Origin of the sequence: Agreia bicolorata (assembly GCF_000938265.1) — a bacterium.
Taxonomy (GTDB): domain Bacteria; phylum Actinomycetota; class Actinomycetes; order Actinomycetales; family Microbacteriaceae; genus Agreia; species Agreia bicolorata.
The window spans coordinates 575,073-758,391 of record NZ_JYFC01000001.1 but is presented as its reverse complement, the minus strand read 5'-3'; the positions used below and the strand labels follow the sequence as shown (position 1 = coordinate 758,391).

170 protein-coding genes, 2 tRNA genes, 1 rRNA gene, 1 pseudogene and 1 riboswitch (1 of these 175 running past the window's edge) are annotated in these 183,319 nt (G+C 65.0%); of the genes and pseudogenes, 111 read left to right on the top strand and 63 right to left on the bottom strand.

The features are described from left to right. From rrf to TZ00_RS03540, 3 genes are all read left to right on the top strand, one after another. A 5S ribosomal RNA gene (rrf, locus tag TZ00_RS18630) occupies window positions 1–86 on the top strand; the annotation flags it as partial. Between the two features lie 82 nt (window positions 87–168). Continuing rightward, window positions 169–1,875 (top strand): AMP-binding protein, encoded by a 1,707-nt coding sequence (locus TZ00_RS03545; RefSeq protein ID WP_044439184.1) that lies wholly within the window; start codon window positions 169–171, stop codon window positions 1,873–1,875. 65 nt (window positions 1,876–1,940) lie between these two features. Continuing rightward, window positions 1,941–2,120 carry a hypothetical protein gene (locus TZ00_RS03540; protein ID WP_044439183.1) on the top strand — a complete coding sequence of 60 codons (180 nt, stop codon included), beginning with the start codon at window positions 1,941–1,943 and terminating at the stop codon, window positions 2,118–2,120. Window positions 2,121–2,138: 18 nt separating this feature from the next. On the opposite strand, the gene TZ00_RS03535 is transcribed toward TZ00_RS03540, so the two are convergent. After that, window positions 2,139–3,635 (bottom strand): SDR family NAD(P)-dependent oxidoreductase, encoded by a 1,497-nt coding sequence (locus TZ00_RS03535; RefSeq protein WP_044439182.1) that lies wholly within the window; start codon window positions 3,633–3,635, stop codon window positions 2,139–2,141. Between the two features lie 47 nt (window positions 3,636–3,682). On the opposite strand from TZ00_RS03535, the gene TZ00_RS03530 reads away from it, so the two are divergent. Next, window positions 3,683–4,150, top strand: coding sequence for an NUDIX hydrolase (locus TZ00_RS03530; RefSeq protein WP_044439181.1), 468 nt, complete (start codon window positions 3,683–3,685; stop codon window positions 4,148–4,150). A gap of 21 nt (window positions 4,151–4,171) precedes the next feature. Here the strand turns inward: TZ00_RS03530 and TZ00_RS03525 are convergent, their stop codons facing one another. Together TZ00_RS03525 and TZ00_RS03520 are read right to left on the bottom strand one after the other, a co-directional pair. Next, window positions 4,172–4,606: a DUF3592 domain-containing protein gene (locus tag TZ00_RS03525; RefSeq protein ID WP_044439180.1), complete on the bottom strand. Its 435-nt coding sequence runs from the start codon at window positions 4,604–4,606 to the stop codon at window positions 4,172–4,174. Between the two features lie 17 nt (window positions 4,607–4,623). Continuing rightward, window positions 4,624–7,038 (bottom strand): ATP-dependent DNA ligase, encoded by a 2,415-nt coding sequence (locus tag TZ00_RS03520; RefSeq protein WP_044439179.1) that lies wholly within the window; start codon window positions 7,036–7,038, stop codon window positions 4,624–4,626. Window positions 7,039–7,109: 71 nt separating this feature from the next. On the opposite strand from TZ00_RS03520, the pseudogene ku reads away from it, so the two are divergent. The 4 genes and pseudogenes from ku to TZ00_RS03500 all read left to right on the top strand — a co-directional run bounded on the left by ku (window position 7,110) and on the right by TZ00_RS03500 (window position 10,829). Beyond that, window positions 7,110–7,988, top strand: a pseudogene (gene ku / locus TZ00_RS03515) (non-homologous end joining protein Ku). A 9-nt stretch (window positions 7,989–7,997) separates the two neighbouring features. Beyond that, on the top strand, window positions 7,998–9,152 hold the full coding sequence (locus tag TZ00_RS03510; RefSeq protein ID WP_044439178.1) for an acyl-CoA dehydrogenase family protein: 1,155 nt from the start codon (window positions 7,998–8,000) through the stop codon (window positions 9,150–9,152). Then, window positions 9,149–9,658 (top strand): gamma carbonic anhydrase family protein, encoded by a 510-nt coding sequence (locus TZ00_RS03505; protein WP_044439177.1) that lies wholly within the window; start codon window positions 9,149–9,151, stop codon window positions 9,656–9,658. Before TZ00_RS03510 ends, TZ00_RS03505 begins: the two co-directional genes overlap by 4 nt. Beyond that, entirely contained in the window at window positions 9,648–10,829 is a 1,182-nt protein-coding gene (locus TZ00_RS03500) for a glycoside hydrolase family 3 N-terminal domain-containing protein (protein WP_238579554.1), read from the top strand. Before TZ00_RS03505 ends, TZ00_RS03500 begins: the two co-directional genes overlap by 11 nt. 2 nt (window positions 10,830–10,831) lie before the next feature. On the opposite strand, the gene TZ00_RS03495 is transcribed toward TZ00_RS03500, so the two are convergent. Next, window positions 10,832–11,986, bottom strand: a complete 1,155-nt coding sequence (locus TZ00_RS03495) for a bifunctional 2-methylcitrate synthase/citrate synthase (RefSeq protein WP_044439410.1) — start codon at window positions 11,984–11,986, stop codon at window positions 10,832–10,834. A 57-nt stretch (window positions 11,987–12,043) separates the two neighbouring features. Continuing rightward, on the bottom strand, window positions 12,044–12,895 hold the full coding sequence (locus TZ00_RS03490) for a DUF4349 domain-containing protein (protein WP_044439173.1): 852 nt from the start codon (window positions 12,893–12,895) through the stop codon (window positions 12,044–12,046). Between the two features lie 115 nt (window positions 12,896–13,010). Here TZ00_RS03490 and TZ00_RS03485 point away from each other — a divergent pair, with 115 nt between their 5' ends. Both TZ00_RS03485 and TZ00_RS18625 read left to right on the top strand, forming a co-directional pair. After that, window positions 13,011–13,994: an aldo/keto reductase gene (locus TZ00_RS03485; protein WP_044439171.1), complete on the top strand. Its 984-nt coding sequence runs from the start codon at window positions 13,011–13,013 to the stop codon at window positions 13,992–13,994. Between the two features lie 98 nt (window positions 13,995–14,092). Further along, window positions 14,093–15,403: a coiled-coil domain-containing protein gene (locus TZ00_RS18625; protein WP_052521237.1), complete on the top strand. Its 1,311-nt coding sequence runs from the start codon at window positions 14,093–14,095 to the stop codon at window positions 15,401–15,403. A gap of 3 nt (window positions 15,404–15,406) precedes the next feature. Here the strand turns inward: TZ00_RS18625 and TZ00_RS03470 are convergent, their stop codons facing one another. Beyond that, window positions 15,407–16,231, bottom strand: coding sequence for an aldo/keto reductase (locus TZ00_RS03470; protein ID WP_044439169.1), 825 nt, complete (start codon window positions 16,229–16,231; stop codon window positions 15,407–15,409). A gap of 75 nt (window positions 16,232–16,306) precedes the next feature. Here TZ00_RS03470 and TZ00_RS03465 point away from each other — a divergent pair, with 75 nt between their 5' ends. The 7 genes from TZ00_RS03465 to TZ00_RS03435 all read left to right on the top strand — a co-directional run bounded on the left by TZ00_RS03465 (window position 16,307) and on the right by TZ00_RS03435 (window position 24,798). Continuing rightward, entirely contained in the window at window positions 16,307–17,371 is a 1,065-nt protein-coding gene (locus tag TZ00_RS03465) for a LacI family DNA-binding transcriptional regulator (RefSeq protein WP_044439167.1), read from the top strand. 122 nt (window positions 17,372–17,493) lie between these two features. After that, complete coding sequence (locus TZ00_RS03460) at window positions 17,494–19,146, top strand: ABC transporter substrate-binding protein (protein WP_084605879.1); 1,653 nt, start codon at window positions 17,494–17,496, stop codon at window positions 19,144–19,146. Further along, the gene (locus tag TZ00_RS03455; RefSeq protein ID WP_084605878.1) at window positions 19,139–20,200 is read left to right on the top strand and encodes an ABC transporter permease; all 1,062 of its coding nucleotides are present in this window, start codon (window positions 19,139–19,141) and stop codon (window positions 20,198–20,200) included. The genes TZ00_RS03460 and TZ00_RS03455 overlap by 8 nt, the downstream gene beginning before the upstream one ends. Next, window positions 20,197–21,135 (top strand): ABC transporter permease, encoded by a 939-nt coding sequence (locus TZ00_RS03450; RefSeq protein WP_084605877.1) that lies wholly within the window; start codon window positions 20,197–20,199, stop codon window positions 21,133–21,135. Before TZ00_RS03455 ends, TZ00_RS03450 begins: the two co-directional genes overlap by 4 nt. Continuing rightward, on the top strand, window positions 21,132–22,802 hold the full coding sequence (locus tag TZ00_RS03445) for an ABC transporter ATP-binding protein (RefSeq protein ID WP_044439165.1): 1,671 nt from the start codon (window positions 21,132–21,134) through the stop codon (window positions 22,800–22,802). Before TZ00_RS03450 ends, TZ00_RS03445 begins: the two co-directional genes overlap by 4 nt. Further along, window positions 22,799–23,626 carry an alpha/beta fold hydrolase gene (locus TZ00_RS03440; RefSeq protein ID WP_052521236.1) on the top strand — a complete coding sequence of 276 codons (828 nt, stop codon included), beginning with the start codon at window positions 22,799–22,801 and terminating at the stop codon, window positions 23,624–23,626. The genes TZ00_RS03445 and TZ00_RS03440 overlap by 4 nt, the downstream gene beginning before the upstream one ends. Beyond that, complete coding sequence (locus TZ00_RS03435; protein ID WP_044439164.1) at window positions 23,626–24,798, top strand: glycoside hydrolase family 1 protein; 1,173 nt, start codon at window positions 23,626–23,628, stop codon at window positions 24,796–24,798. Before TZ00_RS03440 ends, TZ00_RS03435 begins: the two co-directional genes overlap by 1 nt. 9 nt (window positions 24,799–24,807) lie before the next feature. On the opposite strand, the gene TZ00_RS20185 is transcribed toward TZ00_RS03435, so the two are convergent. The 3 genes from TZ00_RS20185 to hrpA are packed head-to-tail and all read right to left on the bottom strand — an operon-like array spanning window position 24,808 to window position 30,500. Next, window positions 24,808–25,461: a pyridoxine/pyridoxamine 5'-phosphate oxidase gene (locus TZ00_RS20185; RefSeq protein ID WP_238579552.1), complete on the bottom strand. Its 654-nt coding sequence runs from the start codon at window positions 25,459–25,461 to the stop codon at window positions 24,808–24,810. A 2-nt stretch (window positions 25,462–25,463) separates the two neighbouring features. Further along, window positions 25,464–26,675 (bottom strand): MFS transporter, encoded by a 1,212-nt coding sequence (locus TZ00_RS20180; protein WP_044439163.1) that lies wholly within the window; start codon window positions 26,673–26,675, stop codon window positions 25,464–25,466. A 12-nt stretch (window positions 26,676–26,687) separates the two neighbouring features. Beyond that, a complete protein-coding gene (gene hrpA / locus TZ00_RS03420; protein WP_044439162.1) occupies window positions 26,688–30,500 on the bottom strand; it encodes an ATP-dependent RNA helicase HrpA in 3,813 nt (1,270 codons plus the stop codon). A gap of 41 nt (window positions 30,501–30,541) precedes the next feature. On the opposite strand from hrpA, the gene TZ00_RS03415 reads away from it, so the two are divergent. Continuing rightward, on the top strand, window positions 30,542–31,075 hold the full coding sequence (locus tag TZ00_RS03415; protein WP_202965814.1) for a GNAT family N-acetyltransferase: 534 nt from the start codon (window positions 30,542–30,544) through the stop codon (window positions 31,073–31,075). Here TZ00_RS03415 and TZ00_RS03410 read toward each other — a convergent pair. The 4 genes from TZ00_RS03410 to TZ00_RS03395 all read right to left on the bottom strand — a co-directional run bounded on the left by TZ00_RS03410 (window position 31,050) and on the right by TZ00_RS03395 (window position 34,600). After that, window positions 31,050–31,463, bottom strand: coding sequence for a polyketide cyclase (locus tag TZ00_RS03410; protein WP_044439161.1), 414 nt, complete (start codon window positions 31,461–31,463; stop codon window positions 31,050–31,052). The genes TZ00_RS03415 and TZ00_RS03410 overlap by 26 nt on opposite strands. Before the next feature lie 151 nt (window positions 31,464–31,614). Then, window positions 31,615–32,925 carry an HNH endonuclease signature motif containing protein gene (locus TZ00_RS03405; protein WP_044439159.1) on the bottom strand — a complete coding sequence of 437 codons (1,311 nt, stop codon included), beginning with the start codon at window positions 32,923–32,925 and terminating at the stop codon, window positions 31,615–31,617. 212 nt (window positions 32,926–33,137) lie between these two features. Further along, window positions 33,138–33,740: a gamma carbonic anhydrase family protein gene (locus tag TZ00_RS03400; protein ID WP_238579551.1), complete on the bottom strand. Its 603-nt coding sequence runs from the start codon at window positions 33,738–33,740 to the stop codon at window positions 33,138–33,140. Beyond that, window positions 33,737–34,600, bottom strand: a complete 864-nt coding sequence (locus TZ00_RS03395) for a patatin-like phospholipase family protein (RefSeq protein ID WP_044439156.1) — start codon at window positions 34,598–34,600, stop codon at window positions 33,737–33,739. The genes TZ00_RS03400 and TZ00_RS03395 overlap by 4 nt, the downstream gene beginning before the upstream one ends. Before the next feature lie 137 nt (window positions 34,601–34,737). Here TZ00_RS03395 and TZ00_RS03390 point away from each other — a divergent pair, with 137 nt between their 5' ends. The 4 genes from TZ00_RS03390 to TZ00_RS03375 are packed head-to-tail and all read left to right on the top strand — an operon-like array spanning window position 34,738 to window position 39,380. Beyond that, window positions 34,738–35,784 (top strand): PLP-dependent cysteine synthase family protein, encoded by a 1,047-nt coding sequence (locus TZ00_RS03390; protein WP_084605876.1) that lies wholly within the window; start codon window positions 34,738–34,740, stop codon window positions 35,782–35,784. 31 nt (window positions 35,785–35,815) lie between these two features. Beyond that, window positions 35,816–37,117 (top strand): NtaA/DmoA family FMN-dependent monooxygenase, encoded by a 1,302-nt coding sequence (locus TZ00_RS03385; protein WP_044439155.1) that lies wholly within the window; start codon window positions 35,816–35,818, stop codon window positions 37,115–37,117. Continuing rightward, the gene (locus tag TZ00_RS03380) at window positions 37,117–38,547 is read left to right on the top strand and encodes an aromatic amino acid lyase (RefSeq protein WP_044439153.1); all 1,431 of its coding nucleotides are present in this window, start codon (window positions 37,117–37,119) and stop codon (window positions 38,545–38,547) included. The genes TZ00_RS03385 and TZ00_RS03380 overlap by 1 nt, the downstream gene beginning before the upstream one ends. Then, window positions 38,544–39,380 (top strand): aldo/keto reductase, encoded by an 837-nt coding sequence (locus TZ00_RS03375; RefSeq protein WP_044439151.1) that lies wholly within the window; start codon window positions 38,544–38,546, stop codon window positions 39,378–39,380. Before TZ00_RS03380 ends, TZ00_RS03375 begins: the two co-directional genes overlap by 4 nt. Window positions 39,381–39,399: 19 nt before the next feature. Here the strand turns inward: TZ00_RS03375 and TZ00_RS18620 are convergent, their stop codons facing one another. Continuing rightward, a complete protein-coding gene (locus TZ00_RS18620; RefSeq protein ID WP_052521235.1) occupies window positions 39,400–40,293 on the bottom strand; it encodes a hypothetical protein in 894 nt (297 codons plus the stop codon). A gap of 52 nt (window positions 40,294–40,345) precedes the next feature. Between TZ00_RS18620 and TZ00_RS03365 the strand changes: the two genes are divergently transcribed. Then, complete coding sequence (locus tag TZ00_RS03365) at window positions 40,346–42,202, top strand: thioredoxin domain-containing protein (protein ID WP_044439150.1); 1,857 nt, start codon at window positions 40,346–40,348, stop codon at window positions 42,200–42,202. Here the strand turns inward: TZ00_RS03365 and galK are convergent. Further along, window positions 42,176–43,342, bottom strand: coding sequence for a galactokinase (gene galK, locus TZ00_RS03360; protein ID WP_044439148.1), 1,167 nt, complete (start codon window positions 43,340–43,342; stop codon window positions 42,176–42,178). The genes TZ00_RS03365 and galK overlap by 27 nt on opposite strands. After that, on the bottom strand, window positions 43,339–44,460 hold the full coding sequence (gene galT / locus TZ00_RS03355) for a galactose-1-phosphate uridylyltransferase (RefSeq protein WP_044439146.1): 1,122 nt from the start codon (window positions 44,458–44,460) through the stop codon (window positions 43,339–43,341). The genes galK and galT overlap by 4 nt, the downstream gene beginning before the upstream one ends. Before the next feature lie 105 nt (window positions 44,461–44,565). On the opposite strand from galT, the gene TZ00_RS03350 reads away from it, so the two are divergent. Next, window positions 44,566–45,405, top strand: a complete 840-nt coding sequence (locus TZ00_RS03350) for a DeoR/GlpR family DNA-binding transcription regulator (RefSeq protein ID WP_044439144.1) — start codon at window positions 44,566–44,568, stop codon at window positions 45,403–45,405. Here the strand turns inward: TZ00_RS03350 and TZ00_RS03345 are convergent. Beyond that, entirely contained in the window at window positions 45,331–45,732 is a 402-nt protein-coding gene (locus TZ00_RS03345; protein ID WP_161793722.1) for a rhodanese-like domain-containing protein, read from the bottom strand. The two genes, TZ00_RS03350 and TZ00_RS03345, sit on opposite strands and share 75 nt — an antisense overlap. 80 nt (window positions 45,733–45,812) lie before the next feature. Between TZ00_RS03345 and TZ00_RS03340 the strand changes: the two genes are divergently transcribed. Next, entirely contained in the window at window positions 45,813–46,382 is a 570-nt protein-coding gene (locus TZ00_RS03340) for an MOSC domain-containing protein (RefSeq protein WP_044439140.1), read from the top strand. A gap of 15 nt (window positions 46,383–46,397) precedes the next feature. Here TZ00_RS03340 and TZ00_RS03335 read toward each other — a convergent pair whose 3' ends face one another. Continuing rightward, window positions 46,398–47,831, bottom strand: a complete 1,434-nt coding sequence (locus TZ00_RS03335) for an L-serine ammonia-lyase (RefSeq protein ID WP_044439139.1) — start codon at window positions 47,829–47,831, stop codon at window positions 46,398–46,400. A 272-nt stretch (window positions 47,832–48,103) separates the two neighbouring features. Between TZ00_RS03335 and TZ00_RS03330 the strand changes: the two genes are divergently transcribed. Next, a complete protein-coding gene (locus TZ00_RS03330; RefSeq protein ID WP_044439137.1) occupies window positions 48,104–49,495 on the top strand; it encodes an MFS transporter in 1,392 nt (463 codons plus the stop codon). A gap of 51 nt (window positions 49,496–49,546) precedes the next feature. On the opposite strand, the gene TZ00_RS03325 is transcribed toward TZ00_RS03330, so the two are convergent. Next, complete coding sequence (locus TZ00_RS03325; protein ID WP_044439136.1) at window positions 49,547–50,083, bottom strand: MOSC domain-containing protein; 537 nt, start codon at window positions 50,081–50,083, stop codon at window positions 49,547–49,549. Window positions 50,084–50,214: 131 nt separating this feature from the next. On the opposite strand from TZ00_RS03325, the gene TZ00_RS03320 reads away from it, so the two are divergent. Beyond that, on the top strand, window positions 50,215–50,613 hold the full coding sequence (locus tag TZ00_RS03320) for a VOC family protein (RefSeq protein ID WP_044439388.1): 399 nt from the start codon (window positions 50,215–50,217) through the stop codon (window positions 50,611–50,613). Here the strand turns inward: TZ00_RS03320 and TZ00_RS03315 are convergent. The 5 genes from TZ00_RS03315 to TZ00_RS03295 all read right to left on the bottom strand — a co-directional run bounded on the left by TZ00_RS03315 (window position 50,589) and on the right by TZ00_RS03295 (window position 54,666). Then, entirely contained in the window at window positions 50,589–51,149 is a 561-nt protein-coding gene (locus tag TZ00_RS03315; protein WP_052521234.1) for a helix-turn-helix domain-containing protein, read from the bottom strand. The genes TZ00_RS03320 and TZ00_RS03315 overlap by 25 nt on opposite strands. Before the next feature lie 168 nt (window positions 51,150–51,317). Beyond that, window positions 51,318–51,665, bottom strand: coding sequence for an SDR family NAD(P)-dependent oxidoreductase (locus TZ00_RS03310; RefSeq protein WP_152631066.1), 348 nt, complete (start codon window positions 51,663–51,665; stop codon window positions 51,318–51,320). Window positions 51,666–52,220: 555 nt separating this feature from the next. After that, a complete protein-coding gene (locus TZ00_RS03305; RefSeq protein ID WP_044439135.1) occupies window positions 52,221–52,466 on the bottom strand; it encodes a hypothetical protein in 246 nt (81 codons plus the stop codon). A gap of 26 nt (window positions 52,467–52,492) precedes the next feature. Next, complete coding sequence (locus tag TZ00_RS18615; RefSeq protein WP_052521233.1) at window positions 52,493–53,359, bottom strand: hypothetical protein; 867 nt, start codon at window positions 53,357–53,359, stop codon at window positions 52,493–52,495. Between the two features lie 308 nt (window positions 53,360–53,667). Continuing rightward, complete coding sequence (locus TZ00_RS03295; protein ID WP_084605875.1) at window positions 53,668–54,666, bottom strand: SDR family oxidoreductase; 999 nt, start codon at window positions 54,664–54,666, stop codon at window positions 53,668–53,670. A gap of 100 nt (window positions 54,667–54,766) precedes the next feature. Here TZ00_RS03295 and TZ00_RS03290 point away from each other — a divergent pair, with 100 nt between their 5' ends. After that, window positions 54,767–55,603 carry a helix-turn-helix transcriptional regulator gene (locus TZ00_RS03290; RefSeq protein WP_044439134.1) on the top strand — a complete coding sequence of 279 codons (837 nt, stop codon included), beginning with the start codon at window positions 54,767–54,769 and terminating at the stop codon, window positions 55,601–55,603. A 54-nt stretch (window positions 55,604–55,657) separates the two neighbouring features. Next, window positions 55,658–55,723: riboswitch (guanidine-III (ykkC-III) riboswitch) on the top strand. Window positions 55,724–55,742: 19 nt separating this feature from the next. Beyond that, window positions 55,743–56,057, top strand: coding sequence for a DMT family transporter (locus TZ00_RS03285; protein WP_044439133.1), 315 nt, complete (start codon window positions 55,743–55,745; stop codon window positions 56,055–56,057). On the opposite strand, the gene TZ00_RS03280 is transcribed toward TZ00_RS03285, so the two are convergent. The 5 genes from TZ00_RS03280 to TZ00_RS03260 are packed head-to-tail and all read right to left on the bottom strand — an operon-like array spanning window position 56,041 to window position 60,394. Next, window positions 56,041–56,772, bottom strand: coding sequence for a class I SAM-dependent methyltransferase (locus tag TZ00_RS03280; protein ID WP_044439132.1), 732 nt, complete (start codon window positions 56,770–56,772; stop codon window positions 56,041–56,043). The genes TZ00_RS03285 and TZ00_RS03280 overlap by 17 nt on opposite strands. 24 nt (window positions 56,773–56,796) lie before the next feature. Continuing rightward, entirely contained in the window at window positions 56,797–57,309 is a 513-nt protein-coding gene (locus TZ00_RS03275) for a hypothetical protein (protein WP_044439131.1), read from the bottom strand. A 24-nt stretch (window positions 57,310–57,333) separates the two neighbouring features. After that, on the bottom strand, window positions 57,334–58,362 hold the full coding sequence (locus tag TZ00_RS03270) for a YeiH family protein (RefSeq protein WP_044439130.1): 1,029 nt from the start codon (window positions 58,360–58,362) through the stop codon (window positions 57,334–57,336). After that, entirely contained in the window at window positions 58,359–59,960 is a 1,602-nt protein-coding gene (locus TZ00_RS03265; protein ID WP_238579550.1) for a dolichyl-phosphate-mannose--protein mannosyltransferase, read from the bottom strand. The genes TZ00_RS03270 and TZ00_RS03265 overlap by 4 nt, the downstream gene beginning before the upstream one ends. Beyond that, complete coding sequence (locus tag TZ00_RS03260) at window positions 59,957–60,394, bottom strand: GtrA family protein (protein WP_044439128.1); 438 nt, start codon at window positions 60,392–60,394, stop codon at window positions 59,957–59,959. The genes TZ00_RS03265 and TZ00_RS03260 overlap by 4 nt, the downstream gene beginning before the upstream one ends. Window positions 60,395–60,434: 40 nt before the next feature. Here TZ00_RS03260 and rsmI point away from each other — a divergent pair, with 40 nt between their 5' ends. From rsmI to TZ00_RS18610, 13 genes are all read left to right on the top strand, one after another. Beyond that, window positions 60,435–61,295: a 16S rRNA (cytidine(1402)-2'-O)-methyltransferase gene (rsmI, locus tag TZ00_RS03255; RefSeq protein ID WP_044439127.1), complete on the top strand. Its 861-nt coding sequence runs from the start codon at window positions 60,435–60,437 to the stop codon at window positions 61,293–61,295. A 48-nt stretch (window positions 61,296–61,343) separates the two neighbouring features. Continuing rightward, window positions 61,344–62,921 (top strand): methionine--tRNA ligase, encoded by a 1,578-nt coding sequence (metG, locus tag TZ00_RS03250; protein ID WP_044439126.1) that lies wholly within the window; start codon window positions 61,344–61,346, stop codon window positions 62,919–62,921. Between the two features lie 2 nt (window positions 62,922–62,923). Beyond that, the gene (locus tag TZ00_RS03245) at window positions 62,924–63,814 is read left to right on the top strand and encodes a TatD family hydrolase (protein ID WP_044439125.1); all 891 of its coding nucleotides are present in this window, start codon (window positions 62,924–62,926) and stop codon (window positions 63,812–63,814) included. After that, window positions 63,811–64,668 (top strand): 16S rRNA (adenine(1518)-N(6)/adenine(1519)-N(6))-dimethyltransferase RsmA, encoded by an 858-nt coding sequence (gene rsmA / locus TZ00_RS03240; protein WP_044439124.1) that lies wholly within the window; start codon window positions 63,811–63,813, stop codon window positions 64,666–64,668. The genes TZ00_RS03245 and rsmA overlap by 4 nt, the downstream gene beginning before the upstream one ends. A 100-nt stretch (window positions 64,669–64,768) precedes the next feature. Next, window positions 64,769–65,812, top strand: coding sequence for a BMP family ABC transporter substrate-binding protein (locus TZ00_RS03235; protein WP_044439123.1), 1,044 nt, complete (start codon window positions 64,769–64,771; stop codon window positions 65,810–65,812). Continuing rightward, window positions 65,809–67,356: an ABC transporter ATP-binding protein gene (locus tag TZ00_RS03230; RefSeq protein ID WP_044439122.1), complete on the top strand. Its 1,548-nt coding sequence runs from the start codon at window positions 65,809–65,811 to the stop codon at window positions 67,354–67,356. Before TZ00_RS03235 ends, TZ00_RS03230 begins: the two co-directional genes overlap by 4 nt. Continuing rightward, window positions 67,353–68,393 carry an ABC transporter permease gene (locus tag TZ00_RS03225; RefSeq protein WP_044439121.1) on the top strand — a complete coding sequence of 347 codons (1,041 nt, stop codon included), beginning with the start codon at window positions 67,353–67,355 and terminating at the stop codon, window positions 68,391–68,393. The genes TZ00_RS03230 and TZ00_RS03225 overlap by 4 nt, the downstream gene beginning before the upstream one ends. Next, a complete protein-coding gene (locus TZ00_RS03220; protein ID WP_052521232.1) occupies window positions 68,393–69,313 on the top strand; it encodes an ABC transporter permease in 921 nt (306 codons plus the stop codon). Before TZ00_RS03225 ends, TZ00_RS03220 begins: the two co-directional genes overlap by 1 nt. Next, entirely contained in the window at window positions 69,310–70,299 is a 990-nt protein-coding gene (locus TZ00_RS03215; protein WP_052521231.1) for a nucleoside hydrolase, read from the top strand. Before TZ00_RS03220 ends, TZ00_RS03215 begins: the two co-directional genes overlap by 4 nt. Before the next feature lie 43 nt (window positions 70,300–70,342). Continuing rightward, on the top strand, window positions 70,343–71,278 hold the full coding sequence (locus TZ00_RS03210) for a 4-(cytidine 5'-diphospho)-2-C-methyl-D-erythritol kinase (RefSeq protein WP_044439120.1): 936 nt from the start codon (window positions 70,343–70,345) through the stop codon (window positions 71,276–71,278). A gap of 34 nt (window positions 71,279–71,312) precedes the next feature. Then, window positions 71,313–72,266, top strand: a complete 954-nt coding sequence (locus tag TZ00_RS03205; protein ID WP_044439379.1) for an ABC transporter ATP-binding protein — start codon at window positions 71,313–71,315, stop codon at window positions 72,264–72,266. Next, complete coding sequence (locus TZ00_RS03200) at window positions 72,263–73,330, top strand: ABC transporter permease (RefSeq protein ID WP_044439119.1); 1,068 nt, start codon at window positions 72,263–72,265, stop codon at window positions 73,328–73,330. Before TZ00_RS03205 ends, TZ00_RS03200 begins: the two co-directional genes overlap by 4 nt. A 31-nt stretch (window positions 73,331–73,361) precedes the next feature. Beyond that, window positions 73,362–73,982: an alpha/beta fold hydrolase gene (locus TZ00_RS18610; protein WP_052521230.1), complete on the top strand. Its 621-nt coding sequence runs from the start codon at window positions 73,362–73,364 to the stop codon at window positions 73,980–73,982. Here the strand turns inward: TZ00_RS18610 and TZ00_RS03190 are convergent. Next, a complete protein-coding gene (locus TZ00_RS03190; RefSeq protein ID WP_044439118.1) occupies window positions 73,979–74,518 on the bottom strand; it encodes an adenine phosphoribosyltransferase in 540 nt (179 codons plus the stop codon). The two genes, TZ00_RS18610 and TZ00_RS03190, sit on opposite strands and share 4 nt — an antisense overlap. A 70-nt stretch (window positions 74,519–74,588) precedes the next feature. Here TZ00_RS03190 and TZ00_RS03185 point away from each other — a divergent pair, with 70 nt between their 5' ends. The 4 genes from TZ00_RS03185 to argG are packed head-to-tail and all read left to right on the top strand — an operon-like array spanning window position 74,589 to window position 79,238. Continuing rightward, window positions 74,589–75,941: a M20/M25/M40 family metallo-hydrolase gene (locus tag TZ00_RS03185; protein WP_044439117.1), complete on the top strand. Its 1,353-nt coding sequence runs from the start codon at window positions 74,589–74,591 to the stop codon at window positions 75,939–75,941. A gap of 39 nt (window positions 75,942–75,980) precedes the next feature. Next, entirely contained in the window at window positions 75,981–77,690 is a 1,710-nt protein-coding gene (locus tag TZ00_RS03180; RefSeq protein ID WP_476500319.1) for an ATP-binding cassette domain-containing protein, read from the top strand. After that, window positions 77,608–77,778, top strand: coding sequence for a hypothetical protein (locus TZ00_RS20665; protein WP_476500318.1), 171 nt, complete (start codon window positions 77,608–77,610; stop codon window positions 77,776–77,778). The genes TZ00_RS03180 and TZ00_RS20665 overlap by 83 nt, the downstream gene beginning before the upstream one ends. Window positions 77,779–77,798: 20 nt before the next feature. Then, the gene (argG, locus tag TZ00_RS03175) at window positions 77,799–79,238 is read left to right on the top strand and encodes an argininosuccinate synthase (protein ID WP_044439116.1); all 1,440 of its coding nucleotides are present in this window, start codon (window positions 77,799–77,801) and stop codon (window positions 79,236–79,238) included. Between the two features lie 675 nt (window positions 79,239–79,913). Here the strand turns inward: argG and TZ00_RS03170 are convergent. Continuing rightward, complete coding sequence (locus TZ00_RS03170; RefSeq protein ID WP_052521229.1) at window positions 79,914–81,074, bottom strand: hypothetical protein; 1,161 nt, start codon at window positions 81,072–81,074, stop codon at window positions 79,914–79,916. 30 nt (window positions 81,075–81,104) lie between these two features. Continuing rightward, window positions 81,105–81,605, bottom strand: coding sequence for a MarR family winged helix-turn-helix transcriptional regulator (locus tag TZ00_RS03165; protein WP_044439115.1), 501 nt, complete (start codon window positions 81,603–81,605; stop codon window positions 81,105–81,107). Window positions 81,606–81,687: 82 nt separating this feature from the next. Here TZ00_RS03165 and TZ00_RS03160 point away from each other — a divergent pair. From TZ00_RS03160 to TZ00_RS03135, 6 genes are all read left to right on the top strand, one after another. After that, window positions 81,688–81,759, top strand: a tRNA-Gln gene (locus TZ00_RS03160). Between the two features lie 67 nt (window positions 81,760–81,826). Next, window positions 81,827–82,663, top strand: a complete 837-nt coding sequence (locus TZ00_RS03155; RefSeq protein WP_152631065.1) for a DUF1266 domain-containing protein — start codon at window positions 81,827–81,829, stop codon at window positions 82,661–82,663. Between the two features lie 282 nt (window positions 82,664–82,945). Continuing rightward, complete coding sequence (locus tag TZ00_RS03150) at window positions 82,946–83,455, top strand: hypothetical protein (protein WP_044439113.1); 510 nt, start codon at window positions 82,946–82,948, stop codon at window positions 83,453–83,455. Window positions 83,456–83,498: 43 nt separating this feature from the next. After that, window positions 83,499–83,717, top strand: coding sequence for a hypothetical protein (locus TZ00_RS03145; RefSeq protein ID WP_044439112.1), 219 nt, complete (start codon window positions 83,499–83,501; stop codon window positions 83,715–83,717). Then, the gene (locus tag TZ00_RS03140) at window positions 83,714–84,742 is read left to right on the top strand and encodes a hypothetical protein (RefSeq protein WP_044439111.1); all 1,029 of its coding nucleotides are present in this window, start codon (window positions 83,714–83,716) and stop codon (window positions 84,740–84,742) included. Before TZ00_RS03145 ends, TZ00_RS03140 begins: the two co-directional genes overlap by 4 nt. 206 nt (window positions 84,743–84,948) lie before the next feature. After that, window positions 84,949–85,887 (top strand): 5'-3' exonuclease, encoded by a 939-nt coding sequence (locus TZ00_RS03135; protein ID WP_044439110.1) that lies wholly within the window; start codon window positions 84,949–84,951, stop codon window positions 85,885–85,887. Here TZ00_RS03135 and TZ00_RS03130 read toward each other — a convergent pair whose 3' ends face one another. Then, window positions 85,888–87,015, bottom strand: a complete 1,128-nt coding sequence (locus TZ00_RS03130) for a zinc-binding alcohol dehydrogenase family protein (RefSeq protein ID WP_044439109.1) — start codon at window positions 87,013–87,015, stop codon at window positions 85,888–85,890. A gap of 92 nt (window positions 87,016–87,107) precedes the next feature. On the opposite strand from TZ00_RS03130, the gene TZ00_RS03125 reads away from it, so the two are divergent. Beyond that, on the top strand, window positions 87,108–87,674 hold the full coding sequence (locus tag TZ00_RS03125) for a TetR/AcrR family transcriptional regulator (RefSeq protein ID WP_044439108.1): 567 nt from the start codon (window positions 87,108–87,110) through the stop codon (window positions 87,672–87,674). A gap of 15 nt (window positions 87,675–87,689) precedes the next feature. Here the strand turns inward: TZ00_RS03125 and TZ00_RS03120 are convergent, their stop codons facing one another. Continuing rightward, complete coding sequence (locus TZ00_RS03120) at window positions 87,690–88,472, bottom strand: IclR family transcriptional regulator (protein WP_044439107.1); 783 nt, start codon at window positions 88,470–88,472, stop codon at window positions 87,690–87,692. Window positions 88,473–88,550: 78 nt separating this feature from the next. On the opposite strand from TZ00_RS03120, the gene hutH reads away from it, so the two are divergent. Further along, entirely contained in the window at window positions 88,551–90,122 is a 1,572-nt protein-coding gene (gene hutH, locus TZ00_RS03115; RefSeq protein WP_044439106.1) for a histidine ammonia-lyase, read from the top strand. A gap of 9 nt (window positions 90,123–90,131) precedes the next feature. Here hutH and cls read toward each other — a convergent pair whose 3' ends face one another. The 4 genes from cls to TZ00_RS03095 all read right to left on the bottom strand — a co-directional run bounded on the left by cls (window position 90,132) and on the right by TZ00_RS03095 (window position 95,725). After that, complete coding sequence (gene cls / locus TZ00_RS03110; protein WP_044439105.1) at window positions 90,132–91,604, bottom strand: cardiolipin synthase; 1,473 nt, start codon at window positions 91,602–91,604, stop codon at window positions 90,132–90,134. Next, the gene (locus TZ00_RS03105; RefSeq protein WP_044439104.1) at window positions 91,604–92,347 is read right to left on the bottom strand and encodes a FadR/GntR family transcriptional regulator; all 744 of its coding nucleotides are present in this window, start codon (window positions 92,345–92,347) and stop codon (window positions 91,604–91,606) included. Before TZ00_RS03105 ends, cls begins: the two co-directional genes overlap by 1 nt. Window positions 92,348–92,464: 117 nt before the next feature. Further along, complete coding sequence (locus TZ00_RS03100) at window positions 92,465–94,999, bottom strand: MMPL family transporter (protein WP_044439103.1); 2,535 nt, start codon at window positions 94,997–94,999, stop codon at window positions 92,465–92,467. A gap of 93 nt (window positions 95,000–95,092) precedes the next feature. After that, window positions 95,093–95,725, bottom strand: coding sequence for a TetR/AcrR family transcriptional regulator (locus TZ00_RS03095; protein WP_139368811.1), 633 nt, complete (start codon window positions 95,723–95,725; stop codon window positions 95,093–95,095). Between the two features lie 227 nt (window positions 95,726–95,952). Here TZ00_RS03095 and TZ00_RS03090 point away from each other — a divergent pair, with 227 nt between their 5' ends. From TZ00_RS03090 to TZ00_RS03050, 9 genes are all read left to right on the top strand, one after another. After that, a complete protein-coding gene (locus tag TZ00_RS03090) occupies window positions 95,953–97,353 on the top strand; it encodes an MFS transporter (protein ID WP_044439101.1) in 1,401 nt (466 codons plus the stop codon). 34 nt (window positions 97,354–97,387) lie between these two features. Beyond that, on the top strand, window positions 97,388–99,127 hold the full coding sequence (locus TZ00_RS03085) for a dihydroxyacetone kinase family protein (RefSeq protein ID WP_044439099.1): 1,740 nt from the start codon (window positions 97,388–97,390) through the stop codon (window positions 99,125–99,127). Then, window positions 99,124–99,594, top strand: coding sequence for a ribose-5-phosphate isomerase (locus TZ00_RS03080; RefSeq protein ID WP_044439097.1), 471 nt, complete (start codon window positions 99,124–99,126; stop codon window positions 99,592–99,594). The genes TZ00_RS03085 and TZ00_RS03080 overlap by 4 nt, the downstream gene beginning before the upstream one ends. Next, window positions 99,594–100,340 (top strand): triose-phosphate isomerase family protein, encoded by a 747-nt coding sequence (locus TZ00_RS03075; RefSeq protein WP_044439095.1) that lies wholly within the window; start codon window positions 99,594–99,596, stop codon window positions 100,338–100,340. The genes TZ00_RS03080 and TZ00_RS03075 overlap by 1 nt, the downstream gene beginning before the upstream one ends. Then, on the top strand, window positions 100,337–101,137 hold the full coding sequence (locus TZ00_RS03070) for a sugar phosphate isomerase/epimerase family protein (protein ID WP_044439094.1): 801 nt from the start codon (window positions 100,337–100,339) through the stop codon (window positions 101,135–101,137). Before TZ00_RS03075 ends, TZ00_RS03070 begins: the two co-directional genes overlap by 4 nt. Further along, on the top strand, window positions 101,127–101,984 hold the full coding sequence (locus tag TZ00_RS03065) for a phosphogluconate dehydrogenase C-terminal domain-containing protein (protein WP_044439092.1): 858 nt from the start codon (window positions 101,127–101,129) through the stop codon (window positions 101,982–101,984). Before TZ00_RS03070 ends, TZ00_RS03065 begins: the two co-directional genes overlap by 11 nt. A gap of 109 nt (window positions 101,985–102,093) precedes the next feature. Then, a complete protein-coding gene (locus TZ00_RS03060; protein WP_044439091.1) occupies window positions 102,094–102,885 on the top strand; it encodes a siderophore-interacting protein in 792 nt (263 codons plus the stop codon). Between the two features lie 41 nt (window positions 102,886–102,926). Continuing rightward, window positions 102,927–103,448 carry a hypothetical protein gene (locus TZ00_RS03055; protein WP_139368812.1) on the top strand — a complete coding sequence of 174 codons (522 nt, stop codon included), beginning with the start codon at window positions 102,927–102,929 and terminating at the stop codon, window positions 103,446–103,448. A 261-nt stretch (window positions 103,449–103,709) separates the two neighbouring features. Then, window positions 103,710–105,011, top strand: coding sequence for an HNH endonuclease signature motif containing protein (locus tag TZ00_RS03050; RefSeq protein WP_052521228.1), 1,302 nt, complete (start codon window positions 103,710–103,712; stop codon window positions 105,009–105,011). 239 nt (window positions 105,012–105,250) lie between these two features. On the opposite strand, the gene TZ00_RS03045 is transcribed toward TZ00_RS03050, so the two are convergent. Continuing rightward, window positions 105,251–106,060: a LysM peptidoglycan-binding domain-containing protein gene (locus tag TZ00_RS03045; RefSeq protein WP_044439088.1), complete on the bottom strand. Its 810-nt coding sequence runs from the start codon at window positions 106,058–106,060 to the stop codon at window positions 105,251–105,253. A gap of 144 nt (window positions 106,061–106,204) precedes the next feature. On the opposite strand from TZ00_RS03045, the gene glmU reads away from it, so the two are divergent. Genes glmU through TZ00_RS03030 form a run of 3 tightly spaced genes read left to right on the top strand, consistent with a single transcriptional unit; the run spans window position 106,205 to window position 108,923 of the window. Next, window positions 106,205–107,662 carry a bifunctional UDP-N-acetylglucosamine diphosphorylase/glucosamine-1-phosphate N-acetyltransferase GlmU gene (gene glmU / locus TZ00_RS03040; protein WP_044439087.1) on the top strand — a complete coding sequence of 486 codons (1,458 nt, stop codon included), beginning with the start codon at window positions 106,205–106,207 and terminating at the stop codon, window positions 107,660–107,662. A gap of 1 nt (window position 107,663) precedes the next feature. Beyond that, on the top strand, window positions 107,664–108,641 hold the full coding sequence (locus TZ00_RS03035) for a ribose-phosphate diphosphokinase (RefSeq protein WP_044439086.1): 978 nt from the start codon (window positions 107,664–107,666) through the stop codon (window positions 108,639–108,641). A gap of 27 nt (window positions 108,642–108,668) precedes the next feature. Continuing rightward, window positions 108,669–108,923 (top strand): mycoredoxin, encoded by a 255-nt coding sequence (locus tag TZ00_RS03030; protein ID WP_044439084.1) that lies wholly within the window; start codon window positions 108,669–108,671, stop codon window positions 108,921–108,923. Here TZ00_RS03030 and TZ00_RS03025 read toward each other — a convergent pair. Beyond that, entirely contained in the window at window positions 108,920–109,288 is a 369-nt protein-coding gene (locus tag TZ00_RS03025) for a hypothetical protein (protein ID WP_044439082.1), read from the bottom strand. The two genes, TZ00_RS03030 and TZ00_RS03025, sit on opposite strands and share 4 nt — an antisense overlap. A 120-nt stretch (window positions 109,289–109,408) precedes the next feature. Here TZ00_RS03025 and TZ00_RS03020 point away from each other — a divergent pair, with 120 nt between their 5' ends. From TZ00_RS03020 to TZ00_RS03005, 4 genes are read left to right on the top strand one after another with little or no spacing between them, the layout of a single operon-like run. Further along, on the top strand, window positions 109,409–111,058 hold the full coding sequence (locus TZ00_RS03020) for an amidohydrolase (protein ID WP_202965812.1): 1,650 nt from the start codon (window positions 109,409–109,411) through the stop codon (window positions 111,056–111,058). 50 nt (window positions 111,059–111,108) lie between these two features. Beyond that, the gene (locus tag TZ00_RS03015; protein WP_044439078.1) at window positions 111,109–111,999 is read left to right on the top strand and encodes an ABC transporter substrate-binding protein; all 891 of its coding nucleotides are present in this window, start codon (window positions 111,109–111,111) and stop codon (window positions 111,997–111,999) included. 5 nt (window positions 112,000–112,004) lie between these two features. After that, window positions 112,005–112,970 carry an amino acid ABC transporter permease gene (locus TZ00_RS03010; protein WP_084605874.1) on the top strand — a complete coding sequence of 322 codons (966 nt, stop codon included), beginning with the start codon at window positions 112,005–112,007 and terminating at the stop codon, window positions 112,968–112,970. Between the two features lie 23 nt (window positions 112,971–112,993). Then, the gene (locus TZ00_RS03005) at window positions 112,994–113,746 is read left to right on the top strand and encodes an amino acid ABC transporter ATP-binding protein (protein WP_152631075.1); all 753 of its coding nucleotides are present in this window, start codon (window positions 112,994–112,996) and stop codon (window positions 113,744–113,746) included. A gap of 56 nt (window positions 113,747–113,802) precedes the next feature. On the opposite strand, the gene gndA is transcribed toward TZ00_RS03005, so the two are convergent. Further along, the gene (gene gndA / locus TZ00_RS03000; protein ID WP_084605873.1) at window positions 113,803–115,269 is read right to left on the bottom strand and encodes an NADP-dependent phosphogluconate dehydrogenase; all 1,467 of its coding nucleotides are present in this window, start codon (window positions 115,267–115,269) and stop codon (window positions 113,803–113,805) included. A 136-nt stretch (window positions 115,270–115,405) separates the two neighbouring features. Further along, on the bottom strand, window positions 115,406–116,317 hold the full coding sequence (locus TZ00_RS02995) for a LysR family transcriptional regulator (protein ID WP_044439076.1): 912 nt from the start codon (window positions 116,315–116,317) through the stop codon (window positions 115,406–115,408). 71 nt (window positions 116,318–116,388) lie between these two features. On the opposite strand from TZ00_RS02995, the gene TZ00_RS02990 reads away from it, so the two are divergent. The 4 genes from TZ00_RS02990 to pth all read left to right on the top strand — a co-directional run bounded on the left by TZ00_RS02990 (window position 116,389) and on the right by pth (window position 119,629). Continuing rightward, a complete protein-coding gene (locus TZ00_RS02990; protein WP_044439074.1) occupies window positions 116,389–117,279 on the top strand; it encodes an EamA family transporter in 891 nt (296 codons plus the stop codon). 12 nt (window positions 117,280–117,291) lie between these two features. Further along, a complete protein-coding gene (locus TZ00_RS02985; RefSeq protein ID WP_152631063.1) occupies window positions 117,292–118,221 on the top strand; it encodes a hypothetical protein in 930 nt (309 codons plus the stop codon). Window positions 118,222–118,416: 195 nt separating this feature from the next. After that, window positions 118,417–119,040: a 50S ribosomal protein L25/general stress protein Ctc gene (locus TZ00_RS02980; RefSeq protein ID WP_044439071.1), complete on the top strand. Its 624-nt coding sequence runs from the start codon at window positions 118,417–118,419 to the stop codon at window positions 119,038–119,040. Between the two features lie 4 nt (window positions 119,041–119,044). Next, window positions 119,045–119,629, top strand: coding sequence for an aminoacyl-tRNA hydrolase (gene pth, locus TZ00_RS02975; RefSeq protein ID WP_078715508.1), 585 nt, complete (start codon window positions 119,045–119,047; stop codon window positions 119,627–119,629). A gap of 18 nt (window positions 119,630–119,647) precedes the next feature. On the opposite strand, the gene TZ00_RS02970 is transcribed toward pth, so the two are convergent. Then, window positions 119,648–120,016 carry a hypothetical protein gene (locus TZ00_RS02970; protein WP_044439069.1) on the bottom strand — a complete coding sequence of 123 codons (369 nt, stop codon included), beginning with the start codon at window positions 120,014–120,016 and terminating at the stop codon, window positions 119,648–119,650. 292 nt (window positions 120,017–120,308) lie between these two features. Here TZ00_RS02970 and mfd point away from each other — a divergent pair, with 292 nt between their 5' ends. The 15 genes from mfd (at window position 120,309) to TZ00_RS02900 (ending at window position 136,835) form a co-directional block, all read left to right on the top strand. Further along, complete coding sequence (gene mfd / locus TZ00_RS02965; protein WP_044439068.1) at window positions 120,309–123,911, top strand: transcription-repair coupling factor; 3,603 nt, start codon at window positions 120,309–120,311, stop codon at window positions 123,909–123,911. Window positions 123,912–123,992: 81 nt separating this feature from the next. Next, the gene (locus TZ00_RS20285; RefSeq protein ID WP_052521226.1) at window positions 123,993–125,162 is read left to right on the top strand and encodes a sensor histidine kinase; all 1,170 of its coding nucleotides are present in this window, start codon (window positions 123,993–123,995) and stop codon (window positions 125,160–125,162) included. Then, window positions 125,159–125,818 (top strand): response regulator, encoded by a 660-nt coding sequence (locus tag TZ00_RS02955; protein ID WP_044439067.1) that lies wholly within the window; start codon window positions 125,159–125,161, stop codon window positions 125,816–125,818. Before TZ00_RS20285 ends, TZ00_RS02955 begins: the two co-directional genes overlap by 4 nt. 97 nt (window positions 125,819–125,915) lie before the next feature. Beyond that, window positions 125,916–126,785: a CPBP family intramembrane glutamic endopeptidase gene (locus tag TZ00_RS02950; RefSeq protein ID WP_139368830.1), complete on the top strand. Its 870-nt coding sequence runs from the start codon at window positions 125,916–125,918 to the stop codon at window positions 126,783–126,785. A gap of 66 nt (window positions 126,786–126,851) precedes the next feature. After that, window positions 126,852–127,550: a nucleoside triphosphate pyrophosphohydrolase gene (locus tag TZ00_RS02945; RefSeq protein WP_044439369.1), complete on the top strand. Its 699-nt coding sequence runs from the start codon at window positions 126,852–126,854 to the stop codon at window positions 127,548–127,550. Window positions 127,551–127,559: 9 nt separating this feature from the next. Beyond that, a complete protein-coding gene (gene hisS, locus TZ00_RS02940; protein WP_044439065.1) occupies window positions 127,560–128,843 on the top strand; it encodes a histidine--tRNA ligase in 1,284 nt (427 codons plus the stop codon). A gap of 28 nt (window positions 128,844–128,871) precedes the next feature. Further along, the gene (locus TZ00_RS02935) at window positions 128,872–129,315 is read left to right on the top strand and encodes a MarR family winged helix-turn-helix transcriptional regulator (protein WP_044439063.1); all 444 of its coding nucleotides are present in this window, start codon (window positions 128,872–128,874) and stop codon (window positions 129,313–129,315) included. 144 nt (window positions 129,316–129,459) lie between these two features. Next, complete coding sequence (locus tag TZ00_RS02930; RefSeq protein ID WP_052521224.1) at window positions 129,460–131,121, top strand: MDR family MFS transporter; 1,662 nt, start codon at window positions 129,460–129,462, stop codon at window positions 131,119–131,121. A 10-nt stretch (window positions 131,122–131,131) separates the two neighbouring features. After that, window positions 131,132–131,587, top strand: coding sequence for a MarR family winged helix-turn-helix transcriptional regulator (locus TZ00_RS02925; RefSeq protein ID WP_044439061.1), 456 nt, complete (start codon window positions 131,132–131,134; stop codon window positions 131,585–131,587). Between the two features lie 98 nt (window positions 131,588–131,685). After that, window positions 131,686–132,966: a phosphopyruvate hydratase gene (gene eno, locus TZ00_RS02920; protein ID WP_044439059.1), complete on the top strand. Its 1,281-nt coding sequence runs from the start codon at window positions 131,686–131,688 to the stop codon at window positions 132,964–132,966. A gap of 25 nt (window positions 132,967–132,991) precedes the next feature. Beyond that, the gene (locus TZ00_RS02915; protein ID WP_044439057.1) at window positions 132,992–133,543 is read left to right on the top strand and encodes an FtsB family cell division protein; all 552 of its coding nucleotides are present in this window, start codon (window positions 132,992–132,994) and stop codon (window positions 133,541–133,543) included. Beyond that, window positions 133,540–134,058: a DUF501 domain-containing protein gene (locus TZ00_RS02910; RefSeq protein WP_044439055.1), complete on the top strand. Its 519-nt coding sequence runs from the start codon at window positions 133,540–133,542 to the stop codon at window positions 134,056–134,058. The genes TZ00_RS02915 and TZ00_RS02910 overlap by 4 nt, the downstream gene beginning before the upstream one ends. Then, on the top strand, window positions 134,055–135,098 hold the full coding sequence (locus tag TZ00_RS02905; protein ID WP_338010783.1) for a S8 family serine peptidase: 1,044 nt from the start codon (window positions 134,055–134,057) through the stop codon (window positions 135,096–135,098). Before TZ00_RS02910 ends, TZ00_RS02905 begins: the two co-directional genes overlap by 4 nt. Beyond that, window positions 135,049–135,321, top strand: coding sequence for a hypothetical protein (locus TZ00_RS20525; RefSeq protein WP_338010782.1), 273 nt, complete (start codon window positions 135,049–135,051; stop codon window positions 135,319–135,321). Before TZ00_RS02905 ends, TZ00_RS20525 begins: the two co-directional genes overlap by 50 nt. Window positions 135,322–135,359: 38 nt before the next feature. Next, window positions 135,360–136,835, top strand: a complete 1,476-nt coding sequence (locus TZ00_RS02900) for an NAD(P)/FAD-dependent oxidoreductase (RefSeq protein WP_044439053.1) — start codon at window positions 135,360–135,362, stop codon at window positions 136,833–136,835. 50 nt (window positions 136,836–136,885) lie between these two features. On the opposite strand, the gene TZ00_RS02895 is transcribed toward TZ00_RS02900, so the two are convergent. After that, complete coding sequence (locus TZ00_RS02895) at window positions 136,886–137,878, bottom strand: alpha/beta fold hydrolase (RefSeq protein ID WP_044439051.1); 993 nt, start codon at window positions 137,876–137,878, stop codon at window positions 136,886–136,888. Window positions 137,879–137,938: 60 nt separating this feature from the next. On the opposite strand from TZ00_RS02895, the gene TZ00_RS02890 reads away from it, so the two are divergent. Continuing rightward, on the top strand, window positions 137,939–139,774 hold the full coding sequence (locus TZ00_RS02890) for an alpha-amylase family protein (protein ID WP_084605872.1): 1,836 nt from the start codon (window positions 137,939–137,941) through the stop codon (window positions 139,772–139,774). 41 nt (window positions 139,775–139,815) lie between these two features. On the opposite strand, the gene TZ00_RS02885 is transcribed toward TZ00_RS02890, so the two are convergent. The 6 genes from TZ00_RS02885 to TZ00_RS02860 form a co-directional block, all read right to left on the bottom strand. Then, complete coding sequence (locus TZ00_RS02885; protein ID WP_052521223.1) at window positions 139,816–140,100, bottom strand: hypothetical protein; 285 nt, start codon at window positions 140,098–140,100, stop codon at window positions 139,816–139,818. A gap of 65 nt (window positions 140,101–140,165) precedes the next feature. Continuing rightward, window positions 140,166–141,230 carry a glycoside hydrolase family 130 protein gene (locus TZ00_RS02880; RefSeq protein ID WP_044439048.1) on the bottom strand — a complete coding sequence of 355 codons (1,065 nt, stop codon included), beginning with the start codon at window positions 141,228–141,230 and terminating at the stop codon, window positions 140,166–140,168. Between the two features lie 2 nt (window positions 141,231–141,232). Further along, window positions 141,233–142,066, bottom strand: coding sequence for a carbohydrate ABC transporter permease (locus TZ00_RS02875; protein ID WP_044439046.1), 834 nt, complete (start codon window positions 142,064–142,066; stop codon window positions 141,233–141,235). Then, window positions 142,066–142,986: a carbohydrate ABC transporter permease gene (locus tag TZ00_RS02870; protein ID WP_044439044.1), complete on the bottom strand. Its 921-nt coding sequence runs from the start codon at window positions 142,984–142,986 to the stop codon at window positions 142,066–142,068. Before TZ00_RS02870 ends, TZ00_RS02875 begins: the two co-directional genes overlap by 1 nt. Before the next feature lie 11 nt (window positions 142,987–142,997). Continuing rightward, entirely contained in the window at window positions 142,998–144,278 is a 1,281-nt protein-coding gene (locus TZ00_RS02865) for an extracellular solute-binding protein (RefSeq protein WP_044439043.1), read from the bottom strand. Further along, window positions 144,275–145,327: a LacI family DNA-binding transcriptional regulator gene (locus TZ00_RS02860; RefSeq protein WP_044439042.1), complete on the bottom strand. Its 1,053-nt coding sequence runs from the start codon at window positions 145,325–145,327 to the stop codon at window positions 144,275–144,277. The genes TZ00_RS02865 and TZ00_RS02860 overlap by 4 nt, the downstream gene beginning before the upstream one ends. A gap of 120 nt (window positions 145,328–145,447) precedes the next feature. Here TZ00_RS02860 and TZ00_RS02855 point away from each other — a divergent pair. After that, window positions 145,448–145,521, top strand: a tRNA-Leu gene (locus TZ00_RS02855). Between the two features lie 442 nt (window positions 145,522–145,963). Here TZ00_RS02855 and TZ00_RS02850 read toward each other — a convergent pair. Then, window positions 145,964–146,737, bottom strand: a complete 774-nt coding sequence (locus TZ00_RS02850) for a PHP domain-containing protein (RefSeq protein WP_084605871.1) — start codon at window positions 146,735–146,737, stop codon at window positions 145,964–145,966. A gap of 952 nt (window positions 146,738–147,689) precedes the next feature. Between TZ00_RS02850 and TZ00_RS19580 the strand changes: the two genes are divergently transcribed. Further along, window positions 147,690–148,466, top strand: coding sequence for a hypothetical protein (locus tag TZ00_RS19580; protein ID WP_161793721.1), 777 nt, complete (start codon window positions 147,690–147,692; stop codon window positions 148,464–148,466). Window positions 148,467–148,475: 9 nt separating this feature from the next. On the opposite strand, the gene TZ00_RS02835 is transcribed toward TZ00_RS19580, so the two are convergent. Next, a complete protein-coding gene (locus tag TZ00_RS02835; protein WP_152631061.1) occupies window positions 148,476–148,988 on the bottom strand; it encodes a hypothetical protein in 513 nt (170 codons plus the stop codon). A gap of 234 nt (window positions 148,989–149,222) precedes the next feature. Between TZ00_RS02835 and TZ00_RS19575 the strand changes: the two genes are divergently transcribed. After that, window positions 149,223–149,447, top strand: a complete 225-nt coding sequence (locus tag TZ00_RS19575; protein ID WP_152631060.1) for an antitoxin VbhA family protein — start codon at window positions 149,223–149,225, stop codon at window positions 149,445–149,447. 500 nt (window positions 149,448–149,947) lie between these two features. Here the strand turns inward: TZ00_RS19575 and TZ00_RS02830 are convergent, their stop codons facing one another. Beyond that, window positions 149,948–153,007: an AAA family ATPase gene (locus tag TZ00_RS02830; RefSeq protein WP_052521222.1), complete on the bottom strand. Its 3,060-nt coding sequence runs from the start codon at window positions 153,005–153,007 to the stop codon at window positions 149,948–149,950. Between the two features lie 434 nt (window positions 153,008–153,441). Between TZ00_RS02830 and TZ00_RS02825 the strand changes: the two genes are divergently transcribed. The 6 genes from TZ00_RS02825 to TZ00_RS02800 all read left to right on the top strand — a co-directional run bounded on the left by TZ00_RS02825 (window position 153,442) and on the right by TZ00_RS02800 (window position 160,278). Continuing rightward, entirely contained in the window at window positions 153,442–154,380 is a 939-nt protein-coding gene (locus tag TZ00_RS02825; RefSeq protein ID WP_044439032.1) for a hypothetical protein, read from the top strand. Further along, on the top strand, window positions 154,377–154,748 hold the full coding sequence (locus tag TZ00_RS20475; RefSeq protein WP_052521221.1) for a recombinase family protein: 372 nt from the start codon (window positions 154,377–154,379) through the stop codon (window positions 154,746–154,748). Before TZ00_RS02825 ends, TZ00_RS20475 begins: the two co-directional genes overlap by 4 nt. Beyond that, a complete protein-coding gene (locus TZ00_RS02815) occupies window positions 154,741–157,896 on the top strand; it encodes a tetratricopeptide repeat protein (RefSeq protein WP_044439030.1) in 3,156 nt (1,051 codons plus the stop codon). Before TZ00_RS20475 ends, TZ00_RS02815 begins: the two co-directional genes overlap by 8 nt. A 76-nt stretch (window positions 157,897–157,972) precedes the next feature. Next, window positions 157,973–158,290, top strand: coding sequence for a hypothetical protein (locus TZ00_RS02810; RefSeq protein ID WP_238579549.1), 318 nt, complete (start codon window positions 157,973–157,975; stop codon window positions 158,288–158,290). Between the two features lie 841 nt (window positions 158,291–159,131). Beyond that, window positions 159,132–159,902: a M48 family metalloprotease gene (locus TZ00_RS19885; protein ID WP_161793720.1), complete on the top strand. Its 771-nt coding sequence runs from the start codon at window positions 159,132–159,134 to the stop codon at window positions 159,900–159,902. A 4-nt stretch (window positions 159,903–159,906) separates the two neighbouring features. Further along, a complete protein-coding gene (locus tag TZ00_RS02800) occupies window positions 159,907–160,278 on the top strand; it encodes a hypothetical protein (RefSeq protein ID WP_044439025.1) in 372 nt (123 codons plus the stop codon). 179 nt (window positions 160,279–160,457) lie between these two features. Here TZ00_RS02800 and TZ00_RS02795 read toward each other — a convergent pair whose 3' ends face one another. The 4 genes from TZ00_RS02795 to TZ00_RS02775 all read right to left on the bottom strand — a co-directional run bounded on the left by TZ00_RS02795 (window position 160,458) and on the right by TZ00_RS02775 (window position 167,926). Continuing rightward, window positions 160,458–161,609, bottom strand: coding sequence for a hypothetical protein (locus TZ00_RS02795; RefSeq protein WP_152631058.1), 1,152 nt, complete (start codon window positions 161,607–161,609; stop codon window positions 160,458–160,460). A 247-nt stretch (window positions 161,610–161,856) separates the two neighbouring features. Then, entirely contained in the window at window positions 161,857–165,414 is a 3,558-nt protein-coding gene (locus TZ00_RS02790; RefSeq protein ID WP_152631057.1) for an NACHT domain-containing protein, read from the bottom strand. A gap of 287 nt (window positions 165,415–165,701) precedes the next feature. Then, the gene (locus TZ00_RS02785; RefSeq protein WP_161793719.1) at window positions 165,702–166,865 is read right to left on the bottom strand and encodes a HEPN-associated N-terminal domain-containing protein; all 1,164 of its coding nucleotides are present in this window, start codon (window positions 166,863–166,865) and stop codon (window positions 165,702–165,704) included. Between the two features lie 605 nt (window positions 166,866–167,470). Then, window positions 167,471–167,926, bottom strand: coding sequence for a pyridoxamine 5'-phosphate oxidase family protein (locus TZ00_RS02775; protein ID WP_052521220.1), 456 nt, complete (start codon window positions 167,924–167,926; stop codon window positions 167,471–167,473). Window positions 167,927–168,218: 292 nt separating this feature from the next. Here TZ00_RS02775 and TZ00_RS02770 point away from each other — a divergent pair, with 292 nt between their 5' ends. The 9 genes from TZ00_RS02770 (at window position 168,219) to TZ00_RS02730 (ending at window position 175,178) form a co-directional block, all read left to right on the top strand. Continuing rightward, complete coding sequence (locus TZ00_RS02770; protein WP_044439020.1) at window positions 168,219–169,010, top strand: hypothetical protein; 792 nt, start codon at window positions 168,219–168,221, stop codon at window positions 169,008–169,010. Between the two features lie 160 nt (window positions 169,011–169,170). After that, window positions 169,171–170,181 carry an alcohol dehydrogenase AdhP gene (gene adhP, locus TZ00_RS02765; RefSeq protein ID WP_044439019.1) on the top strand — a complete coding sequence of 337 codons (1,011 nt, stop codon included), beginning with the start codon at window positions 169,171–169,173 and terminating at the stop codon, window positions 170,179–170,181. Between the two features lie 144 nt (window positions 170,182–170,325). Then, window positions 170,326–170,838, top strand: a complete 513-nt coding sequence (locus tag TZ00_RS02760) for a pyridoxamine 5'-phosphate oxidase family protein (RefSeq protein ID WP_044439357.1) — start codon at window positions 170,326–170,328, stop codon at window positions 170,836–170,838. Further along, window positions 170,835–171,332: a universal stress protein gene (locus TZ00_RS02755; RefSeq protein WP_084605866.1), complete on the top strand. Its 498-nt coding sequence runs from the start codon at window positions 170,835–170,837 to the stop codon at window positions 171,330–171,332. The genes TZ00_RS02760 and TZ00_RS02755 overlap by 4 nt, the downstream gene beginning before the upstream one ends. Window positions 171,333–171,378: 46 nt before the next feature. Further along, window positions 171,379–173,091 (top strand): sensor histidine kinase, encoded by a 1,713-nt coding sequence (locus TZ00_RS02750; protein ID WP_052521218.1) that lies wholly within the window; start codon window positions 171,379–171,381, stop codon window positions 173,089–173,091. Next, window positions 173,088–173,729, top strand: coding sequence for a response regulator (locus tag TZ00_RS02745; RefSeq protein ID WP_044439018.1), 642 nt, complete (start codon window positions 173,088–173,090; stop codon window positions 173,727–173,729). Before TZ00_RS02750 ends, TZ00_RS02745 begins: the two co-directional genes overlap by 4 nt. Before the next feature lie 88 nt (window positions 173,730–173,817). After that, entirely contained in the window at window positions 173,818–174,237 is a 420-nt protein-coding gene (locus tag TZ00_RS02740; protein WP_044439017.1) for a pyridoxamine 5'-phosphate oxidase family protein, read from the top strand. 21 nt (window positions 174,238–174,258) lie between these two features. Then, window positions 174,259–174,705 (top strand): pyridoxamine 5'-phosphate oxidase family protein, encoded by a 447-nt coding sequence (locus TZ00_RS02735; RefSeq protein WP_044439352.1) that lies wholly within the window; start codon window positions 174,259–174,261, stop codon window positions 174,703–174,705. After that, a complete protein-coding gene (locus TZ00_RS02730) occupies window positions 174,702–175,178 on the top strand; it encodes a universal stress protein (protein WP_044439016.1) in 477 nt (158 codons plus the stop codon). Before TZ00_RS02735 ends, TZ00_RS02730 begins: the two co-directional genes overlap by 4 nt. Before the next feature lie 16 nt (window positions 175,179–175,194). Here the strand turns inward: TZ00_RS02730 and TZ00_RS02725 are convergent, their stop codons facing one another. Next, complete coding sequence (locus TZ00_RS02725) at window positions 175,195–177,069, bottom strand: heavy metal translocating P-type ATPase (RefSeq protein ID WP_044439015.1); 1,875 nt, start codon at window positions 177,067–177,069, stop codon at window positions 175,195–175,197. A 113-nt stretch (window positions 177,070–177,182) separates the two neighbouring features. Between TZ00_RS02725 and TZ00_RS02720 the strand changes: the two genes are divergently transcribed. Beyond that, complete coding sequence (locus TZ00_RS02720; RefSeq protein WP_044439014.1) at window positions 177,183–177,866, top strand: BON domain-containing protein; 684 nt, start codon at window positions 177,183–177,185, stop codon at window positions 177,864–177,866. Here TZ00_RS02720 and TZ00_RS02715 read toward each other — a convergent pair. Both TZ00_RS02715 and TZ00_RS20565 read right to left on the bottom strand, forming a co-directional pair. Beyond that, window positions 177,827–178,744 (bottom strand): universal stress protein, encoded by a 918-nt coding sequence (locus tag TZ00_RS02715; RefSeq protein ID WP_044439013.1) that lies wholly within the window; start codon window positions 178,742–178,744, stop codon window positions 177,827–177,829. The two genes, TZ00_RS02720 and TZ00_RS02715, sit on opposite strands and share 40 nt — an antisense overlap. Before the next feature lie 21 nt (window positions 178,745–178,765). Continuing rightward, window positions 178,766–179,368, bottom strand: coding sequence for a universal stress protein (locus TZ00_RS20565; protein ID WP_420796224.1), 603 nt, complete (start codon window positions 179,366–179,368; stop codon window positions 178,766–178,768). Between the two features lie 452 nt (window positions 179,369–179,820). Here TZ00_RS20565 and TZ00_RS02705 point away from each other — a divergent pair, with 452 nt between their 5' ends. Beyond that, entirely contained in the window at window positions 179,821–180,495 is a 675-nt protein-coding gene (locus tag TZ00_RS02705) for a BON domain-containing protein (protein WP_044439011.1), read from the top strand. Between the two features lie 192 nt (window positions 180,496–180,687). Beyond that, window positions 180,688–181,506, top strand: a complete 819-nt coding sequence (locus TZ00_RS02700) for a polysaccharide deacetylase family protein (RefSeq protein WP_044439010.1) — start codon at window positions 180,688–180,690, stop codon at window positions 181,504–181,506. Here the strand turns inward: TZ00_RS02700 and TZ00_RS02695 are convergent. The 3 genes in view from TZ00_RS02695 to TZ00_RS02685 are tightly spaced (at most 12 nt apart) and all read right to left on the bottom strand, a layout consistent with a single transcriptional unit that may run on beyond the window. Further along, window positions 181,500–182,543: a carbohydrate kinase family protein gene (locus tag TZ00_RS02695; RefSeq protein ID WP_084605863.1), complete on the bottom strand. Its 1,044-nt coding sequence runs from the start codon at window positions 182,541–182,543 to the stop codon at window positions 181,500–181,502. The two genes, TZ00_RS02700 and TZ00_RS02695, sit on opposite strands and share 7 nt — an antisense overlap. Window positions 182,544–182,555: 12 nt before the next feature. Next, entirely contained in the window at window positions 182,556–182,870 is a 315-nt protein-coding gene (locus TZ00_RS02690; protein WP_044439008.1) for a putative quinol monooxygenase, read from the bottom strand. Next, a protein-coding gene (locus tag TZ00_RS02685) for an ATP-binding cassette domain-containing protein (RefSeq protein WP_044439007.1) crosses the window boundary here: on the bottom strand, window positions 182,867–183,319 show its 3' portion. It continues 342 nt past the right edge of the window; the window shows 453 of its 795 coding nt (coding positions 343–795); its start codon lies beyond the right edge, outside the window — the gene reads right to left on this strand; it ends in the stop codon at window positions 182,867–182,869. The genes TZ00_RS02690 and TZ00_RS02685 overlap by 4 nt, the downstream gene beginning before the upstream one ends.

Here is a 183,319-nt window from a genome sequence, read left to right as displayed (position 1 = left end):
GTCACATTCCGAACCCGGAAGCTAAGACTCTCTGCGCCGATGGTACTGCAAGGGGGACCTTGTGGGAGAGTAGGACACCGCCGGACTCCTATTACACGAATGGCCACCCCCACCAGGGTGGCCATTCGGCGTTTAACCACCTCTTCAGCGGACAGGTAAAGTCGTAGAGTGCTCAGAGCAGAGAATCCTCCCCAGTCCGCCAGACCATGGCTCGCAAGCTATCCTCCGGGCCAGGACTCCGACATCCCTGAGATCACGTTCCGGTCGATCCCTGAGCTTGTGACGGCCACCTGCGCTAAGTTCGGAGACCAGCCGGCGTTCTCCAACATGGGGCACGCGCTGTCGTTCCGTGAGATAGACGTGCTGTCCGATCGTATGGCGGCGTTCTACCAGAAAGAACTGGGCCTCGTTCCGGGCGACCGCATCGTCATCCAGCTGCCCAATCTTCTGCAGTTCCCCGTCGCCATGTTCGGTGCGCTGAAGGCCGGGCTGGTCGTGGTCAACGCAAATCCGCTCTACACGGCCCACGAGCTCAAGTCGATCCTCGTCGACTCAGGCGCGGTGGCCATCGTTGTGCTCGAGAACTTCGCGGTCACCCTCGATCAGGAGATCGGTGGCACAGACATCCGCCACGTCATCCTGACGTCTGTCGGCGACCTGCTGCCACTGCCCCAGCGTGCGTTCACGAACTTCGCGGTGAGGTACGTCAAGAAGATGGTTCCCGCGCACTCTCTGTCGGGCACTATCTCGTTGCGCGATGCGCTCAGCAGGGGAGCGCAGCTCGTCTTCGACGCCCCGAGCATCGCGCCCGAAGACCTGGCCTTTCTGCAGTACACGGGAGGAACGACGGGCGGCACCAAGGCCGCCATGCTGACCCACCACAACATGCTGGCGAACCAGTTCCAGATCATGGGTCCGATCCGAGTCGCACTGCAGGAGGGCAAGGAGACCGTCATCGCCGCCCTGCCGCTGTACCACGTGTTCTGTCTCACGGTGAACTGTCTGGGCTTCTTTCACTTCGGTGCGCATAACGTGCTCATCACGAACCCTCGTGAGACAGACGCGCTCATCAAGACCGTGGCGAAGTATCGGCCGAGCGTTCTCATCCTCGTCAGCACTCTCGCGGCGGCGCTGCTCGACCGCCCCAGCTTCGATACTCTCGACTTCGCTCCGCTCAAGCTGAGCGTCGCGGGAGGAATGGCGCTGCGCACGCAGGTCGCCGAGGAGTGGGAACACCGCACCGGCTCCCAGATGGTGGAGGGCTATGGCCTGACAGAGGCGTCTCCCGTCGTGTCGGTGAACCCCACCGTGGGAACGGCGCGCCTCGGAACCATCGGCCTCCCGCTGCCCTCGACCTACGTGGAGATCCGCGATGACAACGATGTGGCAGTCGCGCAGGGGGAGAGAGGCGAACTCGTCATATTCGGCCCCCAGGTCATGAAGGGGTACTGGAACAAGCCGGAGGAGTCTGCGAAGGCCATCGGGCCCGACGGCTGGCTGCATACCGGTGACGTGGCCATCATGGACGCAGACGGCTATGTGACGATCGTCGATCGTATGAAAGACATGATCGTTGTCGGCGGGTTCAACGTGTATCCCGCAGAGGTCGAGGAGGCGGTGCTCAGTGATCCTCGAGTCAAGGAAGCCGGCGTGATCGGCGTCGACGACGAACATTCGGGCGAGACCGTGAAGCTGTTCGTAGTGCGCCAGGATCCGTCGTTGACCGAGGCAGACATCCGGGGCTATCTGAAGGATCGCCTGGCCGGCTACAAACGCCCCAAATACATCGTCTTCCGCGACGAGTTGCCCAAGACGAACGTGGGCAAGATTCTGAGGCGCGAGCTGCGGGAGCCGGGCGACGCGGCCTCGCGATAGTCTGGGAGCACAGTCTTTTTCACGCGGCGCTTCGGCGTCGCCACGACCGAACGGTAGTTGTTTTCATGAGAGTCATCGTCTTCGTCCTGTGCCTGGCCGCCTTCGTCGCCGGGATGGTCGTGATGGCATACGCATTCCCCGGAGACGGTGGATTCCTCGCCGAGGTGTTCGTGGGCGGCGTGCTGTTGTCGTCCGCCGCGGTCTTCGTGCCGATGAGTGTTCTGCGCTGGCTCGACCGGGCATAGCCTCGCCGAGGCCTGCAGCTACCAGGCGGCGGGCTTGTAGTCCTTGAGAAAGACCCCGTGCAGGTCTTCGCCGGCCTCGCCACGAACGATCGGGTCGTAGACGCGCGCTGCCCCGTCGACGAGGTCGAGCGGCGCGTGGAAGCCCTCTTCCGCCAGGCGCACCTTGGTGGGGTGCGGACGCTCGTCGGTGATCCAGCCCGTGTCGACGCTGGTCATGAGAATTCCGTCTGTCTCGAGCATCTCGCCGGCGCTCGTGCGCGTGAGCATGTTCATCGCGGCCTTGGCCATATTCGTGTGCGGGTGCCCAGGGCCTTTGTAGCGGCGCCCGAACTGGCCCTCCATGGCCGAGACGTTCACGATGTACGTGCGTCGAGCATCCGATGCCGCCAGCACGGGGCGCAGACGGCTCACAAGGATGAACGGCGCGGTCGTATTGGCGAGTTGCACCTCGAGCATCTCGAGGGGATCGACGTGCTCGACGTTCTGGGTCCAGCTGTTGACGTCGTGCAGATCGGGAACCAGCCCGCCGGCGTCGATCGCGGTTCCTGCTGCGAGGCGGTCGAGCGAGCTGGAGCCCGGCGCCATGGCGAGGCTGGTGAGCTCGGATGCCGTGAGTTTGTCGGCGACGAGCGCGGTCGATCCAAGGATGGGATGCGCCGCCACCGAAGCCGCCAGCGCCTGGGGGTGCGGGTCGTTGGTGTGGCCGAAGGTCACCAGTTCGGGCAGCGGCCTGTCGGTCGGCAGCGGCTCGAGCTCTGCGTCGGTGAGCGGGGCGTACGACCCGGGGGAGCGCTTGACGGTCTGAGCGGCGTTGTTGATGAGAACGTCGAGAGGCCCCTCGGCGGCCACGGCGTCGGCGAGAGCGATCACCTGCGCCGGGTCGCGCAGGTCGATGCCCACGACCTTCAGCCGGTGCACCCACTCCGATGCGTCGGGAAGGCTGGAGAAGCGGCGAACGGCATCGCGCGGGAAGCGCGTGGTGATCGTGGTGTGAGCCCCGTCGCGCAGCAGGCGCAGGGCGATGTACATTCCGATCTTCGCCCGGCCCCCGGTGAGGAGCGCGCGCTTTCCGGTGAGGTCGGTGCGGGCATCCCGTTTCTGGTGGCTCATGGCCGCACAGTCGGGGCAGAGCTGGTGATAGAACGCGTCGACCAGCGTGTAGTGCTGCTTGCAGATGTAGCAGGCACGCGACTTGAGCAAGGTGCCCGCGGTGGGCGCCTCGGTGGTCGTGGCGAGGGGGATTCCCCGAGTCTCGTCGTCGATGCGATCGGACGCGCCGGTGGCGGTGGCTGCGACGACGGCCCTGTCGGCCGCGGCGATGCGGGCGCGCTTCTCTTGGCGGCCATGATTCTTGACAGCCTTGAACATCTTGGCGGTCGCGCGACGCACGGCCACGAAATCCGGATGCTCCTGCTCGAGTGTGTGCAGCTGTGCCAGTACCCGAAGGGTCACCTCGAGCTCGTCGGCGGTGAAGACGGCGGGCGGTGCTTCGGGATCGTGGGGCAGGTCTGTCATAACCGAACGATTCTACCCGCGCCCGCCGGGCACCATAGTCTCGTCTTATGGCGACTCCTGATTTTGTACTGGCCCTGCGCGAGAAGATCGGTCACGCTCCGCTGTGGCTCTCGGGGATCACCGCGGTGGTCACCCACGGCGACAACGTGCTGATGGTGCGACGCTCCGATAACGGTGCCTGGACCCCGGTCACCGGCATCATCGACCCCGGAGAGCAGCCCGCCACGGCCGCCGCCCGGGAGGTTCTCGAGGAGGCCGGCGTGGTCGCCGTCGCCGAGAGGCTCTCGTGGGTGCACACGCTGCCGATGCTGACCTACGACAACGGTGATCAGTCCGAGTACCTCGATCTCACGTTCCGCATGCGCTACGTCTCCGGCGATCCGTACCCTGCCGACGGTGAGAACACCGAGGCCCGCTGGTTCGCGATCAATGAGCTGCCGGAGATGTCTCTCGACATGCGCACACGCATCCGATACGCCCTCGACGACATTGCTGCCGCGCGCTTCGAGGTCTGACAACCGAATGGCGTTGGCGCGCTACTCGATGACGGCGATCACTATCGAGAGCGCGACACTGACAACGCCGACGCCGGAGAAGATGTAGCCGAGAAGCCTCAGCAGATGCCCCTCGCGGTGAGCGGGGTCGGTGCGAGCCTGCTCGGGACGTCGAGGATTCACGAAGACCGTGACATCGTCGCCCTCGACGAGATGCGCGGTCTCCTCCGTGTCTGCGGGCAGCTCATAGAGGTGACCGTCATCGCCCAGCCATCGGAAGACGTGCGTGTCGTCGGAGCCGCCGCGCGGCGCATCCGGAACAGGGTGACGCGCCACGATGACCGCCATAGTCTCGGTCCATCCGCTGAACGCCAGCCGGCGCACGTAGCCGGCGAGAAGCAGCGGCACGCCGAGGCAGAGCCCGATCCACGAGAGGACCTCCAAGACCAGCGATGCTGCGTCGAGGGGCGTGGTCATGGATCGATTTTAGGGGTTTACGCGGGCCGACGCTCTTCGGCCACAACGTCAGCTGGCTTCTTGTCGGTGCGCCACCCGCGCCAGACGGGCTGGCGCAGCCGGTTCGTCGACGTCCACTCGGCGAACTCGACCTCCCCGACCTCGGACGGCGTGATCCAGTGCGCATCGCGAGCATCTGCGGCAGGCACATCCGTGGCCGGGCATGTCTTGCGCCGCATGCGGGAGAACTGCGTCGCCAGTTCCGAGAGATCTCGGTCGCTGAAACCCGTTCCGACTCGGCCCACGTAGCGAAGTTCGCCATCGTGAGGAACCGCGAGCAGAAGCGATCCGATCGAGTTCGCCCGTCGCCCCGCACCGGGGCGCCAGCCCACGACCACGACCTCCTGTGTCTTGTGCAGCTTGAGCTTGATCCACGCCGGCGACCTTTTCGCGGGTCGGTACGTCGAATCGCGTTTCTTGGCCACGACTCCCTCGAGGTGGAGCTCTGCGCTCGCGGCGAGAGCTTCGTCGAGATCGCCCTCATAAGCGGGAGGAACCTGCACGAGGGATGTCGCGTCGGCCCTCACGATCTTCTGCAGCGCGGCGCGCCTGTCGTCGTAGCCGCGCGAGGTCAGCGAGTCGGTGCCCTGCTCGAGTGCGTCGAAGACAAAGTAGTGCGCCCTGGTCGAGGCGATCGCCCGCTCGACATCGGCCTTCTTCGTGAGCTTCATGCGGCCCTGCAGACGCCCGAAGTCAGGACGCCCTCGTGCGTCGAGCGCTACGATCTCGCCGTCGAGCACGCAGTCTGTCGACGTATCGACGGACTGCGCCACCGCGTCGGCGACCTCTGGGAAGCTGCGGGTGAGGTCGTTTCCGTTGCGACTCGTGAGTCGAACGGCGCCTCCCTGCACGCGCGCGATCGCACGGATGCCGTCCCACTTCATCTCGAATGCCCACTCGTCGAGCGAGTCGTCTGCGAGAACAGACGCCGGTGTTCCCAGGGTCGCGAGCATCGGAGAGATGGAGCGGTCGTGGGAGACGGTCGTCGTCGCCGCCGGCTGCGCTGGATCCATCAGGTGGATCAGCCAGTTGTTCTCGGCCCGACCGCCGCCGGTGTGGATGAGCGCGAATCTGCGCGGCTCCCCGAGTCCCGACGGCTTCGTGCCGATCAGGGTGGCGATCACCTCTTTTCCGTCGCGCCACTTCTCGAGCTCGTACGTGCCGGCATCCCAGATCGTCACCTCGCCGCCGCCGTATTCGCCGGCCGGGATAGTGCCCTCGAACGAACCGTAGGCGAGCGGATGGTCCTCGGTCTGCACGGCGAGGTGATTCTGTGTCTTCGAGGTCGGCACACCTTTCGGAAGGGCCCAGCTCACGAGCACGCCGTCGTGCTCGAGACGGAAATCGTAGTGCAGGCGTCGGGCATGGTGCTCCTGAATCACGAACGTCTGCCCCTCCGTCGGTTGAGCGGCCTCGCTCGGTACGGGCTCGGGGGTCTTGGATGCGTCGCGCTTGCGTCTGTAGGTCGCGAGGCGGTCGGTCGTCGGCTCCAGCGCGTCGAGGTGCCCTTTCACGAGGTCGGCCAGCGGGTCGCCCCGGCGTTTCACCCGTCGGAGCACCTCGTGGAAATCGAGCTGAGCGAGAGTAGGGCTGGCCAGTTCGCGCCAGGTGCGCGGCGCCGCGACCATCGGATGCGACCGGCCCCGCAGAGAATACGGCGTGATCGTCGTCTTCGATGAGCTGTTCTGGCTCCAGTCGACGAGCACTTTTCCGGCGCGTAATTCCTTCTTCATGTCGCTGACGATGAGGTCGGGGTGGGCGGCCTCGAGCGCGCGGGCGAGTTCGTGCGCTACCGCCGACACCTCGTCGGAGGTCTGCTTGCCGTCGAGGGCTGCGTAGAGATGGATGCCCTTCGATCCGCTGGTGACCGGCATGGGATCGAGCCCCATGTCGCGCAGGATTTCGCGGGCTTCTCTGGCGACCTCCGCGCACTCCTGCAGTCCCGCACCCTCTCCGGGGTCGAGGTCGAGCACCAGGCGGTCGGGATTCTTGGGCTCGCCCGTGCGAGCGAACCTCCACTGAGGCACGTGGATCTCGAGAGCCGCGATCTGGCCGAGCCAGGTGAGGGTGGCGAGGTTGTTGACGAGCGGGTAGTCGTTCGAATGATTCTTGTGCTCGATCGTGCCGCGGGTGACCCAGTCGGGAGTGCCGTCGTCGAGATTCTTCTGGAAGAACATCTCACCCGGATGCTCCGCGGTGCCGACGCCGTTGACCCACCTCTTGCGCGTGGCGGGCCTTTCTCTGGCGTGCGGGATCAGAACGTGAGCGATGGAGGCGTAGTAGTCGAGCACCTCGCCCTTGGTGGTTCCGGTCTCGGGATACAGCACCTTGTCGAGATTCGTCAGCGTGAGCTTGTGCCCGCCCACCGACACCACCTGTTTCGTCGCGCTCATGCAGACATTCTGTGCATGTGACCGGGGTCAAGGGCTAGTGCTTGCGGCGCAAGAGGAGTTCACTCGTGTCTATGAGAGCGATCTGGAAGGGAGCCGTGACGTTCGGGCTCGTGAACGTGCCGGTCAAGGTGTACGCCGCGACCGAAGACCACGATATCGCCCTGCACCAGGTGCACGACGAGGACGGCGGGCGCATTCGCTACCAGAGACGCTGCGAGATCTGCGGCAAGGTCGTGGACTACGCGCACATCGACAAGGCATTCGACGACGGATAGCGCACGGTGGTGCTGACCGACGACGACCTCTCGAGCCTGCCCGAGGAGAAGAGCCGCGAGATCGATGTGGTCGAGTTCGTGCCGAGCGAGCAGATCGATCCGATCATGCTCGACCGCAGCTACTTTCTCGAACCCGACTCCTCGTCGGCCAAATCGTATGTGCTGCTGCGGCGCACGCTCGAGCAGACCGACCGCACGGCGATCGTGCACTTCGCGCTGCGGCAGAAGACCCGACTCGGGGCACTGCGGGTGCACGGCGACGTTCTGATGCTGCAGTCGCTGCTCTGGTCGGACGAGGTGCGGGAGGCGACGTTCCCCGCGCTCGACGAACGGGTGCGCATCACGGCGAAAGAACTCGAGATGTCGAGCGCACTCGTCGACAGCTTCGCCAGCGACTTCTCGCCCGAGGACTTCACCGACGACTACCAGGAGCAGCTGCGAACGCTCATCGAGGCCAAGCTCGAGCAGGGGGAGGCCCTCGACACCGATGCGACGTTCGGTGAGCAGCCCGAGAAGGAGTCCGGCGGCGAGGTCATCGACCTTATGGAGGCGTTGAGGCGCAGCGTCGAGCGCAACGCCGCGAAGAAGACGCCCGCCAAGAAGAAGCCCGCGCCGAAGAAGAAGCCCGCTTCTGCCGCGAAAAAGGCGCCCGCCGACAGGAACCGCCGGGCGTAATGTGGGGGCGTGCCCTCCCAGCTGATCCCCGACGACGTGATCGAACGCATCCGTTCGCGTGCTGCCGGATACGACCGTGACAACACCTTTCCTCACGAAGATCTCGCCGATCTGACCGAACTCGGATACCTCCGTCTCTTTGCGCCGTCGTCGGCCGGTGGACTCGGGATGGGCCTGGCCGAGGTCGCGCGAGCGCAACGGCGTCTTGCCGCGGCTGCGCCGGCGACCGCTCTGGCGATCAACATGCACCTCGTCTGGACAGGCGTCGCGAAGACGCTGCTCGATCGGGGAGACGCATCCCTCGCCTTCGTACTCGACGAGGCGGTCGCCGGCGAGATCTTCGCCTTCGGAAACAGCGAGGCGGGCAACGACCTGGTGCTGCTCGACTCCCGCACTCGCGCCGATGCGCACCCCGACGGCTCATACTCTTTCACCGGCCGCAAGATCTTCACATCGCTGTCACCGGTCTGGACGAGACTCGGGGTATTCGGCCGTGACGACACGAGCCCGGATGCGCCAAAGCTCGTGCACGCGTTCATCGATCGTGCGGCCGACGGGTATCGAATCGAAGACGACTGGGACACCCTCGGCATGCGGGCGACGCAGAGCCACACCACGATCCTCGAGGGAGTCACCGCGCCGGCCGAGCGGGTCTTCCGGCGCATCGCGCCCGGGCCGAGCGCCGACCTGCTCGTCTTCGCCATCTTCGCGAATTTCGAGGTTCTGCTGGCTGCCGTCTACGCCGGAATCGCCGATCGAGCGCTCGAGCTGGCCGTAGAGTCGGCCCACCGCAGAACGAGCCTGAAGTCGGGCGGCCGGCCCTACGCATCCGACCCCGACATTCGCCACAGGGTGGCCGAGGCCGGCATCGCGTGCGACGCGCTCGAGCCGCAGATCGACCGGATGGCGCTCGATGTCGACGAGCTCGTCGACCACGGCGCCCGCTGGTTCCCGAAGCTCGTCGGCCTGAAGGTGCGCGCGACAGAGACAGCGCGAGTCGTGGTGGATCAGGCGATCAGAGTCACCGGGGGCTCGGCAATGTCGAACTCGAGCGAGCTCGGCCGTCTCTACCGTGATGTACTGGCGGGTATGTTCCACCCTTCAGACGACGAATCCGCGCACGCCACTGTGGCGAACTCCCTTCTCGGTCCGGTACCCGAATGAGCCTCATCGCTTTCGACGGGCATACGCCGCGGGTGGCCGACACCGTCTGGCTCGCGCCCGGCAGCACACTCATCGGCCGGGTCACGATCGGAGCTCAGAGCAGCGTGTTCTTCGGCGCCGTTCTGAGAGGCGACTCGTCGAAGATCACGGTGGGGGAGCGCAGTAATCTGCAGGACAACGTCGTGGTGCACGCAGACCCGGGGTTTCCGACCCGTGTCGGCAATGGAGTGAGCGTGGGCCATGGCGCCGTGCTGCACGGCTGCACCATCGGAGACGACAGCCTCGTGGGCATGAACGCCACAGTCTTGAACGGAGCGGTGATCGGAGCGAACTGCCTCATCGCGGCCGGGGCCGTCGTGCTCGAGGGCACGGTGATCGCCGACGGCTCGCTCGTAGCCGGAGTGCCGGCAAAGGTTCGGAGAGAGCTCACCGACGACGAGCGTGACGGCATCCGAAGGAACGGCAGCAACTACGTGGCGCTGTCGCGGACCTACGGTGCGTCATAGAGGCGCCGGGCTTTCTGCGCTCGTCTGCCTCGGCCTGTTCCTGACGTCGTGCTCTGTGTCTGCCGGAGGGCAGGCAGATCAGACCCCGACACCGACGGCGACCGCGGAGCCGACACCGGCCCCGCCTCCCTCCGTAGAGGAGCTGACGGCGCAGTACGCGTCGGTGCGCCTCGACACCATGACCCTTCAGCAGAAGGTCGCCTCGATGTTCATCGTTCGGGCACCCGGCCTCGACGACCCAGCGTGGCAGGCGACCGTGTCGTCGCGAGGCCTGGGCGGGCTGATCCTCATGGGCGACAACATTCCGGCGACGCCCGAGGAATTGGCGGCGCTGACGGCCGGTGTCACCTCTGGTGACGGTCTGGCTCCGCTGATCTCGGTTGACGAGGAGGGCGGCGAGGTGACCCGCCTTCCGTACGACGGCTTCGCCGGCGCCGATACTCTCGTCGCCGAGCCGGAGTCGGCGACACTCGATGCCTTCGCGGGCAGGTCGACGCTGCTGGATCAGGTCGGGATCTCGGTCAACTTCGGCATTGTGGCCGATGTGACGGCCGACCCTGCGTCTTTCATCTTCAACCGTGTGCTCGGACCGGATGCTGCGGCAGCATCGCCGAAGGTGGCAGCTGCGGTTGCCGGCGAGAGGGGGCGAGTCTTCAGCACCCTCAAGCATTTTCCTGGGCATGGTGAGGCAGAAGGCGATTCGCACACCAGCGTGCCGCAGATCGACGTCGACCTGGGTGGATGGCGTACCCGGGATGCCCCGCCCTTCAAGGCAGGCATCGATGGCGGTGCAGAACTCGTGATGTTCGGCCACCTGGCATACACACCCGTCGATCCTCAGCCGGCGAGCCTGTCGTCGACCTGGCACTCGATCCTACGAAATGAACTGGGTTTCGCCGGCGTGACCGTGACCGACGACATGGGCATGCTCGAGGCCACGGGTCTTCCTGAATACGCGAACCCCGACGAGAATGCCATTCGAGCGGTCGCGGCCGGCAACGACCTTCTCCTCTACGTGACCCCGGGCAACATCGACGCGATGATTTCTGCCGTCGTCGGTGCTGTCGAGGCGGGCCGGATCGACACCGCCGTCATCGACGACGCGGTGACCCGCGACCTGGAGCTGCGACGCACCCTCTGGCTGCGGCAGCATCCGGAGGTCGCCTTCTGAACTCAGCCCTCGAGGTGCCGCTCGTCGTGACCGGAATAGGCGCTCAGCGGCCTGATCAGTGAGTTCGACGCGCGCTGCTCCATGATGTGCGCAGTCCACCCCACGATCCGGCTCGCGACGAACAGCGGGGTGAACGTCTCGGTGTCGAAGCCCATGAGGTGATACGCCGGGCCCGACGGATAGTCGAGGTTGGGCAGGATGTTCTTGCGCGCGGTCATGGCGGTCTCGAGCGCGTCGTAGAGGGCTCCGAGATCGGGGCGGTCGTAGTGCTCGAGGAGCGCATCAAGGCTCATCTTCATCGTGGGCACACGCGAGTCGCCGTGCTTGTAGACGCGGTGGCCGAAGCCCATGATCTTGCGTTTCTCAGCGAGGGCTGTGTCGAGCCACGCGGCCGCCTTGTCGGCCCTGCCCACCTCATCGAACGTGTGCATCACGGCTTCGTTGGCGCCCCCGTGCAGAGGGCCCTTGAGCGCCCCGATGCCACCCACGACGGCCGAGTAGAGATCAGCGAGCGTCGAGGTGATGACCCGGGTTGTGAAGGTCGATGCGTTGAACGAGTGCTCGGCGTAGAGAATCATCGACACGTCGAACGCGTCGACCACGACCAGCTCGGGCACGTCGCCGAAGGTCATGTGAAGGAAATTGGCCGAGTAGCCCAGATCGTCGCGCGGCTCGACGACGTCGTCTCCGTGACGGCGTCTTTGGTCGTAGGCCACGATGGCGGGGATTCTCGCGTAGAGTCCGATCGCCTTCTCGAGGTCGGCCTCGGGCGAGTCATCGGATGCCCGTGGGTCGCTCGCGCCGATGACGCTCACGGCCGTGCGCAGCACATCCATCGGATGCGCCGTGAGCGGCAACTCGTCGATGATGCGACGAACGGCGACGGGCAGAGCGCGCTGCGCGCGTTCCACGCGCTCGAACTCGGCGAGCTGCTCTTCGGTGGGAAGCTCGCCATGCCAGAGGAGGTAGGCGACCTGCTCGAACGAGCAGAGGGCGGCCAGCTCTTGCACGGGGTAGCCGCGGTACAGCAGAGAGTTGGTCTCGGGATTGACCTTGGAGATGGCGGTCGTGTCGACCACGACGCCGGCCAGACCTTTGTGGATGCGAGGTTCTTCGACTATCGCGGACGAATCTGACACGGGTGGGCTCCTTCGCATGAGGCGGCGCCCTCCCATACGGGGCGCGGTCGCCATGCTATCGAACCATGTGATGAATCAGGGGGTTGGCGGGGTCGGCTGAGCCGGCGGGGTGGATGCGGAGCGTCGAGAGGCGACGCGAATGATCACGATCGTGACAGCCGCGAGGACCGCCAGCACGAGCAGCCACGGCAAGGCCACCCCGAGCGCCACCAGAGAGCCGTTGAGGGCAGCGACGAGGGAGTGCCAGCCAACAACGAGTCCACCCCAGAAGTCCTTCGGCCCGCCGGCGGGCACCGCACCCGCTGAGTAGAGCTGCAGGTCGATCGTGGAGTAGGCCACCTGGTCGCCCAGCAGGTCACGCTGCGCCTTCAGAGAATCGAGGTCGGCCTGGCGCGTGGAGATCGCCGACTCCAGCGCAATCAGGTCGTCGATGTCGGTGGCGGCGGCCATCAGATCGAGCAGGCGGTCGACAGATCCCTGCATGGCCGTGATGCGGGCATCCAGATCAGTGGTCTGGGCCGTGACATCTGTGGACGAGATGGAGATGGAATCGACGGTGCCGAGTTTCTTCAACTCGTCGAGCGCCGCCGTGACCTCGTCTTCAGGAACTCGGATCGTGAGTTGCGCGCTCGCGGACTGGGAATCCGTGCCTGCCTGCTCGGACCGGTTGTCGATGCGACCGCCGTGCTTCTCGACGACGGCCACCGCCGACGCACTCGCCTTGCCGGGGTCTTTCACGCTGATCGAGACCCAGCCCGTCGTGACGACCTGCGCATCCGCCGACACAGCGCCGTCTTGGGCCGCGCCCGGCGCCGACTTCTCCTGCTGGGGCGAGGCTGGAGAGGATGCTCCTGACGAACTCGAGCACCCAGCGAGCAGCAGGACGGCGGCGACAGTGGCGACGGCTGTGAGCGCAAATCTCTTCATGAGGCTCACGCTAGGGACGGTTGACTGAGAGCAGCGTGAGCGAGACACGATGGTTACCCTCTCGTTATCGCCCCGTTACGGTTTGCGCCTCCCGTCGAGCGCCTAGGCTCGAGGCATGGACTATCGCACCCTCGGACGCACTGGACGAACAGTATCGAGCATCGGACTCGGCACGTGGCAGCTCGGGGCGGATTGGGGTGACGTGAGCGCCGCCGAGGCCCACGCGGTTCTCGATGCGGCTGTGGAGTCGGGCGTGACCTTCTTCGATACCGCCGATGTCTACGGCGACGGTCGCAGCGAACAGCTGATCGGCGAGTACCTCGAGGCCCATCCCGATAGCGAGGTCACCGTCGCCACGAAGATGGGTCGACGCGAGGCGCAGGATCCGGCGAACTTCACCCTCGAGAAGTTCCGCGAGTGGACCGATCGGTCGAGGCGCAACCTGAACGTGCAGACGCTCGACCTCGTGCAGTTGCACTGCCCACCCACCTCGGTGTTCAGTTCCGACGCCGTATACGACGCGCTCGACACGCTGATCGACGACGGAGCCATCGCCAATTATGGGGTCAGCGTCGAGACCTGCGACGAGGCGCTCGCCGCCATTGCGCGCCCCGGCACCGCGACGGTTCAGATCATTCTCAACGCGTTCCGGCTGAAGCCGCACGATGCGGTTCTGCCTGCGGCTATCGAAGCCGGCGTGGGAATTATCGCGCGCGTTCCCCTGGCATCCGGCCTGCTCAGCGGCCGATACACGGCCGACACGGTGTTCGCGGCCGACGACCACCGCAACTACAACCGCGACGGCAGCGCGTTCGACGTGGGCGAGACCTTCTCGGGCGTTGATTTCGAGGCCGGCGTCGCCGCCGCCCGAGAGTTCGCGGCCCTCGTTCCCGACGGAACGACCCCCGCGGCAGCGGCTCTGGCGTGGGTCGCGTCTCGACCCGGGGTCAGCTCGGTCATTCCCGGCGCGCGCAACGTGACTCAGGCCCGAGCGAATGCCGCGGCCGGGTCTGTGGGCTACCTCGGCGAGGCCTTCGAAGACGGTGTCAACGATATCTACGACCGCTACTTCCGTGAGGCTGTTCACGGTCGCTGGTGACAAGTTGCCGTGTGTGATGCGCCGGTGGCGTGTTGCTGCGCGAATGCTCACGAACTCGGGTCTACTTTCGTAGGCGGCCCAAGAGAACGAGGACATCGGTGAGCAGAGCACGTCGTACGAACCATACGATCACGGCACTGGTCGTCGCCGCGATCGTCGGCGCGACCACACTGTCTGGCGGTGCGGCCGCACAGGCCGCCGACTACCCGTCGTGGGACGACGTGCAGGCCGCGAAGGCAAGCGAGTCGGCGAAGCAGAGCGAGGTCGACCAGATCACCCAATTGCTCGCGCAGTTGAAAGACGAGGCCGCGGCGGCTCAGCAGCAGGCCAACGAGAAGTGGACGCTCAACGAGAAGGCGCAGAAAGCGCTCGAAGACGGGCAGAAGACGGCGGATGCACTCGCTGAACGCGCCGCTACTCTGCAGGCTTCAGCGGATGCGTCGAAGAAACAGGCCGCGCAGCTTGCGGCGCAGTTCGCCCGCCTCGGCAATGGCGAGAACGTCACGTCGATGCTGCTGACCAGCTCCTCCGGCGAGAGCGACGACCTGCTGGGCCGGTTGGGGTCGCTGAGCAAGCTCAGCGAGACCGTCTCGGGCGTGTATGCCACCGCGAAGACGCAGAGCAACGACGCGGCGGCGATGAGCGATCAGGCCAAGGTCGCGAAGGATGCGCTGTCGGCGCTGGCGGATACGGCGGCATCGTCGCTCGCGGACGCCCTCGCCGCGCAACAGGCGGCGGTCAGCGCCGTGAACACTCAATCGGCCCACGAGTCCGAGCTGCAGGCGCAACTCGCATCGCTCACCCAGAACGCCGCCACCACCGAGGCGGACTACCAAGCCGGGGTCGCGGCAGCTGCGGCTGCCGCGGCTGCGGCCGCTGCGGCCGCTGCCGCCGCGGGCTCCGCCCCTGGTGCGCCGATTTCCGACGATGCACGCACACTCGCACTGGAACTGGTCGGCGACATCCAGGCCGGTCGACTGACGGGTGCCCAGCCTGATCACCTTCAGGAGATCGAATGGATCGCTGCCGGGCAGTCCGTGGAGAACTGCGGCATCGACACTCAGATCCTCGCCGCGATCGTGGTGGCCGTGCGCACCTTCGGCTCGGCCGGGGTGAGCGACATCAATCGCAAGTGCACCGGCCAGATCGAGGGCGCTGGCATCTACTCTGCCCACTACGTCGGTGGCGGTGGCCACGCCGTGGACTTCAACGCGCTCGACGGACAGGGTCTCTCCGGCGCGGACGACAATTCGCTGCGCCTGATCGCTGTGCTCGACCAGGTGATGCCCTCGGGTTCCGGCCTCGGCCAGCGCCAGTGCCGCATCAATGCCGGCGACGAACCCGATTTCGCGAACTTCCACGACTTCGCCGACACCTGCACCCACCTGCACGTCGACGACCTGACCTGAGCGTCAGCCGAGGTCGTCGGGGTCTTTTCCGGTGCGCTGCCCGCTGTCGAGCGCGGCGATGCGAGCCCGGTCGTCATCGTCGAGCTCGAAGTCGAAGACATCGATGTTCTCGCGGATTCGTGCCGGCGTGATCGATTTGGGGATGACGATATTGCCGAGGTCGAGCTGCCAGCGCAGCACGACCTGGGCCGCAGAGCGGCCGTGCTTCGACGCCAGTGCGGCCAGCGTGGGGTCGTCGAGGATACGGCCGCGGGCCAGCGGCGACCATGCCTCGGTCGCGATCGAATGGGCGGCGTCGTACTCTCGCACTCCCGCCTGCTGAAGCCACGGATGCAACTCGACCTGGTTGATCACGGGCGTCTCCCCGCCCTCCTGGGCCAGCCTGTCGAGGTGATGCGGGTGAAAATTCGAAACTCCGATCGAGCGCACGACGCCGTCGGCCTTCAGTCTCTCGAGCGCTCGCCACGTCTCGACGTAGCGGTTCTGGCGCGGTGCGGGCCAGTGGATGAGGTAGAGGTCTAGGTAGTCGAAGCCGAGCTTCGCGAGGCTGGTGTCGAACGCCCGACGGGTCTCGTCGTAGCCGTGGTCGCTCTGCCACACCTTCGAGGTGACGAATACCTCATGCCGCGGAACCTCGCTTGCTCGGATCGCCTGCCCGACACCCTTCTCGTTCTCGTAGAACGCGGCCGTGTCGATGTGGCGGTACCCGGCCTCGAGTGCGTGCGTAATGGCATCCGTCGCCTCGTCGTCTGACACCTTGTAGACGCCCAGCCCGAGCTGGGGGATGGCGCGTCCGTCGGACAGGGTCACAAGGGGAGAAGTAGGCACCTGACCATTATCGACGACTGTCGGTTGCGCGCCCGTCGTGCAGACTAGAGGGCGACGAGGGAGGACGAAGCGAGAATGGCCAAGGCACCTACTGTCTACGACGTGGCCGAGCGCGCGGGCGTATCGATCGCCAGTGTGTCGCGCGTTCTTCGTAGCCCAGACTCGGTCAAAGAGCAGACCCGGGAGCGGGTGCTCGAGGCTGTTCGGCACCTGGGCTACGTTCCGAGCGCGAACGCTCGGGGGCTCGCGGCGCGACGAACGAACGTGATCGGACTCTTCTTTCCCGGCCACGACGACGTGGCGGGATCAGAGGGCCAGCTCGTGGCGGCATCCGGCGGGGTGACGACCGTGCGCGACGACCCGACGACAGAGCCCGAGACCAACAACTTCTACTTCGACGAGGTGCTGCGCGGCGCCGAGATCGAGGCCTGGAGACGGGGATTCGCGCTGATGGTGGCTGCGGGCCGCGGTGCTTCGCGCGAGGCGATCGTGAACGACATTGCGGGGCGGGTCGACGGGCTGGCCGTGCTGGCACGCACCGTGCCCGACGAACTGCTCACGCATGTGGCCCGGCGCATTCCTGTGGTCGTTCTCGCGGCGACGCGCGGAACGGACGCGTTCGATCACGTGAGCGTCAACAACGCTCCCGGTATGCGCGCGATGACCGAGCATGTTCTGAAAGCGGGCGCCAGGAGCCTGCTGTACATCGCCGGGCCGGAGGACTCACCCGACGATGCCGAGCGTCTGCAGGGCTTCAGGGCTGCGCTCGACGGCAACGCGGAGGTGGCGGTCGAGCTGGTTCGCGGCGACTTCAGCCGGGGGAGGGGGCGCGAGATCGCGCTGGGCATCGACCCGCTTCCGGATGCGATCGTCTGCTCGAACGACCAGACGGCGCTCGGGGTTCTGGATGCGATGGGTCGCCGATCGATCAGCGTTCCGGATGACGTGATGGTTACCGGATTCGACGGCATCGCGGCGGGTCGGCACTCCTCGCCACGCCTCACGACCGTGCACCAGCCGATGGTCGAACTCGGACGCGCGGCCATCCAGGCGCTCACCGCCCGGCTCGACGATCCCTCGATGGACGCGCGCTCCCTCGTGCTTCCGGTGCAGGTCGTTCTGCGGGAGAGCTGCCCCTAAGGCTCGCGAGACGATGGGCCTCCGGGCTTGCATTCACAAACTGTAAGCGCATACAGTGAGATGAACGTGCACATCACGAACATTCATGTCAGTTCATCGTCGACCTGAGAAAAGCGGTTTCAATGAAGCACCCAACAAGGCGCCGACTGGGCGCCCTCGTCGCAGCCATCATGCTGACGTCGGGGCTCGCGGCCTGCAGCATCCAGATCGAGAGCGCACCCGACCCCTCGATTCCGAAAGACACGATGCTGGTCGCGGCCGACAACGGCTCGCCGCTGTTCGAGCGCAACTTCAACCCGTATATGACCAATAAGCGCACTGCCGCCTTCTACATGTACGAGCCCCTCGTTGTTCTCGACAACGTGACGGGTGAGGAGCACCCCTGGCTTGCCACGGGCTACGCGCTTCCCGACCCCTCGACCGTGGTCTTCACTATTCGTGACGGTGTGAAATGGTCTGACGGCAAGCCGTTCACACCGAAAGACGTGGCCTTCAGCTTCGATCTGCTCAAGAAGTACCCGACCTTCGACCTGCAGGGCATCTGGAGCTACATCGACACGGTCGAGACGAGCGACACGACGGTGACCGTGCACCTCAAGGCACCCGATGTTCCGGCGGCTCAGCTCATCGCGACAACGCTCATCGTTCCGGAGCACATCTGGAAGGACGTGCCCGACCCGTCGACGTTTCGAAACCCCGACCCGGTCGGCACCGGCCCCTACACCCTGGGCAACTTCGCCGCTCAGCAGTACACGATCGACAAGAATCCCACCTACTGGCAGGCCGACAAGGTTGCCGCCGAGCACATCATTCTGCCCGCCACCAACACGCAGCTCGACGTGGCCACCAAGGGCTACGACTGGGCCTATTCGTTCATCTCCGACGTCGACGGCGCGTGGGTCGGGGCCGGCAACAAGAACACCTACTGGTTCCCGCCGGGAGGAACAGTCTCGCTGTTCCCGAACCTGACGAAGGCGCCGTTCAACGACCTCAACGTTCGGCAGGGACTGTCGCTCGCGCTCGACCGCAAGGCCGTGGGCGACTCGGCTGCCGAGGGCTACATGGATGTGGCGGGTCAGACCAACATCCTGCTTCCGTACCAGCAGAACCTGCTCGACCCGTCGATTCCCGACTCGGGGCTCGTGACCCAGAACCAGCAGAAGGCGCTCGAGTACTTCGCCCAGGCCGGCTACACGCAGCAGGGCGGCAAGCTCGTCGACGCCGCCGGCACTCAGCTGAGCTTCACGATCACCACCGCGAACGGCTACAACGACTGGCTCAAGGGCGTGCAGGAGGTGCAGAAGCAGTGGGGCGCCATCGGCATCGATGTGAAGGTCGCCAGCCCCCAGCCCGCGGCATACCAGCTGGCGCTGCGCAACGGCGAGTACGACCTCGCCATGGGCGGAACCGGCGGAACCGGCTCGATCTTCCGCGACTTCAACTCGCTGCTCTCGAGCGACTACCTGAAGCCGGTCGGCGAGGAGGCCGTGTTCAACTTCGAGCGCTATAGCAATCCCGAGGCCGATGATCTGCTGGCCCAGTACAAGCTCGCCGTCGACCCGGAGAAACAGAAGCAGCTGGGCTATCAGCTGCAGAACGTCGTCTACAACGATCTGCCCGTGCTCAGCCTGTACTACGGCGGATCGTGGGGCCTGATGAGCGATGCGAAGTTCACCGGCTGGCCCAGCGCGGCCGACCCGTATGCCTCGCCCAAGACCTACGAATCCACGCCCCTGCTCGTTCTCACCCATCTGAAGAAGGTCAACGATGACTAGCGTCACGATCGCGCCCGGCAGCGCAGACGTCTCTGCCGCGCCCCGAATAACAGGCTCAGGCAGAGGTCGGGCTTGGGCCTACGTCGCCCGCAAGGCCGGCCTGCTGCTGCTCACGTTGTGGGCGGCCATCACGCTCAACTTCATCCTTCCCCGGCTGATGCCCGGCTCGCCGGCCGATGCGGCCCTGGCGAAGCTGGCACAGAACGGGCCGGTGAGCGACGCGACCAAAGCTGCAATCGAGGCCCAACTGGGTGTGCCGACCGGCAACATCCTCGAGCAGTATGTGGCGTATCTGCATCAGGTCGTGACGCTCGATTTCGGCGTTTCGTACACGTTCTACCCGCAGAGCGTCTCCGAACTGGTCAGCACGGCACTGCCCTACACGCTCGTGCTGGTCGGCGTCGTGACCATCATCGCCTTCGTGCTCGGCACGCTGCTCGGGGTGCTCGCCGCATGGAAGCGCGGCACCTGGCTCGACACGCTGCCCACTCTCGCCGGATCGTTCGCCAGTGCCTTCCCGTACTTCTGGACCGCGCTACTGCTGCTGTTCTTCGCGGGATACGTCGGCAGGCTGTTCCCGACCTCGGGCGCCTACGGTCCCACGGCCACGCCCGCGTTCACGATCGGCTTCCTCGGCGATGCGATCTACCACGCGGCACTTCCGGCTCTGACGATTCTGATCACGTCGTTGGGCGGCTGGATACTCGGTATGCGCAACACGATGATCTCGACGATCGGCGACGACTACGTGACCTTCGCCGAGGCGAACGGTCTGAAGCCGCGCACCGTCGCCCTGCGCTACGCGGCGCGCAACGCGATCCTTCCCAACCTCACCTCGTTCGGGCTCGCCCTCGGCGGTGTGGTCGGCGGATCGATCCTGGTCGAGCGGGTGTTCGGATACCCCGGCATCGGCTACCTGCTGTTCAACGCGGTCACCAACCAGGACTACCCGTTGATGCAGGCCCTGTTCCTGATGATCACCGTGAGCGTGCTCATCGCCAACTTCCTCGTCGACATCTTGTACGGCGTGCTTGACCCGAGGACCCGCCGATGAGCACTCAGAGCATTCCCCCCTCGACCCGCGCTGTGCGCGCCATCGAGGAAGCGTCGATCGCACCCGCTCCCAGCCCCCTCAAAGTGGTGCTGCGCGTGGCGTCGACCGTCTGGTCTAACGGCAAGGCCCGTATCGGCATCGTGATTCTCGGGTTGTTCATTCTGGTCGCGATCTTCGCGCCGCTGCTTGCCCCGTACGGCGCCCGCCAGAACGGCTTCGATCGGTCGGCGGATGCGTCGGCCGCCCACTGGCTCGGCACAACGGCCGCCGGTGAGGACGTTCTATCGCAGCTCATCTGGGGATCGCAGATCAGCATCTTCGTCGGGCTCGTCGCGGGCCTGCTCTCGACCGTGATCGCGGTTCTCGTGGGCCTCAGCTGGGGTTATGTGCGCGGATTCGGCGCCGACGTGATCAACTTCATCGTCAACCTGTTCCTCGTCATCCCGGGACTGCCGCTCATGATCGTGATCGCTGCCTATCTCTCGGGTGGCGGCATCGGCATGATCATCGTGGTCGTGGTGATCACCGGATGGGCGTGGGGCGCGCGCGTTCTGCGCAGTCAGACGCAGTCGCTGCGCTCTCGTGACTTCGTCACCGCCGCCGTGTTCAGCGGCGAGCGTCCGTTCCGCATCGTGTTCCGCGAGATCCTGCCGAACATGACCTCGCTCATCGTCGGCAACTTCTTCGGTGCGGCCACCGCCGCGATTCTCGCGGAAGCAGGGCTCGAATACCTCGGCCTCGGCGACACCACGGTGGTCAGCTGGGGAACGATGCTCTTCTGGGCGCAGAACTCCAACGCTCTGCTCACCGGCCAATGGGCGCTGCTCTTCGCGCCCGGCCTCTGCATCGCCCTGCTCGCCACGAGCCTCACCCTCATCAACTTCGGCGTCGACGGAATCTCCAATCCGCGTCTCCGGGAAGGAAAGCAGCGATGACCGCCCTGCTCGAGATCACAGACCTCTCTGTCGACTACGGGGAAGGTGCCGGCAGCACTCACGCCGTCAACCACGTGTCGTTCACGCTGGAGCACGGCGAGTTCGTCGGACTCGTCGGCGAATCAGGTTCGGGAAAGTCCACCCTGGGCTTCGCCGTGACGGGACTCTCCAAGCCGCCGGCCCGCGTTGTGGGCGGCAGCATTCTGCTCGACGGCGTCGACATCGCGAGCCTGTCGCAGGCCGATCTGCGCGAGCAGCGGCACGGCGGCATTGCCATGGTGCTGCAGTCGGGCATGAACGCGCTGAACCCCGTGCGCAGCATCCGCAACCACTTCGTCGACATCTTCCGCGCGCACGGCCACGTCGCGCGCGGCGACTGGGCATCGCGTGCCGCCGAACTCGTGGGCAAGGTGGAACTGCCCGCCTCAGTTCTCGACCGCTACCCGGGAGAGCTCTCCGGAGGTATGCGCCAGCGTGTGTCGATCGCCCTCGCCCTGTCGCTCGAACCGAAGCTCATGGTCTTCGACGAGCCGACCACGGCGCTCGATGTTCTCGTGCAGCACGCGGTGATGGACACCATCATCGAGCTGCAGAAGAAGGAGAACTTCACCGCCCTGCTGATCAGCCACGACCTGGGCATCGTTCTCGAGTCGGCGCAGCGGGTGCTCGTGATGCACGAGGGCGAGATCGTCGAGGATGCGCCGTCGCGGCAGATCCTCGAGAAGCCCAGCGACGACTACACGAAGATGCTGCTCTCGCACTACGCGGACCCGCGCGCGGAGGTCGTGGAGCTGCCCGGCTTCGAAGATCGGCACCGCACGCCGGCCGCCGCCCATCCACCAACCGTCTCGTCGCGCACCCGACGACAAGACCAGAAGGCCATCGTCGTCGACCATGTCTCGAAGGTCTATCCGGCGCCGCGCCGGGGCGAGCCGCAGGTCACCGCTGTCGACGACGTCTCGTTCACGCTCGAGCCGGGCCAGTCGCTCGCGCTCGTCGGCGCATCCGGAAGCGGAAAATCGACGCTGGCGAAACTGATCACCGCCGTCGAGAAGCCGTCGTCGGGCAGCGTGCGCTTCGGCGACCTCGATGTGGGCTCGCTTCGCCGGGGCCAGTTCCGCCGTCTGCACCGCGATGTGCAGATGGTGTTCCAGGACCCGTACGCGGCGCTGAACCCGCTGCACACCGTCGAGTACACGCTGACGCGACCCGTGGTGAACTTCACCGGGCTGAAGGGCCTGGATGCGCGTCGCCGGGTTCTCGAGCTACTCGACACCGTTGGTCTGTCGCCGGTCGAGGAGTTCGCAGCGAAGCTTCCGCATCAGCTGTCGGGCGGCCAACGCCAGCGCGTGGTGATCGCCCGAGCCCTCGCTAGCAACCCGCAGGTGATCATCGCCGACGAGCCCGTGTCGATGCTCGACGTGTCGCTGCGCGCCGGCGTGCTCGCTCTGCTTGAAGATCTGCGCGAGCAGTGGGGCGTCTCGCTGCTCTACATCACGCACGATCTGCTGTCTGCCCGCGTTGTGACCGACAACATCATGGTGCTGAACGGCGGCCGGGTCGTCGAGCACGGCAACACCGCTGAGGTTCTACGCAATCCGAGCGACGAGTACACGATCCGTCTGCTTGACGCGATTCCTAACCCCGGCCGACGGGACGTCGCGTGACGTTCGGCGGGCTGGCGCTGCCCGACTCGCTCGAGCTCTTCACCCTCGACGGCCTGACGGCCTTCCGCGCACTGGCCCGGGGCGAGGAGCGCGGCGTCGCCCTCTTCGTGCCCGGCTTCACGGGCTCCAAGGAGGACCACCGTTTTCTCGTCGCGCTCGCCGCGGAACGGGGATGGGGGTCGTTCTCCTACAGCCAGCGCGGGCAGGCCGACTCGATCGCGCCCCGTGGGATCGACGAGTACTCGTTGCAGAAGCTCGCCGAAGACACGGTCGCCGTCGCGGAACGGATCGCCCGCGGGCGCCGGGTGCACCTGGTGGGCCACAGCCTCGGAGGGCTCGTCGCTCGGGCGGCGGCCATCCTGCGGCCCGACGTCTTCGCCGACCTGACGATGCTCTGCTCGGGCCCCGGCGGTCAAGGACCCGAGCATCACACCGACGACGCCGCGTTCGTGGCCCGCCACGGAACGCTCGCCTGGTGGGAGCACAACAACCCCCTCGGCGCGCGGAACGAAGACGAGGTCTTCGTTCGCGAGCGTGCAGCCGCATCGAGCGACGACAACTTTCTCGCCATGGCTGCCATCCTGCGGGACGCCCCCGATTCGAGCGACGAACTGCGCGAGACCGGGCTGCCCGTGCTCGTGGCACACGGCGACGCCGACGACGCCTGGCCCATCGCATCCCAGCACGCCATGGCCCTGCGGCTCGGAGCCCGCTACGAGATCATCCCGAACGCCGGGCACCTGCCGAATATCGACAACCCGAACTACACGACCGAGCTGCTCGACGGCTTCTGGTCGAGTGGAGAACACAAAGGAGAATCCTGATGCTCACCTTCCCCGACGGCTTTCTGTGGGGTGCGGCCACCGCCGCCCACCAGATCGAGGGAAACAACGTCAACAGCAACTGGTGGGTTCACGAGAACGAGCCGGGCACCACGATCGTGGAGCCCTCCGGTGACGCAGCTGACAGCTACCACCGCTACCGCGACGACATCCGTCTGCTCGCCGAGCTGGGGCTGAACTCCTACCGATTCAGCATCGAGTGGTCGCGTATCGAACCTGAGCGCGGGCTCTACTCGCGCGCATCCGTCGACCACTACCGGCGCATGGTCGACACCTGCCACGAGTTCGGCATCGAGCCGATCGTGACGCTGATGCACTTCACCGTGCCGCGCTGGTTCGAGAACGACGGATTCTGGCGCGCGTCCGATGCGGCCGATCTGTTCGCCCGCTACACCGAACTCGCCCTGCCCGTCGTGGCAGAGGGCGTGAACTACGTGTGCACCATCAACGAGCCGAACATCGCCGCGATGCTGGCGGGAGGAGAGGACGCGTCGAACCTCGTCGCCTACGGACTTCCGAAGCCCGACCTCGGCGTGGCCGACGCGCTGCTCGAGTCGCACAAGCGGTCACGCGAGGTGCTGTCGCAGGTCTCCGGCCTCAAGACGGGCTGGACCATCGCCACCCAGGCGTTCGAGGCCGCCGACGAGCCCGGCTCAGAAGAGAAGAAGCGCGAGATCGCCTACCCCGCCGAGGACTGGTACCTCGAGAACGCCGCCGGCGACGACTTCATCGGCGTGCAGGCGTACACCCGCAACATCGTGGGGCCGGAAGGCATCCGGCCGCCCGCAGCCGACGTGGAGAAGACGCTCACGCAGTGGGAGTACTTCCCTCCGGCCGCCGGAATCGGCGTTCGCGCCGCGTGGGAGTTGAGCGACCACACTCCCGTTATGGTGACCGAGAACGGCATCGCCACGCAGGACGACGCGCGCCGCATCGACTACACCCGAGGCGCCCTCGAGGGACTGCACGCGTGCATCGAAGACGGCATCGCGCTGCTCGGCTACCAGCACTGGTCCGCCCTCGACAACTACGAGTGGGCCTCGGGATATGCACCGACGTTCGGGCTCATCGGCTGGGACAAGCAGACCTTCGAGCGCACGCCCAAGCCCAGCGCGAGCTGGTACGGCGAGGTCGCCAAGGCGAACGGGCTCTAGAGCTGTGAGTCAGGGCCAGAGCAGCGTCGTCGACCAGCTCTGGCCCTGACTGCTGTACCGCAGCCTCTGGTGCCGACGCTCGGCATCCGATTGCCAGAATTCGACCGACTCGGGGCGCACGCACCAGAGGGTCCAGGCGGGCGACACCAGTTCTGGATGCGCGTCGAGCTCGCGTGCGGCCGTGTCGATGGCGGCCTCGCTCTCGTCGCGGCTGCCGAGCGGCGCGCTCTGCGGGCTGCCGAGCGCGACGGCGCGGGCACCGAGGCCGCGACGGGAGAAGTCCCGGGCGTTCTCGTCGTCTGAGCCGCGCGTGACCGTGCCGCGCACGCGCACCGAGCGGCCGACCGTGGGCCAGTAGAAGGTGAGAGCCGCCACAGGGTTGGCGGTCAGCTCGACGCCCTTCGCGCTGGCGGAGCTGCTCGCGAACCACCAGCCCTCGTCGGTGAGGTCTTTCAGGATCAGCACCCGGGCATCCGGAACGCCGTCGGCGTCGACGGTGGAGAGCGCCATGGCGTGCGGTTCAACCTGGCCGGCGTCGACCGCCTGGGTGAACCACTCCACGAAGAGGTCGAACGGATTGTCGGGTGCCGCAGACGGATCAAAGGGCGGGGGAGTGCCCGTGAGGCTCTTGAGCGAGCGAAGGCTGTCTCTCAGAGGGCGCACGATCAGAGTCCGCTCACCGTCTGAATGGGTTCGGTGTCGGGAATCGGGCTGGCGTCTTTGCCGCGGAGGTCGGGATGCCAGCGCTTGCCGATGAGGGGAACGAGGAATCCGAGCAGCCCGAGTGCGGCGGCGACGTAGAAGGCACCCGAAGCGCCCTGGCTGTCGATGAGGAATCCGGCGAACGCGCTTCCGACGGCGGCTCCGATGAGCTGGCCGGTGCCGACCCAGCCGTAGGCCTCCGCTGTGTCGCTGAAGCGCACGCTGGCCGAGACGATCGAGAACATCACGGCGAGGGCCGGCGCGATGCCGATTCCCGCGACGAACAGAGTGACCGAGAGCCACCAGATGTTCAGCGATGCCGCGGCGAGAGCCGTTCCGACGAAGACGATCAGCATGCGACGCGCGAGCGCCCATGGTCCGATGGGCACGTGGCCCAGCGACAGGCCGCCGACGAGTGAACCTACGGCGAAGATGGCCAGCACGATTCCGGCTTCGAGGCCGTCGTGCCCGAAGGTGGCGACGACGCCCGCTTCGATGGCCGCGCAGGCCGCCACCAGCAGGAAGCCGACGATGGTGGCGAGAAGCACTGGGGGCTTGGCGAGCACGGCGCCGAGCTTTCGCCTGGAGCGGGGAATGCGCACACGGCCGAGCTCGGGGCTGGCGATGAACCACGTTCCGCCGCCGACGAGAAAGACGACGGCGAGCAGAATGCCCCACACCGTTCCGACCTGAGTCGAGACGAAGGTGGTGATGACCGGGCCGACGACCCAGATGATTTCTTGCGCCGAGGCATCGAGCGAGAAGAGCGGGGTGAGCTGCTTCGAGTTGACCATCTTGGGGTAGATGGTGCGCACGGCCGGCTGGATGGGCGGCATCGTGAGGCCGGCAACGAGGGCGACGCCCATGGCGGCAGGAATCTCGAGGGGGAGCAGCGCGATGGCGGAGATCGCGATGGCGCAGATGACCATCGTGATCGTGATGACCTGGCGCATGCCCCACACGCCCATCAGACGCGAGGTGAGAGGGCCGGCGATGGCCTGGCCGATGCTGAGTGCCGCCAGAACCAGGCCCGCCGCGCCGTAGGAGTCGTGCACACGTTCGATGTGCAGGAGGAAGGCGAGCGAGAGCATGCCGAAGGGGAACCGGGCGGTGAGTTGCGCGGCGATAATGCGCGCGACCCCGCGGGTTTTCAAGAGATTCGAGTAGCTGCTCACAACTTCTCTACTCTACCGTCCAGCCGGTACAAGTGCCTTCTGAATTCGTTGCATAGAGACAGGCTCCGCCGTTCCGAGCGATTGCGCAAACAGGCTCACCCGGAACTCCTCGAGGAGCCAGCGCGCGCGCACGATGTTCGGCGGCGAATGCGGGGCGAGAGGGATGCGGCCACCCGCGTCGGTGTAGCGCTTCGTCGCCGCCTGCACCTCGATCATCCAGGCGCGATCGCGGGCCGCGTTCTCCGCGAGCTTGTCGAGCCTCTGCGTAAGAGCCTTGAGATATCGAGGCAGCTGGCGAAGCTGCGTGGTGCCCGTGGCCGAGACGAAGCCGGGGTAGATGAGCCCCTTCAGCTGCTCGCGAGCATCGCCGAGGGCGGCGAGCAGCGCCATGCTCGTCACGCCCTTCAGCGCCTTCTCCGCATCGCGCGCCGCCGAGAGGATCGTCGTGACGACTCCGACGGTCGCGTACAGCTCATCCATGACTGTCGCCGAGAGGCGGTCTCGGGCAGAGAGGAACCCGGCCTCGTTCCAGAGCATGCCATCCGGTACCACCTCGAACAGCACGCGCTGCGCGACCGCGCGCAGACAGTCATCGAAGAGTGCCTGCACGTTCTGATACGGGCTGGTCGCCAGCATCAGCTTCTCGTTCTGCGTGAGGTGATCGCGCACGTAGGACAAGGGTGAGGGCACCGCGAGAAGCAGCAAACGCACGATGCCGTCGGGGGTCTGCAGCGCCTGCTCGTCGGGCGAGGTCATGAGCCGAAGCGCCACGGAGGAGCCTTCGTCGACGAGTGCGGGGTAGGCGCGGATCACTCCACCGTGCTGCTTCGTATCGACGAGCTTCGGGAGTTCGCCGAAGCTCCACGAGGTTAGACCCGTGCGTTCGAGATCGCTCGATACGCGGGTGGTTGCCTTCGCCACGGAGTCGCGCGCGGCGCCGCGGTGCTTCTGCTGCAGAGCGGGCAGATCCTTGCCGACCGAGAGCGTCTTGCCCCGCTCGTCGACCACGCGGAACGACATGCGCAGGTGCGACGGCAGGCGCTCGCGGTCGAAGTCGGATGCGCTGACCGGCACGTGTGCGAGGCGCGACATGGTTGTGGCGAGGGCGGCGAGATAGCCCTCGTCGCCCCCTCCCTCGGGCGTCTCGGCCACGAGGCGCACCGCCCAATCAGTCGAGGGCACGAAGTTGCGGCGGATGTTCTTGGGCAGCGACTTGATGAGTGCCGTCACCAGCTCAACCCGCAGGCCGGGCACCTGGTACTCGAACGATTCGGGCTTGAGTCTCGGCAGCAGCGCGAGAGGCACGGTCGCCGTGACGCCGTCGTCTTCGGTTCCCGGTTCGAAGCGGTAGCTCAGGCCCAGGCGCTGGTCCTCCTGCTGCCACGTCGTCGGGTACTCGTTCTCGTCGATCTCGGGCGCACCCTCGGGCACCAGGGCGTCGATGGTCATGGTGAGCAGGTCGGGGGTGTCGTGCTTCGCCGTCTTCCACCAGCCCTCGAAGGTGCGCTGCGAGAACACGTCGCGCGGGATGCGCTCGTTGTAGAAGTCGAACACGGCCTCGTCGTCGGTCAGTAGGTCGCGGCGGCGGCTGCGCTCCTCGATCTGCTCGAGCTCTTTGCGGAACGCCCGGTTGGCCCGGTCGAACGCCTGCTGCGACTCCCAGTCGCCCTCGACGAGCGCGTGGCGGATGAACAGTTCGCGCGCATACGACGGGTCGACTCGAGAGAACTGGATGCGCCGCTTCTCGACGATGGGAACGCCGAACAGCGTGACCCGTTCGTAGGCGACGACGGAGCCCTGCTTCTTCTCCCAGCGGGGTTCGGAGTAGCTGCGCTTGACGAGGTCGCCCGCCAGCTTCTCGGCCCAGGCCGGATCAATGGCCGCGTTCATGCGCGCGAACAGGCGGCTCGTCTCGACGAGCTCGGCGCTCATCACGGCGGCGGGCTGCTTCTTGTTCAGTACCGACCCCGGGAAGATGCTGAAGCGCGACTGGCGCGCGCCGACATAGTCTTTCTTGACCGCGTCCTTCAGGCCGATGTGCGACAGCAGTCCCGACAGGATCGACCGGTGGATTCCGTCGGGGTTCACCGCGGGCTCGCCGATCGTGAGACCCAGCGGCCTCGACAGCTGCTTCAGCTGGCGGTACACGTCCTGCCACTCGCGGATGCGCAGGTAGTTGAGGAACTCGTTCTTGCAGAGCCTGCGGAACGCGCTCGACGACAGCTCGGACTGCTTCTCTTCGAGGTAGTTCCAGAGGTTGAGCAGGGTGAGGAAGTCGCTCGTGGGGTCGGTGAATCGACCGTGCAGCTCGTCGGCACGCTGACGCCGTTCGAGCGGGCGCTCGCGGGGATCCTGGATCGTGAGCCCTGCCACGATGAGCATCACCTCGCGGCTCGTGCCGGTCTCTTTCGACTCGATCACCATGCGGGCGAAGCGCGGCTCTATGGGCAGGCGGGCGAGGTCGCGACCGATTCTGGTGAGCCGCGGCTGGGCATCCGGCGTCTTGGTTCTTGTGTTCGCGTCTGCTGACGACGCCGTGCGCAGCGCGCCCAGCTCGCCGAGCAGGTCGAGGCCGTCTTTGATGCCGCGCGACTCCGGCGGCTGCAGGAACGGGAACGAGGCGATGTCGCCGAGCCCGAGCGAGATCATCTGCAGGATGACGGCGGCCAGGTTTGTGCGCAGGATCTCGGGCTCGGTGAACTCGGGCCGCTTCTCGAAGTCTTGTTGCGAATACAGCCGGATGGCGATTCCATCGCTGGTTCGGCCTGAACGGCCCGAACGCTGGTTCGCGGACGCCTGTGAGATCGCCTCGATCGGCAGTCGCTGCACCTTGGATCGCACGCTGTAGCGGCTGATGCGTGCCGTTCCCGCGTCGATCACGTACTTGATGCCGGGCACGGTGAGGCTCGTCTCGGCGACGTTCGTGGCCAGCACGATGCGTCGGCGCACGCCCGGTGTGCTGCTGCGCTGGAAGACGCGGTGCTGATCGGCGCTCGAGAGTCGACCGTAGAGGGGCAGGATCTCGGTGACGCCGCCCGCCGAGCTGCGATTCGCGAACTTGCCCTTGAGGGACTCTTCGGCGTCGCGGATCTCGTTCTCGCCCGAGAGGAAGACGAGGATGTCGCCGTCGCCCTCGCGTCCCAGCTCGTCTACGGCGTCTCCGATGGCCTCGAAGACGTCGCGATCGGGGGTTGCCGGCGGCTCGTCTTCGTCACCCTCCGGGGGCGTGTCCGTCGCCAACGGCCGGTACCGGATCTCCACCGGGAACGTGCGCCCTGAGACCTCGACGATCGGGGCGTCGTCGAAGTGCTTGGAGAAGCTCTGCGGGTCGATCGTGGCCGAGGTGATGATGAGCTTGAGGTCGGGTCGCTTCGGCAGCAGCTGCTTGAGGTAGCCCAGCAGGAAGTCGATGTTGAGGCTGCGCTCGTGGGCCTCGTCGATGATGATCGTGTCGTACTTCGAGAGCATGCGGTCGTGGTGCATCTCGTTGAGCAGAATTCCGTCGGTCATCAGCTTGATGCGGGTGTCTTTCGACGCCTTGTCGGTGAAGCGCACCTGGTAGCCGACGAGTCCGCCGACCTCTTGGCCCAGTTCCTCGGCGATGCGTTCGGCGATCGTGCGGGCCGCGAGTCGACGCGGCTGGGTGTGGCCGATCGTTTGGCGCCCGAGTTCGAGGCAGATCTTCGGCAGCTGGGTGGTCTTTCCCGACCCCGTCGCGCCCGCGACGATGACTACCTGGTTCTCTGCGATCGCGCGCGCGATGTCGTCGCGACGCTGGCTGACCGGGAGTTCAGGGGGGAAAACGATACGGGGGAGGGAATCCATGGGCATTCCATTCTAGATTCTCCGGGGTCGGTCGTGCCCTCATGGCCGGTGCCGCGGCCGGTATCGTGGCCGGAATGGATGCTGTGACTCTCGATCTGCCCGATGGTTCCGTGTTTCTCCGGCGGGCGACGATCGACGACCTCTCGGTGATCATCGATCTGCTGGCCGACGACCCGATCAGTGCAGCGCGCGGCGACTCGGCCGATGCCAGCGACCGCGAAGCCTACGAGGTGGCCTTCGCCGCGATCGATCGGGACCCGGCGCAGCGATTGCTGGTCGTCGTCGACTCTGTAGGTGCGGTCGTTGCGACCATGCAGCTCACGGTGATTCCCGGTCTCGCCAGGCGCGGAGCGTCTCGCCTGCAGATCGAGGCCGTGCGGGTCTCGTCGAGTCAGCGCAACCGCGGCGTCGGTGCGGCGATGATGCGCTGGGCGATCGAGGACGCTCGCGTCTCCGGCGTGCCGCTCGTGCAGTTGACGTCAGATGCTGCCCGGGTGGATGCGCACCGCTTCTACGAGCGGCTCGGCTTCGAGGCGTCTCACGTCGGGTTCAAGTACCGGGTCGAGACCTCGTAACCTCTTCGACGAGCTCGCGCAGACGGTCGAGGTCTTCTCCCACCGTCGTCGCATCGCTGTCGAACTCGTCGTCGGTGAGGTCGAGCTGACGCACCGTGAAGATGATCTCCGCCCCGTCCGGGTGGGCGATCACCCTCAACGGGTTGGTGACGGTCGCCCCTGATGGCAGGGTCACGTCGTGATCGAGGATGCCGAACTCGTTGGGCGCGACGAAGCGCACCGAGACCCGGCCCATGGGCGAGTCGACCCAGAGGGTGTCACCCTCGCGGGTCACCTCGGAGTGCGCCAGCCCGGACGCCCACGTCAGCAGGTTGTCGACATTCACGGCGACCTCGTAGACAGTCTGCGGGCTCGCCGAAATGACGCGGCTGACGTGACGGCTTTCCATGCGTCCAGCATGACCGACCAGCGCGTACTTCTGCCACGGTCGGGGTGATCTCGATACGCGGGCTCGTTCCTCGCGCCGCTGCTCGATCGGCGCAGATTCCTGCGCTGGTCGAGGAGGCCGCCCGAGGCCGTATCGAGGCCCGGGGTGGTGGTTAGAAGGGGCAGTTGTCGAGGTTGTCCTCTTCCGTGGTCGTCGCGGCTGATGCGGCTGCGGCTGCGGCTTTGATGAGTTGCCGTGGTGCGGGTTTCATCCGGCCTTCGGGCCGGATGACGTACACGTGTCCGGCGGGTGATGTCGCGGTGAGGGTGTCGTCTCCGTTCTGAACGAACTGCCACCTGGTGTGGTGCTTCACCCGATGATGACCCGCGCTCAGCGGTGCGAGGTTCTCAGGGATAGTTCCCCCGCCGTAGGCGTGGTCTTCGGTGTGGTCCATGTCGGCCTGCTCTGCCGGGACCGTGCAGCCCGGGAACACGCATTCCGGGTGGACGAGTCTGGCGTGGTCGATCATCTGCGCGGTCGGACGGTAGTCCCTAGGGTCGGTGGCCAGGATGCGTCCCGTGATGGGGTCGGTGAGGATGCGCCGCCACGACGTCGCGTCGGCGGTGAGTTGGGCTGCGGTGGCGGGGTCGATGGGACCGTAGCCGCGGAGGATCGCCGCCTCCTCACCCACACCCAACACCGTCATCGCCGGGACCATGATGTGCACCCGACCGCGAATACCGTGGGTCGCTCCCGGGATGGATGGTTCCCCGTTGAGGAGCAGGTCGGTGAGGACGTCTACTTTCAGGTGCCCCATGCTGCGCGGGTCCCCACTGGTCTTCAACCCCGCCGCCAATCTGACTGCGCGGTCTGCGATGGCGTGGATCTCCGGTGCCGGGGCGAACAGGGTGAGGCAGGCCATGCCATCCGCTGCCGGATCGATATAGATCCGCCGCGTCCCCGCCGCTTTCTCCGCCCGTTCGACGGCGGTGGTGGGTTGGGCGAGTTCGACTTCGTGGCGGGCTTTCTTCTCGAGCTGCTTCGGGTTCACCTCAGTTGCCAACACCGCCAACCGGGTGTCGTAAAGAGAAAGCGCTTCGCCCTGCAGGCCGTCGGCGTGCTTCGCGATGACCTCGGCGTGCTCCCACGACACTGCACCGGCAGCGACCGCCGCGAGGGTTGCGGGGAGGCGGTCGACGAGGGCGGTGCTGGTGTCGACGAGAACGGCAGTTCGGTGTTCGGTGCGGCGAGTCAGGAGCGCGAGTTCGGTGAGGAGCTCGATCCTCTCGACCCGGGCCGTGGACCACCGCGGACCTGCGGTGGACGTGTCGACCGGGGCCTGGCGGTGCAGGTGCCGCTGGGCCTCGGTGACGCGTTTGGCCCTGACCGCAGAGAGGCGGGCTATCTGCGTGTCGAGGGCGGCGACCTCCTCGAGCGCGACCGTGTACGGGTCGGGCTCGAGGAGCGGGATGGTGTTTGACATACGAGAAGTCAAACAGCAGCCACCGACATTGACTTCGGGTGAGCATTCGGTGCTTGATCAGGGGATATTGCTGTGGATAACTTTAGTGATCGATGCCCTGTGGAGGAGTAGTCATGCACGGCCCGGGAGCCCTTCGACAAGCTCAGGGAGCGGTGGCCTCGGTACGGACGCAGGCGGCGTACTCGACCAGCGCAGGTGGCGTCACAGGCAGGTTAGTCGGCGATCGCAGTGTCGCCGTGGTGCTCCCCGTAGAAGTCCGACTGCGATCGCATGATGTCGGCCATCGTGGCATCCGGGCCGGCTCCGTACACGGTGCCCACAAAATCGAGCGTGCGCTGCACGGCCCAGATCTCGTCGTGCCTGTCGGGGGAGAAGAGCTGAGCCGGGTCGCCGACGGCCACCCAGGAGATGGGAACGACGGCGCCCGCAGCGAGCCGCGTGTTCACCTGTACGACGGCGTTGATGCGCACCTCGGCCCCGTCGCCGATGGTCGCGCCGGGAAAGACCGACGAGCCCGTGGCGAGGAACGCGCCGTCACCCACGACGCAGCCGTTGACGTGGGCGTGCGGCCCGATCATGACGCCGTCGCCGATGATGGCCGGATAGCCCGCCCGTCCACGGATCACCGCGTTCTCCAGCACAACGACGTTGGCGCCGATCACGATCGGACCGTCCTCGGCAGTCAGTACGGCGCCGTGCATGATCCGCGAGCCGGCTCCGATCGTCACGTCGCCGGAAACGATTGCGGATGCCGCGACCAGCGCATCCGGATCGACCCGCGGACGCGCGCCTCGGCTCTCGAACAGCACGGTCACTCCGCCTGGTCGAGCACGGCCGCGATGCGGGCGGCGGATGCGCGACCGACCGCGCGGCCCGCCTCGGCCGATGCGCGGCGGGTCGTGGGGTCGAGTGGATTCGGGCCGAAGGCCGCGATGGACGCGGCGTCGGCATAGACGATGGTGGTCGGAACGCCGCCGAGAGCGTCGAGCTCCGCGGTCGGGACGGTGCCGACACCGGGATCGCCCACGCCGGGAAGAGGCGTCACGATGACAACCCAATCGGAGCCGGCGGCGAGGTCGGCGTTGCTGCCTGACCGGGCCCCGCCATCCATGTAACGGGAACCGCCGATGGTGACCGGCGGCCAGACGCCCGGAACGGCGCAACTCGCGGCGATGGCGTCGACGAGGTCGACGCCGCTCGACCGGTCGAAGACGACGAACTCGCCGCGTTCGACCTCGACGGCCGTGATCTTCAGGTCTCGCTCTGGCCATTCGCTGTCGACGAGACGTGATCGGATGACCTCGAGGCGAACCGATTCGTCGACCGACGGCGTCTCGAGCGCGAGCCGGCCGATGCGCTGGAGGGCATCGGTGGGCGAGGTCGCTCCCTCGACGGCGGAAAGGAAGCGTGCCTGCAGCTCCTGCACGTCGACGTCTGCCCCGAGCTCGGCTGTCTCCTCCTCGAGCTGTGCGGCGAACGACGCGGCGAGGCCGGTTGTGCCGGCGAGCTGCGCGGCGACAGCGGATCCGGCAGACGTTCCGATGAACCGGGTCTGCGGGGCGAGCAGGCGATCGACGAGAGCCGGGTCTGCATCGAGAAGCCCCTGTACGACGCCCAGCTCCCATGCGATCCCGGCGACGCCGCCGCCCGCGAAGACGAGTGATCCTTGGCTCATGCGAATACCTCCACTTGACTGACTCCGAATGCCGCGAGCAATGCTAACGCCGCGGCCGTGCGGGAGCCTCCGTGACCGCTGTGTAACAGGGCGACACACGACGCTATGAAGCGTCGTCCTCACCGTATTCTCGCTTCATGACGAACCTCGACACGCATCCCCAGGCCGCTCCGGCGTCAGGACAGGAGCCGTGTGCGGAACTCGTCGAAGACGTCACCCCCTCGGTACTCTCGCTCATCGGCAACACGCCTCTGATCGAACTCAACGTTCTGGCTCAGGGGCTGCCGGCCCGCGTGCTCGTGAAACTCGAGAGCCGCAACGCGGGAGGATCCGTGAAGGATCGCATCGCCCTGCACATGGTGCGCGCTGCCGAGGCGAGCGGTGCGCTCAAGCCCGGCGCCACCATCGTGGAGTCCAGCTCCGGCAACACCGGCATCGGTTTGGCGCTCGTGGGCAGACTCACCGGTCACCCCGTGGTGATCATCCACAGCGCGTACATCTCCGACGAGAAGCGCGCCGTGCTGAAGGCCTACGGCGCGCGGCTGGTCGAGGCCGACTGGGAGGCGCCGCCCGAGAGCCCGAACAACGCGCGGGCCATCGCTGATCGCATCGCGGCAGATCTGCCCAACGCATGGCGCCCCTCGCAGTACGAGAACGAGAGCAACCCCGGAGCGCACTACCAGACCACGGGTCCGGAGATCTGGCGACAGACGGCCCACAAGGTCACGCACCTCGTCGCATCCGTCGGCACGGGCGGAACGATCAGTGGAACCGGCCGTTACCTCAAAGATGTCTCGGCCGATCACATCCGGGTCATCGGGGCCGACCCGACCGGGTCGACCTACAGCGGAAACGCGGCAGGGCAGATCAATGTCGAGGGCGCCGGCAACCGGTGGACCCAGCCGAATTGGCCGCGGACATACCATCACGAGGTCGTCGACGAGTATGTGGTGGTCTCGGATCAGGAGATCTACGACACCGTGCACACGCTCGCGGCCTCGGAGGCTCTGCTGCTCGGACCCTCGTCAGCGCTCGCCGTGGCCGTCGCTCTGCGCGTGGCGGCGAAGGCTTCGCAGGGCTCGGTGGTCGTCGCGATCGCTCCCGACACCGGCGCGAACTATCTGACCAAGGCGTTCGACGATGCGTGGCTCACCGACCTCGGCGTCGGCACGTATTCGATCTGACCCACGCCCACTTCTCCAAAGGTTCTTCGTTATGGCTCTGCTTCACTTCGGATGGTTTCTCGGCGCGGGTTTCGGGGTTCAGGGATGGGGCGATCCCACCTACGGCATCGGTTACGACTGGAAGAAGCCGCAGGTCTACCAAGACGCCGCGCGCCTGTTCGAGCACAGCGGCCTCGACCTGCTGATCATCGAAGATGGCGTCACCGTTCCCGACACCTACGGCGGCACGAGCGAGGTCAACCTCGCCAACGCACGGTTCGCTCCGAAGCACGACCCGCTGCCACTCGTTCCCTATCTGTTGTCGGCGACCGAGAACCTCGGCATCGTGCCGACGCTGAGCGCCTCGTTCTACGAACCGTTCACGGCGGCTCGTCTTCTGGCGACGCTGCAGCACTTCGCCGACGGCCGCCTCGGCTGGAACGTCGTGACCAGCGGAAGCGATCTCGCCGCCCAGAACTACGGTCTCGACAAGCAGATCGAGCACGACCTGCGCTACGACCGTGCCGACGAGTGGGTGAGCGTCATTCGCAAGCTCTGGCGCAGCTGGCAGCCCGACGCGATCGTCGAGGATGCCGAGCGCGGCGTCTTCGCCGACTTCACCAAGGTGGCCCCCATCAACCACGACGGCCGATTCTTCAAGGTGCGTGGCCCGATCAACACGGCGCCGCTTCCCGAGGAACCGGTCATGGTGCAGGCAGGCGCATCTGGCCGTGGGCGAGACTTCGCGGGGCAGAACTCCGACGTGATCATCGCCCTGTCGTCGACGCCTGAGCGCAACCGCGAGTTTCGCGACAGCATCCGCCAGGTCGCCCTGGCGGCCGGCCGCAACCCCGACCACGTGAAGGTGCTCTTCGCGGTCACGCCGATCGTCACCGCGAACGCGGAGGAGACCGCCAGCGTGAAGGCCCGGCGCTCAGACCTCAACCAGGCCGCGATCGACGAGGCGCTCCAGTCGATCTCGTACCTCTCGGGAGTCGACTTCAAAGCTTTCGACCTCGACGCGCCCCTGCCCGAACTCACCACGAACAGCAACCAGGGAACCCTCGACAACTTCGTCAAGTCGGCGCCGCCCGGCTCCACGCTCCGCGAGATCCTGCAGGTGCGCGCGAACCGCGACGGGCTCGCGGTGATCGGCACGGCCGACGAGATCGTCGATCACCTCGAGGCCCTCGGCGAGGCCAGCGGCGGAGACGGATTCCTCTTCGCCGGCCAGGTGCATCCCGCGAACGTGCACCGCACCCTTGACCCTCTCGTTCCTGTGCTGCGAAAGCGGGGACTCATCCGTCGCGAGTTCGGTGACGGTGGCCTGCGCGGCAACCTCCTGGACTTCTGATGAGCGTGCTCCGGCTCGAGGGGCAGCCGATCACGATCGACGATGTCGTCGCCGTGGCAGACGGGGCGTCGGTCGAGTTGGCCCCGGATGTCGTCGGCACGATCGCTCGCGCCCGTCGCGTTGTTGAGTCGGCGCAGCAATCAGGATCGGCCGTCTACGGCCTGAACACCCACCTGGGTGCCGGCCGCGACACACGCGTCGCAGCCGACGAGATCGCCGCCTTTCAGAACCGCATCATCGATAACCACCGGGGCAGCATCGGCGACCCGCTCGCCGAACGCGAGGTGCGCGCGCTGGTCTTCGCCCGCGTGGTCGGCTTCTCGCTGGGTGGCTCGGGCGTGCGACCCGAGCTCGCGGATGCGTATGCGCGGCTCCTCGACGGCGGCCCGCTTCCCGAGGTCTATGCGACGGGCTCGGTGGGCGCGTCCGACCTCGCTCTGCTCGCCGAGATCGCCGCGCACGTGCGAGGGAGTCTGCCGTTCGCGGCGGGCGAGGCGCTCGCAGCCATCAGCGCGAACTCCTATTCGATCGGCGTGGGTGCTCTCGTGATCTCCGATCTGCGAGCGCTCGCCCACGAAGCCGACGCGGTCGCGGCCCTGTCGCTCGAGGCTCTGGGCGCCGCCGGCTCTGGCGGCTCGCTGGCGCCGTTCGACCCGCGCGTGCACGCGAGACGCTCGGTCGGCAGGCAGCAGACGGCCTGGGCCATCCTGTCGCGCGTGGCCGGCGGCCTGCTCGACGAGGCCGGGTGCGCGACGTCGGTGCAGGATCCCTTGTCGTTCCGCACGGTGCCGCAGGTGCATGGCGCCCTTCGAGACGCCTCCGCGCTCGCCGCATCGGTCGTCGAGTCCGAACTCAACGCTCCGGGCGACAACCCGCTCGTTGTGCTCGACGAGGCCGGCAGCGGGGGAGCGCTGGTGTCGAACGGCAATTTCGAGCCTCTCGGACTTGTCCTGGCTCTCGAGAGCCTGCGCGTCGCCCTCGCCCACGCGGCGGGCATCTCCGAACGCCGCATCGCCGTGCTCTCGGGTCTCGCGACTCCGCTCCGGCGTGCGGGCAGCAACGCCGTGCCGGGTCTCACCTGGTATGCGGCGGCTGACCTGCTCGCCGAGGTGAGGCACCTCGCCAACCCGGTGTCGACATCCGGAACCACGCTTTCTGAGGTCGAGGACCATGCCTCATTCGCGCCCTTGGCCGTGCGCCTCATGCAGAGGCAGATCGTTCTCTGCCGACAGATCTTCGCCATTGAGGCGCTTCACGCGGCGGAACTCGTGCGGAGTCTCGAAACGCCTCCCCGGCTCGGCCGAGGCACACGCGATCTGGCGGCGGAGCTGGTGGAACTCATCGGTGAGTTCGACACCGGCCGGAACCTCGTGGCCCACGCCGTCAAGGCCGTCTCATCGGCCGGCCAACGTGACAGCATTGACCAATGACTACTTCTGAATCTTCAGTACCCACGATCACCCTGAACGACGGCAACACCATTCCGCAGCTCGGCTTCGGCGTCTTCAAGGTCGACCCCGACAAGACGTCGCGCGTCGTCAGCGAGGCGTTCGAGGTGGGCTACCGGCACATCGACACCGCCAAGATCTATGGCAACGAAGAGGGCGTCGGTCACGCCATCAAGACCAGCGGCATCAACCGCGATGAGCTGTTCATCACCACGAAGCTGTGGAACGCAGATCAGGGTTATGAATCTGGTCTTGAAGCCTTCGAGAAGAGCCTCGGTCGCCTGCAGCTCGACTATGTCGACCTGTACCTCATCCACTGGCCGGCCCCCGCGAACGACAACTACGTCGAGGCGTGGAAGGCTCTCGAGAAGATCCGCGAGTCGGGCCGTGCCAAGTCGATCGGCGTGTCGAACTTCACGGTCGAGCACCTGACCCGTCTGCTGAGCGAGACCGACGTGGTTCCCGCCGTCAATCAGATCGAGCTGCACCCCGAATTCCAGCAGCGCGATATCACCGCATTCGGTCGCGAGTACGGAATCGCGACAGAGGCGTGGAGCCCGCTCGCCCACGGCGCCCTGCTGAAAGACCCGAACGTGCAGGCGATTGCGGATGCACACGGCAAGTCGCTCGCCCAGGTGATCCTGCGCTGGCACATCCAGCTCGGCAACATCATCTTTCCCAAGTCGAACAACCGCGAGCGCATAGTCGAGAACTTCGAGATCTTCGACTTCGAGCTGAGCGATGCCGAGCAGCAATCGATCACCGCCCTCGAGAAGGACGGCCGCGTCGGCGGGCACCCCGACGAGGTCAACTGACCCGCCACGCCAGCACCGATCAGGGCGAGATCGCGCCCCAGATCAGAACGAATCCGGTGATGACGACGCCGAAGATCAGCACGAATGCCCCGCCGACGATGAACAGGAGTCGGCGGGGCGTCATGCTTGAGTCTGCGGCGATGAACGTCTGGCGGAGCCGCCTGCCGTCTTCGCCGACAGCATTGGCTGCGCGACCCGCGACGCGGTCATCGGAGTAGTTCTCCGTCTGAGACAGAGCTTTCGCCCCGAGGACTGCTCGAATAGATGCGAGCCGCTGCCACAGGGCCGGATCGGCCACGTCGAACGCGTCGTTCGAATAGAGATAGAAGAGGTCGTCGACGATCTCGGCGTCGAGGTCGCCCGCGTCGTCGATAAGCAGAGCCATGAGATCGGGTGTCATCACGTAGAGAGCGTCGCGCTCGTAGCCTGTCGGGCAGTACAGGCGGAAGTGGTTGTCGAAGTCGCCCTCGAGTGACAGCCGCTGGTCTTGGGCGATGGGCATCGGGATGCTCGAGCCGAACGTGCGGTCGTTCTGGGTCGCGTCGAGCACGATATGAGGCAGCGCTCGGTCGAGCCGGATGACGAGGTAGCCGTGCGTGGCGCGTCGGGTCGACGTGAACGAGCTCGTGATCTGCACGCCTCCCGACGTCGTGCGCGACTGCGATCCACCGACGGTGCCGGTCACGGTGCCGACGTCGAAGAGTCGTCCTCCCACCTCGCCGCTGAAGCGATCGCTCACAGAGGCGTTCTCGAGATATTCGAAGAGCGCGCCGCCGTACGCGGGTGCGGGCGCCGACGTCTCGTAGTGCAGAGCATTGGTCTCAGCGAATGCCTGAAGGGCTGTTTCGGGAGGGGAGGACGTCAGAGGAGTCGTGTCGAACTGCGGAACGGCCTGAGAGTACACGATCGTCATCCCTTCGATGGCGGGGTGTTCGGCTGCCCGCGGCGAGCCTACGCTGAATGATATGGCGAACAGGCTTTACGACGCGATCAGCCCCTATCTTCGGTCGCACGCCGACAACCCGGTCGACTGGTTTCCCTGGGGCACAGAGGCCTTCGACGAGGCTGCGCGCCGCGACGTTCCCGTTCTCGTCTCGATCGGGTACTCCACCTGTCACTGGTGTCATGTGATGGCGCGCGAGTCGTTCTCCGACCCGGAGCTCGCGGCGCAGCTCAACTCTCGGTTCGTGGCGATCAAGGTCGACCGCGAGGAGCATCCCGAGGTCGACTCCGTGTATCTCGCCGCCGCCGGAGCCTTCACGCAAGGCCTCGGCTGGCCGCTGAACGTCTTCGTCACTCCGCAAGGCAAAGCGTTCTTCGCCGGAACCTACTCGCCTCCCACTCCGGTCCAGGGCCACCCGTCGTTCGCCCAAGTGCTCGACGCGGTCGACGACGCCTGGCAGGCGAGACGCGATCAGGTCGACCTGACGGCCGAGGCGATATCGGATGCGCTGGCGCAGGCCGCCGCAGCGACACCCCGGGGCGCGCTGCCCGCCGACGCAGATGCTCGTTTAGCGCAGGCGGTGCGCGAGCTCGAGGCCTACGAAGACACCACGTACGGCGGATTCGGCGGCGCCCCGAAATTCCCCGTGGCTCCCGTTCTGTCGATGCTGCTTCGACGAGGCAGTCCGCTCGCCACGCGCACCCTCCTCGCCATGAGCCGCTCGCCCCTGCGTGACGCGATCGAGGGCGGATTCTTTCGCTACAGCGTGAATCGAGACTGGAGCGATCCGCACTACGAGCGCATGCTCTATGACAACGCGCTTCTGCTCGACGAGTACGCGAGAGTCGGGGCGAGCCCGGATGCCGCGACCGCGGAGTCGCGCGAGACAGCCGAGGGAATCGCGTCGTTCCTCACCTCCGTGCTGCAGCAGCCCGAGGGTGGCTTCGGCTCGGCCCAGGATTCCGAGAGCACGGTCGCGGGGTCGCGAAGCGAGGGCGGCTACTACGCGCTGGATGCCGCGGGTCGGGCCCTCGAGACGCCTCCCGCCGTCGACGCCAAGATTCTCACCGGCTGGAACGGGCTCGCGATCGCGGCACTCGCGCGGGCGGGTTTCGCGCTGGACAGGCCAGACTGGATCGCGTCTGCGACGCGAGCTGCCGACTACCTGCTGGAGTCGCATGTCTCGGCCGATGGATCGCTCGTGCGCGCATCCATCGGTTCACGACGGTCGGATGCGGCCGCGACGCTCGAGGATTACGGCGCGTTCGCCGGCGGACTGTTGGCTCTGGCGACGGTCTCCGGTCAGGTGCGCTATGCGAACAGCGCCCGCCGGCTCATCGACTCGGTGCTTGACGCCGGGTTCACGGCGCCGGGCGGGCGGGATTCGGTGCTGTCGGCCCAGAACATCGCTGCGGCGGTCGACACCGCGGAGGGGGCGTACCCCTCCGGCATCAGCGCTGTCTGCTCCGCCGCGCTCACTCTGTTCGACCTCACGGGCGAGGCTCGCTACCGCGACGTCGTGTCGCAGACGATCGGGGGAGTCGCTCCCGAGGCTTTTCCTCGGCCCATCGGCTACGGAGCGACGCTCGAACTCGTTCAGCGGCTGCTCGAGCCGACCGAGCAGCTGGTCGTCGTGACTCCAGGAACCGAGGCCGACGCATCCGACCGGCTCGTCGACGAGGCGCGCGCGAACACAGAATCGTTGACCGTCGTCGTGACCGAGACGCAAGCTCGCGAATGGGCCGAGGCCGGCTTCGGGCTTCTCGCGGGGCGCGCCGCATCGAACGGGCGAAGCACCGCCTACCTCTGCACTGACTTCGTGTGCCGGCTGCCGCTCACGGAGCCCGTCGACTTAGAGCTCGCGCTTCGCCCCGTCTGACGGCGTGACCGTGAAGATCTCGGGTGCGGTGTAGCCGGCCTGCGCGAATGCTTCGCCGACGCGGGCGGTGACCTCGTCGATGAGAGCTAGGGGAGTGAGCGCGATCGCTGCTCCGCCGAAGCCGCCGCCGGTCATGCGGGCGCCGATGGCGCCTGCCTCACGCGCCGCCACGACCGCGAGGTCGAGTTCGGCAACCGAGATTTCGAAGTCGTCTCTCATCGAGACGTGCGACGCGTCCAGAATCTCGCCGATGGCGAGGGGGCCGCTTTCGCGGAGTGTGCGCACGGTGGCGAGCACACGAGCGTTCTCGGTGACGACGTGTCGGACGCGGCGGAACGTCTCGTCGTCCATGATCTCGCGTGCGCGGTCGAGGTCGGCTACGCCCACGTCGCGCAGGCTCTCGACGCCGAGCGCGGCGGCGCCGGCCTCGCAGGATGCGCGGCGAGCGGCATAACCGCCGGTCGCGTGCGAGTGACTCACCTTGGTATCGATGATCACGATCGCGAGCCCAGCCGCGGCGAAGCCGAGGTCGACGATCTCGGAACGCAGCGAGCGGCAGTCGAGGAACACGGCGGAGTCGCGCCGGCCGAGCAGCGAGGCCGACTGATCCATGATTCCGGTGGGGGCGCCCACGGCCTCGTTCTCTGCCAGCTGGCCGACGCGCGCCAGGGTCGGCCTGTCGATTGCCAGCTGCCAGCGCTCGTCGAGAGCGATGGCGACGGCGCACTCGATGGCGGCTGACGACGAGAGCCCGGCGCCAACCGGAACGTCGGAGGCGATGTGCGCGTCGAACCCGTGCTGCTCGGCGAGCTCGACGCCGTTCTGACCGAGGGCCCAGGCGATACCGAGCGGGTAGGCTGACCATCCTTCGAGTTGCTCAGGGCCGACGGTGGAGAGCTCGATCTCGACTTCGTCGTCGCTGAAGGTGCTCGTAACGCGCGCCGTGTTGTCGTCGCGCAGGCCGACGGCAGCCCAGGTGCGCCTGTCGATGGCGAACGGCAGCACGAAGCCCTCGTTGTAGTCGGTGTGCTCGCCGATCAGGTTGACGCGGCCGGGTGCAGACCAGACTCCGTCGGCGGCACGGCCGAACTGTGAGCGGAAGTCGGCGGCCGCCTGCGCGGCGATGTCGTCGTGGGTCATACGGGGTTCTCCTGGTCTGCGCGGGCGATCGCCTCGCGAACGAGTGCTGCGGATGTCTCCGGCGGCACGTCTCCGATGAAGGCGCCCATGGCGGCTTCCGAGCCTGCGAGGTACTTGAGGCGATTCGCAGCTCGCCGGGGCGACGTAACCTGCAGCATCAGGCGCACGTCATCGCGTCCTTTGTTCACCGGCGCCTGGTGCCAGGCGGCGATGTAGGGCGTGGGGGTGTCGTACAGTGCGTCGATGCCGCGCAGCAGCCGCAGGTAGAGCACGGCCAGTTCGTCGCGCTCGTCAGGGGTTGTCGCCGCGAGGTCCGGGATGTGGCGGTGCGGCAGCATGTGCACCTCGATGGGCCAGCGTGCCGCGAACGGCACAAACGCCGTGAAATGTTCGCCGCGCAGAAGCACCCGCTCGGAGGCCTGTTCGCGCTCGAGGATCTGGGCGAACATGTCGGGGCCGAACCGTTCGATCGAGTCGAGCAGCTTCGTGGTGCGTGGCGTCACATAGGGGTACGCGTAGATCTGGCCATGCGGGTGGTTGAGCGTGACGCCGATCTCGGCGCCGCGGTTCTCGAACGGAAAGACCTGCTCGATCGAGGGCATGGCGCTCAGGGCGGCCGTGCGCTGAGCCCACGCTTCGACGATCGTGCGGGCGCGTGAGGACGTCTGCGAGGCGAACGATCCGGTGTGGGCGGGGCTGAAGCAGACGACCTCGCATCGGCCAACCGAGGTGCGGGTGCGCTCGAGCCCGAGTTCGGCGAGGTCGTCGAGGCCTCGGGGCGCGTTGTCGTCGACGAGCAGCGGCCCGAACGAGGGTGAGCGGTTCTCGAAGACGGCCACGTCGTAATTGTCGGGAATCTCAGAGGGGTTCGTAGCAGTCGCGGGAGCCAGCGGGTCGGCGTCGTCAGACGGCAGGAACACGCGGTTCTGTCGTGCGGCCGCGATCGAGACCCACTCGCCGGTCAGCACGTCTTGCCTCATGCTCGCCGTCGCAGCGCGCGGATCGAGCACTCGAGAGTCGGCTCGTCGCTCGGGCGAGAGAGTGGTGTCGGCGTCATCGAAGTAGATGAGCTGACGTCCGTCTGAGAGCACAGTCTCACGAACGGCGATGGTGGACATAGCGAGCCCTTTCTCGGGAGCGTGGACAACGCTCGGCGGCACAACAGGCGACAGTATTGCACGGCAAGAATTGACAAGCAATCGCAAATAAACGAAAGTCTTCTTGTGTCCGATGTCGACTTCGCAAATGCCCCCGCCCCGGTGAGACGCGCCCGCATACTCGAACTGTTGGCGGCGGGCGGGTTTGTGAAGGTCGCCGAGTTGAGCGTGCTCTTCGGCGTTTCCGAGGTGACGATCAGATCCGACCTCGACTCTCTCGAAGCCGCGGGCCGACTCGATCGTGTGCACGGGGGAGCGGTGACATCGGCAACCTCGAGGCGCACCGAGCCGGCCTTCGAAGAGGCGCTCGGTTCTCTCTGGGACGAGAAGCTGCGCATCGCTGCCCACGCCGCGACGCTGGTCTCGTCGGGTGACTCCGTGATCATCGACGTGGGTACCACGGCGGCGGCGTTGGCAAGGGCTCTCGTCGATCGCGCCGATCTGCACGACGTGATCATCATCACGAACGGCCTCAAGATCGCGCTCGAGCTCGAGAGCGCGCTGCCCCGGTTCAGCGTCATCGTCACCGGCGGCACTCTGCGGGCTCTGCAGCATTCTCTGGTCAACCCCATGGCCGACGGCCTCTTCGACAGCCTGCACGCCGACATCGCCTTCATCGGCTGCAACGGAGTCGATGTGGAGCATGGCATCACGAACATCAACCTGCCCGAGGCCGAGATCAAGAGACGGATGCTCGGGGCCGCGACCCGACGGATCGTTCTAGCCGACGGGTCGAAGATCGGGCAGGTTCACCTCGGCCGAGTCGCGCCCGTGGACGGTATCGACAGCGTGATCACGGGAGATTCTGCTCGTGCCGCGCCGTTGGCGGAGCTACGCGAGGCGGGGCTCGACGTAACCCGGATCGACGTAGCTGGCATGGAGCGGGTAGCTGGCGTAGAGCGGTGACTGGCCGTTGCGATGAGCGAGGTCGTCGAGGTCGATCGGTCGCTGCTCGCTGAGCCACTTCTGTCGGCCACCGCGGAGGACAGCCACGCGTTCGAAACCGGCCTCACGCAGAGTGCGTGCCGACTCGGCGGCGCACAGGCCATCGCTCTCGTCGTAGACGACGACCGTGCTGGCCGCGGCGTCGATGCGCAGCGAGAGGAGCCGCACCCGGTTCGCAGCCCGCACGACCGCCAGGTTGTCTGCACCGAGGTGGTCGGCGAGCCACTGCGTCGATACGGTCGACGAGGGGAGGTAGGGCCCGGGCGCGAGCGGCGTAACGGTATTCACACGCATACGCTAACCCGAGCCACCGACAGCGCAGCCTCCCTCGTAAGCGGGGGTAATAAAGCCCGGCTAGCCTGTGGAGTGTGGAGGACGCATTCGGACCGAATCTCGAGTTCGAGTACAGGGTGCGCATCGAGCATCTGCTGTCCTCCAGCCTCCATCGCTACGAGGGTCGCCCGTCAGACGGGCCGAGGCCGGCGGTCGGCGCAGAGGACTTCGAGCGCATCACCGTTCGTGCACATCTGGGCATCGTCGGCGACAGACACTTCGGCAAGGCGGCACACCGCACGGCCTCGGTCACAATCATGGCCGTCGAGTCGGTCGAGCACGTCGAACGGGCGCTGGGCCTTGCCAAGGCGCTGGACCCGCTCGACACGCGTCGCAACATCCTGATTCGCGGTGTGGATGTCGACCGTCTTCGCGGCGCTGATTTCACGCTCGATTCGGGCTCGGGCCCGGTGCTGTTCCACGCGCATCGGCCGGCGAATCCGTGCGCGTGGATGGACGTGATGCTCGCACCTGGAGCACACAAGGCGCTGCGCGGCCGGGGCGGGTTGCGCTGTGAGCCGCTGACCAGCGGCGAGCTCACGAGAGGCCCGGCGCTGCTGCGGTCGTCGCTGCGCCTGGACGACGGCGACGCTCGATTGTTCTAGAGCGTCAGTCGATCGTCAGCACTCGATGACGTTCACGGCGAGGCCGCCCTCGCTCGTCTCCTTGTACTTCGTCGACATGTCGACACCGGTCTGCCGCATCGTCTCGATCACCATGTCGAGCGAGACCAGGTGCGTTCCGTCGCCGTTCATGGCGAGTCGCGCTGCGCTCACGGCGGTCGACGAGGCGATCGCGTTGCGCTCGATGCACGGAACCTGCACGAGGCCGCCGACCGGATCGCACGTGAGGCCGAGGTGGTGCTCCATGGCGATCTCCGCCGCGTTCTCGACCTGGCGCGGTGTTCCTCCGAGCACGGCGCAGAGCGCACCGCACGCCATGGCGCAGGCCGAGCCGACCTCGCCCTGGCACCCTGCCTCGGCGCCCGAGATCGACGCGTTCGACTTGAACAGCGACCCGATCGCCGTGGCCGTCAGCAGGTAGCGGTGGATTCCTTCTCGATCTGCCCCGCGCACGAAGTCGAGGTAGTAGCGGCCGACGGCGGGAACAATGCCCGCCGCGCCATTGGTCGGTGCCGTGACGACGCGGCCGCCCGCCGCATTCTCCTCGTTGACCGCCAGAGCGTAGGCGTGCAGCCACTCTGTCGATGTGTCGTGATCGCCCGTCGCCGTCTGGCGTTCGAGCTCGAGCCGCTCGCGGAGGCGGGTCGCTCGTCTTGGCACGTTGAGTCCGCCCGGCAGCGTGCCCGTGGCGGTGAGGCCCGCGTCGATACATGCCTCCATCGCATTCCAGATGCGGTCGAGCTGTGCGCGCACGGCGTCCTCGCCGTGCAGTTCGGTCTCGATGCGCCAGGCGACCTCGGCGATGCTGAGACCTGTCGATTCGCAGATCTTCAGCAATGCGTCCGCGCTCGTGAACGACAGCGGATGCTCGACCAGCGGAATACTCGACGAGTCGTCTCCGTCGCGCTTGATGAACCCGCCGCCGACCGAGTAATACGTCTCGCTGAGCGCCGGGAGCGCATCCGAATCGCCCCACGCGACGAGGCTCAGGGCATTCGGGTGGCCAGGCAGCCGTGTGTGCGCCTCGAACGAGACGTCTGACTGCTCGATGGCGATCGGATGCGTGCCGCCCAGATTTATGGATCGTCGGTCGCCGCCGGACGCGAGTTCGAGGAATCCCGCGTCGCGCAAGGCGGTCGAGCTGCCACGAACGAGTCCGGACCACGCGCCGTGCACAAGCGCCGGATCGCAGGTCTCGGGGTCGAGTCCCTGAAGCCCGGCGACGATCGCATCGGGAGTTCCGTGTCCGAGGCCCGTTGCGCCGAGCGAGCCATAGAGCGAGCAGGTGACGCTGCGAACGTCTTCGAGCGATCCGGATGCGCGGAGACGGTCGACGAAATCGAGCGCGGCGCGCATCGGGCCGACGGTGTGCGAACTCGAAGGGCCGATGCCCACCGAGAACAGGTCGAAGAGGGAGACGTATGCGGTCACACCCAGACCCTAATCGCCGAGCGGCCGTCGCATACTCGCCGCGCAACATCCTGGCTCGGTTCGCCGGATAACCGAGCGCTTCGAGGCGTGGATGGCACGAATCGCCGCGCGGATTGTAGACCTCGCGGGGTCGATCCGCACCGGCTGTGGAGCCTTTTTCCGGTGTGACTAACCTGTTGACGTTCTACAACCGACGAGAAGGAGTTCCGGTGTCGACGTCTACACCAGCCCGCGACAAGGATGGCGGAATCCGGAGCCTCGTGCCCGCCCGCATGGACCGTCTACCGTGGACCAGATTCCATTGGTCGATCGTCGTCGGACTCGGCTTCTCGTGGGTGCTCGACGGGCTCGAGATCCAGATCGTCGCCTCCGCCGGATTCCAGAAAGCGCTCGACATGACCGCCGCCGAGGTGGGTCTGCTCGGAACCGTCTACCTGTTCGGGCAGATCGCGGGAGCCCTTATCTTCGGGCGTCTCTCCGACAAGCTCGGACGCAAGAAGCTCTTCATTCTGACGCTGGTCATCTATCTCCTCGCGAGCGGCATCGCCGGTCTGGCCCCGAACATGTGGTTCCTGCTCGTGTTCCGGTTCTTCGCGGGTATGGGCATCGGTGGTGAGTACGCAGCCATCAACTCGGCCATCGATGAACTCATCCCGTCGAAGTACCGTGGCCGCGTCGACATCGCGATCAACGGCACCTACTGGGGCGGCGCAGCCCTCGGGTCGGCCGCGAACCTGTTCCTGCTGAACCCCGACATCTTCGACGAGAACGTCGGCTGGCGCATCGGCTTCTTCATCGGACCGGTGCTCGGACTCGCCATCATCTACCTGCGTCGGCACATTCCCGAGAGCCCGCGCTGGCTGATGACCCACGGTCGCGAGGAGGAGGCCGAGTCGACGGTCGACGACATCGAGAAGCGCGTTCACGACCAGGGCGGAGACATCGAGCCGGTCGACGAGAGCAAGGCGATCACGGTCACACAGACCGAGCACGTGCCGTTCCGCACGATCGTGCACGTTCTCTTCAAGCTCTACCCGAAGCGCACCCTCGTGGGCGCCACGATGATGGTCACCCAGTCGTTCCTCTACAACGCGATCTTCTTCACCTACGCACTGGTGCTGCAGAACTTCTATGGCACGTCACCGTCGTCGACCCAGTACTTCTTCTTTCCGTTTGCGATCGGCAATCTGCTCGGGCCACTCCTGCTCGGGCACCTCTTCGACGTGTGGGGCAGACGCAAGATGATCTTCCTCACGTACGGTGTCTCGGCGGCCGTACTGGCGGCATCCGCCGTGCTGTTCAGCATGGACGTGCTGAACGCCACGACCCAGACCGTCTTCTGGTGTGTGTCGTTCTTCTTCGCGTCCGCCGGGGCCTCCAGCGCCTACCTCACCGTCAGCGAGACGTTCCCGCTCGAGATCCGCAGCCAGGCCATCTCGTACTTCTTCGCGCTCGGCCAGATCGCCGGCTCGGTCGCCCCGCTGCTCTACGGCATTCTGATCGGCGACGGAACCGACCGCGGCCCCCTGACCTTCGGATACTTCCTGGGAGCCGCGATCATGTTCGTGGGAGGTCTGATCGCCCTGATCTTCGGGGTGGATGCCGAGCGCAAGTCGCTCGAGACCATCACGAATCCGCTGTCGGCCGTCGAGCAGGACGGCTGAGTCCCTTCAGGTGATGAGAACCCTGCCCGCGCTCCAGGCCAGAGGCGCCGCTCAAACCGGGGAGAGTGGTTCGGTGATTGCCTGCGGAAGTTCGACCGCGATGGCGTCGCCCGGCTTGACCACTCCGCCGGCGAGTACAACGGCCATCACGCCTGCCTTGCGGATCGTATGACCCTCGTGGTCTGTTCCCACCACCTGTTTGAGTAAGCCAGGCTCGAACCGGTCGATCTGCAGACACGGATTCCGTAGCCCCGTCACTTCCACCGTTGCGTCAGCTCCGAGCCGAAGCACTGTGCCACGGGGGAGCCCGAGCAGGTCGATTCCCTCGGTCGTGACGTTCTCACCGAGCTGGCCAGGAGTGACGTCGGCGTCGATCTCGTCGAACAGCTCTCGATGTATGAGGTGAACCTGGCGGAGGTTAGGCTGAGTGGGGTCGCGGCGCACTCGCGAGAGGTGCTGCACCGTCGCGCCGAAGTGTGCGTCCCCCTCGACGCCCAGCCCGGCGATGAGGGTGATCGCCTCGCGAGGAGGTTTGGTGAAGCGGTGCTCATCATCACTACTGACGGAGACCACACGAGCGGTTGTCATCACACCATTGTCTACCTGCTCAGGGGGCAACCCAAGGCTCCCCGGCGGGCGCCCGTAAGGCGAGCCCACAACGCGCGTTGCTGGCCGTTCTGTTCACGACCGAGTTCGCGGATCAGTCGTACGGTGAGGCCATGACACTGAAACTGGGCTTCATCGGCATCGTGACCAACGACATGGCGGCTTCTCTCGCCTTCTACCGTGCTCTGGGCGTGCACATTGAAGCGGGTCAGGACGACGCACCCCACGTAGACGCGAAGCTCGACAACGGCATAGCCCTCGCTTGGGACACGGTCGAGACCATCCGTGGATTCGACCCGACTTTCATCTCCGCAACCGGCGGACACCGCATTGCGCTCGCCTTCGACAAGGGAACGCCGGCAGAGGTCGACGCCGCCTTTGCCTCGCTCATCGATGCCGGGCACACCGCACACGTGGAGCCATGGGATGCGCACTGGGGGCAGCGGTACGCGACGCTGCTCGACCCAGACGGAAACTCGGTCGACCTTTATGCTGAGCTCGCTGCGAACTGAGCGGGGCTCTCGCCGACCAGCCTCCGGAACTCCCGTGAAAGATGGGGCTGGTCCGCGAAGCCCGCTTCCGCCGCCGCCGATGCGATCGGCGATCCCGAACGCAGCAGTCTCTGCGCTCGGCGAGCTCGTTCTAGACGCACAAGGGTGGCGTACCCGTAACCGAACGTTGCCAGCATGCGCCTTCGGAAGGAACGGGCGGAACCGCTCATCTCCCCTGAGACGACTTCTGCCGGTAGCGCATCGGAGGCCGCCTCGCGCACTGACTCCGACCACCGGCTCGACTCTGCGACCTCAGCCGCGATCGAGGCGAGAGCCCCGTGGGCCCCCGCCCCGACCTCGAGCGGAATCATCGCCTCACGTAGCCGCATCGCCAGGCCACGGCCGACGAGGTCGTCGAGAGGGATGAGCCAATCCGCGAATTCATGGAGGTCGATGCCGAGGAGATGGCCAGCTCGCCCGGGAAGGAGCCTGAGGCCGAACGATCCGCTCGCTCCATCGCGACCCGTTGTGATCCATCGCGTCGAGGGCCCAGCCACGTCTACCTAGCCGTCACGAAGTATCAGGTCGACGCACCCGTCGGCGGGTACGACCGCCCCACCTGCGCTGTCGTGTGACCGCCACAGCACCGCGCCCTGCGGCAGTTGGGTCTCGGAGTACACCGGCCAATCATTTCACTCGCGCCGTGCCCGTGAGACGGTTGTCGGTCAAACGCGACCGCTGAGCAGGGAAAGAACGTTGTCGAAACGGCCTTCGGCCTCGGCGAATCTCAGGAACCGCACGCGGTCTACGAGAATTTCCGTCGCATCCGGATTCGATTCGAGGATCGACATGGTCTCGTCGAGGAACTCGTCGACCGGCATCGCATTCGGGTGGCCCTCCTGGCCCATGAGGCTCGTGGCGACCGCCGGCGGCGCGAGCTCGAGAACCTCGATCGCGGTGTCGGCCAGCTGCACGCGCAGGCTCTGCGAGAACGAATGGATGGCGGCTTTGGTCGCGCTGTAGGTGGGCGTGGCCGGCAGCGGCACGAAGGCGAGTCCGGAGGAGACCGTCATGATCGCGGTCGACGGCGGGACGCCAGGTGCGTTACGAGGGCCACGACGAGGCGGATCGAACGCGCAGGTCGGACCTTCCATTTTCGTTCTTGACGATCACCCGCCGCCAAGTCGCTGACAGGCTGGGTTACCTCCGTCAACTGCTATCGGTTCAACACTCTGACCCCCGAGAACACTCACCAGCCTGCAGACACGGACATGGCCAGTTTCGCCGAGCAACTCCGCGAGAACTACTACCCGGTCATGCAGCACGATGCCGTCGTCGAGGTAGCCGAACTCGCTGTGGGCAACCCTCCATTTCTGGACTGAAAGTGTGATCGCTGAAAGATCGGCGGAATGGCCTGAGAGAGGACAATCTGCATCCGGTAGGTTCGCTGCCCTCTACTGCTGTGATCGCTCGGTGGCGCGGTGCGCGTCGGACCTGTCACGGATCCCCTGGGCTTCAAGGCGTCGCACCTACAGGGAGAGGCGTCCGCGGTTCGGTGCACGATCGTTAAGCGAGAGACCCCCGCCTTCCAAAATGGGGGTCAGGGGTCTCGTCGTCCGTTCCTCAGGTCAGCGCCTGGGGTCGCCTGCGCGCATTCGCTTCCGTGCGCGGAGACCGATTGCGACAGTGAAAATCACGACAACGATGGGAATACCTTGGCCCACGAAAGGAGCCAGATCGCTGCGTAAGTCGGTGAACCAGAAGAGCAGCAGGAGAACCGCCGATCCGCCATAGAGGATGATCGCCAGCACACCGATGACGGGATTTCGCAGCTCATGGCGCATGGCTGAACTCAGATCTCGCGTATTCGACATGTGGTTCTCCTCGCTCGTCACTCTGTCTAGCAGTCCTGGATGACCGGATGCAAGGACCCTCCGATTCTCAGGAAGCGCGCACCCACGCACTGACCGGAGTTATCTGCCTGCACTGATGCCACGAAGAAAACCGCGGCGTAAGCGGTGCAGGCAGCACCGACGTAAACATTGGCGACCGCTGCCGAGCCGCAGAGAAGAGCTCCCGCGGCAGCCAACGACGCGGAAGCTGTCTTCGTCTCGGTCTTATCGAACATGACAGTGCACCAGGCGATGTCGCACGCCAGGCTCGGGTCCGCAACGACGGGGTACGCGGCGCCCGCGTGTTCGACGTGCTGCACGAGGGTACTGCCGTCGAGCGAGAAGCTCGTACTAATACTGGCCCCCGAGGCATCCACCGCCCAAGCCGGATTGATGACATTGACCGTCGTGCCGGCAGCGTCCTTGATGGCGACCGACCCTTCCGTGAGCTCAAGGGTGGCAGGCGCACCATCGACGGCAACATTGAACCTGTACTCGGTCGGAGCGGAGGCGTCGTTGATGACGGCGTAGCCAGCGTTGAGGGCGTGGCCCGGTCCGGTGAATGCATAGTCGTAGGAGCCGTCTGTTCCGTAGATCAGCGAACCAGATGCGCCGGTCTGGGCGGACGTAGTGTCAGCTCCCGGCGTGATGCTGACGGTACGGTTCTCGTGCTGCACGGTGAGCCCCGTGCTTAGCGACAGAGACGCGCTCGACTGCTGAGCACTGTCCACATCGAGAGCGCGAGCATCGTCACCGACCTCGGCACCGACAGGTGAGAGAAGACCGAGCGCCCCTAGAGCCGATTCGGCAGTCTGTGTCCTGTCCAGCGGCTCTGCGCCGGCAACCGAAGGGGCCGCGACCATCGAACCCAGCACCAACGTGGCGCCTATCAACATTGATGCGGTAGCTCTACTGTTTTTTATCAAGATACTGCCTTTCAATACGAGCACCCCTCGTTTGGGGTACAACTTCATGCTCGCATTCGTATGGCACCCAAACAAGAGCACGAATGAGACTTGAGGTCTCACGGATAACATTCCTTACCTCTGTCACAACCATCTGCCGAAAACTCAGGAACGTGTTATTTAGCTATGAGACACCCGTAAGACCTGGATGAAGCTAGTCGGCTATGTTGCGTGTCGACGAATCGTCCACACTTTTCCCGACCCGTCCTTCACTCCCACTATCGAGTTGTCTCTGTGCTCAAGACGGGGAGCGCTCTCCTTGTTATGAGGCTTGATCGGCGCGGTCGTTCGTGATCGGCGATTCGCTCTGCCCGTTGTTGCTCGCGGTGGCAGCTGTGCTGTTCAGCCTGGATGTGCTGACCGCGACGACCCAGATCTTCTTCTGGTTCACGTCGTTCTTCTTCGCCTCCGCCGGAGCATCTAGTGCCCGTTTCGCTGTCAGCGAGACGTTCCCGGACCCATTCTCCGCGGTCAAACACGACCGCTGAGCAGGGCGAGAACGTTGTCGAAACGGCCTCGGCCTCGGCGAATCTCAGGAACCGCACGCGGTCTACGAGAATCTCCGTCGCATCCGGATTCGCCTCGAGGATGGACATGGTCTCGTCGAGGAACTCGTCGACCGGCATCGCGTGGGGATCGTTCTCTTGGCCGAGCAGGGTCGTGGCGACCGCGGGCGGGGCGAGTTCCAGTACCTGGATGCTCGTGTCGGCCAGCTGCACGCGCAGGCTCTGCGAGAACGAATGGATGGCGGCCTTGGTCGCGCTGTAGGTGGGCGTGGCCGGCAGCGGCACGAAGGCGAGGCCGGAGGAGACCGTCATGATCGTGGCCGACGGGCGGCTCGACAGGTGCGGCACGAGTGCCGCGATGAGCCGGATCGGACCGAGCAGGTTCGTGGCGATGGTGCGCTCGGCGGTCTCGAGGAAGTCGGCCGTGTGCAGGTCTTCGAACTCCATGATTCCGGCCATCAGAATCACGGTGTCGAGTTCGGGGTGCTCGGCGACGACCTGCTGCGTGGCCTTCTCGATGGAGGAGGGGTCGGCGGTGTCGATCTGCACGGCGTCGATTCCGGGGTGCTCGGTGGCGATGCGGTCGAGCAGCTCGGTGCGGCGCCCGCCGACGATCACATGGTTGCCGGCTGCCTGAAAGCGCAGGGCCAGGCCGAGTCCGAGTCCCGACGTTGCGCCGGGGATGAAAATGGTGTTTCCGGTGATGTTCATGGCTCGACTCAACACCGATCGCGCACGGCGCAGAAGGGAGCGCTTGTCCACGGATTCGCAGTCCCTTGTTGCGTCGGCCGCGCACCGCCACGATGGACACATGGACAGACCCGCTCTCGCAGACTTTCTCCGGCGTCGCCGCGAGGCGCTGAAACCGCGTGACGTCGGACTGCTCGACGGATCGCGACGCCGCACTCCCGGTCTGAAGCGTGAGGAGGTCGCCCTCCTGGTGGGCATGTCGACCGACTACTACTCGCGACTCGAGCAGCAGCGCGGCCCGCAGCCCTCGGAGCAGATGGTGGCCGCGATCGCCCGCGGACTGCGCCTGACTCCCGACGAGCGCGACCACCTGTTCCGGCTGACCGGACACAACGCGCCGCGGCGGGCACTCGCGACGCACCATGTCGCGCCCGCCCTGATGCGTGTTCTCGACCGGCTCGACGACACTCCCGCGCTCGTGCTCTCAGACCTGGGCGAGACGCTCGCGCAGAACGCGATGGCGACCGCGCTGCTCGGCGACGAGACGCGGTTCACCGGCCTTGCCGCGAGCGCCGTCTACCGCTGGTTCACCGACCCCGGGGCGCGCAGCCGGTATCCGCAGCGCGACCACGACCATCAGAGCCGCATCCAGGTCGCCGCCCTGCGCGCATCTGTGTCGGCGTCGGGCGGCTCCGAGCGCGGCCGGGCGATCGTCTCCGAGCTGCTGTCGACGAGCGAGAAGTTCGCGACGATCTGGGAACTGCACGAGGTGCGTAACCGCTTCGACGACCACAAGACTCTCGTGCACCCGGAAATCGGCGAGATCGAGGTCGACTGCCAGGCGCTCTTCACCGAGAACCTGTCTCAGGCGCTGCTCGTGCTCACGGCGTCGCCCGGAACCGAGGCGGCCGAGAAGCTCGCCCTGTTGCAGGTGGTGGGTCACCAGACGTTCGCGTGAGCGGCGGCATCGGCGCTGCACACAGAATTCGCAGGATGCCGTGAAAGTCTCTTGTGATGGCCCGGAACGATGGCCACCGGACGAGGGCGCAGTACCCGGAACGCGACAAGACTGACCACCACTAAGGAGTGGAACAGTCATGTCTTGGATCATCCTTGTCATCTCCGGAATTCTCGAGGCCGTGTGGGCGACCGCCCTCGGAAAGTCGGAGGGCTTCACGAAGCTCTGGCCGACGCTCACTTTCGTCGTCGCCCTCATTCTCAGCATGCTCGGCCTCGCATATGCGATGCGCGACATCCCTGTCGGCACGTCCTATGCCGTGTGGGTCGGCATCGGCGCAGCCCTCACGGTGGGCTACGCGATGTTCTTCGGGGGAGAGGGAGTGTCGCTCGTGAAGCTGCTTCTCGTGATCGGCATCGTGGCCTGCGTCGTGGGGCTCAAGGTGTTGCACTGACCGGGAGCGCCGATGGGATCGGTACCTCCACGACAAAGAACAGAAAACCGGGCGTCGTGGCCTGCCGCTCGAAGTCATCCGGGAACAACTCACGCGAGGCCGGGTCGGGCTGAGGCTCGCTGATGACGGAGAGCCGGAACCCGGCATCCGTGAACGCTTCGGTCATCGCTCCCAAGGACTTTCGCCAGAACTTCATGGGTGCGGAGTGCTCACCGATCGTCCAGGTGAACGTGTAGGTGTCAGGGGTGAAGTAGTCGGGCCACGGCTGCCGGAACGTGTACGCGACGAACGGATGATCTACCGATGCGATCAGACGTCCGCCCGGCCGGAGAATCCTTCGGAACTCGGTGAGGGTAGGACCCCAGTCCTCCAAGTAATGCAAGACGAGCGACGCGGTCACCTCGTCGAATGACGCGTCGGCGAACGGCAGTGGGTCGCTGATGTCGCCCACGCGCAGGTCCGCATCCTCTCCGAGTCTGCGCCGGGCCAGCGCTATCATCTCGGCGCTGAGATCCAGTCCTGTCACCGTGGCTCCCCGATCGCGGAGCGCAGCAGTCAGGGGGCCCGCCCCACATCCTGCGTCGAGGATGTTGTGGCCGCTCACGTCGCCAGCCAGTGCGAGCACCGCGGGCCGCTCGTAGTGAGCATTGGCGAAGTTGCTCTCGTTCGCGGCTGCGTACGCCTCGGCGAAACTGTCGTAGTCGTTGGTAAGCATGCGCCCTACGTTATCGATCTGCGGTCAGTTGGATCCGATGAGTTCGACCAGTTGTTCCGCACTGACAGTCGAAGAAGGAGCGATCTGCACCTCGTCGCCTTCCAGAGCCTCGGGAACTGTGAGGGCAGCGAAGACCTGGTTATCTGCCCGAAGAACGAGTCGAGCATCGGACCCGGCGCTTGCAACCGCGGCCGATGCGGACTGAAGTACCGCTGCCCCGTCTGCGTCGAATCGAACGTCGACAAGATCGCTCTGGTTATTGCTGGCGACAGCTGCGGAGTCGACGCCGGCTCGTGTGAAGTCCGAGGGGATGACCAAAACATACTCTCCGTTGACGAGCGTGCACTGGGACTCCGAGTTCTCCGTACAGGTCTGGGAGACGGCGACATCCAGACTCCCACCACGAGCGGCGGCAGTCGGCTCCCCGGCATCGTCGCCGGTCGAACACGCGCTGAGCGCCACGATCAGGAGCCCCGTGGCGGCTCCGGCAAGGGCACGACTGAGGCGGGTTCTTTCTTGTCCGTTGCGTTGTGTCATCACTTCAGGCTACCCATGACGATGTCAGGAGCGAGTTGTCACCCACACGGCGACCACCGAGAGCGCCGCGATGAACACCCACGAGCCGAGGCCCACGATCAGGGCCTTCCAGCCCGTGCGCGCCAGCTCTGTGAACCGGATGCCCGTGCCGAGCGCGAACAGGGCGGTGGCGAGAAGGGCCGTTTGCAGAACGTCGGCCACCTCGAGCACCCCGCCCGGAAGCGGGACGACTGTGCGCACGAGCACGGCGGCCAGGAAGCCGAGCACGAACAGGGGAACGATGGGCGGGCGCTTCGTCGTGCCTGCGTCAACGGCCGAGGAGGAGGAAAGCGGGGTACGGCGTCGCTCGACCGCTCCCACGATCGCCACCATCGGGGCGAGCGTCAGAACGCGGGTGAGCTTGACGACCACGGCAGCGGCCAGGGCGACGGGCCCGGCGATCTGGGCTGTCGCGACGACCTGACCCACGTCGTGCACGCTGAGGCCGACCCAGGTGCCGAACTCCGCGGCGTCGAAGCCGAGCGGGATGCGGGCGAGGGGGAGCAGCGCGATTGCCAGGGTGCCGCACAGCGTCACGAGTGCGATCGGGGTCGCGCTCTCCGAATCCTTCGCGCGGGTGACCGCGCTCATGGCGCCCACGGCGGATGCGCCGCAGATCGAGAAACCCGCGGCAATGAGCAGCGGCTGGTAGCCGGGTAGGCCGAGCATCCGGCCGAGGAGCAGGGTGACGCCGAACGTGAGGATAACCACGAGAACGATCGCGATGATCGTCACGACGCCGAGGCCGGCGATGTCAACGAGGCTCAATTTGAGACCAAGAAGAACGATGCCGATGCGCAGCAGGCGTCGGGCCGAGAGTGAGAGTCCTGCCTTCAGCGGGCCGTCGAGCAGGGGGCGCAGCGCCGGAATCTGAGCGACGATCATGCCGAGGGCCACCGCAACAGTGAGAAGCGGGAGGACGGGAAACGCGAGGTGCAACAGGAACGCAATGCCCGCGGCGCAGGCGGCGACCAGCATGCCCGGAAGCCAGTCAGGAAGCGTTGACCGAGTCATCGCCAACTGGGCAGCCAGTAGTGCAGCGAGAGGAACCATCCGGGAACGGACTGCGCGGTCCAGACCGGATAGAAGAAGGCGCTGACCGCGGCGCAGATGACGAGGAACGCGATGACCGCGCGCACGCCGCCCACACGCATCCATCGGGGATCGGTGCGTTTGCCCAACGCCAGCCCGATCACGAAGACGAGCCCGAGGATCAGATAGGGCTCGAACGCGATCGTGTAGAACTGGTAGATCGTGCGGTTGATGTACAGCAGCCACGGCAGGTAGCCCGCGACCATCCCCATGAGGATGAAGCCGACGACCCATTCGCGCTTGCGGATCAGGCGGTAGACCAGATAGAGCAGTGCCGCCGTGCCTGCCCACCAGATGATGGGGTTGGCGATCGAGGTGATGTTCTCGTAGCAGGTGTCAGCGCCGCAGCCGCCCTGACCGTTGTCGATCGTGCGGATGTACATCTGCGTGGGCCGGATCAGGAACAGCCACGTGAGCGGATTCGCCTGATAGGGATGCGGCGTGTGCTCGTTGACGTGGTAGTTGTAGACGGCCGCCTCGAGGTGCCAGAAGTTCTGGGCCCAGTTGGGCACCCAGGCGAGCAACCCGGTCCAGTGTTCGCCCGAGGTCTGCACCCACTGCCGGTACATTCCGCCCGAGGTGAGGAACCATCCCGACCAGGTCGAGAGGTAGACGACGATCGCGATCGGAACGGTGAGCAGGAAGGTGACCGGCCCCTGTTTGAGAATTGCGCCCGCGGCCCACAACGGCAGGCCCGCACGGCGACGAGCGAGGGCGTCGACGACCACCAGATAGACGGCGAACGCGGCAAGAAAATACAGTCCAGACCACTTGACGCTCGACGCCAGACCGAACAGGATGCCTGCGGCCAGCACCCACGGACGCCACCAGAGCGCCGGTCCCCACCGAGCAACCCGACCGTGTTTCTCGGCCGTCATGAGCTTCTCGTCGAGTCGCCTCGCGTGCCATTCGCGATCCATGAGCACCGCACCCACGCCGGCAAGGGCGATGAGGGCGAAGATGCCATCGAGCAGTGCGACACGGCTCATGACGATGGCGTGGCCGTCGATCGCGATGAGGAACCCCGCGACCGTGGCGAGGAACGTGGAGCGGAAGAGCTTCTTGGCCACAAGAGTGGTGAGCAGAACCAGGAGAATTCCGCAGATTGCCACCGAGATGCGCCAGCCAACGCTCGAGTCGGCACCGAAGACAGCCAGGCCGAGTGCGATCACCCACTTGCCGAGAGGCGGGTGAACGGCGAACGATCCCTGTTGCAGAAATCCGTCTGTGTCGCCCGCGTTGAATGCCTCGTCTGCGTCGGCCGGCCAGGTCGACTCGTAGCCGTTGCGCAGAGTCGTGTAAGCGTCTTTGACATAGAACGTCTCGTCGAAGACCAGCGAGTGCGGGTGCCCGAGGTTGACCAGGCGCAGGATGGCGCCGAGGAGGGTGACGGCTATCGGGCCGCCCCACGCCCAGAGGCGCTGCCGACCGGGTGTGGAGAGCATGCGTCCCCACCAGTCGTCGAGTCGCGAACCGGTCGGCTCGGGCGCGAGAACAGGAGGGCTCTGCAGGTCGGTCACGTGCCCCATCGTAAAGGCTTCTTCGTACGCGGCTCGTCGTCAGCGAACACCCAGAAGCGCATCGACACGAAGATGAAGCTGGCCACGAGCACGATCGCCACGAACTGCACGATGAGCGGATCGAAGCCCAGATGCTCGACGAAGACGGCGAGGATGGCCACGTTGATGCCATAGCCGACCGCATTGACGACGAGGAACCTCACCAGGGAGCGTCGTGCGCTGCCCGCATGGGCGAACGTGAACGAGCGGTTACCCACGTAGCTCACGATCATGCCCAGCGCGTAGGTGATGCTGGCCGCCGCGATGGCGGGAACGCCCGCAATCGTCATGATCGCGAAGAGTGCATACGCCAGAAGGTTGTTCGCCACACCCAGGGCGCCGAACCGCACGACTTTGCTGCGCCAGAGGGTGCCGAGGAGTCGGCCGAATCCCATGCCCACTCCTTGCTTCGCGACTGCTCGATACTCTTAGGCAATGATCATCCTCGCGGGCACGCCCATCGGCAATCTGAAGGATGCGTCGGTGCGGCTCGTCGAGACGCTCGAGGCCTGCGAACTCATCGCCGCCGAAGACACGCGCGTCGCGATCAAGCTGCTGCGTGCGCTGAATCTCGAGAACCGGCCGCGGCTGGTGGCGCTGCACGACCACAACGAACGCGAGAAGGCGGCGGAGCTCGTGGAGTTCGCGCGCACTGCCGATCTCGTCGTGATGAGCGACGCCGGCATGCCGACCGTGTCGGACCCCGGGTTCCATCTCGTGGCCGCCGCCGTGGCCGCGGGCGTCGAGGTCACCGCGATCCCCGGGCCGTCGGCGGTGCTCATGGCGCTCGCGGTCTCGGGCCTGCCCACAGACCGCTTCACCTTCGAAGGATTTCTGCCGCGCAAGCAGGGGGAGAGGCTGCAGGTTCTGGGGGCGCTGGCGAGGGAGCCACGCACGATGGTGTTCTTCGAGTCGCCCAATCGCATCGCCGCATCTCTCGCCGACATCGCGAGCGCGCTGGGCGCCGACCGCCGCGTGGCCGTGGCGCGGGAGCTCACGAAACTGTACGAGCAGGTGAAGCGTGGCACGGCATCCGAATTGGTGGAATGGGCCGAGGCCGGCGTCAAGGGCGAGATCGTGATCGTGGTGGCGGGTGCGCAGCCGTTGGAGGTCGACCTGGCCACAGGGGTCGCGCAGGTGCTCGAGCTCGTGGCCGACGGCACGAGGTTGAAGGATGCGTCGGCCGCCATCGCCGAGGCGACCGGGCTGTCGCGGCGCGACCTGTACGAGGCGGCGCTGGAGCAGCGCACGGGGCGCACACCGGCTAACGAGCAGGCGCAGCTGCCGCTGCTGTAGCGCGTAACAGGGGAAGCGCGGGCGAGCCGCGCCTTTATGATGGGGAGCATGTCCGACGGCTCCTCGTTTTATATCACCACGCCTATTTTCTATGTGAATGACGTGCCCCACATCGGGCACGCCTATACAGAGGTGGCCGCCGATGTTCTCGCGCGCTGGCACCGCCAGGCGGGTGACGACACCTGGTTCCTCACCGGAACCGACGAGCACGGTCAGAAGATTCTGCGCACCGCCATCGCCAACGGCGTCACGCCGAAGGAGTGGGCTGACCGCCTCGTCGAGTCGGCGTGGCAGCCCCTTCTCAAGACCATCGACATCTCGAATGACGACTTCATCCGCACCACCGATGAGCGTCACGAGGTCAACGTGCAGCTCTTCCTGCAGCGCCTCTTCGACGCCGGGTACATCTACACCGGCGAGTACGAGGGCTACTACTGCGTGGGCTGCGAGGAGTACAAGGCCGACAGCGACCTCGTCGACGGCACCGGTGCCTACGAGGGCCAGAAGGTCTGTGCGATCCACTCGAAGCCCGTGGAACTGCTGAAGGAGCGCAACTACTTCTTCCGCATGAGTGACTTCAGCCAGCGGCTGCTCGACCTCTACGAAGAGAACCCGAACTTCATTCAGCCCGAGAGCGTGCGCAACGAGATCGTGTCGTTCGTGCGGCGTGGACTCACCGACCTGTCGATCTCGCGCCAGACGTTCGACTGGGGAATCAAGGTTCCGTGGGACGAGTCGCACGTGGTCTACGTGTGGTTCGACGCCCTGCTCAACTACATCACCGCCGCGGGCTACGGCCACGACGACGAGGCGTTCGCCCGTCGCTGGCCCGCCACGCACATCGTCGGAAAAGACATCGCCCGCTTCCACGCCGTCATCTGGCCCGCCATGCTCATGGCCGCCGGACTCGAGGTTCCGAAGCAGGTCTTCGGCCACGGCTGGCTGCTCGTCGGCGGCGAGAAGATGTCGAAGTCGAAGCTCACGGGCATCGCTCCGAACCAGATCACCGACACCTTCGGCTCGGACGCGTTCCGCTACTACTTCCTGCGCGCGATCAACTTCGGCCAGGACGGCTCGTTCAGCTGGGAGGATCTGTCGGCCCGCTACCAGGCCGAGCTCGCCAACGGCTTCGGCAACCTCGCCTCGCGCGTGATCGCCATGGTCATCCGCTATTTCGACGGCGTCATTCCCGACGCCGGGGTTCTGGATGCGCCGGACACCGCGATTTGCGACACCGAGGTGCGGGTGACGGCCGCCGCCGACGAGGCCATCTCCCGACTCGCCATCCACGAGGCCATCGCCTCGATCTGGCAGCTCGTCGACGAGCTGAACGGATACATCACCCTGCAGGAGCCGTGGGCTCTGTCGAAAGACCCGGCGAATCGCGAACGGCTCGGCACCGTGCTGAACACGGCGGTGCGCGGAATCGGCACGCTCGCTGTGCTGCTCTCGCCCGTGATCCCCGAGGCCTCGGCGAAGCTCTGGACCGCCTTGAACGGTGCAGGCGCGGTCTCCGACCAGCCCATCCGCTCGGCGTTCGATTGGGCCGGGGGCACGACGGTCACAGCCCTCCAACCCCTGTTCCCGCGCATCGAGTCGAGTGAGACCGACGGGTCGGCCGCGTAGTCGTGCCTACTGACCACAGCTATCCGCCGCTGCCCGAGCCCCTCGTGGTGGGCGTGTACGACAATCACACGCATCTCGATCCGCCCCCTTCGACGGGCTCGGGGAGCGGGGAGAACGAGGAGCGCGAGGTGCTCGGATATCTCGAGCAGCTCGATCGTGCGTCGAGCGTCGGCGTGCGTGGGGTCGTGCAGGTCGGCGGCGACATCGAGTCGAGCATCTGGTCGGCCGAGCAGGCGGCGCGCGAGCCGCGCATGCTGGCGGCCGTCGCCATCCACCCGAACGAGGCACCGCGCTACGACGCGGCCGGCGAACTCGACGACGCTCTGGCCGTGATCGCCGAGCTGGCCACCCGCCCCCGGGTTCGGGCCATCGGAGAGACCGGGCTCGACTTCTTTCGCACACCGGAGGAGGGCCGCGCCGCTCAGTTCAGGTCGTTCGAGGCGCACATCGACATTGCGAAGAAGAACGGGCTGGCCCTTCAGATTCACGATCGCGACGCGCACGACGACGTCATCGAGACGCTGCTGCGGGTGGGAGCGCCCGAGCGCACCGTGTTCCACTGCTACTCGGGTGACGGGGCGATGGCGCGCATCTGCGCCGACAACGGCTGGTACATGTCGTTCGCCGGAACGGTGACGTTCAAGAACGCCGAGAACCTGCGCGACGCGCTCGAGGTAGCTCCGCGCCAGCTGCTGCTCGTCGAGACGGATGCGCCGTTCTTGACCCCGACACCGTTGCGCGGGCGGCCGAACGCTCCCTATCTGCTGCCGTACACGCTGCGCTTTATGGCGTCGCATCTCGGCACCGACGTGTCGATGCTCGCGGCGCAGATCACTTCCAACACCGAGCTCGTCTACGGCACCTGGGATTCCGAGCCGGTGATCGCCGAATGACTGAGCCTGCCGAAGCGAAGCTCCTCGGCCCCGCCGAGATCCGCGACCTCGCCGAATTGCTCGACCTGACTCCCACGAAGAAGCTCGGTCAGAACTTCGTGATCGACGGCAACACCGTGCGGAGGATCGTGCGCGTCGCCGGAGTGCAGGCGGGGGAGACCGTCGTCGAAGTCGGGCCGGGCCTCGGATCGCTGACCCTCGGCATCCTCGAGATCGGCGCATCGGTGGTGGCCGTCGAGATCGACAAGAGGCTGGCTGCGCAGCTGCCGGACACCGTTCGGGCGCTACAGCCGAACGCCAACCTGACGGTCGTACGCGACGATGCCATGAGCATCCAGAGCCTGCCGGATGCGCCGGTTCGCCTGGTCGCGAACCTTCCGTACAACGTCTCGGTTCCCGTACTGCTGCACTTTCTCGAGCACTTCCCGTCGATTCAGTCGGGGGTGGTGATGGTGCAGGCCGAGGTCGGGCACCGGCTCGCCGCTGTTCCGGGATCGAAGATCTATGGCAGCCCGAGCGTGAAGGCGGCATGGTACGGCGACTGGAAGACGAGCGGAAACGTGAGCAGGCAGGTGTTCTGGCCCGTTCCCAACGTCGACTCGGTGCTTGTGTCGTTCCATCGCCACGAGGCTCTGCCCGACACCGAAGAGGTGCGCGTGCGCACCTTCGAGGTTGTCGACGCCGCCTTCCAGCAGCGCCGCAAGATGCTGCGGCAGTCGCTGATCCCGGTGTTCGGCGACACGCAGCAGGCTCAGGGCGTGCTCGAGCGGGCCGGCGTCGAGCCCACCATGCGCGGAGAAGCTCTGACGATGGAGGATTTCCACCGCATCGGGCGTGCCGCCATGAAGAACTAAGCAATCGTCATTACCGCCTGTGACGCTGGGTGAAATCGCTAGCCGAATCGCTTGCTAGCGTTGGACAGCACCCCTCCCGACAGCAACCCTGGAGACATCCATGTCCACACTCACCCGGCGCATCGGCGCCGTCGCCCTCACGGCCGCGCTCGTCGCGGGCGTCTCCGCGTGTTCCTCGTCGTCAGGCTCGTCGTCTGACGAATCGTCGGGCGACAAGTCGATCATTCTGATCACCCCGACGGCCGTCGGGTCGAACAACTTTCTGAAGCTCGCCGTCGAGGGCGCGAAGGCCGCCGGCAAGGCGAACGGCGCCAAGGTCGACATCTACGAGAGCAAGGACCCGGCGTCGATCCAGCAGAACATCGACGAGGCCGTGCGTGCCGCGCCCGACGTGATCATCGGCGTCTCGTTCAGCGTTCTCGACCAGGTCACGGCCGCGGCCGCCGACAACCCCGACCAGCAGTTCCTGCTGATCGACACCTCGGCGGAGAAGCCCACCGACAACCTGACGGCGGCCGTGTTCAAGGAGTACGAGTCGAACTACCTTGTCGGCGTCGAGGCGGGCCTGCTCACCAAGACGAACAGCATCGGCGCGATCGGCGCGCTCGACACCCCGTTCATCCACCGCTGGATCGACCCGTTCTTCGCGGGAGCCAAGAGCGTGAACCCCGAGGTCAAGACGACCCAGCAGTACGTCGGCGGCGACAACCCGTTCGGTGACCAGGCCCGCGCCAAGGCGCAGGCCCAGATCATCGCCGACTCGGGTGCCGACTACGTGAACGCGGCGGCCTCTGCCGGAAACCTCGGTGTGTTCGAAGCCGCGGCTGCGGGCAGCTTCAAGGCCTTCGGCGTCGACTCCAACCAGTGCCTCGAGTCGCCCGGAAACGTGGTCGACAACTCGATCAAGCGCGTCGACGTCGCGGTCGAGAACGCGGTGAAGGACATCTTCGCGGGCAACGGTGGCGGCTTCAAGTCGTACGGCCTCGCCGAGGGTGGCGTGGGCGTCACCGGGCTCGAAGACGACGTCGCGTCGTCGAAGTGCCTGATCGCCGACCACCCCGACGTCATTGAGAAGGTCAAGGCGGTTCGCGACCAGATCGTCTCGGGTGAGATCACCGTCGAGGATCCCCTCACCGCCGGATGAGCACTGCCGCAGTAGAGCTGAGAGCGATCAGCAGGAGGTTCGATGCCGTCGTGGCGAACGACGGCATCGACCTCGTGCTGGCCCGGGGCACCGTTCACGCCGTGATGGGCGAGAACGGAGCGGGCAAGTCGACCCTGATGTCGATCCTGTTCGGCTTGGTGCGCCCCGATTCGGGCGAGATCATCGTCGACGGAGAGGCGCGCTCCTTTCAGAGCCCGCTCGACGCCATCGCTGCCGGTCTCGGCATGGTGCATCAGCACTTCAGGCTCTTCGACTCGATGACCGTGGCCGAGAACGTGGTCTTCGGTGCCGAGCCCACCCGGGGCGGACGCATCGATCGTGCCGCAGCCGATGCGCGCGTGCGCAGCCTTGCCGAGCGCTACGGGCTCGACACCGATCCGCAAGCCCGGGTCGGAGACCTGTCTGCCGGAGCGCGGCAACGCGTCGAGATTCTCAAGGCTCTGCACCGCGATGCCCGCATCCTCATTCTCGACGAGCCGACAGCCGTGCTCACCCCCTCCGAGGTCACCTCGCTCTTCACGGTGATCCGGCGGGCGGCCGAAGGCGGTACCACAGTGGTGCTCGTCACCCACAAGATCCAGGAAGTGCTCGACGTGTCGACAGAGGTCACCGTGCTGCGCGACGGCCGGGTCTCCGGTCGATTCGTCACCGCCGACACGACCTCGGCCGAACTCGTGCGCGCCATGACCGGCCGCGAGGTCGAGGTCGTCGCCAATCCCGGAACGGGCACGCTCGGCGAGACCGTACTCGAGGTCGAGGGCGTCTCGGTCGTGGATGCGCGGGTCGAGCGGGTCTCCAACGTCTCGCTCGCGGTTCGGCGCGGCGAGATCGTTGGCATCGCCGGCGTCTCGGGCAACGGCCAGCACGATCTCGTGGCCGCCATTCTGGGCACGACGCCCGTCTCGGCCGGGCGCATCCTGCTCGGCGGCGACGACGTCACGGGCGCGCCCGTCGCGGCGCGACGATCGGCGGGGCTCGCCGTGATTCCCGAAGACAGGCGCGGCGAGGGCAGCGCGGTGACCATGTCGATCACCGAGAACCTCTCGCTGGGCCACCACAGGCAGCCGCCGATCGGCCGGCCGAAAGGCTTCGGCAGGGGCTGGATGTCTCTGCCCGCCGCCCGCACACGCGCGAGCGAGCAGATCTCGTCGTACGACATCCGCACCTCGGGTGAGAAGCAGCCCGTCGGTTCGCTCTCCGGCGGCAACGCGCAGAAGGTCGTGATCGCCAGAGAGCTCGCGTTCGACGCTCCGCTGCTGATCGCCGAGCAGCCCACCCAGGGCGTCGACGTGGGTGCCATCGAGGCCATCCATGGACGCCTGCTCGACTACCGGGCCTCGGGTCGCGGAATTCTGCTCGTGTCGCATGAGATCTCGGAGCTGCTGGCTCTTGCCGACCGGGTGCTCGTGATGTTCGCCGGCGAGATCGTGGCCGAGTTCGACCGGTCGCAGGCGAGCGCCGAGCGCATCGGTGCGGCCATGGCTGGAGCCGCCGCTGCGGCCGGGGAAGAGTGGACAGCATGATCGCGAGACTCACCCGCCACCCCGCCGTGGTGCCCATCGGGGCCGTCGTGCTGGCGATCCTCATCGGGGCCGTTGTCATTCTGCTGGCCGGGCTCAACCCGATCGACGCCTACGCGGCCGTGCTGCAGGGCTCGCTCGATGTGCGCAACCTCGACTACACGTTCTCGGTCTGGGGATTTATCTGCGGCATGGGACTCGTTGCCGCCATCCCGCTGCGCATGGGCGAGTTCAACCTCGGCGGAAACGGGCAGTTGGTTCTCGGAGGCGTCACTGCCTACGTCGTGGCCAGCCAGCTCGGCCTGCCCGGAATCATCGCCGTGCCGTTCGCTCTGATCGCGGCGATGCTCGTGAGCGGAGGCTTCGCGGCCGTATCGGCGCCGCTCGCCACACGCTTCGGCATTCCGATCATCATCTCGACCCTGCTGCTCTCGCCTGTAGCGGTGGCCGTGGCCTCGTACCTGGTGCGCTTTCCCCTCGCCGAGAAGGGATCGGGCAACGCCCAGACGCCCGTTCTGCCCGAAGACGCGCACATCTGGAGCCTCGGAGACCTGCGCTACACCACGGTGGGTCTGCCGCTCATGGTCGCCGTCATGGTGATCTTCTACGTCGTCGACTCGCGCTCGGCCGTGGGCTTCGAGCTGCGCGTCACGGGAGCCAACCGCCGCTTCGGCGAGTACGCGGGCCTCAAGCCCGGCCGACTCGCGATCGGAGCGATGGGATCGGCGGGCGCCGTGGCCGGGCTGGTCGGCGCGATCATTGTGCTCTCGTCGCCGTACCGCTTCATCGACGGGGCGCTCATCTCGCCCGGTTACACCTTCGCCGGTCTCGCTGCGGCGCTGCTCGCCGGGGGTCGACCTGCGCTGGTGCCCGTCACCGCCATCCTGTTCACCATCCTTCAGGTCGGGGGAGCGAGCATGGAGCGCACGGCCGAGGTTCCCCGCCAGCTCTCCGACGTGCTGCAGGGCGTGGTCATCGTGATCCTCGCGCTTCGCGTGGTTCTCGATCGTCGGCGCGCCGGCGCCGGAAAGGACAGCTGATGAGCATCTTCGAGTGGAGCTTCGTCGCGGCCGTGCTCACCAGCGCGACGCCCATCCTCTTCGCCGCCCTGGCCGGCGCCCTGTGTGCGCAGGCCGGCGTGTTCAACATCGCGCTCGAGGGGCAGATGCTGTGGGGCGCGTTCGCCGCCGTCGCCGGCAGCTACTACACCGGCAACGCCTGGGCCGGTGTGCTCGTCGCCGTGCTCTCGACCGCCATCTACTCCGTGATCCTCGCGGTGGGAGCCGCGCGCTGGAAGGCCGATCCGATCATCATCGCGATCGGCACGAACCTGCTCTCGCTCGGACTCACCGGCTTTCTGCTGCGCGTTCTCTTCGACACCTCGGGATCGTTCGCGCCGCAGGGCCTCAACGGCATCGGCACCATGCCGTTCCTGAATGGCATCCCCGTGATCGGCGACGTGTTCGCCGGGCAGTCTGTGCTCGTGCCCTTGGCGTTCGTGCTCATCGTGGCGGCGGGTCTGTGGCTGCGGCTCACGCCCGGCGGGCTGCGCCTGCGCGGTGTGGGCGAGCATCCGGATGCCGCGGCCACGCTGGGCATCGGCGTCGCCCGGTATCAGGCGTGGGTCACCATCCTCGGCGGCGGACTCTGCGGCCTGGCCGGAGCCCAGCTATCTCTCGGCAACGTGACCCTGTTCACCGAGAACATGACCGCTGGCCGAGGCTGGATCGCGGTCGCCGCGGTCATCCTCGTCGCGAACAAGGCATTCTGGCTGCCGGTCGCCTGCCTCGGCTTCGGCGCCGCCGAGGCACTCGGCTTCCGGCTGCAGGGCATCGGCGCCCCGCAGCAGCTCACCGATGCGGCGCCCTACGCCATCACCCTCGTTGTTCTCGTGATCATGCGTGTCGTGGTGACGCGCCGACGCACGCACGCCCTCACCCCCAAGGAGACCCTCGTATGACCGCAGCAGAGCCGAGCGACGTGCGCCACATCATCGTCGACACCGATACCGGAATCGACGACGCTCTCGCGCTGCTCTACCTGGCGGGCCGTGATGATGCCGAGATCTCGGCCATCACGAGCGTCTACGGCAACACCCCGGTCGAAGACGCGGTTGCGAACATCGCCCGGGTGTTGAAGATCGCCGGCCTCGAAGACACCCTGGTTGCGCGCGGAGCGGCAGGACCCATCAACGGCGAGCCACGCATCGCCGGCCACGTGCACGGGGGAGATGGCCTCGGAGACCTCTACAGCGAGAAGCTGGCGCCGAAGAACCTGTCGCCCCTGTCGTCAGCTGAGCTGCTGGTGGAGCTCGCGCGTTCCCGCCCCGGCTACTACGACCTGCTGCCGATCGGCCCGCTCACCAACGTGGGACTCGCGCTCGAGATCGAGCCCGAGCTGCTGACCCTGTTCCGGTCGACCGTCATCATGGGCGGCTCCGGGCCGTTCCCGCCGCTCGGCACCGTGCAGATGGTGGACGCGAACATCCACAACGACGCCGAGGCCGCAGCCCGCGTGTTCGCCGCACCGCGCACGAACCTCGTGATGGTGGGTGTGAACGTGACCGCCGGCACGATCGTCGACGAGGCGGCCGTGCAGGCGCTGCACCGGGCGGGCACCGAGTGGGGAACCTTCTCGGCCGACATCCTCGAGGCCTACATGGACTTCTACCAGTTCTCGTGGGGACGCCGAGTCTCTCCTGCCCACGACGGGCTGGCGGCTGCGCTGCTCGTGCAGCCCGAGTGGATCACGTCGTCGCTGAGCGGCCCTGTCAACATCACGACCGATGGCTTCGCGACGCGCGCCCACCTGCTGCGCACACACGAGGGCCTGCCCGTGAGCTGGCCTGTGACACCGGCGCCCGACACGCAGGTCGTGCTCGATGTCGACCGGCAGGCGTTCCTCGCCGACTTCGTCTCGGTGCTGGCAGGACTCGGCCGCGCGTAGCCTGCGGTCGGATCGCCCCTCCGGTTGCGTATAGGTTGATTGCATGGTCACTCAGAGGGCGCTGTCGACAGTGCACGTTCGGGCGCCGGGCAAGATCAACGTCTTTCTCAAGGTCGGGGCGGTGATGGATGACGGGTACCACGATGTGGCCACGGCCTATCAGGCCGTCTCGCTCTACGAGAATGTGCGCGCGACGATCTCGGACGACTTCTCTGTGTCGTTCGGGGGCAGCATCGACTGCTCGGCACTCGAAGTCGACGGTACGAACCTCGCCATTCGTGCGGCGCGCATGCTGGCACGCAAAGCGGGCTACCGGGGCGGCGTGCACCTCGACATCGAGAAGAATGTGCCTATCGCCGGTGGTATGGGCGGCGGCTCTGCCGACGCGGCCGCCACTCTCGTGGCCTGCGACACTCTGTGGGGCACCGATCTGGGTCGCGACGAGCTCCTCGGCCTCGCGTCTCGTCTCGGAGCCGATGTTCCATTCGCGCTCACAGGTGGAACAGCCGTCGGCACCGGCCGTGGAGACCAGCTGAGCCCCGCCCTCGCCAAGGGGTCGTTCAACTGGGTGCTTGCGCTGGCCGACTTCGGATCGAGCACCCCCGAGGTCTACCGCGAGCTCGACCGGCACCGCGACCGTCATGCTCAAGACATCTTTCCCGCACAGACTCAGCCGACGGTCGACGCGACCGTGCTGCAGGCGCTGCGCTCGGGCGATTCTCACGTGCTCGCCGACGCGCTGTACAACGATCTGCAGGCCCCGGCGCTGCATTTGAACCCGGCGCTCACGGGCATCCTCGAACTCGGCGAGGCGAACGGCGCGCTCGCGGGGATCGTGTCGGGATCCGGCCCGACGGTGGCGTTTCTTGCCGAGAACCTCGACACGGCGCTCGAACTGCAGATCGCGCTGAGCGCTGCCCGGCACCGAGTCGTGCGCGTCACAGGGCCTGTGCACGGCGCGCGCGTCGTATCGGACTAGACAACATAACGACCGCACTTCGAAAGGCGTCATGATGCTCACGACAACCGGCGGAATCGCGGTCGAGGGGGTGCGGCGCTCGTTCGGCAGCGTGCGCGCCGTCACCAACATCAGTTTCGAGGCGAGACCGGGCACGGTCACCGCTCTGGTCGGTCCCAATGGCTCCGGCAAGACCACCCTGCTGCTGATGCTCGCGACCCTGCTCGCGCCCGACGAGGGCTCGATTCGTATCAATGGGCACGATCCCGTCGTCGATCCGCTGGCGGTCAGGGCGATCATGGGGTGGATGCCGGACGCGCTCGGTTCCTGGGCGTCTCTTACGGTGCGCACCACGCTCCAGCTCACCGCGCGCATGTATGGCCGCGACGTGGCGCAGGCGGCGGCCAGGGCCGACGAGCTCATCGACCTGGTCGAACTGTGGGAGCTTGCCGACAGACCGACGAGGGTGCTCTCGCGCGGGCAGAAGCAGAAGCTCAGTCTTGCGAGAGCGCTGGTGCACGACCCTTCAGTGCTGTTACTCGATGAGCCGGCATCCGGCCTCGATCCGGCTGCGCGCATCGAGCTGCGCATCCTGGTGCGTCGGCTCGCGGCCGAGGGCAGAACGATCCTCGTTTCCAGTCACGTGCTCGCAGAGCTCGACGAACTCGCCGACACCGCGATCTACGTCGAGCGGGGTGCGTCTATCAGTGCCGAGCGCGTCGCCAGAGCCACGTCGAGCGCGCGGCCGTGGCGCATCCGGGCGCTGGAGCCGACATCGATCGTGCCCGCGCTCATCGCCGCTGGCATACCGGCCGACGCGATCGGCGCCGATGGCTCAGGGATACTCGTCTCGGTCGACACGGAACAGCGTGCCGCGGGCCTTCTTGGCGTTCTCGTGTCGGCGGGCGTCGAGGTCACCTCGTTCAGCCCGGCGACCGGTGACCTCGAGCACACTTTCCTCGATCTGCAGTCGAGACACGACGGCCGAGTCGATGGGAGCGGTCGATGAGCTTTTTCAGCGGACTGAAAGTCATCGTCGGCCTCGAGCTGCGGCAGCGGGTGCGGGGCGTCGCCTGGTATGTGCTTCTCGGTATCTTCGTGCTGCTCGTCGCCATCGTCACCCTGCTCGTGGGAGTCGTGGCACGCTCGAGCTATATGGGTAACTCTGAGACCGGAGGCTGGCTCTACTCGCTCATCATCTACTTCGTGCTCCTCCTGGGCACGCTGATCGCCCCGGCGCTGAGCGGCAACGCGGTGAACGGGGAGCGAGACTCGGGCACCTTGGCGACGATGCAGGTGACGCTCGTCTCGAGCGCGCAGATCGTTCTCGGCAAGTTCGTGGCGTCGTGGATCGCCACGCTGGCCTTCCTGGTCGCTTCGATCCCGTTCCTGCTCATCTCATCGGCCTTCGGTGGGCTCGCGCCGATCACGGTGTTGCTGTCGGTGCTGGCGTTGGCGCTCGAGCTTGGCGTGATTGCCGCAATTGGGGTGGGGCTGTCGGCGATCCTCGCCCGGCCTCTGTTTTCGATCGTCGTGAGCTATCTAGCGGTCGCTGCTTTAAGCCTCGGGACACTGATCGCCTTCGGGCTCGGCGGTATCGCCGTGCAATCGGAGGTGCGCGCCACGACGATAAGCCCGGTGTATTCCAGCTCGGACGGCTCGTACAACGAGAGCAATACTTTCACCTGTGGTTCGCCGACCACATCGACGTACTCGACGCCGCGATTCGACCTCTTCTGGCCGATCCTGTCGGCGAATCCCTACGTCGTTCTCGCCGACATCACGCCTGGACAGTTCGACTCGCATGGTAATCCGCAGGACCTTTTCACAGCCATTGGTTCTGGGGTGCGCGCCGCTCAGATCACCCCGGATCTCTCTCCCGATTATGACTATTGCTCCGAGAACGGGTACTCGATGAGCAAGACTTCTGAAGAGATTTACGCCAGTACGGTGCCATCGTGGTTCGTCGGACTCGCCCTGCATCTCCTGCTGGCGGCGGGGGCACTCACGTGGGGGATCGCGCGCACGAAGACGCCAGCACGCAAGCTCGCCTCAGGCAGCAGGGTGGCGTGATCGAGCTCTTACATATCGCTACGCTCGTCGTATGAGCACACCCACCGTCCTCTTCGCCCCAGGGGCTGGGGGAGATCCCGCTCGCTATTCAGTTCTCATAGATGCGATCCGCGACGCAGGTTTCCCTGTCATCGCCCCGCAGAGCGAGCACTTCGACCCGAGGACAGTCACCACGTCGCAGTTACAAGCGCGGGTAGACGACCTGCACCGTGCCCTGACAGAGCACGGCGACGTCGATTCCGTGGTGAGCGTCGTCGGACATTCGGTCGGCGCGTGGGCAGCCCTCTGTCTGGCCGGCGCCCAACCGTGGGGCAAAGACGGCCAACCCATCGAGGTAAGCGCGAACCCGCGCGTGACCAGACTCGTGCTTCTCGCTCCCACAGTCGGATGGTTCGCCGCCCCCGGAGCGCTCGATCGCGTCGTGGTGCCGATGTCTATTCACGTGGGCGCCGCAGATACTGTCACGCCGCCAGGCACCGCTTCGCTCCTTCGCTCAGCACCTGCCGACGTCGCCATCAACGAGTACGCGAACGTGGGCCACTACGACTTCATGAGCACCTTGCCGCCACACGTTATGCCGACGAACGGTCTCGATCACGCCGTCTTTCTGCGTGAACTCGCTCAGACGATCGTCGCCCAGCTCGGGAACTAGGACGCGGGGTAGCTGCTCAGTTCGAGGACGTCGTGGCCGGCAAGAGCGGCCCGGCCTCCGAGATCATCGAGGGCGATGACGATGCCGATGCCCGCCACGGCCCAGCCGGCACGCTCGGCGAGTGTCACGACGGCCGCGAGCGTGCCCCCGGTTGCGAGCAGGTCGTCGAGGATCACGACGCGGGAGCCTCGGGGCAGAACGTTCGGTTGCACCTGCAGTGTGGCCGTGCCGTACTCGAGGGCATAGTCCTCGCTCAGCAGCTCACCGGGCAGCTTGCCCGCCTTGCGCACCGAGACCATGCCCACCCCGCGTGCGTAGGCCATGGCCGCAGCGATGCCGAACCCGCGTGCTTCGATGCCGAGCACGGCATCCACCTGGCCCCAGTCGTGCGAGGCGAACGCGTCGACGACAGAGGCGAACGCCTCGCCGTTCGCGTAGACCGACGTGACGTCGCGGAAGAGGATCCCCTCGCTCGGGAAGTCCTGCACGGTGAGCAAGTGGGCGTCGATGAGTTCGGCGGTTGTTTCAGCGGGCATGCCTTCACGCTACCGGGGCTCGGGCCCGCCTCATGACGATGGCGCCCGCGTGGAGCGATAAGTTGGAGCGATGATCGACTCCCCATCCCTCGGCGACGAGGCTCTCGCGCTGCTGCGCGAGCTCATCCGCAGCGCGTGCGTGAACGACGGAACCTACGCGTCGGGCCAGGAGATCAGGAACACAGACGTCTTGCGGCGTTTCTTCGACGGCGTCGATGTCGACCCCGTCGTCGTGGAATCGGCGCCCGGTCGAGCAACCCTGGTTGTGCGCATCCCCGGCACGGATCCTCACGCACCATCGCTCGCTCTCGTGGGGCACATCGACGTCGTGCCCGTGATGCACGGTGGTTGGAGTCATGACCCGTTCGCCGCAGATATTGTTGGCGACGAGCTCTACGGTCGCGGAACGCTCGACATGCTCTACTTGACGGCCGCCTACGCCGTCGCGACGCGGGCCGTCGCATCCGAAGGTCGCGCCTTGCGGGGCGACCTCGTGTTCGTCGCGGTCGCCGACGAGGAGGGTGGCAGCCGCCTCGGCATCGAGTGGCTTATGCGGCACCACCCCGAACTCATCGACGCCGACTACGTGCTCACCGAGTCCGGAGGGGTGCCTGTCGGTGGCTCGGCCGGCACGCCGCACTCGGTGACGGTGACGGTGGGGGAGAAGGGATTGGCCCGGCGCCGGCTGCTGATCCGCGGAATCCCCGGTCACGGCTCGGCGCCGTGGGGCTCGTCGAACGCCGGTGTGATCGCGGCCGAAGCCGTGACCCGGCTCACGCGTTTCGCGCCGCGCGCTGTCATCGGCGACTACTGGCCGCGCTACGTCGACGCGCTCGACCTCGACCCGGAGGTGTCGCGCCGGCTCACCTCCGTCGCCGAGATCCTCGGTGCTCTGCCGGAGCTCGGCGAACTGGCCGGCTACGCGCACGCTACGACGCACACGACCATCTCGCCCAACGTGATCAGGGCGGGCGACGCCATCAACGTCATCCCGGGTGAGGCCAGTATCGACCTCGACATCAGGCAACTGCCCGGAGTGTCTCCAGAGGAGGTCGACGCGTATGTCATGTCGGCGCTCGGTGACCTGATGCGGCACATCGAGATCGTGGATGTCGTCGGTGCGTCGTTCAGTCCGGCCAACGTCTCGCCCATGGATACGCCGCTCTTCGAGGTGCTCGCGGAGGTCATCGACGAGGCGTACCCCGGAGCAGTGCCGCTGCCGATCATCGCTGCCGGAGGATCGGACGCCCGCTTCTACCGTGCGAAGGGGCGGCGGGCCTACGGCTTCTCGGTTCTGTCGAGGCGGTGGGATTATGGCCGCTTCCGTCATCTCATCCATGGCAACGACGAGCACATCGACCTCGAATCGATCGCCCTCACCGCTCGCGCGATCGACTCCGTCGTGAGGCGTTTTCTGGGCTGACCGGCGGGGCGACCCTCTGATCGCGGGTAACCTCGACAGGTGGCCCATCTACTGGGAGCGGAATCGCTCCATCTCGAATATCCGACGCGCGTCATCTTCGACTCCGTGACCATCGGTCTTAACGAAGGCGACCGCGTGGGAATCGTGGGTCGCAACGGAGACGGCAAGTCGACTCTGCTCAGACTGCTCGCGGGTCGAATCGAGCCCGACGGCGGGCGCGTGACGCGCCGCAACGGCATAACCCTCGCGATGCTCGACCAGTCCGACGATCTCGATGGCGACCTCACCGTGAAGGAGACGATCGTCGGAGATATCGACGAGCACGTCTGGGCCGGCGATCCGATCATCCGCGACGTGATCTCGGGACTGGCCTCGGACATCCCCTGGGACGTGCTCGTCTCGAGCCTGTCGGGCGGCCAGCGCCGACGCATCGCGCTGGCGAAGCTGCTCATCGGCGACCACGACGTGATCTTCCTCGACGAGCCCACCAACCACCTCGATGTCGAGGGCATAGCGTGGCTCGCGCAGCACCTGCGCAAGCGCTGGGCCACGAACTCCGGTGGACTCATGGTCGTGACCCACGACCGGTGGTTCCTCGACGAGATCTGCACCGCCACGTGGGAGGTGCACGACCGGCTGATCGAGCCGTTCGAGGGCGGCTACGCGGCATACATCCTGCAGCGCGTCGAACGTGACCGCATGGCGGCAACGAGTGAGGCCAAGCGCCAGAACCTCATGAAGAAGGAGCTGGCATGGCTGCGCCGCGGTGCCCCGGCGCGCACGGCCAAGCCGAAGTTCCGGATCGATGCGGCCAACGCCCTCATCGAAGACGAGCCGCCTGTGCGCGACAAGGTCTCGCTCGCTGCGATGGCCATGCAGCGCCTCGGCAAAGACGTGGTTGACCTCGAGAACATCTCGGTCGAATACGACAATGGCAAGAAGGTTCTGAAAGACGTGACGTGGCGCATCGCGCCCGGCGAGCGCACCGGAATTCTGGGCGTGAACGGCGCCGGCAAGAGCACCCTGCTCAGCCTGGTCTCGGGAACGCTGCTGCCGACATCCGGCAAGGTCAAGCGGGGCAAGACCATTCGCGTCGCCACACTCACCCAGCAGCTGTTCGAGCTCGAGGACATCTGGAACGACAGGGTCAGCGAGGTGATCGGACGGCAGAAGAGCTCGTACGTCTCCGGCGGAAAAGAGATGACGCCGGGTCAGCTGCTCGAGCGCGTCGGTTTCACCAGCGCCCAGCTCTCGACGCCCGTCAAAGATCTCTCGGGCGGCCAGAAGCGCCGGCTGCAGCTGCTGCTCATCATTCTCGACGAGCCGAACGTGCTGATCCTCGACGAGCCCACCAACGACCTCGACACGGACATGCTCGCGGCCATCGAGGACCTTCTCGACTCCTACGCGGGTACGCTGCTCGTCGTGAGCCACGACCGGTACCTGCTCGAGCGCGTCACCGACAACCAGTACGCCGTGATGAACGGTAGCTTCACCCACCTTCCGCGCGGAGTGGAGCAGTACCTCGAACTGCGCCTCGCGCAGCAGAAGGAGCAGGCGCGGATCGCCGCGGGAGGCCCAGCCGAGGCGCCGGCAAAAAAGACTGGGGCTTCAGGGCGCCGAGCTGCGCAATGCGCAGAAGGAGCTGGCAGCCGCCGGCCGCAAGATGGAGAAGCTGAGCACGCAGATCGCCGAGATGGATGTGGCATTCGCCAAGCACGACCAGAGCGACTACGCGGGCCTGGGTGAGATGCAGCAGAAAGTTCAGGCGCTGCGCGACCAGATGGACACGGTCGAACTGCGCTGGCTCGAGCTGACGGAACTTCTCGAGGGCTGATCACTCATAAGATATTCACCGTGTCTAAAGTCTTGAGCAGTCTTCCGGTCGGCGAGCGAGTCGGCATTGCATTCTCCGGTGGTCTCGATACCTCCGTCGCCGTCGCCTGGATGCGCGAGAAGGGTGCGGTTCCCTGCACCTACACCGCCGACATCGGTCAGTATGACGAGCCCGAGATCGACAAGGTGCCTGCCAGGGCGCTCGAATACGGTGCCGAGGTCGCCCGCATCGTCGACGCGAAGGCCGCCCTGGTCGAGGAGGGCCTCGTCGCCCTCGCGTGCGGTGCGTTCCACATCCGCTCCGGCGGCAAGACCTACTTCAACACCACGCCGCTCGGCCGCGTCGCCACGGGCACGCTGCTCGTTCGCGCGATGAAGGAAGACGGCGTCGATATCTGGGGCGACGGCTCCACCTACAAGGGCAACGACATCGAGCGGTTCTACCGCTACGGACTGCTTGCCAACCCGCGACTGCGCATTTACAAGCCCTGGCTCGACTCGCAGTTTGTCGGCGAGCTCGGCGGGCGAAAAGAGATGAGCGAGTGGCTTGTCGCCCGCGGCTTCCCGTACCGCGATTCGGCCGAGAAGGCCTACAGCACCGACGCCAACATCTGGGGTGCAACCCACGAGGCGAAGAAGCTCGAAGAACTGAGCGCCGGTATCGAGATCGTCGAGCCCATCATGGGCGTCGCGTTCTGGCGCGACGACGTCGAGATCGCCTCCGAGGTCGTGACCGTGCGCTTCGAAGCAGGTCGCCCTGTCGCCATCAACGGCGTCGAATTCTCCGACCCCGTCGCGCTCGTTCTCGAGGCGAACGCCATCGGTGGCCGCCACGGTCTCGGCATGAGCGACCAGATCGAGAACCGCATCATCGAGGCGAAGAGCCGCGGCATCTACGAGGCACCGGGCATGGCCCTGCTGCACATCGCTTACGAGCGGCTGCTCAACGCAGTGCACAACGAAGACACCATCGCGAATTATCACTCCGAGGGTCGCCGTCTCGGCCGCCTTATGTACGAGGGCCGCTGGCTCGACCCGCAGTCGCTTATGCTGCGCGAATCCATCGTGCGCTGGGTCGGCTCGGCCGTCACCGGCGAGGTCACGGTTCGCCTGCGCCGCGGTGACGACTACACGATCCTCGACACCACGGGCCCCAGCCTCAGCTACCACCCCGACAAGCTGTCGATGGAGCGGGTCGGCGATGCCGCCTTCGGCCCCGACGACCGCATCGGGCAGCTCACGATGCGCAACCTCGACATCGCGGATTCCCGAGCACGCCTCGAGCAGTACGCCGCCGCCGGTCTTGTCGGCGGGTCAACGGCCGAACTCGTCGGGCAGCTCGAACAGGGCGAGTCGACTGAGATCTTCGACGCGGCCGAGGAGTCAGTCGGCGACGAGGCTCTTGAGCGCGCAACCGACCTCGCCTCCGAGGGTGCGGCGTTCGACTCGGGCACCGACTAGCGCTTATCCGGTCAGGTCCTCTCGAGGAGTCGTGGGTTCAGCGAGGAGCGTCGATGACAAGGCACCGTGTACGGCGCACGTGGATTCCCGCCGCGGTCGTCGCGCTTGTACTGAGCCTCGTCGGCTGCGCACCCGAACCGCCGGTGCCCACGGGTGACGAACTCTTCGAGCAGGCGAGACAGCATTACATCGAGTACCGCACTGTGACCAATGACATTCAGGCTCTGATCTACGAGGGGCCCTGGGAAGCCGACATCGGGTCGTACGGTATGCAGCCGTCCGGGGCGGGATGCGATGACGACGCCTACGGTTTCGACTTCACGCGCACAACGCGCCTGCCTGAGGAGGATCGCGAAGACCTGGGTTCTCGCGTGCTCGACTACCTCGATGAAGCCGGATACGAGGTCGAAGGGCAGGAGCTGGGTTCAGGCGCGTCGCAGTCACTGGATCTGATCGTGCGGAAGCAGACACCTTTCTCGGAACTCATGGTCACGCTCATCGGCAATGGATCCGTGCTGGTGACGGCCAAAACAGCGTGCTGGCCAGGAGACGAGGACGAGCTCGGCGAACTCCTCTTCGGTGATGTCAACCTGTCCCAGGGCTACCTGCCAGATCAGGAGTCGCCGACGGATTCGCTGATTTTTTGGCGTGACACCGGGCAAGCCTGCGTTCACGTCAGGGAGTTAGCGCGAACACCGTCGCGCAGCCGAGCGGTTCGACGCTCGACGACGTGCCGTCGAGGGGCAGCGCTGCCGCGCACACGCGCACGAGGCCCTGCATGCCCACCGCGGTTCCTCCGCTGAACCCATGATCGAGGCCTGACAGGGAGTTGACCGTCAGAGCGCCGCGCGTTGTGGCGCCGGCCTGCAGCGTCGTCGTCGAGATGCGGCCGGCCGCATCCGTGACAGTGATGCGCACCGAGTTCGCGGCCCGCAGCGAGCTGGGATCGACTGACCATCCCTTGGCGACAACGCGGCCGCGCACGATCGAGACGTCTTCGAGCGCACCCTGTGTGATCGAGCCGCGCGTGGGATCGCCGAACCACTCGGAGTAGAACTTCCAGAAGTTGAGGTTGCCGAAGGCGCCGCAGGGCGCGTCGGCATCGCCGGCGATGGCGGCTGGGTTGGGCTGGTACGGCGTGTAGTAGTAGAGGGCAGCCGTGGCGATGTTCTTGAGCGTCACGTCGGCGCTTCCGCAGGATGCATCGGGGTTGTATGCGATCGGGCTCGGCTGGCCGATCGGTCGGCTCGTGAAGAACTCGCTCGTGCCCGGAGGGTTCGCGTAGCGCTTCAGCTGCCACGCCGCCCAGTAGACCTGGTTGTAGAAGCCCGAGTACTCCACGTCGCACGCGGCCGTGTCGGGGCATGCGTAGCCCGTGGCGAACGAGAAGTCGCCCGACGTCGGGGCCGGGTTGCGCACCAGAGATTGCTCTTTCTGCAGCAGAACGAGCAAGGCCTTCTGACTAATTCCGCAGGCGAGGCCGACCTTGGCGATGATCTCGGCGCCGGTCTCGGATTCGCGGCCCTTGTAGGCCCCGCATACGTCGTCGCCCGCGCGCGTGACGGTCTGCTGGGTGTAGTCGGCGAGGCATACGATGCCCGGTGCGCACGCGGGAACCTGCTCGTCGAGGAACGCCTGCACCTCGTCGGCGTCGAGTGCGCCACCGTCGTAGAAGAGTTCGTCGGAGATGATGAATCCGGCGTCGAAGGCCGGGGCGGGCGATGCCGTGGCTGGCCTCGGGGCGATGGATGCGGCATCCGCCCGCGCGCTGGCCGGGTTGGTCGGCCCGACGACCGTCGTCACAAGGGAGAGGCCGAGGAGGGCAGTCGTAAGCATGGCAAAACGACGAGAAATAAGCAGAACCACCTAGTCGAAGTCGACGCTGAGTTTGCGGAGCAGTGCGGCGATGCGCTCCTGGTCGGATGTGCTGAGTCTGGCGAGCAGCTCGCCCTCGGCGGTGACGAGGGCGGTGATCGCTCCGTCGACGCGGTCGCGGCCCTCGTCGGTCATCGAGACGAGGATGCCCCGGCCGTCGTGCGGATCGGTGCGGCGCTCGACCAGGCCGCGCCGCGACATCCGATCGATGCGGTTGGTCATGGTGCCCGATGAGACGAGGGTCTGTTCGAGCAAGGCTTTCGGGCTGAGTTGGTGCGGTTCGCCGGCTCGGCGGAGCGCGGAGAGCACGTCGAACTCCCATGACTCGAGCTCGCTGGTGGCGAAGGCCGTGCGCCTCGTGCGTTCGAGGTGCCTCGATAGTCGCCAGACCCGCGAGAGCACCTTGAGAGGAGCGAAGTCGAGATCGGGTCGTTCGCGCTCCCACGCGTCGACGATTCCGTCGACGGAATCTCGGGGAGTCGCATCTGGCACGCCTCCATTATGTGGGGCGGGGGCCGCCGGCAGGCTTCGTGTCTGGCAGAATTGGTGAATGCGTGCTCTTTGGAGCACGCGGTCCGCCTTGGTGTAATGGCAGCACGACAGCCTTTGGAGCTGTTAGGTCTAGGTTCGAGTCCTGGAGGCGGAGCCTGCGCTGTCTCGATATTGCCGGTGATCAATAGATCGTGGAGTGGGGACCGAATTTGGACGAGTTCGTGCAGTGGTTGACCGAGAACTGGGGCTGGGTGGCAGCCATCGCTGCCGGCATCCTGGTCGTGGCAGTGAGCTTGAATCTCCTTCCCGATGCTCGCATCCCCACAAGCCCTGACTTTGCGACAAGCGGAGATGAGGCGCGTGATCTCGCAGTGGGTGCGATTCAGATCGTCACCTCTGAGGGCAAGTGGAACGATCCGGAGGCGCACACCATCCGAGACTCGAAGGCCCTGCGCTCGACGATGGTGTCGATGTGGGGTCTGACCGATCGGCAGAGCTGGCTCGAGACGATCGAGGAATTGCCGCAACGCCGCACCGACTCGCTTCGCGACTCGCTGTTCGAGCTCAGGGCGGAGCTGGCTCGCACCAGCGGGCGGCGCCCCTCTCAGCGCGAATGGCTCGCTGCCGCGAAGGAACGCGGAGCGTCGGGCCGCGACGTCAAGGGCGTCATCAACGCCGTCGTGGAGATCGAGAAGAGCCTGAAGAAGAGTGCCCTGCGCACGGTGGTGCTTCCCGCAAGTGAGACCATCGAATCCGTTCGTGGCTATGCGCAGGGCCAGCAGATCGCGGTGGCGACCTGGGGAGTCGCTCTCGGCTTCGCGAGCCGCGACGACATCCGCCCGATGCTCCGCGAGATCAGCGAACAGGCTCGGCGTGACTTCGGCTCCTGGCAGGAGTTCGGGCGCAGTTATCTGCTCGGGCGTGTGCTGAGGCTGGTCGAGCAGGGCATGCCTGTCGAGAAGGCGATCGAGAAGAACGAAGACGGAATCCGCGCGTACGGACAGCTCTTCGACGCAAGGCGCGGCAACAGCGGCCCGTGGAGCACCCTGCCCTGGTGACATTCGCTGAGACAGCGGGCGAGGTCGCGCCGGTACCGGTACTGATCCGTGACCTCGCCCATGCGACTTTGCCCGGCGGCGAACTTCTGCGTGATTTACAACATCGAATCGAGGATTTCTCGGTAGGTGCGCTGCCTTCGTCGAATCTTGGATAATTTCTACCGGATCACGTCACGAATGGGGCTGGGCACGTCTTACTCCATCGGATGCCGGCTGCCCCATCAGCCGGCATCCCGCCGCCTCCGCGGTGATCCGACTCCCGCTTTTGCTGAAAGGAACCTTGTGACCGACTACTCCGCCATCGCGGCGCGCCTCACCTCGCCCGACCAGATGCTCGCCCTGTGCGACGAACCGAAGGTCTTCGGGGCCAAGAAGCAGGCGCAGGCTGCATATGATCTCTGGAGCCGGGCGGACGAGCGGTTCGTCGGCGCCTACACGGGACTTCGCGCTCCCGGTGGGTCAGGTACCGGTTTTGTCATCCGGCTGTTCTGGGACCCCTCCCGAACCACGCCGGACCTCGACGCCATTCGCATGGCCATCGCATCCGAGTTGCCTGTCGACATGACGCGCGCAGACGAGAAGGCGACCTACAAGGGCCGAGACAAGAAGCAGGGAGTCTTCTTCACCTGGCAGGGCATGTCGTCGCGTCCCCTGTGCGCTTGGTTCCTCGAGCGGTTCGGCGTCTACGCCTGCGCCACCCAGCTGTTCGACGAATCCGATCTGACGCGGGACATTGCCGTGGTGGCTGTGTCGGGCGGGGTTGATCACCTCTGGACTCTGACCGCACCCTGACGGTCTGCGTGCGGGGCATCACTCGAACGAGCGAAGGAACACGATGATGGGCAGGGGCGAGCGATCCGACAACACCTGGGGCCGCGCCGCGAATACCCTCAACGTCGAAGACATCGAGACCGTCGGCGATATCTCCAACGTGGCCGACACTCTCGCATCCGTGCCGATTCCTGCAGACGACGGGGTCGCATCCATATCGGTCTTCTACGTCGTCGGCGATCGGGTCGGATCGACGCGCGCGATCGTGCCCTCGTTCCGATGACAGGCCGCGCTCGCAGGCTACGGGATCGGCCTTCGTGGTCTCGGTTCATTCGCACGCAGGGGTTCTCCGGCAGCGGCCTCGCGGCGATCGTGGGCGGTGTCGTCTTCGCCGTCCTCGTCATCGCCGCGGTCGGGGTCGGCCTGCCTCTCGTGCTGGCCGAGTACACCGCGCTGATCGTGTTCGTCGGTGTTCCGATTCTCGTCGTGATTTTCGCCGTTTCGACCTTTTTGGCGGTGAGATCCACGAGTCGCGGCGCGCGTGTGCAGGCGTGGGCCGAGAAGTCGGGCATGAGGTACGTGCATCAGCGGCGCAGCCGCAACTCCGCGCCGTGGATGGGGACCCCGTTTGCCCGAACGGGCGGGTACGCCGTGCGCCACCACGCGATCGGCTCCGACGTCGAGACCGCGCGATTTCGTTCGCTGCCCGACGACTCCGGATATCACTCGGCCGGCCTCGTCAACTCATTCACCTTCGTCAGGTTCACCTTGCCGACGTCGGTGCCGCATCTCGTGGTCACGAGCAACCGATCGTCCACTCTCAACGCGGCCGGGCTCGCCATCTCAGGCGGACGCGTGCTCCGCGGCAGTATCGAGTTCGACTCGTCGTTCACGCTTCACTGTCCCGCCGACTACGAGCGCGACGCGCTGTACATCTTCACACCGGATCTCCTCGCGTTGATGATCGATGTCGCACCCGGCTGCGATCTCGAGCTCGTCGACGGCACGGCTTATCTTTATATGTCCCGCGAGCCGAAGCTCTGGGATGAACGCGTCGGCGCCGATCTGCTGGCCGTCGTCGAGCTTCTCCGCCGCAAACTCGATCGGCAGACGCGGCACTACGTCGACGAGCGATCGAGCGCCGGCACGTCACGGGCTGGTTCGCCCACCGTAGCCAGGAGCGGCTTGCGATTGGCGAACAGAAGGAGCGCGCGCGGCGTCCTTCTTGCAACGGCGTTGTGGATTCCTGGAATCGCCGTGGCCGTGGCGATCATCGCCCAAGCCCTCGGATGGGTCTCCGTTCTCTGAGACCGGGCACACGCCGTATCGAGTGTTCCTCCGACTCTTGGCTATGACAGTCGTCGTTGTGACGGTTGTCATCACCACCGAGGAGTCTTGCCATGCCCATGATCGATATCTACGCCACTGTTGAAACTTTCGCCGACCCGCACAAGCTCGCGAAGGCCGCGGCCGCGACGCTCGTTATTCGGCCGCTGACTGTGTGATGATCGAGCATGGCCGACCGACTGATGCTGCTCGACACCGCCTCGCTGTACTTCCGCGCGTTCTACGGCGTGCCCGACACGATCAAGAGAAGCGACGGCACCCCGGTCAATGCGATCCGCGGGCTGCTCGACATGATCGCCCGGCTCACGACGGAGTTCGAGGCCACGCACCTCATCGCCTGCTGGGACGACAACTGGCGCCCGACGTGGCGGGTCGACCTTCTTCCGAGCTACAAGGCCCAGCGGGTCGCCGAGACTGCCCCGAACGGGTCTGACGTCGAAGAGGTGCCCGACGGGTTGACGGCGCAGATTCCCCTCATTCGTCAGGTGCTCGAGCTCGCCCGGATTGCGATCGTCGGCGCTGAGGATCACGAGGCCGACGATGTGATCGGCGCATATGCCAGTCGCGCTCTCTCGGCTGTCGATGTGGTGACCGGCGATCGCGATCTGTTCCAGCTCGTCGACGACGCCCACGAGGTGCGGGTCATCTACACGGCGCGCGGCATGAAGAACCTGGAGCTCGTCACCGACGAGGTGATTGTGAGCAAATACCGAGTGCTGCCCTCCCAATACGTCGACTACGCGACCCTCCGGGGTGACGCCTCCGACGGGTTGCCCGGGGTGGCCGGCATCGGCGAGAAGACAGCAGCGACGCTGCTGGGCGAATATGGCTCGCTCGAGTCTGTGCGCGAGGCGGCGACGGATGCCGACAGCGCGTTGAGCGCGTCGGTGCGGTCGAAAGTCACTGCGGCGAGCGACTACCTCGACGTGGCACCGACGGTCGTGAGAGTCGTTCGTGACCTCGATCTGCCAACGCCCGCGCAGGTCGGGGCGAGCCTCGCTCCGGTATCCGGCGAGAAGCGCGACGAACTCGAGAGGCTGTCGAAGGACTGGAACCTGGGCAGCTCTGTGACGCGACTTCTCGCCGCGCTCGACAGCTACGCCTGATTACAGAGTGACCACGAACTTCGTAGCCGAGGCGCCACGACGGAGCGCGTCGAGAGCCGGCTGGATGCTCTCGAGTCCCGTTCCCACGACCTCCGCCCTCGGCGCCGTCACGTAGCGGCCCGCGGCGAGCGCTTCAGGGAGGAACCGTCCCCACAGCATGGGGCCCACCTCGTTGGTCATCAACGAGCTGCCCCAGACGAAGCGGGTGCGGATTCCCCGAACGCGGCTGCGGATCATCAGCGGCACGGTGCGCGAGAGCATCCGCAGCCCGAATCGCGCGAGCGCCAGCGGCGCACGACGACGGGGAAGGCTGCTCATCGACACCGAGGGGCTGGCGAGGCTGACTCGGCGGGCGCCGGTCTCGACGGCGATCGACAGGGCCGGCTCGGCAGACCCCGTTCCGATCGCGAGGACACCGGCCACAGGGCGACCATCGACGAGGGTGACGACCTCTCGCACGGCCGACCCGCTGCGGTAGTCGACGACGTGCCGGGCCCCGAGCGCCCGCATCCGGTCGTGGTTGTGCGGCGACGCCGTCGTGATCACGGAGTAGCCGGCCGCGACGGCGAGCTGGATGGCATTGCTTCCGACGCTCGTCGCACCACCCCAGACGACCACCCATTCGGCCGCGTTCGCGTCTGCGTCGGTCTGGGCCGTGCGATTCGGATGCCGCAGGCCGAGCTGGTCGTTCTGGAACAGGGCGGACGCGGCCGTCGAGATGGCGAGGGGGAGTACGACGGCGTTCTCGAACGACAAGTCATCGGGGATACGCGCGGTCAATTGCGCCTGCACGACGGTGAACAGCTGGAAGGCGCCCTCCGCGGCGTGGTTGCGGTTCTTCTCCATGCCCACGGCATAGGCGATGACGCGGTCGCCCACCGCGAAGCCGGACACGCCCGCACCGACCTCCACGACCTCGCCCGCGACATCCTCGCCGAGTACCGCGGGGCTGGGCAGCCATCCGTACATCACGTTTCCGGTGGACTGCTTGATCTCATCGAGGGGATTCACGGCGAGGGCGCGTGCGCGGATCACCAGCTCGCCGGTCGCGGCAGAGGTGTAGGGCGCCTCAGCGACGGTCAAGTCGGCGTAGGGGGCGGTGAGATACGCGGCGGAATTTGTGGGCATGGGCGGAATCCTCTGCATGATGCGTCAGTAATGACATGATGTGTCATCAGAATACACATGATGGCATGCCCTGCCATCACTACACTGGGGTGATGGCACGATGGCAACCGGATGCGCGTGGGCGGCTCGAGCGCGCAGCGTTCGAGCTCTTCGTCGAGCAGGGATTCGCGGCCACGACCGTCCCCCAGATCGCGGAACGCGCGGGACTGTCGACGCGCACCTTCTTCCGGCACTTCGCTGACAAGCGCGACGCCCTCTTCGCCGAGGAGCACGCCGTTCCGGAACAGGCCGCGCGCATCATCGCCGAGGCTCCAGCATCGCTCGGCCCCATGCAGATCGTCGCCGACGGATTCGACGCAGTCGCGGCGGCACAATTCTCGCGGGAGAAGAGCTACTACATCGCCCGCCATCAGATCATCCAGTCCGACGACGGACTGCGCGAACGGCAGCTGCGCATGCCTGCCGCCCTGGTCGACTCCTTGCGACGCGGCTTCGAAGAGCGCGGCACCGATCCGGTCGACGCGATGCTCGCGGCGCACCTCACAGCCACCGTCTTCAGCGTGTCGATCGGCCGCTGGCTGAGCTCGCCGAACAGCGAGCCTCTGGCCGCGCTGCTTCGCGACACCTTCGACAGGATGCGGCGCACCGCCTCGTCGTAGACCCGGCGACGGCCGTCACCCCGACGGAGGCGCTCCTCCGATGCGCCGTGACAGTTCGCGTGCGTGCCTCGTGGTCTCCTCCGCGAGTCGGGCGCGGCTCTGCTCGTCGTGCGCGCCGCGCTCGAACGTCACCGCGATCGCCGACGCGGGCCATCCCGCGTGGTCGATGACCGCGACCGCGATCGAGGCGAGCCCGGGGGTGATCGTCTGGTCTTCGACCGCGAAGCCGCGGGTGCGGGTTTCGGTGAGGATGCGACGGAGGCGGCCATATGTCCGCGGTCCGGTCTCCTCGCCACGCTGAGTGAATGCCGACGCATCGGGAAACAGGGCGCGCACCTGGGCGGCGGGCATCGCGGCGAGCATGGCGATACCGCTGGCCGTGAGATGCGACGGCAGCCGCACGCCCACGTCGCTGACGAGCGCCGGACGGCGAGGAGCCCGTTCTTCGATGAGGTAGAGAACGTCGCGACCGTGTGGCACAGCGAGATGAGCGCTCTCGGCGATCCGGTCGACGAGAAGCGCCAGCACCGGGTGGCCCAGTCGGGCCAACGGTTCCTGTCTGGCGAAGCCCGAACCCAGCTCGAATGCCGCGATTCCGAGGCCGTAACGCCGGGTCTCGGCGACGTGCAGAACGAATCCGGCATCCACGAGCACGCCCAGCAGCTTGTAGACCGATGAGCGGGGGAGCGACAGGCTCGAGGCCAGAGTGGCGGCAGGAACGGGTCGGCTCTGCGCGGACAGGTAGCTGAGAATGCGTAATGTCGCGCTAGCGGCGGGAACTCCGGACTCGATCGTCATACCCAACTGTCTCGTATACGAGACAGTTTCGCTCGATTCGGCCCTCGAACATCCGGTCGTCTGCGGTCGACTTGCCTCATGACCACGCAGCCTCTGACCGAACAGCCGATCTCGACCGTTGTGTGCGTGGGTACGGGGCCCCTCGCCATCGGCGACGTCGTTGCCGTCGCGCGACACGACGCCCGCGTGGAGATCGACGACCAGGCTCGTGAGGCGGTCGAAACGAGTCGCGCCATCATCGACGCGCTGGCCGCGGACACCGCGCCGCACTACGGCATCTCGACCGGCTTCGGTGCGCTCGCCTCGACTTTCATCGCCGGCGAGCAGCGCGCACAGCTGCAGCGCAGCCTCGTAAGATCCCACGCGGCGGGCTCGGGCCCCGAGGTCGAGCGCGAGGTGATTCGCAGCCTGATGCTGCTGCGCATTTCGACCCTGCTCACGGGGCGCACCGGAATTCGTCTCGCGACCGTCGAGAGCTACGTCGCACTGCTGAACGCAGGCATCACCCCGATCGTGCGCGAGTACGGCTCGCTCGGCTGCTCGGGCGACCTGGCGCCTCTCGCGCACTGCGCCCTCGCGTTGATGGGGGAGGGCGAGGTGCGCGACGCGAACGGCGTGGCGATGGCCGCCGCCGACGCCCTTAAAGCTGAGAGGATCGAGCCCGTTGTGCTCGCCGAGAAGGAGGGCCTCGCTTTGATCAACGGCACTGACGGAATGCTCGGCCAGCTGAGCCTCGCCATCCACGACCTGCGGATGCTGCTGACGAGCGCCGATATCGCGGTAGCGATGAGTGTCGAAGCTCTGCTCGGCACCGACGCCGTGTTCGCTGCCGATCTGCAGGCCCTGCGTCCCCAGCACGGCCAGGCTCTGTCGGCGTCGAATCTACGCGCGATGCTCGCGGGGTCGCCGATCGTCGAGAGTCATCGGCCGTCCACCCACACGGTCGTGCAGGATGCCTATTCGTTGCGCTGTTCGCCGCAGGTGCACGGCGCCGCTCGAGACACGGTCGACCACGCCGAGCTCGTGGCAGGCCGAGAACTCGCCTCGGCCGTCGACAACCCTGTTGTCACCGTGGACGGGCGGGTCGAGTCGAACGGCAACTTCCACGGGGCGCCCGTGGCCTACGTGCTCGATTTTCTGGCCATCGTCGTCGCAGACGTGGCAAGCATGTCGGAGCGCCGCACCGACCGTATGCTCGACCCGGCCAGAAGCCACGGACTCCCCGCGTTCCTCGCCCACGACGCGGGAGTCGACAGCGGACTTATGATCGCGCAGTACACGGCAGCGGGCATCGTCTCCGAACTCAAGCGCCTCGCCGTGCCGTCGTCGGTCGATTCGATTCCCTCGTCGGCGATGCAGGAGGATCACGTGTCGATGGGCTGGGCGGGGGCACGCAAGCTTCGAACCGCGATCGACGGGCTGAGCCGCGTGGTCGCCATCGAGGTCATGACGGCGTCGCGAGCACTCGACCTACGCGCGCCACTCAAGCCCAGTGCAGGCTCTGCCGCCGTGGTCGACCTCGTGCGCGGCGAGGTCGAGGGGCCCGGGCCCGACCGCTTTCTGTCACCCGAGATCGAGGCCGTCGCATCCCTCGTTCGACGCGGAGCGGTACGCGACGCGGCCGAGTCGCGGCTCGGCCCGCTGAACTGATTCGGCGCCCTACTGCACGGCCGCTGTGAGGCGGGCGACCGTATCGAGAGCCTGGGCCACGGCTGGGCGCGCGATCCACTGCTCAAGCGTGATCTCGCGCGACTTCTCGCGGTAGCCGTCTTCAATGTCGCGCAGCTGTTCGACGAACGCGGCGCTGCGCACCATCAGCGAGACTTCGAAGTTCAGACTGAACGAGCGCATATCCATGTTGCTCGAGCCCACCACGGCCACGTCGTCGTCAACAGTGAAGTGCTTCGAGTGCAGCACGGTCGGCTCCTGGTAGAGGAAGATGCGCACGCCGGAGCGCAGCAGCGTCTCGTAGTACGAGCGCTGGGCGTGGTAGACCACGTACTGGTCTGCCACGGCGCAGGCGAAGAGTTGCACGTCGACGCCGCGTTCGGCGGCGGTGGTGATGGCGTAGAGCATCGAATCGTCGGGCACGAAGTAGGGGCTCGCGATGATCAGGCGCTCCTGCGCGCCATAGACGAGGGCATTGAAGAGGCGCAGGTTGTTCTCGCCGTCGAATCCCGGTCCGCTCGGAACGACCTGGCATTCGATGCTGTCGGGCGACGTCACCGGCGTGGCTCGTGAGTCGTCGGCCTCGACGATGTCGCCCGTCTCGCTGTACCAGTCGGTCACGAACAGCGCATCCAGACCGAGGGCGGCCGGGCCCTCGAGCCGCACCATCAGGTCTTTCCACTTGAGACCGCGGCGGATGTTGCCGCGCTTGTTGTAGCTGGCGTCGATCATGTTCTGCGAGCCCGTGAACGCGATGTGGCCGTCGACGACCACGATCTTGCGGTGATTGCGCAGGTCTGGCCGACGCCAGTTTCCCTGCCAGGGCCGGAACGGCAGCATCTCCTCGAACGAGATACCGTTCTCGCGAAGCCAGGCGCGTGTGGAGCGTCCCCGCGGGTTGCGCATGGTCGCCCAGTGGTCGTAGAGCACGCGCACGGTGACGCCGCGCTCGTGAGCAGACTTCAGGGCGTCGAAAAACCCACCGGTCGTGTCATCGCGTCCCAGAATGTAGAACTCGACGTGCACGTACTGGGTTGCGGATGCGACGGCGTCGGTCATCGCTTGGATCGACGCCTCGTAGTCGGGCAGCAAGGTGGCCGTGTTGCCCGCGATGAGGGGCATCGCCCCCAGGGTGCGGTTGAGATGCACGACGGAACCGAACCACGGGGGATCGGCGATTGTCGTCGTGGCGCCGCCGAGGGGCTCCGCCGCGTCGAGGATGAACGCGTTGACTTCGCGCTGTTTGTCGCGTCGGTCTTTCGGCAGCCGTGAGCTTCCGAGCAGAAGGTAGAGGAGGCTGCCGGGGATGGGCGAGATGAAGATGGCGAGAAGCCAGGCCATGGCCGAACTGGGGCGTCGGTTGCGAGGAACTGTGACGACGGCGCCGATGCGGATGATGATATCGACGACCAGGATGATGGTCGGAAACACCTTGAGAATCGAGCGCCAGGTCGTTCGTGCCATCAGGCGGCCGGCAGAGTTCGAAGCAGACGCTCGGTCGCCGTCACCATATGCGCGCGCATGGCCGAGGCCGCGGCCTCGGGGTCGCGCGAGAGCAGCGCTTCATGCACGGCGACGTGCTCGTCGTAGGCCTGGTCGGCGTCGCCCGAATCGTGCAGTCCTCGCTCGACCCAGATGCGCAGAAGCGAACGGATGCTCTGCAGCAGAGTGACGAGCACCGAATTGTCGACGCCTCGCGCGATCTCGAGGTGGAACTTGAGGTCTGCCTCGATGAAGCGCGTGTGATTGTCGCCGGCTTCTTTCATCGCGGCGAGGTGCTGACCGAGTCGTGTCAACGCCTCGTCGGGCATACGGCGTGCCGCGAGCTCTGTGGCGAAGACCTCGAGTGCGCCGCGCACCTCGATCAATTCGCGCGTGCGCGGCTCGCCGAGCATGAGTCCCCAGCTGAGTGTCTCGGGAAGCAGCTCCGAGACGGAGCCGCGAAGATACGTGCCGCTGCCGGGCCGCACATCGACGATGCCCAGGATCTCGAGCGCCGCGAGTGCCTCGCGCACGGCCGATCGACCGATTCCGAGGGCCGCGGCAAGCTGTCGTTCGGGCGGGAGCCGCGTGCCGGGCGCGATGTCTCCGCCCATGAACAGATCGAGCAGACGCTTGGCGACCGCCGAGACGGCGGTGCCGCTGGCGACAGAACTCAGGGCCGCACTGATCTCGTCGGTGGCGGGTCGATCGGGAAAGGCGGGCACACGCTCAGGTTAGCAATGTGTCAAGCGCCAGGTTTGATGGAAGGGTCTACCGTGCCCACGAGAAAGCCCCGCCACCCTGCCCATAAGGGCGGGTGGCGGGGCTTTCTCGTGGGGGTGCTAGGCGGTGGCCGCCTCAGCGTGCTCCGGAGCAGCGGCTCCGTGAGCTTGGACCGGGTGTTTGCGCTGAAGAGATGCACCCTCGACGTCGACATCGGGCAGGATGCGGTCGAGCCACTTCGGCAGCCACCAGGCCGCCTTGCCGAGCAGGTGCATCACCGCAGGAATGATCAGCAGTCGCACCACGAACGCGTCGACCAGCACACCGAGGGCGAGGCCGAGGCCGATCGACTGGATCATGACTGAGTTGGAGAAGACGAAGCCTCCGAACACACTGATCATGATGAGTGCGGCGGCTATGACCACCGTGCGTCCGGCGTGAACTCCACGCTGAACCGCCAGTCGGGCCGGAGCGCCGTGCGCATACGACTCGCGCATGCCGCTCACCAGGAACAGCTGGTAGTCCATCGCCAGCCCGAACAGCACCCCGACCACAAGGATCGGAAGGAAGCTCAGAATGGGGCCCGGATCGTGCACCCCGAAGACGGCTCCCAGCCAGCCCCACTGGAAGACAGCCGTGATGCCGCCGAATGCCGCGAACAGAGACAACACGAAGCCGGCCGTCGCGGTGATCGGCACAAGAATCGACCTGAACACGAGGATCAGGATGATCAGGGAGAGTCCCACAACGACCGTCAGGTAGAGCGGTAGGGCATCGGCGAGTTTCTCGCTCACGTCGATGTTGCCCGAGGCGTTGCCGGCGACGCCGAGCTCTGCCACACCGTCGATGGTGAGGCCTCGAAGGTCGCGCACCAGCTGCTCGGTCGACTCGCTGGTGGGGCCCTCCTTGGGAACGACCTGGAAGGCCAGCAGCATGTCGTCGTCGCTGGCACCGATCGGGGCCACGGCGACGACATCGTTCTCGGCCTTCAGCAGGGTGCCGATGCGTGCCTGCTCGCTCACAAGCTCATCGTCTGTGATCGCCTTGTCGAGGTCGGCAACGACGATCAGCGGGCCATTGACGCCGGCACCGAACTTGTCGTCTACCAGCTTGTACGCCTTGTAGGCGCTCGAGTCGACCGGTTCGGAGGAGCCGGCCGGCAGGCCGAGTCGCATCGAGAGCGCGGGCAGTGCCACAACGAGCAGCACGGCGATTCCGGCCACCACGGTGACCACGGCACGCAGGGTGTTCATCGGCTTGTTCGGAACCCGAGCCTGGTGATCGGCGTGACCGACCTTGGCTCGGGCCTTCTTGTTGAGGATGCGCATGCCGGCCAGCCGAAGGAAGGCCGGGGTCAGGGTGATCGCGATCAGGATGGCGACGAACACACAGACCGCACCCACGGTTCCCATGAGTCCCAGGAAGGGGATCCCTGTGAGGTTGAGCGCGAGCAGCGCGATTAGCACGGTCGAGCCTGCAAAGACCACGGCGTTGCCGGAGGTTCCGTTGGCCAGGCCGATGGATTCCTGCAGCTCGAGGCCCGAGCGCAGTTGGGTTCGGTGTCGGTTGAGGATGAATAGCGAATAGTCGATTCCGACAGCGAGCCCGAGCATCACACCCAGCACGGGCGTGATGGAGAGCATCGTGACGGTGCCCGACAGGGCGAGCGATACGAGCACACCCACGCCCACTCCGATGATCGCGTTGATCAACGGAAGGCTCGCACCGATCAGGGTTCCCAGCATCACAAACAGCACGATGGCGGCGAAGATGACACCGGCGATCTCACCCGGGCCGAGAACCTCGGGGATGGTTGCCGCGATGTCGTTCGATACCTCGACTGAAACGCCGTCGATCTTCGCATCGTTCATGGCCGCGACGACGGCCTCTTTCGCTTCGGCTGGAACGAGGTTGAGTGACTTGTCGAACTGCACGGTGCCTACGGCGGTGGTGCCGTCTGATGAGACCTGCCGAATATTGGCGGACAGGTCGAGAAGCTGCGAGCCGTCTTCGAGCGTCTTGGTCTGCTTCTCGAGCTCGGCTCGGTTCGAGTCGAGCGTCGCCTGCTGGGACGCGATCTGGGCGTTGCCGGCATCGATCTGAGCCTGTTGCGCGTCGAGCTGCGCCTGGGCGGCGTCGAGCTGGCCTGCGGCCTCAGCCTGCGCCTTGGCGGCGTCGAGTTGCTGCTGTCCTGTCGCCGCCTGCGCCTTGGCCGCATCGAGCTGCTGTTGTCCCAGCTCGAGCTGCGCGGTGGCGTCGGCGATCTTCTGCCGCCCATCGATGACCTGCTGGGCGGAGCTGTCGATCTTCGCCTGGGTGTCGAAGGGGTTCGTCGTCGCCTTCACATCGTCGAGCTTTGTCGCGTCGTTCAGAAGCGTGCCGATGGCGGTCTTCTGAGCGTCGGTGAACGCCGAATCATCGGTGGTGGTGAAGACCACCGTGCCACGCCCACCGCTGGCAGCGGGGAACTTCTCTGCGAGTTCGTCGCTGACCTTCTGCGTGGCCGTGCCCGGAATGCTCACGGCTGAGGTGAGGGTGCCTCCGAAGAGCGCGAAGGCGCCGCCCGCGAGTCCGAGGATCACCACCCATGCAACGATGACGAGCCAGGCTCGTCGGGCGGAGAACCGACCGAGTCGGTAGAGAAGGGATGCCATGTTCCTCAGCTTCTTTCTGAAATGAGCGGGTGACGGGGGAGGAGTCTCGCATCGCATCGTTGGGAAGAGAGAGGGGGAAAGAGGGAGCGGGACTCAGCTCGAGGTGGAGTATCCGTCGCGGACGATTCGGACGAAGCGGTCGAGCAGGCTGTCCCAGAGGCTCCTCGAATCTGCGTCGAGGATGCCGTCCGCCTGGACCATCCAGTGCCGAGCGATCGCCGCGATGCCGTTCATCAGCGTGCTCACCAGGATCGCGACCTCGAACTCATCGACACCGCTTCGCCGGGCGAGTTCGACTGTAAGAGCTTCGGTCGACCGCATGAACACGCCGTCGGCATTCTCTGCACGGGCGTCATCGCCGTCGAGAAGGCCGAAGAAGTACGAGATCAGACTGGGCAGATCCATAGCCTTGACCGCCGTGGTGATCTCGGCGAAGAGCGCCGCGCTGGTGCCGTGGCTCGATGGGGTGACGCTCGTGACGGCGAGAAATTCGTCGACTGCGCGGTTGAGGGTGCGCGTGCAGCTGGTCATGATCACGTCGTCGAGCGAAGAGAAGTGATTGAAGACGGTGCGGCGGGCTATGTCGGCGCGTTCGGCGAGCTCGTCGACGCTGAATCGGGCCTTGCCTCTCTCGAGAATCAGCGAGTCCGCAGCGTCGAGAATGGCCTCGCGGTGCCGCGCTTTCAGCTCGGCGCGACGATCCATCACAACGGGCTCGGCAGTCACGGTCGTTACACTACGTGCAACGACGCACTCCGTGCAACGGATGCGGGCGGCTCCGGCGGAATTCCCGGCAAACACCCGGCGAAGCGTGCGCAAACGATGCTCGGACTGCCGCTTGCGCGTAGCTCCGAGGGGGCGATATGGTTGTCAAATTGGTCAACCGGTTGCAAGGAACCATGTTTCGTCTACCGAGCAGAGCAACCGAAATTGACTTGACAAAGGAGTTATCAATGACCAGCACCCGCGCGGAGACACCTGTCTCAGCCATCGAGAAATCAACGATCAAGAAGGTTGCGTGGCGGCTCGTGCCGTTCGTGGCCTTTATGTTCTTCATCAACTACCTCGACCGATCGGCCATCGGCTTCGCCGCGCCGAACGGCATGAACGACGACCTGGCTCTCACAGTCACCCAGGTTGGATTCGCTTCGGGCGTCTTCTTCATCGGCTACATCCTGCTCGAGGTTCCGTCGAACCTGGCGCTGGCCCGCTTCGGTGCACGCCGCTGGCTGTCGCGCATCATGGTCACCTGGGGAATCGTCGCGGTTCTCTTCACCTGGGTCGGCAACTTCGAGCAGCTCGCCATCCTGCGCTTCGTTCTCGGTGTGGCCGAGGCCGGATTCTTCCCCGGAGCCATCCTCTTTCTCAGCCTGTGGGTGCCCGCGCGACACCGCGGCAAGATCCTCGCCCTCTTCTACCTGGCGCAGCCCCTCACGACCGTGATCGGCGCACCCCTGGCCGGCCTGCTCATCGGCGCGCACGGACTCTTCGGCCTCGAGGGCTGGCGGGTCATGTTCCTCGGCGTCGGCGCTCCGGCGATCATCATCGGTGTCGTGGCCTGGTTCTATCTCAAGGACAAGCCCAGCGATGCCAAGTGGCTCACCAAGGAGGAGCAGGTCTGGCTCACCGAGGAGCTCGCGGCAGAGAAGACCAAGACCGAGTCGCTACAGGCCGTCACCGCCGGCAAGCAGCGCGGTGGTTTTATGCAGGCCTTCACCAGCGGTCGCGTCTGGATTCTCGCGTTCATCTACTTCGGCTTCATCTACGGCCTCTACACGCTGGCCTTCTTCCTGCCGACGATCATCAACGGTTTCCAGGAGCTCTACGGCACCGAGTACAACGTGTTCGAGAAGGGCCTCATCACGGCCGTTCCTTACATTCCGGCTGCAATCGCGCTGTGGCTGTGGACCAAGGACGTCTCGAAGCGCGGACTCAAGACCTGGCACATCGCAGGCCCCGCTGTCATCGGCGCTCTCACGATTCCCCTGGCCCTGTTCGCCGGATCGCCTGTGGCCACAATCGCCGTCATCGCGATCACCGCCATGGCAATCTTCGCCGTGCTGCCGAACTTCTGGACCCTTCCCACCCAGTTCCTCACCGGCGTCGCCGCCGCGGCAGGCGTCGCGCTGATCAACACAGTTGGAAACCTGGCCGGTTTCGGCGCCCCCTACATCACGGGCGCCGTCGCAGACCTCACTAAGGACTCAGCGGGAGAGCCGCAGTACTTCGTGCCGATGGCGATCGTGGGCTTCTTCTTGCTGCTCTCGGCGGTGCTGATGGTCGTGCTCTCGCATCGGGGAAAGAAGGACGGCTCCTTCAATCCCGACGCGAAGGCCCCGGCAATCGTCCACTGATCATGTCGATGTACAGAATCCCAGGAGCTCTCAGATGACTCGCCTCTTCAACGATCCGACCGAATTCGCCGATGAAATGATCGACGGCTTCGTCGCTGCCAACTCCAATCAGGTTCGTCGAGTCGCTGGCGGCGTGGTGCGCAGCACGCGCACTCCAAACGGCACCGTCGCCCTCGTCATCGGAGGCGGCTCGGGCCACTACCCGGCGTTCGGTGGCATCGTCGGGCAAGGGCTTGCCCACGGCGCGGCCATGGGCAATCTGTTCGCGTCGCCCTCGGCCCAGCAGGTCGAGTCGGTCGCAACCGCCGCGAATCGCGGGGGAGGGGTGCTGCTCAGCTACGGCAACTACGCCGGAGACGTGCTGCACTTCACCCAGGCCGAGCAGAAACTGAACGCGGCGGGCATTCCGACACGCACCGTGGTCGTGACCGACGACATTTCATCGGCTCCCATCGCCGAGAAGCACAAACGACGCGGCATCGCCGGCGACTTCACCGTGTTCAAGGCGGCCGCTGCGGCCGCAGAGGAGGGATACCCGCTCGACGAGGTCGTGCGCGTCGCCGAGCTGGCGAACGAGCGTACTCGCTCCGTCGGCGTGGCCTTCTCCGGCTGCACACTGCCGGGTGCTGACGCGCCCCTCTTCACGGTTCCCCAAGGTCGTATGGCCGTGGGAATGGGCATCCATGGCGAGCCGGGCATCGACGAGACCGACGTACCCACGGCCGACGAACTCGCACGCCTTTTTGTCGATTCGCTTCTCGCCGAGCTGCCCGACGGCATCCTCTCGCCCGAGGGCCAGCGGGTGGGCGTGATCCTCAACGGTCTCGGGTCGGTGAAGTACGAGGAGCTGTTCGTCGTCTACCGCAGCATCGCCGCTCTGCTTCAGAACGCCGGCCTCGAGATCGTCGACCCCGAAGTGGGTGAGCTCGTCACCAGCTTCGACATGGCGGGTGCCTCGCTCACGCTGTTCTGGCTCGACGACGAACTCGAACGCTTCTGGCGCGCCCCGGCAGACACTCCCGCCTACCGCAAGGGTTCAGTCGGTTCCGTGCAGCAGCTCGACCCGAGCGAGGTTGAAGCAGCCGAGGCGCTCGTGATCCCCGAGGCCGACGATGCGTCGAAAGAGACTGCCGCAGTCGTTGCCCGAGCGATCGAGGCGATCGCGAGGGTCGTCGACGAGAACGTCGACGAGCTGGGCCGCATTGATGCGGTGGCCGGCGACGGCGATCACGGCATCGGGATGCAGCGGGGCGCGCGGGCCGCATCGGCCGCGGCATCCGAGGCGCTCGCCCTGGGAGCCGGGGCCCATACCCTGCTCGAGCTGTCGGCGAACGCCTGGGCCAACAAGGCCGGCGGCACGTCGGGAGCGCTCTGGGGCGTCGCCCTGTCGGCGGTCGGCGACGCGCTGGGTGACGAGGGCAGACCGGCGGCCGAGTCGGTGTGCGTCGGAGTCACGGCCGCGGTCGACGGCATCATGTCGTTCGGCAAGGCCGAGGTGGGTGACAAGACGATGGTCGACGCTCTCGTGCCCTTCCGCGACACTCTCGCCCGAGAGATCGGCGGGGGAGCCGCCTTGGCGGATGCGTGGAAGAGCGCGGCCGACGCGGCGACGGCAGCCGCGGCGGCAACGGCCGATCTGCTTCCTCGTATGGGCCGCGCGCGTCCGCACGCGGAGAAGAGCCTCGGCACTGTAGACGCCGGCGCCTACTCGTTCGGCCTCATCGTGCAATCCATCGCCGCCGTCCTGGCCGGCACCATTGAAGGAGAGAAATGACTGACAAGCTTCGCATCGTCATCGGCTGCGATGACGCGGGATTCGACTACAAGGAGATCCTGAAGAAGGATCTCGAGGCGAGTGACCTCGTCGAGAGCGTCACCGACATCGGCGTCGACGCCCACGGCCACACCGCCTATCCCAAGATCGGTGTCGCGGCCGGCGAGCTCGTCGCGGCCGGCGAGGCCGACCGTGCGCTGCTCTTCTGCGGCACGGGAATCGGTGTCGCAATGGCCGCCGGCAAGGTCGCGGGAATCCGCGCATCCGTCGCCCATGACAGCTTCTCGGTCGAGCGACTGATCCTCTCGAACAACGCCCAGGTGCTCACCATGGGCCAGCGCGTCATCGGAATCGAGCTCGCCCGCCGCCTCGTCCGCGAGTGGCTGACCTACCGCTTCGACGACTCCAGCGCGAGCGCCGAGAAGGTCGCCGTGCTCTCGGAGTACGAGGCCACGGGCTCCTGCTGATGACCTCCCCCACCCTCGTCGGCGTGAGCCTGAAGATGTACTTCGGGCACGCGCAGACTCTCGACTGGATCTCGAAGGTCGGTGAACTTGCGCGCCGCCATCCGGCTGTGCAGGACGGCTCGGTCGAGGTCTTCGTCATTCCGGGCTTCGTGTCGCTCGCTGCGAGCGTCGGTGTTCTCGAGGGCACACCCGTGCTCGTCGGCGCGCAGGACCTGGCGACGGAGGATGCGGGAGCGTTCACCGGCGAGGTCAGCGGCGTCGAGCTCGCCGAGGTCGGCGCCCGCGTCGTCGAGGTGGGTCACGCAGAGCGCCGCGCCCTGTTCGGTGAGACCGACGAGATCGTGGCGAAGAAGACCTCCGCTGCTCTCCGCAACGGTCTCGCCCCCGTGCTGTGCGTGGGCGAGAAGACGCGCTCGACTCCCGAGGATGCCGCCACGGAGTGTCTGCGCCAGCTCGACTCGGCGCTCGACGGCGCACCCGCGGGCCGCGTCATCGTCGCCTACGAACCCGTCTGGGCGATCGGTGCTGCTGAGCCCGCGGCGCCCGCCTACGTGCGGTCCGTCTGTGCGCGGCTGCACGCCGCCGTCGCGGATCGCCCGAACAGCGCCGTGATCTACGGCGGCAGCGCCGGCCCCGGCCTGCTGGCCGAGCTCGGCGGCGAGGTCGACGGCATCTTCCTCGGCCGATTCGCCCACGACACGGATGCGTTGGGTCGCGTTCTCGACGAAGCGGCGGCCCGAGCGTGATCGGCCTCGGCTCGTACGCCTTCTTCTGGCAGCACTCGGAACTCGCGCCGCGTCGGCTCGACGCCTTCGACATGCTCCGCCGCTCGGCGGAGCTGGACGTCGAGCTGTTCCAGTTCTGCGACTACGCACCGATCGAAGACCTGAGTCGCGACGAGGTCTCACGCCTTGCCGACCTCGCCCGCGAGCTCGGGATCACCCTCGAGCTCGGCACGAAGGGCGTGACTCCCGACCACCTCGAGACGTATCTCGACCTCGCGACCCGGCTCGACGCATCCGTGGTGCGCAGCATGCTCTTCTCGCCCACGTCGCGACCCACTCTCGTCGAGGCCGAAGCGCAGCTGCGGCAGGTTCTCGACGCCTACGGCGATGCCGGGGTCGACCTGGCCCTCGAGACCTACGAGCAGGTCTCGTCGACCGACCTGGTCTCGCTCGTCGAGCAGGTCGCGCATTCCCGGCTGGGCATATGCCTCGACCCGGCGAACAGCGTGGCCGCGCTCGAGAACCCGCGAGACGTGATCGCCCGCACGGCGCCCTACGTCAAGAACATCCATGTGAAGGACTTCGCCTTCACCCGGCGCGGCGGCTGGGTGGGCTTCACTCTGGAGGGCGCCCCGCTCGGCACGGGCCTCCTCGACTACGACTACCTGCTCGAGACCGTGCGCCCGAACGAGCGCGGCATCAACCAGGTGATCGAACACTGGCTTCCCCTGCACGACACGATCGACCAGACAGTGCAGCTGGAGAACGACTGGAACGACCACAACCTCGCATATCTAAGGAGCAAGAATGTCTACTGACAACCTCACCATCGCCGTCATCGGCGCGGGCGGCAAGATGGGCATGCGCGTGTCCAACAACCTCGTCAAGACCGACTACACCGTGTACTACAGCGAGGTCTCGCCCGCAGGACAGGAGCGCGTCACGGCGACCGGCCGCGTGCTCACCGACACCCCGACGGCTGTCAAGGACGCCGATGTCGTGGTGCTCGCTGTTCCCGACCTTGCACTGAAGGCCGTGTCGGCCGACGTGGTTCCACAGATGAAGAGCGGCGCCGTAGTGCTCACCCTCGACCCCGCTGCCGCCTACGCGGGTCTGCTCACCCGTCGCGACGACGTGATCGAAGCCGTGACGCACCCGTGCCACCCGTCGATCTTCGTCGAGCGCCACACGCCCGAGGAGTACGCCGACACCTTCGGCGGAATCGCCGCGCTGCAGGATGCGATCGCCGCGATCGAGAGCGACGACGAGTCGAAGAAGGCCCAGGTCGAGCAGGTCGTGCGCGCGATTTTCGCGCCGGTCGGCGACGTGCACTGGACAACGGTCAAGCAGCTCGCCCAGCTCGAGCCCACCCTGGTCGAGACCATCGCCTGCATGATCGGTGCGCTGCTTAAGGAGTCGCTCGACGAGGCCGTGAACACGATGGGCGTCCCCGAGCCCGCGGCCCGCGCCATCCTGCTCGGCCACACGCAGGTCGCCCTGGCGAACACGCTCAAGGGCGACAACCCGTTCAGCGACGCCTGCCTCATCGCCATGGACTACGGTCGCGGCGCCATCATCAAGGAGGACTGGAAGAAGGTCTTCACCGATGAGGAGCTCGACAAGAACCTCGCGAAGATGCTGCACCTCGACAAGATCGAGCGCTAGACAGTCGGGCTCAGGGAACGGATATCGTTCCCTGAGCCTGTCGAAGGGGGCGCGCCTCCTTCTCTCGTTGTTAGGCTTACCTAAGTTCTTTTCTAGGTTAGGTCGTTCTATGTCCACCACTGCTCCCGCCGCCGGTGCCCGCAAGCCGCGCGTCCAAATCATGCTCTCCGTCGTCCGCACCGAGAGGCTGTCGCCACACCTCGTGCGGATCGTTCTCGGGGGAGCCGGTTTCGACGAGTTCGAGAGCAACGACAAGACCGACAAGTACGTGAAGATGCTGTTCACCGATATCGACGGACACCAGGTCACCCGCACCTACACCGTGCGCGAGGTGAACTCGGCAGACAAGACGATCTCGATCGACTTCGTGGTGCACGGAGACGAGGGTCTCGCGGGGCCTTGGGCTGCCGCCGCGAAGCCGGGCGATGTCGCCAGCGTCTCCGGCCCCGGCGGGGGCTACGCGCCCGATCCCACCGCCGACTGGCATCTGCTCGCCGGCGACGAGTCGGCGCTTCCCGCGATCGCGTCGGCTCTGGATGCCCTTCCCGCCACCGCGCGGGGCGTCGCGTTCATCGAGACCTACGCCGACGCCGATGTGCTCGACCTTCGGGCGCCCGCGGGCGTCGAGGTTCGCTGGCTCCTGCGCGGCGACCGCGCGGCGGGGGAGACGACGCTTCTGGCCGATGCCGTGGCGCAATATTCCTGGCTCCCGGGGCGCGTTCACGTATTCGCCCACGGAGAGCGCGGCGCCATGAAGCAGTTGCGCGACGTGTTCAAGCATCGCGGAGTCACGCGCACGCAGCTGTCGCTCTCGGGCTACTGGGCGTTCGGGCGCACCGAGGATCGGTTCCAGGCCGAGAAACGTGAACCCGTCGGCGTGATCGAGCCCGTCTCTGATTGACAGTGCGTGACGATCGGCACAGCGGCGTGCAGAATGAACTCATGACCCACGCCTCGCGCCGACCGCGATTCGCTCTTCTTTCTCTCACGGTGGTGCTGGGCCTCACGGCCTGCGTTCCCGCACCGGCTCCTGCGCCGACCGTTACGGTCACTCAGAGCGCTCCCGCCGTCACGGTGACGCCGACGCCTGCGCCGACTCCCACGCCGACTCCTGTCGCCGAGCCGGAACCTGCGCCCTCACCGGAGCCGCCGGCGCCGCCGGTTCCACCGAACGCCATGGGCGGGCAGACCGACGGCGGCAACACAGCTACGACGCCCTTGGTCAGCGACTCGGGATCGCAGCCGTTCGCCACGGGCACTGCGGTGCCTGTCAGCGACTACGAGTACACGTACACGGTGGCCAACCAAGATCAGGTGCTGGCCATCGCGTCACGGTTCAACCTGCAGGTCGATGACGTGGTCAGGGTGAACTTCCGTTGCTCGGACTACCTCGAGGTGCAGCCTGGCGATGTGCTCGATATTCGCTGGCCTCTCGACTCCGAGCAGATCGGCGGCGGCTGCTGACGCGAGTTGCCCGGCGCCACCCGCGCTGGTCGAGTGGCGGTCGCGAGACTGCGCCGATCGAGTAGCGGTCGCGAGGAACGAGCACCGCGTATCGAGACCCCGTTCCCTCGTTCCCTGAGCCTGTCGAGGGGCTCGCCGACGAGGCCACATCCACTCCTCCACAGTGCCATAGTTCCCCCACTTATCCACAGCCGTTTTGCCTGATCAAGTATTGAATGCTAACTCGGAGTCAATGTCGGTGGTCACTGTTTGACTTCTCGTATGTCAAACACCATCCCGCTCCTCGAGCCTGACCCGTACACGGTCGCACTCGATCAGGTCGCCGCCCTTGACACGCAGATAGCCCGCCTGTCTGCGGTCAGGGCCAGACGCGTCACCGAGGCTGCCCGCCGCCTCCACCGGCAAGCCCCGGTCGACATGTCCACCGCCGGGCCCGTGTGGTCATCGGCCCGGGTCGAGAGGATCGAGCTCGTCACCGAACTCGCGCTCCTGACTCGCCGCACCGAACACCGCACCGCCACCTTGGTCGATACCAGCACCGCCCTCGTCGACCGGCTTCCCGCGACTCTGGCCGCGGTTTCCTCGGGGCGACTGTCGTGGGAGCACGCCGAGGTCATCGTGAAGCATGCCGAAGGCCTCGAGGGTGACGCCCTGGCTACGTACGACACGAGGCTCGCTTCCCTGGCTGTTGAGGTGAATCCTCGACAACTGGAGAAGAAGGCCCGTCAAGAGGTCGAGCTCGCCCAACCATCCACTGCCGTGGAACGAGCAGAGAAAGCTGCCGCGACGCGGCGCATCTATGTCGATCCGGCAGCGGATGGCATGGCCTCCCTCACCCTGTTCGCCCCGGCACCGGAGATCCACGCCATCGCAGACCGCGCCGTCCGCCTCGCCGCCGGACTCAAGACTGCAGGTGACCCGCGGAGCATGGGACACCTCAAGGTCGACGTCCTCACCGACCTGCTCCTCAACGGGGAACCATCCATCCCCGGCGCCACCCGGGGTATTCGCGGCAGGGTGCACGTCATGGTTCCCGCGATGACGTTGCTGGGTGTGGGTGAAGAGGCGGCGATCCTCCGCGGCTACGGCCCCATCGACCCCGCCACCGCCGCCCAACTCACCGCCGACGCCACATCGTGGCGGCGCATCCTCACCGACCCCATCACGGGACGCATCCTCAACACCGACCCCAGGGACTACCGCCCCACGGCAGCGATGATCGACCATGCCAGGCTGGTGCACCCGGAATGCGTGTTCCCGGGCTGCACGGTCCCCGCGGAGCAGGCAGACATGGACCACACCGAAGACCACGCCTACGGCGGAGACACCATCCCAGAAAACCTGGCACCCCTGAGCGCGGGTCACCACCGGGTGAAGCACCACACCAGGTGGGAGTTCGTTCAGAACGGAGACGACACCCTCACAGCGACCTCACCCGCCGGACACGTCTACACGATCCGGCCCGAAGGACGCATGCAAGCCGCACCCCAAGCCCTCATGAAGGCAGCAGCAGCCGTAGCCGCGACGACAATGGAGGAGGACCTCGCCGACTGCCCCTTCTAACCACCACGACACCCGGGGTCTCGATACGACCGCAAGCGGCCCCCCCTGAGCCTGTCGAAGGGCGACCCACACGACCAACTCAGGAATGCGCGCCGATCGAGCAGCGGCGCGAGGAACGAGCATCGCACATCGAGATCGCCCCGGAGCCCTTTCGGAATGCTCGCACGGGCACGCTCCGGGCTTTCGCGCGCCCCGCCCGCCCCCGGAGCGTCCGAGCACCGGGTGAATGCCGGCCGACGTCAGCGGTTAGAGCGCGACAGGTTGAGTACCTCGCCCGTGAATGCGTGCGCGTCCTCGGGGTTCGGCGACCGCCTCGGATTGAGGTAGAAGAGGTCGTCGAGAGCGATGCCGAAGCGTTCAGCCACGGCCGCGAGGGTGTCTCCCTGGGCGACGGTGTACGAGAGCGGATCGCCGCCGTCGAGAGTCACGACGCCCATGGCTCCGGTCGCCGGTCCCTCATCGACCACGTCGAGCCCCGGTCGCATGTCGGGGGTATTCCATGCCAGCGGGGCATGCGAGACGATCGGAATGGGGCAGGCCTTGTCTGGGGCTCCGCCGGCGGCAGCGCGGGTCACGACCACTTCTCGGATGAACGAGAGGTCGCCCTGGCCGATGCCGTCGCTGCCGCCGATCGGGAAGACCAGTTCGGCGGCGGGATCGTGGCCCGCATCCGCCTGCCCGAGACCGAATCGCCAATCGGAATCGAGGCACTGTTCATCGGGCTGTAGCGCATCGGCCGTGAGGGTGAACTGCACGGCGGTGCCGTCGCTCACGACGAGATCGTTGACGACGAGTTCGAAGACTCCCGTGTCGTTCACCCGTAGGGCGACCGAGCCCGTGACGGCACCCGTGACGGCGCCGGTGTCGACGAAAGCGCCGGTCGCGGCGGTGGTGCCGGGGGCGAGCACGGGCCGGGTGTTGTCAGTGGCCGCGCCGTCTTGCGACCCGCTCGCCGACGGGCTCGGCGTAGGTGTGCCCGCGTCTGCCGAGCATCCGGCCAGAAGTAGCACGCCGAGCGTCATGGCCAATGGCCCCCATCCTCGCGTCATAGCGCAAGTATGCCGTGCGCAGGCTGCAGGTGCACCGCTCGCGTGCAGCATCGGCGAGCCCGCTGCCGGTATCGTTGAGGCGACGCAAACCGCACCGCGGTCGACGATGGACGCCGTGCCGCAGCCAGAAACCGGAGCAGAGCATTGACCGATTCCCACCTGGCCATCGTGATCCTGGCGGCAGGCCAGGGCACGCGAATGAAGTCCGCCACTCCCAAGCTGCTGCACACGCTCGCGGGCATCCCGATCGTGAGCCACGTGCTCGCGACGGCGCGTGAGATGGATGCCGCGTACACGGTCGCCGTCGTACGTCACGAACGCGACCAGCTCGCCGAGGTCATCGACGAGCAGCTGCCCGGAGGCATGATCGTCGATCAAGACGAGATTCCGGGAACCGGCCGCGCGGTCGAGCAGGCCGTCGCGGCGCTGCCTTCCGACTTCACCGGCGAGGTGCTCGTCGTCAACGGCGACGTGCCCCTGCTCGATGCGGCCACACTCACCGCGCTGATCGAATCGCACCGGGCAGGCGCATCCTCGGCCACCCTTCTCTCCGCCTTTCTCGACGACGCCACCGGCTACGGACGCATCGTGCGCGACGGCGACGGCCGCCTCGAGCGCATCGTCGAGCACCGCGATGCATCGGAGTCCGAACTCGCGATCGCCGAGATCAACGCGGGCGTCTACCTGTTCGGGCTCTCCGAGCTGCGCGACACGCTCGCCTCGCTCGACACGCAGAACTCCCAGGGAGAGAAATACCTCACCGACGTGGTGGGTCTGCTTCGAGCGGCAGGTTCTGAGGTCGCAGCGGTTCCGGTCTCGGAACCCTGGCTGGTCGAGGGAATCAACGACCGCGCCCAGCTGAGCGTCGCGGCGGCCAAACTCAACGCACTTATCGTGCGCGGATGGCAGCTCGCGGGCGTCACGGTGCAAGACCCGGCCACCACCTGGATCGATCTCAAGGCGACCATCGCCAACGACGTCGAGATCCTCCCCGGCTCGCAGATCCGTGGGGCTACGGTGATCGCGACCGGCGCCGTCATCGGCCCCGATACGACGCTCGTCGACTGTGAAATCGGCGAGGGTGCCGTGGTCAAACGAACGGATGCGACCCTGTCGGTCATCGGTGCCGGTGCCAGCGTCGGCCCCTTCGCTTATCTGCGCCCGAACTCGATCCTCGAGGCCGGCGGCAAGATCGGCACGTTCGTCGAGACGAAGAACTCCACGATCGGTGCCGGCAGCAAGGTTCCGCACCTCTCGTACATAGGCGACACCACGGTCGGGGTTGCATCCAATGTCGGCGCCGGAACCATCACGGCCAACTATGACGGTGTCAACAAGAACAAGACGATCGTCGGTTCGCATGTGCGCACGGGATCGCACAACGTGTTCGTCGCCCCCGTTAGAATTGGCGACGGAGCCTACACGGGTGCCGGAACGGTCGTTCGCAAGGACGTGCCCGCCGGAGCCTTGGCCATCAACGTTGCTCCGCAGCGCAACCTCGAGGGGTGGGTCGCCACCAATCGACCGGGAACCGCCGCGGCGATCGCTGCCGACCAGAGTGCATCAGAACCGAAGAGTGCATCAGAACAGAGTGGAGACTAATTTGTCGGACATCACCTCCACCGGGGAGAAGCGCCTTCTGGTTGCATCCGGTCGTGCACACCCGCAGCTGGCCATCGACGTCGCTGCGGCGCTCGGAACCGACCTGCTCCCCACCGATGCGCGTACATTCGCCAACGGTGAGCTCTACGTGCGCTACGACGACAGCGTGCGCGGTGCGGACGTCTTCGTCATCCAGTCGCACACGGCGCCGATCAATGAGTGGCTCATGGAGCAGCTCATCATGGTCGATGCACTGAAGCGCGCGTCGGCCAAGCGCATCACCGTCGTCGCTCCGTTCTATCCCTACGCGCGCCAAGACAAGAAGGGCCGCGGGCGCGAGCCGATCTCGGCCCGCCTTGTCGCCGATCTCTTCAAGGCAGCCGGCGCCGACCGCATCATGTCGGTCGATCTGCACGCCGCGCAGATCCAAGGATTCTTCGACGGGCCCGTCGACCATCTTTTCGCAATGCCCGTGCTTCTCGCCCACATGCGCACCGAGCTCGACCCCTCGATGCTCACCGTGGTGTCGCCCGACATGGGTCGCGTGCGTGTCGCCGACATCTGGAGCGACAAGCTCGGAGTGCCACTGGCGATCATCCACAAGCGTCGCGACCCGCTCGTTCCCAACCAGGTCTCCGTGCACGAGATCGTGGGTGACGTCAGCGGCCGGGTCTGCCTGCTCGTCGATGACCTGATCGATACCGGTCGAACCATTGTGGCTGCATCTGAAGCGCTGAAGAAGGCGGGTGCTTTGAGCGTCGTCGTCGCGGCGACCCACGCTGTGTTCTCCGACCCGGCCACCGAGATCCTGCAGTCCGACTTCATCGACTCCGTCGTGGTCACAGACACTCTTCCGCTGCCGGTCGAGAAGCGATTCGACAAGCTCACGATCCTGCCGATCGCTCCGCTGATCGCGCGCGCCATCCACGAGGTCTTCGAAGACGGCTCTGTGACGAGCATGTTCGACGGGGATGCCTGATCGTTTTTCGAGCGTAGGCTCGTAGGCATGGACTACATTCCCGAAGCCGGCACCATCACCATGTTCTCCACGACCTGGTGCGGCTACTGCTCACGGCTCAAAAGCCAGCTCGACAAGCAGGGCATCGGCTATACCGAGGTCAATATCGAAGAGGTCGACGGAACCGCCGAGTTGGTGGCGTCGCTGAACGGCGGAAATCAGACGGTTCCGACGGTGATCTTCCCCGACGGTACAAGCGCGACCAACCCCTCCGCTCACGAGGTCGTCACGCGGCTGGGCTAGGTCGGCTGCCCTGGCTCAGGCCGGGTGGGAATCGAGGGAAACAGGCCGAGCGGTGCGACGTTGCGGTCGCCGCCGTACGCGCCGACCGTGTAGCACTGCCAGCCGAGGCCGCCCTTTCCGAATAACTCGAAGTGAGCCGACGATCCCTGCGTCGAGGGGTCTTGGTACGGGGCGATGATCGCGCACGCGCGCTCCGCTGTGGCATGGCTGAAGCTCGCCGTCGTGAGAATTCCGGGCAGCACGAGGCAGATGAGTCCGACGATCACGACGATGCGCATCGCGCGGCGCATGCGCACGCTACGCAGAGGCCGTTCGCCGTGTGGAACGTAGCCGGAGAGCTCTGGTTCGTCTGAGTAGGAGGACATGTGTCGTCTAGTCTCTCACTCGGTTGCGCAGCCTGCGGATACAGGTTGTAAACACTTCATTACGGCACTGATTCCGTCGCTATGAGTGAGTTATGCTCTGGATATCGGAGGGCTCCACAAGTGACAGCACAGGCAGACATTGTCTTCGAGAACGGCTCGGTGTTCGACGGCAGGCGGTTGCTTCCCGCATCGACACGAGTGGCCGTCTCGGGTAACAGCATTGTCGGAGTGGCGTCAGATATCGACGCCCTGATCGGCGCTGGCACCCGAACGGTTGATCTCGAAGGAGGCCTCCTTCTGCCGGGCTTCACCGACGCCCACGTCCACCCCATCGAGGGTGGACTCGAACGGATGCGCTGTGATCTGTCGCCGGCGTCGACGCGAGACGAATATCTCTCCATCATCCGCTCCTACGCCGAGGCCAATCCCGACCTGCCCTGGATTCTGGGCGGGGGATGGCAGCTCGCGGCGTTCCCCGGGGACGTGCCGCAGGCATCCGACCTCGACACCGTAGTGGGCGCACGACCGGTGTTCCTTGCGAGCCGCGATCACCACGCCGCCTGGGTGTCGACCCGGGCGCTCGAGCTCGCCGCAATCGACAGGAACACGCCCGATCCGGCGGACGGCCGCATCGAGCGGCACGCCGACGGATCTCCGAGCGGCGTATTGCAGGAGGGTGCCAGGCTCCTCGTCTCCCGTTTTGTGCCCGAGGACACGGACGAGGACAACTATTCGGCTCTTCTGACGGCCCAGCACTACCTGCACTCGGTCGGTGTCACCGGCTGGCAGGACGCCATCGTGGGCGACTACGGCAACCACAGCGACACCGGCGACGTGTACCTGCGCGCCGCGAAGAACGGAGACCTCACCGCCCGCGTCGTGGCGGCGCTCTGGTGGGATCGCAACAGAGGCGCCGAACAGATTGCCGAGCTCGTCGCGCGACGCGATCAGCTCGCGCACGAACGTTTCACGGCGTCAAGCATCAAGATCATGCAGGACGGCATTCCCGAGAACCAGACGGCAGCCATGATCGACCCGTATGTCGTGCCGGCCGGATGCCGATGCGGCGCAGACGGGCTCGGGTCGGGGCTGTCGTTCGTCGACCCTGCTGTGCTCGGCGACTATGTCGCTGCACTCGACGCGCTCGCCTTCCAGGTTCACTTCCACGCTATTGGCGATCGCGCCGTGCGTGAGGCTCTGGATGCGTTCGCCGAGGCGCGCAGGCGCAACGGGCCGAGCGTCAACCGGCACCACATCGCCCACGTGCAGGTGGTTCATCCGCATGACATCCCTCGCTTCGCCGAGTTCGACATCACCGCGAACCTGCAGACGCTGTGGGCGAGCTTCGAGCCGCAGATGGTCGAGCTCAATCTGCCGGTGCTCGGAGACGAGCGTGCGGCGTGGCAGTATCCGTTCGCCGATCTGGCGGATGCGGGTGCACACCTCGCATCCGGCAGCGACTGGCCCGTGACGACGCCCGATCCCTGGGCAGCCCTGCACGTCGCGGTCAACCGCACGCTTCCGCCCGACGACGCCGACTACACGCCCCAGGCCTTCTATCCCGCCCAGGCGCTCACCCTCGAGCAGGCACTCGCGTCGTACACGTCGGGGTCAGCGCGCATCAATGGCCACGACGTCGGCGGACGCGTAGCCGAGGGATTCGACGCTGACCTGGTTGTCGTCGACCGTGACCCCTTCGCCTCGCCCGCCGAACTCATCTCCGAGACCCGCACCCGCGAGACCTGGGTGCGGGGCCGCCAGGTTTTCTAGACCCGTCATCACCCGCACCATCACCGAAATCAACACCGAATGAGGCTCCAATGAAATCGATCAGACTCGTCCCTATCGCGCTGCTGGCCAGTGCGGCCCTGCTGCTCACGGGCTGCGTCAACAACGCGCCCACGACTCCGGCATCCAGCGGAACGGCGCCCGCCGTCGCGAAGGACGACGCGGCCGCGAAGCTGCTTCCCAAAGACGTGGCATCGGCCGGCAAGCTCGTCATCGGCACGGACGCGACCTATGCGCCGAACGAATTCAAGGACGCCGACGGAAACCCCACGGGGTGGGAGATCGAGCTCGCCGACGCCATGGCGGCCAAGCTCGGCCTGACGACCGACTACCAGATCGCGAAGTTCGACAACATCATTCCGTCGATCACCGGCGGCAAGTACGACATGGGGCTGTCGTCGTTCTTCGACACGAAGGAACGCCAGCAGCAGGTCGACATGATCGACTACTACACGGCCGGTATCCAGTGGGCCGCGCCGGCGGGCAAGACCGTCGACCCCGAATCGGCCTGCGGCATCAAGCTGGCCGTACAGAACGGCACGACCGAGCAGCTGGACGACGGCCCTGCCAAGAGTGCTGCGTGCGTCGCGGCGGGCAAGGAGCCGATCTCTCTGCTCGGCTACGACACCCAGGACGACGCCACCGCGGCCGTCACCCTGGGTCGAGCCGACGCCATGTCGGCAGACTCTCCCGTGACGCAGTACGCGGTCGCGCAGTCGGGCGGCAAGCTCGAGACCGCCGGCGACGTCTACTCGGTCTTCCTCTACGGCATGCCGATTGCGAAGGACTCCGGGCTCGGCGAGGCGCTTCAGGCTGCACTGCAGTCGTTGATGGATGACGGAACCTACAAGGACATCCTCAGCAAGTGGGGCGTCGAGCAGGGCGCGATCGACAAGATCGACATCAACGGCGCCACGGAGTAGCCCTCGTGTCCACTTCCACCACCGACCAGCCGGAGCGGATCGTCGCGATCCCGCTCCGGCACCCGGGGCGCAACATCTTCGCCGTTGTCGTGATCCTCATCGTTGTGCTGTTCGTCGTTGACGCGGCGTTCTTCCGACCGGCGTACGACTGGCCGGCCGTCGGCAAGTACCTGTTCGACATGCGCATCTCGCAGGCCGCGCTGGTCACTCTCGAGCTGACCGTGCTGGCCATGGTGGGCGCGATCGTGCTCGGCACCCTTCTCGCCGTGATGAGGCTCTCTCCCAACCCGGTGCTGAAGTCGGTGGCCTGGGCCTATCTCTGGCTCTTCCGCGGCACGCCGGTGTATGTGCAACTCGTGTTCTGGGGCCTGCTCGCCACGATCTACAAGACGATCTCGGTCGGTGTTCCGTTCACCTCGGAGACGCTGTTCAGCTGGACGACGCAGGACGCCATCAGCGTGTTCTGGCTCGCCGTGATCGGCCTCGCGCTCAACGAGGCTGCATACATGGCGGAGATCGTGCGAGCAGGAATGCTCTCCGTCGACCCCGGGCAGAGCGAGGCGTCGACAGCGCTCGGCATGTCGTGGTCGCAGACCATGCGTCGCATCGTCATTCCGCAGTCGATGCGAGTGATCATTCCGCCCACCGGTAACGAGGTGATCTCGATGCTGAAGACGACCTCGCTCGTCACCGCAGTGCCGTTGTCGACCGACCTCTACACGCGCTCCCGTGACATCTCGGCCGAGACATTCAATCCCATTCCACTGCTCATCGTGGCCTCGATCTGGTACCTGTTCTTCACGTCTTTGTTGATGATCGGACAGTACTTTCTCGAGCGACGCTTCGCACGCGGATCGCGGTTCGTCGACGTGGGGCCGGGCGAGGAGAATCCCACCCCTCTCGTCGGCGCGACGCCGACGGCTCCGATCACCGCGCAACCGGGCACCCCGACGGAAGGCCGATCCTCGTGACCGAACCCATCGCATCCACCCCCATGGTGATCGCCGACCGCATCGTGAAGTCGTTCGGGTCGCACACCGTCTTGAGAGACATCTCGCTGACAGTGAATCGCGGCGAGGTCGTGTGCGTCATCGGGCCGTCCGGCTCGGGCAAGTCCACGTTCCTGCGCTGCATCAACCACCTCGAAAAGGTCGACGGCGGCCGGCTCACTGTCGACGGCGAACTGATCGGCTACCGTCAGCGCGGCGACAAGATCTACGAGTTGAAGCCCAAGGAGGCAGCGGCGCAGCGCAAGGACATCGGCATGGTGTTCCAGCGCTTCAATCTGTTTCCCCACCTGACCGTGCTCGAGAACATCATGGAGGCGCCGCTGCAGGTCAAGCGACAGAGTCGCGCTGCGGCGTCTGCGCGCGCCCTCGAGCTGCTCGCCCGGGTCGGACTGGCGGAGAAGGCGAAGGCCTACCCGGCGTCGCTCTCGGGTGGGCAGCAGCAGCGGGTGGCGATCGCCCGGGCCCTGGCCATGGATCCGAAGCTAATGCTCTTCGACGAGCCCACATCGGCGCTCGACCCCGAGCTGGTCGGCGAGGTGCTCGACGTGATGAAGCAGCTCGCGAAAGACGGCATGACCATGATCGTCGTGACCCACGAGATGGGGTTCGCACGCGAAGTGGCCGATTCGCTGGTCTTTATGGACGGCGGCGTCGTGGTCGAACGGGGCGAGCCTCGCGAGGTGCTCACGAACCCGCAGCAGGACCGCACGAAGGCGTTCCTTTCGAAGGTTCTCTAGAAACGAAAAACGCCCCGGGCCTGCCGCACAGCAGGCCCGGGCGTTTTTCGTGTGCGCTAGTGCGACGAGCCCTCGGACTCGATCTCGGTGCGGTCGCCCGACCAGAGGGTGTGGAACGTGCCCTCCTTGTCGACGCGCTTGTAGGTGTGTGCGCCGAAGAAGTCGCGCTGTCCCTGAACGATCGACGCCGGCAGGCGGTCTGCGCGCAGGCCGTCGTAGTAGGCGAGCGACGACGAGAACGCGGGGGTCGGGATTCCGGCCTGCACGGCGCTCACGACGACCCGGCGCCAGGCATCCTGCGTGCCGGCGATCGCCTCGGTGAAGTACGGCGCGGTGACCAGGGCGACGAGGCCCGGGTTCTCGGCGTACGCCTCGGTGATGCGGTTGAGGAAGCGGGCACGGATGATGCAGCCGCCTCGCCAGATCTTGGCGATCTCGCCCTTCTTGATGTCCCAGCCGTAATGCTCGGCGCCGGCGACGATGGCGTCGAAGCCCTGCGAGTAGGCGATGATCTTCGACGCGTAGAGCGCCTTACGCACATCTTCGATGAAGGCGGCCGGGTCGTCGACAGCCACGGTCTCGCTCGGGCCGGGCAGGCTGCTGGATGCGGCACGCTGCGCGGGCTTGGACGAGAGAGCCCGGGCGAAGACGGCTTCGGCGATGCCCGACACAGGAATGCCGAGGTCGAGCGCGGTCTGAACGGTCCACACGCCGGTTCCCTTCGAGCCGGCCTGGTCGAGGATCACGTCGACGAGCGGGCGGCCGGTCTCGGCGTCGACCTGGCGCAGCACCTCGGCGGTGATCTCGATGAGGTAGCTCTCGAGCTCTCCCTTGTTCCACTCGGCGAAGACGTCGGCGATCTGGGCGGGGGTGTAGCCCGTTCCGCGGCGGATCAGGTCGTAGGCCTCGGCGATGAGCTGCATGTCGGCGTACTCGATGCCGTTGTGGATCATCTTGACGAAGTGGCCCGCACCGTCGGTTCCGACGTGGGTCACGCACGGCTCGCCCTCGGCGACGGCCGCGATAGACGCCAGGATCGGGCCGAGGGTCTCGTAGGCCTCGGCGGAGCCGCCGGGCATGATGCTCGGCCCGTTGAGGGCGCCCTCCTCGCCGCCGGAGATTCCGGCGCCGACGAAGTTGAGGCCGCGCTCGCGCGCCGCCTTCTCGCGCCGGATGGTGTCGGTGAAGAGTGCGTTGCCGCCATCGACGATGATGTCGCCCTCTTCGAAGAGGTCGGAGAGCTGGCTGATCACGGCGTCGGTGCCCTTACCGGCCTGCACCATGATGATCGCGGTGCGCGGCTTCTGCAGTGAGGCCACGAACTCCTCGATCGTCTTCGACGCCACGAACTCGGCCTCGGGGTGTTCCGAGGTGAGGAGGTCGGTGCGCTCGGGGGAGCGGTTGTACACGGCGACCGTGTTGCCCTCGCGGCTGGCGAGGTTGCGGGCGAGGTTGGACCCCATCACGGCGAGTCCGACCACGCCGATGTTGGCGGTGGCCGTCGAACTTGAAGTGTCTGACACTGTCTGGTCTCCTAGGTGTTGGTCTGTCGCTTACAGCGTAGCCAACGGGGTGGCTCCGTCACCGGCACCACTGGAGTGAAGGTTGTTATCTTTTGTCGATGACGAGGAACTGGTCGACACTGTCGGGTTCTCCTGATCATTCCTCCGCGTTCGCGAGCCCTGCCTCCGCCAGCAGCTCGTCGAGAACGAGACTCACGGCGCGCCTGGCCGCCCGGTCGGGGCGCATGAGAACCTCGATGCGCCGGCCGGCCCGAAGATCGGTGAGCGGCCGAAGCACGTAGCGCCCGGATGCCCGTTCGAGTGAGGTGTGGCGAGGCAGCAGGGCGACGCCGTGACCTGCCGCGACCAGTTTCTCGGTGAGAGGCAGATGCGTTGTGCGGTGCACTACTTTGGCGGCAACCCCGGCCTGAGCCGACATCGCCTGCAGAACGCGGTCGAGGGGAAAGTCGACCGGAACCCCGATCCAGTCCTCGCCGATCACATCGGCGGGGGAGACGCGCGGCCGGGAGGCAAGCGGATGATCGAGTGGCAGGGCCACGTCGAGAGGCTCTCTCAAGAGGGGCACGACAGTGAGGCGCTCGCGGTCCGGTGGCAGCACATCGTCAGAGCGATGAGCGACCACGACGTCGAAGTCGCTCGTGAGCGCGGCGAAGTCGTCTTGAGAGACGTCGCGGTCCGAGATCTCCATCGCGATGCCTGGGTGCGCGCGCATGCGGGTGAGAAGCCCGGGCACCAGGAGTTCTGCGGCCGAGTAGAAGATCGCCATGCGCACGGTTCCGGATGCGCCGCCCTGGAAGGCGCTCCAGGTCGCCTCGGCCTCGGCGATGGCTGTCGCCACCCGCACCGAGCTCTCGGCCAGGGCGTGCCCGGCGTCGGTGAGACGCACCCCGCGACCGACTCGTTCGACCAGGACGGTGCCCATCTGTCGCTGCAGAGTGCGCAACTGCTGCGACACGGCGCTCGGCGTTTTGCCCAGGGCATAGGCCACCTCGGTGACGCTGCCTCGTTCGGCAAGCTCGCGCAACAGGGCGAGCTGATTAATATCCATGAAGGCAGACTACAAAGTCGATGCGATCGGGTGCAATTGCCCTTCAGTGATGATTCGTCCACGATGGGCACATGTCCCCTCGCGATCGACTCCTCGCCGTGCTTGTCGCCGTGTGCTGGGGAGTGAACTTTCCCGCCACCGCGCTGGCCCTCGAGCACTTCCCGCCCTTCTTCCTCGTGGCATTGCGATTCGCGTTGATCGCCGTTCCGACGGTGCTCTTCGTGCCACGCCCGGCCGTCAAGCTACGCTGGCTGCTCGGTGTCGGATTCGGCATCGGCCTGCTCCAGTTCGCCTTCCTCTACGCGGGTATGGCCGCCGGGATGCCGAGCGGACTCGCATCACTCGTGCTGCAGGCATCCGCCCCGTTCACCGTGTTGATTGCGGGAATCTGGCTGCGTGAGCGGATCACGCAGCGACAGGCGATCGGCATCGCCGTCGCCGTGCTCGGGCTCGCGGCGATCGCGGTGCACAGGGCCCAGGTGGCCGCGCTGCTGCCCGTCATCCTGACCCTCTGTGGCGCGCTCGGCTGGGCGATCGGGAACGTCTCGACGCGCAAGGCCGAGGCACCGAATCCGTTCCGTCTCACGCTCTGGATGTCGGTGGTGCCGCCGGTGCCGATGCTCGCGCTCGCGCTCCTGGTCGAGGGGCCGCAACGCATCGGTGACAGCCTCGGCACGATGTTCACACTCGACGCGCTGCCGTCGCTGTTCGGGCTCCTCTACGTTGTGCTCATCGCAACGCTCGTGGGCTACGGAATCTGGGGCGGACTCCTGAAGCGCAATCCCTCGAGCGTGGTCGCACCGTTCTCGATGCTCGTGCCCGTGGTGGGTGTGCTCGCGTCGTGGTTGGCGTTCGGAGAGGTCATCGATATCGTCGAACTGATCGCCGGAGTGTTCGTCGTGGGCGGGGTGCTCTACGCGAGTACTCGAGCCAGGCGGGTGGCGGTAGCGGTCACGGGCTGACAGGATCGCTGCATGTCTCAGCGAATCTTCTCCGCATCCGACTTCCAAGAGCCACCCGCCCGGGGATCTAGATCCGGGGGAGGCTCAGTCGTCGCCAGAGTGGTCAGTTCTCTGATCGGACTGATCATCACGGTGCCGGCCCTGTTCTTCGTGATCTCTGGAGGAGGGCGCTCCTACTCGCAGACTTTGGTGCAGGCTCGCACCGAATCCGATCTCGGTGCGATTCTTCTTGCCCTCGCCGGCCTGGTGCTGTTCGTCGTTGTGGTGCTGTCAGGGTTGCTCTCCGCAGCCGGACAGCTGATCGGCGGAATCATCGTCACAGTGACCGGCGCGGCATTCGTGATCGACCCTGGTGTTGCTAGCTGGGTGTCGCAGTTCGTGCCAGGGTTCGGGCGCGCGGCGCCCGCCACGCTCGGTCTCTGGGCCCAGTCCGGCCTCCTGCTCGTCGTCGGCGTCGTACTCCTGGCGTCCGCGCTTGCGCGTGTGATCGCCGCACGCTCGGGTGCAGCTCGCTCCCGCGGAGCGCGGGCACTCGTCTCCATCATCGTGGCCGTCGTGGCGACCGCGGGCGGCCTCGCGCTGGTCAGCGTCGGATCGACCGCACTGCAGCGTGCGGCCGGATCGTACGGCGGCAGTCAGTCGATCGACGTGGGCTCACTGCTCATTCTCCTGGCAGGATCCGTCGTCCTGGGCGGCGTTGTTCTCACGTCGGCGTGGAGCTCGGTCGGTTCGATGATCATCGGCACGCTCATCCTTCTCGTCGGTGTGGCGGGGCTCCTTCCCGTGGTGCTGATCGGCATATCTCGATCGTTGGGTCAGGTGTCCACTGACGTCGCGATCGGAGCATCCACCCTCGTTGCGATCGGATTCGCGGCCGTCCTCGGTGTGGCCATGATCGGAGCGGCCGCATCTTCTGCCAGGGCGCGACGAGCGGCGCGCTGACCTGCCGTGTACACTGGCCACTGAACTTCGGCGAGGGATGCCGTTCGGCGCGCAGTCAAGGCGCTCGAAAAGCATCCGTTATCGACGCGGTGGATGAGGCACGCAAGAACTGGGTCTTTCCTCTCGCAATACGCGGTCGAGTTGAATCATTGACACTAACGATGCGGGCCTCGCGGCTCGCCAAGGAGCACTCTCATGGCTGACAAAAAAGAAGCCCAGAACGACAACAACGTTGTAGCCGAGGTTCGTACCTCGTTCGGCAAGGGCGCTGCCCGCAAGATCCGCGCCGTCGGCAAGATCCCCGCCGTTCTCTACGGCCACGGAACCGAGCCCGTGCACATCACGCTTCCCGGTCACCAGGTCGCGCTGATCCTGCGCAAGGCGAACGCCGTGCTCGACCTCGACATCGAAGGCACCGCTCAGGCCGCCCTTGTGAAGGACGTGCAGAAGGACCCGGTTCTGCAGATCATCGAGCACATCGACCTCATCGTCCTGCGTAAGGGCGAGAAGGTTCAGGTCGAGGTTCCGATCCACGTCGAAGGCGAGTCGTTTGCCGGCACGCTGGCGTCGCTCGACGAGAACACGCTGCTCGTAGAGGTGCTGGCCATCAGCATCCCGGAGCGCATCATCGTCGACATCGAGGGCGCCGTCGAGGGCACCCAGATCCTTGCCAAGGATGTCGTTCTGCCCGAGGGCGCCACGCTGGTCAGCGACCCGGAGCTGCTCGTCATCAACGTCACCGTTCCGGAAGAGGCCGACCTCGGCGACTCGCTGAGCTCGGGCGACGAGGCCACGGGATCGCCCGAGACGGCTGAGTAGTTCACTGTCTGACAACGTCTGGCTCGTAGCCGGGCTCGGGAATCCCGGGCCCGGCTACGCTGGCAACAGGCACAATGTGGGCCAGATGGTCCTCGCCGAACTGGCCGCACGAATCGGTGCGAAGTTCGGCAAACACAAGACGAACTCCACGGTTGCTGAGGGTTTCCTGCGCCCGGGAGGGCCGAAGCTGATTCTGGCCAAGCCCAATTCGTTCATGAACAATTCGGGCGGCCCGGTGTCGCAGCTTCTCAACTTCTACAGCCTCGAGCCGTCTCATCTGATCGTGGTGCACGACGAACTCGACATCCCCTTCGACACCGTTCGGCTGAAGTCAGGGGGCGGCCCCGGGGGCCACAACGGCATCCGTGACATCATCAGCGCGGCCGGAACGCCCGATTTCATTCGCGTGCGGGTAGGAGTCGGCCGCCCGCCCGGTCGTATGGATGCGGCCGACTTCGTGCTGCGCGACTTCTCCGGCACCGAGCGCCAGGCCCTGCCGAATCTTCTGGTGGATGCCGCAGACGCGGTCGAGAAGATCGCCGACGACGGTCTCACGGCCGCCCAGCAGCAGTTCCACTCACCCGCCTGATGCATCGCGCTCTCAACGTCAACCGATCTTGCTGAAGATCTCCGGCGCCGAGGCGAAGGTCACGGCGTAAAAGACGACGAACGAGATCACGGGCGTTGCCACGGCCAGGGCCATGGCGACTATTCCGAATGCCCGACCGCGCTTGGTGACGGTGGCGACGATGCCCTGCGCGAGCGCCCAGAGGCCGAGCAGCGTTCCGCCGATGAAGTATGCAGAGGCCAGCATGCCGAATGCCGCTACGCCGGGGTCGTCTTCAGAGATCGCCGTCTGATCGATCGTGCCTCCGTCAGTGACGGCCTGGCCGAAGAGGGGCGCGAACGCGAGCCCGGCAACGACCGAGAGCACGAGGGCGAACACGAGCACCACGAGTGACACGATGAAGGCCACGACTCCAAGCGTCTTCGTGGTTCGGCGGGAGCGTTGTGGAAGACGGCTGACGACGGTGTGAACGTCGATGCAGCGAAGGGTTGAGGCTGAGAGGCCTCGACAGGGGGCGTCTGCGACGGCGGCGAATACTCGCCAAAGCGGGGCCGCGGGCGCTCGTCGCGAGCCGGCTCGGATGGTTCGATGGGGGGAACGTGAGACACGGGGATCCTCGGAACGGTTCGGGCGGAGTGGGTCGCTAGGAACTCTACCGGCGCCAGGGGTGCCTGTCGGCGGGCCCGCGTAAGCTTGGACGGTGATCCTCCAGGGCTTGACTCACGCGCTTTCGCGCGCCTCCACGTTCGATAACGCCCTCGCCTATGCGGCGCGCGATGTCGATTTCTCCCTGACAGAAGGGCTTCGCGCGCCACTGCTCGCGGGCCTGCTCGACCAGCGCGGGGCGAATGGTCTACCTCAGGCACTGCTCGTGGTCACTGCCACCGGGCGCGAGTCCGAGATGCTCAGGGGAACCCTCGCCTCTATGGCCCCCGAGGCCGAGATCGTCGAGTTCCCCGCGTGGGAGACGCTGCCGCACGAACGTCTCAGCCCGAGCGCTGAGATCGTCGGAAAGAGAATCGACGCGCTGCGCCGGCTCTCTACCTGGAGCGGTGAGAAGCCGATCGTTGTCGTAGCCTCGGTGCGCGCTGCGCTCCAGCCCCTTGCCGACAACCTCGCCGACCTCGAACCCATCCACCTGGTCACGGGCGGGCGTGGATACGATCTCTCCCGGCTGTCGCTCGACCTGGTGAATCTTGCCTACTCGCGCGTCGACATGGTCACTCGCCGGGGCGAGTATGCGGTGAGAGGCGGCATTCTCGATGTTTTTCCGCCCATTGCCGAGCACCCCTACCGGGTCGACTTCTTCGGAGACGAGGTCGAATCCATCCGGGCCTTCTCCGTGGCCGACCAACGGTCCCTCGACACCCCGGTCGCCGCGGTCGACCTTCCGCCCAGCCGCGAACTCCTCCTCTCCGACGCGGTGCGCCAGCGCGCCAGAGAGATGCAGCACGAGTTTCCGAGCATCGCCGCGCTGCTCGCCAAGATCGCCGAGGGAATCCCGGTCGAGGGCATGGAGTCTCTTGCGCCGGCCCTCCTCGACAGGCTTGTCACCGTTGCGCACTATCTGCCGAAGGGGTCGGCCATCGCCGTGCTCTCGCCGGAGAAGGTCGCCAGTCGTGCAGTGAGCCTGGCCGAGACGAACCGGGAGTTCCTCGCGGCGGCGTGGACTGCCGCGACCGCCGGAGCCGAAGCGCCGATCGACCTGACCAGCGGAGAGTTCATCACTCTCAACGAGCTGCGTGCTGCGGCTGGAACCGACCGCGCGTGGTGGACTCTTTCGACGTTCCAGTCCGCCCCGGGATCTGCCGACGGCCTCATCGAAGTACTGCCGGAGCATCGCGACATCGAAGAACACCTCACGGTGCGCATCGAGGCCGATCCGGTGCCGAGCTTTCAGGGCAACGTCGACGGCGCCATCGAGCACGTGCGCGGTCTCGTCGCCGACGGCTGGACTGTCGCCGTCGTCGCCCAGGGCGCGGGGCTCGTCGAGCGGGCCGCCGATGTTCTGGCCGAGAACGAGATCGCGGCTCGCGTCGTCGAGCTCTTCCCGGCCGATGCGGAGCCCGGCATCGCCTATCTCCTCAAGGCCACGGTCGACCACGGCTTCCAATTGCCTGAGATCAAACTCGCGCTCATCGCGGAGTCCGAATTCTACGGTCGAACCGTCGGCTATGACTCCCGCCAGGTCAAGAAGCTCGCCTCGCGGCGACGCAATGTCGTCGACCCGCTGCAGCTGAAGCAGGGCGACTACGTCGTTCACACCACCCACGGCATCGGCAAATTCATCGAGCTCACTCAGCGCGAGGTCAAGTCGGGCGGCCGCAACCCCATCAAGACCACACGCGAGTATCTCGTCATCGAGTACGCGCCCTCGAAGCGCGGCTATCCCGGCGACAAGCTCTACGTGCCCACCGATCAGCTCGATCTGCTGTCGCGCTACGTCGGCGGCGAGGCGCCTGGGCTGTCGAAGATGGGCGGCAGTGACTGGTCAGCAGCAAAGGGCAAGGCCCGCAAGGCCGTGCGCGACATCGCGGTCGAGCTGGTGAAGCTCTACTCGGCGCGCATGGCGTCGAAGGGGCACGCGTTCGGTCCCGACACACCCTGGCAACGCGAGCTCGAAGAGGCCTTCCCGTTCGCCGAGACGCCCGACCAGCTCACCGTGATCGACGAAGTGAAGGCCGACATGGAGCGGCCCATTCCGATGGACAGACTCCTCTCGGGCGACGTCGGCTTCGGAAAGACCGAGGTCGCGGTGCGCGCGGCATTCAAGGCGGTGCAAGACGGCAAGCAGGTCGCCGTGCTCGTTCCGACAACACTTCTGGTGCGTCAGCACCTCGAGACGTTCCAGGAGCGTTTCGCCGGGTTCCCCGTGCACCTTCGCCCTCTGAGCAGATTCCAGACAGAAAAGGAGTCGAAGGAGACGATTGCCGGCATGAAAGACGGCACGGTCGACGTGGTCATCGCTACGCACCGCCTGCTGTCCGAGAACATCGGGTTCAAAGACCTGGGCCTCATGATCATCGACGAAGAGCAGCGCTTCGGCGTCGAGCACAAAGATGCGCTGAAGAAGCTCAAGACGAACGTCGACATCCTCTCGATGAGCGCCACCCCCATTCCCCGAACGCTCGAGATGGCCGTCACCGGCATCCGCGAGATGTCGACGCTGGCGACCCCGCCCGAAGACCGGCACCCGATCCTCACCTTCGTCGGTCCGTACTCCGACAAACAGGTGGGCGCGGCGATTCGGCGAGAACTGCTGCGCGAGGGCCAGGTCTTCTTCGTGCACAACCGGGTCTCGAGCATCAACAAGGTGGCCGCGCAGCTGGCTGAACTGGTGCCCGAGGCGCGCGTCGGGGTGGCCCACGGCCAGCTCGGTGAGCACCAGCTCGAACAGGTGATCGTCGATTTCTGGGAGCGCAAGTTCGACGTGCTCGTGTCGACCACGATCATCGAGACGGGGCTCGACATCGCGAACGCCAACACCCTCATCGTCGACCGGGCCGACAAGTACGGCCTCAGCCAGCTGCATCAGTTGCGAGGGCGGGTGGGCCGAGGCCGCGAACGCGCCTATGCCTATCTGCTCTACGACGAGCACAAGCCGCTCACCGATCTCGCGAACGACCGACTCACCACTCTGGCAGCCAACAACGAGCTCGGCTCGGGCATCCAGGTCGCTCTCAAAGACCTCGAGATCAGAGGTGCCGGAAATCTCCTTGGCGGCGAGCAGTCCGGGCACATCGCCGGCGTCGGCTTCGACCTCTACCTGCGCATGATCGGCGAGGCCGTGTCGACGTTCCGTGGAGACGTCGCCGAGGGGCAGACCGAGCTCAGGCTCGAGTTGCCGGTGGATGCGCACATTCCCGATGACTACGTCGACAGCGAGCGGCTTCGCCTCGAGGCCTACCAGAAGCTCTCCACGGCGAGCTCACCCACGTCGAACGACGAGCAGATCGATCTGGTCATCGAGGAGTTGACCGACCGCTACGGCGAGCCGCCGGCCCAGGTGGCGAACCTCGTCGCCGTATCGCGTCTGCGCCGCCAGGCTCAGAAGTCGGGCCTCGGCGAGGTCGTGACCATGGGCTCGAATCTTCGCCTGGCGCCCGCCGATCTGCCGGACTCCATCCAGGTGCGCATGCGTCGCATGTACCCCGACGCCAAGTACTTCGCCCAGGCGGGGGCCGTCTCTATTCCGCTGCCCGTCGTCGATGGCGCCGTTCTCGAAGACGCCGCTCTCATCGATTGGACAAAGGGAGTGCTCACGGCGCTGTTCCCCGCTTCGGTAGTTGCGCCCGCCGAGTAGTTTGCACAGCAGTCGCGGCGACGCGCGGCGCTCACCCTGCAGGGCGAGGCGGCGCCTATCGGACGGTGGCACGATTGACTCATGATGGGTCGGTGGGATGCGTGGCGCCGAGTGGCCCAGGTCTGCCAGCCCGTCCTCGGGCTGGCGAGCGCGCTTGTGGTCGTTGCGATGATGCAGGCCGGATCGTCGACGGTCGTCGTCGGCGGCGTCGTGCTCGCCGCAGTGACGCTTCACCTCGCCCTCCATATCGCGGGGCGCCGCGGGATCCGAGCGTTCGCGGTCGCCTCGAGCGCGATGGTCGTCCTCGCGGTCGTACCGATGCCCGGGTGGTCGACCGGCGTTCTGCTGCCGTCTGCAGGATGTTTCCTGCTCGTATCGTGGAGGGTGACAACCACGGCCGCGCCACCAAGACCCCGCCTCGCGCTCGCCACGGGCGTCATCGGTGTCGTATTGGCGGAGAGCCTTGCCATCACACGGCTTGCCGATGCCACCGCCGCAGGCTTGCAACTGCTGGAGGCGGCGGTGCTGCTCGTGATCGTCGTCGGCGTCTGGCTGGCGGCCCGGCATACCAGGGTCCGCCGCGAAGAATCCGAGGCTGATGAGGGGGTTCGTCTGGCTGCTGCCCGTCTCGCCGAGCGAGCGAATATCCGCCGCGACCTTCACGATGCCATTGGACACTCTCTCGCGCTCATGGTCGCTCAGGCCGAGGCAGCCCGGATTGGCATCCGTGACGACGCCACCCGCCAGGCGATCAGACACATCGCAGACACGGGCCGTGAGGCGCTCGCGGATCTACGTGCGATGTTGCGGGTACTCGATGCAGCCCCGTCCGGTACAGCCATCGTTCCGACCCTCGACGCGCTGCCCTCGCTCGTCGAGGCGGCGTCGACACCTCTGCACGTCGTGAACCTTGTCGAGAAGGGTCCACGCGGAGTGCTCACCTCAGATGCTGAGCTAGCGCTTGTGCGCGTCGCGCAGGAGGGCATCACGAATACGCTTCGGCACCTGGAAGCGCCCGTGGCTGTGAAGGTCCGCCTGACATGGTCGGCCACCGCTGCAACCCTCGAGGTGGGCGACGACGGCGGCGCGGGACGGCGGTCGAGCGCGGACGCGGGATCCGGCTTGATCTCCCTTGCCGAACGTGTCAGCGCCGCGGGCGGCGCGTTCGATGTCGAGCGGAACACCGAGGGTTGGTGCCTGCGCGCCACGGTTCCCGCACGGATCAGCCCAACAGCAGGGGCCACCCAGTGACGGCGCCCGTTCGGGTCTTGCTCGTCGACGATCAGGAACTGCTGCGTGCATCCCTCGCAACGGTGCTCCGTGCCGACCCCCGCATCGACGTCGTAGGCGAGGCAGGTGACGGGCTGGAGGCTATCGGGGCACTCCGTGCGCGCCAGGTTGATGTCATGCTCATGGACATTCGAATGCCGAGACTCGATGGCATCCGGACCACCGCGAAGGTCGCGCGCCTGTCTCCGTCTACTCGCGTGCTCGTTCTCACCACCTTTGACGCCGACGACCTCGTCGTCGGCGCGCTGCGCGCCGGAGCGAGCGGCTTTCTCACGAAAGACACGCGGCCCGAGGCACTCATCGCGGCCATCTGCGATGTTGCGAACGGGAGTTCAGTGCTTGCGCCGCACATTGTCACTGCCGTCATCGAGCACGTCCGACGGGCGCCGACGGCGGACTTCAGTGTGCTCGCGCCACTGACGCCCCGAGAAGTAGAGATTCTTGGCCTCCTCGCCACCGGATGTTCGAACGCCGAGATCGGCGAGCGGCTCCACCTCGCCTACGACACCGTGAAGACGCACGTGCGCGCCGTGTTGATGAAGCTCGGCTTACGCGACCGCGTGCACGCCGTGATCTTCGCCTACGAGAACGGGCTCGTCGCTCACCCTCGGGGGTGATATAGAACCGTCCTGCGGGGCGATACGCGCGGTGCCGCCGCACGAGAGGCTCTTCTTGGCGGCGGCGGTACGCGCCACCGCGACTGAGGAGAGCACAGTGAATCATCATGTCCCTGCCCCGACGCTACCCGCGGCCCCGGTAGGCGGCGGTCTCGATCTCGTCGCACGTCGAACGTTCGCCTGGTTCCTCGGCGTACTGGCCGCCATCACGACTGCGGTGATGGCCCCACTGTGGCTGACAGGTGCTGACGCCGATTCGTTCAACGCGACGGTCCCGCTGCTCTCCTGGGCGCCAGCTCTCTCAGCGCTCGCCGCCCACCTGCTCGCCCGCCGTCGCGCCTCGTTCGTGAGGTGGGTCGGAATCCGCCCGTTCGCATCGCGGCGCATCGCGGGCACCTGGGCCGTCATGCTCGGAGTATTCCTTGTCATTCCGGCTGTTTCGACCTGCCTGGGTGTTGCCATCGGCGTGGTGGCATGGCAGCCCTCACCCGAGGCGTGGACTCTGCTTCCGCTCATCCTGCCGTTCGCCCTGCTCGGGCTGCTTACGGTCACGGGCGAGGAGATCGGCTGGCGCGGCGCGCTGCAGACCACCCTCGCACCGCTGGGAGCAGTCCGCGCGAGCGCGCTCATAGCGGTGCTCTGGGCGCTGTGGCATCTCCCGCTCACCCTCGGTTACGCGTCGAGCGGTGACTTCTCGCTCCGCGACGTCGCTGCGACGAGCGTGGATCTGCTCATCATCGGCTTCGTGCTCTCGGCGGCTCGCATCATGTCGTCGTCGATGTGGCCGGCGGCGTGGGCCCACGCGCTGATGAACTCCACGCTCGTGTTCGCCGAGTCGAATCTCACCACCCCAGCGCGCGATCTCGCAGACGGTCCGTTCTGGGCGATGCAGGCCATCACATGGATCGTTGCTGCTGTAGCTGCGACCAGCACCATGCTCATCGCTACGCGGGTAAAGTCGCGCTGATGTTCATCAGTGGCATCGAATCTGGCAATGTGGATGCCGCGATTAGAGTTGGTGACGGAGGCCCCCGTGACCAATTCCCCCTTCTCCCATGCACCGCAGCAGCCCGACGTTCCAGACTCGAGGCTCGACGAACTCGTGCGGGTGGTCGCGCAGCTTCGCGCCCCCGGCGGGTGCCCTTGGGATGCGGAACAGACGCATGCCTCGCTGGTGCAGTACCTCATCGAAGAGAGCTATGAGCTGGTCGAGGCGCTTGAATCCGGAACGCGCGACGACATCATCGAAGAGCTCGGTGACGTGCTCTATCAGGTGCTGTTCCACGCCGACCTGGCCGCGCACACGCCCGGTGAAGACTTCGATATCGAGGTCGTAGCCGAGCGCATGACGGCCAAGATGGTCGGCCGGCATCCGCATGTGTTCGGCGAAGCCGTCGCCCATACGGCCGACGATGTCGTCGCTGTCTGGGACGATCTGAAGGCGGTCGAGAAGCCCGGGCGCACGAGCGTGCTCGACGGTATCCCTCAGGGCATGCCGGCCCTCGCGCTCGCCGACAAGGTCATCGGGCGTGCCCAGAAGGTCGGAGTGCTCGACAAGGATGCGATCGAGACGATCCCCATGCAGACCGAAGACGAGCTCGGCGGGTTGCTCCTGGCGATCGTCGCGTCGGCCAAGGCTCGGGGTCTCGACGCGGAGCGCGCCCTCAGGTCGACGCTGCGTGATCTGCAGAGCGAGATCCGCGAGGCAGAGACCTCTGCCCGCGATCAATAGAATCGAACAATGGCTTCTGCAGTAACCCCTCCCCGTGGCATGCGCGATTTCCTCCCCGGCGAGAAGGCCAAGAGGGAGCACGCGCTTGGCGTGATCCGACGCAGTTACTCGGCGCACGGGTTCGACGAGATCGAGACGCCGGTGATGGAAGACATCCAGCGCCTGCACTCGGGCCTGGGTGGAGACAACGAGAAGCTGTCGTTCAGCGTGCTGAGGCGGGGCATCGAGAGAAGCGATCTCGACGCGGCTGCAGAGAGCAACGACGCGCAAGCGCTCGCTGACCTGGGCCTGCGCTTCGACCTCACTGTTCCGCTCGCGCGCTTCTACGCCACTCACCGGGCGGAGCTTCCGGCCGTATTCCGCAGCGTTCAGATCGCGCCTGTTTGGCGCGCCGAGCGTCCGCAGAAGGGTCGCTACCGCCAGTTCATGCAGTGCGACATCGACATCATCGGCGATGCCTCCGCTCTCGCCGAGGTCGAGTTGATCTCCGCGACGCTCTCCACATTGGATGCGCTCGGCCTGCAGGGATCCACGGTGCGCATCAACGATCGCCGGTTGCTCATCGGCATGCTCGAGCTCTTCGGTTTTCCGGCAGATCAGCACGATTTCGTTCTCATCGTCATCGACAAGATCGACAAGATCGGCACCGCGGGAGTCATCGAAGAGTTGCGAAGCAAGACGCCACAGCTGGCCGAGGCGACAGATGCCCTCGAGTCGTTCTTTTTGCGGCCGCAGGATGGCGCCGCGCGCCCGTTCGGGCACGACGCGATCGCGCGTGCGCTGCCCGAGGGCGTCGACTCAGACGTGATCGCCGAGCTCGCGTCGATCGGTGACGCGGTGGATGCCGGACGCATTCGATTCGACCCGTTCCTGGTTCGGGGTATGGGCTATTACACGGGCACTATTTTCGAGATCGCTCACCCCGACTTCGCATTCTCGCTCGGTGGTGGCGGGCGCTACGACGGAATGATCGGCCGATTCCTCGGAACGGATGTTCCCGCCGTCGGATTCTCGATCGGGTTTGAGCGCATCGTCGATCTCGTCGATCTGCCAGATGAGCAGGCGGCAGACTCCGTCGTTGTGCTTCATGACGCCGCGGCACCTGCGGTGCTGATGCAGTCGCTGAAGACCGAGCTGATCGCATCCGGTGCTCGGGTGCGGCTCGAGCGCAAGGCCAAGAACGCCAAGCTTCAGCTCGAGCGACTCGCCGACGCCGGGTTCACCCGCGTGGCGACCGTGCTGCCCGACGTCGAGAGCGTCGCCGACCTGAAATTCCGGGCTCTGGGGCGGTAGACCATAGCTGGGCTATACAATAAATCAAGTGAACAGCGAACTCAGCACAATTCTCGGCGACCTCGTATCGGTCACCCACCGTCTCACCCGCCTTGCCGCGCAGGCCACTGGCGATTCCACGTCTCCTGCCACGTGGCGCACGCTCAGCGTGCTCACCTCTTTCGGCCCGATGCGGCTCGGCGAGCTCGCCAAGCACAGCCGGGTCAGCCAGCCCACCATGACTAAGATCGTTGCGAATCTCAACGAGCTCGAGTGGATCAAGCGCATCGCAGACAGCACCGATGCGCGTGCGTGGCAGATCGCCGTTGCGCCCAAGGGGCAGCGCGCGCTGGCCGACTGGCGCGACCGCCTCGGTTCGGCTCTCGAGCCCCTCTTCGAAGAGCTCGACCCCGACGATGTCGCCGTGCTTCAGCGCACTGTCGACCTTCTGGAATGCAGCATCGCCGTGCGCAGCGAGGTTGTCGCCGCCTGATCGCCCCCTGTAGACCGGCTTCTGTAACGACCCTCGGAGAAATCCGGGGGTCGTTGCGTTATATCAACCAGTTTGCTAAAGTTGATGCAAGTCAACTTTCTCCTCATCGATGAGCGGTGAGGAGTTTTCTCGTTCAGGAGCCCCATGTCCACTCATTCCACCGCCGAGGCCAGAAACGGCGTTGCCGTGCCGGCCCGGCCCGTCATGACTTCGCGGCAGACGCTGCAGGCTCTGTCGGGTCTTCTGCTCGGCATGTTCGTGGCGATGCTCGCCTCGACCGTCGTGTCGAGCTCGTTGCCCAAGATCATCGGCGACCTCAACGGCAATCAGGCCGCCTTCACCTGGGTGGTCACGGCCACCTTGCTCGCCACCACGGTGTCGACGCCCATCTGGGGCAAGCTCGCCGACCTCACGAACCGCAAGCTGCTCATTCAGATCTCGCTCGTCATCTTCACGCTCGGATCGATCCTGGCGGGCTTCTCTCAAGACACGGGAACGCTGATCTTGTTCCGTGTGCTCCAGGGTCTCGGTGCCGGTGGACTGACGGCGCTGGTGCAGGTCGTGATGGCCGACATAATCAGCCCTCGGGAGCGCGGAAAGTACATGGGGCTGCTCGGTGCGGTCATGGCCGTCGCCACCGTCGGTGGTCCGCTGGTCGGAGGCATCGTCACAGACTCGATCGGATGGCGCTGGAACTTCTATATCGCTGTTCCGTTCGCCGTCGCCGCCATCATTGTGCTGCAGTTCACTCTGAAGCTGCCCAAGGTGCGCAAGAAGGTCACCATCGACTACCTGGGCGCAGTCCTGATCGCGGCCGGCGTCTCTCTGCTTCTCATCTGGGTCACGCTCGCGGGCAACAACTTCGAGTGGAACTCGTGGCAGACCTACCTCATGGTGGGCGGCAGCGTTGTGCTGCTCGGCCTCGCCGTGTGGGTCGAACTCACTGTGAAGGAGCCCATCATTCCGATGACTCTCTTCACGAACCGCACGTTCACGCTCGCGGTCGTCGCCAGCATCTCCGTGGGTGTGGCCATGTTCGGCACCAGCGTCTTTCTCGGCCAGTACATGCAACTCGCCCGGGGCGCCACTCCGACCGAGTCCGGACTGCTGACGATCCCGATGATCGGCGGTGTGCTCGTCGCGTCGACCGTCGTTGGGCAGCTGATCAGCCGCACCGGAAAATGGAAGCGATACATGGTTGTGGGGTCGATCCTGCTGACCATCGGCGTTTCGCTCATGTCGACCCTGCGCTACGACACGAGCTACGTTCTCGTCGCCGTCTTTATGTTCATCATGGGCTCCGGCGTCGGCATGGTCATGCAGAATCTGGTTCTCGTCGTGCAGAACTCCGTCGACCCGCGCCAGCTGGGCGTGGCCAGCGCCTCGGTCGCGTTCTTCCGCAGCCTCGGAGGCACCATCGGCGTGTCCGTCATGGGTGCGGTTCTCGGCACTCAGGTTGCTCAATTCGTGAAGGATGGCCTGACCGGGCTCGGTGCGGCGGGCGCCCAAGCGGCGCAAGGCCTGAGTGGGGGAGCCATCCCCAACCTCAGCACCCTTCCGGCTCCGGTGCGTGTGATCGTCGAGTCCGCCTACGGGCACGCGATCGGAGACGTGTTTATGCTGGCCATTCCGCTGGCGATCATCACCGTGATCGCCATCGCCTTCCTGCCGGCCAAGCCGCTGGGAACCAAGACGGCTCTCGAGCAGATGTCGGACAAGCCAGCCGACATGATCGTCGCCGTGAGCGCCGACGAGGTCGCCGCGACGCCCCGCACGGACCCGGTGCAGGTCGTGAAGGCCCGGTAATCTAGTGCCTGTGACAGAACCCACGAACGTCGAGCAAGAGCTGCTGCTCGGCATCGAGGCTGGTATCGCCCAGCTGTTCCGCTCTGGAAAATCGGCCCTGAGGGACTACTCGCACGGGTTTCACCCGGAGCTGCAGCCCACTGGGTTCAATATCCTTCGCATGATCTTCACCTGCGCGCCCGCCCAGGCGAGCGCGATCATCCAGCAGACCGGGCTCGACAAGAGCGCCGTGAGCCGGCAGATCAAGGTGCTGCGAGACCTCGGGCTCGTGGATACCCAGCCCGACCCGCACGACGGCCGCTCGAGTTTCCTTGTTCCTACGCCTCTGGCAGAGGAGCGCATGGAGATTCTGCGCCAGAGGGTGAAGAGCGACTACCGCGACAGACTGGTCGAGTGGACTGCAGACGAACTCGCGACGTTCTCGGCACTTCTCGAGCGGTTCAACGCGAGTGACCCTCGGGCCTGACTCAGCCACGCGCATCCGGCCAGTCGTTAGACTTGCGAGCGGACAGCGGAAGGCGCTCTCCATGCAAACCACCTTGCTCTGATAGAGGAGAAACACCAGTGGCATTGATCGAAGCCGTAGGCGCTCGCGAAATTCTTGATTCCCGCGGAAACCCGACCGTCGAGGTAGAGGTGCTGCTCGAAGACGGCATCGTCTCGCGCGCGGCCGTTCCTTCCGGAGCATCCACCGGTGCATTCGAGGCGTATGAACTGCGCGACGGAGACAAGAGCCGTTACCTCGGCAAGGGCGTGCAGAAGGCCGTCGCCGCCGTCATCGACGAGCTCGGCCCGGCCATCGAGGGCCTCGACGCCACCGACCAGCGCCTTATCGACGCTGAGCTCATCAACGTCGACGGCACCGAGAACAAGAAGCGCGTCGGCGCCAACGCCATCCTCGGCGTCTCGCTCGCCGTGGCCAAGGCCGCTGCCGACTCGGCCGACCTGCCCCTGTTCCGCTACGTCGGAGGGCCGAACGCGCACACGCTGCCCGTTCCGCTGCTCAACATCATCAACGGCGGATCGCACGCCGATAACGACATCGACGTGCAGGAGTTCATGATCGTTCCCCTGGGCGCGGAGTCGTTCTCCGAGGCCCTGCGCTGGGGCGTCGAGACCTACCACTCGCTCAAGTCGCTGCTGCACTCCAAGGGTCTCTCGACCGGCCTCGGCGACGAGGGTGGATTCGCCCCCAATCTGTCGAGCAACCGCGAGGCCCTCGACCTCATCGCCCAGGCGATCCAGAACGCCGGCTTCACTCTCGGCAGCGACATCGCGCTCGCCACCGACGTCGCCGCCAGCGAGTTCTACAAAGACGGCTCGTACCACTTCGAGGGCAAGCAGCTCTCGGCGCTCGAGCTCACGGCGTACTTCGCCGACCTGGCGGCCAACTACCCGCTCGTATCGATCGAAGACCCGCTGCAGGAGGACGACTGGGAGGGCTACCAGCACTTCACCGCCGAGCTGGGCTCGAAGCTGCAGATCGTCGGCGACGACCTGTTCGTCACCAACCCCGTTCGTCTGCAGAAGGGCCTCGACCTCGGCGCCGGCAACTCGATTCTGGTGAAGGTCAACCAGATCGGCACGCTCACCGAGACGCTCGACGCGGTGAGCCTGGCCCAGCGCCACGGCTACACCGCGATTCTGTCGCACCGTTCCGGCGAGACCGAGGACACGACTATCGCCGACCTCGCCGTCGCCACCGACTCTGGCCAGATCAAGACCGGAGCGCCTGCCCGCAGCGAGCGCGTCGCTAAGTACAATCAGCTTCTGAGGATCGAAGAAGAGCTGGGCGACGCTGCGTTCTACGCAGGCCGCACGGCCTTCCCCCGCTTCAAGGGCTAAGGCTCCACCGAACGAAAGGCGCTCGATGCGCAAGCCGACACTGGGCGCGCCCGTCAGGGCCGCTTCGTCGGACGACGCGCCGAAGCCTCGGAATGCGCGTGCCCCCCGGGGTGCGCGCATTCCGCGTTCCCGCGGCACGTCGTCTCAGAAGTACAGCTTTCGAGTCTCGGGTCTCACCTTCGTGATCCTCGGAGTGCTCGTGGTGTTCGTGGTCGTTCTCGCTCCCGGTCTTCGTCTGTATATCGAGCAGAGGCAGCAACTCGCGGCACTGCAGCAGGCTGTGACCGACAAGCAGACCCAGAACGCCCAGCTCGACTCGCAGGTCGCTCGGTGGAGCGACCCGGCTTATATCAAGGCACAGGCCAGAGACAGGCTGTACTTCGTGATGCCCGGCGAGACGAGTTTCCTGGTGATCGACGACCAGGCGCCCACCGCACCGGTCGACAACGCCCCCGTGACCACCGACCTCCAGAACACCAAGGTCGACTGGCTCGGCGCGATCTTCTCCTCCGGAGTCCAGGCCGGACTCAGCATTCAGACGCCCGAAGAACTCCAGAAATCCGGAACCATTCAGTGACGACACCCCCGTTCGACCCGCCCTCCGAGAAAGACGTCGCGACCGTCTCGGCGCAGCTCGGGCGCCCGGCGCGCAACGTGATCGGTATCGCCGCACGCTGCGTCTGCGGGGCGCCGACCGTCGTCGCGACCAAACCCCGGCTCGAAGACGGAACCCCCTTTCCCACTCTCTACTACCTGAGCCACCCCGCCGCGACCGCCGCCATGTCGGCTCTTGAAGCGACCCAGGTGATGGCTGAGTTCCAAGATCTGCTGCCGAACGACGACTCCCTGCGTCAGCAGTACGAGTCGGCGCACGCGTCGTACATCGCCGATCGGGAGGGCATCGAGGTCGTCCCCGAGATCGCGGGCGTCTCCGCCGGCGGCATGCCCGTGCGGGTGAAATGTCTTCACGCCCTCGCGGGGCATGCGCTGGCCGCGGGCCCCGGAGTGAATCCCATCGGCGATCTCGCGCTCGAGCGCGGACGTTGGTCGCCCCTCGTGTGCGAGTGCATCGACTACGAGGCGAGCGCGTGACCCGGCGCCGGGTCGCTCCGCGCCTTCGGGTCGTGGCGGTCTCGGCGGCCCTGGCCACAGGCATCCTCGCCGCGGCTCCAGTCGGCCCTGTGCCCACGGCGCAGGCCGACACGGTGCGCAACGCCGAATACTGGCTCGCAGACTATGGCGTTCAGGCGGCGTGGAACACCACGCGCGGCGCGGGCGTGACTGTCGCCGTGATCGACACCGGCGTCGACGGATCCGTTGCCGACCTGGCGGGCGTCGTCACCGGGGGAACAGACGTGTCCGGCGTGGGCTCGCCCAATGGCCAGACACCGGTCGGCGACGAGAACCAGCACGGAACCATGGTGGGCTCGCTCATCGCGGGCCGCGGTACCGGGGCGAACGACGGTGTCATCGGCGTGGCCCCTGAGGCATCGCTCCTCTCCATAAGCGTTGCCCTGGGCACCGGGGTCGTCGGCACGGATGACCAGATCGCGAACGCGGTGCGCTGGGCGGTAGACAACGGCGCGGATGTGATCAACATGTCACTCACTCGTAACAGCCTCGACTGGCCTACGAGCTGGGACGACGCATTTCTTTACGCTGCTGATCACGACGTGGTCGTCGTGGCTGCGGCGGGCAATCGCGGAAGCGGAACGACCGAGGTCGGAGCACCGGCCACCATTCCTGGTGTACTGACCGTTGCCGGCGTTGATCGTAGCGGTGACGCGAGCTTCGATGCGTCGAGCCAGGGCATCACGATCGCCGTCGCCGCGCCCAGTGAACAGCTGGTGGGGGTCGTCCCCGGGGGCGGCTACGTGAGATGGGCGGGAACGAGCGGGGCCACCCCCCATCGTGTCTGGACTCGTCGCACTCGTTCGCGCGGCGCATCCCGACCTCGACGTGGCCGGCGTCATCAACCGCATCGTCAGCACTGCCACGCCCAAGGGCGATCCTGTTCCCGGTCCTATCTACGGCTACGGCCTCATCAATGCCGAGGCCGCGGTCACCGCCGACGTTCCGCCGGTGACCGCGAATCCAATGGGATCGCTCAAAGACTGGGTTGCAACATATAGGCCGTCACCGGATGCCTCGGGCGCGGGCCCGAAACCGATCGCGGCACCCGAGACCGACGACCCGGCGAAGACCGCTCAGCCGACGGCATCCTGGTGGCCGAGCGTTGCTAAGCTGACGATGAACGGAATTCCCATCGCAGTGATCTCCGTGTTCCTGATGCTTCTCGCGATGATCGTCACAGCAGCAGTGGTGCATGTTCGGCGCGTGCGGCGCAGGGAGTAGATTAACTACAACACCTTCCCCCTAGGAGAGCTTTCACTGTGCCCAAAATCTTGATCGTCGGCGGCGGTTACGCCGGTTTCTACACCGCATGGAAACTCGAGAAATGGCTCCGGCCCGGCGAGGCCGAGGTCACCGTGGTCGACCCGCTTCCCTACATGACCTACCAGCCGTTCCTTCCTGAGGTCGCCGCCGGTTCCATCGAGCCCCGCCACGCGATCGTACCGCTGCGCCGCCACCTCAAGAAGACCGCCATCGTGGCCGCGAAAGTCACCGGAATCGACCACGCGTCGAAGACCGCGACGATCACGCCGAACATCGGTGAGCCCTACGAGTTCGCCTACGACCAGATCGTCGTCACCGCCGGTTCCGTCTCGCGCACGTTCCCGATTCCGGGTGTCGCCGACGAGGCCATCGGCCTCAAGACCATCGAAGAGGCCGTCGCCATCCGCGACCGCATCCTGACCAACATGGACAAGGCGGCAGGCCTGCCTGCCGGCCCCGAGCGCGACCGACTGCTGACCGTCGTCGTCGTCGGCGGCGGCTTCGCCGGCATCGAGATCTTCGCCGAACTGCGCTCGTTCGTGAGCGGTCTGCTGAAGCAGTACCCCGAGATCAAGTTCGAAGACACGCACTTCCACCTCATCGAGGCCATGGGCCGCATCATGCCCGAGGTCTCGCTGCCCACCAGTCTCTGGGTCATCAAGAACCTGGCCGAGCGGGGCGCCGAGATCCACCTCGACACCCAGCTGAAATCGGCTGTCGGCGGTGTCATCGAGCTGTCGACCGGCGAGAGCTTCGAGTCCGACACCATCATCTGGACCGCCGGCGTTATGGCGAGCCCGATGCTCAAGGGCACCGACCTTCCCATCGAAGAGCGCGGCCGTCTGCAGGTTCGCCCCGACCTTCGTGTCGGCACCGCCGACGAGATCGTGGCCGACGCCTGGGGCGCCGGAGACGTGTCCGCCGTTCCCGACCTCTCGGGCGGTGGCGTCGGCGGGTTCTGCGTGCCGAACGCCCAGCACGCCGTTCGCCAGGGTCGACTGATGGCCAAGAACATCGTCGCTGAGCTGCGCGGCGAGAAGCTCGTGGAGTACAACCACAAGAACCAGGGAGCCGTCGCGGGCCTCGGCCTTGGAGTTGGAGCTTTCCAGTCGGGCAAGATCGCGGTCAAGGGCCTTCCTGCCTGGTTCATGCACCGTGGCTACCACGGTCTCGCGATGCCCACATGGGAGCGCAAGTACCGCGTGATCTGGAACTGGGTTCTTAACTTCCTCCTGGGCCGCGACATCGCATCGCTCGAGGCGCGGGTCACCCCGCGTGCTGCCTTCGAGGCGTTCGCGTCGCGTCCTCGCCCCGCGGCCGACGCACCGGCCCCGGCACCGACCGAGCCGGCCCCCGCTGCAAAGAAGCCGGCCGCGAAGCGCGCCCCCGCCAAGAAGGCGCCCGAGAAGAGCCTGCCCTCGCCCGAGGGTGCTCCGGTCGTGGTCGGCGGAGACCCGGCAGACACCAAGTAGTCGTCTCATCTCGAAGCGCCCGTTCCCACGAGGGATCGGGCGCTTCGTTGTTAGCGAGATGTTTTGTCGGAGTCGTTCATCGACTCGGCGTGCATGGTTTTGCCGCGAGCGATGGTCTCGTCGTCGTCGGCGAGAATTCCGACCGTCTCGGTCAGCCGACCCGCGATCGACTGGGCGGCATCCGCTGGCGCTTTCTCGTCTTCGTCGTCGGGAATGTCGTCGGCCGAAAGATCGTAGGTGCGCAGCGTGTCGTCGTCTGTTCCCGGATGTTCGGCGAACGCCACGCAGAGACGCGCCACCTCCTCGGCGTGCGCGTGCATGACCGAATGCGCGGAGTCCGGCATCTCCCAGCTGCGCGAGTGGGGCAGGAGTCGTCCAACGCGGGTGACCCAGTCTCGTGGCGCGACCGCGTCATGCTCGCCGCGGATCACCAGCGTGTTCGCCTGAATCAGGGGCAGCCGTTCTTCGAGGGGAAAGCTGATCATGCGCGGCAGCACCCGGAAGAACCACTTGAAGCCGCAGAGCAGGTAGGAACTGACGGCCAAGAACTTGACCCGCCCGGGTTCGTGCCAGGCGGACTGCAGAAAGCGCACGGCCTGCGCGGGGATGCGCCGCTCCGCCGGGTCGACCACGGGGCCGATCAGCACCAGCGTCGTGATCTCGGGCCGACGCGATGCGAGGTCGCTGACGATCTGAGTGCCCATGGAATGGCCGACGACGATCGGATCGACGAGCCCGAATTCGTCGATGACCCGACCAACCAGATCGGCATAGCCCCGGATGCTCAGGGCCGAACGCGGATGCGGAACGCCCGCGAATCCCGGCAGATCGAGCGCGTGCACGGGTCCGAATCGATTGAGGTTCGGCGCCAGACGTTCGAAGTAGTTGCTCGACACCCCGATTCCGGGAACGAGTACGAACGGCCGGTCGCCGGTCTTGCCGATGGTGCTGACGCGCACATAGAGGTCTCCGTCGTAGACCCGATCGACCGTGACCTCGGTGGAGGAATTCGTCTGAGGTTCATACCGGCGCGACGCACTCATTATTAGAGGGTACTAAGGAGTGATCGATAGAGTGCTGCCAGTGTGTGCAAGGGAGAGACGATGACGACAGGGCACGAGCGGGAGTTCCAGCGGCGACTGGATGCTGAGTTTCCTCGACTCGAATCTCTCTTCACCCGCATCTACGGCGACTCGCCTGTGGTCGCCGAGCATCTCGCATCCCTCGTTCGTGAGCTGACCGAGTCGTGGCAGGCGCGCCCGGCCGATCTGCGTCGGCTCGACGAGAAGCGCGACGCCGAACCCGACTGGTTTCTGTCGAACCGCATGCTGGGAGGCGTTTGCTATGTCGATCTGTATGCCGGGGATCTCTCGGGAATCCGCGATCGCATCCCGTATTTCGTCGAGCTCGGCCTCACCTATCTGCACCTGATGCCCCTGTTCCTCGCGCCGAGCGAGAACTCCGATGGCGGCTATGCAGTATCGAGCTATCGGCAGGTCAATCCGTCGCTCGGCACCATGCGGCAGCTCACCGAGCTCGCGGCCGAGCTGCGCAGCCACGGCATCTCGCTGGTGATCGACTTCATCTTCAATCACACCTCGAACGAGCACGAGTGGGCGCAGAAGGCGCTCGCCCGCGATCCGCACTACGAGGACTTCTACTGGATCTTCCCCGACCGCGAGATGCCGGATGCGTACGAGCAGACGGTGCGCGAGATCTTCCCCGATGACCATCCCGGATCGTTCGTGCAGATTCACGACGGCCGATGGGTCTGGGCGACGTTCCACTCGTTCCAGTGGGATCTGAACTACTCGAACCCCGCGGTCTTCCGCGCGATGGCAGGGGAGCTGCTCTTTCTGGCGAACGCCGGTGTCGACGTGGTGCGTATGGATGCCGTGGCCTTCATCTGGAAGAAGCTGGGCACCACCAGCGAGAACCTGCCCGAGGCGCATCTGCTGCTGCAGGCGTTCAACGCCGTGTGCCGCATTGCCGCTCCTTCGCTGCTGTTCAAATCCGAGGCAATCGTGCACCCCGACGAGGTCGCTCAGTACATCTCTGTCGAGGAGTGCCAGCTCAGCTACAACCCTCTGCAGATGGCGCTTATCTGGAACTCGCTCGCGACCCGTGAGGTGGGTCTTCTGTCGCAGGCGCTCGAGCGCCGGCACGCCATCGCTCCGGGAACCGCGTGGGTGAACTACGTACGCAGCCACGACGACATCGGTTGGACCTTCGCCGACGAGGACGCCCGCGAGCTAGGCATCGACGGCTTCGACCACCGCCGCTTTCTCAACGCGTTCTACGTCAATCGTTTCGACGGCAGCTTCGCGCGCGGGGTCGCGTTTCAGGAGAACCCGAAGACCGGGGATGCGCGTGTGTCGGGCACAACGGCATCCCTCGCCGGGCTCGAGGCGGGCGACCCTGAGGCGATCTATCGCATCGTGCTGGCGCACTCGATCGTTCTGAGCACGGGCGGAATCCCGCTGCTCTACCTCGGAGACGAGGTGGGGCAGCTGAACGACTACGGCCAGCTCGACGTGCCCGGCCAAGCCGATGACAGCCGGTGGGTTGGTCGGCCCCGTTACCCCGCCTCGCGCTATGCCTCACGATTGGATGCGACGACGGATGCCGGGGGCATCTTCATGAGGCTGCGTCACCTGATCGCCGTGCGGCAGGCCACGCCGGAGTTCGCCGGGGGAGACCTCACGATCTTCCACAGCAACAACCCGCATGTGCTGGGCTATCAGCGCACGGGGACCTTCTATGGGGTGCCGTCGACGGTCGTGGTGCTCGCGAACTTCTCAGACATCGCGCAGACGGTCACGCAGGAGACCCTCGCGGGGCTGCCGCCGACTGCTGACGACTTGGTCACGGCCAGCACCGTCGATCTGTGGACCGATCTCGTGCTGGAGCCGCACCAGTTCCTCTGGCTGCGCCTCTGACGCCTGCGCCGGGCACCCCCGCAGCCCGAATCTCGATCGGACTACTGCGGGGGCAACGTAATTGTGATCTTTCCGGAGGAGAGGTCTCGGTCACCGGGTGTTGGCGCTGGGGCGGGCAACTCTAGCTGCGCCTCCCAGATCTGGTGTGCTTGATAGGCCCCGGGATGAAATATCTCGTCGAAGCTGCCGATCACGCCTGATTTGACGCTCTGGCGTTGTCGTTTCTTCTCGCCCTTGACGAGCCACGGGATCGAGAGGAACCAGATCGCGACGGGTGCGCCTATCAGGCAGGCGATGACGAGAATGAGGATGGAGTTTTCGTCCATTTCGTCAGTCTAAGACGCTCAACGTGTTTCCCACAGAGCGTGGACACCAAGCTTGGCGACGCCGCTCAGCGCCTGTCGAGTCGCGCCACTCCGATCTTCGAGTCGGCCATGCCGTAGAAGACGAAGCGCTGGCCGTCGATCGTCTCGATCGCCGTGGGGAAGACAACGTTCGGCACGATGCCGCTGCGCTCGTCCTCCGTCTCTGCGAAGAGCAGAGGCTCCGGGCTGCGCGCGATCACCTTCGTGGGGTCGTCGCCGTCGAGGATCATGCCGCCCGCGGCGTAGTTGACCTTCTGCTGCTGGGCGAAGGCGCTGTTGATCACGCCGGTCACGCCGTGGTGCAGGATGAGCCAGCCCTCATCGACCCGAACGGGCGGAGGGCCTCCGCCGATTTTGACGGCCTCGAAGGGAAACTCTGGGCCGGCCAGGAAGCGGTGCTGCCCCCACCGCACGAGTGTGCGCGGGTCTGCCAATACCTCGGCCAACGGGATGAAGCTGATCCAGATGCTCTGCCGATCGTCGGGCACGCTCTTCGGCACGCGGATTCCCTCTCCCGGCTTGGTCTCTCCGAGATCCCACATCGGGCGATGCAGCACGGCGAGGCTCTCCGTGCCGTCGGGAGCGGTCACCGGCTCAGGGAAGAAGACCGTGTCCTTATTGTGAAAGAGGTTCAGGTCCACATCGAGGGAGTCGTCGTAGTCGAAGAGCGCAGGCCCCAGGCGAGTCCATTCGCGAAGATCCGCCGAGGTCGCGATCGCGGTGCGGGGGCCGAGCGGCCCGTACGCGACGTAGGTCATCACGTGCAGTCCGAGGGCGGGGATGAAGGTCACCCGCGGGTCCTCGACGCCGGCGTTGTGGGCGCCGCGCTCCCAGCCGCGATCGGGCTCGAGCACGACGCCCTCGCGCTCGACGCCGACGGGCACACCGTTCTCGATCACCACGCGGGCGAGGCCCACGCGGCTCACATTGCCGGTCGCCACGAGACGCGGAAGCAGATGCAGCGCTCCATCGGGAGTGTGTCCGCTGCCGGGATTGAGGACTCCCTCGGCTTCGAGATCGTTGCCTTGCTCGGGCGTCATGATGACGCCGACCCGGGTGAGCTCGTAGGGGAACGGGGTGCTGGTGTGCATGGTCATCCTTTCACTCCCGAGCCGATGTCGGTCGAGATGAAGTAGCGCTGGAACACGATGAACAGAACGACGACGGGCCCCGCGAGCACGGCGGCACCCGCGAGGGTGGCGCCGAACGGATTGGCGGCCGTGGCGGCGACGTTCGAGATGTAGTTGGCGAGCGAGACGGCGAGTGGCTGGAGACCGGCCTCCTTCGTGATCAGGAACGGCCAGAGGAACTCGTTCCACGGGCCGATGAAGGTGAGCAGCACAACCGTGATGAGGGCCGGGCGCACGAGGGGAAGAGCGATGCGGCGCAGCACGGCGAATTCGCCGGCCCCGTCGATGCGAGCCGCTTCGAAGAGTTCTTTCGGCAGCTGCAGGAAGTACTGCCGGAAGATGATCACCGCCGTCGAATTGATGGCGAACGGCAGGATCATGCCCAGGTAGTTGTCGCTCAGCCCGTAGTCGCGAGCGATCAGAACGTAGAGCGGCACCATCAGGAGCTGGAACGGTACCACCTGCACGAGCAGCGCCAGCGCGAACGTCACGCCGCGGCCACGCCACTGCAGCACCGCCAGCGCGTAGCCGACAAGCACACCGAAGACGAGGGTGCCGAGCAGAACTCCGCCGGTGAAGATGCCCGAGTTGAGCAGCCCCTGGAAGAGATTGATGCGGTCGTTGATGGCGGTGTAGTTCTCGCCCGTGATGTTCGCCGGATTCGGGAATGCGCCCGCGATCGTGGGGTCGGGAGCGGTCTGCAGCGATCCGATGATCATGTAGTAGAACGGGAACAGGAACGCGACCGCGCCGATGAAGAGCACGACGCCCCGGAGGATCTTCTGGAATCTCGACATCAGTCTCGTCCTCCCGCGAAGCGGTTCTGCAACAGTGCGATCACAAGCACCAGAATGACGAGCACAACGCCGATGGCCGCGGCGACATCGGGTTGGCCCTGTTGCAGACCCTTCTGGTACATGATGAGCACGGGTGAGGCCGAGGCCCCGTCCGGCCCGCCGCCGCCGGTCAGCAGATACGGCTCGGTGAAGAGATTCGCACCCGTCACGGTCGAGACGAGCAGCACGAGCACGGTGGCCGGACGAACGCCCGGCACGGTCACCGAGAAGAAACTTCGGATGGGGCCCGCGCCGTCGGTCGATGCCGACTCGTAGAGCTCTTTGGGAATGCCCTGAAGAGCCGCGAGGTAGAGCAGGATGTAGAAGCCGAGCTGCTTCCACGTGACGAAGAACGCGATCGTGGGCATCGCCCAGGTCGAGTTGATCAGCCACGATGGATCGGGGGCGAGTGGCCCTAGCACCGTGTTCACGAGGCCGTCGCCGTTGAACAGGAACAGCCAGATCGCCACGACCGCGACGCTCGCGGTGACGTAGGGCACGTAGTAGGCGACCCGAAGGAACGTGCGGAAATGCACGATGCGGTTCAGGCCCGAGGCCAGCAGGAGTGACAGCACCACGGTCAGCGGAACGTTGATGAGCAGAAAGATGCCCACGTTGCCGAACGAGCGGATGACCGCTGGATCCTGGAACGCCGTCAGATAGTTGGTCAGGCCCACGAACGGCCGATCCGCCTCAAAGCCAGGGGCCGTGAAGAAGAAGTCGTGGAACGAGATCCAGACGGAGTAGATGAGCGGATAGGCGAACACCGCGATCACGAACACCAGGTAGGGGGCGCTGAACAGCAGTCCGAGCGGGTTGCGGCCCAGGATGCGTCGGGTGCGGCTGACAGGGCGGGGCGGGTTCTCGATGAGTGTGGTCATGATCGTCTCCCTTATGGCTGCTTCGCGATTTCGTCGATCTTGGCCGCCGCATCCGCCAGCGCCTGACTCACGTCTTTGCCGCCGAAGATCACCGATTGCGACCACTCGTCACGGAACGCCTGGAGCATCTGCACCGTGTTGGCGCCGGCGGGAACGTCGACGGTTCGGGCGGCCTGGTCGCCGAATTCGGCATAGGCGGGGTTGGCCGCGAAGTAGTCGGGGAAGGTGTCGAGGAGATTCGCGCGCAACGGCATCTGCCCGGTGGTCTCAAGCAGCTTCTGGTCCTGCTCGAGGCTGGTCGAGAACTTCGCAACGTCCCACGCCGTTCCCTGGTTCACGCACGCGGTGTAGAAACCGATGTTCTTCGCGTCGCTGAACGTGTATGTCTCGTCGGCCGGGATGCCGTCCTTGGTAGGGACCGGCACGGAGCCCCAGTTCACGCCGTCGTAGACCGACACCGCCCACGGACCAACGATCGCCATGGCCGCCTTGCCGTCGGCGAACGCGTCGCCCGTGTACTTCTCCTGCCCGGCGAGTCCCTCGGCGTAGAGTGTCGACCAGAATTCGCCGACGTCGTCGCCGGCCTTGTCGTCAAAGGTCGCCTTGCCATCCTCCACGACCAGCTTCCCGCCGGTCTGCGCGGCGTACAGGGGGTAGAAGTCGAATTGCATCTGGAAGAACTCGCTCGTCGGCGCCGGCCAGATCGCGAAGTCGGCGCCGCCCTTCTCGACGACGGTCTTTGCTGCGGCGAGGAAGCCGGCATAGGTCGACAGCTGGGGATCGTCGGGATCGAGCCCGGCCTTTTTGAAGATGTCCTTGTTGTAGAAGATCACAACGGGGTTCGACTTCCATGGGATCTGGAAGTAGTCGCCGTGGGCGTTCTGATACTGCGTCGACAGCGCACCGGACCGCTGCTCGATGTACTCCGCGCCGTCCGGCAGTGACGAGATGTCGATGAGCCCGCCCGCCTTCTCGAACTGGCCGACCGCGCTCGGGGCGGTGTTGTAGATCAGGCACGGTGCGTTTCCTGCCGTGATGGCCGCGCCGATGACCTCCTCGCTCGACCTGCCCGCGGGGATCTCCTGACCGGTGACCTTCTCGTCGGGATGCTCGGCGTTCCACGCCTCGACCATCTGCTTGCCCCACGCAACTTCTTGTTCGTTGTTCGAGTACCAGATCGTGATGGGCCCGTGTTTGTCGGGCGAACCGCCCGAGCCTGCCCGTGAACACGCCGTCAGCGCCAACGCCGCGACGATCAGCGCGGCCGCGGCCACAGCTTGTCTCTTCTTCATCGATGTCTCCTGTCTGCGGTCGGCTCCGACGGCGCCGTCGCCGTGGATGCCCTGACCACCAGCTGTGCGGGCGGCAGCTCGATGTCGGCCACCTCTTCGCCCTCGACCAGCCGAAGCAGGGCGTCGGCGGCCGTGAATCCCCAGCCCCGCGCATCCGTCGCCACCGTCGTGAGCGCTGGTTCGATGTATCGACCGATCGCCGAGTCGTCGAAGCCGACGATCGACAGGTCTCGCGGAACGTCGAGACCGGCGCGTCGGGCGACTCCGAGACCAGCGATCGCCATCGCGTCGTTGGCGTAGACGATCGCGGTCGGCCTCTTGGCACGATCGAGCAGCTCCGCCGTTGCGCGCGCTCCATCGGCGGCGCTGAAGTCGGTCTCGATGACAGTCGGAGTCGCGAGGTTCGACGACGCGATGGCGTGCAGGAACGATGCCTTGCGTCGGGCGGCGTGCAGCAGACGGTCCGGGCCCGCGACGTGGGCGATGCGTGTGTGGCCCAGGCCGACGAGGTGCCGCACGGCGTCGTGGATGGCCGGGGCGTCGTCGAGGGTGACAGCGGGAATGGCGCTGGCGTCGACGTCGGTGCGGCCCAGCGAGATCGCACGCAGGCCGATCTCGCGGAGGAGGGGAACGCGCGAATCGGCAGATCTGAGGTCGGTGAGGATCACGCCGTCGACGCGGCGCTCGGCCGCCAGCCGGCGGTAGGTGGCCTCTTCGAGGTGCTCGTCGCCCACTACGCTCAGAACGAGCGATTGGCCGCGAGGGGCCAGCACCTGTTCGACGCCCGAGATAAAGGAGGGGAAGAAGGAGTCGTCTGCGATGATCTCGGGATCGCGCGCGATCACGAGTCCCACGGCGAATGACACGTTGGAGCTGAGCGAGCGTGCCCGCACGCTGGGGGACCAGCCGAGTTCGTCGGCCACGGCGAGAATGCGCGCGCGGCTCTCGGGGGAGACCCCAGGGCGATCGTTGAGCGCGAACGACACGAGGCCCTTGCTGACCCCGGCGGCGCGGGCCACGTCGGCGATCGTCGGGCGGGATGCCTTCATCGCGATCTCCTCATCGAGTCGGTGGCCCGGCTTACTCGAAGACTAAACCGGTTTAGAGACAAGCTAGACCTGTTCGGCGCCCCGGTCAAGGGAGGGTTCGGTAGTCTCGAGGGTGCGCGGGCCCCCATAGCCCAATCGGCAGAGGCAGACGACTTAAAATCGTTTCAGTCAGGGTTCGAGTCCCTGTGGGGGTACATTTGCCGGTCAGCGCGCATCGGCTATCTGGCGGGGATCTGGCTGCCAATGTTGCGGAGGGTGAGGCGTCTCGTATTCCTAGGGTTACGAGACACCAAGGATGCGATGTCGGGATCGATCAGTCGAGGCAGCCTCGATGCTGAAGGTATGTTGCTCATGTGACCCTCTTTGACCGAGTGCGCCTTGCTCTGCTCAAGGGTGAGGACCACCGCCTCCATAATCAGATTGCCGGGGGCTATGCGAAGGGCAAGTACGAAGCAAAGGCGCGAAGGCGTCAGCAGGAAGTCCGTCGTGAGATTCGACGGCTCGAGAGTAGTTAGGCTCCTCCAATCGTCAGAGCTGGTTCGGTAGGACGTATTTCATTCCGACTCCGGACGCCGCGATTCAGCGCACGAAACGGATTCGATCGGAACCCCGAAATGGCCCTCGTGAACTTCGCCCTTACTTGGTCAGGCGTCGCCAACGTCGATCTGTAACCAACTGCCCGTTTACGAGGTCTGCGAGATATTTGCGCGCTGATACCTCGTGGTCGCGCAGAGGCTCTGCCTCTCGGGCGTCGATGCTGTACGGGCCCGCTTCTTGGGCCGTGTAGGCGAACACATCAAGTTTGTATTCGAATGATTCCAGCGCTTCCTGCCAGGTTGCGAAAGCTGTCGCAACTTCGGCTGATGCGTATGCGCTCACGAGAGCACGCGCTCTGACGCGGGCTGTTCGATCAGGCTTGTCGGTTCTTCGATGTGGCATGTCCGTCACGTAATCGTCTACGTCGGAGTCGGCGCAAAGCATGACCGTGGCGACAGGTCGGCCGTCGGAAAAGACGAACGACGGCAGACGGCCTGCAGGAATTGCAGCTGACCTATTCGCCGTGCCCGAGAGGACGTGCCGGCCTCGCTTGGGGGAGTGGGCGGCGCTGATCAACCGCGACAGGCCAGCCCAGCCGGCCCCGTCGTTCCGGCCGTGAGCAAGCACCGTGATACTCGACGAGCGGGCGTCCGTCGTGGCGTCGTCCACCTGCAGTTCGACGCCCACAATGGGGTTTACGGCCGAGTCGATGCACTGCCGGATGTGTCTGACGGCCCCATAGAGGCCGTCTCGGTCTGTGATTGCCGCAGACTGAGCGCCCGCCGCGGCTGCGAGATCGACGAGCTCTGCAGGGCCACCGGTGCCATGGTGAACCGAGAACGACGACGCCACATGCAAATGTGTGAACGTCACCGCGGAGACACCTCATCCAGAGCCCAGCCGCACTCACCTCGGCAGACGTCGACCAGCAGGACCGCACCCGAAATGCTCTGCACCTCGACCCGGTACACCAGGGGCTCGAGCAACCCAGCCGAGGAGCCCCTCGGGGCGCGAACCGACTCAGCCCACCAGGAATTCCGAGCGATCCACCGCTGCGGCTTACGGATCACCACGAAAGTCTCGCCGCCCCACACAAGCGACGTCGGGCTGCCGTCACCGGTCGTCGCTACAACCACCAACGCCACCGCACCCACCGCCTTAATCGAACGTGTGTTCGAATCTAGGTCAGGACCCCCGACACTACAATCTGAAACGGCGTGTCGGATGGGCAATCAATTCGGACTGATCCTCGGATTGCTCGTCACTGAGAGAGGGTGGCTTTTTCAATCGTCGTCCACCAAGAGATCTCCACTGCTTGAGTCAGTGAGATCGACATGCAAAAACGGGGAGGCATCCGAGGTTAGAAACCCGGATGCCTCCCCGCCCGCTGCGTACTTACTTGTTGCGCTTAGGTGCGTGAGCATGTCGATGCGTTCTCATTTAGGGCTGAAACGCTTTGGAATTTGCACGGTTGTAGTTTGACAATCGCTTTTGCCGGGCAGGGAACCTTTCCACGAGGTACTCCCCACTGCCCTGGGTCAGTGTGTCGGTATCCTCGCGATCGTGACCGGCAGAGTCGTTCAAGTCGTTGGTTCCAGAGCTGCCCGATCGTGCGAATCAGAGCGTCCAGCAGGAACCGACAAAGCGACCTGCTTTAGGCCGCCGAGATCAGGTATTCAGACTGAGTTTCGTTCGCTATTTAGTGAGCATTATGTATCTTCTTGAAAGTAGTTGACGTAGGTGGGCGAATTCGCGGAAGGTGGCTTCCATAACAAACACTGAGCGCAAGGAGGCGATCGTTGTGAAGAGGAAAATACTGGTCACTATGGCAGCGGGGAGCGTGTTGATCTTCGGCCTGGCTACGCCCGCGGCGGCGGCACCAATATCTCAGGCGTCGGGAGAAGAAGTTGGCATGGCTTCATGTGCTTCAGAGGCGCGGCAAGTGGTATCAGGAGAAGGTGTCGAGCCGACTGCCGGTTACGACTACGCGTGTGTCGCTGGATCGGTGACCGTTACCGTCGACCCTGGTACTCAGAATGAACGCAGGCTCACCAACGGCGAGACCGCGGCCACTGACCAGGAACCGTCGGAGGCGCAGCGCGCCGTCGGCCTAAATTGTGACCCGGCGACACCACCAAATCGTCGCGTCGTCTCTGAACTGGATGCGTTTGCTCAATTTTGTATTTTCTACGGACAAGTTGATCACCCTCAAAATGGAACCTGGACAAGAAGCATCTGGGTCACATGGCACCAGTATCCCGGTTGGAATTCGGCACAAAGTCAGATAAACACCCAATCCAACGAGGGTGCGCCTGAACTTTCCGGCACCGTGTCCTCGCGTCGTCAAAATGGAATTTTCCCACCAACGGTGATTTCGTCTTCTCTTTGGAGTAACAACGGCAACATGACCACAACTGGGTGGGTGGTCGGGGGGCTTACAACGGGCGGTTCACACTCGCTGGCCATAAACGACATGAACGTGACAGATTTTTCGAAGGGGTTCAGCCTGGGCCTTGACGACGAGATCTCCAGCCTACGATTTACTTGCGACAGCGAATTAGAGCGGTGCTTCTACCCGAACAGTCAAGAGGCGCCACTATAAGCGCTCGCTTCAGTTCGGCTCGATATCTTCGTAGCGACATGCTTCTGTCGGGGTATCGAGCCGAACGGCGAGACCGCGCACGGTGTCGATAGTCAGAGTTCCTTGCACTGCTGCATCCGCAGAATGTTCAAGCGTGAGGACGATAAATTCGTCATCTCTAATTCCGTCGACGATCGTGTAAGCGTCGTTCTTGCGCCCCCAGATGCTGAGCGCAAGGGGAAAGGCAAGACGCACCGGTAGGGGTTCGAAGGTGAGGAAGTCCACGCTGTACTCAGTGAGCTCACCGCCGACGACGAGGCGTCGTGATTCGCCGTCAAATTCGTCCAGCCGTCCTGACGACGAGTCAACGAGACTGTAGGACAGCTTGCGTGGACGTGCGTCAAGTGTCGACTCCCGCTCCGCTTCGAATCCGTTCCGGTGGATAGCACGCGCGGTGAAGTTCGGGCGCGTCCTCCAGGACATCAGGATAGATATGGCGTCGACAATGACACCGACTTCATTTGTTGAGGTTCGCTGGTTCATGCTTCCCGGTCGATCTGTGTGCGACGAATTAAGTGCGCGGCCTCGGAAGAGGACGGCGGTTGTGGTGCTTACTTTCCACGAGCACGGATGCTTTACCACAGTACACAGGCAACATGATCCGCCTCGATAACCGATCCTCCATCGAACTACTAACAGCGCCATTGATATACCCCGCCTAACTGGCGTCTTCTTTCACGCGACGACATGGTCCACTGGAAGAAGGAGGTGCCCCACATGGCTGGATTCGACGTCGTAACAACGTGGCCTGAGTTATTCAAAGATCTCGATGATGGACAGCAAGAAACCGTCCGTCAAGTCTTCGCGACGGAGCATGTGTCTGGCTGGGAGCCAGATCGCGCCGCTGTTGCTGATCTTGTCGCCTTCACTCTCGGTCACATCGACTTCGACGCATATCTGAGCCGCTCTGCCGACCGCGCGGCCGTCGAACTTGCAAGCTGATCCGGCGCGATCCGGGCCCAGACAGCGGGCCGATCATAGGTCCGTTTGGTTCCAGATCTGGCGGACCGGGCGTTAATTCATTGCTGTTCGTTGAGGCCCCCAGAAGGTGTTGTCACGAAGCTGATGGCCCGAGGCACCACTACCCCGGGATTCGGTGCTCATGCTAGCGGCCCTCCGTCGGCGTCTCGGACGGGATCGTTCGACGAGAAACTGGCACGGGCGCGCTGCGATGGTGCGCTATCGAGGGCGACGCGTCTGGGTCTCAGTAGCGTGTGGTGGCCATTCCGACAGTGTCCGTGAGGGGATCTAACGGGCACCTGCGTGGCACTTCCTGAGTGTTCGCGTGTCTCGTAACCTAAGTGCCTCGAAACACATGCGATTCAAGACAGTTCCGATAGCCACCGCGGCACCCAGCGATCACAGGACATCGCCACCCACCGTTCATGTCCGCGCACTCTGACTTTGGAAAGACGAAGATCGCTGAGCGTTCGTTGTGCTGGCTAGAACATGCCGGTGGTCGGGTTGTTGTCTTTGGTCGGAATGTAGGCCGGTTGCGGTGCCGGTGCCAGGCGCCTTTCGGTGCGTCTTTGAGCCCTGGCCGCTTCTCGTTGTGCAGCCTCGTCTGACAGCTGGTCGACGGGGAGCTGATCGCGCAGGGCTGCCTCGAGGCGAAGCTGCTCGAGCTTGGCCTTGCGGGCTTCGATATTGGCGATCGCGGAGCGGTTGGTGCTCTGGTCCTCGGGATCATAGAATCCGGCCGTGCGATTGGCGATGCTCAGGTTTCTGGCGAGGCTCGCTTCGGTGGCTGCGATCTTCCCTGCGAGGTCTCGCTCGTGGCCGAACGGTCGGGCGAAGCGATCGGTCCAGGCTGCAACCGTTCGGTCGGCAGGCTTCGCGGCCACGGACACCTCGTGCTCAACTGCCACTTTCGACTCCTCGAGTGTGTTCTCAATGCGCCCACGCACGATCGCCTCAGCGAGCTCCACGCGAGCTTTCTCGTCGCTCGAGGCGGCGACGACAACCTCGTTGGCGCGCTTGCCTCGAGTCATACCGACGTAGAGGCCGGCGCCGGTCACACCAGGCCCGGTGATCGCGACGTCGACGGTCGTGCCCTGGATGCCGTGAGCGGTCGACGCGTACGCGAGATGAGCGGAGTCCGCCAGGTACTCGGCGTCGAGCGTGACGACCTCGTTGCCCAGCTCGCCCTCTCTCATAGCCCGGATCGATCCATCACGCTTGACGGAGAGGATCGTCCAGTCGTCACGGTTGGCCACGCCGGCTTCGCGATCGTTCTTCCTGGTCTGGATCCGGTCACCGACCATGAGGTGCTGGTCGTGCTGGCCGAGCGCCGCGCGACCTAACTCGAGCTGACCCCGCTCGATACGGAGGCGCTGGATCTCGTCGTTGATCGCCTGAGCTTCTTCGTTGGTCGACGTCGTGATCGCGATCGACTGCCCGAGACCGTGAGCGGTGAACCACCGGTCGACCAGAGTGTCACGGGCGGCCCGGTCATCGTCCACTCGCACGATGAGGTTGCGCTCGGCGAGCTCGTCAACCACGGCGGTCGCGTCGACGAGATCCTTCGGGTCACGCAGACGCAGGGAGAGCGCCGCGTACTCGACATCCGAGTTGCCGGCCGCCGTCCGGAACCGGTGAACGGCGGACAGCTCAGCGGTCGCCGGGGCGAGGCGGTGAGCGAGAGCCATGGCACCCGAGTGACCGACCGGGTTGAGCTGGAGGTGGTCACCGACCATGGCGATACCGGCACCCGTGGACGCAGCAACATGGGCGACGGCGCGCGCCGTGTAGAGATCCATCATCCCGGCTTCGTCGACCACGATCCGGTCACCCGGGCGCAGAACGGACTCCTCCGGGACACCGCGGTAGATCGCCCCGGTGGTCGGGTCGGTGTCGCCCGGGTTCAGCTTCGTCCACTGCTCGCCCTCGGCCGTTGTCTGCCACCGCCACCCGTATGCACGGATCAGAGCGTGAACGCTCGACGAGTCACCACCGATCGCCTCGCCGGCCACGTTGGCCGCCTTCTTCGACGGAGCGACGACCAGCAGCCGCCGGCCCTGCTCGTCGAGTGACCGCTTCACGACCTGGACGATGGTCGTCTTGCCCGTTCCTGCAGGACCGGTCACGGTCACCAGGCCGGCCTGACCAGCAATGAGCTGCGCCGCTTTGAGCTGACCGGCGTCCAGCGGGTTCTCGCTCACCCGGGCGGCGATCGCTCCCACCACGTCGACCGGAACCTCGGGACCATCGACAGCCAAGCCAGCAAGCTCGGCCTCGAGGTCGAGCTTGACCTGCACGGTCGCGGTTGAGCGGAGCGACTTCACATGAGCGGGCACATACTCGGCGTCCGACAAGCTGATCGTGTGAGCGCCCACCGCCCGCTCGGTCACATCCTCGAGCAGCTCGTCCAGGGTTGAGCGCTCAGCGACCACACCGGACGCGGCGACCATGTACGCCGCTCCCGCTCGGAGGTCGAACAGACTGAACCGGTCATTTGAACGGGCCGACCGGGCGTCCGCCCAGGCGACAGCCTGAGCGGCAAGACGGTCACGGTCAAGATCCGCCACGGTCACCCGCTCATTCATCGTGGGCTTGAGCCGCCCATCTTTGAGCCGCTTCCCGAGCTTCGGATCCAGACCAGCAATCTCATCTCTGACCTGCTGCGCCCACGTGAGCTCGTCCAGATCGCCCGGCTTGTTTGGGCGATCCTTCGCCCACGCCCACGCATCAAACGCCGCAACGTCCTGCGGCGACGGCTCACGATCAGGATTGAGCGCCCGCCACTCGGCCTCACGTGCTGAGCGGTTCGCCTCGATCTGGTTTGACCGGCGGCTCATGGGCCGGACCAGGTGAGCGAGCTCGGTGATCTCGCCCTGAGCGTTGAGCGTCAGACCGTTGTCGTTGAGCGCCGCGATCCACTCAGGATCCGTGCGAGCGGCCAGCTCACCCTCACCATTCACGATGGGCTGGAACTTCATCATCACCGCAGAGTCGACATTCGACCACTTGCCGTCGGCGCCCTGCACCTTGGCGTTGAGCCACAGGTGCCGATGTGAGTGCGGATCCAGAGAACGTGAGCGCTCATGGTTCAACTCAACGACCTCCACCCGCGCCAGGGACTCCATAACCTTGGACCCGGCACCGCGGCGAGCGTTGAGCTCCGTCTGCCACTTCACCACAACACGGTCACGCAGCCGGTCCTGCAGACGACTGAACTCGAGCGCGAGCTCCGGGTTCAGCATCGCCGCGATCGAGAACGACTTCGGAGTGTTGATCGTGGAATCGAAGATCAGGTTAGCCTTCTCCGACATGTCGGCCCGACCATGCGTCTCGTCCGTAAGCGGGTCGCGACCATCGATCCAGGCACGCAGTTTCGACGCAGTGAGAGTGTCCCCGCTGATCTGCCCATCCTCGACGGTCCACCTAGTCACCGTGTCGCCGGCATAGTGCGCAGCAGACTCCACAGCCTCGTGCGCAGTGTGCGCATGGGCCTGTGACGCGTCACAGGTGCCCTCGAATGCATAGGCGACGGCGGATTCCACACCGCGGCTCCCAGAGCCTCTACGCCAGACCCGCACCCCGCGTCGCATGGCGCTTAGCTAACCTCTACCGGCAATAGAGCATACGTGCATTGAACTATTAATTTGTAACTTTTCCCCCTTCACCATCTCGCCACTCACGCGCTCTCTAACATGCCCATCACCCACCCGCTCCCCGTTCCTCTCATCCATCCAGTCCCCACCCGCTCAGAAAGTTCTCCCTTCCCGGAGTGCCGCTCCCCGAGGGGGAGCGGTGCGACGGGTCGAGAAGCGGACGACGACGAAAAGCTACCTGGCTGCGGCTTAGCCGATCCGAGCGACAAATTGCTTTCGAACTCGACGCGATCGCGATGCATGACCTGCTGGCAAGGATGCCTCGTGTGGCAGAATTTTGGAGGACAACTGGAGGAGACGGCTGAGCCAGTACACTGTCGCGCATGAACGAGATCAGCCAGCAGGTCCGGGACGCGATCCTGGCCGCTCGAGCTGGCGATTACATCCAACGCCAGGCCGACGAGGACGCGGAGGAGGCGGCCCAGGGCAGGATCGTTGGTCTGCTGAACGGGTGGCGCAACGCAATGGCGGACCGTGACGGAGCGATGGCAAGAAATGACGGCTCGGATCTCCGGCTCGACGAGTTGCGAGTGCCTAAGCTTGCGATAAATCGCCGCAGCTCCGAGACGCGCGATCATCCACCAGAGCACGTCACCGCTCCTGAGCAGGCAGACCACGCGATCGGGACTTACCACAATCTGATGATGGGGCTTGATGCCATGGTGGTCGACGACGATCGCGCAGGTATCAAGCTCCATCTCACCTCCGAATACGTCATCGTCCGAGCACTCATCGAAGCCGCAACCACAGCCCTTTGGATCCTTGGACCGGACGATAGTGACACCCGTGTCGAGCGTGCCCTACGTCTCCGCCACGACGAACTCATGTACTCGAAGAACCTCGCGAAGAACTACGCGAGGTATTCCCACGCCCTGAATGGTGACGAGTACCGTGCGCAAGAGAAGTACGTAGCCGGTCAGGTATCCGATCTGAAGACGCTCACCGCGGACGCGGGCCTCGATTTTGCCAGGGTGATCGCCAAACTCAGCCCATCCACGATCGCCGCGGAGGGCGGCGTCTACGTGCCCGAGCTCGGGGGAGCGATGACGTACTGGTATTGGTCAACCGCCAGCTCACTTGCACACGGCGAACCTAGCAATACGCGCACTCTCTCCGACATGAAGCTGATCGGCGTCGACCACCGAAACGCGCCCATCGCGCACGTCGAGCCGAGCGCCACGAGCATTCTTCAGCATCTCGAAGCCGCCCACGCGCTTATTACCAAAGCGCACCAACTTTGGAACGAGCGGGCCCGCGCGTGAAACAACAGGCAAATGACGTCTCGAGGATTCTTCGCTCCTACAAAACCGCGGCGGTGGAGATTGAGGTGCGCGAGCAGTCGATCGAGACAAAGACTCCTGATGGGCGGATGTTCCTCACCATCCTCGCCGCTGTCGCCCAGTTCGAGCGTGACCTCATTGTCGCGAGAACCAAGGATGGCTTGGCTGCAGCCCGCGCCCGCGGGCGAACCGGCGGTCGCCGCCCAAAGCTGTCTCCTCGCAAAGCCATCGATATGCGAGAACGATACGAGCGCGGCGAGACAGTCCAAAGCTTGGCGGAATTCTTCGCCGTGAGCAGACCCACGATCCATCGAGCGATCACGTGGGTTGAGGAGGTTTCCAATGAGTGATCCGGCATCGGGGGTCGCGATTAACTTGGCGAGTGGGGGAATAGGCTCCCTTCTCCACCGTGGCTGGCGCGCGCTCTCCTTCGACTGGCGCGCGGCCAAGTGGGTCGTCAGGAGAGCTCGGGCTCGAGGCCTCACCGTTCATCTGAAGCCGCTCAAGATCATGCTTGCCGACGGATCGATACGCAGAGCCCTCGAGGCTGGCGACGACGTTTCGCTGGCCACGGTTCGTGACCGGCTGAAGGACGTGCCGATCCGCACGTTGGACGGAGAGGACGCTGGAGTTGACGTGTTGCTTAATCTCGTGCGGCTCGGCTATCTCGGGGCGAGTGAACTGAACGAGGCTGTTGTCACCCACCACATACAAGTCATTTCACAGCTCTCATCGATGGAACAAGCAGTCGCTGATGGGGCGAGCGATGCCGCTACCTTTCGGTTCAACCTTCAAAAGATCAGCCCGATTCTCGGTGAGGACGTTGCGCGCCTGAGAGAGCAGCAACCGGCGGTGATCGAAAGGCTGATAGCTGAACTAGTGCGTGCCATGGATCGTTCGCAGCTGCTCAGCGACTGGTCGACGACGCGGCCCGACTGGCTCACGCGGGCAGCGGGCATCGATGGTTGGCTTGGGGAGGCCGCGATGGATGTCGACGCGAAATCCGCCGCCGTCGCGTGGTTTGATTCCGCTATCGCGCAGGGTGCGACACCGCGGGGCTACTGGAAAGTGCGCCGCATGTGGGCTGCAGAGATACGCGACGACGAGGTCGCGCTGGCATACCTGGCAGATGTGAGTGACTACCCACTGGTGCAAGGGATAATGCAGGCGAATTCGTCGACGGATCGAATCGGACACCTTGAGGCCTGGCACCCGTCGACGTCCTCACAAGAATCCCTTCGGGCAACCCTGCTCGCTCAGTTCGCCAGAGACGAAGATCGACTCGACGAAGCCATTCGGATGGGCCGAGAAGCCTTCGAGACTCACAATCGGGTCGGGGCCGGGCTGGTCGCCGTCGAGTGCCTGATCCGACGAAGCGCGGTCGCCGATCATCGGTTCCATGCGAGCGATCTCAGCGACGCGTTAACGTTGGCGCTACGGATTCGCGATGCTCGACGCAGGTGGGGATCTTCGAGCGGCGTTGCCGTGGCACATGCGATGCGGGCATACATGCTCCTAATGGATCCGGAGCGCGCCTGGGCGCTTTCTCAAGAGGAACCTGACGGTGAAGCGACCGCAGTTGAAGCCCGACATCCCGACGTGCGAGACGCGTCGGTGATCCTTATGGCCGAGCGTGGATCCGTGGAAATGGCGCTTGACCAACTTGACGACTCGTTCAGCGAGGCCTCGCATCTGCAGGTTGAGGCGCGGGAGGCCGAGTTGCTCCTCGACGAGGAACGGGCACGAGAGCTCTGGTCACGCGCGATCGCAGCCACCGACGACTGGAATGACAAAGCATCGCTGTGTTTTCGTCAGGCAACCAGGGGCTACCTCGATCCATTCGTCGAAGAGCTGCGCGTGGGAAACCCCGAGATTGCCGGCGAGCTGGACCTAGTGGCCGGGCTCTTCGCAGAGGCGCCCGGCGCTGAAGGCCGTGCCCAGTCGGCAGCCGTGACCAATCCACGTCTTGCCCACGCACTAGTGATGTTCTTCGGCCAGAAGGGTCGTCACATCGACGTCATATCGGCCTCGGAGCGCGCAGCCCAAACCTGGGGAGACGCGGACGACTGGTTGCGAGCCGCTAAGTCCCATCAATTGCTCGGCCACTTGCACGAGGCAATAGACCGCGCAGGAAAGGCGCTTCAGGCCGGCGGACCTCGTTGGGGAGATCAATTCGCCGCCTACGTCGTACAAACAGAGTGCGCGTTTCAGCTCGATGATTGGGCCTCAGCGGCGCTCAGTGCAACTTCGATGCTGACGCTGCGACCTAGTTCGTCGTCGGCCCGCTGGGCACTAGTGCTCATTCGCTACAACGCTGGTGATGAAGACGAGGCCTACAGGGTCTGGGCCGCAGGAAACCCCGGGCCCAAACCATCCAGTGAAGCTGAGGCGTCCGTGTGGCTGAGTCTGTTCCGGCTGCACGGCTCGGAGATGGCAACTCTGGCCGAACTGCAGCAAATAGCTACCGACTTTGCCGGAAGTGAGCAGATCAGGAATCTTGCCATTGGTGCGGTCACTATGGCGCCGATCACTGAAGACTCGAGCTCCGTCAACCTCGCCACTCTTTTCGAACAATATGAGAACGACTTCCCCGAGGGCAACGCGTTCTTCAGGATCACGGTCGACACTGAGGATCGTGACACGCTGATCGCACAGCTCGATGCGGCAGTGGGCGGCCCTCGCGACACGACGGCCATCGATACTGGTCTTCGGAACGGGACCTTGCCGGTGGGATTGGCCGCGCAAGTTGCTCATCGCTTCTACGCCGAAGGACTGATGCTGTGCAGGCGAGCACCGCGCTTCGCTGGCCCGCTGGCGGGAGTCGACGAACTGGCTGCCATCGCGGCGGCGGTTGGAAGCACAGTTGTTGTAGATACGACTGCGCTGCTCACCATGGCCCTGCTCCCTGACGACGCAGCAAACCTGCTGGCGGGCCGATTTGTGCTGCGATCGACGTCGCAGCAACTTCTTGATGCCAACGCTTCACGCGAATCGCTGTCACGTGAGGCGGGAGGGCAGTTCATTCCAAGCTCGACTGAGCGCGGCGCCGAGTTCGTTCCTGACGATCCGGTCGAGCGAGAAGCGCTTCGCGGAATTTCCCAGACGCTCGTCGAGTGGTTCAGGCGCACCGAACGCGTCTCCAACCGGCATCAAGATTCCGAGCTGATTGTGGCGCTGGGACAAGCTGCGGGACCTTGGACTTCGGCTGCCGACCTCGCGATCAAGCAGGGGCTCGCCTTCTGGTGTGACGATGCAGCTACGCGACGCATCGTCAGTGCGGCAGGTGTTCCGACGTTTGGAACACCTGCTGTGGTCGAGCAGGCACGCATCGCGGGCATCGCGGACGGCGCGCTTGCTGATTCGATCGATGCTGCTTTGATCCATCGATGGAGCGTCGGAGTCGTTTATCGGGCACCGGCGTATCAACTTGCACTCGATCTCGATGGGGGGGGCTGCGCACGGCATTGCTGCCGCTATCCGCTTCGGAGGTCCGATTGACGCGCCCGGCAAGCTGAGCCTCATGCTCAGCGCCATGGGACGAACGAGCGATCGACCCGAAGAGTTGCAACGCTGGATGTACCTCGCCACCGAGTATCTCTCCGAGGTCACTAGTGACAGTGATGCCGCGCACAGCAATAGGGTCATCTTGCTTCGCACCCTGCTGGCCGCGCCGTGGATGACGGCCGCAACCCTTCCCTTTGTCATCGTGGCGATGAAGGCGGCAGTACCAGACACTTGGCGTGAAGCCTTCCGAGCGGCATTTCAGCTCGTCTTCAAGACCCTCGTCGACGACTATGGGTTTGACATCGCAGGCAGCTTTGGGCTGTCGCTTATCGCCAACCTTGAGGAACCCGACCGATTGGTTGCCGTGTCGGTCATCATCGAGCGGTAGCCCCCTAGGAGCTGGATTCTCCATGAGCTGCAGGTCGCGAGAGAAATCTTTGATCAGGGGCTTGATCGGGGGAGTGGCCCGGGTATCACTCGCTCGTACTCTCATTAAATATTCCGCAAATTGACTAACTTCTTTTTGGCATAAGAAACGCTACCGGCTGGCCTAGCTAGGGTCGCCATCGGCTCAACCGTCAGGAGACGTAATGGTCGAGATGATTTACGAACATGATGACCGCAGTGTCGCGTAGTGTCGCGGTGTGACCTCCCTCCCGAGCCCAGCGGCCCGTACGATGGCGCAGCGCCGCCGTGACTTGGTGTACTTAGATCGCTCCAAGACGATCAAGCTCTTGGAAAGTAGTGATTGGGGCCGCGCTCACCTGACGGCGACAGAGCATCAACTTCGGCCTGGCATGACGCGGGAGCAGAGCGCGAACTGGGCAATGGAGGAACAATGGAGACTTGCTCTTGCTGCTTCCGCAACAGTTCAGATGTCGGGCATTGAGCGCACGCTGGACGGATTGGAAGTTGTCTTCCTACCGCGGGAAGAGGTTTCCGCGTCGTGCGAGGTCTTCCCAGATGGATCAGGGCTAGTGTCGGTTTCCGACGCTCTCAGCACCCTTGTCTGGCGCCTCGCTACTTTCAACTCAAAATGGAGGGGCGGGACTGGTTTGCGCTCACGCCTCGGACGACGGCGTAAAGTCCGAGCGGCCCTGGTGAGCCCCGAAGAAGTAGCGAGTACGCCTGAGATTCAGGCGGCGATCGCAGCTCTACGGTACTCAACTCAACACATCCGCGTCTGGGGAATGTCGGCCGCAATCGGACTCCGTAAAGAGAGTGCGGGTATGCGAGACGGCATTTTTGCTGGAATGTTTGTGCACGCTCACGAAATTGGCCATTTCATTCTGGGACACGACCTGCCGGCTAAGAGCCGCAGGTCGCCAGCCGCGCTTGAGTTGGAGGCGGATGAGTTCGCAGTCAAAGCATTGCTCGGCCACTTCGGAAGTGTCGATCGGGTCATGGTCGGCTCAGCGGCAATTGTGGCGCTCTGTGCCATGCAAGTCTGGGAATCAGCGGCGCTTGTTAGAGATATCCGCACCCACCCACCGTTACTGAAGCGGTGGCAAGCAATCGCACAGCTGCTGGGTCCCGTCAGCGCTGAAGCAGAAGCGCACACTTTTGCAGCTCGGGTGATGTCAGCGACGGCTGCAACGCCAGGTTCCATCCCACCAGATTTTTGGGACGCGCTCCGAGCAGACGCCGCTTACGACATTGTGCACGGACTTCCCTATTTACTAATGGTGCAGGGGTTTGACACATCCGAGTCTCTTTCCATGGAGGAACGCGACGATCTGATTAACACGCTAGCTAGCGCTTCACCGATGTTCGTTGACGGATGGAAGGCTTTTCGCGACCACGGGTGGCACTCTGGCTACGACGCATGGGGCATTGACCCAGCTGGACTTCTCGAATATCAGAAGTCATTGAGTTACCTACAGATAATAAACAAGGTCGCAGCATCGCCGGCTTGGGGAGCGACGGAAGATGTTTTTCGTCGAACTTGTGCTTTGCTCGCTATACCCGCTCGCTTAGACGATCTGAGACCGATATCTTGAGCGTGTGACTCCAATTGACTTAGAAGACAATGCGCTCACGCCGGAGGCGTTGACGTGGATTAGGTCCGCTTCCGAGGATCAGCTCCTGAGCGTTGCCGGCAGTATTTTGATTGGGGACGGTCGAGGCTTCGGCGGCCGCGATGACGAACAGAATCGCCACTTTGCGAGCGAGTGGATCGAGGCGCGACTCGAGGCGCTTCGACCAGTGCTGTGTACCAACAATCTAATCCAGGGCCTCGGCGGCGAATTAACGAACGACATTCTGACACTGGTTCCGTTGCTCGCAACTCATCTGGACGGAAACGCTTTGCTTACTGCGATTGTTGCTTGCATTGTTCTCCGACGTGGACTGGCACAGTTCTGCGCTCCGGGATAGCGCTCCCGTGAGGCCTCATACGCGTCAGCGTCATGCTCGCGCTGACATCCGGTTGCCGGCGAGGCCCCAGCCCTGAATCGACTATCCACAAAGTGCATACACATCAACATTGGTTCGACAGATTCATCCACCGCGATCCCATCAACAAATGCCACAAGACCATGACGGGTCGCGGAGTCTCAGCGCGCAGCCGGTCTGGTTGCTTCGACGATTGTTGCGAGCAAGCCGTCGCGGGTTTCCCCGCCAAGCAAGAGCGTAAGGAGCGATTTCAGATCGGCGAAGTTCATCGGGTCAGGGTGGGCAGCTCGGTTGCGGTAATTGCGTGTCATGGCCAAAAGGTCAGAGGCAAGGAGGAACTGTAAGTATTCCGGGTCCGATAGCCGCCCAATGAAGTCAGCGAATTTAACGGCTGTCGGAGGCAACGCGCTGATATCGGCAGTGTTGAGATGAATAATCTGCGAGGCAAATGTTCCTAGCTCGAGCGGACGTGAATTCCTTCTAGTCGCGAAATCTCGAAGTTTATTCAGTCTGCCGTCTGAGGAGGCTGGAATAGATTCAGCTGAGTTCAGGATGGCTCTGCGGAAAGGCTCCTGCAGGCGCTCGACGATGACATCCTCCAGGGCCTTGCTAAGAGCTATGACGCCCGGCGAGGTTTCAAGTGAGACGCTAGACGGTCCGTCAAAACCGTCGAATGCAACGAAGCCAGTGAGCAGAAATGCGCGAGCGTTTTCGGACAACTCTTTCCATACGCGAGCACCTACCCTCTCTTTGAGAGCGAGTTCCAAGATCGGGAAGCTCGCTTTTTCGGGAATAAAACCTGACACCCCAGAACCTAGTTGTAAGAAGCGATCACTATCTGAGAGGTACGGGTTACTCTTCACTGCCGTGATCCGATCATCCATGGAAAGCAACAAGGGCTGCTGCGATTGCGCGAGAGACTTCGCTAGTTCAAAGACGAGGACCTCACCCTCGCCCTCGAAATACGTATGCGATTCAATCGAAACCGAACTGGGGGCTCGACTAAAGAATCTACGGGCCGTGTCAGGGGCTGAGTACGCGGCATCGTCTTTAGCATTTCGCATCACCACAAGAGCGCCGCTGCCCACCAAGCTATAGTGCGAACGCGTAACGTACACCACGGCGCTACAACGAGCATTCCAATCCGTCTCCTCACGTCGCCATCGTTTTGCCAAAGGTTCGTAGACCAATGAGTCTTCAGGATCCTCACCGACTACGAATTTTCGGCTCGTGAAGAAGCCGCTTACTTTGTCTCGCAATTGCGCGAATGGCTCGGTCGAATAGATCGTCTGAACAACTTTGTAACTACCCATGGTTCGAGGCTACTGACGAAGTGAAGCGGTCAATGGAATTCCGCTAATGCAAGTGAATGAGCGCCGAGACAAGTTTGTGTTTGGCGACGGCATCGATCAGTGTCGCCGACCGCACTGCGTTCGCGGTTGATTCATCTCCGCATTTAAGTAAGCACAACACCTAGTAGTCGGCTGACACTTCCTGCCCGACTGTAGAGAACCTGTTTCCGTTGATTGGTTTAGAAGGTCATGAGAGGCGTTACGGCATCTATTTGGCCGGACTAAACCATTCGCGAGCATCGGCCACGGATACAAGAGTCGCCAACACCTCAGGCTGTTCCAGCGATTGATTAGCCCATCGAAGTAGCGCCCATGGAACGTCAGCTCGTATTCCTGACACCAGTGCAGTAGGCATCGGCCAACCTTTCTCGCCATTTAATTGGACGTCGGCGCTCGTATTGAGCATTGCAGACAAAAGTTCCGGGTTGAAAATGGTGTTGCTCTTGAGAAGCGTCCACGCAACTTGAACCGCGTGGTCCCGTGCGCGCGCGTTCCCAGCTCGATGGAGTGCAAGATCGGCGAAGGTTGCGGCGTCGAGTTCATATTGAAGATCTTCAGGAAGAAGAAGTGACGCAAGCTCTCCGAGAATTTGGGAGCGGTCTGTCGCTGCGGTCAGAAAGGCCCCCTGCAATCGTCGAAGGTCTGAATTTGCGCGTAAGCGCGCCAGCGCTAACCAAATCGCGAGTTTTCCGTCGGTCGATAGAGTTTCCAACACCTTGCCGACACTCTCAAGCAGTTCGAAGACCGCCTCAAGGGAGGTGCAAGTCAGCACTCCCAATACCCAGGTTGACCGATCGAGCTCGTCAACTAGGTGATCTGTTTGGTCGACCCACCACCCAGAGTCGGCAGCGTTCTTTCGGAAGTCGCGAATAATGGCTGAAGGAACTGAATCCGTTCCCCATACAGGCGCAAGTTTTCGGGCGGCGTGCCCCATCCTCAGCTTCGATGCTGATGCACCGATGATCGCTACTTCGTTCGCCAGCATGCATCGTCCGTAGATTGAATGAAGGGTATCTGCAAGGTTGGCAAAAGGAGAACTGGTGCCTTGCTGTCCCGCATGCCCCCTCCGCGAAGCTTGGAGCCGGTTGGCAGCCGAGCTTTCAGATCTCTTCAGTCGAGCGAGAGCTGTCTGATCCCATGCCGGTTGTGCGGTAACAGTGGTATCGGCCCGAGAAACCAATCCGCCGATATCTACGACCCCTGCGAGAGACGCAGCAACGGATCGACCGGACGTGTCCTCAGAGCTATTCATGCCATCCAGGACGCAGCGAACCATCGCGTCCGACAGAGCGCTTCCCGACGTTGGCTCGGCGCCCAGCTTAAGTAGCGCTGAGACTTCGTTCGGTGAATCCGGGTTGAACACGGACAGATCGGCGGTAGTTAGGTAAGTCCCGACACCTGCGGCCTGCCCCAATTCGATCCAGCGGATTCGATGCGATGGCTGCTTGCGAACGCATTCAGCCCACCATCGAGCTAAGGCTGCCCCTGTCATATATTCAGAGAGGAGTTGGGCCCGCTCCAACGCGAGGGGATCTAGGGGGTCTTCGTAGATGGCCTTCTGCATAAGACCGCTTAGTACATCACCACCGCGATCGCTAGCTATCGGCATCGCGGACCCGTCGCGGATATCGCGGAGGGCAATTCTCACTCCCACACTGTCGGAAGCAGCTTGCAGTAACCGAAGCCTGGGAGCCGGCTGATCGTCAAAGATTCCGTCTCTCACCAAAGTGAGGGCCATTTGCCGGGGCCAAAACCGAATACCGCCATCCGCAATCTGCGAGATTAGATCGTCTGTGAGTTGCGCCTTTTCTCCGTAACGGAACAAGCCAGCCATCAGACGCGCAGTATTTGCCCAATACGGACGAATGGCCGTCTCTTTGAACCGGGCGAATACATCATCATCTGATCCGGATCGCGCGATTGGCGCGCGATCGAATAGATAGCGGGCAGCGAAATACTCTCGGATCGACTGAACGTCAAACTCAAACGTTCCCGTAGTGCGACTAGTAAGTGCCCACACGCGCTCCGTAACTGTTGTGAAGAGCTCGTCAGCAAGGCCGACGAGTGCCTCGCGTCCGTTATCCACGAGGTAGTGCTTTGTTGCGCGAATTAACTCGCGACGAGTTGCGCGCCCATTTCCACTATGTTTTTCCGCGAGAGCTTGAAGGTGCCACCCGAGAAATGCTGTTATGTCCTCTAGCTCATCGCGATACTTCTTGACAACCGCGGACTTGGTCGCCTCTCTGTCGAGGAACGCTTGGAGATAGTCCTGGTAAAGGTTCGTACGCCGTTGAGGAATCGAGTCACCGCGCTGGTGGATCAGGTACAAGAGAATTGTCAACTGCATCGGGTTAGTCGCAAGCTCTCGCACATGCGCCTGTCCGGACCTCTCGCGAAATATTCGCTCAACGTCGCGACGGTCCGGGCCGGACAGATCCTGACTTCGCGACCACTTTCTGAGATACTCGATGCGCAACTCCTCGCTTATTGCATCCATGTTGAACTGGATGAATATGTCGTTAGTTGGCTCCGGTAATCGATTAAAACTGGGGCGTGAGGTTACAAGAATTCGTGGCGGTACCTCCCAGCGCTCCGAACGAACGTTGAACGCGGTGATCTCCTTGACCGCTCGCTCCCGCACGACGACCTCAGCTACTTCGTCGAGCCCGTCAAACGCGAATAGCGTCGGGAATCTGTTCCCTATCGAGACCACTTCGTCGGCATCGCACTTCATGCCTCCGCTGTCCACATGCAAGAGGTGAGCCGCATACGACTCGACAGAATCAGTTGTCGAGGCGGGGCGTCGTTTCCCCGACTGGGAACTTGGATCTATTCCCGTCAGCCAGAGAGCGTAGTCACGGAGAATGATTTTGAATGCGATCCGCGGAGTATCACGTTCCGACTTGTAGCGGCTTTCGGTGGTCTCTTCATCCGGCGGGTCTACGAATAGTTTTCGATGCTCCTGGCAGAGCTTTTGCACCAACGTCGATTTTCCTTGACCAGGGGCACCGAAAATCATGATCTTGGATGGCGCGCCTGCTGATAGCAGCAGCTCAAGAGCACCTGGATGCTTCGCCTTCGGACTCGCCCCAAGGTTATAAGTGCGTCGGGCGGTTACGTCTACGAAGAGGGAATCAAGCGGAACGCCCTCGAGTTTTCCTTGGCGAAATCCGACATTTCTGTCGGCCTCCAGCGAAGTCGCGGTTGCACTTCTAACTAGCAAGGCTTGTTTCTTCAGGCGGTCACCGTGCAACATGTCTGTGACGAGCGCCCGCATAGCGTCGGGACCGACCAGCATATTGGGATAGCGGAACTTCAACTCGCTCGGGGCCGAATCCAGACGAGCATCGAGGTCGCTGCGCCACCACACCCAAATGTCGAGGCCCACTTCTTTGCCCAGTTTCGTAATCCCAGCATCGACGACATCCATCCGACCAACCTTCGGCTTACTGGTCGCTGCCACGTTCGTTATGATGAGGTAAGACTTCGTTCCCTCTGCTGCCATACGCTTAAGGTTCGATTTTTCTCCTTCAAGTTGAGCAAGGATCCATCCGACAGGTTTCTTGACACCATGGGGATTCCCGGTCCACTTCACCTGATGCCCGACGGACTTCATGACTTGGCCTGGAATGCGTCGATAGCCGTCGAAGCCACCATCGCTCTGGTTTAGAGGGGGCAGCTGAACAGTCTGATCCAGATGAACGATCAGCGCGCCACACATCCGCTGAAAATCATCATCACCAAGATCCTCGTAGCGGTATGGCACTGGGTCCTCAAGGTTTGAACGATATGGCTGTGATCAAGAGTGTATGGGTCGAGTCAACCAAAACTAAGCGCTGACCCCACGAACGCGACCCGATCTACGCTTCGCAACAATCTGAAGGCCGTCTGGCACAGCACACGAAAATTCATAGAACCAAGTTCCGAATCCGTCGGATTTGGTAGGGGTAGCACCGCTGCCCCAGCGGCAGTTGCTGCTGACAAGCTGAACTCGTCTCGACTCATATCGGGAGCTCGGCGATTCTCAGCGTATGAAAGGCGACTACCTAGAGACTAGAGCGGCGCAGAGATGATTTGCACGGACTGGCGTTTTAGCAATAACAATGGCTTTGGATTACCTAGACCTACGTTGCCGTCGGAACTGTGATCGGTCATGAGGTCTTGGTCCGCGAAGATGACGCAGCTAGTGACGGTCGGATCTTTTGACGAGCGCCAGAGAATTCCTTTGACGGGGCCCGCGTCGCCACTTAGGCCGTATCGGAAATACTCAGCGATTACTTGAGTGGGGATGTATTCGAGGTTCTGTGTATCTGAGGGGTCAGCGACTCTCGTCACATCCTCCAGGAAATCGCCCATGAACTCGATCGGCGCACGAAGATGACGTCGGTTGGAATCGAACAGTGAAGGCATGTTGGCTGCGTTCCGGAGGTCGACCACACTAATGTCGCGGAGTAGTTCAAACTCGCCTGCTGTGCCATCATGTGTCGGATCGGCATAGCCAGCCACTTCTGCTCGGGCTCCTGCGAGCGTTGATGCTCCGTAGAACGCGCCCATGCCCTTCGCTGACATCCGGTTATCTCGCGCGACCAGGTTGGGTGGGGATCCCAGCGCGCCGGCGGACGTATAAATTTCGCCTGAAGAATGTGGTCGGACTCGCCACCAGGTGGTGTTCGCGGGAAGTACGGTAATGTGCCCGGCCTCTCGCACTGCATCGGCCACCGCTTTGGGCACTCCCGCCATGCCGATCTCGCCGCCGGATTCCATTGTTGCGTCTGGATCTTCGCGGATGAGGAAGGTATATCTGCGCTTGTGCTTTACATAGTCTCGGAAGAAGCTCCAGCCCCATTTCAGAGCCTGTACCGGGGATGCCGAGTAGGGGTCGCGCTGCACCCAAAGCTGCCCTTCAATCGCCTGCTCGAGATCAAAAAGTAGTTCTTCGTTCTCGGCAACCTCGTGATCTCTCAGCAGGTCCGCCGTGTCTCGCTGACCGCCAATCTGGTAACCGCCGTCCGCGGAAGACCATAGAACCATCTCGATTGGATCTTCGTACTCGTAGTGGAACCCCTCAACGATTAGCTCAACAACGACTTCCATGTCCGCCGATGCCTCCGGCTCTAAAGGCGTTTTTCCGCAGTAGTCGCATGGCTCTGTATCGCCTTCACCTCGAACGGCGTCGGCCAGGGCATCATCAAGGAGGCAGTTACTGCAGACGAGCACCCCAGAAGGGTAGCAAACGCACTTTCGCTCATCTGAGCTCCCTTTGGGGCGGTGACGAGTCCCGATGTCTGGGGTCCCGACGATGACCCGCCCAAGGTCCGTAAGCGCCTGCTCATTCGCGGCGTCCTGCGCTCGAACCTTATTGCTGCGAGCTCGTCGTTCGGGCGGGCGGCTGCGGGCTTCCGCGGCTAGCTCTCTTCGATAGTCTTCGCCCGCAGTGTACGCCTTCGGCAGCCGATCGGCCAGACTCTCCTCGGTGTATCCAAAGAGGTCCCTTCTCGGTGTATTCAGTGTGACCGTGGAACTAGTTCGTTGCAGCCTCCGGCGGTTGCTTTGGGTGATCAGGGACTCGTTCATTGGAGTAAGGAGGTCGGAGTGATCGACCTATGTACGCAAAAAACTGTGGTGACTCTGCCCACATTTTGCCCACACTTCTCTGAGAACAGGCGGGATTACTCGTTATTGCCGGTGGACTACATCTGCGGGAAATCACCGGTTTTCTATAAGTGCCCTCTGACTGTCAACCTCGAAACCGGGTTCGAGTCCCTGTGGGGGTACTGGTTCACCCACACTGGCGGCCTCGTGAACGCGTGGACGGCGCATGCCTAGTTGTTGGGATAGATGATTCGGACTTGCCCTTCGAACTGGCGTCCGCGAATCTCTCGTGGGGTGAGACGCACGTACATGTATCCGGCCGCAGCAACCCACATGGGCGGGTGCTGGTCGCTGGGCGACGAATCGGGAATGTCCGGTCCCAGTACGACGGCTGACCCTTTCAAGACAACACTCCACGATCCGTGTGTGAGCCGCTCGTCCACCTCGAAGACCACGGGATTGCCCTCGGCGAGGCCCTCGAATTTGGTTCCGCGAGCCGTTCTGAACACGATGGTGTGCCCATCCGCGATGTAGTTGACGGGGAAGATCTCGGGTTTGTTGTCGATGATCAGCCCGAGCCGTCCGACGTTCGCACTGGCCAGCCGTTGCCAGCAGTGCTCGACGGACAGCTCGGTGACGGGCCCTTGAGGTGACCATTGTTGAAAGTCCTTGGCGAGCATGATCATGTCAGTGCAACCTCGTTTTCGTTGTGTCGATCCAGGTGAGGCGATGGGACGTCACCAGCCGATCTCGTGGGTCGTGACGTGGGCGGACACGTCGCGCAGCACGGCCTCGCAGCGACGCACGTCATGAGCACAGCTTCGCACCGTTCAGTCGGCGGGAGACAGAGTCTTTGGTCCTGACCAGACGAACCCGGCGCCACCCCGGAAGCGCGAGAAATGTGCCCTGTACCCCTCGGGAGCAGGCGTCGGATCTAGGTTGAGGGTGAACCGCGTCTGTCGTGACAAGCTGAGAGCCATGCTCGACCCTCACGCCACGCCATCCGCTCCCGCCTCCAGCGGGCGTCGTTCGCCCCTAGACGAGCTCAAGCGGCTGGAAGCGATCGTCTACGGCGTCCCATCGCCGGAGAGCGCCGCGGCCACAGAGCAGCTCTTGAGGCTGATGCAGACACGTGATGCTGAGCGCCTGATGACCCGCCCCGTCATCGATGCGGCGCCCGAAGCCGGATTGCAGACTGTAACCGGGCCCTCAACACAACCGGAGGAACCGGAGACAGCGCATCCGGAACCCCAGACACGCCACGGATGGCATCGCTTCCGCCGAGGGGGAGCGCTGGCTTCGGTGGCGGCTATCGGCGTGCTTCTGGGCGCGATCGGAGGCGCCCTCGCGGGATTTCAGGCCGAAACGCCAGCGGTCGATGCTTCAGGCGCCCTCGCGATCTTCGACGAGCCTCAATTAGTGGCAGATCTCCCTCCCAACGCATTGAACGCGACGCAGTTCGGAGCGCAGAGTTTCCGCGCACTCATGGATTCCCCTCCGGTGTACGTAGCGAGAGGAGAGAGCGGAAAAGAGGTGTGCCTCGTACTCGTTCAACCCACGGGAGAAACGGCTGCGAGTTGCGTAGACGCTGAGTCCTTTCCAGAGTCTGGGCTCAACATCAAAGGCTCGTATCAGCACCCGGGCACAGTAGATGCCGGAAATCCAGGGGCCGGAACGTTCAGCCCGGTTGATGTGACCTGGCTGCCCGATGGAAATGCGTACAGCAGAGAGCCGTCCGGCGCGGAGTCAGCTTTTGGCGGGTCCTTTTAGTAGGTGCGCGCCGGTGGGCCGGGACGAAAGTCCCATGTCATCCCGAAAGGACTTTGGGCCCGAAGATGCGACCTCGGTGCTGGGAGCGTCTCGTCTGACGGCAAGTCGCGCTCACCCGTCCTGTTCATCCACACCTCGCGCCGAATCGAAGGAACCGCCCATGAAAGCCGCCGTTGTCACCTCGTTCACCGCCCCGCTCGAGATCGACCAGCGGGACATCCCCGTCCCCGGTCCCGGACAGATCCTGGTGCGGCTCGAGACGTGCGGGCTCTGTCACACCGATATCCACGCCGCTCACGGCGATTGGCCGGTGAAGCCGACGGTCCCCTTCATTCCGGGCCACGAGGGCGTTGGCGTTGTCGAGCAGCTCGGCGACGGTGTCACCGACCGCACCGTCGGCGAACGCGTCGCGATTCCCTGGCTCGGCTACGCGTGCGGCGAGTGTCGCTTCTGCGTAGACGGCAGAGAAACCCTCTGCGAGCAGCAGCAGAACAGTGGCTATTCGATCGACGGAGCCTTTGCCGAATACGCTGTCGCCAGCGCCCGCTTCGCCGTGCCTGTGCCCGACGGCATCACCTCCCTCGACGCTGCGCCGCTCACCTGCGCGGGCGTCACGACCTACAAGGCTCTCAAGGTGGCCAAGATCGTTCCGAGCGAACAGGTCGCCGTCTTCGGCATCGGTGGGCTTGGACACCTGGCCGTGCAGTACGCGCGCGTCATGGGCGGAAGAGTCATCGCGGTCGACGTCGAGAACCCCAAGCTCGAGCTCGCCCGCGAGCTCGGAGCCGACCACCTCGTCAACGCGGCCGAGGTTGACCCGGTAGACGCGATCAAAGCCGTCGGCGGGGCAGACGTCGCCGTTGTCCTCGCAGCCTCCCCGCGTGTGTTCGAGCAGGCGTTCGCTTCGCTGAACCGTGGCGGTCGGCTGATCTGCGTCGCTCTTCCTGCCGATCAGCAGATGAGCATCTCCATTTTCGAGACCGTCCTCAAAGGCATTTCGATCATCGGCTCCATCGTCGGCACCCGCCAGGACCTCGCCGAGGTCTTCGCGCTCCACGCTGCGGGACGCACCAAGATCATCGCGGAAGGCAGGACCCTGGATCAGGTCAACGACGCGATCGCCGAGGTGCTCTCTGGAAAAGTCCTCGCCCGCCTCGTCTTCGAATATTGATGATGCCTGAGGAATACAAAGGCTGGTCTCCGCAGGGTCCTAAGACCCTGACTGCATCGCGGATGCATCACGAGACTCTAAGGGTACTCCGATGACGGTGGCTGGGCAGTGATATGAGGAGTTCCTCGGTTCGGAGTGGGTGCGTTGGTAGAGCGTAGTCGCGACGTCGACGGGTGGTCGCCCCAGGGCCCTGTCACCGAATTGTCGGATGCTCGGAGTTGGCTCCTGATCAGGGGGACGAACCTGGGACGGATCGGGCTGAGCCGTGACAACAACCCCGAGATATACCCTGTCTATTACTATTCCGACGGCGATCGGATCGTTTTTCGAACGGCTGCCGGAACAAAACTCGTCGATCTGGCATCGAACGATTCCGTCGTCTTCGAAGTCGATGCGCCGACAGACGACGGAACCTGGAGCGTCATCGTGCATGGAACGGCACGCATCCTCAACGATGTCAGCACACAGGCCGCGGCGGTGTCATCACTCCCGGAGTGGGTCCCGACGGAGCCATACGTGTTCGTCGAGGTTACGCCGAGAACCATCGCGGGCCGGTGGTTCCACCGCAGGCTGCGTATGGCCCGAGCGGACGAACCGGACATCGGAGGACCTAAGTCCAGATCGAATGATCCGCCATCGAAGAAGCTGGGGTCATGACTGATTCATCCAGCGTTCTCGCCAATCCCGCGCCTGAAGTCCGTGACTCCGGCCACTTCGCCCGCATCGTGGTCGGAGTGGACGGCTCGGATTCGTCGATCGAGGCCCTCCGTCAGGCCAAGACGATTGCCGATGCCTTTCACTCGACTCTCGACATCGTGTGCGCCTGGTCTCTGCCGATCTCGAACTACGGAATGATGCCCCCGTACTGGAATCCGGACCGTGACGCGGCCCAGCTGGTTGACGCCGCTGCGGAGTCTGTTTACGGTGCTCAGCTGCCCGAGGGCGTTCGAACCACGATCGCAGAGGGATCGCCCGCTCGCGTGCTGATCCAGCAGAGCGAGTCTGCCGACTTGATCGTGACGGGAAGCCGCGGGCACGGTGGATTCGCCGGACTACTGCTCGGCTCGGTGAGCTCCGAGATAGCGGCCCATGCCCACTGTCCCGTATTGATCGTGCACCCCCACCATGCCGGCACACGAGACGGTGCCTGAACAGGCACCCTCATGGTACGTTCGCACCAGACCTCAAGGAGGCGCGGTGAGCGAATCCATCTCATTCCCCGACATGCCGCGCGCCGAACTCGAGCGATCGATTGACGAGCTGATCGCGCGCGCGGTCCAGATGAAGCAATCCGAGGGGAGACTGCGCGCTCTCCTGCGAGCGACGCGTGCGGTGGTGGAGGACATCGACCTTTCCATCGTGTTGCGACGCATCGTGGAGGCAGCCGTCGAGCTGGTCGATTCAGAGTATGGCGCCCTGGGCGTCGTCGGTGCGGATGGCGCAGGCCTCGAAGCGTTCATTCACGTGGGAATGACCACCGACGATGCGGATCGCATCGGGCATCTGCCGGAAGGCAGGGGGCTTCTCGGTGCCGTCATCTCGGCTAAGGAGCCCATCCGAATCGACCGTCTGGCAGACGACCCGCGCTCATCAGGATTCCCTGTTGGCCACCCTCCGATGGACGCGTTTCTCGGCGTGCCAATCAGGATCCGTGGTGTCGTATACGGCAACCTCTACCTGACCAACCCCCGCACGGGGCCGTTTACCGCGGAGGATGAAGAACTCCTCGAGGCGCTCGCAGCGACGGCCGCGTTTGCCATCGATCATGCTCGCATTCTTATCGAGGCACGCACTCGGGAGCGCTGGATGACGTCGTCGGCGGAGATCGCGGTGGCGCTCGGCCGCGCAGACAGCGAGCAGGCCGTCTCCACGCTGGCGGACGAGCTATTCGTGCGTTCCGACTCTGAGCGGGTCGTCATCGTCGTACCCGGAGAGAAAGCGGGAACCCTTCATGTCGCCGCCGCTCGGGGCGCGGATGCTGCATCTCTCGCGGGCCGGACTCTGGCATCGGGAGAATCGATGGCCGGTGCTGTGCTGGACATCGCCGTCTCGAGGATTGAGCCTGAACACCATTCCGATTCGCTGCAGGATCCTTTCCTGTTGTGTAACAACGGGTCCACCGGACCGGCGATTTACATCACCCTGGGTGATGGCGCCCAGGTGTGGGGTGTGCTTGTGGCCGCTCGGTCACCCTCGCGACCGCCATTCACGAAGACCGACCTTGAGGCTGGGGTCGACCTGGGCGAGAGGATCAGCGTTGCCCTGGAGCTGGCCCGTGCGCGTGACAGTCAGCAGAAGATGAAATTGATGGAGGATCGGAGCAGAATCGCCCAAGACCTGCACGATCATGTCATACAAGACCTCTTCGGTACCGGGCTCGAGCTACAGAGCATCTCCTCGACCGCGTCACAGGCGGACCGTTGGCGCCTCGACGAAGCGGTCACCCGTATTGACGGTGTGATAGCGCAGATCAGGAAGATCGTCTTCGCCCTCGCGCCCCGAGACGCCGGTCAGACGGCATCCGTGAGACATCGCATTCTGGATCTCGCCGCTGACGCGTCGAAGGCTTTGCCTCGACCGGTGGATGTCAGCTTCTCGGGCCCTGTGGACCTCTTCGTCAGCGGCGCCCTGGTCGATGACGTCGTCGCCGTAACCCGGGAGCTGCTCAGCAATGTGGTGAAACACGCAGATCCTCTGGACGTGTCGGTGGACGTCACTGTGGCGACCGAGGACATCCAACTGACCGTCACCGACGATGGTGGTGGAATCCCGGCCAATGTTCATCGGAGCGGTTTGGTGAACGTGGAGAAGCGTGCAACCGACCTCGGCGGTGGGGTCGACGTGACGTCTTCGCCGTCAGGAACACGTGTGGTCTGGCGGATTCCTATAACCGAGGAGGTCGCGCGATGATCACTGTTGCGCTGGTCGACGACCACGAGATCGTGAGGCGGGGAGTCGCCGACCTGTTGGAGTCGAGCGATGACATCCAAGTGGTTGCCGAGGCCTCGACTCTTGCGCAGGGCTTGGCGCGTATCGCGGCCACGCGTCCCGATGTCGCCCTGCTCGACCTGCGGCTGCCAGATGGCAGCGGGATCGACCTCTGTCGCGAGATCCTCTCGCGCATGCCGGAGGTTCGATGCGTCATCCTCACCGCCTATGACGACGACGACGCTGTCGTCGCCGCCGTCGTCGCCGGCGCATCCGGGTATCTCTTGAAAGATGTGCGAGGACCCAGCCTCGTGGAGGCGGTGGTGGCGGTGGCCTCTGGCAAGTCGCTCCTCCATCCTGCTGCGACCCGGCGTGTGTCGGAGCGTGTGCGCTCGGAATCTGTCGACGATCCCCGGTTCGGGTCACTGAACATCCGTGAGCGTCAAATCTTGAACCTGATCACCGAGGGACTGACGAATCGCCAGATCGGCGAGCGACTCGGGCTGAAAGAGAAGACGGTCAAGAACTACGCATCGAACATGCTGCGCAAGCTCGGCCTCGAGCGCCGCACGCAGGCTGCCGTCTACGGCCGAGATCACGGACAAGGTTCGACAACGTAGTAAGCCGGCTGCGCACTCGAGTGACCAAAGACCCTTCGGGCGAGTGGCCGACACGATTGGCTGATCCCATTCAGTGAGGGGATACACCATGGGTGAGAGCGACCCGCTTGCAGCGCTGACGGACGACGATTGCTGGACTCTGCTCGCCGAAAACGATCTGGGTCGCCTGGTGCTCTCTGCGGCCGGCGACATCGACGTGTTTCCCGTCAACTTCGTTGCCGACCACGGGGTGCTCTACGTCCGCACAGCGCCGGGGACGAAGCTCCTCGAACTCACCGTCCATCCCGATGTCATCTTCGAGGTAGACCATGTCGACGACGACCGCGCGTACAGCATCGTCGTCAGGGGCATTGCGACGGAACTGCAGAAGCAGTCGGAGATCGATGAAGCGGAGGCCCTTCCATTGCGACCGATCCTGCCGACCCTGAAATACCGGTGGGTGCGCATCACGCCGACATCTCTCAGCGGGCGCTTGTTCTCTCGCGGCGTGGAACCCGACCGCTTCTGACCACTCACTAAGGAACTCATGATGAATACTCCAACTCCGACTCGCCATCACGATGTCGTCGACGACCTCGAGCCCGAGGAATGCTGGCGGCTGCTCGAAAGGGTATCGGTGGCCCGGTTGGCTGTCGTGGACGAACTCGGTGCCGACATCTTTCCCATCAACTTCCTTGTGCATAACGGCCTTGTCTACTTCCGCAGCGCACCGGGAACGAAGATCGTGCGCGCGACAGCGCATCCGGGCGTGGCCGTAGAATTCGACGGAACCTACGACGGCCTCCGGTGGAGCGTGGTTATCCGCGGCGACATTCGGCGACTGTCCGACGACGCGGAGATCCACGCATCCGGGGTCGACAAGCTGCACACCTTCACGGCAGCGACGAAGTGGAACTACTTCGTCATCAGCCCACGCACGATCTCGGGGGTCAGGTTTCGAACCAGTCGTCGATTGTCGGACGGAGGCCGGTCGTGATCTCCCACGCGCACCCTCCTGCCGACGCGGAACCCATCGTCGTGGGCCATGATGGCTCCTCCGGTGCCGACCGGGCACTGAGGAAAGCTTTCGACCTCGCCCGAGCGCTCACATCGCCGATCACCGTCGTTCGCACCTGGTCTATCGACTCGGCGCCGGCCGGCTCACTTTTTCATGACGGCTACGTGACCTCGTTCTCCGAGGTCAGCGAACGAACCCGCGACTTGGTGACGAACGAGACCAAACCGCTCTGCGACGAGTATCCCGATGTTCCGACGCGATTCGTCGGGATGCTCGGACAGCCTGCGGAGGTACTCGTGAACCTGTCGTCCTCAGCGCGGATGCTCGTCGTCGGATCGCGCGGGCGCGGGGGCTTCGCGGCGCTCATGCTCGGGTCTGTGAGCGAACAGTGCGTGCGCCACGCGTTGTGCCCCGTCCTCGTCGTTCCGCCATCGACCAGGACTCGTCCGTAACGAGAGGTCGGCGTGGTCATCGATTTCGCGGGGGCGAACTCAGAGCACGCAGAGCGTTGAGAATGCAGATGAGGTCGACGGCCTCCTGGATGCCCGCACCGACGGCCGCCGGGATCACGCCGAATGCGGCGACGAGCATCAAAACGACGCTCAGAACGATGCCGATCCAGATGCTCTGCAACGCGATCCTCACGCTGTCCTGGCCTATGGCCACCGCGTCGACGGCTTTCGCCAGGTCGTCGACCAGGATGACCACGTCGGCCGATTCACTGGCGGCCGTGGCTCCGCGTGCACCCATCGCGATGCCGACATCAGCTGCGGCGAGCACGGGTGCGTCATTGACGCCGTCACCCACCATCATGACGGGGCGATCCGGCATCGTGGCCACGGCATCGACCTTGCCCGACGGGAGACAGCCCGCCCGCACATCCGATATTCCCGCCAGGTCGGCGATGGATGCCGCGGTGGCGTACGCATCGCCGGTCAGCATGACCATGTGTTCAGCGCCGCGACGCTGAAGCTCGGCGATGGCTTCGCGAGCGTTGCCGCGAAGCCGGTCACGGGCGATGATCGCGCCCGCGAATTGATTGTTCACAGCGACGTAGATCGCTAGTTCTCCGGCTGCGAGTGTCGTGGCCTTCGCGCGAGGAGCTCTGTCCCTGATGAACCCGAGGGTGCCGACATGTACCTCGTCGGTACCGACACGGGCGCTGACGCCGCCCGCCGCCGTTTCCTCCGCCTCCACCGCATCGTGAAGCTGAAGCCCCGCCGCGGTGACGTATTCGACTATGGAGTTGGCGAGCACGTGGCTTGAGTACTGTTCGGCCGATGCAGCCAGTTGCAGTATTTGGTGTGCCGTGAAAGGCGGTTCGGCACGCACGTCGCTGATGGTAGGCAGGCCGTAGGTGAGTGTGCCCGTCTTGTCGAAGACTACGGTTCGCACTCTCGAAAGAAGCTCGAGCACGGCCCCGCCCTTGACGATGATGCCGGTCTTGGCGCCGCGGCTCATGCCAGCCATGAACGCGATGGGCGCGGCTATGATGAGCGGGCATGGCGTCGCAAGCACCAGAACCTCGGCGAACCGCACGGGATCGCCGGAGAGAATCCACGCCACGGCCCCGATCAGAAGGGCAACACCGGTGAAAGGGAGGGCGAACCTGTCGGCGAGGCGAACCACGGGGGCCGGGTGGGCAGAGGCTTCCGATACGAGGAGCACGATGCTCTGATACTGGCTGTGAGCGGCGTCGCGACTCGCAGTCATCCGGATCGCTGTTGGGCCGTTGATCGATCCGCTCAACAGCTGCTCGCCGCCATGACGGAGCACCGGGAGGCTCTCGCCAGTCAGCGAGGACTCGTCGAATTCGGCAACGTCGATTTCTGGCGATAGGAGACCGTCGACTGGAACGACTTCAGACGGTCGCACGAGCAGTACGTCGCCGACTGCGACTTCACTCACCCCAATGTCGACAGTAACGCGCTCTCCATCCGGGGATACGCGATGGGCGGTCCGAGGAGAGCGATCTATGAGTGCCCTCATCTCGCGTTCGGCACGCGATTGCGCATAGTCCTCCAACGCCTCGCCGCCCGTAAGCATCAGCACGATGATCAGGGCTGCGAGCAACTCGCCCACCAGCACCGTTGAGACGATGGCTATGACGGCGAGCACGTCGACGCCGACGATGCCTTTCTTCAACCTGCCGATCATGCGAACGAACTCGAGCCCAGCGATTGACAGAGCATAGATCGCGGCAATCGAGCGTGCGGCCAACGGCACACCAGCAAACAGCAGGATGCCCGCAACGGCGCCGACGACGATGGTCGCGGCAACGAGCGGGTAGCGAAGGCCGTTCCTTACAGATCGTCCGGATTGCGTCTCAGGCGTTCTGGTCATCCTCCACCGTCACGCGAAGATCGGTGAACGCGAGTGTCTTTGGTCCCTCGGTCGAGCGGGCTCGGGATCTAGCCTTCGGTGGACAGATCAGATCATTCTTCGCGGAGGAACCCATGACGCTCGCCCAGTCGCCGATAACGGATCGCACGATTCAGGAGTCGGTCATCGCCGAACTGCGGTACACACCGAACCTGGATGAAGCTCGGGTGGGTGTCGCCGTTGCAGGCGGTGTCGTTGTCCTCGGGGGCGAAGTCGACACGTTGAGCGAACGGTACGTGGCTGTGAAGGCCGCACAGAAGGTGACCGGTGTTGTCAGCGTTGTGGACGAGATCCTTGTCGAGGGAGAACCCGGTGCTCGATTCAGCGATATCGACATCGCCAAACGCATCAACTCGGTCCTCGCCTGGCTCAATGATCAGCCCTACGAAAGCGTCGCAGCGGAGGTTGCCGATGGCTGCGTCATTCTGAGCGGATCGGTCGAATACAACTACCAGCGGGATGCGGCTGAGAAGCTTGTCGGAACACTCGCTCACGTTCGCGCGGTGGAGAACCGAATCACCCTGGTGCCCCGGCCGTATCCTGCCGACCTTGCGGAGCAGCTGGGTGAGGCTCTTCACCGCCAGAGCTCATTCGATGCCTCCCGTATCGCCGTTCGCGTCAGCGGGGGAGATGTGCGCCTCACCGGAACCGTCGGGACCGCTGCACAGAAACATGATGCTGCTCAGACTGTCTGGAAACACCCCGCGGTCAGAAACATTCACAACGATATACGCGTCGAACCCGAGGCCCTGTCCTGATTGTCAGGGGATGCATGTATCGCCGGAACCGGAGGCACAATGATGGCAGGTGCGTCAAGGTTGAGGAGGACATCTCTGCTGACTGAGCCGAGGAGCAGACGTTCGAAGGGTGACTTCGATCGGGTTCCAACGACCACGAGTGCCGGAAGAGGATCGCATTGGAGAAGGGACTGGGCGGCGTTGCCGTGAACTGCCTGTCCCGTGATGTCGAGCGACGGGTGTTCGCGCCGCAAGGCGGCGAGAATATCGTCGACCAGTTGACGATGAGCTTGGGCGATGTCTTCGATGAATTCATCGTCAAGCGGAAACGAGTCGAGCCACATGCTGGGTGCTCTCCACGCATGGATCACGTGCAAAGCTTGCCCGGTGGCGAGCGCCTCGGCTGCTGCTGTTTGGGCGAGTCTGATGCATTCGTCCGTATCGTCGACTCCGACGACGACACCACGTCGATCAGGAGTCACGCCAGACGGAATCACGGCTACCGGCCCGGCCGCGCGTGCGGAAACGCGTACCCCGATCGACCAGCTGGAATGCGCGCGTGCTGCCAGCCCGGTCTCGCCTATAACGAGAAGCGTGTCTGGATCAGTATGGGAGACCAATGATGGCACGACGTCCCCGGTGATCACCTGCGTGCGAACATCAATTCCGGAGACGGCTTCGCGCACATTTTCAGCGGCGGCGTCGAGTAGGTCCTGGGCACGGTCGAACCGTTCTGGGGGCAGCACCTTGCCGGGTACGAGCGTGGTCTTTTCGACGACGTGCACGAGCATCATCGGATCTTTGATCCAGTGTGAGCGGTGAATGGCCCAGGCGAGCGCCGCGTCGGCACTTTTCCCGTGGCCACAGGCAACGATTGTGCGGCTGGTCATGATGTACATTCCTTTCGGTCGAACGTGTTCTCAGGGTCGTCCCTCGTCGACGTGCGGGGCGTGACCAAGGTCATTCGAATGAACGTGAGCTGCGAACTCTCCCAGCGGGAGAACAAGGGCCGGAATGGTCAGGTTGAGCAGCAAGTCGCGGCTGACGGAACCCAGCAAGAACCGGCTAAGAGTAGATTTCGCACCTCTGCCCACGACGACGAGGCCGGTATCCCGCTGCAGATCAAGAAGGCTCAGAGCCGGATCACCTCGCACGACGGAACTCGTGACATCGAGGTGAGGGAACTCCGTGCGAATCCTGGACACCACATCGGCGAGCATCCTGATATGCGGCCTCATGCATTCTGCAACGAGTTCGTTGTCGAGTGAGTACGCATTCAGCAGGGGTGACGGCGGCACCCAGGAGTGCAGGAGGTGCAGCGGTTCATCGGTGATGTGTGCCTGCTCGGCAGCGAAATGTGCGACGCGTAAACAGTCGTGGCCACCATCTATGCCTGCCAGTACGCCACGTCCATCTATTACCGCACCGGCAGGAATAATCGCGACTGGGCCACTGGCCTGACTAGCCAATCGCGACGCAAGTGACCACGAGGTCGGGCGGTGGAGGGGCCCGAAGTTGACCATCCCGACAACGAGTATCGACCCCGGGTCCGTCAGTTGCAGCAACGTGTCGAAGACTTCTCCGACAATCACGCGCGTGCTGACAGCTACGTGTGGCACACGATCGGCCAGACCTCGTTCTACGCTCCTCAGCACTTTCTCGGACTTTTCGAGCCGACCCGAAATCTTCCCTTCCGCAGGATCGATGACCTGAATGAGGGTCGCAGACGCTGTGGATCGGTGCGCCCTAGCTCTCACCCAATCGACTACATGATGGGTCGAATCGTTGACGCCGCACGCCACGACGAAACGTTCCACAGTCATCGGTGTTTCACATTCATGGGCGATTCCCCCGTCGTTGCGTCGTCGATCCAGTTTGCGGGAGCAGGAATGCTGCCCGACCGACCAAAGTCCCGACGAGATGTGGATGGACCTTCGTCCCAACTCCATGGCCGTGTGGCTCACAGAATCTGCGTATGAGCACTATTAGCGATCAGACTCGAGTTGACAGAGCAGTCAAACAAGCCGTGATCGATGAACTGACGTGGACACCCGAGATAGAGCCAGCCGGAATCGGAATCGCTGTGAGTGACGGTGTCGTCACACTGGCCGGCGAGACCAGGTCTTGGTCCGAACTGCTCGCCGCGGAGAAAGCCATCTGGAGAGTGAAAGGCGTGCATACAGTGGTGAACGATCTGACGGTGCGCCACACAATCGAGGCAGAAGCTGCTGACGAAGAAATCGGCCGACGGGTCAACAGCGCTCTGGAATGGACGGCCCAGCTTCCCGCGGGCGAGGTTCACGCGACCGTCCGCGACGGGTCAGTGATCCTAACGGGGACCGTCGATTGGCAATTCCAGAGAGACGCCGCTCGTAAGTCTGTCCAGGACATCGAGTATGTCCGTCATATCGACAACCGCATTGAACTCGCTCGCCGCGTATCCGCAGCTGACGCAGAAGAACGCATTCGAAACGCGTTACGCAGGCACGCCCTGATCGACGCCGACAGGATAACCGTCGCGGTCGAAGGCACCAGGGTTCGGCTTCTCGGCACGGCCGCATCATTCGAGGAACGCGCGGAGGCCCAACGAGCGGCATGGAAATCCCCTCATGTCTCGCACGTGGACAACCAGATCGTTGTGGCCTCTTAGCAACGCACTGGGCTATCGATCGCTTCAAGGAAGAATCCAGGTTGCCCCGCTTCAGACGACGGGTGATCGTCAAAGGCTTCCACGGTATCCCCCTCTTTGCGGGCTATGAGTAACAACCTGAGTGCGACAGGCTGTCGTTGCGGGAGTCGCCATGCGTGCCCCGCCGTGCTCCCTGAACCGTGAGGATCTTCCGTGCAGCGTCGCACCTTTCTTGCCCTGATCGCTGCAGGCGGCGCCATCGTGGGCCTCGACGCGTGTACCGCGTCGGCGCCGCGGGGCACGCCTGCAGCGGTGGTGACATCGCCGTCACCCGTTTCGACGGCGGCGGCACCGGTGCAGACTGTGCCCCCTATTTCCGCTCCGATGCATCGATTGCCGGTTCTCGACAAGGTTCCGATTCCGGCCGGCGTGATGACCGGTCTCCCCGGCAATCAGAATCTGCTGGCGTGGACGGTCGATGACGGTTCGAACAGCGAGGTGATCCGGTTGTACACCGAGTTCGCCAAGACCTCGGGCACCCGATTGACGTTCTTTCTGAACGGTTCCTATTCCGGATGGACGGAGAACGCGGCCCTCCTGAAACCTCTTGTGCAGTCGGGTCAGATTCAACTCGGCAACCACACCTGGTCTCACGCGGATCTCACCTCGCTCTCTGATACTGCCGCGATCGCTGAACTGCAGCGCAACCACGACTTCATCGTCGAGACCTACGGCGTCGACCCTCGTCCGTACTACAGGCCGCCCTACGGATTCCGTAACGCGCGCACTGACAAACTCGCCGCCTCGATCGGGTACACCACCCCTGTGTTGTGGTACGGCACGCTCTCAGATTCCGGGCTCATCACTGAACAGCAGGTTACCGACTTCGCCGCGCAGTGGTTCTTGCCCGAACACATCGTCATCGGGCACCTCAACTTCTTGCCGGTGACCAACGTGTTCCCCGCCCTGCTCGACCTCATCACCACGCGCGGGTTGACCACCGTCACTCTTGACGATGTTTTCTCTCATTGAGAGACGTGTGATCCTCTGTGGGGATATCCGATTTCCCGGCGGGTCGGGGGATTGGCTCCGGGGCGAGAGACGGTGATCGCGGCACACCTCACCGCGTATTTGCCTATATCCGTGAGCAGGGCCGCGTCGAATGCGTGTCCGTTTCGCAGCGCCTCGGCTGAAACGCCCTCGTCGCGGAGCTCGGCGATGAAGTCGATCAAAGCGCTCATAAAGGAATCGCCCGCGCCAATCGTGTCTGCAACCTCGACGGCGACACCGGGCACGGTCATGCGCAGCGAGCGCGTCGCCAGCAACGCGCCGGCGCTGCCCAGAGTCACGGTCACGAGCCCGACGCCGAAACGCAGGATGTGCTCGATTGCGGCCTCGAGACCGAGTTCGGGATACAGCCACTCGGCATCCTCGTCGCTGAGTTTCACGACGGCAGCGAGGGCCGCGATCCGTTCGAACCGTGCGAGAGCTGCCCCGTGGTCGGTCACGATGCTCGGCCGCATGTTCGGGTCGAAACAGATGAGGGGTGGGCGCTCGGAGTCGACGAGCTGCCTCAGCAGAGACACGACAGCGCTTCCGCCCGGTTCGAGAAACGCTCCGATCGAGCCGACGTGCACGATATCCGATCCGGCGAGAATCGGGTCTTCTACGCTGAGGCCGCACGGAAGCGACCAGCGAAGGTCGAACACGTACTGGGCCGAGCCATCGGCGCCGAGGTACGCAGTAGCCGTCGAACTGGGTTCATTGCGAATTGAACCGAAGGCGAGTGTCACGCCGGCGTCGCGCAGATGCTCCGCGATCGAGGCGCCACGGGCGTCGTTGCCTATATGTGTCACGAGAGCGACGGGCCGGTTCAACCGCGCAAGGCCGAGTGCGATGTTCATCGGCGATCCACCCGGATGCTCCGTGCTGGGTGCTTCGGCGGAGCCTACGATCACGTCGATGAGGGATTCACCGATTGCGGTGACGGCGGTGAGCGGGTTCGACACGGGAAGCCTTTCAGAAGATGGAAATGGCTCTGCCTGCCCGGATGCGGCAGGCAGAGCCATTGTCGGAGGTGATCAGCTCGAAAGCGGCTGCAGCCAGGTCAGCTGCGAACCGTCTTCGACGATCAGGGGAACGAGCCGTTCGTTGAATGCGCGACCGTACGGCGCCTCGATGTGCGCAGCGAACGCGTCGCCGTCGCGATAGACCTCGTACACGAAGAAACGCGATGGTTCCGCGCTCACTCGATAGGGAGCGAACTCGACGCATCCGGGTTCGCGCCTCACGTCGTCTGCCAGCGCGGCGAGAAGCTCGGCGACGGCCTCCTCGCATCCGGGGAGTGCCGTGAACTCGGCATACAGCACCGTCGGAGTGGGTGGAACAGCGCTCACGCGATGGCCGCACCCGTCATGATCGCAACGGCGTCGGTCATCGAGTGCGATTGCGGCGTGATCGTCGCCGCTCGCTTGCCGAGTCGTTGAATATGGATGCGATCGGCCACGTCGAACACGTGCGGCATGTTGTGACTGATCAGAATGACTGGCACGCCCCGGTCGCGTAGGTTGCGGATGAGTTCGAGAACCTGGTTCGATTCGCGCACGCCGAGGGCGGCCGTCGGCTCGTCCAAGACCACGACCTTCGACCCGAACGCTGCCGATCGGGCGACGGCGACGGCCTGCCGCTGTCCGCCGGAGAGGTTCTCGACGGGCACGGTGACGTCTTGGAGTGTGGAGATGCCGAGCTTCGTCAGCTCTTCTTTCGCCTCGCGACGCATTCCGGCGGTGTCGAGAACGCGGAAGACCGATCCCAGGATGCCCTTCTTGCGCTTCTCTCGACCGAG

Excerpts from the sequence above, each read along its gene's own strand:
- TZ00_RS03540 (WP_044439183.1), top strand. The coding sequence starts at position 1,941 with ATGAGAGTCATCGTCTTCGTCCTGTGCCTGGCCGCCTTCGTCGCCGGG.
- TZ00_RS03535 (WP_044439182.1), bottom strand. The coding sequence starts at position 3,635 with ATGACAGACCTGCCCCACGATCCCGAAGCACCGCCCGCCGTCTTCACC.
- TZ00_RS03530 (WP_044439181.1), top strand. The coding sequence starts at position 3,683 with ATGGCGACTCCTGATTTTGTACTGGCCCTGCGCGAGAAGATCGGTCAC.
- TZ00_RS03525 (WP_044439180.1), bottom strand. The coding sequence starts at position 4,606 with ATGACCACGCCCCTCGACGCAGCATCGCTGGTCTTGGAGGTCCTCTCG.
- TZ00_RS03520 (WP_044439179.1), bottom strand. The coding sequence starts at position 7,038 with ATGAGCGCGACGAAACAGGTGGTGTCGGTGGGCGGGCACAAGCTCACG.
- TZ00_RS03505 (WP_044439177.1), top strand. The coding sequence starts at position 9,149 with ATGAGCCTCATCGCTTTCGACGGGCATACGCCGCGGGTGGCCGACACC.
- TZ00_RS03495 (WP_044439410.1), bottom strand. The coding sequence starts at position 11,986 with ATGCGAAGGAGCCCACCCGTGTCAGATTCGTCCGCGATAGTCGAAGAA.
- TZ00_RS03490 (WP_044439173.1), bottom strand. The coding sequence starts at position 12,895 with ATGAAGAGATTTGCGCTCACAGCCGTCGCCACTGTCGCCGCCGTCCTG.
- TZ00_RS03485 (WP_044439171.1), top strand. The coding sequence starts at position 13,011 with ATGGACTATCGCACCCTCGGACGCACTGGACGAACAGTATCGAGCATC.
- TZ00_RS03465 (WP_044439167.1), top strand. The coding sequence starts at position 16,307 with ATGGCCAAGGCACCTACTGTCTACGACGTGGCCGAGCGCGCGGGCGTA.
- TZ00_RS03460 (WP_084605879.1), top strand. The coding sequence starts at position 17,494 with ATGAAGCACCCAACAAGGCGCCGACTGGGCGCCCTCGTCGCAGCCATC.
- TZ00_RS03455 (WP_084605878.1), top strand. The coding sequence starts at position 19,139 with ATGACTAGCGTCACGATCGCGCCCGGCAGCGCAGACGTCTCTGCCGCG.
- TZ00_RS03450 (WP_084605877.1), top strand. The coding sequence starts at position 20,197 with ATGAGCACTCAGAGCATTCCCCCCTCGACCCGCGCTGTGCGCGCCATC.
- TZ00_RS03445 (WP_044439165.1), top strand. The coding sequence starts at position 21,132 with ATGACCGCCCTGCTCGAGATCACAGACCTCTCTGTCGACTACGGGGAA.
- TZ00_RS03435 (WP_044439164.1), top strand. The coding sequence starts at position 23,626 with ATGCTCACCTTCCCCGACGGCTTTCTGTGGGGTGCGGCCACCGCCGCC.
- hrpA (WP_044439162.1), bottom strand. The coding sequence starts at position 30,500 with ATGGATTCCCTCCCCCGTATCGTTTTCCCCCCTGAACTCCCGGTCAGC.
- TZ00_RS03415 (WP_202965814.1), top strand. The coding sequence starts at position 30,542 with ATGGCCGGTGCCGCGGCCGGTATCGTGGCCGGAATGGATGCTGTGACT.
- TZ00_RS03410 (WP_044439161.1), bottom strand. The coding sequence starts at position 31,463 with ATGGAAAGCCGTCACGTCAGCCGCGTCATTTCGGCGAGCCCGCAGACT.
- TZ00_RS03405 (WP_044439159.1), bottom strand. The coding sequence starts at position 32,925 with ATGTCAAACACCATCCCGCTCCTCGAGCCCGACCCGTACACGGTCGCG.
- TZ00_RS03395 (WP_044439156.1), bottom strand. The coding sequence starts at position 34,600 with ATGAGCCAAGGATCACTCGTCTTCGCGGGCGGCGGCGTCGCCGGGATC.
- TZ00_RS03390 (WP_084605876.1), top strand. The coding sequence starts at position 34,738 with ATGACGAACCTCGACACGCATCCCCAGGCCGCTCCGGCGTCAGGACAG.
- TZ00_RS03385 (WP_044439155.1), top strand. The coding sequence starts at position 35,816 with ATGGCTCTGCTTCACTTCGGATGGTTTCTCGGCGCGGGTTTCGGGGTT.
- TZ00_RS03380 (WP_044439153.1), top strand. The coding sequence starts at position 37,117 with ATGAGCGTGCTCCGGCTCGAGGGGCAGCCGATCACGATCGACGATGTC.
- TZ00_RS03375 (WP_044439151.1), top strand. The coding sequence starts at position 38,544 with ATGACTACTTCTGAATCTTCAGTACCCACGATCACCCTGAACGACGGC.
- TZ00_RS18620 (WP_052521235.1), bottom strand. The coding sequence starts at position 40,293 with ATGACGATCGTGTACTCTCAGGCCGTTCCGCAGTTCGACACGACTCCT.
- TZ00_RS03365 (WP_044439150.1), top strand. The coding sequence starts at position 40,346 with ATGGCGAACAGGCTTTACGACGCGATCAGCCCCTATCTTCGGTCGCAC.
- galK (WP_044439148.1), bottom strand. The coding sequence starts at position 43,342 with ATGACCCACGACGACATCGCCGCGCAGGCGGCCGCCGACTTCCGCTCA.
- galT (WP_044439146.1), bottom strand. The coding sequence starts at position 44,460 with ATGTCCACCATCGCCGTTCGTGAGACTGTGCTCTCAGACGGACGTCAG.
- TZ00_RS03330 (WP_044439137.1), top strand. The coding sequence starts at position 48,104 with ATGGACCGTCTACCGTGGACCAGATTCCATTGGTCGATCGTCGTCGGA.
- TZ00_RS03325 (WP_044439136.1), bottom strand. The coding sequence starts at position 50,083 with ATGACAACCGCTCGTGTGGTCTCCGTCAGTAGTGATGATGAGCACCGC.
- TZ00_RS03320 (WP_044439388.1), top strand. The coding sequence starts at position 50,215 with ATGACACTGAAACTGGGCTTCATCGGCATCGTGACCAACGACATGGCG.
- TZ00_RS03310 (WP_152631066.1), bottom strand. The coding sequence starts at position 51,665 with ATGACGGTCTCCTCCGGACTCGCCTTCGTGCCGCTGCCGGCCACGCCC.
- TZ00_RS03305 (WP_044439135.1), bottom strand. The coding sequence starts at position 52,466 with ATGTCGAATACGCGAGATCTGAGTTCAGCCATGCGCCATGAGCTGCGA.
- TZ00_RS03295 (WP_084605875.1), bottom strand. The coding sequence starts at position 54,666 with ATGAACATCACCGGAAACACCATTTTCATCCCCGGCGCAACGTCGGGA.
- TZ00_RS03290 (WP_044439134.1), top strand. The coding sequence starts at position 54,767 with ATGGACAGACCCGCTCTCGCAGACTTTCTCCGGCGTCGCCGCGAGGCG.
- TZ00_RS03285 (WP_044439133.1), top strand. The coding sequence starts at position 55,743 with ATGTCTTGGATCATCCTTGTCATCTCCGGAATTCTCGAGGCCGTGTGG.
- TZ00_RS03280 (WP_044439132.1), bottom strand. The coding sequence starts at position 56,772 with ATGCTTACCAACGACTACGACAGTTTCGCCGAGGCGTACGCAGCCGCG.
- TZ00_RS03275 (WP_044439131.1), bottom strand. The coding sequence starts at position 57,309 with ATGACACAACGCAACGGACAAGAAAGAACCCGCCTCAGTCGTGCCCTT.
- TZ00_RS03270 (WP_044439130.1), bottom strand. The coding sequence starts at position 58,362 with ATGACTCGGTCAACGCTTCCTGACTGGCTTCCGGGCATGCTGGTCGCC.
- TZ00_RS03260 (WP_044439128.1), bottom strand. The coding sequence starts at position 60,394 with ATGGGATTCGGCCGACTCCTCGGCACCCTCTGGCGCAGCAAAGTCGTG.
- rsmI (WP_044439127.1), top strand. The coding sequence starts at position 60,435 with ATGATCATCCTCGCGGGCACGCCCATCGGCAATCTGAAGGATGCGTCG.
- metG (WP_044439126.1), top strand. The coding sequence starts at position 61,344 with ATGTCCGACGGCTCCTCGTTTTATATCACCACGCCTATTTTCTATGTG.
- rsmA (WP_044439124.1), top strand. The coding sequence starts at position 63,811 with ATGACTGAGCCTGCCGAAGCGAAGCTCCTCGGCCCCGCCGAGATCCGC.
- TZ00_RS03235 (WP_044439123.1), top strand. The coding sequence starts at position 64,769 with ATGTCCACACTCACCCGGCGCATCGGCGCCGTCGCCCTCACGGCCGCG.
- TZ00_RS03230 (WP_044439122.1), top strand. The coding sequence starts at position 65,809 with ATGAGCACTGCCGCAGTAGAGCTGAGAGCGATCAGCAGGAGGTTCGAT.
- TZ00_RS03225 (WP_044439121.1), top strand. The coding sequence starts at position 67,353 with ATGATCGCGAGACTCACCCGCCACCCCGCCGTGGTGCCCATCGGGGCC.
- TZ00_RS03220 (WP_052521232.1), top strand. The coding sequence starts at position 68,393 with ATGAGCATCTTCGAGTGGAGCTTCGTCGCGGCCGTGCTCACCAGCGCG.
- TZ00_RS03215 (WP_052521231.1), top strand. The coding sequence starts at position 69,310 with ATGACCGCAGCAGAGCCGAGCGACGTGCGCCACATCATCGTCGACACC.
- TZ00_RS03210 (WP_044439120.1), top strand. The coding sequence starts at position 70,343 with ATGGTCACTCAGAGGGCGCTGTCGACAGTGCACGTTCGGGCGCCGGGC.
- TZ00_RS03205 (WP_044439379.1), top strand. The coding sequence starts at position 71,313 with ATGCTCACGACAACCGGCGGAATCGCGGTCGAGGGGGTGCGGCGCTCG.
- TZ00_RS03200 (WP_044439119.1), top strand. The coding sequence starts at position 72,263 with ATGAGCTTTTTCAGCGGACTGAAAGTCATCGTCGGCCTCGAGCTGCGG.
- TZ00_RS18610 (WP_052521230.1), top strand. The coding sequence starts at position 73,362 with ATGAGCACACCCACCGTCCTCTTCGCCCCAGGGGCTGGGGGAGATCCC.
- TZ00_RS03190 (WP_044439118.1), bottom strand. The coding sequence starts at position 74,518 with ATGCCCGCTGAAACAACCGCCGAACTCATCGACGCCCACTTGCTCACC.
- TZ00_RS03185 (WP_044439117.1), top strand. The coding sequence starts at position 74,589 with ATGATCGACTCCCCATCCCTCGGCGACGAGGCTCTCGCGCTGCTGCGC.
- TZ00_RS20665 (WP_476500318.1), top strand. The coding sequence starts at position 77,608 with ATGGAGAAGCTGAGCACGCAGATCGCCGAGATGGATGTGGCATTCGCC.
- TZ00_RS03170 (WP_052521229.1), bottom strand. The coding sequence starts at position 81,074 with ATGCTTACGACTGCCCTCCTCGGCCTCTCCCTTGTGACGACGGTCGTC.
- TZ00_RS03145 (WP_044439112.1), top strand. The coding sequence starts at position 83,499 with ATGATGGGCAGGGGCGAGCGATCCGACAACACCTGGGGCCGCGCCGCG.
- TZ00_RS03140 (WP_044439111.1), top strand. The coding sequence starts at position 83,714 with ATGACAGGCCGCGCTCGCAGGCTACGGGATCGGCCTTCGTGGTCTCGG.
- TZ00_RS03135 (WP_044439110.1), top strand. The coding sequence starts at position 84,949 with ATGGCCGACCGACTGATGCTGCTCGACACCGCCTCGCTGTACTTCCGC.
- TZ00_RS03130 (WP_044439109.1), bottom strand. The coding sequence starts at position 87,015 with ATGCCCACAAATTCCGCCGCGTATCTCACCGCCCCCTACGCCGACTTG.
- TZ00_RS03125 (WP_044439108.1), top strand. The coding sequence starts at position 87,108 with ATGGCACGATGGCAACCGGATGCGCGTGGGCGGCTCGAGCGCGCAGCG.
- TZ00_RS03120 (WP_044439107.1), bottom strand. The coding sequence starts at position 88,472 with ATGACGATCGAGTCCGGAGTTCCCGCCGCTAGCGCGACATTACGCATT.
- hutH (WP_044439106.1), top strand. The coding sequence starts at position 88,551 with ATGACCACGCAGCCTCTGACCGAACAGCCGATCTCGACCGTTGTGTGC.
- cls (WP_044439105.1), bottom strand. The coding sequence starts at position 91,604 with ATGGCACGAACGACCTGGCGCTCGATTCTCAAGGTGTTTCCGACCATC.
- TZ00_RS03100 (WP_044439103.1), bottom strand. The coding sequence starts at position 94,999 with ATGGCATCCCTTCTCTACCGACTCGGTCGGTTCTCCGCCCGACGAGCC.
- TZ00_RS03090 (WP_044439101.1), top strand. The coding sequence starts at position 95,953 with ATGACCAGCACCCGCGCGGAGACACCTGTCTCAGCCATCGAGAAATCA.
- TZ00_RS03085 (WP_044439099.1), top strand. The coding sequence starts at position 97,388 with ATGACTCGCCTCTTCAACGATCCGACCGAATTCGCCGATGAAATGATC.
- TZ00_RS03080 (WP_044439097.1), top strand. The coding sequence starts at position 99,124 with ATGACTGACAAGCTTCGCATCGTCATCGGCTGCGATGACGCGGGATTC.
- TZ00_RS03075 (WP_044439095.1), top strand. The coding sequence starts at position 99,594 with ATGACCTCCCCCACCCTCGTCGGCGTGAGCCTGAAGATGTACTTCGGG.
- TZ00_RS03065 (WP_044439092.1), top strand. The coding sequence starts at position 101,127 with ATGTCTACTGACAACCTCACCATCGCCGTCATCGGCGCGGGCGGCAAG.
- TZ00_RS03060 (WP_044439091.1), top strand. The coding sequence starts at position 102,094 with ATGTCCACCACTGCTCCCGCCGCCGGTGCCCGCAAGCCGCGCGTCCAA.
- TZ00_RS03055 (WP_139368812.1), top strand. The coding sequence starts at position 102,927 with ATGACCCACGCCTCGCGCCGACCGCGATTCGCTCTTCTTTCTCTCACG.
- TZ00_RS03050 (WP_052521228.1), top strand. The coding sequence starts at position 103,710 with ATGTCAAACACCATCCCGCTCCTCGAGCCTGACCCGTACACGGTCGCA.
- TZ00_RS03045 (WP_044439088.1), bottom strand. The coding sequence starts at position 106,060 with ATGACGCGAGGATGGGGGCCATTGGCCATGACGCTCGGCGTGCTACTT.
- TZ00_RS03030 (WP_044439084.1), top strand. The coding sequence starts at position 108,669 with ATGGACTACATTCCCGAAGCCGGCACCATCACCATGTTCTCCACGACC.
- TZ00_RS03025 (WP_044439082.1), bottom strand. The coding sequence starts at position 109,288 with ATGTCCTCCTACTCAGACGAACCAGAGCTCTCCGGCTACGTTCCACAC.
- TZ00_RS03015 (WP_044439078.1), top strand. The coding sequence starts at position 111,109 with ATGAAATCGATCAGACTCGTCCCTATCGCGCTGCTGGCCAGTGCGGCC.
- TZ00_RS03005 (WP_152631075.1), top strand. The coding sequence starts at position 112,994 with ATGGTGATCGCCGACCGCATCGTGAAGTCGTTCGGGTCGCACACCGTC.
- TZ00_RS02995 (WP_044439076.1), bottom strand. The coding sequence starts at position 116,317 with ATGGATATTAATCAGCTCGCCCTGTTGCGCGAGCTTGCCGAACGAGGC.
- TZ00_RS02990 (WP_044439074.1), top strand. The coding sequence starts at position 116,389 with ATGTCCCCTCGCGATCGACTCCTCGCCGTGCTTGTCGCCGTGTGCTGG.
- TZ00_RS02985 (WP_152631063.1), top strand. The coding sequence starts at position 117,292 with ATGTCTCAGCGAATCTTCTCCGCATCCGACTTCCAAGAGCCACCCGCC.
- TZ00_RS02980 (WP_044439071.1), top strand. The coding sequence starts at position 118,417 with ATGGCTGACAAAAAAGAAGCCCAGAACGACAACAACGTTGTAGCCGAG.
- TZ00_RS20285 (WP_052521226.1), top strand. The coding sequence starts at position 123,993 with ATGATGGGTCGGTGGGATGCGTGGCGCCGAGTGGCCCAGGTCTGCCAG.
- hisS (WP_044439065.1), top strand. The coding sequence starts at position 127,560 with ATGGCTTCTGCAGTAACCCCTCCCCGTGGCATGCGCGATTTCCTCCCC.
- TZ00_RS02930 (WP_052521224.1), top strand. The coding sequence starts at position 129,460 with ATGTCCACTCATTCCACCGCCGAGGCCAGAAACGGCGTTGCCGTGCCG.
- TZ00_RS02915 (WP_044439057.1), top strand. The coding sequence starts at position 132,992 with ATGCGCAAGCCGACACTGGGCGCGCCCGTCAGGGCCGCTTCGTCGGAC.
- TZ00_RS02895 (WP_044439051.1), bottom strand. The coding sequence starts at position 137,878 with ATGAGTGCGTCGCGCCGGTATGAACCTCAGACGAATTCCTCCACCGAG.
- TZ00_RS02890 (WP_084605872.1), top strand. The coding sequence starts at position 137,939 with ATGACGACAGGGCACGAGCGGGAGTTCCAGCGGCGACTGGATGCTGAG.
- TZ00_RS02885 (WP_052521223.1), bottom strand. The coding sequence starts at position 140,100 with ATGGACGAAAACTCCATCCTCATTCTCGTCATCGCCTGCCTGATAGGC.
- TZ00_RS02880 (WP_044439048.1), bottom strand. The coding sequence starts at position 141,230 with ATGCACACCAGCACCCCGTTCCCCTACGAGCTCACCCGGGTCGGCGTC.
- TZ00_RS02875 (WP_044439046.1), bottom strand. The coding sequence starts at position 142,066 with ATGTCGAGATTCCAGAAGATCCTCCGGGGCGTCGTGCTCTTCATCGGC.
- TZ00_RS02870 (WP_044439044.1), bottom strand. The coding sequence starts at position 142,986 with ATGACCACACTCATCGAGAACCCGCCCCGCCCTGTCAGCCGCACCCGA.
- TZ00_RS02865 (WP_044439043.1), bottom strand. The coding sequence starts at position 144,278 with ATGAAGAAGAGACAAGCTGTGGCCGCGGCCGCGCTGATCGTCGCGGCG.
- TZ00_RS02860 (WP_044439042.1), bottom strand. The coding sequence starts at position 145,327 with ATGAAGGCATCCCGCCCGACGATCGCCGACGTGGCCCGCGCCGCCGGG.
- TZ00_RS19580 (WP_161793721.1), top strand. The coding sequence starts at position 147,690 with ATGGCAGCGGGGAGCGTGTTGATCTTCGGCCTGGCTACGCCCGCGGCG.
- TZ00_RS02835 (WP_152631061.1), bottom strand. The coding sequence starts at position 148,988 with ATGAACCAGCGAACCTCAACAAATGAAGTCGGTGTCATTGTCGACGCC.
- TZ00_RS19575 (WP_152631060.1), top strand. The coding sequence starts at position 149,223 with ATGGCTGGATTCGACGTCGTAACAACGTGGCCTGAGTTATTCAAAGAT.
- TZ00_RS02825 (WP_044439032.1), top strand. The coding sequence starts at position 153,442 with ATGAACGAGATCAGCCAGCAGGTCCGGGACGCGATCCTGGCCGCTCGA.
- TZ00_RS02815 (WP_044439030.1), top strand. The coding sequence starts at position 154,741 with ATGAGTGATCCGGCATCGGGGGTCGCGATTAACTTGGCGAGTGGGGGA.
- TZ00_RS02810 (WP_238579549.1), top strand. The coding sequence starts at position 157,973 with ATGTACCTCGCCACCGAGTATCTCTCCGAGGTCACTAGTGACAGTGAT.
- TZ00_RS19885 (WP_161793720.1), top strand. The coding sequence starts at position 159,132 with ATGCGAGACGGCATTTTTGCTGGAATGTTTGTGCACGCTCACGAAATT.
- TZ00_RS02795 (WP_152631058.1), bottom strand. The coding sequence starts at position 161,609 with ATGGGTAGTTACAAAGTTGTTCAGACGATCTATTCGACCGAGCCATTC.
- TZ00_RS02775 (WP_052521220.1), bottom strand. The coding sequence starts at position 167,926 with ATGATCATGCTCGCCAAGGACTTTCAACAATGGTCACCTCAAGGGCCC.
- TZ00_RS02770 (WP_044439020.1), top strand. The coding sequence starts at position 168,219 with ATGCTCGACCCTCACGCCACGCCATCCGCTCCCGCCTCCAGCGGGCGT.
- adhP (WP_044439019.1), top strand. The coding sequence starts at position 169,171 with ATGAAAGCCGCCGTTGTCACCTCGTTCACCGCCCCGCTCGAGATCGAC.
- TZ00_RS02755 (WP_084605866.1), top strand. The coding sequence starts at position 170,835 with ATGACTGATTCATCCAGCGTTCTCGCCAATCCCGCGCCTGAAGTCCGT.
- TZ00_RS02745 (WP_044439018.1), top strand. The coding sequence starts at position 173,088 with ATGATCACTGTTGCGCTGGTCGACGACCACGAGATCGTGAGGCGGGGA.
- TZ00_RS02740 (WP_044439017.1), top strand. The coding sequence starts at position 173,818 with ATGGGTGAGAGCGACCCGCTTGCAGCGCTGACGGACGACGATTGCTGG.
- TZ00_RS02735 (WP_044439352.1), top strand. The coding sequence starts at position 174,259 with ATGAATACTCCAACTCCGACTCGCCATCACGATGTCGTCGACGACCTC.
- TZ00_RS02725 (WP_044439015.1), bottom strand. The coding sequence starts at position 177,069 with ATGACCAGAACGCCTGAGACGCAATCCGGACGATCTGTAAGGAACGGC.
- TZ00_RS02720 (WP_044439014.1), top strand. The coding sequence starts at position 177,183 with ATGACGCTCGCCCAGTCGCCGATAACGGATCGCACGATTCAGGAGTCG.
- TZ00_RS02715 (WP_044439013.1), bottom strand. The coding sequence starts at position 178,744 with ATGTACATCATGACCAGCCGCACAATCGTTGCCTGTGGCCACGGGAAA.
- TZ00_RS20565 (WP_420796224.1), bottom strand. The coding sequence starts at position 179,368 with ATGGTCAACTTCGGGCCCCTCCACCGCCCGACCTCGTGGTCACTTGCG.
- TZ00_RS02705 (WP_044439011.1), top strand. The coding sequence starts at position 179,821 with ATGAGCACTATTAGCGATCAGACTCGAGTTGACAGAGCAGTCAAACAA.
- TZ00_RS02695 (WP_084605863.1), bottom strand. The coding sequence starts at position 182,543 with ATGGCTCTGCCTGCCGCATCCGGGCAGGCAGAGCCATTTCCATCTTCT.